This is a genomic window from Streptomyces sp. SJL17-4, from assembly GCF_036826855.1.
Lineage (GTDB): Bacteria > Actinomycetota > Actinomycetes > Streptomycetales > Streptomycetaceae > Streptomyces.
This window is the reverse complement of record NZ_CP104578.1, coordinates 173,015-403,700: the sequence shown is the minus strand read 5'-3', so window position 1 is coordinate 403,700 and position 230,686 is coordinate 173,015. Positions and strand designations below refer to the sequence as shown.

Genomic DNA, 230,686 nt, shown 5'->3' with positions numbered 1-230,686 from the left:
GGACAGCGTGGTCTGGTGGACGTCCAGGTCTTCGCCGATGGCATTGCAGCTCTCCTCGCCGGTCACGGCGAGCCGTTGGACGATGTCGAGCCGCACGGGATCGGCCAGTGCGCGCAGCACATCCACGATGCGGATCGCCTCGGTCGCCGGCTGGGACACCTCGCGCATGGCTCTCCTTCCGTCGGTGTCTGGAGCCCAGCCTAGTGATTCATTGATACATGGACAAGCATCCATGTATTTGTCTATCGTGCTGCCCACCCACCTCCGCAGGGCTCCGGAAAGGCGGCGCACTTCGTGCTGAAACGACTTCTCCCTCTGGCCGCGGCGACATTCGCCGTCGGCACCGACGGCTACGTGATCGCGGGCCTGCTTCCCGCCATAGCGGCCGACCTGGACGTCTCCACTGCGGCGGCCGGTCAATTAGTGACGGCCTTCGCACTGACGCTGGCGTTGTCGGCGCCGGTGACGGGGGCCCTCACCAGCGGTCTGAACCGGCGTTCGGCGCTGTTGATCGCCCTGACCGTCTTCGTGATCGGCAACGCCGCCACCGCCCTGGGCACCAGCTACGAGCTGGTGATGGCCGCTCGGATCATCACCGCCGTGGGAGCGGGCGTCATCACCTCCGCGGCGTCCAGCACCGCGGCCGCCATCGCTCCACCGCAACACCGCGGCCGGGCGCTCGCCTTCGTGCTGGGCGGCCTGACCTCGGCGACCGCGCTGGGGCTGCCACTCGGCATACTGGTCGGCGGCACCGACTGGCGCATCACCCTGTGGGCCGTCGTCGGGATCGGCTTGCTGGCCGGCGTGGGCATCGCCGTCGCTCTCCCCGGAGTGACGCTCCCCGCCTCCTCCCTGCCGGACCGCCTGCGCCCGCTCAAGCAGGGCCGAGTCCTGGCACTGCTGGCGGTCACCTCCCTCGCCTTCCTCGGCACCTACACCCTCTACACCTACATCGCCCCGGCCCTGCTGGACGCCACCGATGGCAACGGACGGCTCCTCACTCTGATCCTGCTGGCCTGGGGCGTCGGCACCCTCGCGGGGAACATCGCCGCCGGACGCCTGGTCGACCGGTACGACTCCGCCCGTGTCCTCACCGCCGCCCTCGCGCTCGCGGCGCTCGCCCTCGCCCTCACCCTGCCGGCGACCCGCACCCTCGGCTCCACCCTGGTCTGGGCGGTCGCCTGGGGGGTGACCGTCGGCATCGTCGTCGTCCCCCAACAGCACCGGCTCATCGCCCTCGGTCCCGCCGCCGCGCCGGTCCTGCTCGGCCTCAACTCCTCCGCCCTCTACATCGGCGTCGCCCTCGGCGGTGGACTGGGCGGTATGGCACAGGAGTGGCTGGGGCTCGCCCCGGCCGAACTGGGACTCGCGGCAGCCGGCGTGACCGCCCTCACCCTGCTCTGGCACCTGGCGGCGGAACGCGCGGTCAAGGACGCGGAGGCACGCCGCTCGGACCACTGATCGAGGCATCCGAGCCCGTGGGCATGCCTGTGGGCATGCCTGCAGGCATGACCTCGGTGTCCGCCCCGCTTCGGGCGGCCGCGGCGTGCAGGGCCCGCAGGGCGATCAGGAGGACGCCGATGTCGTCCAGGTAGACGGGGTCCGGGATCAGGTCGACCGGCGAGATCGTGTACACCACCGCCGCCCAGAACAGGGCCTTGGACTGGAGCGGGACACCGGCGTCCCTCAGCAGCCGCCGCGCCCGGAAGACGCGTACGAGCAGCACGGCCGCGCATCCGGCCACCGCGAGCAGGAGAACCACGACCGCGACGAGCCAGAGGGTGCTGCTGTCCATGCTGCTCGATATGCCCTGTTTACTCCTGCTTCAAGCGTGACGAGGAACACTCTCCGCAACGCATCGCGCATGGATCCGAGAAGCCGGGGCAGGCGGCCGAACCGCCGGTGATACCGGCAGGGGGACTCAGAGGAACGAAAGGCCATACGCGACGTGACGGCAGCACAACAGACCATCCATGTGGGCGGAGAGTGGCGCGCAGCCCTGTCCGGTGCCACACGCGAGATCATCGACCCCGTCGACGAGACCGCCTTCGCGGTCGTCGCGGAGGGCGGTGTCCAGGACACCGACGACGCCGTGACCGCGGCACGAGCCGCTTTCGACGACGGTTCCTGGCCGCGTACGCCGGTCGCCGAGCGGGCCGCCCTGCTGCGACGGGTCGCAGACCTGCTTGAGCGCGACCGCGAGCGGATCGGCGCCCTGGAGAGCCAGGACGCGGGCAAGACGCTGGAGGAGGGCCGCGTCGACGTCGACTGCGTCCGCGACGCCTTCCGCTACTTCGCCGACCTCGTCGAGAAGGAGGACGGCGGGCGGGTCGTCGACGCCGGTTCGAACGACATCCGCAGCGTCGTCGTGCACGAGCCCGTCGGGGTGTGCGCCCTGATCACGCCGTGGAACTACCCGCTGCTCCAGGCCAGCTGGAAGATCGCGCCCGCCCTCGCCGCCGGCAACACCTTCGTGATCAAGCCCAGCGAGATCACCCCGCTGAGCACCGTCGTACTCGTCGAACTGCTCCTGGAGGCCGGACTGCCGCTCGGCGCGGCCAACATCGTCACCGGCCCCGGTCACACCGTCGGCGCCCGGCTCGCCGAGCACCACGACGTCGACCTGGTCTCGTTCACCGGTGGTCTCGTCAGCGGCACGAAGGTCGCCAAGGCCGCCGCCGACAGCGTGAAGAAGGTCGCCCTCGAACTGGGCGGAAAGAACCCCAACGTCGTGTTCGCCGATGCCTGTTCGACGCCGGAGGGCTTCGACACCGCCGTCGACCAGGCGCTCAACGCCGCCTTCATCCACAGCGGCCAGGTCTGCTCCGCCGGCTCCCGCCTCATCGTCGAGGAGTCACTGCGCGGGCGTTTCGTCGCCGAGCTCGCCCGCCGCGCCGAACTGATCCGGCTCGGCCGCGGCACCGACGAGGGCGTCGAGTGCGGCCCGCTGGTCTCCGCCGCCCAGGTGGCGAGGACCGAGGAGTACGTGGCCTCCGCCCTCGGCGAGGGTGCGGTCCTGCGGGCGGGCGGCGAGCGGCCCGCCGGTCCCGGCTACTTCTACCGGCCCACCGTCCTCGACCGGTGCCACCGCGGCATGCGCGTCGTCCGTGAGGAGATCTTCGGCCCCGTCCTCACCGTCGAGACCTTCCGCACCGAGGAGGAGGCCGTCACCCTCGCCAACGACACCGAGTACGGCCTCGCCGGAGCGGTGTGGACCTCCGACGAGGACCGCGCCCGGCGCGTCGCGGCACGGCTGCGCCACGGCACCGTCTGGATCAACGACTTCCACCCCTACCTGCCGCAGGCGGAATGGGGCGGCTTCGGAAAGTCCGGCATCGGCCGCGAACTGGGCCCCAGCGGCCTCGCCGAATACCGCGAGGCCAAGCACATCTACCAGAACCTCGCTCCGCGCCCCGTGCGCTGGTTCGCGGGCACCACGGCGAAGGACCGGGCATGAACGACCAGCACGTCTACGACTACGTCGTCGTCGGCGGCGGCACCGCCGGTTCGGTGATCGCCTCCCGGCTGACCGAGAACCCGGACGTCACCGTCGCCGTCATCGAGGGCGGCCCCAGCGACGTCGGCCGCGACGACGTCCTCACCCTGCGCCGCTGGATGGGCCTGCTCGGCGGCGAGCTGGACTACGACTACCCCACCACCGAGCAGCCGCGCGGCAACTCGTACATCCGCCACAGCCGCGCCCGGGTCCTCGGCGGCTGCTCCTCGCACAACACCCTCATCGCGTTCAAGCCCCTTCCCTCCGACTGGGACGAGTGGGCCGAGGCGGGTGCCGAGGGGTGGGACGCGGCGGCGATGGACCCCTACTTCGCCCGGCTGCGCAACAACATCGTCCCCGTCGACGAGGCCGACCGGAACGCGATAGCCCGGGACTTCGTCGACGCGGCGCAGACCGCGCTCGGCGTCCCGCGCGTCGAGGGCTTCAACCGGCAGCCCTTCCACGAGGGCGTCGGCTTCTTCGACCTCGCCTACCACCCCGAGAACAACAAGCGGTCCTCCGCCTCGGTCGCCTATCTGCACCCGTTCCTGGACCGGCCGAACCTCCACATCGCCCTGGAGACCTGGGCGTACCGCCTCGAACTCGAAGGCACCCGCGCCACCGGGGTGCACATCCGCACCAAGGAGGGCACGGAGCACGTCGTACGCGCCCGGCGCGAGGTCCTGGTGTGCGCGGGCGCCGTGGACACCCCGCGCCTGCTGCTGCACTCCGGCATCGGACCGCGCGCCGACCTGGAGAAGCTCGGCATCCCCGTCGTACACGACCTGCCGGGCGTCGGCGAGAACCTGCTCGACCACCCCGAGTCGGTCATCGTGTGGGAGACCCACGGCCCCATCCCGGAGAACTCCGCGATGGACTCCGACGCCGGGCTCTTCGTCCGCCGCGACCCGGAGTCCCAGGGGCCGGACCTGATGTTCCACTTCTACCAGATCCCCTTCACCGACAACCCGGAGCGGATCGGCTACGAACGGCCCGCGCACGGCGTGTCGATGACCCCGAACATCCCCAAGCCGCGCAGCCGCGGCCGGCTCTACCTCACGAGCGCCGACCCCGAGGTCAAGCCCGCCCTCGACTTCCGCTACTTCACCGACGAGGACGACTACGACGGCCGGACCCTCGTCGACGGCATCCGCATCGCCCGGGAGATCGCGGCGAGCGAACCGCTGGCCGGATGGCTGAAGCGCGAGGTGTGCCCGGGACCCGAGGTCACCTCCGACGAGGAGCTCAGCGCGTACGCCCGCCACGTCGCGCACACCGTCTACCACCCGGCCGGCACCTGCCGGATGGGCGCCGTCGACGACGAACTCGCCGTCGTCGCACCCGATCTGAGGATCCGGGGCCTCGACAACATCCGGATCGCCGACGCGTCCGTCTTCCCGACCATGACCGCCGTCAACCCGATGATCGGCGTGCTCATGGTCGGCGAGAAATGCGTGGACCTGCTGGGAGGCACCCGACGATGAACAGCACCGTGACCCAGGACACCGCCGAGCCCGTCTTCTCCGTACGCGACCTGTGGAAGGTCTTCGGCCCGAAGGCCGACCGCGTGCCGGCCGACGAGGAGCTCGCCTCACTCGCCGCCTCGGAGCTGCGCGAGCGCACCGGCTGCACCGCCGCCGTCCGCGACGTCTCCTTCGACGTCCGCAAGGGCGAGGTCTTCGTCGTCATGGGCCTCTCGGGCTCGGGCAAGTCGACGCTCGTCCGCTGCCTGACCCGGCTCATCGAGCCGACGTCGGGCACCGTCTCCATCGACGGCGAGGACGTGCTGTCCATGGACACCGGCCGGCTCCGCGAGCTGCGCCGCCACCGGGCGGCGATGGTCTTCCAGCACTTCGGGCTGCTCCCGCACCGGACGGTGCTCGACAACGTCGCGTACGGGCTGGAGATCCAGGGCGTGGGACGCGGCGAACGGCGCGAACGCGCCGCCGAGTTCATCACCAAGGTCGGTCTGGAGGGCATGGAGCACCGCAGGCCGAGCCAGCTGTCCGGTGGCCAGCAGCAGCGGGTCGGACTGGCCCGCGCGCTCGCCGTGGACCCCGAAGTCCTGCTGTTCGACGAGCCGTTCAGCGCCCTCGACCCGCTCATCCGCCGGGACATGCAGGAGGAGGTCGTCCGCCTGCACCGGGAGGAGGGCCGCACGATGGTCTTCATCACCCACGACCTGAGCGAGGCGCTGAAGCTCGGCGACCGCATCGCGCTGATGCGCGACGGCCGGATCGTGCAGCTCGGCACGCCCGAGGAGATCGTGGGCGCCCCCGCCGACGACTACGTCAGGGACTTCGTACGGGACGTACCGCGCGAGCAGGTGCTGACCGTCCGCTCGGCGATGCGCCCCGCGCTCGCCGACGAGCGCGACGCCGGCCCCGCGCTCGCCCCGAGCGCCACCGTCCACGAGGCCATCGAGGCCGTCGCCCGCACGGGAGTGAACGCCCGGGTCGTCGAGGACGGCCGCTGCCTCGGCGTGGTCGACCACGCGGGACTCCTCGGTGTCGTCGCCGGGGTCCCGGCCGCGACGGGAAAGGCGGTGGCCTGATGTACGCCCATACGACCTGGCCGCCGCCGGGCGGCACGACCGGTGCCGCGAACCCGGCGCCGCGCCGCGGCGCCCCCGCCCCCGACGCCATGGGGCGGTGGGGCCGATGACCGCCACCGTCACTCCCGCTCCTCCCCGCCCCACCACCACCACCACCTCCGCCGCGTCCGACGCCGCGCCCGGTGCGCTGCGCGCGCTCGCGCGCCACCGTGGCGGGCTGATCGGCGCCGGCGCGGCCGTCGCGCTCGTCCTCGGAACCGTCCTCCTGGGCGGCGGCAGCTGGCCCGCGTCGCTCGCCGTCGACGTGTCCGGGCCGCTGGAGCGCACCAGCGACTGGATCATCGACAACCGCGACGGCCACCCGCTCTTCCTCCACTTCCTCGGGCACGTCAGCAACGTCGTCGTCGTGTCCGTCCGCGCGGTGTACCTGCTGCTGCTCGCCCTCGGCTGGGCCGGCGTCACCGCCGCCGCCGGGCTGCTGGCCTGGCGCGTCGCGGGCGTCCGCCTCGCGCTGACCTCCGTCACCGCCTTCGCGGTGTGCGGGCTGCTCGGCATGTGGGTGCCCACCATGCAGACGCTCGCCCTGATGGTCGTCGCCGTCGCCGCGTCCGTGCTGCTCGGAGGAGTCCTCGGCCTGGCCGCCGGCCTGTCGGACCGGATGAACCGCGCCCTCCGGCCGGTCCTCGACACCATGCAGGTGCTGCCGGCCTTCGCGTACCTCCTGCCCGTCGTCCTCGTCTTCGGCATCGGCGTGCCCGCGGCCGTCCTCGCGACCGTCGTCTACGCCGCCCCGCCCATGGCCCGGCTCACCGCGCTCGGGCTGCGCGGCGCGGACGCCGGCGTCATGGAGGCGGCCGAGTCCCTCGGCGCCACCGGCAGGCAGCGGCTGCTTACCGCCCGGCTGCCGCTGGCCCGCAAGGAGCTCCTGCTCGGCGTCAACCAGTCGATCATGATGGCGCTCGGCATGGCCGTCATCGCGTCCGTCATCGGCGCGGGCGGTCTCGGCGACCGTGTCTACCAGGCGCTGGCCTCCGTCGATGTCGGTGCCGCCCTCGCCGCCGGTGTGCCGATCGTGCTGCTCGCCATCGTCCTCGACCGGGTCACCGCGGCGGCGGGGGAGCGGATCGGTACGGCTCCGGCCCGCCGGTCCCGGCTCGGCTGGGCCGTCGCTCTCGTGGCGACCGCCGTCGTCGCCGTCGCCGGCCGCCTGTCCGACCGGCTCACCTGGCCCGACCCGTGGACGGTCGACATCGCCCAGCCCGTCAACGCGGCCGTCGACTGGATGACCGCCCACCTCTACTCCGGCGTGCCCCTCGTCGGCGGTACCGCCGACTGGGCGGGGCGGCTCACCACCTGGGTCCTCAACCCCCTGCGCGACGGCCTGCAGTGGCTGCCCTGGTGGGCGGTCCTGCTGGCCGTCGGCGCCCTCGCCCTGTTCATCGGCACGTGGCGCACCGCCGTGACCGCCGTCCTGGCGATGGCCGCGATCGGTGTGCTCGGCGTCTGGGACCCGGCGCTCGACACGCTGTCCCAGGTGCTGGCCGCCGTGGCCGTGACGCTGCTGCTCGGCTGCGCGCTCGGCATCGCCGCGGCCCGCAGCACCCGCCTGGGCCGCGCCCTGCGTCCGGTGCTCGACGTCTTCCAGACGATGCCGCAGTTCGTGTATCTGATTCCGGTGGTCGCCCTGTTCGGTGTGGGCCGCGCCCCGGCGGTCGCCGCCGCCGTGGTCTACGCGCTGCCCGCCGTCGTACGGATCACGGCCCAGGGCGTACGTGGGGTCGACCCGGCCGCGATGGAGTCCTCGCGCTCGATGGGCGCGACCGGACGGCAGCAGCTGTTCCAGGTCCAACTGCCGCTGGCCCGGCCCGCGCTGCTGCTCGCCGTCAACCAGGGCGTGGTGCTCGTCCTCGCCGTCGTCGTCATCGGCGGCCTCGTGGGCGGCGGTGCGCTCGGTTACGACGCGGTGTTCGGCCTCGCCCAGGGCGACCTGGCGACCGGTCTGGTCGCGGGCGCGGCGATCGTCTGCCTCGGCCTGATGCTCGACCGCGTCACCCCGCCGACGCAGCGCCGTGAACCCGTAGGAAAGGGGGCCTGAGATGGCTCGCACACGCATCGCGCTCGGTGGCTCCGCACTCGTGACCGGGGCCGCCCTGGTGGCCGGCCTCACCGGCTGCGGCGCCGCCGACATGACCCGCCAGTCCTCCCCGTACGCCGACGCGAAGGGCTCCCGTACGGTGACGCTCTCCGTCCAGTCGTGGGTGGGCGCGCAGGCCAACGTCGCCGTCGCCCAGTACCTGCTCGAACACGAGCTCGGCTACCGGGTGGACACCGTCCAGATCGACGAGGTGCCTGCCTGGGACGCGCTCAGCCAGGGCCGGGTGGACGCCATCCTGGAGGACTGGGGCCACCCGGAGCAGGAGAAGCGGTACATCGAGGACAAGGGGACGATCGCGCGCGGCGGCGATCTCGGGGTGACCGGCCACATCGGCTGGTTCGTACCGACGTACTTCGCCGAGAAGCACCCGGACGTCACCGACTGGAAGAACCTGAACAAGTACGCCGAGGAGTTCCGTACCGCGGAGAGCGGCGGCAAGGGCCAGCTCCTCGACGGCTCCCCGTCGTACGTGACGAACGACAAGGCGCTGGTGAACACCCTGGACCTCGACTACCAGGTCGTGTTCGCAGGCTCGGAGGCGGCGCAGATCACGCAGATCAAGCAGTTCGCCAAGGAGAAGAAGCCCTTCCTGAGCTACTGGTACAAGCCCCAGTGGCTGTTCGAGAAGGTCCCGATGACGGAGGTGAAGCTGCCCGCGTACACCGAGGGCTGCGACGCCGACCCCGAGAAGGTGGCCTGCGCGTACCCGCACACGCCCCTGCAGAAGTTCCTCAACGCCCGCTTCGCGGACGGCGGCGGCGACGCGGCCGCCTTCCTGAAGAAGTTCCGTTGGACGACCGACATGCAGAACGACGTCGCCCTGATGATCGCGGACCAGAAGCTGTCGCCGCAGGAGGCGGCAGGCCGCTGGGTGAAGGAGAACGAGGCCACCTGGCGGACCTGGCTCCCGTCCTGAGGTGAGCGGCGGGCCGACGGGTGTGCGGCGGGCCGGAGGTGAGCTCCGGCCCGCCGCACATCCTCACCCCCCGGCCCGGGGTTCCGGCGAGACGCGCCGACGTCGGGCGTAGCGGCGGCCCATGGGCTCGGAACTCAGGCCGTGCAGGACGATGCTGACCATGACGGTGATCACCATCACCCGGGAGATGAAGTCACCGCCACCGGCGTCCCGCAGTTCGATGGCGGCGAGGAGGCCGAAGACCACCGAGGCCACCCCTCTGGGCCCCATCCATCCCAGGAACAGCCTGTCGGACAGGGACAGATCCGTACCGATGAGCGCGAGCGTCACGGGCACCAGGCGTACCAGGGTGCAGGCGAGGACGGCGTAGAGGATGACGGAGAGGTGGAAGCCGTCCCAGAACTCGTCGTTGACCATCTGGCCGAAGAGGAACCACAGGGCGAGTGTCAGGAGGGTGACCAGGTCGTCCGTCATCTTCACGGTGTCCTCGGGGAGATGCCGCAGCGACGGGGCGACGCACACGCCGGCGACGAACGAGGCGACGAAGCCGTTGCCGCCCAGGGCGAGGGACAGGGAGTACGCGGCGACGGGCACGCTCAGCACCGCGAGCCTCGTCGCGGCAGGCAGTGTCCAGCCCCTCGCCCAGGACCGGCGCAGCAGCCGTCCGGCCAGGTGGCCGACGAGCGATCCGGCGCCGACGGCCCAGCCCGCCGCCGTGAGGGCGCCGAGGAGGGCCTCGGCGTAGTCGTCGCCGACCGTGCGGTACTCGGCGGCGGCGGCGACGCAGATCAGGAACACCGGGGAGACGATCCCGTCGCTGAGGCCGCCCTCGACGTTGAGCACCTCCCGCAGGCGCGCCGGAATGCGCTCGTCCCGCACGACGGCCGCGGCGGGCGCCAGATCGAGCGGGACGACGACCGTCGCCAGAGTCGCCAGAACCCATCCGGGCCGGTCGGGGAAGAAGGCGAGCGCGGTCAGGAACGCGGCGCCCAGGGTCAGCGGCAGGGCGACGCCCAGGAGACGGGCGACGACGCTCTTCTCCCGTCGGACGGCTCCCGCCGGAACCTCGGTCGCGTCGACGAAGAGCAGCAGGGCGAGGACGACCTCCACCGCGTGCTCGAAGCCGGCCATGTCGCCGAAGTCGAAGACGAGCGGCGGGTCCGAGCCACTGGTGAGGGCGATGCCCGCCACCATCATGGCGATCGGTGCGGTGACGCTCCACAGCGCGAGTCGGCGCGACAGGACGCACCAGGTGAACAGAATGCCCGCGATGACGGTGACGGCAAGCAAGACGTCCGTGCTTTCGGAGAGGCTCGGTCCCGGCGGGTTCGTCCCGGCGTTGCAGCGTAGGACGAATGCCGCGCCGCGCCGTGCCAGCACGCCGACAGCGGCCTTGACGGGGCGCTGACCACCCCTGCGGAGCCGCTCACGCGGACGGTTCCGCCTCCTGTCCGTGTCCTGCCGGAGTGCCGGTGCCGAACGCGCGGCGGTAGGCGGCGGGCGAGACCCCGAAGGCCGTCCGCATGTGCGCGCGGAGGGAGTTCCCGGAGCCGAGGCCTGCGCGATGGGCGACGAGGTCGATCGGAAGGTCGGTCGTCTCAAGCAGCTGCCTGGCCAGTTCGAGGCGTTGTGCCGTGAGCCACTGCACCGGGGTCACCCCGGCCTCGTCGCGGAACCGCCGCGTGAAGGACCGCAGGCTCATCCGGGCGTGCTCCGCGAGCCGGGCCAGGGTGAGGGGCTCGGCGAGGTGTTCCAGGGCCCAGGCGCGGGTGGCGGTGGTGCTGGCCAGGGTGGGCTCCGGCACGGGACGGTCGATGAACTGGGCCTGCCCGCCGTCCCGCCACGGAGGGACCACGCACATCCGGGCGGCGCGGTTGGCGACCGAGGCACCGTGGTCGCGGCGGATCATGTGCAGGCAGAGGTCGACACCCGCGGCCACGCCCGCGGAGGTCAGCACATCGCCGTCGTCGACGAAGAGCACGTCCTCGTCCACCTTGACCTGAGGGAAGGCCCGGCGGAACTCCGGGGCCAGGTTCCAGTGCGTGGTGGCGGGCCGGCCGTCGAGGAGCCCGGCGGCGGCTAGCACGTACGAGCCGGTGCAGATGGACACCAGGCGGGTGCCGGGCCGGATGCCGGCGATGGCCGCGGCGACCTCGGGCGGCAGCGGACCGCCACGCCCGAGCTCGGGCATGGCGTGCGTGGGCGGCAGGACCACGGTGTCGGCGGCGGCGAGCGCCTCGGGACCGGCCGAGGGCTGCACGGTGAACCCGGCGTCGCTGAGCACCGGGGCACCGTCGGCGGTACAGACCGTGACCTCGTACAAGGCACGGCCGTCGGCGCCCTCGGCGCTGCCGAAGACCCGGGAGGGAATGCCCAGCTCGAACGGGGGCACCCCGGGCAGCGCGAGCACGGCGACCCGGTGCGGCGGCACCGGCGCACCTTCCCGCGCGGCCCCCGTCGCCGGTTCTGCTGCGTTCCCCATGGCCAGATCCTGTCACATGCTGGCCAAACGGCCAACACCATGTCGGACCGCGCTACCGGATCGTGGAGGCATCGCCCCCGGAACGGTCCGGGGGCGTGCCGATCGAGACGGAAACGAGGCGGACAGCATGCGTGCGATGGTCGTGGAGCAGTGGGGCGGACCCGAGAACCTGGTCGAGCGCGAGGTGGAGCGCCCCGAGCCCGGCCTGAACGAGGTCCTGGTGCGGGTCCACGCGGCCGGAGTGAACCCCGTCGACTGGAAGACCCGTGCCGGTGGGGCCCTCATCGAGTGGGGCGCCGTCCCGGCCGTCGGGTGGGACGTCTCCGGCACGGTGGAGGCCGTGGGCCCCGGCGTGGGGATCTTCCGCCCCGGCGATGAGGTCTTCGGCATGCCGCTGTTCCCCCGGCAGGCGGGAGGCTACGCCGAGTACGTGGTGGCCCCGGCACGACACCTCGCGCCCAAGCCCGCCTCCCTGACCCACGTGGAGGCCGCCGCGCTGCCGCTTGCGGCGCTCACCGCCTGGCAGGCCCTCGTCGACGCGGCGGACGTCCGCCCCGGAGAGCGGGTGCTGGTGCACGCGGCGGCCGGAGGAGTGGGCCACTTCGCCGTCCAGATCGCCAAGGCCCGCGGGGCGTACGTCATCGGCACGGCGAGCGCGGGCAAGCACGACCTGGTGCGGGAGCTGGGCGCGGACGAGGTGGTCGACTACCGCGGGACCCGCTTCGAGGACGTCGTCTCCGACGTGGACGTCGTCCTCGACGGCATCGGCGGGGAGACGGCCGAACGCTCCCTGAAAGTGCTCCGAGACGGGGGCAGGCTGATCACCCTGCCGGGCCCGGACGACGTCCCCGCCGCGCGGGACGGGGTGCGGGCGACCTGGGTCCTGGTGGAGCCCGACCACCTCGGCCTGCGCGAGATCGCGGCCCTGGTGGAGCGCGGGGAGCTGAGGCCGGTGGTCGAGGCCGTCGTGCCGCTCGCCGAGGCGGCGAAGGCCCACACGATCGGCGAGCGGGGCAGCACCACGGGCAAGATCGTCCTGACGGTCGCCTGAGCCGCGGGGCCGCGGCCGGCTGCTCCGAGCGGGCCGCGGCCGGCCGCTCGCCCCCGGCCTAGCCGCCCGGCGCGACGAGGCCGCCGTGGAGAATGACCGGCGGTAAGTCCCCGCTCGGAAGGCCCCCTGATGAAACTGCCCGCTTCTGGTCGTCGCGTCCTCATCAGTGGTGCCTCCCGGGGCCTGGGCCGGGCCGTCGCCCAGGCGTTCGCGGCCAACGGCGACCGGGTCGCCGTCCACTTCGCCTCCCGCGCAGAGGAGGCCCGCGTCACCCTGGAATCCCTCGACGGAACGGGCCACACCCTGGTCGGCGGCGACCTGGGGGACCCCGCGGGGGCCGTGGCCGTGGCCGACACGGCGGCCGAGGCGCTCGGGGGGATCGACGTACTGGTCAACAACGCGGCGGTGAACCTCCGCCACCCCCTCCCCGAGACCCCGTACGAGGAGTGGGTGGCGGTCTGGCAGCAGCACGTGTCCGTGAACCTGCTCGCCACGGCCAACCTGAGCCATCTCGCGGCTCGGCGGATGATCGACCAGGGATCGGGGGGCCGCATCGTGAACATCGGCTCCCGGGGCGCCTTCCGGGGCGAACCCGACCACCCGGCCTACGGCGCCACCAAGGCCGCCGTCCACGCGCTCGGCCAGTCGCTCGCGGTCTCCCTCGCCCCGTACGGGATCGCCGTCGCCTCGGTCGCGCCCGGATTCTTCGCCACGGAACGGGTCTCGTCCCGCCTGGAGGGGGCCGAGGGAGCCGCGATCCGTGCCCAGAGCCCCTTCGGCCGGGTGGCCGAGCCCGCCGAGATCGCGGCCGCCGTCCTGTGGCTCGCGTCTCCCGCCGCTGAATGGTCGTCCGGAACGATCCTCGACCTCAACGGAGCGTCACACCTCCGTAGTTGACCGCTGGCTCGCTGGGCGGACCCCGGAGGTGACGGTCCCGGCAAGGGGATCTTGACTGCCCGCAGGGGCGAAGTTACGTTGAAGATACAGTTAAGTTTTTCAAGTGCGTGCGAAAACTAAATTCGGGGAGCCGTTCCAGTGGTTTTGGTCGAGAGGGAAATCGAGCTTCAAAGCCTGAAGCGAATGCTGAACGACTGCACGACGAACGGCCGAACGGTCGCCCTCGTGACAGGCCCGGGGGGCGCGGGGAAAACGACACTCCTCTCCGGCTTCACCGGGTACGCGAAGAGCGCCGGCGCCCTCGTGCTGAGTGCGTCGGGGGCACGATCCGGGCAGGTCCACTCCTTAGGCGTGCTGGCTCAGTTATTACGCTCCATCGATCTTGGCGTGGAGAAGGGGGAGCGGGTCGAGCGGCTCCTCGCCCTTCCGGGAGTGAATTCCCGAGATTCTTCGCTGAGCCCTTGCGCAGTGGATGAGCTGACCGAGCTACTCCTCGAAGCCGCGGGTGGGCAACCTCTGGTGCTGGCTGTCGATGACACGCAATACGCGGATCCGGCCAGTCTGCAGGCTCTCCTGCTGATCCTGCGCCGACTCGCGTCGAATCCCGTCGTCACCGTATTCGCCGAGTGGCGCGTCTTCAGTTCCGAGCCCCCGCTGGTCCTGGCCGAGTTCATCAAGCAGCCGTACTTCCATCTTCTGAACGTGCAGCCGCTCTCCCGTCACGGCGTGACCGACTGGCTGCGGAAGCGACGTCTGGGGGAGGCGAACGCGGAACGGCTCGCTCCCTCCTTCCTGGCGGCGACAGGCGGCAGTCCGCTGCTCCTTGAGGCGCTGTTCCAGGACCGGTGTCGCGGGTTCTACGAGCGTGATCCCGAAGACGTCGATGCGGTCTCCCCGACGGACGCGGCGCTCAAAGGGGCTCACTTCAAGGTCGCCGTCGAGGCGTGCCTGCACCGCTGGGATCCTCGACTCCTCGATGTGGCCCGCGGCTTGGCCGCCCTCGGTGCCCCGGCATCGGCCGACGTACTGGCCCGGCTGCTCGACAGCGAGCAGCGGACGGTAGTGGAGGCGTTGGACGCTCTCGCCGGAACGGGGCTGCTCCGCTCCGGATGGTTCAGCCACCAGGCCGCCCGGGCCGCCGCGCTGAGCGGGCTCGACGGCGAGGCGCTCGCCGCCCTGTACGAGCGCACCGCACTGCTGCTTCACTCCGACGGCGCGGTGCCGTCCGAGGTCGCCGAACGTCTGGTCGCCGCGGGGGGCATCGCGGAGAACTGGTCCGTGGACGTCCTCCGCGACGCCGCCTGGCAAGCGCTGAGGGAAGGGAATCCCAGCCGCGCGGCCGAGTTCCTCGAGGTTGCCCGGCAAGCCTGCGGCGATGCCCGGGAGCGGGCCGAGGTGACGGGCGCGCTGGCGCGGGTCCTGTGGCTGACGAAGCCGACGGCGGTGACCCCACTCCTCGCGCCGCTGTACTCCCTGCTCCAGGAGGGCGGTCTGGCCGACCGGGACGTCGTGGCGCTCAGTACCCTCCTCGCTTGGCAGGGCCGCGCCGACGAGGCCGCCCTGGTGCTGGAGCGGGCCGGCACCCAGGAAGGCGAGTGCGATCTGACCGGTGCCGCCGAGTCGACGCTCGCGCGTCAGTGGATTCGATGGGTGGTGCCCTTCAAGGGCACGGACGGTGCCGACGGGACCACCCCGTCGCACCGCGCCGAGGAGACCGCCGAGTGCGAGTCGTGGAGCGACCTCGTCAAGAGTGCCGAACAGGTCCTGCAGTGTTGCAGGATCGCCGACGCCCTCCCGGTCACCGTGCTGTCCGCTCTGCTCGTTCTCACCTTCGACAACAGGCTGGACGACGCCCAACGCTGGTGCGAAGCGCTCGGGCCGGAGGCCGAAGCGCTGCAGGCCGTGGCGTGGGTGGCCGTGCTCGCGGCCGTCCAGGGCCTCGTGGCGCTCCGCAGGGGTGACCTGGTCGAGGCCGAGCGGCACTCGCGCCGCGCCGTGACCGTGATGCCTCGGCACAACTGGGGTGCGGCCCTCGGGCTGCCGCTCTCCTGCCTCGTCCACGTCACCACGGCCATGGGCAGGACGGACGAAGCGGAGACCCTCATCAAGGAGGTGCTTCCCGAGGCGCGTCGCAATCCGCTCTGGCTGCACTTCCTGCGTGCTCGTGGACGCTTCTACCTCGAGAACAACCGCCCGTACGCGGCGTTGGCGGACTTTCAGACGTGCGGTCGCCTTCTCCGCGGCACCGCTCTCGACCGTCCGAATGTCGTCCCCTGGCGAAGCGACCTGGCGGAGGCGCGGTTGCGTCTCGACGATCCACTCGGTGCCACAGCACTCCTCGACGAGCAGTTGGCGCTGGCGGACGTCGACGACACCCGAGTGCGTGGGCGCTCCCTGCGGATCATGGCCGCGACGGTGAAGCAGCCGGCCCGAGCTTCCCTGCTGAGGGACGCGGTGAAGGTGCTCCTCGACTCCGGGGACCGGCTCGAGTTGGCCATGGCGCTCGCCGATTCGAGTGACGCGGAACTCGAATGCGGCCATGTCGCCGAATTCAGGCTCATCAACCATCAGGCGAAGCGGATGGCCAAGACGTGCGGGGCCGAACCGCTCTACCGGAGGCTGCAGAATTCCGGCAGGGCGGAGGAACCGGGCGACAAGCCCGCGTTGCGGACGACCATCCACAGGTTCGCCCTGCTCAGTGAAGCCGAGCGCAAGGTCGCGGCCCTCGCGGCCCAGGGGCGGAGCAACCGTGAGATAAGCCGGACTCTCTTCATCACGGTGAGCACCGTGGAGCAGCATCTCACCAAGACCTATCGAAAACTCGGAGTGAGCAGCCGATTCGGCCTGCCGGTGGAGCTGGGCCTGGTGGGCTCGGCGGATCACTGAAGCACTCCGCGTCCGGCCGGTGGGCTCCGGTGATCCACCGGCGCTGGGGTGGGAGGCCCGCCACGATAGGGGGTTGATCAGGGGTGGGGCCGCACGTGATCGCCGGTACGTTGAGGCGCGATGGCAGGGAGTTCTCATACAGGTCAACCGAACGAAGGAAAAGCCTTGACTGAAACGATTTCCGGCCGGCAGATCGAGATTTCCTGGCCCGACCTGGGCATCACCGTGACCGCGGAACTCGACGGCCGCAACACCGAACTCGCCGACGCGTTATGGGAGGCTCTGCCCTACCAGAGCCTGCAGGGACACGCGCTGGTGGCGGGAGAGCACCTCTATCACGCGGCACCGATCCCCTCGCTGCTGCACCTGACCGCGGAAACCCGGATACCCGATCGACGCGACGCACCCGACGGGACCGTATTCCTCTCCGCTCTGCAGCATTTGGGCATCAAGTACGGCACGCTGACCGAACCGATGCCGGCGTCCCCGGTGGGCCGGATCCGGCAGGAGGACGTGCCGGGACTGCTGGAGGCCGGGAAGGCGGTCTGGGATTCGGTCTATTCGACGAAGAAGCCGATCCTGGTGGAGGTCCGCAGGGCGGGAGCCGAAGGCGGCCACCGCATTCCGAAGCTGACCGCCGCGGATCCCGACGCGAGCCGACTCATCCACGACGTGCACACCGCGACCGAACGGGCCTGGCTCTCCGAGCCGAAGGAGCTCGCCGACCTCCACGCGGGGTCGATCCCTTCCGGGGCGGGAAGCTTCGAGACGGTGCTGCCCACTCTGCTGTTCGTCAACGGTGAGACCCGGCCGCTGGGCTACGCCACGTACGGCGGTCTGATCCGCGGCGCGGTCCAGGACATGCCGATGGACTCACTGCGTCATATGACGCGCCTGCTGGTCGGCATTCCTGCCGAGTTCCTGGGCTACTGCGGCCTGGAACAGCTGTGGAGCTTCACCCAGCGCTTCCTGGACTGCGTCGACCGGCTCGACCGCGAGGACTTCCTCGCCGTGGCGGGCCAGCTCGCCCTCTACATCAACTGCCTGGGTGGCTGGAACCTGCACCTGTACCCGTGGGAAGCCGGAGACCACCTGCGCCAGCTGCGCTCCGACGAACCGGTCCGCCAGCGGTGAGCCGACTCCCCGAACGCGTGGACGCCGTCGTCATCGGCGGCGGTGTCATCGGCAACTCGACAGCGTTCCGGCTCGCCGAGTCGGGCGTCCGTACCGTCCTGCTGGAGCGAGGCGCACTCGGATCGGGATCGTCCGGGACCACCGCGGGCGTGGTGCGCACCTACTTTCCGGGCAAGCCCCTCATCAGCAGCCTCGCCGTCCGGAGCCTGGCCGCCTACCGGGCCTTCGCCGAACGCACCGGAACCGACCTCGGTCTGCGGCGCATCGGCCTCCTCGTGCTGTTCACCGACGAACAGCAGGTGCGGGACTTCCGGCAGACCCACGCCGCACAGCGGGCAGCCGGAGTGGACGTCGAACTGGTGACCGCGGCCGAAGCGGCGCGGCTCAATCCGCTGGTCGACGAGCGGACCGTCCTGGCGGCCGCCTGGTCGCCCGAGGCCTACGCCTGCGACCCCGCCGCGATCGTGCGCGGCTATGCCGAGGCGGCCCAGCAGGCCGGCGCCGTCCTGCGCACGGACACACCCGTCACCGGCATCGACCCGGACGGTCGGGTCCACACGCCGTCGGGAAGCATCCGCGCCGACCATGTGATCTGCGCGGCAGGCCCCTGGGCGGGCACGGTCGCCGCCATGGCCGACGTGCGCCTTCCTGTGACGACGTACCCCGTCGAAATGCTCCTGACCGACGCCCCCGGCAGTGCCCCGCACGACGCTCTGCCGATGACCATGCACCCCTCCAGCCTGCGGATTCGAAGCTGGGGGGACCGCATCCTCGTGGGGATGGGCCGCCCCGCTCCGGACGAGACCCGACAGGACTGGCTGCGACGGGTGTCGCACCACCTCGGCACGACCTTTCCGACGCTCGCCGGCCACCGCCTCGACAGCGGATGGAGCGGTGACCTCGACGTCAGCCCGGACGGGATGGCTTTCATCGGCCGCGAGCACTCCCGCCGGTTCTTCTACGCGGCCGGCTTCTCCGGTCAGGGACTGTGTCAGGCACCTGCCGCCGGAGAGATCGTCCGAGACCTCGTGCTCGAGAAGGAATCCTGGATCGACACGACGGGACTCTCCACCGCCCGGTGAATCCCGGGCTTCTGTCCACCTGTTCCGAGAGGAAGACCATGGTCGAGCACACCGGCGGAGAGTTCGTTCGGGAGATGATGCGGTGGCACTTCAGTCCGGAGACCGGGTCCCCGTTCTGGCTGAGACGGGCCGAGAGTCTCGATTTCGATCCGCTGACCGATGTCCGGGACTTCGACGATCTCAGCCTGTTCCCCAACGTGGTGGACGAGCTGCGCGACATCGCCGTACGTGACCTGATTCCCCGTGGCTACGGCGACAAGCACGAGGCGGCCGTCTACGAGAGCGGCGGGACCACGGGGCGGCCCAAGGCGGTCCCGTACAGCGCGGAGTGGCATCGGCGCAGCGTCGAGTGGTTCAGTGAGCGACTGGACTCCCACGGCGTACCCCGAGACGTCGACTGGCTCAGTGCCGTCCCCACCGGGCCGCACAACGTCGGAGCGATGGCGGTCGACACCGCGACGCTGCGGGGTGGGCTGAACTTCAGCATCGATCTGGACCCGCGATGGGTGAAGAAGCTGATCGCGGAGGGCCGGACGGACGTCGCCGACGCCTACACCGATCACCTCATCGAACAGGTCGGCCACATCCTGACCGGCCAGGACGTGGGCGTCCTCTTCGCCACCCCGCCGCTCCTCGAGCGCCTTTCGCAGCACGACGACCTGGTCGAGCTGGTGAACCGGAAGGTTCGCGCGATCATCTGGGGCGGTACGCATCTGGACGCCGACACCCGGGACCTGCTGCGCGACGAGGTCTTCGGCGGCATCAAGCTGGTCGGCGGGTACGGCGGCACGATGATGCTGGGGACAGCGGTGGAGCGACCCGGTCTCCGGGACGACGAGCCGTGCGTCTTCGACTCCTTCGCGCCGTACACCACGTTCCGGGTGATCGACCCCGACACCGGCCAGGTGGTTCCGTACGGGGAGCGCGGGCGCATCGTGGTGCATCACATGAGCCGAAGCGCCTTGCTGGTCAACAACATCGAGCGGGACTGCGCGACGCGGATCGCACCGGTGGACGGCGGCTTCGGTGACTCGGTCGCGGACGTCGCACCCGTGGCGACCTTCGGTGCCACGGCCGTGGTCGAGGGCGTGTACTGATGCTGTCCCTGGACGTTCTCGGCCCCGGAGGCCCCTATCGGTCCCGGCGCCAGGAGGCCGTGCGAGATCTCACCGGGAACCAGGTCGCGACACTGAGCCTCGCACCCTCGCTCTACGTCACCCGCGCGATCAAGGCCATGCGCCGAGCACCGGCGCCACCCCTCGACGCACGGATCGCGGCGTTCGCACAGGCGGGCCGGGCCTTCGCCACGCAGACGGTCGCGGGGCTGACGGCGGAGGAGTACCAGCGCACCGTCAGTGCGACCACCGGGATACCGATCACGGTGGTGCGCGACGCCACCGCCGACATCGCGGGGGCCGCCGAGCGGATCCGCCACAGCGTGGAGAACGCGCGGCCGGCCGCCGCGGTCGGCTCGTGGCGCGATCCGCGGGCCCAGGGCGGCGCGGCGGTGTGGACCCGGCGCGGTGAGGTGTTCGCCGTCCACGCGGCGGGCAACCACCCCGCGGTGCACCAGGGTTGGTTCGACGCCCTCGCGCTGGGCTATCGCGTCGCCGTGCGCCCCTCCCGTCGTGAGCCCTTCACTCCCCACCGGTTGATCACCGCCCTGCGCGAGGCCGGGTTCGGCGACGAGGGAATCGCGCTGCTGCCCACCGACCACGACGTGGCCGGTGACATCCTCCGGCACGCCGACCTGGGAATGGTGTACGGCGGCGCGGACGTCGTGGGCAAGTACGCGGACGACCGACGCGTACTGCCGCAGGGACCCGGGCGCTCCAAGATACTCATCACCGCCGAGACGGACTGGGAGCCGATCGTCGACACCCTCGTGGAGTCGATCAGCGGTGGTGGGGGCGTCGGTTGCGTCAACGCCACCGGGATACTCGTCGAGGGCGACCCCGCGCCCGTGGCCGCGGCGCTCGCCGAACGCCTCGCCGCGCTGCCCACCCTGCCCCCGACGGACGAACGCGCGGTCCTGCCCGTCATGCCCATCGGTCCCGCCCGTCGGTGGGACGCGTACCTGCGGCAGCGGGCAGCGGGCACCAAGCCCTGGCTCGGCGGTGACAGCATCGTCGGCGATCTCGGCGACGGTTCGGCGGCGCTCCGGCCGGCGGTGCACCAGCTCGACAGCCCGTTCGCCGAACAGCTCGGCATGGAACTGGGCTTCCCCTGCGCGTGGGTCGCCCCCTGGGACCGCGACGCCGGGATCCGGCCGCTGCGCGACACCCTCGTCCTCACCGCCGTCACCACCGACGCGAACCTGATCGACGCGTTGGTGGCCGAGCCGACCATCGCCAACGTCTACGTCGGTGACCATCCGACACCGTGGATGGCGCACGGCCTGCCGCACGACGGCTACCTCGCCGAGTTCCTCATGCGGACCAAGACGATTCGACGCTGACAGCCGCTGACGACCACCGGGGCTGTGCCCGGCACCGCCCCGCGTGCAGCCCATGGGGCAGTGCCGAGCACCACCCCAGGGGCTGCCGCGGTCAGCGGTGGTCCGTCAGGTGCGACGTGTCGTTGAGCAGTCGTACCGACGCGGCCCCGTCCCCGGAATAGGTCACGGCCGACAGCGAGGCCGCCGACAGCTCCATCCGGAACAGCGTCACCGGCGGTGCGCCCAGCGCCAGCCGAAGCAGTGTCCGCAGCACCCCGACATGCGACACGACCAGCACCGTCTGCCCCTCGTACCGTGCCAGGAGGCGGTCCCGCGAGAGAGTGGCCCGCCGGGCGACCGCGGAGAACGTCTCCCCGGTTCCGCCCGGCACGGCCTTCGGAGAGGCGAGCCACGCCGCGAGCTCGTCCGGGTGGCGCTCGCGCACCTCGGCGAAGGTAAGTCCCTCCCAGGCGCCGAAATCCGCCTCGGTGAGCCCTTCGTCGACATGGACCTCCAGTCCCAGACGACGAGCCGCCGCCTCGGCCGTCTGCCGGGCCCGGCGCAGCGGCGAGGACACCACCGCCTGCACCGGGCCGCGTGCCACGAGCACCCTGCCGGCGGCCTCGGCCTGCCGCAGCCCGGTCTCCGACAACGCCGGATCCGAGCCGCCACTGCCGGATATCCGCTTCTCCGGTGTCAGGGCCGTCTCACCGTGGCGTAGCAGCACAAGGGTCGTGGAGCCGCCCCGGGCGAGAGCGGGATTCACGCCGACCGCTCCCCGAGCGCGGCGATGACCGGAGCGAAATTCTCCATGTTGTATTCCATGACCGTGAAGTAGGTGAAGCCGTAGCGCTCGCGACGTTCCTTGATCTGCTGTGCCATGTCCGCGGGGGTTCCGACCAACACGCTGGGAACGTCCTCGGGGCTGTGCGCGGCGTCGGGCGGCAGGGGAGCGAATCTGTCAGGTACCGAGGCGCCTTCGGAGGGCGGAATTACCTGCTGCACCAGAAGATTGAGTTCCACGGAGTCGGCGCGGTCGCCGAGCAGGCCGCGCACATAGGTGATGCGTTCTTCCATCTGCGCGGTTCCGGCCAGTTGAAGTGAATCGCCGGCGGCGTTCGCCCAGCCTCCCGGGAAAGCGATGATGTCGGCGTGCGCGGCGGCCACCCGCAGCAGCCGGTCGCCCCAGCCCGCGATGAGCAGGGGCGGCCCGGAGGGCTGCGCCGGACGCGGCTGGTATTCGGGGTCGTTGAACAGACGACGCAGCGTGGTCACCGTCCGTTCCAGCTGGTCGACCCGCATTCCGCCGCTGGGGAACGGGATCTCCGCGGTGTCGAACTCGGCCTTCACATAGCCTGCGCCGAGCCCGAGCTCCATACGCCCGTCGATGAACTGGTCGGTACTCGCCACATCACGTGCGAGAAGAGCGGGATTGTAGAACGGCGTGTTCAACACGAACGTCGTCAGCCGTATTCGTTCGGTCGCTTCGGCGGCGAGCACCATCGCCGGAAACGGTGCGGGCATTCCTAGGTGGTCGGCCACTCCGACCACATCAAAACCGAGTTCCTCGGCTCTGCGGCACTTCGCACGCCACTCGTGTCGCGAACCGGTGACGAACATGTTGACACCGAAGCGTAAGGGGAGTTGGGAAGACATCATGCCTGTGTACCACACGTTGATGGTGTACGGGTGTCCCGGGCGTCCTCAAGTGCGGGGCGCGGGCCTTGCGTTGGCCGGCCATCGACGGATGGAAGGTACGTGCCGTTGGCCGGTATGCGTCAGGACTGCGGGGTTTCGCTCTAGACTTCGGTCAGGGTTTGGTAAAGACAGGTACAGCGCGGGGGAGCCCCGCACAAAACGATTGGGTAGCCAGTGCTTCTGAAGACGTTCGGCTGGTCGTTCGCGGTGACCGCGCTCGGCCTCGTCGCGGCGGTGATATACGGGGGTTGGGCGGCCTTCGGGATCGTGGCGATCCTGTCCATCCTCGAGATCTCGGTGTCCTTCGACAACGCGGTGGTCAACGCCGGGATCCTGAAGAAGATGAATGCCTTCTGGCAGAAGATCTTCCTCACCATCGGTGTGCTCATCGCCGTCTTCGGCATGCGGCTGGTCTTCCCCGTCGTGATCGTGGCGATCAGTGCCAAGGTCGGCCCCATCGAGGCCGTCGATCTGGCGATCAACGACGCCGAGCGCTACGAGCAGCTCGTCACCGACGCCCACCCGTCGATCGCGGCCTTCGGTGGGATGTTCCTGCTGATGATCTTCCTCGAGTTCATCTTCGAGGACCGCGACATCAAGTGGCTCGGCTGGCTGGAGCGCCCGCTCGCCAAGCTCGGCAAGATCGACATGCTGTCGGTCTGCATCGCCCTGGTCGTCCTGGCGATCAGCGCCATGACCTTCGCGACCCAGGCCCACCAGCACGGCGGCACGCACGTCGACAAGGCGTCGACCGTCCTGCTCTCGGGCGTCTTCGGCCTGATCACGTACCTCGTCGTCGGCGGTCTCTCCGGCTACTTCGAGAACAAGCTGGAGGAAGAGGAGGAGCGCGAGCACGAGGCCGAGGAAGAGGCCCGGAGGAGCGGCAAGCAGGTCCCCGCGATTGTGATGGCCGGCAAGGCCGCGTTCTTCATGTTCCTCTACCTGGAGGTCCTCGACGCCTCCTTCTCCTTCGACGGTGTCATCGCCGCCTTCGCGATCACCAACGACATCGTCCTGATGTCGCTCGGCCTCGGTATCGGCGCGATGTACGTCCGGTCCCTGACGGTCTACCTGGTCCGCCAGGGCACCCTCGACGACTACGTCTACCTGGAGCACGGCGCCCACTACGCCATCGGCGCGCTGGCCGTGATCCTCATGATCTCCATCCGCTACCAGATCCCCGAGGTGGTCACCGGTCTCATCGGTGTCATCCTGATCGCCTGGTCCTTCTGGTCCTCCGTCCGCCGCAACCGCAGGCTGGCGGCGGGCGAGGGAGAACACACGGGATCCACCGAGAAGGCCGAGGTGCCCTCCGGCGTCTGAGCCGGACCGCCGGCGCGCGCCAGAGGCGCGCGCCGGCGGATCACGCGGTGCGGCACTCAGGCCGCGGCGGTGAGGGCCTCGAACTCCTCGTCGTCGAGTCGCACCAGCGCGGCGTCGACGTTCTCCTCCAGATGGGCGGCACGGGACGTGCCCGGTATCGGGAGCATCACGGGGGAGCGGCGCAGGAGCCAGGCGAGGGCGAGCTGCGCGGGGCTCGCGCCGTGCAGCCGGGACGCGGCGTCCAACGGTCCGCCCGGTCGGGCGAGTTCGCCCGTGGCGATCGGGAACCACGGGATGAAGGCGATGTTCTCGGCCTCGGCGTACGCGAGCACGTCCTCGGCCGACCGGTTCGCGAGGTTGTAGAGGTTCTGCACGGACACGATGTCGACGTGCGTACGGGCCTCCTTGAGCTGCTCGACCGTCACCTCGGACAGCCCGAGGTGACGGATCTTGCCCTCCTGCTGCAGCTCGGCCAACGCACCGAACTGCTCGGCCGGCGGCACGTCGGGATCGATGCGGTGGAGCTGGTACAGATCGATGACCTCGAGTCCCAGGTGCCGCAGACTCAGCTCCACCCGCTCACGCAGGAACTCGGGTCGGCCGTCGGGCCGCCAGTCGTCCGGGCCCGGACGTGTCACGCCACCCTTGGTGGCGATGACCAGGTCATCGGCGTAGGGGTGCAGAGCCTTCCGGATCAGCTGCTCGTTGACGCACGGGCCGTAGGCGTCCGCCGTGTCGATGAAGGTGACGCCCAGCTCGACCGCTCGACGTAAGACCCGGACGGCCTCGTCCGGATCGCGGGGTTCACCCCAGACGCCTGGGCCGGTCAGTTGCATGGCGCCGTAACCGAGACGGTTCACCGTTAGGTCGCCACCCAGGGCGAAGGTGCCGGAGGCGTCGGCCGGACGTGCGACGGACTGTGTGCTCACGATCAATCCTCGAAGGTCGAATGTCGAAAGGGCCGCTGGCCGCAGGGGCCCCACGCACATGCACGTGCCCCTGCGACCCCACCAAGCATGCCCCATCGCCCATGCACCGGAGAGAGGGCGAATTCCGCTCCGGGACGAGGCTGTTGCCGGGACGGACTACCTGACGTCGTCGCGCATGAAGGGGGGCCGGGCGGTGAGCTGTTGTTCCGTCCACGCGAGTCGTTCCTCCAGCGCCGAGCGGAGGTGGCCGGGGGCGACGGAGAGCACGCCGACGAGAAGCTTCCGGCAGCGCGCGAGCACCATCGGCATACCGGGTGCGATGGCGAGGATGTCGTCCAGACCGACCCGCAGGAGCCCCTCCCAGTCGGCCACCGGCAGGATCACCCGCACGGTGCCGGATGCGTCGGTGATGGACCGGGTCTTCTGCGCGATCGGTCCTGCAGCCGCATGGCGGAGGAGGTCCTCGATGGCGTCCAGGGCCTGTACGGCGGTGGCGGGGTCGTTGATCGCCGAGGACAGCGCGCGCAGACCGATGTCGGACAGCAGCCGGAAGGCGAGCACGGGGTCCTGGTGGAAGGTGCGCTCGGGTCCGACGACGACCGCCTTGAGGACCTCGGCTTCCGGAACCGTGCCGTGGTGGACGTCGGCCACGGCATCACCGTGGTACAGGATGTCTCCCACCTTGACCCGCAGGACGACAGCCGCGTCCCCTCGCTGCGCAGCGGCGACCAGCGGCACCAGGTTGAACTGCTCGACCAGTGCGGAGGTACCCCGCCAGGAGACCGACGCGGTGGCGGACTCGGGCGGCGGAACCGCCCCCGGTGCGGATTCCCGGGCGTCCGGCGCACCGCCCGGCGGACAGTAGACGTCGAGTACGTGGAGGCCACGGTCACGCAGCTCGTCGAGGACGTGGGACAGCTGGATCGAACGCAGTGCGACGAGCTGGAGGCGGCGGACGAGCACGAACGCGACGGCAGCCATGGCCAGAGCGGCGATCGGCACGGCCACGGACACCGTGGCACGCGAGCCGATGGCCAGGACCGCGGTGACGGAGTAGACCAGCACTCCGAGGACGAAGGCGAACACTCGCCACACCATCGGGTCGGAGCGGAACAGGGCGAGGCGATGACTGAAGTTGCCCGCGGCCCACTGCACGACCAGGAACATCAGCGAGAAGATCAGGGTGGTGACGCTGAGGACGCCGACGCCGAGCACGTTCAGCACCGCCACGGCGCGGTCGGCGGCGACCCGGGAGCCGCCGCCGATCGCGGGCAGCAGGATGCCGAGTACGACCGCCACGCCGACGGCCACCGCGTGCGTGATGCCGGCGCGCAAGGCCCGCCGAGGGCGGACGACACGTTCGGCCGAGTGCCCCGTGCCCACCGTGGTCATCGGCGGCCCGGACATGACGGGGCTCGATCGCATGCTCCGCGCGAGCACCGGCGGATCGTATGAGTCGGCATCGCCACCTACCCGTCTCGGCGTCGGGATCCACTCTGCGTGGTTTCTCGGGGGCGTGCCCGTGCTGTCGTACGAATGGATGACCCGGCACCGCTCGGAGCGGAGGCGCCCGGACGAGGCGCCGCCGTAGATCGACGCGGGCCGGCTCGACCGCCGCGCCTTCCCTCAGCGAGCTCCGACTCCGAGATCAGCGACGGCCTCGTCCAGAGCCTCCACGCCCTCCGGACCCGCAGGTACCCAGGCTGGAGGATGTTCAGTGCTCGCAGAGGGAGAACTCCCGCTCGTAGAGCTGCTCGTTGTGTTCGTCCACGAAGAACTTGCGTTCCCGCATGAGCTGTTCGCGGAAGTCCTTGGCCTGCTCGAGCGTCATGGTCGAGGTGTCGGACCACGGCTGCTGCGGTGGTACATCGGCTGTCGAGACGATCCGTTCCGACGGGTCGACCAGGAAGAACGCGAGAATCTTGCGATGTCCCGCCCGGGAGGGATCCGTGAGGCGGAACGAACCGACGCGGTGCTGAAGGATGTTCGGGAACGCCAGGCAGCGGCCCGCCGGGGTCGACGCCGATCCGAATATCTGGTTCAGAGCGTCCTCGTTCTCCAGGCCGTAGACGTCACGAAGACCGTTGTCGTCGTTCTGCTCGTAGTCCGGGTCGTCGAGTGCCGCCCGGAAACTCAGCCGGCTCTCGGTGATGTTCTCGCTGTCCCAGTAGTAGATGCCGGTCGAGACGATGCGCTCGTTCATCATCCCCTCGACGTGCCAGGAACCGCCCTGGTACTCGGGCTTGTCCGGGGTGAGGTGAATGGTGGCGAGCTTGACGATGACCTGGAGGCGGCGGCCGCGCAGGTCGACTCGGTCGGATGCGTCGGGCACCTGGGGCGCGGTGAAGGCCGGGGCGTCCGGGATGACCGGGCGGCGGTTCTCCCACCAGTCGTCCTGCGCCTTTTCCCACGCGTCGAGGGCCTCTTCGTAGGCTGCGTCGTCGCTGTAGGAGGACTTGTCCGGCTGCTGCGGCTCCGAGTCGTACCATCCCCAAGGATCGGCCTGGATCCGCAGGGGCCGCGGATGGCGCAGATCGGTGAGCACGTTCTCCAGCAGCGGGCGCATGCGCGCGAACAGATCCGGCAGGACGGCGGTCAGCTCGCGATGCGCCTCGGGGTGAACGTTGTTGACGTACGAACGGAAGGCGACGGCGCCGTCGTCACTGACGTCGACCTCCGTGGGCAGCCACTGGAACTTCTCCGAGAACTCGTACTTCGCGTAGTGGTTCGCAGGGTTCCGCCACGCTTCTTCGGGCGCCCCGCTCGCCTCCCTCACCAGGCAGAACAGTGAGGGATGGACCAGATCCAGTACCTGGCCGTCGGATCCGGGATGCCAGTCCTGATCTGCTGCGGGGACCTGCTCCAGAACCTCGACCGCCTCGCGCAGCCGGGCCCTGAGCGTGTCGTCGATCAGCGTGTCCGACTGCCACACCCCGTCGACGGCGGACACCTCGACGCCGGTTCGCCGGTCCCGCAGCGCGGCGTAGTGCACGAGTTCGTCAAGCACATAGCGAACCTGGGCTTCGGTGAGGCCCTGGGCGATCGCTTCTTGTGTCCACCTGGCGACGACGTCGGCGTCGTTCATCTTCTCGAACCACCCCGGCTTCGCCCGAAGGTGTGCGCTGAGCTGCATCATCTGAAGTTCCCGCAGAGTTCGGGGTGTCGCGAACGAAATCGAACGGGAAGCTTGAAAGGGCAGCGGGAAGGCAGACAGGCCGGTCAACGCTCTTGATCCTCCGAGTCGGTGTGCGGTGACGGGAAGCCTACTTCAGCGGACTGACACGGCAGCCGTGCTCCCCGTCGTCGCTGGTCGGGGCGGCACGAGACCAGCGGAGACGGTCAGTCGGCGGTGAGCGTGCAGCGGTGGGTGTGCGCCGAGCGTTCGGCGAAGGCCGACAGGGCGGTGCGGAGGCCCGTGTGGTCGAGGGCCAGGGGGGAGCGACCGCGTCCGCCGCCCGCGGGGGCGACCACGTAGGCGGCGCGTTCCGTCGTGCCGCAGTCGGCCCACAGGACGTAGCGGCCGTCCGGGGCATCGCCCGCCGGCCGTTCGGCCAGTTCTTCGAGGCGTTCCCGTGCGCTCCACTCCAGCGCGGGGCCGTACGACGCGGTGAACGTGTAGAGCGGTGCGCCCCGCAGTCCGCCCAGCGTGCAGCCCTCGACCGGCTTCGGTCCCGGCGCGGTCTCGACGGCCGTCCGGACGCCCCAGCGGGCGGCGGTCCGCGGGTCAACGATGCCGGCGCAGCTGCCCGAGACCGAGGCGAAGGGCTTGTGGTCCCAGGCGTTCACGGAGGTGCCGACCTTCCGGACCGGCTCGCCCTCGGTGACCTCGCACCCCTCCTGCCGGGCGTAGGCCGTCGCCGTCCGCGTCAGCACCGCGGTGAGCCCCGCCCGCGCCTCCGGGCGGCCGAAGTCGGCCCGGTCCATCCTGGCGCGGACCTCGGCGACGATTCCGCCGTCCCGGGTGCCGCCGCAGTCGAGCAGGACACTGGCGGTCGCCTCGCCCCGCCGCTCCCGGTCGGGATCGAACGCGAAGCCGCCGGTCCATCCGTGGCCCAGGGGCGCGTCGGTGCCCGCCGCCTCCAGCAGGGGTGCCCGGTCCCGTGCGTCACTCACCGTCACGCGCAGGTCGATCCGGCCGTCCTCCTCGTACTCCTCGTCGGCCTCGCTCACCCGGCACTGCCAGAAGTCCCTGCCCGTCCTCGTCTCCGCCGTGACCTGGGCCCCGCCCACGAGCTCCCGCACGGGACCGGCCGCCAGGGTGCCGTCGCACGCCGAGTCCAGGGCGCGGTCGTCGAGCCAGGCCTGGAGACCGCCGGACAGCCAGAACAGACCGCCCGCCGCCAGGACCGCGCCGCCCGCCACCACGGCCGCGAGCTGTATCCGCCGGCGGCGTCGGTGCCGGAGGAGCCGGTCCGGTTCCCGCTCCTGGGTCCCCGCGGTCTCAGCGGTCTCTTCGTTCTTCTCCGTCTTCTCGGTCATCCCCACACCTTTCCGAGCACCTTCGTGTCACCGCAGTCGCCCGACGCGTCCAGATAGCGCGCGAGAAGCGAGTCGGCGCGGGCGAGGAGCAGATCGCGGTCGGCTCCCTCCAGGCCGAGGCGGTGCAGGGTCCGGCCGCCGGCGCACCGGGCCTCGGCCCAGACGGCGAGCTCGTACGTCTTCGCGCCGGCCGCCGGCCCTTCGCCGCGCCCGGCCTGGGCGAGCTCGCGCCCGTACTCCGTACGCACCTCCGGCAACACCTCGCCCCACCAGCTCGCGGAGCTCACCACCATGCCGCCGCCCGGCTTCGAGAGGGTCGTGGAACAGGCCCTGGCCCAGGCGTGCGTGGACCCGTGGGACGACTGCTCGGCGCCCTTCAGGGCGGGGCCGAGCAGCGCCGGGCGGAACCAGGCGCACTCCGACGGGGGCGCGTCCGGCGCCGGGTCCTGAGGGGACGGCGACACGGGCCGTACGTCGGTGTCGCGCACCGGGGCCCCGCCGCAGCGCCCCTCGGCGCGTACGTCCTCGGCGACGGCGGCGACGAGCCCGCCGAGCCACTCGGTCGCCGGGCTGTCCGTGGACGCGTGGACACGGAAGGACGTGACCGGGCGGGCGTACCCCGGCAGGCCGTTCGGACAGGGGACCGTGACGAGCTGGTCCGCCCGCTTGTGCTCCTCGGCCCAGTCGGGCATGTCCTCGTACGCGGTGCGGCCCACGATGTGCTCCACCCGGACGCCCTTGAGCGGCGGGTCCAGGACCGGCTCCGCCGTCACGGTGAGCCACGGGTCACCTTCACCGTCCCCGCCGAGGGTGCACGACACGAGGCCCCGCGGCCCCGGACCGGTCCGCAGCGTCCACCAGGCGTCGTCGGCCAGCAGCTCCGCCGTGTCCTTCCGGGGCAGCGCCCCGCCGCAGGCCCGGGCCAGCGCGTCCTCGTTGTGCCGGTCGCGCTGCTCGGCCCGTACCAGGAGGAAGCCCGCCGTCAGCGCCACGAGCAGCAGGACCAGCGCGGCCTGTGGCAGCCACCGGTGCCGCCGGAACCGGGCCCACGCCGAATCACTCATCCTCACCCCTGCTCCCGCGCTCGTGCGCGGGCGTCGCACCTGCGAACCAACCACCGCACGCTATCCCACTGGCCCCACCCGCCCACGGGCGGACAGCCGCACCCACCCAGCGGCCGATGCGCCCCGTGGCCCGAACGTGCGGCATGGGGAGGGGGAGGCGGGGTAGGCGCAAGGGAGCTGCCCGAGGTGGAGGACGTGGGCTCCGAGGAGTGGGACACGTGCCTGGCGGACCCGGAGAGCGTGTGCGAGACCGCCCCCGGATGATGCCCGCCTCGCGGAGCACGAGGAAAGGAGCCCCTGTGAAGGAGCACGAGCGGCGGCGTCGCGCCGCCCGAACCACGCCGGCGGACGCGGAGGGCGAGAGCGGTGACCGGGAGGCGCGGAAGACCGCCGAGGAGGCGGTGAAGGGCCGCGCCGGCGACACCGACCTGGAAGGCGCCGACGGCCACCACGACAAGCGCTCCCGTCCCGGAGTGGGACGGGAGGAACAGACCGAGAAGCGCGGCTGACCCCGCGGAACGACCGACAACCCACCCACGACGCCTGCGACCCAGCGGCCCGCCCCGTCCTCCGGGGCGGGCCCTTCGCGTGTCGCCGTTCGCGTGGCCGTGCGCCGTCCCCCTCGCGCCGTCCCCCCTTGCGCCGTCATCCTCGCGCCGGCCCGTACCTGTACGACCTCTTGACGCCCCTCGCGCGGCCTCCCTACTGTCACGCCAGAATTTCGAACCGCTGACGAAATCTCGAACACCCAGGCCCACTTCGGCCGCGCACGAGCATCTGTGCCGCCCGTATCCACCGTCTCGAACAATGGCCGACATATCGAACATGAAGGACGGTCCGTGACCGACGCTTCTTCTCCGACCTCCCGCCGGCCCGCCGAGCAGGCGCTCGCCGCGCTCGGCCTGAGCGCGCCCGCCCCGGCGCCCGCCGACGCCTCGCCCCACACCTTCCCCGGTGGTGGTCGCTGGCGCACCGAGATTCCGTCCTGCGAGGGCCCCGAGGCGCTGGCCGTGGTCCTGGCGGAGGCCGAGCGGCTCGACGTGCCGGTGCACCGGATCAGCCAGGGCAGCGGCGTGTGGATGCTGACCGACGCGGAGATCTCCGACATGGTCGCCGCGACCGCCGAACGCGCCATCGAACTCTGCCTGTTCACCGGCCCGCGCGGCACCTGGGACATCGGCGGGTCGGTGCACACCGACTCGCGGGGGGCCGGACCGCGTGCCCGTGGCCACGACGCCGTCGCCGGATGCGTCGAGGACGCCGTCCGCGCCACCGAACTGGGCGTGAGGTGCCTGCTCGTCGCCGACGAGGGTGTGCTGTGGACGCTGCACCGGGCGCGTCTCCTGGGACTCCTCCCGGCGGACACCACGCTCAAGGTCTCCGCGCTGATCGGTCCGGTCAACCCCGCCTCGTACGCGGTGTACGAGCGGCTGGGCGCCGACTCGATCAATGTGCCGAGCGACCTGACGCTGGATCACCTCACCGGCATCCGGCGGGTGTCCGCGGCCCCCATGGACATGTACATCGAGGCCCCCGACGACCTCGGCGGCCATGTGCGGATGTACGAGGTCGCCGAGCTGATCCGGCGCGGCGCGCCGCTCTACCTGAAGTTCGGCCTGTCCAAGGCGCCGGGGATCTACCCGTACGGCACCCATCTGCGGGCCCTCGCCCTGGACACCGCCCGGGAGCGGGTGCGGCGCGGCCGTCTCGCCCTGGACCTGCTCGCCCGGCACGGCGCGGACGGCGCGATGGCGCCGCTCGGCTCCCGGCTGCCGGGGCTTCTGCATCGCTTCGATCTCAACGACGAGAAGAACGAGGACTGATGACCATGCGCAACCGCAGAGCCGTCGTGACCGGCGCCCTGGCCGTGACCGCCTCCCTCGCGCTCGCCGCCTGCGGGCAGAACGCCGAGGGCGGCGGCAAGGACGGCTCGGGCGGCGCCGAGGGCGCCACCATCGGCATCGCGATGCCCACCCAGTCCTCCGAACGGTGGATCGCCGACGGCAGGAACGTCGTCAAGAACCTGGAGGCGAAGGGGTACAAGACGAAGCTGGTGTTCGGCGAGGACGACCCGGACCAGCAGGTCGCCCAGATCGAGAACCTGATCACGCAGGGCGTGAAGGCCCTGGTGGTCGCCGCGATCGACAACAAGTCCCTGAACAACGTGCTCCAGCAGGCCGCCGACGCCGACATCCCGGTCATCGCCTACGACCGGCTGATCCTCGGCTCGAAGAACGTGGACTACTACGCCTCCTTCGACAACGCGAAGGTCGGCGAGCTCCAGGCCACGTACATCGTCGACAAGCTCGGCCTCAAGGACGGGTCGAAGAAGGGTCCGTTCCGCATCGAGCTGTTCGCCGGCTCCAACGACGACAACAACACCAAGTACTTCTTCAACGGCGCGATGAGCGTGCTCGACCCGTACATCGAGAGCAAGCAGCTGGTGGTCGGCTCGGGCCAGACGGCGCTCAACCAGGTCACCACCCTGCGCTGGGACGGCGGCACCGCGCAGCGGCGGATGGACGACATCCTCACCTCCGCGTACAAGACCGAGCGGGTGGACGCGGTGCTCTCGCCGTACGACGGCATCTCGATCGGCATCCTGTCCGCACTCAAGTCCGACGACTACGGCTCCAAGTCCAAGCCGCTGCCGGTGGTCACCGGCCAGGACGCCGAGCTGGCCTCGGTGAAGTCGATCATCGCGAGCGAGCAGACCCAGACCGTCTACAAGGACACCCGGGAGCTCGCCAAGGTCGCCGGGAACATGGTCGACGCGGTGCTGCACGACAAGAAGCCCGAGGTCAACGACGACAAGACCTACGACAACGGCGCCAAGGTCGTCCCCGCCTACCTGCTCCAGCCGGTGAGCGTCGACAGGAGCAACTACGAGCAGGTGCTGGTCGGCGGCGGCTACTACACCGCCGCGGACCTGAAGTAGCCGGGAGGAGGCGACCATGACGGGACCCGTCCTGGAGATGCGTGCGATCGGCAAGACCTTCCCCGGAGTCCGGGCGCTCTCGGACGTCACGCTGACGGTCCGCCGGGGCGAGGTCCACGCCCTCTGCGGGGAGAACGGCGCCGGCAAGTCGACCTTGATGAAGGTCCTCTCCGGCGTCCACCCGCACGGCGGTTACGAGGGCGAGATCCTCTTCGAGGGGGCCGCCTGCCGTTTCCGGGACATCCGGGCGAGCGAGCGGCTCGGCATCGTGATCATCCATCAGGAACTGGCGCTCGTGCCCTACCTGTCCATCGCGGAGAACATCTTCCTCGGCAACGAACGGGCGGCGCGCGGGATCGTCAGCTGGAGCGAGACGCTCGAGGAGGCGGCCCGGCTGATGCGCCGGGTCGGCCTCCACGAGCATCCCCAGACCCGCGTCGCGGACATCGGCGTCGGCAAGCAGCAGCTCGTGGAGATCGCCAAGGCGTTGTCCAAAGAGGTGAAGCTGCTCGTCCTGGACGAGCCGACCGCCGCGCTCAACGACGAGGACAGCACCCAACTCCTGGATCTGATCGTTGAGTTGAAGACGCAGGGAATCACGTCGATCATCATCTCGCACAAGCTGGGCGAGATCCGGCGGGTCGCCGACACGGTGACGATCCTGCGCGACGGCCGCGCCATCGAGACCCTCGACGTGGCGGATCCGGCCACCACCGAGGACCGGATCATCAGCGGCATGATCGGCCGGGACCTCGACCACCGCTTCCCCGACCGCACGCCGTACGCGGGCGAGCCGGGCACCGCCCCGGCCCTGGAGATCCGCGACTGGACCGTGTTCCACCCGATCGACCGGCGGCGCAAGGTCGTCGACGGGGTCTCGCTGTCGGTCCGTCGCGGCGAGATCGTCGGCCTCGCGGGCCTCATGGGCGCGGGCCGCACCGAGCTCGCCATGAGCCTCTTCGGCCGCTCGTACGGGCGGTACGGGGGCGGCACGGTCCTCAAGGACGGGGCGGTGATCCGCACCCGTACCGTCCCGGAGGCGGTCGCGCACGGCATCGCGTACGTCACCGAGGACCGCAAGCACTACGGGCTGAACCTCATCGACACCATCGGGCGGAACATCTCGCTCAGCGCCCTCGGCAGGCTCGCCCGCCGGGGCGTGGTCGACGCCCACGAGGAGCGGAGGGTCGCCGAGGAGTTCCGCACCTCCATGAACATCAAGGCGCCCACCGTCTTCGAGCCGGTGGGCCGGCTGTCCGGCGGCAACCAGCAGAAGGTCGTCCTCAGCAAGTGGATCTTCGCCGGGCCGGAGGTGCTGATCCTGGACGAGCCGACCCGGGGCATCGACGTCGGCGCCAAGTACGAGATCTACACGGTGATCGACCGACTGGCCGCCGGAGGCAAGGCGGTGATCGTCATCTCCTCGGAACTGCCGGAACTGCTCGGCATGTGCGACCGGATCTACACCATGGCGGCGGGCAGGCTCACCGGCGAGGTGCCCCGCTCGGAGGCGACGCAGGACGTGCTGATGCGCCACATGACCAAGGAAGACACGAGGGAGAACGAGGATGAGCGCTGACGTCACGGCCGAGAAGCCGGTGACCCGCCCGGCCGGGGGCAGGGCCCGGCCGCTGCTCGACGGCCTGCGCCGCAACATGCGCCAGTACGGCATGCTGATCGCCCTCGGCGTCATCGTGGCGCTGTTCGCGGTGTGGACCGACGGCGACCTGCTGCTGCCGCGCAACGTGTCCAACCTGGTGCTGCAGAACAGCTACATCCTGATCCTCGCGATCGGCATGATGATCGTCATCGTGGCCGGACACATCGACCTGTCGGTCGGCTCGATCACCGCGTTCGTCGGCGGTGTGGCGGCCGTGCTGATGGTCCGGCACGACCTGCCATGGCCGGTGGCGGTACTGCTGTGCCTGGCCATCGGCGCCGTCGCCGGCGCCGCCCAGGGACTGCTCATCGCCTACGCCGGGATGCCCTCGTTCATCGTGACGCTCGCCGGGATGCTGGTCTTCCGGGGCCTGACCGAGGTCTTCCTCGAGGGCCAGACCCTCGGCCCGTTCCCCGAAACCCTGCAGAAGCTCTCCAACGGCTTCCTGCCCGAGGTCGGCCCCAGCACGAACTACCACAACCTGACCCTGGTTCTCGGCCTCGTGCTGATCGCCGTGGTGATCCGCCAGGAGGTGCGCGACCGGCGCCGGCAGAGCGCGTACGCGCTGGAGGTGCTGCCGGCCGGCCTCTTCGCGGTGAAGCTCGCCGCGCTGACCGCCTCGGTCCTGATCTTCACGCTGCTGCTCGCCAGCTACAAGGGCGCGCCGGTGGTGCTGCTGATCCTGGCGGCGCTCCTGGTCGGCTTCGGCTATCTGATGCGCAACGCGGTCATCGGCCGCCATGTGTACGCCATCGGCGGCAACCTGCCGGCGGCGAAGCTGTCCGGCGTACGGGACCGCAAGGTCACCTTCCTGGTCTTCCTCAACATGGGCATGCTGGCGGCGCTCGCCGGTCTGGTCTTCGCGGCCCGCTTCAACGCGGCCTCCCCGAAGGCCGGCCTCAACTTCGAACTGGAGGCCATCGCCGCCTCGTTCATCGGCGGCGCGTCGATGAGCGGCGGCGTCGGCACGGTGCTCGGCGCGATCATCGGCGGTCTGGTGCTCGGCGTGCTGAACAACGGCATGAACCTCGTCGGCATCGGCACCGACTGGCAGCAGGTCATCAAGGGGCTGGTCCTGCTGGCGGCGGTCGGTTTCGACGTGTGGAACAAGCGGAGGGTCGGCGCTTAGAACTCCTGGACGAGGCTCTCAGCGGTTCCCCAGGAACTGGATCGTGAGATCGAGGAAGTCATCCGGGTCGCCGTTCTTCGGAGCCTCGACCAGAGCCAGTCCCCCCTTGCCCGACTCGAGAGAGATCAGAGCCGCCCACGCGCCTCACCTGCCGTTCGACCGCCGAGGGCGGTCCGACGCTCCAGCTGTCGGCGTCCCGGGCGGATCCGGCGCCGCCCCGGCGGCGCCGTCCTCAAGGCCGGGCGGCGACCACCCGGCCGGTGTGGTCGGGTGGTCGCGATCCTCCGGTCAGTGGCAGGCGTGCCGGAGGACCTCGAAGTCGGCGTGCAGCCGCCGATGGTGGTCGACCTGCCGCACCGGACCCGTCAGCGTCACTCGGGCGGTCAGCCGCGGCTCCGTGCTGGATGCGCTGAACCGCAGTTCCAGCGCTCCCGGTTCCACGATGCGCTGCCCGGTCCGGCCGGTGAACGACGCCAGGTCCGCGGGGACGACCGAGCGGATCCGCGCCCGCTGACCGGGGGCCAGGTCGAGACGTAGGTACCCGATGAGTCGTTGTACGGGCTGGACCACGGAGGCCACCGGGTCGTGCAGGTACAGCTGGACGAGTTCGGTTCCGGCGCGGTCGCCGGTGTTCGTCACGGTGAGGGCCAGCCGCACTTCGCCGTCCGTGGGGACCTCGGTGTCCTCGACGACCAGGTCGCTCCATGCGAAGGCGGTGTACGTGAGGCCGTGTCCGAAGCCGAAGGCCGGGGCCGGGTCGATGCTGGAGACCTCGCTGCGGTGGCCCAGGCGGGAGGCCAGGTAGGTGGACGGCTGGGCGCCCGGGTGGCGTGGCACGCTGACGGGCAGCCGGCCGCTCGGGCAGGTCCGGCCGCTGAGGACGGAGGCCAGGGCGGCTGTTCCGGCCTCGCCGGGGAAGAAGGACTGCAGGACGGCCGCGGACTCGTCGGCCGCACGGCCGAGCGCGTAGGGCCGGCCGGCCAGCAGAGTCGTCACGACCGGAGTCCCGGTGTCGAGGAGGGCGTCGAGCAGCCGGCCCTGCGCGCCGGGGAGGACGAGGGACTCGGCGTCGCAGCCCTCTCCGCTGGTGCCCCGGCCGAAGAGCCCCGCGCGGTCACCGAGGGCCGCCACGACGATGTCGGCGCGTCGGGCGACGTCGAGGGCCTCGGCGAAGCCCTCGGTACCGCCGTCGTCGATGCCGGTTCCCCGGGCCACGAGGACCTCGGCGCCGGGGAACTCGGCCACGAGGGTCTCGCGCAGGGTGGGCAGGGCGATGCCGGCGGGGATCTCGGGGTGCTGCCCGCCGACGTGGACGGGGAACGAGTAGCAGCCGAGGACGGCGGTGGGAGCCTCCGAGTTGGGGCCGATCAGGGCGATCCGGCGGGGAGCGCCCGGGTCCAGCGGCAGGGTGCCGTCGTTGCGGAGCAGCACGACGGCCTGTTCGGCGATGCGGCCGGCCAGCTCGCGGTTGGCGGCCGGGTCCAGGTCGACCGTACCCCGGAGGGCGTCGGGGCCGGCCGTGGTGTCGGCATCGCGCAGAGCCGGGGGGACCGGGCTCCAGTCGGGGTCGAGCAGCCCGAGCCGGGTCTTCTGCAGGAGGACCCGCCGGACCGCGCGGTCCACGAGCTCTTCGGGCACGTGTCCCTGCCGGACCGCGTCCAGGAGCGGGGCACCGAAGGTCTTGACGGTGGGCAGTTCCACGTCGACGCCGGCCGCGAGGGCCGCCCCGGCCGCTTCGCCGAACGTGCCGGCGACGCCGTGCAGCGTCTTCAGGAACGCGATCCCGAAGTAGTCGGCCACGACGGTGCCGGTGAAGCCCCAGGCGTCCCGGAGGAGTCCGGTGAGCAGGCGGTCGTCGGCCGCCGAGGGAATGCCGTCGGTGTCGGTGTAGGCGTGCATCACCGACCGGACGCCGCTCTCCCGGACCGCCATCTCGAACGGGGGCAGGATCACGTCGGCCCGCTCCCGTGCGCCCATGCCGACCGGTGCGAGGTTGCGGCCGGCCCGGGAGGCGGAGTAGCCGGCGAAGTGCTTGAGGGTGGCGACGACGCCGGCGGACTCGAGCCCCTGGACGTAGGCGGTGGCGATCGTCCCGACGAGGTAGGGGTCCTCGCCGATGGTCTCCTCCACGCGCCCCCAGCGGGCGTCGCGGACGACGTCGAGGACGGGGGCGAGCCCCTGGTGCACGCCGACGGACCGCATGTCGCGGCCGATGGCGGCAGCCATCTCCCGCACGAGCGCCGGGTCGAAGGTGGCGCCCCAGGAGAGGGGGACGGGGTAGGCGGTGGCGCCCCAGGCCGCGAAGCCCGCGAGGCACTCCTCGTGGGCGACGGCCGGGATGCCGAAGCGGTTGGCGGCGGTGATCCGGGCCTGCGTCCGCATCAGTGAGAGCGCGCCGAGGGCGGGATCGACGGGGACGGTTCCGAAGGGCCGGGTGAGCTGGCCGAGACCGTCGGGCAGCAGCTCGTCGAGGTCGGCCGGCTCCTCCATGTCGTGCTGGTGGGGCGCCACCTCGGCGCCCTCGTCGGAGGCGCCGACCCAGATGCCGAAGAGCTGGGCGACCTTCTCCTTCAGGGTCATCTCGCGGATCAGCGCGTCGACTCGGGCTTCGGCGCTCAGCGCGGGGTCGCGCCAGGCGTGGTACGGGGCTTGGGGCTGGATGGCCACGGTGCCGGTCACTTTCCTCCGACCCCCATCAGGCCCTGGACCAGGGCGCGACGGGCGAACAGATAGACGAGCAGGATGGGGAGCATGGACAGGACGACGGCCGCGAGGAGACCGGGGATGTCGACGCCGTGTTCCGTCTGGAAGTCGTAGAGGCCCATCGTGATGACCTTGTTCTCCGAGGACTGGGTGAGGACGAGCGGGAACAGGAAGCCGTTCCAGGCCTGGAGCGAGGAGAAGACGACGATGGTGGAGAGACCGCTCTTCGACAGGGGCAGCACCAGCTGGACGAAGATCCTCCAGGGGGAGGCCCCGTCGACGGTCATGGCCTCGTACAGCTCGGGAGTGATGTCCCGCATGACGCCGGAGAGGATCAGGGCGCAGACGGGCATGGCGAAGGCGGCGGTCGGCAGGATGACGCCGAGGAGGTTGTCGTAGAGGCCCGCCTCGTTGATGAGGTAGAACATCGGGACGATGACGGCCTGGGACGGGATGGCGAGCCCGAGCAGGAAGAGCCGGAAGACCCGGCCGGCGGCCTTGCCGTCGCTTCTCACGATGGCGTACGCCAGGGGCGGCACGAGGAGCAGGACGATGCCGACCACGCAGACCGTGACGATCATCGTGTTGAGGAAGTACTGCGCGAAGCCGTCGTTGAGGTCGTTGACGTAGTTGTCGAGGGTGAAGTGCTCGGGGAAGGCGAGGGGGCCGTTCGCCGCGTACTCCGTCCGGGACTGGAAGGTGGCGACCAGCATCACGTACAGCGGCAGACCGACCACGAACAGCCAGACCAGCGAACCGAGTCCGGCCAGGTAGTTGGGGCGGCTTCTTGGGCGGCTTCTCATCACACGCCCTCCATGGTGCTGCGCATCCTGTCGTAGCCGGTGAGGCGCACCATGACCAGGGAGACGAGCGTGGCGACGAGGACGAGGAGGAGCGCGATCGCGGAGGCCCCTCCGAAGTCGAAGCTCTTGAAGGCCTTCTGGTACATGTAGTAGGCGCTGTTCGTGGTGTCGGTGCCCGGCCCGCCCTGGGTGAGGATCAGTACGGTGTCGAAGGTCGTGAGCCCGCCGACCACCATGAGGATCATCGAGGTGACGACGGTGTTGCGCAGCTGCGGCAGGGTGATGTGGAAGAACTGGCGGACCGTGCCCGCGCCGTCGATCCGGGCCGCCTCGTAGAGGACCCCGGGGACGGCCCGCGCGGCGCCCTGGTAGATCAGGGTGTGCAGGGGGGTGAACTGCCAGGTGCTGACGAAGACGAGGACGCCGATGGCGCCGACCTGTGTGCCGAACAGGTTGCCGTCGCCGAAGAGCCACTTCGCCTCTGAGGGGACCCCGAAGTTGGGGTCGAGCACGGCGCGCCACAGGACGGAGACCGCGGTGATGGAGAGCAGGAGCGGGACGAAGTAGACGGCGGAGAGCACGGCCCGGTTGCGCTGCCGGCCGGCGGCCCAGACGCCGAGCAGGATGCTGATCGGGGTCTGGACGACGACGCCGAGAACGGTGAACACCAGGCTCAGCCAGAGGCTCTTCACCATGACGGGGTCGTCGAGCAGCCGGCTCCAGTTGTCCAGACCGGCGAACTCCGGAGAGCCGAGGCCGTTCCAGCGGGTGAAGGACAGGACGACGACGAGGAGGAGCGGTACGAGGGCGAACAGGCCGAAGAAGACGGCGGCGGGCGCGGCCCAGGCGATGCCCGGGCGGCCCACACCGGTCACGGCGCCGCCGGGCCGTCCGGGCCGGGCGGTCTTCTCGGCGCTGTCCACGGCGGGGACTGCGGTAGTGGTCATGTCAGGCGTTCCGGAGGTCAGGCCGCGGGCAGGCTCTGCATGGCGGCGATGAAGGCGTCGGGACCCGTCTGGCCGCTGAAGAACTGCTGGACGGCCTGGTGGATGGTGGTCGTGGCCGCCGGGGGATAGGCCTGGTCCCAGGAGAGCTGGAAGGAGGGGGCCTTCTTCACCAGGTCGTACTGGTACGCCGAGTAGGCGGGGCTGGCGGAGCCGTCCAGGAACTTCGGGGTGTTGGTGGTGGTGGGCAGGTTGCCGATGCCGAGCTGGCCCTTGACGAACTCGTCCGAGTACATGAGCTTCAGGAACTCGGCGACGGCCTCGGGGTGCTCGGTGGTCTTCAGGACCGAGTAGAAGTTGTTGGTGTTGCCGGCGAGGTTGGCCGGGTCGCCCTTGCCGCCCTCGACGGTCGGGAAGGTGCCGTAGCCGAGGTCGCTCTTCACGAAGTCCGGGTAGGCGTCCTGCAGGGTGGAGTACTCCCAGGAACCCATGAGCTCGAAGGCGGCCTTGCCGGTGGCGAGCAGAGCGGGGGAGCCGCCGTCGGTGAACTTGACCGAGTCGTAGTTGGTGCCGAAGGCGCCGGCGTCGATCAGCTCCTTGAGCATGCCGAGGGCCTTCTTGCTGTCGGCACTCGCCCAGACGCTCTTGTCCCCGTTCACCGCCTGCTGGAAGTGGCCGGGGCCGGCCACCCGGTCGTAGACGTACTGGAACCACATCTGGGTCGGCCACTTGTCGCCGCCGCCGAGAGCGATCGGGGTGACTCCCTTGGCCTTGAGCGCCTTGACGGCGGCCAGCAGCTCGTCCCAGGTGCGCGGCGCGGTGACACCGGCCTCCGCCAGGACCTTCTTGTTGCTGAACAGCAGGACGGGCTGGGTGCCGCGCATGGGGATGCCGTAGGGCTTGCCGTCGACGACCGCGGTGTTGAAGACCGACGGCAGGAAGTGGGACTTCAGGCCCGGGTCCTTGGCGATGAAGTCGTCGAGCGGCATGAGCAGGCCCGCGTCGACGTACGGCTTGATGCTGCCGCCGCCCCAGTTGAAGAAGAGGTCGGGGGCCTGCTTGCCGCTGATGATCGTCTGCAGCTTGGACTGGTAGTCGGCGCCGGGGATGGTGTCGAGGACCGCTTTGACCTTCGACGTCTTGTTGAAGGTGTCGACGAGCTGCTTCTCCACCTTGTTGGTGGCATCGCCGTACACCAGGACGTGGATCTCGGCCTGGCCGCCGTCGGCGGAATCCCCGGAGCCGCCACAGGCTGCCAGGGACAGTGTCATGGCCAGCGACGCTCCACCGACCACAGCAGTTCTGAGGAGCCGTACATGACGCTTCATCGCCTCACCTTTCGAAAGTGTTTCGCTCTTGGTTTCGAAACTTCACTGCGGTCGGACGCTAAAGTTGGCGTGGTGAGCAGGTCAACCCTCCGGTGGAGGGTTATCAAAGCGTGACCATGTCCCTGCACGGAGCGGTGCTTTATGCTGCTCGGATGCGAGATGGCGAGGAGAGCAGGCGAATCACGCTGGCGGAAGTAGCGCAGCAGGCCGGGGTGTCACTTTCGACAGTTTCGAAAGTTCTCAACGGCCGGCAGGACGTTTCGTCGGCCACCCGCGTCAAGGTCGAGCGGCTCCTCGACGCGCACGCGTACCGACGGACCACCCGCGTCGCCAGGGAGGCGCCCCTCATCGAACTCGTCTTCCACGAGCTCGACAGCGTCTGGTCGATGGAGCTGATCCGCGGGGTGGAGAACCTCGCCAAGGCTCACCGGGCGAGCGTCGTGCTGACCGAGAGCGGCACCCGGCACGCCCCGGCGCCGGACTGGATCGAAGGAGTGCTGCAGCGCCGGCCGATCGGCGTGGTCCTGGTGTTCTCCTCCCTCCCCGACGCCGTCAAGCGACAGCTCGGCGCGCGGTCGATCCCCTTCGTGATCGTCGACCCGGCGGGGGACCCCGAACCCGACGTGCCGTCCGTCGGTTCGGCGAACTGGACCGGCGGCGTCGCCGCGACCCGCCACCTCATCGACCTCGGGCACCGTCGCATCGGCATCATCACCGGCCCCGAGGACATGCTGTGTTCCCTGGCCCGGCTCGACGGCTACCGGTCCGCGCTGAACATGGCCGGCCTCACGCACGACCCCTCCCTCGTCCGGTTCGGCGACTTCCACGTCGAGGGCGGCTACGCGTGGGCCATGGAGCTGTTGCGGCTGCCGGACCGACCCACCGCCGTCTTCGCCGGAAGCGATCTGCAGGCGCTCGGCGTCATGGAGGCGGCCCGGGTCTGCGGGCTGCGCGTGCCCGAGGACCTGTCCGTCGTCGGATACGACGACGTGATGATCGCGCGCTGGTCGAGCCCCCCGCTCACCACGATCCACCAGCCGCTGCGCGAGATGGGCGAGGAGGCGGTGCAGATGCTGCTCCGCCTGCGAGCCGGGGAGCCCTCGGTGACCCGCATGGAGCTCACGACCAGCCTCGTCGTCAGGAAGAGCACCGCCCCACCACCCGCGCGCGTCCAGGCGGGTGGCGCGGACACCGCGGAGTAGCGGGGGCGCCGGTGCACGGCGGGGCCTCCGGTGGTGGCTTCGGTCGAGTGGGCTCAGGCTGGGACATGTGTGTCGCCCGGCTCGGCCGACCGTGGAGACGACGTTTGACGTGGCGGCGGCGGGTGAGGCGATACGCCGAGAGGTGGACACGGAGACAGGGGCCGTGGCAAGAGGGCGCCGCGGGCGACATGAGCCTCGACCGACGGAGAGCGGCCCTGCGCGCCGGTCGGACGAGGCCATCCCCGACCGAGGGGCGTGCCACCGTCCAGCACGAGGAAAGGCAGCACCACCGATGACCGACAGCCGACCCGCCACCACGACCGATTCCGGCGCCCCGGTGGAGAGCGACGAACACTCGCTCACCGTGGGCCCGGGCGGTCCGATCCTGATGCAGGACGCCTACCTGATCGAGCAGATGGCGCAGTTCAACCGCGAACGGATTCCCGAGCGCCAGCCGCATGCCAAGGGCAGCGGTGCGTTCGGCCACTTCGAGACCACCCACGACGTCAGCGGCTACACCAAGGCGGCACTGTTCCAGCCGGGCACCCGCACCGAGCTGGTCGTCCGCTTCTCCACCGTCGCCGGCGAACGAGGCAGCCCGGACACCTGGCGCGACCCGCGCGGTTTCGCGGTGAAGTTCTACACCAGCGACGGCAACTACGACATGGTCGGCAACAACACCCCGGTGTTCTTCGTCAAGGACCCGATGAAGTTCCAGCACTTCATCAGGTCCCAGAAGCGCCGCGCGGACAACAACCTGCGCGACCACGACATGCAGTGGGACTTCTGGACCCTGTCGCCGGAGTCCGCCCACCAGGTCACCTGGCTGATGGGGGACCGCGGTATCCCGCGCTCCTGGCGCCACATGAACGGCTACACGTCCCACACGTACATGTGGATCAACGAGGCCGGTGAGCGGTTCTGGGTGAAGTACCACTTCAAGACCGACCAGGGCATCGAGTTCTTCACCCAGCACGAGGCCGACCAGATGGCGGCCGTCGACACCGATTACCACACGCGAGACCTCTTCGAGCACATCCGCGACGGCGACTTCCCGAGCTGGACGCTGCACGTGCAGGTCATGCCGTACGAGCATGCCGCGGAATACCGGTTCAACCCGTTCGACCTCACCAAGGTGTGGCCGCACGGGGACTACCCGCTCATCCCGGTCGGCCGCATGACGCTCGACCGCAACCCGACCGACAACCACGCCGAGATCGAGCAGGCGGCCTTCCAGCCGAACAACCTCGTCCCCGGCATCGGACCGAGCCCCGACCGGATGCTGCTGGCCCGGCTGTTCTCGTACGCGGACGCCCACCGCCACCGCATCGGCGCCAACTACCAGCAACTCCCCGTGAACGCGCCCGTCGTCGACGTCCACACGTACTCGAAGGACGGGGCGATGGCCTACCGCAAGACGGCCGACCCGGTCTACGCCCCCAACTCCAAGGGCGGACCGGCCGCCGACACCGACCGCTACGGGAACCCGCCCAGCTGGACCGCGGACGGCGAGATCACCCGGGCGGCCTACGTCTCCCACCCGGAGGACGACGACTGGGGCCAGCCCGGCACCCTCGTGCGCGAGGTGCTGGACGACGAGGCCCGCGACCGTCTGGTGGACAACGTCGTCGGCCACCTCCTCAACGGCGTCACCGAGCCCGTCCTGGAGCGTGCCTTCGCCTACTGGACGAACATCGACAAGACCCTCGGCGAGCGCATCACCCAGGGCGTACGGGCCAAGGCCGACGAGAAGGATCCCAAGGCGGCCGAACAGGGCAACCCGGCACGCCGTTCCATGCAACAGAAGGCCTGACGGAACCCCTCGGCCGGCGCGGGGACACGCCCTCAGTCGGAGGACGTGTCCGCCGGCCGGGTGGGATTCCGGGCGGGCTGACGACGCCGCCGCTGCCGCGGCGCCAGGGCGGGGTCCCACGGGAGCCGGTCGAAGGCGTCGGGCGCGGGAGCGGTGACGACCTTCGGGAGGGCGCCCGGGTGCTCCCGCGCGAGCCAGCCGACGAGCTCCTCCCGTACGGCGCAACGGGTCGTCCACAGGTCGTCGGCGTCCTTGGCGGTCACGATCGCCCGCACCGTGATGCCGGTCGGCGAGGTGTCGGTGACGGCGAGGTCCCAGCCCCGCCCGTCCCAGCTGTCGCACGTGGTGAGGAACTCCCGGAGGTGCTCCCGCACGAGGGCGACCGGTGTCGTGTGGTCGCAGTGGACGAACACCGACCCCGTCATCTCGGCGCCGCCGCGCGACCAGTTCTCGAACGGCCGCGAGGTGAAGTACGAGACGGGGAGCGTGACGCGACGCTCGTCCCAGGTCCGGACCGTGAGGAAGGTGAGGGTCACCTCCTCCACGACACCCCATTCGCCGTCCACGACGACGGTGTCACCGATGCGGACCATGTCGCCGAAGGCGATCTGGAAGCCGGCGAAGAGATTGCTCAGCGTCGACTGGGCCGCCACGCCGGCCACGATGCCGATGATGCCGGCCGAGGCGAGCAAGGACGTGCCGAGGGTACGGAAGGAGGGGAAGGTGACGAGCGCCGCGGCAGCGGCGAGCACTCCGACGGCGACGGCCACCACCCGCATGATCAGCGTGACCTGGGTACGGACCCGGCGGAGCCGTGCGGCGTCGCGTGAACGTCCCGCGTACCGCGCGTACGAGGACTCGACGACGGCCGCGACCGTCCGTACCGTCAGCCAGGCTCCGCCGCCGATCAGGCACAACAGCAGAACGCGGCTCACGACCTCCGCATGCTCTTCGAGCGGCCCCCGTCCCGGCGCCGCCACCGGGTAGCTCCATCTGAGCAGTGCGGCCAGCACCACGACGTACAGCGGTGTACGGCAGCGGCGCAGCAGCCCCCACAGCGGGGTCTCCGGATGCCGCGCGTCGGCGAACCGTGCCAGCAGGTCCGCCGCGCGGCAGACGACGAAGGCCGCCAGCGCCGAGCAGCCGACGGAGATCGCCAGCCGAACAAGGCTCTCCATGTGCTCTCCAGACGATGAGTCGAAACAGGCTCGTTCCTTCGCCTCACCGACGGCGAGCACACCAAACATCCGCCCGGGGACGGGGCCGAAGGCCGGGACGGCGTCGTGCCGCCGCGGGGATGAGAGCCGCGGACCGGGGTACGCGAGGGACATCCGACCCGACAAGGGAGGAAAACATGGGTCTGGGAATCTGCATCATCCTGATAGCCGTCGGAGCCATACTCACCTTCGCGTCCGACTGGGAACTCGAAGGGGTCGACCTCGACTTGGTGGGGCTGATCCTCATGGCCGTCGGCATCATCGGCACCGCCGTGTACACGAGCATCCTGCGCCGCCGCCGGGTCGTCGTTCCCCCGGTCGCCCCGACGGTGACCGACGACGAACGGCGGGGTCTGGGCTGAGACGGAAGTCGGCGTTCTCCGCGTAGACCGGGCGTAGTCGCTCGCGGACCTCGGCGTCCACGTGAGCGCTCAGGCCACTCCTGTCGCCGCGACCCTCAACGCCTCGCGCATCGCCGTCGCCGGCTCCCGTTCCGAGGCGGCCGGGTCCCGGGTCTCGTCGGGTTCCGTGCGGGTCAGGCGGACGAGCGCGCTCACGGGTGCGTACCCCGGGCTCCGGACCGACCGGCTCGACCGCGAGGGCGTGTTCGAGGGCCTCCTCCAGGGGAGTGCCGGGGCGCCAGGCGCGCAGACAGGCGGTGATCACGTCGATGCCTGCCGTGAACAGCGGGCTGACGCATGCCTCCTTGCTCGGGAAGCAGCGCCAGACCGTGTCGCCGTGGCGGCGGAAGCTCGGCAGGAGCTTCTCCAGCAGACCCGCCGCAGTCGTCCACCGGTCCGCCACGGCAACCCTGCTGGAGGGGCCGACCTTCGGCGAGGACGGCAAGCTGCGCGTCGTCGACGTCACGGCGCCCGCCGGCGAACCGAAGGTGTTCCGCGTCGACGTCCGCACGAAGACCTCGCGTCCGCTGTAGACGGACGATCGGGGTGCCTACACCAGACATCGCCTTCGACGAGCAGGGACACCTGTACGTGAGCGACTCACGCGGCCTGTCCGAAGGGAAGGCCATCGGCCGTGTGGTGCGCGTCGACCGGGACGCAGGGGAGGCCGGGCGTCCCGGGTACCGGCTCGTTACATCGGCTCGGGGAAGATGTCGCTGATGCTCCAGGCGACGCTGAAGCAGGGAGGGAGGGAATAGGCCTCCGGCTCGGTGTCCATTGCCTGGAGCGCGAGGATCTGGCTCATGGGTGCTCTCCACCTTCTTCCTGGGGTCGTGTCGGTCGGTCACTGCGTACCTCGGCACGGAGTTGCTCACCTCCGCGCCCAGGCGTTCATGGGGCGCCCGCCCGGTGCGGTCAGGTGGCTGCCGGGATCCGGGGGCGCGCGTGAGGGGGCTCCGTCAGGAGCGGGCCGGCCAGCAGGCGGTGCAGGGCCAGCAGGACGCCGGCCCCGCCACTGGACAGGTCGGCGGTGAACCGAAGCGAACCCGCTCCGAGGAAGCGGACACCGCGCCGGTACGGGACGGCGTACTTCAGCAGACCGGTCGCGGCGCGCAGGGCGTCCCCGCGGGCGTCGTCCGTACCGGTGAGCCCGGCGTGCTCGGTCAGGAACCAGGTCAGTCCGGCCAGCCCCCGGTAGAGGCCCGCCTCCTTCGTGGCGCAGGAGACCCGGATGCCGGCGACCAGCCTCGGGAGCGCCGCGGCGCAGCGCTCGTCCGGCGCGTCGGCCACGTAACGGGTGAGCACCGCCGCGACACCGGCCGCGCCCGTGGCCAGGTACGGCATGGCACGGGTGAGCCGCGCGTTGTCGGAGATGGACAGGGCACCGTCGTCCAGCGGGAAGGTCCGGTCCAGCTCCTGGTGGAGCAGCAGGCGGCCCGCCTCCAGCCAGCGGGCCTCGCCGGTGTCGCGGGCCAGGCGGTGGAGGAAGAAGGCGAGCCCCGAGCGGCCGTGCAGCAGGCCGCGGGCGTCGTGCTCGCCGAGGGCGGCCGACAGGTCGGGGGTGCGCAGCAGGCCCTCACCTGCCGCGGCGGCCCGCTCCAGGTGGCCGCTCTCCCCGGTCAGCCCGTGCAGGGCCAACCAGGCCAGGCCGACCCCGGCCCGCCCGTCGGCCAGCGTGCCGCAGGAGGCGGTGAGCGGGTGGCCCTCGGCGTCCCGGAGCAGGTCGACGGCCTCGTCCAGCCGGCCGAGGTCGGCCAGCACCCGGGCGATGCCGGCCGAACCGACGAGCAGTCCCGGGGGCAGCGCGTCGCGTAGCGCCAGCGTGTCGCGGCGCAGCCGCTCGAGGATCTCCTCCGGCACCGCGACCCCGGCGCGGCGCAGGGCGTGCACCCCCCCTGCCGTGCCGTAGGCCAGGCACACGTTGTTGGTCCGGAACGCTTCGGGCGAGGGCGGGAAGGCCCATTCCGGCCGGTCGGCGTCGGCCGTCTCAAGGAGCCCCGCGGCCACGTCGTCGGCCAGCCGGGTGAGGCAGCCGCGAGGATCGGTGTCCAAGTCGGCGGGGGAGGGCAGACGGACGGGGGCGTCCTGGTCATGCGCCCGGTTCTGCGCCTGGTCCTGTGCCCGGCCCGCCGTCCGGTCCTCCGGCAGGTGGAAGGCGGTCGCCCGCTGCCACAGGTCCCGTGGCGGAGCCACGTCCGCCAGGTCGCGGCGCAGCAGTGCGAGGTTCGCGGGTGCGTGTTCGGCCATCTCGTTGAACGGCGCCAGGAAGGCGAGCGCGACCGCCGACATGCCGTACCGGTCCTGCAACAGCGGATCGGTGTCGGTCCGGCGCAGGCCGGGCGGTGGTGTGAACCCCGGGGTGCCGATCCCGGAGGGTTCCGTGGACAGCGCCGAGGCCGCCTCGAAGTCCACCAGCCGGACCCCGCCCGACGGCGTGACCACGACATTGCCCAGGCTGAGGTCACCGAACCGGTAGCCGGCGGCGTGCAGCCGCCCGAGCGAGGCGTCCAGCGCGCCCAGCAGGTGCCGGCACGTCGCGTAGTAGGCGCCGACGGACTCGGCCGTGCGGTCGGCGCGGGCCAGCGGGGAGGTCCGGCTCAGCCAGCCCACCAGCGGCTGCCCCGCGACGTACTCGGTGACGAGGAAGTCGTGCTCCCACTCGGTGAAGTGGTCCAGCGGCTCCGGGCCCACCCCGGGGGCGGCCGCGTGCAGCGCGCACAGCACGCGGTACTCGTGCCGCAGCCGCTGCTGTGCGTCCGTCCCGTCGAAGACCAGGCCGTTGTGGGCGCGGGCCTCCTTGAGGAAGACGGTGCGGCCGGTCCGCCGGTCCCGGGCCTGGTACGCGCCGCCGGCGTTGCTCAGGCGCACGGCGCGGGTCACCTCGTAGTCGCGGATCAGGATCGGCCCCTCGTGCGGCTTCTCCTCCTGCTCGACGAAGGGGTCCGCGATCCCTGCGGGCGGGTGGAAGGCGGGCAGCCGCAGGTCCACGACCTCGCGGCCGGAGCCGTCGCGGACCAGCCCCTCCCGGGTGCCGTCGGCCCGCAGCCGGCTGCGGGCACCGAAGGAGCCGTAGCGGTAGTGGACCGTCCGCGAGTCGCGAAAGCGCCGGTCGGTGAGGACGTACGGCCCCTCCTCCCCGTCGAGCGCGTCGCGCAGGCGTTCGAGGAGTCGGCGGGCGGTCGCCGTGTCCGGCGGGTAGACGGCGCAGAACTTGCCCGCCTGGGCTCGCGCGGCGTGCTTGTGATGGAGGAACAGGAAGAAGAGCCGGGCACTCAGGTGCTTGAACGGCACGCCTTCGGAGAAGCAGATCCCGGCGACCGTGTCGAGCACGTGCTGCGCCCGGTCGAGCCGCGCCGACACATGGATCTTCCAGCCCTGCTCGGCGAGCCCGGTCCCCGGACTGCCCCAGGCCGTCCAGATGCCCTGGGCGGCGCCGCGAAGGCCCGGCGGCACCTCGCCGGGAGCGAATCGCGGCCCGGGGTCGGCCACGCTCGGCAGCGGCAGGTAGTACTCCCGGTCCGCGAGCGCTTCGCCGAAGCCTTCGAGCACGGAATCTCCTCGCGGGGGTGCGGAGGGCGGTCACAACGGTCGTGCCGGACGCTAGGACCCGCAGGTATGGAAACGGTTCGGCGTCGGCATGCGACCGGTATCGGGCGAGATCGCCCTCCTCCGTGGCCCGGGTGCTCCGCCGCCGTGTCAGCCGGTCTTCAGAAGGTCGTCGACGGCGTCCGTGGACAGTTCGACCCTCACCAGCGCGGCTGCCAGTCTCGGCAGGTCGTCGGGGTCGACGAGGCGCGCCAGGGCCTGAGGCGTGGTCGGAAGCCCGAGTCCGGACGCGGCGTGGCGGGCCCGGTCGTCGAAGGACGGGCGCAGCTCGGGCCACTCGGTCTGGGCCTCGCGGCAGAAGATGTCCGCTCCCACCGGCCCGATGCGGGGGACCTCCCGCAGCAGCTCGCGGATCCGGCCGGGGTCCCCGTCGGCCGCGTCGCGCAGCCGGCGCAGGTCTCCGCGGTACCGGTCGAGGACGAGCTCCGCCCCGGCTCCCAGCGCGGTGGCCGTGCTCTCGTCGTAGCGGCGGTAGTGGGCGCGGCCGAGTGCGTCCACCCGGTTCTGCCAGGTGGCGTCCGCCATCGCGCGGGGTGTGCGCATTCCGGCCCGGAACAGCTCGCGGGCCGCGGCCACCGCGATGTCGGCCTTGATACGTACGGAGAAGAGCACGCAGAGGGTGAGGAGCTGGTACAGGGGCGCGGGTGTGTTCCGCAGCGTGATGCCGGCTTCGTCGGCGTGGGTCCGCCCGTACTGGTCCATCAGCCGTCGTACGGTCGTGCGCCGTCGCTGTGTCATGGCGTCGGACTCCCTCTGTCATCGGTGAGTGCGGTGAGGAGGCCGCGGGCCCTTCGGAGGGAGCGGGGCCGAGGGGGGTTCTTCCACGGGTCGTCCTTGAGCAGACCGTCGACGGTGGCGAGGGTCCAGCGGCGGGCGGTGAGGTCCGGATCGTCGAGTTCGGCCCAGGCCAGCGGCGCCGCGACGGGGGCGCCGGGGCGGGCGCGGACGGCGTAGGGGGCGACGGCGGTCTGGGCGTAGGCGTTGCGCTGGATGTCGAGGTAGAGGCGGCCGCGACGGGCCTGCTTCCGGGCCTCGGTGGTGAACCGGTCGGGGTGGCGGGCGGCCAGGACGTCGGCGACACCGCGCGCGAAGCTCCGTACGTCGTCGAAGGGCTCCCGGCGGTCGAGGGCCACCACGACGTGAAGGCCTCGCGACCCCGTGGTCATGAGCAAGGACGGCAGTTCCAGCTCGTCCAGGAGCCGGTGGAGGCCGAGCGCGGCGTCCCGTACCGGGGCGAAGTCCTCACCGGCCGGATCGAGGTCGAACACCAGCCGGTCCGGATGGTCGGGCCGGTCGGCCCTGGAGAGGAAGCGGTGCGGAGTGATGCACGCCTGGTCGGCGAGGTAGCGCAGGGCGGCGGAGTCGTCGCAGACCATGTAGGTGACGCTGCCGTCCTCCTTGGGCAGCTCGGCGCGGTGGATCCAGTCCGGGAAATGGTCCGGGACGTCCTTCTGCATGAAGGCCGGGCCGTCGATGCCGTCGGGGTGCCGTTCCAGCATGAGGGGCCGTCCGCGCAGGTGGGGAAGCATGCGCGGGGCGACCGTCCGGTAGTAGCCGGCGAGGTCGGCCTTGGTGATGCCGTCACCGGGGAAGAGGACCTTGTCCGGGCGGCGGATCTCGACGTCGTGGCGGCCGGTCCGGTTCCGCTCCGGCGGCGGGGGCTGCTTCTTCGGGGTCATCGGGGTCACCGGGTCCTCTCGGCTGCCGTCGCATCCTCCTCACACGTCGGGCGAGGCGGTCCCATCCACGCGGCTACCCGGCTGTGCCGCCCTCATCCACGGCGGTTCTCCGCCCGCATCAGCGGACCAACCGCCGGGCGGCACGTGACGCAAGGTCCCTGGATGCCCGGTTTGCGTGCGGTGCCATGGGGCACGCGGACTCCCATGAGTCCTGGGGCTCGAAAGAACCGGGACACAACAGCGTGACTCCGCGAGAGCACGCGAAAGGGTGAGAGCAGATGCCGACCGCAATCGTCCTGGCCGTCGTCGCGGTCCTCGTCGTTGCCGGGCTCCTCGCCGGCGTGGCGGTGGACCGCCGACGGCGAGCGCGACTGCGCGATCGCTTCGGGCCCGAGTACGAACGGGCCGTCGAGGCGACCGGCAGCAGAAGGGCCGCGGAACAGGAACTGGACGCTCGCGCACGACGCTTCGCCGACCTGGAGATCAAGCCCGTACCCGGTGAGGTGCAGCAACAGTACGCCCGGCGGTGGATGCGCATCCAGGAGGAGTTCGTGGACCGGCCCGAGGCCGCCGTCCGCGACGCCGACGAGCTGGTGACGGCGCTGATGCGCGACCGCGGCTACCCCGACGAGGGGTACGAGCAACTGCTGCGCGACCTGTCCGTGCGACACGGCCGCGCCCTGGAGCAGTACCGGGCGGCCCTGGAGGTCCGTGCGATGACCACCGACAAGTCCGCCACCACCGAACAGCTGAGGGGCGCGATGATGCACTACCGCACCCTCTTCGACGACCTGCTCGCCGACGGCGAGCCGACCGGCACCCGCCGGTCCTGACGCGGAGGCAGGAGAGATGCGACACCACGACAGGTCCGAGCGCACGACTCAGGCGCCGAGCCGACGCCACCAGACGGACCCGATGGGCCGACGCCCCGAACCCATGGCCGGCCGCCCGGACGCCACGGCCGACCGCTCCGACACCTGGGCCGGACAGGACCGTTCCGGCTCCGCGCGCCCCGCGTCCGGGACGGCCGGAGGCGATGCGGAGCGGCCGCCGCCGGAGCACAGTCCGGCGGTCGCGCCGACAGCGCCGCGACACGCCCAGCCCGGGACCGCCGACGCCCGGGACGATCAGCCGCGGCCTGCCGACGCCTGGGACGATCAGCCGCGGCCTGCCGACGCCCGGGACGACCAGCCCCGGCCCGCCGACGCCCGGAACGCCCAGCCCCAGCCCTCCGACCCCGGGCAGGTGCCGCCCCCGCAGGTGCCGTCCCAGCGGACGACGTCCGCGCACCCGCCCGCGCCGCCGGTCGCGCCCCAGACCCCGCCCATGCCAGTCGAGCCCCCCGGCCACGGCGGCCCGCCTCGCCATGCGGCGCCCGCCCCGCAGGACCCGAGGCAGAACGCGCACGGCGCCGGTGCCGTCGCCGGGGGTGCCGGGGAGCACGGACCGGACCACGCCCGCTCCGCACGACCCGCCGGCGAGGCGGACGCGGAGGAGATCCCGGACCTGCTCGGCCCCGCCGGGGAAGCAGAGTTCCGCAGGCGCTGGCACGAGGTCCAGGGTCGGTTCGTCGACGACCCCCGCCAGGCGGTCCACGCGGCGGACGTGCTCGTCGGGGACGTGATGAGGGCCCTGGCCGACACCTTCGCCCTGCACCGGCATGCCCTGGAGGGGCAGTGGAGCCAGGGACTGGAGGCCGACACCGAGAGTCTGCGCCGCGCCCTGTGCCAGTACCGCGCCCTGTTCCACCGCCTCCTGTCCACCTGACGCCCGTCTGGGCGTGACCCCGGCTCCCGTGCCCCGGGCGGCGTCACCACGTGCGACGACACCCCGCGCGCCGTACAGCGCGCGGGGTGTCGTCGCACCGGCCCTCCGGGCCGGGGCCACGGCCGTCAGCGGCGGCCGCGCAGCTTGCCCAGCAGGCGCCGGGCCTGGGCGCGCCTGCGGGGGTCGGCTGCGGCCCGGCGGACGGACGCCGCCGCGCCACGGCCCTGAGGGCTGTGGGCGAATCGTTTGATACGGGCCAGCAGTGCGGTCATGGGATTCTCCTTCGGTCGAAAGGGCGGGACGGTTGCCGGTTGCCGTGGGGCGTCGCCTGTCGGAAGAACGCCACGACATGGCCGCGGCCCGCCGTGCCGGGCACCGAGTTCTCACTCCGTGTTGCCCGTCGCCGCCGTCTCACACCCCGAAATCGCCTGGGCCCCTGGAATCTCCGTATCGACGCGGCCCGGACGACGCCCTCTTGATGCTTCGTCAGGCATGCCACCGGCACGGCCCGCCCGCGCGTCGACGGGGCGCGCTGTTTCAGCTCGACCTCGACGAAGGCCAGCGGGGCGGTACCGGCGTTGACGACCTCGTGCTCGCCACCGGCCGGGCGGGCTTAGGACGCGCCCGCCCTCAGTTCGGAGACGGTGACCGTTCCGTCGGGGGTGATCACATGGGTACGCCCGTCGGTGACGGGGACAACGACCCCGACGGCAGGTTAGGCCCCCGCCTTCCTCTCCTGGCCCCGGGCTGCCTCTGGAGTGACGAGAAGTGGGTGGCATGGATTCCGGTTGCCGGGGCATGCGGGTGTTGAGCGACGGGACACGCTCACGCCGGGCGATCCACGGTTCCCCCCTTCCCGTGGGTCGGCGGCACCGGGTGCGGCCCGCACCAGTGGAGGTGCGGGCCGCACCCATGCCGCCGTACGCCTGAGGCCGTCTTCGGGTTTGACCGCCGGAAGAGCGGCAAACCGAACGGAGAGGCACCGAAGCGCTCGCGGCGTTCGGCGTTCCGTCGCGGTCCCGGGGGCGCAGGGGCGCCACCACGCGTCGGCTGGGCCGCCCAGGCACCCACCGCGGCGATCGGGCCGACCGTTCCGTCGCCGCACATGGCCCCCGGCGATGCCGCCGTCACGGCAGCCGGAGTCCGCAGTCCCGTCCGAAGATCCCAGCGCCACGGGCCGGAGCGGCGGGAGCCGCACGCAAGCTCCCGCCGCGCCCCCCGACGCGCCGCGCGGACGGAACGGGGCGGAGCGATGGGCCGAGGGTCCCGCCACCGGTGGCGGCCGCCCGGACCAGGCCGGACGTGGTGAGCACGGAGACGACGGTGCCGACGGCGGCGGGCTCGGTTCGGGACACCGGGGCCGCCGGCGCTCCGGGCGTGGGCGGGCAGCCGCTCCACGACGGCGAAGGCGCCCGTCGCGGACGGGGGTCCGCCCAGGCGCTCGCGAGGTCGGTCGATCCGCCCGGTGTCTGACGCGGCACGGTGCCGCGCCGGACGGAAGCCCCCGGTTCTTCACGGGGGCTTTCGCCTTGCGGTGCCGGGTGGGCCGGGCGTGGCAGGCACCCGCCGGAGAGCACACGGCACCGGACGGGCCCCGGCGCCCGTGCTCCGGCCCGTGCCGGCCACCTGAGCTGTGCGGACGCCCCGGAGCCGTCGTGCGGGCGCTGCGCGAAACACCCCGTGGCGCACGGGGCGCCGTCCTCGTACTCTGTCTCGACCGGCGCGGCCACGGGGCCGGGACACCGGGCGGGGGACGGCACGAGGAGCCCGGTCCGCCCCTGCCGCCGTCCCCTGGCGTTCCGTCGTCGGGTGTGATCCCCGTTGCGGGCGGTGTGGGAACCATGAAGACGGGAAGGCGGAGTACGAGGTGGCCGGCCGCGCCGACCCACCGGGACGAGGGGAGTACCAGCGCCATGACGGACGCGATCACCGTGGAGCGTGCGACACCGGAGCCGCTGCTTTCCGCAAGCGCCGTCTACGGCGACGCCTCCCACGGCGGAGCGATCGCCGCCGCCCGCGCCTTCACGGCCGACTTCCTCGCGGCCGCCCCGTCCGTGCGTCCCGAACCGGTGGCGGGCGAGCGTGTCGAACTGGCGCAGTTGGTGGTCAGCGAGCTGGTGACCAACGCGATCCGGCACACGGGCGGCCCCTGTCGACTGCTGCTGGAACTGCGTCCGGACACCCTGGAGATCTCGGTCTTCGACCGCGAGGCCGCCGCCCCCGTACCGCGCGGACACGATCCCCGTCGCATCGGACAGCACGGCGTCGAGATCGTCGTCGCGGTCTGCGAGAGCCTGACGGTGGAGCCCGAGCCGGAGGGGAAGAGGGTCCGTGCGTGTCTCTCGCTCCTGCCGGAGTACGCCGGCGCGGCCGACCCGGCGGACCGGATTCCGCACTGACGCACGCACCGGCTCCGTACCGGCCCGCCGGGTCCGGCCTGGGCGAGCGCGGGGGAGCGGGTCGCTGCACGGACGTGACAGGCGTGGTGGGGGCCGGACGCGGTCTCGTCCTGTCCGCGTTCGACTTCTCCGGAGCCCGGGGCCGCTTCCGCAGACCGGCGGAGACGGGAGTGATGCTCCACCACGCCACGGCCACGGCCACGGCCACGCCGACACCGAACACCAGGATCATCGTGACCGGCACGACGGAATCCTTCCGGGTCGAGGACCGCGTTCGAGGATCCGGCTGACCGCGAACAGGACGCCTCAACGCGTTCCTCCGCCACGCCTCCGACGCACCTGGCCGATCTGACCGTGCCACGGGAGCCGGAGCAACGCTGACGGCCCATCAGGTCTTCACGAAACCATGACACCATCGACGCATCCATCGTGCGGGCATGAGGTGTAGCAGAGACGCGACGGGTCAGGCGAACACCGCACCCCTCGCCCACAGTTGCCTCAGCCGGAGGACGTCATGACCCAGCCCCCAGTCGCCCCGCTCCCCTCACCGCGCGTCGTCACGCAGCCCATGGTCATGGAGCTGCTCGCCCCGGACGTGGTGGCCCGGATCGACACCGCCGTCAGCTACAACTCCCGCGATCCGCACGCCTTGAGCATCGCCTTCCACGTCATGGGCGAGGATCCTGTGGTGTGGCGCCTCGACCGTGAGATGGTCCTCACCGGATCGCTGAAGCCCACCGGCGAGGCAGACGTCCACCTGCGGCCCGCCCCCGACGGCACACTCCTCCTGCGGCTCGGGCCGGCCGGGCACTGCGCCACGATCAGGTGCGACCAGGAGGCCCTTGCCCGCTTCGTGCGGGACACCTTCGCTCTGGTGCCGCAGGGCACGGAGGAGCGCCACCATGACTGGCGCCCGCTGCTCGCCCTCCTCGGTCGTTGAGGCAGCCCCGACGGAGGCTCGGAGGAGGGCTGCTGAGCGCCACTCAGGGAGTTCGTCGGTGTGGATGTGGAAGCTCCGGGTAGGCGAGCCGACACACAGCCACGCATCCCGGCAAGGGATACACGTGAAAGGGGAATGGTGTGACGGTCACAACGATGTCGGCCACGGAAACCGAGGCCGGAACGGGAACGCTGCCGCTGATCCCGGACGCGGTGGCGGTCGCACCCAAGGATGCGCGGGCCCTGTCGAAGGTCTTCTTCCAGGAGCTCGCGGTGCTGGAGGAGGGGACGCACGAGTACCAGTACGCGCGCAACACCCTCATCGAGATGAACATGAGCCTGGTCCGCTACGCCGCCGGGCGGTTCCGTCACCGCGCCGACGAGATGGAGGACATCGTCCAGGTCGGCATGATCGGCCTGATCAAGGCGATCGACCGCTTCGAGCTCTCACGGGAGGTCGAGTTCACCACCTTCGCCGTGCCCTACATCGTCGGCGAGATCAAGAGGTTCTTCCGGGACACCTCGTGGGCGGTGCACGTACCCCGCCGGCTGCAGGAGGCCCGGGTGGAGCTGGCCAAGGCGACCGAGGAGCTCAGCACGCGCCTCGGCCGGATGCCGACGGTCAAGGAGCTCGCCGAGCTGATGAGCCTCACGGAGGAAGAGGTGACCGAGGCGCGGCTGGCCTCCAACGGCTACAACTCCTCGTCGCTCGACGCCGTGCTCAGCGGTGACGACGAGGACCACGACGCCTCCCTCGCCGACTTCATCGGCAGCGAGGACCCCGCCATGGAGCTGGTGGAGGACTTCCAGTCCCTGGCCCCGCTCATCGCCGACCTCGAAGAGCGCGATCGGCGCATCATCCATCTGAGGTTCGTCGAGGAACTCACCCAGGCCCAGATAGGGGAACGTCTGGGCTGCTCCCAGATGCACGTCTCGCGCCTGCTCTCGCGCACCGTGAAGCGCTTGCGCGCGGGCCTGCTGGAAACCGCCTGAACCGGCCGGCCGTCCGCGCGCCGCGCCGCCCGAATCGGCGCGGCGCGTGGGTGACGGCCTTGAGGCCCCGCAGCCCTGGAGACACGCCGAACGGCGGGACGGTGGCGGCGCCCGCCGAGCCCGCGAGAGCGAAGGCGGCGGCCCCGGTTCGACGCGGGCCGGGGCGGTTCGTGCGGGCGCTCATCGCCCTGGCGGCCCTCGTGGGCATGGTGGCCTTCGCCGTGGTCCTGGCCAGACTCACCCTGGAGGCCTCGCCGGCGTCCGTCCCCCTCACCCACAGCAAGACGACGTCCTCCTCAACACGACGGGAGCGCTCCTCGGCTACGTGATCGTCGGCCGACGGCTGGGCCGTGCCGTCCACCCCCGCACCCGCCCCCGCTGGTGGCGGCGTCGGCGCCAGGGCGACTCGCCCGCCTGACACCCCGGTACGACCGCAGGCGGCCGGTCGAAACGACGAGAATCCCGCCCGACATGACGATCGGACGGGCTCTCGTCACCGTTTCCGGCCTCCCGACGACGAAACGCTACGACGAAGTCGGCCACGGTCCCACATGCTCAAGGTCGCTCAGACGATGTCGAACAGGTTCCTCTCCCGGTCGCTGAGCGGGACCCCCCTGCTGCCGTCCACATCCGTACGGAGCAGTTGGCGGGCTTGTTCCAGCATGATGGCGCGGGCGTCGAATTGCACATGCGGGTACGCCTCTTGGGAGGTGTCGGCCCAGTGTTCCAGAACCTGGGTGATGCGAGGCCCCTCGATCTCTTCATTGAGCGACCTGCTGCGCTCCAACACACCTATCGTGGCCGGGCGGTGGCGCGATACCCGCATGGGTCGCTGCCCCGAGGCCGCCATGGCTTGCCGCTCTCGATCCATCAGGGCGCGGATGGACTGCGTACGAAGTGCGCCGGTGTCCAGAAGCCCGAGGGCTTCTGCCGTGGCGGCCGCGCCCGACAGGCCGCCGTACAGCAAACGCTGGTGAATGCCGGCCTCTCCGTGCCCCCGGGCTTCGCCGTTCTCATCGGCGGGTCCACCGCCGGTGGCCAGTCGGCTCGCGTTCTCCAGGGTGAGGCATCCTCTGATCAGCATGCTGAGCATGGCCTCCCAGAAGTTCGGGCGGTTCTCCCCTCCTGACGCGAGGAGGGTGATGCAACGGGTGATTTTTTCGTGGAGGCCGTCCCTGAGCGTTTCCCAGCTCGTGCGGCCTTCGTCATCGGCAGGCGGCCCGGACTGCCGGCTGAATTGAAGAGAGCGCTGCGCCCAGCCGACGACGTGCCCGATCGGCTTCTCCTGTGTCGCGTTGATGGCGGCCTCGTAGATCGCTTTCCATGCGATGGTGTGCGAACGCTGAAGCGGGCGGAACTGGGTCGGCGGGCGCTCACGCCGGCTCAGTTCGACGGCAGAGGTCCACAACTCTCCGGTGTACGCATGCGAATCCACCTCGACATCGGCCACGAACCCGCTGTCCAGCACACCGAAGTCGAGAGGGCTGAGCAGCTCGTCGTTGGGATTCCTGAGGTATTCCTGGAGGGTCGGCTGTGCGGCTCGCCCCAGTACAGCGGTGCGGGCGTCGTGGAGCTGCTGGTAGTGGGGTGCCAGGTATTCTGTGACGTTGGGGAATCCCGTGGCAACCGTCTTCCAGAAGTGCGGCTCCGCAACCGCGCGCTGGCCACTGTCCGATGGCTGTTCGTACAGACCGCGAAGAATAGTGTCCATGATGAGCCGGGGCTCCATACGGTCGTTCCCCGTGCGGGATTCCTCCCTGCGGAGCAAGGCCATCCGGTGCCCTTCGGCGTCACCACCGGACCTCCCGCCGAAGGAGGCCGCGGGGCTGAGCTGATAGGCCTCCATATAAAGCCTGATGAGCCGCGCCAGACCATGCTGCCATTCCTGCACGGGAACGGCGTGGTTCCGCATGTCCGTCAGCAGACCCTGCGTCATCGCGATCTTTGCACGGAATTGCGGGATCATGTGCCTGGTTCTCTGGACGAACAGTGCGTCACTTGTGCTGTCCAGCTCCTGCACTTCATTGTAGATGTACGTGAGCAGGTGTTCGGCAGCCTTGTTCGCATGAGAGGTCAGCGTTGCCCGCAGCAGGGTCCAGGCTGTGGTGTGGTTGTTCTGTCCGTCGTCACCGTACTGGGTCGGCGGACGGTCCCTGTCGCTGATCACGATATCCCCGACCCAGACGTCTCCGTAACGCACAGGGTCCTGGGCGTTACTGAAAGCCTGGACGTGCGCACGAAAATCACTGGACGGTTCGTAACGGGAAAGGTCCAGGGTGCGTTGGCGAAGAAGAGGGGGCGGTGCGAAGCCCCCCGTGGTCGAATGTCCGTCCAGATCCATGTCCATCCGCTGCAGCGCGACCGGCCCTGTCGTCGCACTGGCAGGCCGGGCCGTCGCACCCGGAGCGGCGACCGCCTGGGCGGAAGGCCCCCGCATGGCGCGCGTGGCATTGCTCTCGGCCTCACGTTCGAACCGGTCCGACGGGTCGGAGACCCGTAGTCCCGCGCCGTTGTCGGTCCCCGCCACAGGGCCCTGACGCTGCTGGATCACATGCGTCAGTTCATGGGCGAGGGTGTGCTGGTCCGCTCCACCCACTCCGAGCACGACATGGTTGCCGGAGGTGTAGGCGCGGGCACCGACCTGGGCAGCGGAGGCCCGAGCGGCAGTGTCGTCGTGCACGCGGACGTCCGAGAAGTCGGCGCCGAGCCGGGTCTCCATGTCGGTCCGCGTCTCGTCGTCCAGAGGCCTACCGCTGGTGCGCAGCACGTCATGGACGGCGGAGCGCTGAACGGTGGGTTGCTCGGCCTGCTGATGCCCGCAGCCGGCATCGTGCTGATGCTGCTCCGGCTGTGCCCAGGGATGTCCGGCCTCGCGGAGCATCTGCACCACGGCAGCGTTCCCCGCGCTCGACTGCAGGGCCAGGAGGCCCGCGGGGGACCTGGTCGAGGGCACCGCCTTGGCGGAGGAACCGTCTGACGTGTGGGCTTGTTCGTTGGCGGCGTGCATCGGATCCCCTCACGGGCTGCGTGCCCGGCGTGCTGGGCGGATGGGCGCCGGCGGCGGGCGACAGGCGACTACGGCCGGCGAACCCACGACCCTTCCAGACGACGCCAACGCACCCCTAACGTCCGCACGGCACCGGCCGACGATTCGGCGCCCCCGCGTTAGCGGACCCTCGGGGCGTGGGAATCGGCGGCAGGTGAGGAGTCGGCGGGCTGACAGCACGTCAGCAGTGCCTGACGAAGCCCTGTGTGCCGCGCCGCGTCCCACCGCCACCGGCCTGTTCCAACTCGCCCACCTCATGGGCGGAGCCCTCGGCCCGGCCCTGGCAACCACGCTCGTCCTCAGCTGAGCAACCGATCCGCACGGGAGCATGACCCGCGCGCGCGGGCGTGCCTAACCCCAGGGGTCGAGAGCGAGCTTGCCCCGGGTATGGCCCGCTTCGAGCTGCTGCAGCACCATCGCTCCCTCCGCCAGGGGGTGGACCCGGGGGATACCCGGCGGATACACGCCGCGGGCGATGAGCGCCTCGATCTCGACGAGCAACGACTGGTGGACAGACGGGGCCGCGCCCGCCAGCGCACCGATGTGCAGTCCCTTGACCTGAACCTGGTGGGTGAAGACCAGGTCGTGCGTCGTCAGGGTGGCATCGCCGGACGCGGCGCCGAACACGACGATGCGTCCGGTGAAGGGTTTGGTGACCGACAGGCTGGTCCTGAACGTGGCCTGCCCCACTGATTCCAGGACCAGATCGACGCCGCCGGTCAGGCGGGTGATCTCCTCGGCCAGATCAGGGCGTCGACTGTCCAGGACCTCGTCGGCGCCGAGGGCTTCGACGGTGTCGTGCTTCGCCGGTGACGCCGTGGCGATCACACGCGCACCGTAGTGGCGGGCGAGGCGAACGGCGGCCTGCCCCACACCTCCGGCCGCGGCATGGACGAGGACCACCTCACCCGCCTTGATCTCGCCCAGGGGTTTCAGTGCCGCCAAGGCGGTGGCCCAGTTCAACACCAGTCCGAGAGCGGCGGCGTCGCTCCAGCCGGACGGCACGGGGAGTACCCCCGCGGCCGACATCGTCATGTACTGCGCGAAGGCGCCGGGGCCGACTCCGACGACGTGGGTGCCGAGCGGCAGCGGACTCCCGACACCCGGGCCGACGCCCACGATCTCGCCGGCGGCCTCGAAGCCCGCCGCATACGGGGCCTGCGGGCCCCCTCCGTACGTGCCACGGGTCTGCATGACGTCAGCGAAGTTGACCCCGGCGGCGCCCACGCGGATCAGGTACTCGCCCCGCCCCGCGGTGGGGCGGCGCTGATCGGTCATGAGGACCAGGTCCTCCGGTCCTCGATGCGACCGCTGGATCAGTGCTCGCATCGTCTGCTCGGCAGTGTGCTGCTGCTCGTTGGTCTCCATGCACCGAACGTAGGAGCCTGACACTTGCGTCAAGGTCAAGTGCCGGTCAGAGATCAGTACGGCGGGCCTCGCGCAGGTAGGCGTCGAGTGCCGCCTGCTGATCGCTGAGAACGGCGATGCGAGCAGCGAGCCGATCACGATGACTCTGCACTTCGTGCAGGAACTCCGAGCACACCGCGTCGGTGCCGGCATCGGAACCGTCGGTGAGACGGGGCAGGAGTTCCCTGATCAGCCGCACGGGCAGCCCGGACTCCAGCAGGGTGCGGATGACGAGCACCCGGTCGATCGTGGACTGGCAGTAGTCACGGAACCCATTGCTGAAACGGCCAGGGACGATCAGGCCCTCGTCCTCGTAGTGCCGCAACGATCTCGCACTCACACCGCTGACTCTGGAGGCTTCGCTGATCTTCATACCTGGAGGCAACACCCGGGACCACCGCGATCTTCCGGCCCTGTCGCCACGAGGCCGCTGCCGTCGACGGTGATGTCCGGCGAGGTTCGGGATGCGGCGCCGGCCTTGTTCGTAGAGGGGGGACGGCGCCTGCCTGGTGATGCGGGCAAGCAGGCCACTTGGTTCACGCCGAAGGTCTTCGAACCGCTGTAGGAGTCGTCCCCGGGCAAGGAGTCACTTGACGCCCTTCCGGATCACGACGACGGGGTCAGTGCAGCGGCCTCTGTGGCCGGTGCACTGACCCCGTCGTCGTCCTGCCGCCCGTCAGCGGGAGCGGAGGTCCTGGCAGAGGGCGTCCAGGATGTGGGCCGCCTCGGGGTGGCCCGCCTGCCGGGAGCGTGCCGAGGCAGCGGTCAGACGGCTGATGGCCGCGGCGGCGCGGTCGAGGCCGTCGCCTTCGATCAGGGCCGCGATGCGGACCGCCTCGGCCCGTGGGATTTCGCCCCGTTCGCCGCCCTCGTCGTGTGCGGCGATGGCGGACTCGGCCTCCGGGAGGGCCTCGTCGAAGCGCCCCGCCTCGGCGAGGACCCGGGCGCGCCGGTAGTGGTTCTCGCCGCGTTCGTACCAGACGGCGAAGTCCTCCTCGCCGGAGGGCAGAGCGGCGAGGACCGCGTCGGCTCGGGCCAGGTACTCGAGCGCCGTGTCGGTGCCCTCGCTGTCGCGGGTCTGGAGGGTGAGACGGGCGAACTCCCGCATCATCAGGGTGATGAGCGGGGGGTTGGGGGCCTCGGCGTGGGCGGCGAGGGCGCGTTCGTACGCCGTGTCCGCCGCCTCCCAGCGCTCGGCGAGGGCAAGAGTGGTCGCCGCCTCGGCCGCCACCAGCGTGAGGACGCCGCCACGGTCCTTCGCGGACCAGCCCGCGACGGTGTCGGCGAGACGGAGCAGCTCCTCGGCTGCCGGGAGGTACTCCTCCAGGTCGCGCAGGCCGCGGCCCAGGGTCAGGCGCCCCTGGGCGAGCATGCGTTCGTCGACGGTGGGCGGCACGTCGGCGAGGGCGGACTCCAGCACGGCCACGGCGTCGGCCTGCCGGCCGGACCGGGCGAGGACGTCGGCGAGCTGGAGGCGCGCCTCGATGGCGCTCCCGGGGTCGTCCGTCCGGTCGAAACGGGCGGCGGCCTCGGAGAGGTGGCGTACGGCTCCGTTCACGTCGTCGAGATGTGTCGCGGCGTGGCCGAGCAGCAGGTACGTCGGGCCGAGCGGGAGGGTGGGGTCGTCGTGGGCGACGGCGTCGGCGATCGCGGAGTGGAGCAGGTCCGTCGCCTCCTGCGGCCGGTCCTGGGCGAGGAGCAACTGCGCGAGATGGATGGACGGGCGCGGCAGGCGCCAGGGCCGGTCGGCGGATTCGATCTCCTGGAGGGCGGCGCGGAGTTCCTGTTCGGCCTCGGTCAGGTCACCGCGGCGCGCCAGCAGGTCGGCGCGGAACTGACGGGCGTTGGCGGCTTGGTGGGGGTAGCCGAGACGGGACGCCTCGGAGCACAGGGTGTCGACGCTCCTCTCGAACCGCTCGGTGAGGGTGTCGACGTCGTCCGTCCCCTCCGAACCCTCCTGGTCCTTCTCGTCCTCCTCCGCGCGCGCCAGAGCGGCGTGCAGCTCCAGGTGCGCGGCGAACGTCACCGAGTAGCGGAGGGAGAGGTACGCGAGGATGCGCTCGGCGCGCAGGTCGGTGCCGAAAGCGGCCTCCCCGTCGCCGAGCGGCTCGCCGTCGAAGGGGGTCGCGATGAGCAGCTTGTCCGCCTCGCGGAGCATGTCGTCGAGGGCGGTCCGGATCGAGGCGCGGTCGGGGGCGGCCATTTCGCCGTCGCGGGACCCCGGGGCGGCGGTCCAGGCGCGAGAGCGGGCCCTGGCGGCGAGCGCGTGCCAGGGCATGTCCAGACCCTCGAAGTGCCGCACGGCCGTGTCGAGTTCGGCGGCACCGCTCGTGTGGCGGTCCTTGAACCAGAGCTGCTCCGCTCTGTGTTCGGCGAGTTCCGCGGCCAGGAGGCCTTCGGGGCCGAGGGTGTCGTCGTACGGCTCGGTGGCGTCGGCGAGCCGTTCGGCGACGCACGCCCAGAGCCTGCTGTCGCCGGGGTGGCCGTCCCGCGCCATGCGGCGGGCCTCGCGCACCAGGGTGGCGAAGTCGTCGGGAATCCCGATCCGTGCGGGGGCCGGGGTCGCGGGCGTGGCGCCGGCCGACACGGTGCGGGCCGCGGTCGCGCGCAGGCCGAGCGGGAGGGGCTCGTCGAGCAGCGGGGCCAGGGCGAGCCGGGCCCGGCGGCCGTCGCCGACGGACGTGGTGCCATTGCGGCTGTCGAAGGCGGCGGCGAGGGCTTCGGCCTCGCCGCGGACGTGCGTGAGGAGCTCGGCGGCGGTCCAGGCACGGCCGGGCGGGCCGGCGACGGCGGTGTCGTCGTGGCCGGCCTCGACGAGCCGGGCGATGAGGACCTCCGTACCGGTGAGGAAGTACAGGTGGTCCAGCGGGGCGCCCTTCGCCTCGAAGAGGGACCGGTTCTCCGCGAGGATCTCCAGGCCGCGGCCCTCGTTGCGGGAGTGGGCGCAGAACTCCAGGTGGTAGCCGACTTCGGCCTGCATGCCGGTGGTGCCGCGCACCTTGCGGTAGCCGGTGAGGTGGTGGGAGCGCGCCTCGTCGGTGCGTCCCGCGCGCAGCAGCGGGAGCAGCGCCCGCGCCTGGCTCATCTGGGGTTCCTCGCTGCATCGCTGCTCGCCGTCGAGGACCGGCTGCCAGAGGGCGAGGGCGGCGGCGTCGTCGCCCGAGACGAGGTGGTGCCAGGCGTGGTGCCGGGTCTCGCAGGCCTCGCAGTCGCTGAGCTCGGTGCGGGGGCGGGTGGCCCAAAGGTCGTACGCGTCGGCGAGCCCGGTGCCGGTGTGGTGCGCCAGGTGGTAGCGCATGGCCGCCACGGGCTGGACGGCGTGGTCGGCGGCCTCGTACCGGCTGCGCATTTGGTCGATCCAGCCGCCGATCGACGCCAGGGGCACCTCGGGCACCTGCAGGAGCGAGGTGGTCACCCACTTGAAGCGCCAGAAGACCTGGTGGGCCTCGTAGGGGCTGAAGGCCTCGGAGGAGGCGTCCCACAACTTGAGGATGCGGGCGAAGGCGACGGGCGACTTGCGGTGCTCGCCGGTGAACTCGTACGCCGTCATCAGTTCCAGGAGGGCGGTGACGAGCACATCGGGCTTCTCGAAGACCTCGGCGGTCTCGACGAGTTCCTCCGCGGTGACGGTGCGCGCCAGCCCGTGGGGGCGCTCGTGATTCTCACGGAGCGCCTCGAGAACCGCCTCGGGGGTGTCCAGCATTTACAGTTCCTTCCGGGGCTCGGAGCCGGGGGCCGCCTCGCCGGGCTGGTGCATGGCGTGGGTGAGCAGGCCGATGAAGGCCCGGTTGAGCAGGGCGCTCTCGCTGGCGCGCAGCGGACGTCGGCTGAGCAGCAGTGCCTGGCCGTACAGGGCTTCGGCGGTGGTGATCGCGAGACCGCGCTCGCCGATCGTGAGGGCCTGGCGGACCAGCGGGTTGAGGTGGTTCAGGACGAGCTGGGCGCGCGGGGTCTCGTCGCGGAGGGAGTTGAGGATGTCCCCCCACAGGCCGTCGCTGTCGGCGGCGAGGCTGGACCGCGTCCGTTCGTGCCGGGCGTCGCGGTTGTCGAGCAGCAGGGCGGGGGCGGTGACGGGCTGGAAGTCGCGGAGGACGACGTCGCAGTCGTGGACACCGATCGTCTCGCGGGCGACCGCGAGGAAGGCGGCGGCCCGCAGTTCGGCGCCGGGGTCGACGGCGTCGAGGTGCGCGGTGACGGTGGTCGGGTCGAGGTCGTCGACCGTGGTGCCGGGCCTGATCTCGGGCAGCCGGTGGACGAGGTCGCGGTCGTAGGTGTAGCCGCCGTTGACGACACCGAGTCCGGCTGCCGAGGCGATCGGCGCGACCTGACGGAACTCCTCGACGCTTCGGGTCACGAGGAGCGTCGGGTGGGTCCGCGCGAACTCCTCCAGGGTGACGTTGCCGTCGGAGGTCTCGAACGGCAGCCAGGGCAGCACGATGCGCAGCAGCTCGTCGTCGTGGCGGGCGAGCGCCTTGACCGCGAGGTGGTGGCTGTCGATGAAGCGGTGCAGGAGGGCGGGGTCACGGGCGGCGAGTCCGGTGAGCCACTCGCGTATCCGGTCGCCGAGGGCATCGCGTACGGCGGACAGCGTGCCGTCCTCGTACAGCGACTCGCGGGAGGCGGTCGGCCGCAGGCTGGTGGTGTCGACGACACAGCGGACGAAGAACGCCCATTCGGGGAGCAGTTCGGGGGCCTGGTCGGTGAGGAGCATGCCCTTGAGGTGGACGCGGTGCCCGGCGCGCTGGGCCGGGCTGACCGCCGTCGGCAGGACGTAGGCGACACCGCGCAGTCCGGCGGCCGGCAGGTCCAGCTCGATGGTGTCGAGCGGGGCGAAGTCGAAGAGCTCGCGGCAGTACGCGGTGTACGCCTCCCGCTTGGCGAGCGGGGAGCGGTGCGTCCGCTCCCACGGCGGCGCCGCGTTGATCCGGTGGCTCTCGCCGCGCGTGTCGATGACGGTCACGTCGTGGCGGAGGAGTCCGCCGTAATGCCGGGCGAGGGAGACGACCTGCTGGGGGGTGGTCCATTCCGCGTTGTCGGCGCGCGGGACGAGCGTCACGGTGGTGCCGGGCTCGGGGAGCGTCGCGGACGGCAGGGTCCGGATGGTGTAGCGGCCGTCGGAGTGGCCGCGCCATTCCACGGTGGGCGCGGCCGGGTCGGCGGCGGACCGGCTCAGCACGGTGATCTCGTCGGCGACGACGAAGCAGGCGAGCAGGCCGATGCCGAACTGGCCGATGAACTCGCCGCGCGCCGCGTCGAGTCCCGCGCCGTCGAGCGCCCCGTCGACGGTCCGCTTGGAGCTGCGTCCGATCGTGGCGAGGAACCGGTGTACGTCGGCCTCGGACAGGCCGATGCCGGTGTCCGTGATGGTCAGCGTCTCTCCGGTGCGCACGGTGATCGCGCCGGCGGCGTCGGGCGTGAGGGCCTGCCGGGCGGTGATGGCGTCGACAGCGTTCTGCAGCAGCTCGCGCAGGTAGACCCGGGGGCTGGAGTAGAGGTGGTGGGAGAGCAGGTCGACCAGTCCGCGCAGGTCCACTTGGAAGGTGTGGGCGGTCGGGGAGGTCTCGAAAGTCTGGGACTGGGACACCTGGGACGGTCCTTCGGTGCGTGCCCGCCCGCTCTATGGCGCGGCGGGGGCGTGATCGGGTGTGTCGTGCGTGCGTGCGTGCGTGTGGCGGGCGGGCGGGCGGGCGGGGTGGGGTGGGCGGTCGCGGTGGGCGGATGCTGTGTGCGGCTGGGGACTCGGGCTCTGCGCGGCTGGGGACCCGGGCTCTGCGCGCCTCGGGACGCAGCCCGTGGGTGAACCCGGACCCGCCTGGTGCGCGGCTCGGGAGTCGCTCCGTGCTCCGGTCCGCACTCGGCCGTGGGCGGACCCGGAGCCGGCCGCTGCGCTGCGCGGGAGTGCCGTACTCGAACGGCGTGTGTGGCGAGGGGCCATGGAAGGGCCCCGGGGTCCCAGGGCCTCCGGACGGCGGGCCGTGGGGGAGCGGGAGCTCTCGTACCCCCTGCTCCCTCCCGGGTCCGACCGGGTCGTGCCTGTCCCGCTACCGTCAGCCTCCGGCGTAGGCGCGGTACTCCTTGTACGCCTTGGCCGGGTCCGAGCCGTTGAGGTACTGCCAGGGGAACTCGGTGACCCGCCCCTCGGTGGCCCGGAAGCACTCCCGTGCGGAGGCGACGTCGCCTGCCAGCGAGAACGCCATGGCGAAGGTGTTGTAGACCTGGAGCCAGTTGCGTCCCCGTACGAAGTCCGGGTGGCGGATCGAGTGGTCGGCGGCCTCGCAGAGCGAGGCGATCACCTCGGGGCGCCTGATGTAGCGAAAGTCGGGGCCGGAGTCGAGGGCCAGCCAGTGCTCCAGGTGCGCGACCGCGACGAGCTGGCCGAGGGGCGTCCCCCCGGGCGCCGCGAAGGCCGACGTCCGGGCGAACGCGTGCATCTCCTCGTGGGAGCCGCTCCACTTCTCACAGACCTGCTGCAACCGCTGCTGGTGCGCGCCCAGGTGGTGGGGGTCGCGGCGCACGGTCGCCTCGAAGCGACGCCGTGCCACGTCCCGCTCGACCTGGAGTCCCCGGCCGGTGACCTGGAGGGCGTACCAGGGCGAGGTCCAGCCGGGTTCGCGCTCGGCGACCTCGTAGAGCCACGTCTCGGCCGTGGCCAGCCGGTCGTGGAAGAGCTGGAACTGCTCACGGGACACCTGCGAGGCACGGGCGCCCGTCCTGGCCTCCCAGGCCCAGCTGATGTGGCGGACGGCAGCCACCAGCCGCGGCAGTGGAGCCTGGGGATCCGCCGCCATGACGTCGGCGATCCAGCGTTCCGTGCCGACGACGTCGCCGACGGCCCAGAGGAGACCCGTGCGGTCCTCGCTCTCGGGCCGTGCGTCGAGCACGTCCCGTACCGTCGCCCAGTCCGAGGCCTCGGCTGCCACGCGGACGCGCCGGGCGTCCGGATCGCCGGAATCCTTGTCGACGCGCGCGACGGGCCGGCCCGTCCATCGTCCCAGCGTGTTCCCCAAGTCCCGGAGCAACGCCATATCCCCACCCCTTGCTGTAGCGCACAGGTGGTTGATGATCCTTCCACCCGTGGGTGTAGTGACTATCACGTGCGGCTGACAATCGCACACCTGTATCGGTGCGCTGACGGGTGCGCAGAAGCCCGCCGTGATCCGGCTGCCCGCGAGGCGCGTCCGAACGCGGTCCGCGAGCCTCGGACGGTACGGGGCCGGGGGCGCGCGATGTGCTCGCTCTTGGTCACCGCGCGCTCGGCGGCCGAGGAGCGCGGCCTGTCTCCCGGGCTCTGACCTCCCCGTTTCCGTTGGCCTGGACTATTGCGGAGAGTGACAAGGTCGGGAATGATCTCCCGCCGTGACACTCTTCCTCGGCACCGTGCTCGCGGTCCTTCTCGGCGGGCTCTACCACGTCCTGGTCAGCCCCCAACGCGCCACCACCTGGGCCGCGGAGCGCTTCGTCGCCACCGAGCACGGACTTCCGCCGCGTGAGGCACTCGACTCCCAACGCCCCGGCCCGCCCCCGGCGGCGCACCTTCGGGAGGAGCGCCAGGCCGTCGCCGGCGCCGCCTGGCAGGGGAACTGGAAGACCGCCGCGCGATACGTCGGCGAAGCCGGCGAGGACTGGGACGAGCGCTGGACCCGGCTCAAGCTCCTCCAGCAGGCCGCCGAGGAGGACGACGCCTGGCTCGACGCCTGGCGCGCCGCCGAGCCGGACAACTGCGACGCCGCGACCCTCCACGCGAGCCTGATGGTCCACCGCGCGTGGGCGATCCGGGGCGGCGGATACGCCCACGAGGTCATGACCTCGAACATGGAGCGTTTCAAGGCAATGCTCCCCGCCGCGATCGAGGAGGCACGGAAGGCAGCGCTGCTCGACCCCGCGAACCCGGGCCCGTGGGTCGTCATGATCACGGCGGCACGCGGTGCCCAGTACCGCCGCGCGGCGTTCAGGCCGCTCTGGGACGGGCTCGTCGCCCGCGCGCCCTACCACTACGAGGGACACTGGCAGGCCCTCCAGTACTGGTGCGCCAAGTGGTTCGGCAGCGACCGGCGCATGCTGCGGTTCGCCCGCCAGGCGGTGCGCAAGGCTCCGTACGGCAGTCCGCTCGCCGGGATCTACCTGCACGCGCTCGACGAACTCACCGAGCGGTCCTCCTTCGGCTCCGTCCCCGTCACCCCGCTGTCCAGGAACATGCTCAAGCGGGTCGCCGTATCGTTCGACCAGGTCGCGCCCGACGACGAACGTCTGCCGCTCCTGCGGCACCTCCTGGCCCACCACATGCTGAAGTCGATGCTGTACGCGGGCGCCCTGGAGCAGTTCCGCCGGATCGGACCGTGGTGCGGCGCCCCGCCCTGGCGGAAGGACGGCAACGCGGTCGTGGCCTTCGAGAACGCCCGCGGAACCGCCGTGAGACTCTCCCGCGCCCGTCCCACCTCGGCCCCCCAGACCCACGGCATCGTCCGTTGAAACGACCCCGGGGGCACGTGTAGTGGATCCTGGTCCACCTCCCGCCGCGTCCCTGGACGCGGGCCGTACCTCGGCGGGCGGGTGGTCAGGCTTCGTGGCTGGTGACGAGGGCGGACCGTCAACCCTGGGCGGCCGCCACCAGCGCGGTGAGCACGCGATGGGTCTTGCTGTCGTGGACCTCTGACAGCGTCACCCCTCGTTCGCGCACCGCCTCTTCGAGCTTGCGCTGCTTCCGCTCGGCCCGCGCCCTCAGCTCGTCCTCATCGTCCCCGTCCTTGGGCTTCACGCGGATCGCGGCCTCCAGGAAGTCCAGGCCGGCGACCGACCAGGCTTCCAGGTCGACCTCCAGATCGTCGAGCGGCACGTCCTCCACCTTCGTCGAGTGGATCGGCCCCAGGGCGACCAGCCCGTCGAACCGGACGTCGCGCGCGCAGGCGTGCACGAACTGGTCCTGCACCGCGTCGATCGGCGCGTTGGGATCGCCCCCGGGCTCCACCGCGGCCTCCAGGACGCCCGGCGGGTGATCGTGCACCAGGGAGGCGGCGAGCACACGGCCGTTCTGCGACCAGTCCTCCTCGATCCTGTACGTGACGGACAGCTGCTCCACTTCGAACGGGGCGGAGAACCGGCCGACCAGCTGTTCCCGGGTGCAGGGACGCAACTTGACGGTCAGGTCGTCCCGTCCACCCCCGACCCGGAACCGTACGATCACACCGCCGTCCAGCAGCAGCAGCTTCCCCTGCGCGGCGCCGTCCCGGTCGTCGGCGAACCAGATCCGACGCGTCATCAGTACGCCCTGCGAGGCGCCGAGAGCCGTCAGTGCCCCCGCCACGTCGCCCTCGATGTTGACCTTGATCTCGACCGGCAGCAGGTCCATGGCGTCACTCCTGCACGCGTCTCGAAAGTCGACGAAACTCTCCCGTCCAGGATATCGACGCCCTCTCTGGGCCGCAGTCCGGCTCACCGTCACCGCCGCGGCATACCGCCGTCGCTGCGCGCCCGTCGGCCGGGTTCCCCGCCCTACCCGGTGGGCGAACCCCCCTCGCGGGCCGCCGGGCCGCGCCGGGCAGCCCCGATGCCGCTCGCTCGTTCCTCCAGCGTGTCCCCCTGAGCGACGACAGCTACCGTGATTACGGTAAGCGACCTCCGATCGCTGTCTGGAGTCGACATGGCTGACCGTCCAGCCGTCTCACCCTCCTTCTGGAAGTGAGTCGTGGTAGCGCGGACTTCTGGCCGGCTCGGCCGTGGGGTGCACGGCGCACTCCGGCATAGGAGCCTGGAGGTGTGATCAAGCCACAGAAGGCGGCGGCCGGGGCGTACCGGCGGAGCTGGCTGCGCGGGGCCCCGCCACCCCGCTGGGTGCGGGTCCTGCCCGTGCTGCTGCTCGTCGGGGTCGGAGCGGCCTCCCTCACCGAATCCGTTCCGCTGGACATCGGCTTCCTGCTCGGCGCGGTGCCTCCGCTGGCCGTCCTGGCCTACGGACCCTTGGCCACGGCCTTCCTCGGCGCCGCGACGATCGCGCTGTTGACCGTTCCCCTCTTCCATTTGAACCGGCCCGGTAACACCGACCTCTTCACCCTCGGCTTCGTCGCGACCCTGAGCATCTTCGTCTCCTTCGTCCGCGGGCGCCGGGACGAGCAGCTCGACCTGGAACGTACCGTCGCCGAGACGGCCCAACGGGCCATCGTCCCGGACGTACGGCGTCGGGTCGGGCCCGTGCTCTGCGCGAGCCTGTACCGCGCCGCCGAGCGCGGCACGCTGGTGGGAGGCGACTTCTTCGACGTCCGGTCCGGCCCCCACGGGGTGCGGGCGGTCCTCGGCGACGTGCAGGGGCACGGTCTGTCGGCTGTCGCGACGGTCGCCTCCGTCCTGGGGGCGTTCCGCGAGGCCGTGCTGGACGACGTGGACGCGGAGGCGATCGCCGCGCGGCTGGACCGCAGGCTCGTGGTCGACTCGGCGGGGACGGAGCACGCGGAACTCTTCGCCACGGCCGTCTTCCTGGACTTCGCGCCGCGCGGGCGGGAGGTCCGCGTCCTGGCCTGCGGCCACCCGTCGCCGGTCCTGCTGCGCGGCGGCGCCGTGAGCACCCTGGAACTCGACCCCGGACCGCCCCTGGGACTGGGGCTCGCCGACGTCATGCCGGGAACCGCCGCCACGGTGTCGCTGCTGCCCGGGGACCGGCTGCTCCTGGCGTCGGACGGTGTCCTGGAGGCACGGAACGACTCCGGCGCCTTCTACCCCTTCGTCGAGCGGCTGGCCCGTATGACCGGTGTGGGCCTCGACCAGCTGCCCGACGAGATCTGGGCCGACCTGAGTCGGTTCGCCACCAAGATCCAGGACGATGTCACCCTTCTGATCCTCGCCTTGGACACCTCCGGGCCGGGCTGACGGGCCGGAGCTCCGGCGCCGCGCGGCGACGGCCGTGCGGGGTCGGCCGGGGCGTGGGGCCGGCTCCCAGTGCGAGCGCGGCCCGGTAATGGCGTTGCGCCAGGCTGTGGTTGCCCGCGTCCTGGGTCATCGAAGCGAGGAGATGCGAGAGGCGTGAGGCGCCCGAGAGCACGTCACGCCGGATCTGCCCTGCGGTGGCTGCGGCGGGCAACTGTCCGACGTCGTCCGAAAGATACGCCGCCGGCGCCGAGCGGGCGTGGGTGCCTCCGTAGGCGGCCGCGAGGCCGGCGAAGACCTGCGCCATCTCGTCGAGTATTCGGATGTCGTCGAGCGTGACCTGCTGGGCGATCGCGGCTGGGCCCCCGCCCCTGCCCGGTCCCGATGCGGAGCGGCCGGGGATTCGGGAAGGTAGGGCACAGGACCACAGGCTGGATGGAGGCGAGCACCGCGAAGACGATCGAGGTGACACCGCGTGGCCCGAGCCGGCCGATCGCGACGCGTTCGGGGCGGGTGAGTCGCCACCGATCGCGGAGTCGAGGGGTGGCAACCGAGACAAGCGACTCCGGACGGATGGTCACCCGGCCCAGAGCGCCGACGCCGTCGTGGGCGGCGAGGAGCAGCGCCGGTCGGCAGGGGGCCCGGCCGCATATTGCGGCGTCGGCGAGGGGGGAGGTGCTACTGGGAGAACCAGAAGTACAGGGTCCGGCCGTAGTCGCCTGTCGCCGTGGTGGCGGCGCCGCTGGGGCCGAGGGCGGCCGGTGGGTCGAACTTGGTACCGATGGCCGGGATGGCGTCGAGGAAGGAGAGATCGCCCTTCGGGAAGGGCGGCGCGGTGTGGCGGGGGTCGGGGCCGAACCGGGGGGTGAAGAGGCGGAGGTAGAGGTTCTCGTCCTCGGAGACCATGGTGATGCGTCCGGCGGTAGTGTGCAGGGACGCCCAGCGGACGTCGGCGTGGTAGCCCTTGAACTCCGGGTACACCCAGCCGTCGGCACCGGTCGCGGTGTCGTTGTACTGCTTCGTCCAGACGTCCGTCGCGACGCCGCGCAGCCGGTTCTTCCACACCCTGTGCGGTCCGTGGCCGAGCCATGTCACGCCGGTCACCTGCGATTCGGGATGGTCGAAGCCGACGCCGAAGAGGTCGTGCTCGCCGCTGAGGTGGTAGCGGTAGTCCAACTGCAGCCAGCCGCTGCGGTGCAGATGCCACCGGACGTGGCGCAGGACGCCGGAGTACGTGGCCTCCACCGTGTAGCCGTTGCCGTCGGGCCCGTGCGTCAGGCGGCCGAGGCCGGCCGTCCCGGTGGTGGGCAGTGGGCCACGGGACAGCGCGAAGTCCCTCCCTCGGTGGGTGACGCCGGCCAGCATGCCCGTCGTGGCGTCGAGCGTGACGGTGGTGTGGCGGGATACGAGGGTGAGCCTGTCGTCCGCGAGTCGGCCGCGTACGGCGGGTCCCGGGCCCGTCCGTACCAGCCGTCGGGCCTGGTCGGTGGCGGATGTGATGGTCCAGGTCCAGCTGTGGAGCTCGTGTCCGTCGGCGTCGGTGACGGTGAGCGCGATGGCGTCGGCGCGTCGCCAACTGGACGGCAGGGGCAGGCGCAGCACTCCTTGCGCGCCGGGCTCGATGTCCGGCGCGGAGGCGGTGCCTTGGGCGCGGATCGTGTGGCCGTCCCGCCGCTGCGACGGGGTGTGGAAGTCCAGGAGCCGCCAAGTGAACCGGCAGGTACGGGTGTTGGTGAAGGCGTAGTGGTTGGTGAGGTGGATCCGCCCGTCGAAGTCGTTCGGCAAACCGGAGGTGAACCGCTCCGGCTCGGCGAGTTGCACGGGCGACCAGATGTCCTTGATCGTGTAGAAGCTGGCCTCCTTCTCACGGAAGGGGCCGAGGATGCCGTCGGGTGCGGCGTTGCCCGCCACATCGATGGCGCCGCCGAGGTCGTCCCGCACGATGCCCTCGTCGATCAGTGACCACAGGAAGCCTCCGGCAGAGAGCCGTTCACGGCCCATCAGCTTCCAGTAGTCGTCGAGCCCTGCCCCGGCGCCGCCGTCGTAGAGACCGTGGAGGAACTCGGTGGGCATGAAGACGTCCCCCCGTTCCCGGAGGATGCGGCGCGTGCTGTCGTACGTCTCGTAGTGGTCGGTGTTGATGCCGCCGAAGTTCGCCCAGGGGTGGAGAACGGTGCGCTGCTGGGGGTCGTGGCGGGCGTAGTCGCCGTCGAGGGCGGTGTTCCAGCCGCCTTCGTTGCCGTTGCACCAGAACAGGATCGACGGGTGGTTGACGTCACGGGCGACCATCGAGGCGACGAGGGGTCTGCCTGCCGCCTCGTCGTAGGACTTCTGCCAGCCGGCCAGTTCGTCGAGCACGTACAGCCCGAGTTCGTCGGCGAGGTCGAGGAAGTGCGGGTCCGGCGGGTAGTGGGACATCCGGACCGCGTTCATGTTCATCTCCTTCATCAGGAGGATGTCCTTGCGGCTGATGCGTGCGCTGGTCGCCCGGCCGGACGTGGGCCAGATGGTGTGCCGGTTGGCCCCCTTGAGGAGGACCTTGACGCCGTTGACGTACACACCGTCGCCGGGGCGCACCTCGACGGTGCGGAAGCCGAATCTCTCGTCGACGCGGTGGACGGTGCGGTCGTCGTCGGCGCGGAGCGCGACCTCGACGCGGTAGAGGTGCGGTGTCTCCGCCGTCCACTGCCGGGGGGAGTCGACAGCGGTCCTGAGGGTCACCGTCGTGTCGCCGGAAGCGACGGCCGCGGTGAACGGGGCGCCGACCGGGCGCCCGGAGAGGTCGGTGACCTGGGCGACGAGACGGTCCGCGGAACCGGTACCCGACAGGTGGGCGTCGATCCGCAGCGTGCCGTCGGCGCGGGCGTCGACGGCGATGCGTTCGATGTGCTGGAGCGGGAACGCCTCAAGATGGACGGGCCGGTAGATGCCGCCGAAGTTCCAGTAGTCTCCGAGACGTTCGGCCCTGTTGACGGAGTCGTCGGCGGACTCCTTGCTGACGGTCACCTCCAGGAGGTTGTCCCGGCCCGGCCGCAGCTTTCCGGTCACCTCGTGACGGAACCGGTAGAAGCCGCCGCGGCGGACGGGACCGGCCGACTCGCCGTTGATCCACGCCTCGGTGTCGGTCATCGACCCTTCGAAGACGAGAAAGAGGCGTCTGTCACGCCAGTGGGCGGGCGGCGTGAAGGTGTGCCGGTAGTGACCTTTTTCCTCCGGGCGCAGATTCCACCCGTAGTTGTACGTACCGTATCCGTGGAACTCCCAGTTGGACGGAACCGGGATGCTGCCCCAACTGCCGCTGCGTCGACCGCTGGTGCAAAGGAAGTCCCAGTCGACCGGGTGGTCGGCGTCCTCTCCGGACAGATACAGACGCTCGGTGCGCGTCGAGGCGTCCGTTCCGTCGGCCGTTCCGGCGGCCCGAGCCGAGCCCGTGGGGAGACCTCCGGCGAGGGCCGCGCCCGCTGCGCCCAGGATCAGAACACCACGGCGTGACAATTGCATGACATCTCCAGACTTCAGAAACCATCGGGAGGGAACGGCGGGGCGGCGCGCGCAGTCGACGGGTCAGGGTCCGTAGACGGTGGTCGAAGCGCTTGCGTCGGCAACCCCGGAGATCAGAGCACATCCGCAGGGGCGATGACGACGTGAGGAGTCGAACGAGCGGTCGTGTCAGCCGAGGCGCCACTGCTGGTTGCTGCCCCCGTTGCAGTCCCACAGTTCGACCAGTGCGCCACTGGCGGTGGAGGCACCGGTCACATCCAGGCACAGGCCTGACTGGACGCTGGTGACGGTGCCGTTGGAGTTGCGGTTCCATTGCTGGCTGGTGCCGCCGTTGCAGTCCCATATCGCGACTTTGGCGCCGGCCGTGGTGCCGGTTGCGTCGAGGCACTTCGCGCCGCCGTAGACGGTGAGCTGCTTGGCCGACGTACTCGTCCAGGTCTGGTTCGTGCCGCCGTTGCAGTCCCAGATCTGCGTCTGGGTGCCGTTGGTCTGCGAAAAGCCGGGCACGTCCAGGCACTTGCCGGAACCGGTGGCGTGGACCGGACCGGTGGTGGTCCTGCCGGAGCCGTCGAGTCCGAAGAAGGCGATGGCCCGGGCCGCCATGCCGCTTTCGGGCAGGGAGTGCCCGACACCCTGGAAGCTGTTCGCCTCGACGGGTGCCTGCGCACCGGTGGAGCCGTAGCGGGTGCGGGTCCAGTTGGGCTGCGGGGAGTCGGTGAAGACCGGGGTCTGGCTCACCCCGAGCACATTGGTCCACTGCTTGATCTCTTCACCGAAGTTCGCGTAGTACAGCGCTTCGTCCTCGGTACCGTGCCACAGCTGCATCCGCGGCCGGGGGCCGGTGTACCCGGGGTAGGCGTTGCGGACGAGGTCGCCCCACTCCTGCGGGGTCTTGCTGATCTTGCCGGTGGCGCAGTCGGTGTTCCAGCCGGAGCCGTTGGTGGTGGCGAAGCAGCCGAACGGCACACCCATGAACGCCGCGCCGGCCTTGAACAGGTCGGGGTACGCGCCGAGCATGACATTGGTCGTCATCGCGCCGGACGAGGCGCCGGTGACGTAGACCCGGCCGGGGTCGGCGTTCATGTTCTGCAGGGTGTACCGGACCATCGAGGCGATGCTCGTGGGGTCACTGCCCCCGTCATGCTTGAGCGCCTGGGGCGAGGAGACGTCGAAGCACTGCCCGCTGACGTTCGCGTCCGGGTAGACGACGATGAACCCGTACTGGTCGGCCAGGCGGGCGAACTCCGTGTTGGTGTAGAAGGCCGGCCCCGTACCGGTGCAGTAGTGCACTGCCACCAGCACGGCCGGGCGGGCCGGAGCGCTGTCGGGCCGGTAGACGTACATCCGCAGGTTTCCGGGGTTGCTACCGAAGTTGGTCACCTCGGTCAGTGACGCGGCCGACGCGGTGGCGGCCGAGGTGCCGGTCAGTACGAGCGCCGCGATCAGCGCCGAGATCGCCATCAGCATGGCTACCAGTACATCCGTGACGCTTCTCTTCGTGGACTTCCGGGACATGACGGTGTCCTTTCTGGAATCCGGTGCCGGCCGGGGGATGACCGGGGTAGTGAAGCGCTTCGACGCTTCCATTGCCCCGGGTGTGATGTCAATGCCTGTGCTACGGCTCGAGTATCGAGTGAAGCGCTTCAACACTCGCTGACGGCCACCGGCCGACCTTGATCGCCGCGACGGGAGGAGCCGTTGTCGACGATCCAGAACACGCGCTTGGCGCTTACGCGGGGTTCCTGGCTCAGACACCGGCCGGAACCGACAGCCCGCAATGAGCTTCTTCGAGTTGGCCACCGATCGGGTGATGGTCGTGAAGCGCAACGAACGAGGCCCCCGAGCTGTTGATCGAGATGTCTGATGTCTCAATCACGTTGCTCGGGGGCCTCGTTGGTCATCCATTCTGCCGCACTTGACCTGCCGCATGCGCTCGTGGAGTGGGTCACCATGCTGACTGGCCGCCGCGCGAGCGCCCGTCGAGCGCGGTGTCGCGAGCCTGAAGTCCTGGCGGATCTTCCGCAGGTCCCGATGCAGCCCCAACCGCATGACGTCAATCGTCAAGGCCATCCTCACGCTGGAGCGGCAGCGCTGAGGATCCTTAGTGAGCGCTTCGTCTGGCGATGACCGCCACATGAAGCGCTCACCCGGAACCGAAACCTCTGGGGTCAGTCCTGATCTTGGCTGTACTGGGCCGCGTACCAACTGGAGTCGATGGCGGGGTTGCGCAGCACCCCCCAGAATCGGTCGTCAGGTATCGGTGGCAGGGGCTGATTGCCCAGGTCCGCATGCAGATCCGCACGCCAGTCGAGAGTGAAGTGACTCCGGGTCTCCGCGCTCTCGCACACGGACCTGTACGGGGACCCCCAGATCCCAAGGGCTATTTTCTCCGCGGCCCACCTGCGTGTGTGGTCGCGGCCGGCGTCGGCCTGTGCGAGCACCGCGCGGAGTCGCAAGGCGAGCGGGCCGGTCTGGTCCGGCTGTGGCGGGGCCACACCGCGCTCCCACGAGTCCAGGGCTGTCTTGACCTCCGGGTAGTTGTTCAGGCCCGTTTCGACCGCCAGTCTGCGCAGCTGCTTCCGCGCGGCATCGACCACCTGCTCATACGGCAGGACTGCGAGCAGCGCACCGAGTTCCTCATGCCCGTCCAGGTGGCTCACGTGGAGGAGGTCGGTGGGACTGTAGGACAGGTCCAGCTCCGGCAGCTGCTCATCCGGTGCGGGAAGAGGATCGTCGGCACTGTACTGCGGCCTGGCAGGCGGACGCCCCTCCCAGAACAGCCGGCCGTTGAAGGTGACGACACCGGCGTCCTGGCCGCGCTCAAGCGTGCCGGCCAGTTCGGCCAGATACTCCCCCAGCGAGCCGGCCTGCCCGAAACTGGTGCCGGTCTCGTCGAAGAACCGTCCGATTACACCGAAGGAGTCCCGCCCGGTACGGCAATCCATCAGAAGACCGTCCGACGTCACGTCGTAAGAACCGAACTTCACGTAGTCGTGAAGCCAGTAGCCCTCGGTCTCCCCGTCGGGGCCCTGGTCGATGCCGCGCATGAACCCGGTGTCCCCGAGGATTCCGCTCACTCCGAGCGGCCGGTCGCCCGTGCTGAAGCGGAAAGCCTCAGGTCCCTCCAGCGCCCCGTTGTGCCGGAGGAGTGATGCGACCAGGTCCGAAGGAAAGGTGACCCCCAGTTCCTGTTGCGCTGCTGCGATCTCCTCGTCTCCTGCGGGCGGCCGAAGCGTGGCAAACGTGCGGGGCGCGTGCTCGCGCAGCCACGCGTCGATGCGAGTCCATGAGTCCTGGACCAGGTCTGATGTCATAGGGCCGACCTTAGAGCCGGCGGCTGACAACAGCCTGATCGTCGCTCACCGGCCTTGCCGCCGGGTTGGCGTTCAGGCCGGCAAGCTTCGAGTGGACCCTTGTCCCGGCTCATCAAGCTGCTGGCACCGGACGCTGCAGCCGCCCACTCGACGCTGAAGCGCTCAGTCGCAAGCACCCGATCGGTGGCCAACTCGAAGAAGCTCAATGCGCCGCTGGTGGCCGCGTGGGCCGGTCCGGCGACGTGCGTCGCGGCCGACGCGACCAGGGCCGCGAGCACCACGGACAGATGCCTGCGGCTGAAACGTACGAAGGTCGAAAGGTCGAACGCGGTGGAGGATGGAAGCCGACCAGGATGCGCTTCCTCGGCGGGCTAGTCCCTCACGATGCGCCACCGGTTGTCGGCCGTGCCGTCGTCCGAGTCCTGGACTGCGAACGCACCCGCAGCGGTGGAGTTGTTCGCGATGGCGAGCAACTTGCCGCTGTTCTCGTTGCGGATCCTGTAGGTCCCGTCTCCCTGGTCGAGCAGCGTCCATCGGTGGTCGGCGGTGCCGTTGTCCGACCACTGCAGGACGGTCGCGCCGTCTGCCGTCGACATGTTCAAGACGCCGAGCACCTTGCCGCTGTGGGCATTGCGGAAGCGGACCGCGTTTCCGTCGGCGATCATGTGCCAGTCGTGGTCGGCGGTGCCCGAGTCGTTCCATTGCAGAGCGCGGCCACCGTCGGCCGTGGACATGTTCTGGATGCCCAGCACGAGACCGCTGCCCACGTTGGCGAGCCGGACGGTGCCGCTGGTGTTCCAGTAGACGGTGTAGTTGTGGCCGTGCGCGTCGTGGAACGGGCCCAGGTTGACGGTGGAGCCGTTGGCGGTGGCAGTGAAGGCGAGCGAACTGCTGCTGGTTCGTGTGATCGACGACGTGTTCAGCGTCGGGAGGGAGCTGAGCGAGGAGCCACCGTAGTCGCCGGACAGGACCACCGGGCCGTAGGTGATCGCGGTGACGTTCGGGTTGTCGTTGGCCGTTCGCATGATGACCCGCATGGGCAGACGGACGGTGACCGTGTCGCCGGAGGTCCAGGAGCGGGTCAGGGTGGCGTAGCTGCCTGGGGTGGTGGTGATGTTCTGCCGCGTGCCGTTGACGCTGATCGTGGCCCCGGCGGTCCAGCTCGGGATGCGGATGCGCATGGCCCACGTGCCGCTGACGTTGCCGGTGACCTGCAGGGTCGTGGTGTCGCTGACGGGGTACGTCGTGGTCTGGGTGACAGTGACTCCGCGCCCCGACCAGTTGAGCACCGAGGGCACGAACAGGTTCACGATCAGCGTGTCGTCACTGCGGAAGTAGATGGAGTCCATCAGCCTGGTGTGCATCTCCAGGCCCGTGCCCTGGCAGCACCAGAAGGTGCCGTAGTCGGTGCTCCAGGTGCCGCCGCCCCACGCCGGACCCACCCCGCGCCGGCCTCCCGGGTTGAGGGGAGTGAAGTAGGTGACGTGGCCGTGGTCGTCGGCCGGGTTCTGCTGGCCGATCATCTGGTTGAGCCACGCCCGCTCGTAGTAGTCAAACAGCGCGACCCGGTTCGGGTCCAGCGCGAACAACTCCCGGGTGAGGGTGAGCATGTTGAAGGTGTTGCAGCTTTCGCACGTGTCCTTGTTCAGGTAGCCGGCGATGGCGTTCGGGGCGCGGAAGTGTTCCGCCTGGCTGTTGCCACCGATGGCGTAGGTGTGCGCGTTGACGGTGAAGTTCCAGGCGTCGGTGGCGATGTCCCGGTAGCGGGTCGTGCCGGTGGCCTTGTACTCCCGGGCGGCCCCGATCCACTTGGGCACCTGGGTGTTGGCGTGCAGTCCGCTGAGCTGGTCCTGGCCGGACGCCAGGGGGTTGAACACCGCGGCGTGGTCGAACCGCTGGGCGACGGTGAGCCACCGCGCGTCGCCCGTCTGCTGGTAGAGGTCGGTCAGCACGGTGTTCATGCCGCCGAACTCGGTCTGCAGCATGGCCTGCATCTGCTGGCTGCTCAGCCTGCCGGTGCGCCGGTCGACCCATCCGGCCAGGGCGAGCAGCACGTCACGGGCCTGTGTGCTGCCGATGTGGCGCCATACGTCCAGCAGGCCGGCGAGGGTCTTGTGGATGGTGTAGTATGGCACGTTGCCGTTGCTCAGGGTCCGCTGTTCGAGAGCGGTGAAGTCGGACTCGGGGTAGCCGGAGAGGTACCCGGCGTTGAAGCCGGCGGCGCCGTTGTTGGCCTGGCATGTGGCCAGCTCCGCGACCATGTAGGTGGCCTTGTCCCGGCAGACGGTGTCCCCGGTCACGGCGTACAGCTGTGCCCAGGCCGTGAGGAAGTGCCCTTGGACGTGGGTGCGGAAGGGGAAGTCCGGTGCGTCCCAGCCGCCGTTGGCGGCGGCGCCGTCGGTGGAGAGCCGGTGGTTGGTGCGGAAGTTGTAGAGCAGCCGGTCGACATCGATGAACCGCAGATAGTTCTGCGTTCGGTGCTGGTTGTCCAGCCATCGGCTTGCGGTGAGCCGGACCTGGCCGAGTTCGAAGGGGTGCGCCGAGACCCCTAAGTCGGCCCTTGCGGGAGGAACGGCCGCCTGCGCAGGAGATGTGCCCATGAGGGATCCCGTGGCAGATGCGGCGACCGTGGCCCCGGCTGCTTGCAGCAGGCGCCGTCTGCTGATGAAGGAAGACATCTTGCACCTTTCGATGACGAGAGAGCGATTGCTCGGTCGCTGACACCCGACGAGGCTTCCGCCTCCACCCTCAGCTCCCTAGCCGGTGACGCGATGGAAGGTCCATCGCTGGTCGGAACTGCCGACGTCGCGGTACGGCCGTCGGCGGTCATCCGCACGACCGCCGCGCTGTCCTCCGCCGAGGGCCCCACCACGTCGAGCGCCTCGCCGCTGCGGACACAGGCGATGGCGTGATGGCCGTCCCCGGGGACGGGAAGGCCCACCGCTGGTTCGACGCGCGGTGACGAGCCACTGGATGACGGCGGTGCCGTCCGCGTTCGACGCACGGTAGACGTCGGCGACCTTGCCGCTGCGCACGCTGACGCACGTGTAGACCCTGGTGGGCGCGATGGTGCACTGCACACGGCCATGCCGGGCGAGCACCCGAACGTGCTGCCGGCCGGACCTACGGCCGCCACCCTGCTAGGGGCAGCAGGCCCGGCAGCGCGAGCGTTTCGGCGCCGACCGCGGCGAGTCGGCCGAGCCGCGGTCCGGCGATGTCCAAGAACCGTTCTTTTTCAGAATGCATTGCGTGGACGGGCGGTTTTCCCACGAGAAACACCGCCTGGATCTCGAGGGCGTCGAAGTCCGCCGCGCCTGTAAAGCGCGCGGTTCGGGGCATGGGGGGTGGGTTCCTTCCGGGGGCGAGGCCGCTCTCGCACCGCGAATGACCGATATTCCGAACGCGGGTCGAACTGCCGGACGGGTTCGGCACCGAACGTAAAGGGTTTCCCGTACGGAAGTCAACGTGTGTGACGGTGCGGGGTCTTCGGTATCCGGGCGGCGCGAAATGCGCCGAACGGCACTCGTCGGGAACATTGACGGAACCACGGACCAAACCTATCTTCTGCTCGAAGCCCGCTCACTGTTCGTTATGCCGAACAAGCGCATCGCTCGTCGCGGCGATCGGCCCAGCGGCGCGCGGCGGCGGCCTGAATTCGTCGGCTCTCTGGACGCTGGGTGAGCCGGTGACGGATGCGTCAAGCGTCCACCCGCCCCTTCGGCCTGGAGTGACCCCAGAAAATCCGACACCTGGCGGCTGGAATTCTCCCCATCCAGGGGAAGTGATCCCAGGCGAAACGGCGAAAGAACCGTCCGGAAGAGTTCGAGCGGGACACGCCCGACTTCGTGCGTACCACTCCGGATCGACAACGAGTGCTTCCAGGTTCCGGCCCACCTCGCCCAGGGCTGGGGTGGTCCCCGTACCTCGAATATCCGATATACCGAACAGGCCGAATGGTGCGACACGGTCGACGCTGAACGTAAACGGCATCCCATAGGGAGGTCAACTTCTGTGACGGCCCGGCAATTTCGTTATCCGGGCGGGCGTCATGCGTCGGAACGGAACGCGTCGGAAACGTTGACGGAGCCTAGGGTCGAATCTATCTTGTGCGCGAAGTCTCGCACGCTGTTCGTTATTTCGAACAATCGGGTCCTCGTTGCAGCGGTCGACCACGCGGACCGTTCGGGCCCGGAGGAAGCATGTTTCACCGACAGCGGTGAGACGAGCCCCAGAAACGCGGTACGGCTTCGTCCGGCGGCGCCGGAGACCGGGAACCTCATGCCACCGCGCCCGTGAAGGGGCCCGGTTCCGGGCCGGGGCGCTCGAACCGCTTACTCAAGGATGTGAGAGGTCACCATGCGCAGACGCCAAATCCGCAGCGGACACCGGTTCCTGGCGCTCCCCGCCGTGCTTGCGGCTCTGGTCTCGCTGGCGGCGATGCTCGTCGCCGGACCGGCCCACGCGGCCACCAGCGGCGCCTTGCGGGGTGTCGGTTCCGGCCGGTGTCTCGATGTGCCGGGCGCCGGCCAGGGCGACGGCACGAACCTGCAGATCTGGGACTGCCACGGCGGGACCAACCAGCGGTGGACGCTGACGGACGACAATCGGCTGACCGTGTACGGCGGCAAGTGCCTGGACGTTCCGGGCCACGCCACCACGGCCGGGACCCGGCCGGTGATATGGAGCTGTAACGGCGGTACGAACCAGCGGTGGCGGGTCGGCGCCGACGGCACGATCGTCGCCGCGGAGTCCGGCTTGTGCTTGGACGTGTCGGGCGGTGGCGCGGCCAACGGCACCGCGGTGCAGCTGTGGCACTGCCACGGCGGTGACAACCAGAAGTGGACCGGCCTGTCCGAGCCGGGCGACACGTGTCCGCTCCCGTCGACGTACCGGTGGACCTCGACCGGCCCGCTGGCCCGTCCGGCGAACGGGTGGAGCGCGCTGAAGGACTTCACCACGGTGCCGTACAACGGCCAGAACCTGGTCTACGCGACCACGTCCGACGGTTCGTCGTGGGGCACGATGGCGTTCCGTCCCTTCTCCGACTGGTCGGACATGGCGACGGCCACCCAGACCGGGATGAACCAGGGCCTGGCGGTGGCGCCCAAGCTGTTCTACTTCGCGCCCAAGAACATCTGGGTACTGGCCTCGAACGGGTGGGGCACCGCCTGGCCGTTCACCTACCGCACGTCCAGCGACCCGACCGATCCCAACGGCTGGTCCGCCCCGCAGCCGCTGTTCACCGGCAGCCTCCCCGAGTCCGGCCCCATCGACCCGACCCTGATCGGCGACGACCAGAACATGCACCTGTTCTTCGCAGACGACAACGGCAAGATCTACCGGTCGACCCTGCCGATCGGGAACTTCCCGGGCAGCTTCGGTTCGTCGTACACGACGGTCATGAGCGACACCGCGAAGAACCTGTTCGAGGCGCCGGAGGTCTACAAGGTCCAGGGACGGAACCAGTACCTCATGATCGTCGAGGCCCGGGGGGCGAACGAGGACCGCTACTTCCGCTCGTTCACCGCCTCCGGCCTGAACGGTCCGTGGACCCTCCAGGCCGGCAGCGAGAGCAGCCCCTTCGCGGGCAAGGCCAACAGCGGTGCCACGTGGACCGACGACATCAGCCACGGGGACCTGATCCGCGTCGACGCCGACCAGACCATGACCATCGACCCCTGCAACCTGCAGTTCCTCTACCAGGGCTACGACCCCGCCACACCTCAGGGCACCCCCTACCAGCAACTGCCGTACCGACCGGGCCTGCTCACCCTGCGGCGCTGAACCCCGCGGGCACCCGAGCACCAGCTCATGACCCCGACGATCAGGCCCGCACGGCGGCCCACGCCGTGCGGGCCAGGAAGGAAGAACCCCATGGTCCCCCTGTACCGACGATTACCGCGCCTCCTCGCGGCCGCCACGCTGACGCTCGCCGCCTGCGTCACCGCCACCGCCACCGTCCACACGGGCGCCGAGGCCGCGCCGGGCAGCCCGGCGCTCACCCCGCCGATGGGCTGGAACAGCTGGAACAGCTTCGGATGCGGGATCACCGAGGCTCAGGTCCGTCAGGCCGCCGACACGATGGTGTCCTCGGGCATGAAGGACGCGGGTTACCAGTACGTCGTCGTCGACGACTGCTGGTTCGACCCGCAGCGCGACGCGGCGGGCAACCTCCGGGCCAATCCGACCACGTTCCCCAGCGGCATGAAGGCGCTCGGGGACTACATCCACGGCAAGGGCCTGAAGTTCGGCATCTACCAGGCCCCCAACGAGAAAACGTGCGCCCAGGGCGTGGGCACCTACCCCGGCTCGACGGGCAGCAAGGGCCACGAGGCCCACGACGCCGCCGCCTTCGCCTCCTGGGGCGTCGACTACCTCAAGTACGACTGGTGCTCCGGCAGCGGCACCCTGGGCGAACAGATCGAACGGTTCACGATCATGCGCGACGCCCTGCGCGCCACCGGCCGCCCGATCGTCTACAGCATCAACCCCAACAGCTTCCACGCCCCCACCGGCGCCACCTACGACTGGGGTGAGGTCGCCGACCTGTGGCGGACGACCGAGGATCTGCTCGACATCTGGCAGAACACCAACACCAACAGCTACCCGATGGGCGTCGGCAACGTCCTGGACATCACCGCACCACTGGCCGCGCAGTCGGGTCCGGGGCACTGGAACGACCCCGACATGCTGGTCGTCGGCCGCCCCGGGCTGTCCCTGACCGAGTCCCGCACCCACTTCTCCCTGTGGGCGCTGCTGGGCGCTCCGCTCATGGCCGGCAACGACATCCGCACCATGTCCGCCGACGTGAGCGCCATCCTGCGCAACCCCCGCCTGGTGGCGGTGAACCAGGACCCGCTGGGCGCGGGCGGACGCCGGGTCCGCGACGACGGCAGCACCGAGGTGTTCGCCAAGCCCCTGGCCGACGGCTCCGTCGCCGTGGGCCTGCTCAACAGGGGAGGAAGCCCCACGACCATCACCGCCACGGCCGCGCAGGTCGGCCTCGCCGGGCAGTCGTTCGCCCTCACCGACCTGTGGACCGGCGGTACGTCGAGCACCACCGGCCAGATCTCCGCGAGCGTGCCCGCGCACGGTGTCGCCGTGTTCAAGGTGACCGGAGGCAGCCCGCTGGGCGCCACCACCGCACGTCTGCGCGGTACCGGGTCCGGCCGCTGCCTGGACGTGGACCGCGCCGCCACGGCGGCCGGGACGAAGGCGCTGATCTGGGACTGCCACACCGCCGCCAACCAGCTCTGGACCATGTGGGCCGGTGGCGAGATCCGCGTCTACGGCGACAAGTGCCTGGACGCCTCCGGCCAGGGCACCACCAACGGCACACCGGTCGTCATCTGGCCCTGCAACGGTCAGGACAACCAGAAGTGGACCAGGCAGGCCGACGGGTCGGTGCGCAACGTCCACGCCGGTCTGTGCCTCGACGCGAACGGGGCCGGCACCGTCAACGGGACCCCCGTCGTCCTGTGGACCTGCAACGGCCAGAACAACCAGAAGTGGACCACGCTCCCGTAACGCGAGAAAGGAAATTGCATGAGCAAGTCCTGGATGCGCCCATTGATCACGCTTGTCGCCGCCGCGCTCGGGCTGACCGGGGTGACGGCGGCAGGGGCGACCCCGGCCGGTGCGGCCTCCGCCGCCTCCGACACGCCCCTACGCGTCATGCCGTTGGGCGACTCGATCACCTGGGGCGTGGGAAGCAGCACGGGCAACGGCTACCGGGGCCCGCTGTGGGACAGGCTCGCGGCGGACGGCCATCCGCTGGACTTCGTGGGCACGGGGCGGGCCGGTTCGATGTCCGACCCCGACAACGAAGGCCACTCCGGATACCTGATCGAGCAGATCGCCGCGCTCGCCGACGCCTCGCTGACCCGCTACCGGCCCAACGTCGTGACGCTGCACATCGGCACCAACGACCTGAACCGGTCCCACCAGGTCTCCACCGCCACCGCCCGGCTGAAGTCCCTGGTCGGGCGGATCACCGCCGCCGCCCCCGACGCCACCGTCCTCGTCGCCTCCCTGGTCGTGTCCACCAGCGGATCCGAGGAGCAGTACCGTGCCGCCTACAACCGGGCCGTTCCCGGCATCGTGAGCGAGGCACAGGCCGCGGGCAAGCGCGTCGCGTACGTGGACATGAGCGGCCTGACCACGGCCGACCTGGCCGACGCCCTGCACCCCGACGACGCGGGCTACCGGAAGATGGCCGACGCCTTCCACCGCGGCGTCCAGGCCGCGGACAGCGCCGGGTGGCTGAGGAACCCCGCCCCCGCCCCCGCACGCGTACAGTCCGGCATCACCGGCAAGTGCCTGGACGTCAGCGGCGCCGGCACCGCCGACGGGACCGCCGTCCAGACGTGGAGCTGCGGCGGCGGCGCCAACCAGTACTGGTCCGCCTACACCGACGGCACCCTGCGCTCCCTGGGCAAGTGCGTCGACGCCGCCGGCTGGGGTACGGCCAACGGCACCAAGGTGCAGCTCTGGGCCTGCCACGGCGGCGCCAACCAGGTCTGGCAGCCCTACAACGGCGGTTACCGCAACCCCGCCTCCGGCCGCTGCCTCGACGTCCCGGGCTCCTCCACCACCGACGGCACACAGCTCCAGCTCTGGGACTGCCACAGCGGCTCCAACCAGAAGTGGACCACCCTGTCCGCCGGATGACCGCCGCTCCCGGGATCCGAAGCCCGTCAGGGCTCGGATCCCGGGAGGGCTCCGGCGTCGGCGAGGAACCGCGCCCAGGGCGGGGCCCCGCAGGGACCTCACTCCGACTGCCGGGTTCAGGCCGGGTACGGCAGGTCGGCCTCCGAGGTGCCGGCCGGCCGGGTGTGCAACGTCGCGTTCGGGCTGCCGATCCGCAGCTGCCAGGGGTGCGGGCTGTCGGTGGTCACGTGGAGGCGGTCGCCCTGGCGGCGCAGGTGGAAGCGGGCGGTCTCGCCGGGGCCGTCGGTGCGCGGGATCACGACGGTGCGCTCCGCCCCGTCGGCGAAGGCGTGGACCCGTAGTTCGACGCCGTCCGCCCAGGCGGAGACGGGATGTTGGTCGTCCGCGGCGAGCGGGATGACGGAATCCGGGCGGGCGAGCAGCGGCAGGGTGTGGAAGCCGTGCTGCTCGCGCACCCATCGGGGGCCGGTGATCTGGACGCCTGTCAGGACGTTGGTCCACGTCCCCTCGGGCACGTAGTAGTCGACCGTGCCGTCGTCGGTGAAGACCGGGGCGACGAGGAGGTCGTCGCCGAGCAGGTACTGCCGGTCGAGCGTGGCCGCGGCTGGGTCGTCGGGGAATTCCAGGACCATCGCGCGCATCACCGGGACGCCCGTGGCGTGCGCCTGCTGGGCGGCGCGCTGGAGGTAGGGGGCGAGGCGGTGCTTGAGGAGGGTGAAGGAGCGGGTGACGTCGACGGCTTCGTCGCCGTAGTCCCATGGCACGCGGTAGGACTTGCTGCCGTGCAGCCGGCTGTGCGAGGAGAGCAGGCCGAACTGCACCCAGCGCTTGAAGACCGCGGGGGTGGGGGTGCCCTCGAAACCGCCGATGTCATGGCTCCAGAACCCGAAGCCGGACAGACCGAGGGAGAGGCCGCCGCGCAGGGACTCGGCCATGGCGTTGAAGTGGGACTCGCAGTCGCCGCCCCAGTGGACGGGATACTGCTGACCGCCGGCGGTCGCCGAGCGGGCGAAGAGCAGCGCCTCGCCCTCGCCACGGACCTCGCGCAGCAACTCGAACACGGCCTCGTTGTAGAGGTGGGTGTAATAGTTGTGCATCCGCTCGGGGTCGGAGCCGTCGTGCCAGACGACGTCCGTGGGGATGCGCTCACCGAAGTCGGTCTTGAAGCAGTCCACGCCCGTGTCGAGCAGGCTGCGGAGCTTGCCGGTGTACCAGGCGCGGGCGGCCGGGCTGGTGAAGTCCACCAGGGCCATGCCGGGCTGCCACAGGTCCCACTGCCACACGCTGCCGTCCGGACGGCGCACCAGATGCCCCTCGCGCATGCCCTCCTCGAACAGGGCCGACTTCTGCGCGATGTAGGGGTTGATCCAGGCGGAGATCCGCAGCCCCCGTTCCTTGAGGCGGGTCAGCATGCCGGTCGGGTCGGGGAAGGTGGCGGAGTCCCAGTCGAAGTCGCACCACTGGTAGGCGCGCATCCAGAAGCAGTCGAAGTGGAACACGCTGAGCGGGATGCCGCGTTCGGCCATGCCGTCGACGAAGCGGTTGACGGTGGCCTCGTCGTAGTCGGTGGTGAAGGAGGTGGTCAGCCACAGGCCGAGTGCCCAGGCGGGCGGCAGCGCGGGGCGGCCGGTGAGGGCCGTGTAACGCTCCAGGACCTGCTTGGGGGTGGGGCCGTGGATGACGAAGTACTCCAGGGTCTGGTCCTCGACGCTGAACTGGACCTGGCCGACCGCCTCGGAACCGACCTCGTAACTCACCTTGCCGGGGTGGTTCACGAAGACGCCGTAGCCGCGGTTCGTCAGGTGGAACGGGACGTTCTTGTACGCCTGCTCGCTGCTGGTGCCGCCGTCCGCCTGCCAGATGTCCACGGACTGCCCGTTCCTGACGAACGGGGTGAAGCGCTCGCCGAGTCCGTACACCAGCTCGCCGACGCCCAGGGCGAGTTGGCCCAGCATGTGGTGACGGTCGGCGGCGTCGGTGACGAAGCCGATGCCGCGTTCGCCCACGGAGGTCAGCACCCGGCCGTCGGCGGAGAACTCCAGGCGCCACGGCTGGGAGGTGTCCACCCGCAGTGACAGCTCACCCGCACCGAGCTCGACAACCGCGCCGTCCCGGTACACCTTGCCCACGTCCGGTTGCGCGCCGGGCAGTGCGAACTCGGGCCCCCGGCGCACCGAGCCGGCGTGGTGGGTGGCACGCACCCCGATCACGCCCTCGGCCGGAGACCAGCACTCGACCGTCAGCAGCGCGCTGTTGAGCGTGCCGCCTCGGCCGCGCACGTGCTTCACCGGCGCGTAGAGGGTTACCCGGTGCTCGTCGGCCCGGACGTCCGCGACCTCGGTGGCGTAGCCCGCGGTCACTCCGGGACGCATCAGCCAGTAGCCGTCGGTGAACTTCATCGGGTGGTTTCCTCCGTCCGCGCGCGGTGCGCGGTGATCAGGCCCCGGTACCAGCGGTAGCTGTCCTTGGGCGTTCGAATGAGCGTCCTCGCCGGCCGCGACGGCATCCGCGACGGCATCCGCGACGGCGGCGAGGTGGTCGGCCGGGTCGGCGCTCCGGTCCGGGTCGTGGGACAGGCCGTCGGGGGCGAGGGTGTCGTCCTCGGCCGAGCCGTTCCCGGTGATCCGGACCGGTGGGAGGCGTGGGTAGCGGGACGCGGGTCGCGGAGGAGCTCCGTGAGCGCGGCCGGGACGACGGAGCGGCCCATGGTGGTGTGCCGGGCGCCGTACGGATCCAGCTCGCCGACGCCGACGCCGACGCCGACGCCGACGCCGACGCCGACGCCGACGCCGACGCCGACGCCGACGCCGATGCCGACCGCGGTGCGGGGCTCGGAGTCGTCCCCGCGGTGGGGCGTGGCGGCGACGGTCACCGGCCCGTGGAAGTCGATGCCGGGGAGGTCCAGCGGCTCGCCGATCATCTCCAGGTCACCGGGCAACCGCCGGGGACCGGCGGCGACGCCGGCAGCGTGACCGCCGACGCGGCCAGGCCAGTCGAATGGGCACGTCGCAGCCGCGGCCGCCTGCGTGGTCGGCGCACGGCCACACGGTCGCGGCTGTGTCGGCGCAGGTACTCGATGTGCTCCGTGCCGGGCCCTCGCGGCCCAGGCCCCGGCAAGAGGCCGTCGTCGGCCGACCGGTGTGCGGGGCCTCGGAGCAAGCGTCCTCGTCGTGCCCCCGTGCGGACCGCGCGACAGATTCACCACGGGCGCTCACGCCCGAGGCTGTCGGTGCCGCAGACGATGGTCGGCCGGTGGTCCCAGTGGAAGGCGCACCTCTCCACCGGCACAGTTGTGGCGACCCCGTGCACCTGGTCCCACGGGATCGCGGGATCGCGGAACGGCCACCGAACGGGGGCTGGGAAGCAGAACCCACGGGAGGGACACCTCACGAGCTGAAAGTCATCGGTTGGTTGGTGAAGCGCTTCGACGCTGTCACCACCTAAGATGTGATGTCAATGCCTGGTAAGAAAGAGGACTCCCTTGCGGCAGCCTTCTTGCTTCGTCGGAAGTTCCTCACTACCGTCACTCGATCGATTGAAGCGCTTCGACGATCCGTCGCGGAGGTTGCCGCCGACTCTTCGGGCCAGGAGCCTCTCCTGATCACGGAGGCCAACGCCCGAGCGGCGTCCGGAGCCCGGGTGCGTACGAGGGCGTCTTCGAGCCGTTCCACCGGGCGCGTTCGAGGCAGAGCGCCAGGTACGGATCCCGTACGCCTGTCCGTTGCACGACCTGCGCGGCGGACGCCCAGGGGCCGCTCCGGAGCCGGCTGCCGAGCAGTGACCCCAGCGCGACCGGTTCGGGCGCCGGCCCGCCGGCACCACCCGCCGCCACGGCGCCGGCAGCGTCGGACCGGCCGGGCCGGAGCCCGACCATGTCGAACGCGGACCTGGAGAGGCCGAGTCCGGAACCGAAGCCTTCCGGTGCCGGACTCCTCTGCGGCGACTCCCGTGCACAGGGGCCGATGGGGACCTCAGACGGCGAAGGCGAAGCGCGCGAGTCGCACCGGGCCGCACAGCCCGAGGCGGACGTCGTGCACACCGGCCGCAACGACGACGGGGGCGCTCACCGTGGCGTAGTCATAGGGGCCGGCCGCAACCGGGGACAGCGTGAGCACCGCCAGCACCGGACCGTCACCCAGCGAGAGTTCGACCGTGCCCTCGCCCGCGGCCTCCACCGTGATCCCCGCGGCCCCTTCTCCGAAGTCACAGTCACGGAACACCAGCTCGCCCCTCAGGCCGGTCACAGGGGTGACGGAGTCACCCGATGTCTTCGCCCGGTCCACGATCTCCGTGTCGCTCTGCTCGTCGAAGTCCACCGCGTCCAGGCCGTCCACCATGACCGGCCGGGGGACGGACGGCTCGCCGTCGAGGCCGACGGTCCGGGCCAGGCGGATGTCCTCGCTGGAGGCGCCGACGAGGATCTCGTAGAGGCCCGGTGCGACCCGGTGACGTCCCTGCGCGACGTCCCAGAACGCGAAGGCCGACATCGGCACCCGGAAGGCGATCTCCGTGACCTCCCCGGGCGCGAGCGTCACACGCCGGTGCGCGGCCAGTTCCCTGCGCGGCCGTGGCACCGACGGCTCCACGGCCCGGGTGTAGAGCTGGGCAACCTCGTCCGCGATGACATCGCCGGTGTTGGCGACCGTGAAGGACACATGCAATGTCCCGTCCTCGACGCGAGTCGTGAGGCCTTCGTAGGAGAAGGACGCGTACGACAGGCCGTGGCCGAACGGGAAGAGGGGCGCGCCCTCGAAGTAGAGGTACGTCTGGCGGCCGCCGATCACGTCGTAGTCGAGGAGACCGGGCAGGTCGGAGTCGTCTGCGTACCAGGTCTGCGGGAGGCGGCCGGCGGGGGAGACGTCGCCCGCCAGGATCCGGGCCAGGGCGCTGCCGGCGGCCTGGCCGCCGTGGGCCGTCCACAGCAGCGCCGGCACCTCCGCGTGATCGACCGCGTACGGGTACGCCGAGACCAGCGCCAGCACCGTGTTCGGGTTGGCCGTGCGGGCCGCGCGCAGCAGGCGTTCCTGGTGGGCGGGGAGGGCCAGGGTCGTACGGTCCTCGGTCTCGCGTCCGTTGATGTGAGGATCGTTGCCCGCGACCACCACCACCACGTCAGCCTGCGAGGCGACCCTGTTCACCGCGTCCTCGCCGCTCTCGACGACGACGACCTCGAAGATCTCCCCGTTCCCGTCGGCAACCTTCAGGCCGTCGGCGGCGACAGAGAGGGGGCGACCCGTACCGATGTGCCGAAGGAGGTGGCCGTTCTCGTGCGGTTCCAGTCGGAACGTCTCCTGGACGAACCAGCCTCCGGGCTGGTCGGCGGAGGCGCGGACATGTCCGTCCTCGGCGACGGAGAGATACCGGCCGTCGGGGGCGCGCAGGGTCAGCACGCCCTCGCCCCAGTCGATGAGGGAGAGCTCGGTGCCGGTCGCCTCGGCGGTGAGCGGGGGCAGGTCCGTCCGGCCCGCGAGCAGGGCCGGGTCGAGGGCGCCTTCGGCGCCGCGCACCTCGTCGTCGGCGTCCGCCTCCGGGACGTGCAGGAAGGCTCCGGCCGAGGTCTTCAGCAGGATCCGGTCCACGCCCTCCGCGAACCGCACGCGCTCCGATCCGAACCGCTCGGACAGACCCGCCAGCGGAGTGCAGCGGCGCAGGAGCGTGCCGCTGTACCAGTCGAGCTTGCACTCGTCGGCGAGCAGGCCGACCACCGCGAGCCGGGTGCCGGGCGCGAGCGGCAGCAGGCCACCGCTGTTCTTGAGCAGTACGACCGCCTGCTCGGCGGCCTCTTGCGCGAGGGCCCGGTGGTCCGGGGTGTCGAAGGCCGTGGTGAGCGCGTGCGGGTCGTACTCCGGGTCGAACTCGCCGAGCCGGAAACGGACCGAGAGGTGGCGGCGGACCGCCGCGTCGACGTCCGACTCGGTCAGCAGGCCCCGCTCCAGGGCGCCGCGGACCCGTGCGGTGATCTTGGAGCTGTCGGTGCCGTGGTCGGTGAAGCTGTCGACGCCGGCCAGCAGCGCGGCGGCCGTCGCCTCCTCGTGGGTGTCGAAGTAGTGCTCGGAGTCGACCAGGTTGGAGGGCGCGCCCGCGTCCGAGCAGACAAGGAGATCCTCGTCGGTCCAGGTGCGCAGATGCTCGCGCAGATAGGGCGAGACGTGGTTCGGGCGGCCGTTGACCAGGTTGTACGCCGGCATCACACCGGCCACGGCGCCCGCCTCGACCGTCTCGCGGAAGGCGCGCAGGTCGTATTCGTGCAGGACGCGCGGGCGGACCGAGGAGGACGTGACGTCGCGGCCCGTCTCGTTGTTGTGGGCCAGCCAGTGCTTGAGGACGGGCGCGGTGCGCCAGTACGTCGGGTGATCGCCGCGCAGGCCGTGCGTGTAGGCGGTGGCGATGGCCGAGGTGAGCTTCGGGTCCTCCGAGTAGCCCTCCTCGTTGCGGCCCCACAGAGGGTGGCGCAACAGGTTCACGGTCGGGGACCAGACGTTCAGGCCCACGCGGTCGTCGCGGGCGCGCATCGCGCGGACCTCGTTGGACACCGCCTCGCCTACCCGTCGCACGAGATCCGTGTTCCAGGTCGCGCCCAGGCCCACCGCCTGCGGGAAGACGGTGGCCGGCCCCATCCAGGCCACGCCGTGCAGGGCCTCCTGGCCGGTGCGGAACGCGGCGACGCCGAGCCGCTCCACGGCGGGCGCGAACTGGTGCAGGAAACCGATCTTCTCATCGAGGGTGAGCCGCGAGAGGAGGTCGTCGACGCGCTTCGTCAAAGGCAGCTGCCGATCGCGGAATGGTAGTGGTGTGTGCGGCGTGTGTGCGAACACGTGGGATCCCCTTGAGGTGAGCGGCGAGTGCTCTTGAAGCGCTTCGATGCTCATCAGATCCCAGAGCGAGTGTCAAGAGAGCAGCACCATCGCATCAAGAAGGGTCTACAGGAAGCGGACAAGAATCGCCTCCTGCCCCTCGGAGGAATCTTGGAAGCGACTCTTGTGCGCCCCTGGGTGTTCACTTAACCTCACTGCAACATCGAAGCGCTTCGACTGCGCATTGCGTCGCAGTGGTCGGATGTTCGCTTTCAGCTCAGCCGGTTCCAGTCACGACACCGCAGCCGACGGCCCACCGCCGGGTGTCCAGGTGCGCCACGAAGGGTTGACGCAATGACGCCGAATGCCGCCTCCTCCGGACTGAGCCGGAGAAGCTTTCTCGCCTCCACGGCGGTCGCCACCGCAGCGGTGGCCGGGGGAATGCCGCTCCTCACCGCCTGCAGCGATTCGGGGAGCGGCGGGTCGCGCGAGGGCGCCACGTCGGGCAAGGCCGCGGACAAGCTGCTTCCGACCTATGTCGCCAGCACGGTCGCCAAGCCGGACATTCCGTCGAAGAACGGCTCGTCGGCGGGCTACACCAGCAAGGTCGACCTCGCGACCCTCGCCTCCTCGGTCCCGACACGGCTCGGCACCGGCGCTCCCATCGAGATCATGGCCCCGCTCTGGGGCACCCCGCCCAAGCCCGGGTGCGCGTACTACACGGCGCTCGACGCCGCGGCGGGCACGAAGATCACCTGGCAGAACCAGGACGGCAACACCTACGGTGAGAAGCTCGGTGCCGTTCTCGCCTCCAGCTCCATACCCGACATGGTGGTCGTGCCGAGCTGGGAACTGGTCGGCAAGATCTCGAACGCGGTCACCGCGAAGTTCATGGACCTCGGCCCCTACCTGGCGGGCGACAAGGTCAAGAAGTACCCGAACCTGGCCGCGATCCCGTCCGACTCCTGGCGCATGAGCATCTTCGGCGGCGCGCTGCGCGGGATCCCGATGCCCGCTGCCGCCGTGCCCGGCATCGTGCCCTACTACCGCAAGGACATCTTCGACAAGAAGGGCTACACCGTTCCCAAGTCGGCCGACGAGTTTCTCGGCTGGGCCAAGGAGGCCACCAGCGCCAAGGCCAAGGTGTGGGCCTGTGGGGACATGAGGTGGTCGGCGGCGGGCATCTTCGGTGTCCTCCCTGCCGGGTCGCTCGGCTGGAACATCGGGGACGACGGCAAGCTGACGTACCGCATCGAGCACCCTGAGTACCTCGAACATCTGGAGTGGGTCCGCAAGCTGTTCGCCGCGGGCGTCGTCCATCCCGACGACAAGGCGAACACGGGCGACCCGAGCCAGCGGTTCACCTCCGGACAGATCCTGGTCTTCAACAACGACATGTCCGCCTGGTACGGCAAGACCACCGAACAGGCCCAGTCCAACCCGGACTTCGAGATCCACGGCATGGACTACTTCGGCGCCGACGGCGGCAGCCCGACGCTGTACCCCAGCCAGCCCGCCGGCATCTGGTCGATGATCCGCAAGGGCGCCTCGAAGGAGACGGTCGAGAACGCGCTGGCCGCCGCCAACTTCGCGGCAGCACCCTACGGCACCAAGGAGCGGATGTTCGTCGACTACGGCGTCGAGGGCACCCACTACACGGTCGAGAACGGCGCCCCGGTCAAGAATGACCTGGGTGTCCAGGAGGTGAACAACGCCTGGGTGCTGCTGGCGGCCCCGGCTCCCTACACCGCCCACCCCGACCTCCCCGACATCGCCCGCATGCAGGTCGAGTGGCAGCAGCGGCAGGGTGCCTTCGTCAAGAAGACGTCCACCTACGGCATGAACATCGTCGAGCCGACCCGATTCGCCACCCTCTCCAGCCAGTTCGAGCAGCTGGAGATCGACTTCGTGCGCGGCAACAAGAAGTTCTCCGACATCCAGCAGGCCATCTCCACCTGGAAATCCTCCGGCGGCGACAAGTTGCGCGACTGGTACAAGGAGCTCCTCGACAAGAACGGCAGCGGCAACTGATGTCCGTCACGGCCGGGAGCAGGCCCGACGGGACGCGACCCTCCGCGGCCGTCGAAGAGCCGAGGGCCGCGGTCGCCGCGGCCACCGTGAAGGAGAGCGTGCCGCGCAGGGCCGCCAAGGCCGCCAAGGCCGGCAAGGCCGGCAAGGTCCCCTTCCGTGTCCGGTGGCGCCGCGACCGCGCGCTCGTCCTGATGACGCTGCCCGTCATCGCCCTGCTCCTGCTCTTCAACTACGTCCCGCTGCTCGGCAACGTGGTCGCCTTCCAGGAGTACGACCCGTACGTCTCCAGCAACGGCATCACGGCGATCTTCCACAGCCCGTGGGTGGGCGTGGAGCAGTTCTCGCGGATGCTCGACGACCCGCTGTTCTGGAGCGCCACGAAGAACACCATCGTCCTGTTCGTGCTCCAACTGGTGCTGTTCTTCCCCGTCCCCATCGTCCTCGCGCTGGTCATCAACAGCGTGATCCGGCCTCGGGTGCGGGCCGTGGCGCAGGCGATCATGTATCTGCCGCACTTCTTCTCGTGGGTCCTCGTCGTCACCGTGTTCCAGCAGATCCTCGGCGGCGCGGGCATCGTCGCGCAGACCCTGGAGAAGCACGGGTGGAGCGGCTTCGACCTGATGACCGACGCCGACCTCTTCAAGTATCTGGTCACCGCGCAGGCCGTGTGGAAGGACGCCGGCTGGGGGATCATCGTCTTCCTCGCGGCGCTGTCCGCCGTCAGCACCGACCTGTACGAGGCCGCCGCCATGGACGGCGCGGGGCGCTGGCGACGCATGTGGCACATCACGCTGCCCGCGCTGCGCCCGGTGATCGCCCTGCTCCTCGTCCTCAGGGTGGGCGACGCGCTGAGCGTCGGATTCGAGCAGTTCCTGCTCCAGCGGTACGCGGTCGGCGCGGGGGCCAGCGAGGTCCTCGACACATACGTGTGGAACATGGGTATCCAGAACGGCGACTTCAGCTACGCGGCCGCGGTCGGCCTGGCCAAGGGACTCATCGGAGTCTGTCTCGTCCTGGGCGCGAACAAGTTCGCGCACCTGCTGGGCGAGCAGGGGGTGTACAAGAAGTGAGCCTCAACACGCAGCTCATCCGCAGCCTCAAGGCTCCCGCCCGCCCTGTGTGGGAGGAACCGCCGAGCAAGGCGGGACTCGCCGCCAAGGGCGGTTTCCTCGTGCTCTCCTGTCTGGGGGTGCTCGGTCCGCTGTGGATCGTGATCGTCACCAGCCTCTCGCCGAAGCCCGTGATCGACCAGGTCGGCGGCCTCGTCGTGATCCCCCAGGGCATCACCTTCGTCAACTACACGGAACTGCTCAGCGGAGGCCAGGTCAGCCGGGCGATCATGGTGTCGGTCGGTGTCACGCTCGTCGGCACGCTGTTCTCGATGACGGTGTCGGTGCTGGCGGCCTACGGCCTGTCGCGGCCGGGGAGTCTGGGCCATCGGTTCTTCCTGATGGCCATCATGGCGACCATGTTCTTCGGTGCCGGCCTCATTCCGACGTACCTTCTGGTGCAGTCGCTGGGCCTCACCGACACCTATCTGTCGCTGATCCTGCCGAGTGCCGTCAGCGTCTTCAACATCCTCGTCCTGCGGGCCTTCTTCATGGCGATCTCACCCGAACTCACCGAGTCCGCCCGCATCGACGGGGCCAGTGAGATGCGCATCCTGCTGACCATCATCATGCCGCTGTCGCGCGCGGTGCTGGCCGTCATCTCGCTGTTCTACGCGGTCGGGTACTGGAGCGCCTGGTTCAACGCGTCCATCTACCTCAGCGACCAGCAGATGATGCCGCTGCAGAACGTGCTCATCCAGCTGGTCCAGAAGAACACCGAGGCGCCGACCGGCCTCCAGCAGGCGGTCCGCACCGGCCAACTCTCGTCCCTGGGACTGCAGATGGCCGTCATGGTCCTCGCGCTGATCCCGGTCGCCGTGGCCTCCCCGTTCGTCCAGCGGCACTTCAAGAAGGGCATGCTCACGGGAGCCATCAAGGGCTGACGCCCTCTGGTCGCGCCCACGCGGCGGAGCCGCACATCGACATGGCCCCACGCCACGATCCCAGCTCGAATCTCCCCTTTCGTCTCAGGACCGAGGTATGTCATGAGTACGTTCCACCTCAGCAGGCGCTCCGTTCTCGCCGGTTCCGCTGCCGCCGCCGCGGTCGTCTCCCTGCCCGTGGTTTCGGGGCAGGCGCAGGCCGCCGCCCCCTCGGCCGTCGCCGAGAGCGGCTACCGGTGGCGCGGCGCCGTCATGGGCGGTACCGGGTTCATCAGCGGGGTGCTGTTCCACCCGTCGGTACGGGGCCTTGCCTACGCCAGGACCGACATCGGGGGTGCCTACCGCTGGGACGACCGCACCGACCGCTGGATCCCGCTGACCGACCACCTCGGCTGGGACGACTGGAACCTCCTCGGCGTCGAGGCCATGGCCGTCGACCCGACCCACCGGAACAGGCTGTACCTGGCCCTCGGCACGTACACGCAACCCTGGGCCGGCAACGGGGCCGTGCTGCGGTCCGAGGACCGCGGTGCCACCTGGAAGCGCGCGGACCTCACCGTGAAGCTCGGAGCCAACGAGGACGGGCGCGGATGCGGTGAACGGCTTTTGGTCGACCCGCGGAACTGCGACACGCTGTGGCTCGGCACCCGGCACGACGGACTGCTCAAGTCGACTGATCGAGGAGCCACTTGGCAGTCCGCGGCCTTCCCCGCCACTCCGAGCGCCACCGGCCAGGGCATCACCCTCCTGGTCGCCGCGGGCCGTACCGTCTACGCCGGCTGGGGCGACTCCGACGGCACCGCCGACCGCCCCAACCTGTACCGCACGTCCGACGGAAAGACGTGGGAGCCCGTCCCGTGGCAGCCGACCGGCACCGCCGCCAGGGTGCCGATCCGCGCCGCGTACGACCGTCTCACCCGCGAGCTGTACGTGACGTATGCCAACGCCCCCGGCCCCAACGGTCAGTCCGACGGCAGCGTGCACAAGCTGCTGACGACGAACGGGAAGTGGACCGAGGTCACCCCCGTGAAGCCCGGCGGGGTGACGAGCGACGGCGGGACCGACGCCTTCGGCTACGGCGGCATCGCCGTCGACGCCCGTCGGCCGGGGACGCTGGTCGTGTCCACCAACAACCGCTGGGCCGAGATCGACACCGTCTTCCGGTCCACCGACGGCGGCCGCACCTGGACGTCCCTGAAGGACGAGGCCGTCCTCGACGTCTCCGAGACCCCCTACCTCAAGTGGGGTGGCGACAAGCCCAAGTTCGGCTGGTGGATCCAGGCCCTCGGCCTCGACCCGTTCGACTCCGGGCACGTCGTCCACGGCACCGGCGCGACCCTGTACGGCACGCGCGACCTCAGGCGCTGGGCGCCGCAGATCCGCGGCCTGGAGGAGACCGCGATCCTCCATCTGATCTCGCCGCCGGTCGGAGAGGCGCATCTGATCAGCGGCAACGGCGACATCGGCGTGATGTACCACGAGTCGCTCACGGCATCCCCCTCGCGCGGAATGGCGTCGAACCCCGTGTTCGGTTCGACGACGGGGCTCGCCCAGGCCGCGGCCCGACCCTCGTATGTCGTGCGGACCGGCTGGAGCGGGAGCGCCAACGGCGCCTGGTCGAACGACGGCGGACAGACCTGGTCGCCCTTCGCGTCACAGCCGGCCGCCGCCAAGGACGCGCCCGGCCCGATCGTGACCAACGCCGACGGCAGCGTGCTTCTGTGGTCCCCCGGGTCCTCGAACGGCATCGTCAACCCGGCGTACCGCTCGACGGACAACGGCGCCACCTGGTCCGAGGCCACCTCCGTCCCGAAGGGCGCCGTCCTGGTCGCCGACCCCATGGACCCGACGAGCTTCTACGCCTACGACACGACCGCCGGCACGGTCCACGCCAGCACCGACGGCGGCCTGACCTTCACCGCCACGGCCACCGACCTGCCCTCGGGCGACGCGCAGTTCCAGCTGACCGCGGCACCGGGGCGCTCCGGTGATCTGTGGCTCAGCGCGAAGGAGGCCGGGCTGTACCGCTCCACCGACAGCGGCGCCACCTTCACCAAGGTCGGCAGCTGCCAGTCCTCGCACACCCTGGGCTTCGGCAAGGCCGCCCCGGGCGCCACCTACCCGGCGATCTACATGGTCGGCGCGACCGAGGGCTTCAACGCCGTGCACCGCTCCGACGACGAGGCGAGGAGCTGGGTGCGGATCAACGACGACCAGCACCAGTGGGGCTGGATCGGCCGGGCCGTCACCGGCGATCCGCGCGTGTACGGCCGGGTCTACCTCGGCACCAACGGGCGCGGCGTGCAGTACGGGGAGCCCGTCTGATGCCCGACCTGAGCGACGCGACCCGCGGCCGCCTTCTCTTCGGCGGCGACTACAACCCGGAGCAGTGGCCCGAGGAGACCTGGCACGAGGACGTCCGGCTGATGAAGGCGGCCGGGGTCAACTCGGTCACCCTCGGCGTCTTCGCCTGGTCGATGCTGGAACCGGAGCCTGGCGCCAGGGAGTTCGACAGGCTGGACATGCTGATGGATCTGATGCGGGACAACGACATCGGCGTCGTCCTCGCCACCCCGACCGCCTCGCCCCCGCCCTGGATGGGCCGACTGCACCCGGACACCCTGCCCGTCACCGAGGACGGCCGCACCGAGTGGTGGGGCGGCCGGCAGCACTTCTCGCACTCCAGCGCCACCTATCGGCGCTACGCCGCCGCCATCGCCGAGGACCTCGCCGCCCGCTACGCCGGCCATCCGGCGCTGACGATGTGGCACATCAACAACGAGTACTGCACCTTCGACTACGGCGACGAGGCCGCAGCAGCCTTCCGTCGCTGGCTGCGCGAGAGGTACGGCACCCTCGACGCGCTCAACGAGGCCTGGGGCAGCGCCTTCTGGGGCCAGGGTTACGACACCTGGGACGGCATCCTGCCGCCCCGCCTGCCCCACTACATGCGCAACCCCACCCAGGTGCTGGACTTCAGGCGCTTCACCTCCGACATGCTCCTGGAGTGCTACGTCGCCGAGCGGGACATCGTCCGCCGCCACACCCCGTACATCCCGGTCACCAGTAACTTCATGCCGCTGTGGATGGGCCAGGACGCCTGGCGTTGGGCCGAGGAGGAGGACGTGGTCTCCGTCGACATCTACCCGGATCCGCGTGACCCGCTGGGCGCTCAGAGCGGCGCCCTCGTCCAGGACATGACCCGCTCCCAGGCGCACGGGCCGTGGATGCTCATGGAGCAGGCCGCCGGGCCCGTCAACTGGCGAGGCGTGAACCACCCCAAGCCCCGGGGCCTCAACCGGCTCTGGTCCCTGCAGGCCGTGGCCCGGGGCGCCGACGCCGTCTGCTACTTCCAGTGGCGGCAGTCCCGGCAGGGCGCGGAGAAGTTCCACTCCGGCATGGTCAGCCATGCCGGGGAGGAGGGCCGGACGTACCGGGAGGTCAAGCAGCTCGGCGCGGAGCTGCAGCGGATCGCCGCCGAGGCGGCCGGCCGGACCATCACCGCGGACATCGCGATCCTGCATGACTGGCACGCCTGGTGGGCCGGCGCCCAGGACGGCCGCCTGTCCGGCCGGGTGGACTATCCGGACGTCCTGCACGCCTGGCACCGAGCCCTCTGGCAGGCGCACCTCACCACCGACTTCGCCCACCCCGAGCACGACCTGACGCCGTACTCCGTGGTCGTCGTGCCGCAGCTCTACGCCCTCACCGACGCGGCGATCGACCAGCTCCTCGCCCATGTCCGCAGGGGAGGCACCCTCGTCTGCGGCTTCCAGACCGGCGTCGCCGACGAGGACGACCGGGTCCGCGCCGGTGGCATGGATCACCGGCTGCGAGAACTGTTCGGCATCCGCACCCTGCACGAGTGGTGGCCGCTGGACGTGGGGGAGACCGTCACCTGCGGGGGCTTCAGGGCGTCCCTGTGGTCGGAGGAGCTGGAGGCCGACGGTTCCGCCGACGAGACCGTGCCCTACGAAGGCGGTGAACTCGACGGACTGCCCGCCGTCCTGCGCAAGGGCCGGGCCTGGTACGTCTCCACGCTCCCGGAGCCGGAGGCGCTGCGTGACCTGCTGGCCCGGATCGCCTCCGCCGCAGGCGTCCGACCGGTGCTCGACGGCCTCCCCGAGCAGGTCGAGGCCGTCCGCCGGGGCGAAGCGCTGTTCGTGCTCAACCACGGTCGCGAGCCGGTGACCGTCGAGGTGCCCGGCACTCACCACGATCTCCTCACGGGGAACGCCGTCACCGACCGGGTCACCCTCGGCCGCTACGGCGTGGCGGTGCTCCGGCCATGACCGCTGTCGACGGGCCCGTCCACGGCACCGGGGAGCCACACCCTGCCGCCCGTCGGGAGGTCGGCTTCCTGAGCGGCAACGGCCATCACGGCGCCCTTGTGTTCGGTGATCCGAACGCAGAGCGCGTCGTCGTCACCTCTTACACCCGAGTACGGCTGAGCGGTGACGGCGCTCACCGACGGCTGCCCCGTACGTCTCACCGGCCCACGCGTCAGGGCGCCGACCCGGTACTCGCCCGCACCGTCAACTCTGGTGCGATCAGCGAGACTTCGTCGGTGCCGCGACCGTCGATCTTGGCGACCAGGCGCTCCACCGCCTGCCGGCCCAGCTCCTGCGCGGGGATGGAGACCGATGTCAGTCGGACCGAGGCCTGGACGGCCACCTGGTCCGGGCAGATCGCGACCACCGACACGTCCTCGGGGACGGCGCGGCCCTGCCGGCGCAGCAGGGCGAGCAGTGGCTCGACCGCCTGCTCGTTCTGCACGACGAACCCGGAGGTGCCCGGGCGCTCATCGAGGATGCGGGTGAGGATGGCGGCTATCGCGTCGTAGCCCCCGCCGCAGGGCCGGTGCAACATCCTGATGCCCAACTCCCGTGCACGGGAACGGAGTCCGTCGAGGGTGCGCTCGGCGAAGCCGGTGTGCCGTTCGTAGACCGCGGGGGCCTCGCCGATGACGGCGATGTCGCGATGCCCGAGCGTCGCCAGATGCTCGACGCACAACGCGCCGGTCGCCCTGAAGTCGAGGTCGACGCAGGTCAGTCCAGAGGGGTCGGCGGGCAGTCCGATCAGCACGGACGGCTGGTCGGCGCTACGCAGCAACGGCAACCGCTCGTCGTCCAGTTCGACATCCATGAGGATCATCGCGTCGGCGAGCCCACTGCCGGTGACGCGGCGGACGGCTTCGGGACCCTCCTCGCCGGTCAGCAGCAGTACGTCGTACCCGTGCGCCCGGGCCGTCGTGGCGACCGCGATGGCGATCTCCATCATCACCGGCACGTACATGTCGGTGCGCAGGGGAACCATCAGCGCGATGATGTTCGACCTGTTGCTGGCCAGCGCCCGCGCGCCCGCGTTCGGGTGGTATCCCAGCTCGCGGATGCTCTGCTCGACCTGCAGTCGGGTGGCCGCGGAGATGGGCCGCTTGCCGCTGAGGACATAGCTCACCGTGCTCGCCGACACTCCGGCGTGCCGGGCGACCTCGGCGAGGGTTACCATCCAGCTCTCCCAGCCTTATGAAGCGCTTCGATCAGTTGAGCGTATCGCTCCTGCGTGAAATGTATGCCGACCCTATCCCCAGCACAGCGCGTTGTCCATCCTTCGTTGAAGCGCTTCGACGGAGGGTGCACGGCTCCGTTCGCAGGCCCCCGGGTGCTGCGTGTCGTACCGTTCTCGGGTTCGGGGCGGCAGCGGGAGGGGGCCTCCGTTCAGCCGTCGAGGGGCTCGTAGTCGAACCAGTCGAAGTGGACGGTGCCGGCCGCGGCGTACATGCCGATGACCCGGCCCGTGAAACCGCCGGCGACCTCGGTCGACAGGTAGCGGCCGTCGAGGGTCGCGAGACCGGTGTACGTGCCGTCGGGCTGCTCGACGCCGAGGGAGACGACGTCGGGGCCGGTGCACGGTCCGTGCGGAGCCGGTGGTTCCGTGATCGTGACGGCGAGGACCACCGGCCCGGCGGGCACGGACCGCGCTGCCACGACCGTGCGCAGGTCGCCGACGTGGGCGATGATCCGCACCTTCGTACCGGACGCCTCGATCGCGTAGTGATGCCGCTCGTCGAGCCGGACGGCGAGGCCGCCGCGTCCCTCGGAGGGATCGACCAGAGCGCGCGCCCGGCACGCGAGGTGCTGCTGGCGTCGGCCGGTGAACACCACGTCGGGTTGGTCCAGGGAGCCGGCCCGCGCGCGGAGGGTCAGCCAGCCGGGGCGCTCCTTGGTGGTGCAATGTTCGGCCGGCCGGTCGCGCAGGGAGATCCAGGATGGCCGCAGTCCGGCCAGGTCGAAGTCGTCGCGCTGCTCCTCGACAGGGCCGGGGGAGAGCGGCCACGGGAGCTCGGGCAGGTCCAGGGCGATCTCGCCGACGACCGGCCAGCCGTCCGCCCAGGTCACGGGGGCCAGGAAGGTCTCCCGGCCGAGCACGTGCCAGCCCGGTGTTCCGCCGCCCGGCCGTACGCCGAGCAGCACCATCCACCAGGAGCCGTCGGGGCCTTGGACCAGGTCGGCGTGCCCGGTGTTCTGGACGGGGTGGTCGGTGCCGCGGTGAGTGAGGACCGGGTTGGCCGGGCACGGCTCGAACGGGCCGGTAGGCGAAAGGCCGCGGGCGATCGAGACGCCGTGGCCGCGCTCGGTGCCGCCCTCGGCGATGAGCAGGTACCAGTAATCGCCGATCCGGTACAGGTGCGGCGCCTCCGGGGCCTTGGCGCCGGGCCCGCCGGACCAGAGCCCGTGCGGTGTGCCGTACGTCTGCCCGGTGGACAGGTCGATACGGACCTGCGAGACCCCGGCGACCGTGCACCAGCAGGTGCCGTCCTCGTCCCAGACCAGGTCGGGATCGATGCCCGGGACACCCGGCGCCCAGATGGGGTCCGACCACGGTCCGGCGGGGTCGGTGGCCGTGACGATGAAATTGCCGCCGCCCTCGCTGCAGTTGGTGACGATCAACCAGAAGCGGCCGTCGTGGTGGCGCAGGGTGGGGGCGTAGATCCCGCCGGAGGACGGCATGTCCGCCGGCAGGCGCAACTGCTCGGGCCGGTCCAGGGCGTTGCCGATCTGCGTCCAGTGGACGAGGTCGCGGCTGTGGAAGAGGGGTACGCCGGGGAAGTACTCGAAGCTGGAGCAGGCCAGGTAGTAGTCGTCGCGGACGCGGCAGACGCTGGGGTCGGGGTGGAAGCCGGGGATCACCGGGTTGGTGATGCGTTCGTCCGGCCGGCTCAGAGGGGGCACCTTACAGGTCCTCTCGTCGATTCGTGAGGGAGTCGTGGCGTGGTCGGGGTGGTTCAGGGAGCGCCAGGGGCCATGGGGGTGACGCGGAGCAGGACGGCGGACGGCGTGGTGGGCAGGGTCAGGCTCAGCTCCGCCGTGTCGGGCAGCCAGTCGGAATCGGCCCGACTGGCCGAGGGATAGAGCAGGTCGACACGGGCGGGGGTGTTCCGCAGGTGGGGCAGGTGAAGCGTCGCCATGGCGTCGGTTCCTGAGCGGCGCCAGGCCGTGAGGTAGGTGGTGGCGGGCGTACGCATGGCCAGGGCGATCCAGGGGGCGTCCCAGGCGGGAAGGCCCAGTGGCCAGAACGGTACGGCCTGCGGCAGGTCGGCGCGGATGGCCTTGTACACCGCCACCGCCTCGTGGACCAGGGCGCGGGCCTCCCGCCCGAGTTCGGTGATGCGGCCGGAGAGATGGATCCGGCCGAGCAGCGCGTTGGTCATGGCGAAGGCCACCTCTTCGAGGGAGTCCTCCGGCCGGGGGTACGCCCAGACGGCACCCTGTTCGGGGGTGACGGCGGTGGGAGCGGAGGCCGCGATGGGCGCGTAGAGGTGGAGGTTCTGCTGGTCGCTGGTGGACTGCAGCTGCAGCCGGGAGAGCATGGCGTCGTCCCAGCGCATGCCGCCGGAGGCGCAGTTCTCCACCACCAGGTGCGGGTGCCGGTCGAGGACGCCGTCGAGCCAGTCGAGGTGCGCCCGGTTGTGGCCGAGCAGGCCGTCGCCCGGGGTCTCGCCGGGGTGGGCGCTGGTGCCGGAGCCGGGGTCGATGTTGTGGTCGAGCTTGAGGTAGCCGACGTCCCACTCGCCGACCAGGCGGTCCACGACCTGGTCCAGGTGGGCACGGGCGGCCGGGTGGCGCAGGTCCAGGTGGTGCCGGCCGGTCTCCGTGACGCGGGCGCCGTCGCGGCGGAAGAACGCCTCGTCGGGCAGGGACTCGGCCATGGGGCTGCGGACGCCGATGGCTTCCGGCTCCAGCCACAGGCCGGGAACCATGCCGCGTCGGCGGATGTGGTCCAGTACCTCGTGGATCCCCTTCTCGCCGGGGAAGCGAGAGCCGGCCGGCTCCCAGGCGCCGACGCTGGTCCACCAGCCGCCGTCACCGTCGTCGTACCAGCCCGCGTCGATGACGAAGTGCTCGGCGCCGGCCGCGGCCGCCGCGTCGATCAGCGGCAGCAGCTTGTCGGTGGTGGGGTCGCCCATCAGGCAGTTCATGTAGTCGTTGAAGATGACGGGCAGGCGCTCGTGGTCGGCGTGAGGGCGGCGCTGGGCGCGGCGGTAGCGGGTCAGCGCGGCGAACGCGGAGTCGGGGCCGCCGTCGGCGCTGAAGGCCAGCGCGGCGGGTACGGTACGGAAGACGGCGCCGGGCTCCAGGGAGTGCCGCCAGCCGTGGTGGGTGTCGGTGGGCCCGAACAGCGCAGCGTAGGCCGCCTCGTCGTGCTCTTGACACTCCCAGCGCCAGCCCCCGCCGTTGTGCTCGATCTGCCACACCCAACTGCGTCCGGTGTGCCGGTCCGTCAGGCCTCCCATGGGCAGGTGTCCGCAACTGGACCATGCGCCCTGTCCGTTCAGGGCGAAGCCCGCCTTGCCGTGCCCGTACGTCACGCGTCCGCTGACGCCGGGTGTGGTCCGGCGCATCGGCTGTCGCTGCCAGCGGCACTCGGCGAGCCAGTCGTTGTCCGCCCACAGCAGGTCGGCGGCGTCGACGGCCGCCGGGTCCCGTGGGGTGAGGCAGCCCACCGCGAGCGAGCTGACCGACTCCAGGTGCAAGGTGGTGTGCCCTTCGTTGCGCAGCGTCACTTCACTGCGGAGCACGGGGATGCCGTCTGGTGACCGGTACGTCACCTCCGCGACCAGCCCGGTCTCCGGGTCGTGGAGATGCACGGTCAGCGTGTGCCAGTCGCCGTCGCGGGCCGCTCGGTGGGCCCGGTGGCGCAGTCGCCCGCCGAGAGAGGTTCCGATCAGGCGGCTGCCCGACCAGTCGCGGCCGTGACCCGCGGCCGTCACCTCCACCAGGGGGAGTGACGTACCGGGGACTGTCCGCGCTTCGTCGGGCAGTCCGAGGTACGTGAGGCCCGGCCTGCCGTCCTCATCGAGGACGATGTCGAGGTGAAGGGCCTCGTGCCCCCAGTGGAAGGTCCCTTGTTCCTTGGTCATGGCGGCCCTTTCGAGGTCAGTGCCGGGCGGTTCCTCGTGTACGGGGAGTCGGAGTCGTGCTCTGACGGGTCTGCGCGGGCCGGAGACGGCGGTGAGGGCGGGGTGCGATGTGCTCCGCGAGCCGCTCCGGACCCCGGTTCGCGACCCCCGCAGGCCGGACAGCGGCGACTGTCGAAGCGCTTCACCCCAGTCGTAAGATAACGGACAGGTTTCGCGAGAGACAAGGGTCCCAACCGCGGAGACTGTCTTCATTGCGGGTGGAGAAGCGCTTCGACACCGCGCTTCAGATCCAGCTCCACGTTCGGCTTCGGCTCTTCGGATCCGCTGGTGGACACGGTCAGGGAGGCGACGAGGACGGTGGCGTCGGGGGCGGCGGCGCCAAGTCCGGACAGAAGCGCCGCCATCAGTGCGGTCACGCTGCAGGGCCCGGGGGCCGGCCGTCAGGCTGCCGCGCGGGCTCTCGGCTCACCGGGACGGGGAGTCGTCAGGTGAGTCAGAGCCCGCGTCCGTGTCGGAACCGTGCCGGGGTGGTTCCGCACGCGTCGGCGAAGACCCGGTAGAAACGGCTGACCGAGCCGAAGCCGGCGGCCGCAGCCACCTGGCTCGCGGGAAGGTCGGTGGTCACCAGCAACCGGCGTGCTTCAGCGAGCCGGTACAGCTTCACGTACTCGCCGATCGTGGTGCGCACGACCTTGCGGAACCGGGTCATGGCATAGGTCGGGTGGACATTCGCCGCCGCGGCGACGTCCGCGACAGTGATCGGCTCGCGGAAGTGATGTGCGATGTACCGCGCCATGGACACCGCCTGGCGCAGGGCCGGATCGTCACCGGCGTGTCGATGTGCCGGATCGCCGACCGTGGCAAGCGCCAGGCGTCGGACGCGCGCTTGTATCTCCAGCATCGCGATGCGGTGCAGTTCGTCGTCACTCGCGGCCAGATCCGCGGCCCACTGGGTGAACTTCGCCGGATCGCTCGCGTCGGCACGGGCTGCGGGAGAGATCACTGGAACCCCCGAGAGCACACGGGCGAGGAGCGGTTGGGGCAGCCCCCAGGCGAGAAACCGGTCGAAGGGCACATGCAGCCAGTGGACGCGTGTCGCCTGGCTCGTCACCAACTGGTGCGGGATCGCGGCCCAGAACACAGCGAGGCCGCCCACCGCGACTTCGAGGAGTTCGCCGCCGTAGAGATAGAGCATCGACCCGCCGCCGGCCACGAAGTTGATCTCCAGGTCGTCGTGCCGGTGCGCTGCCGCCATCAGCGTAGGGCGTCCGGACCAGCCGCGCAGGTACGAGGGTTCGTCGACCAGAGCACCCTGAGGATCCAAGAAGTTCTCGCTTCGAAACGGTGCAGACATCGCGGGTACTCGGTTCCTATCGTCATGGAGCAGTGCCGAAGCCCGCACCGTCATGCGACCGGCACCAGCCCGCACCCACTCCTACGTTCCTGATGGAGATTTCGCGTGTTCTCACTCGGCATCGTCGGAGCCGGCCAGTTCGCCGGTTCGTTCGCCAAACTCTGGCGCCTGCACCCGAACGTCGGTGACATCAAGGTCACCGACCTGCTCCCGGAGCGCGCCGAGCAACTCGCCACCGAGCATGACCTCGCCGGTACGCTCCCCTCGTTCGAGTACATGCTCGACTCCGATCTCGACGCCATCGCCCTCTTCACCCAGCGCTGGACCCACGGCCCCCTCGCCGTGCAGGCGTTGCGTGCGGGCAAGGACGTCTACAGTGCGGTCCCGATGGGCGTGACCGAGGCCGAGATCGCGGACATCATCGCAGCGGTCGAGGAGACCGGCCGGATCTACATGATGGGCGAGACGAGCTACTACCACCCGGCGACCGTCTACGCGCGCGCCCAGATCGCCGCAGGAGCGTTCGGCCGGATCTTCTACGCGGAAGGCGACTACGTCCACGACATGGACTGGGGCTTCTACGACGCGTACAAGTACAGCGGTGGTGAGAACTGGAAGTCCACTGCCAGCTACCCGCCGCTGCTCTACCCCACGCACTCGATCGGCGGAGTCCTCGGCGCCTGGCAGACGCACGCCGTGAGCGTCTCGGCGATCGGCGTTCCGGACGAGCGCGGCGACGGCGTGTTCGATCGCGAGATCAGCCAGTTCGACAACGACTTCTCCAACGCCACCGCCCTGTTCGAAGTCGCGGGAGGCGGCAGCTTCCGCACGAACGAGTTCCGCAGGGTCGGATGCATCGGCAAGGAGTCACGCTTCCGCTACTTCGGTACGGAAGCAGTCCTCGAACAACTCGGCTCGGTCAGCCTGTGGCAGGACAAGAAGGGCGAGCGCGACGTCACCGCGCACCTGCACCCCGCACCCACCCTCACACCCGACGACCCGGCGCTCTCCCACGTCGCCCCGGAACTGCGCGACGCCTTCGCCTCCGGTACGGCACCCGTCCACGACCGCTCTCGACTCCCGCTCGAGTTCGCGCACGCACCCAACGGCCACGAGGGAAGTCACCATTTCCTCGCCGACGACTTCGCCATCGCGGTCACGGCACGAACGCCTCCACCGCTGCACGCGTGGACCGCCGCCCGCTACACCCTCCCCGGCATCATCGCCCACCAGTCCGCCCTCCGGGCCGGTGCGCGCCTTCCCGTCCCCGACCACGGAGACGGACCCCGAATCACGTAGCACCACTCGACCACAGTGGCGCTCGGGTGTGGCGCAGGGCGGTGGAGTCACCGGCTTCGTTCAGCAGGCCTGGGGGAGGGACGGTGCGCACCAGATCGTCTTGCCGTCGGTGGTGTGCCGGGTGCCCCCATCCTGGCCGTCGACCAGGTGGACGTCTCATGAGCCGCGCTGTCGCGCGGGGCGGGGCCGGCGGTACGGATGGTGCGAGGTGACGCCCCGAGTTCACGGCGGCAGGCCTTGTTGAACGCCTGGAGGTCGGGGATGCCGACCGAGGCGGCGACGGCGGGGATGGAGAGCGTGGTGGCCCGCAGGAAATGGCGTGCGCGTTCCATCCGGCGGGCCCGGATGTAGCCGACGACGGTTTCCCCGGTGGCGGCGCGGAAGAGCCGGGTCAGGTGGTTGTGGGAAACGCCGGCCGCCTGCGCGATGTCCGGCACCGTCAGGGACTCCGCCAGCCGTGCCTCGATCAGGGCCGTCGCGGCCGCCACCGCCGGATGAACGGCCCGGGGGCTCTGCTCCCGTGGCGGGGTGAGCCGGGCGATGCGCCACAGGGCGGCCCACACCTCGGCGGTGGCCCGGGCCGGGGTGTTCGGCCAGGAGGCCAGTGCCTGCCGCAACTGTGCGGTGAGCAGGCCGAGCTCGGGTCCGCTGCGCTGGATCACGGGAATGCTGTGGGGTGTTCCCGCCGAGCCCAGGCGGAGGTGGGCGTAGAGGTGCTCGGAGCGGCCCCGGTAGCGGTAACGCACCTCGGTTCCGGGCGGTACGAGGCTGACCCGCCCGGGGCGGATCGCGTGCTCGGTGCCGTCGACCGTCAAGTCCGCCTCGTAGCCGTACAGATGGAGCTGCCACAGGTCCGGCAGTGAGAACACGTCCACCTGGCCGGCCGGACCGTGCACGCCGATACCGAGGGCGGCCAGAGCGGGAGGCTCGTCGAGATGGGCGAGGACCGTCTGCATGGTCCGTGTTCTACCACGGCGGACGCGGCCGGTCCTGGGGCGCGGTCGTCGATGGAGGTGGCGGACGGCACGGTGAAAATCGACCAGTTGAGGGTGAACGCGGCCCACGCGGTGCGGGGCGGCCGGACCTAGCGTGGCCGTCATGGAGAACAGGCAAGAACTACTGAGATCGGTGCAGATGGCGCGCTTCGTGGCGCGCGGGTCACTGCGGCTGGACGCGGTGGTTCCGGCGGAGATGAACGCCGAGGGCTTGGCGGTACTGGCGGGCGGGGTGCCGCCGGTGCCGTACGGGACGCCGCTGTCCGATGCGTACGTGAAGGGCTCCTTCGTCCGCAGGCTGCTGGAACTGCCGCAGGTGGCAGGGGCCCTGCGCAGCCTGGTCGGCCCGGAGCCGTGGGTGGACCACCACTTCGTGCATACCCGCGAGCCTCACGGCGGCGCCGCGCAGGCGCTGCACGGGGACGCCATCATCGACGTCCGACCGGACGCCTTCGACGTCCAGTTGATGTACTACCCGCAGACCGTGACGCTGGAGATGGGCGGAACGCTCAGTGTGCCGGGCAGCCATCTGCGGCGGATCAACGAATCGGACACCGGCCGCTACCAGAACCTGCGCGGTCAGGACCGCTTGGTCTGCCCGGCCGGCACGGTGGTGCTTCTGCACCACGGCATCTGGCACGGGGGCCGGCGCAACGACAGCGACACCGTCCGCTACATGTTCAAGATCCGCTTCAATCCCAGGGTGCGTCAACGACGTCTGTGGGACACCTCGGACCTCCACGACCCGCAGGTGACCGCAGAGCTGGACGCGATGTTCCCGTGGTACGAGGGAGCGACCGGCCGGCTGGAGCGGTACAACCGCATCCTGCTGTGGCGGGAGCTGACCGGCGACGACGGGTTCGACCTCGACCACTGGGTGACCCGGGTATCCAACCGCCCGAAGGAGACGGTGGTATGACGACCGAAGCGATCCCCTCCCCGTCGGCGGACACCGGAGACGCCACCGCCGCCCCGGTGCTGCGGCAGCAGGTGCTCGTGCTGTACCTGGCGAGCTCGGCGCTGGACTCCCATGTCGTCGGCTGGTCGCGCTACGACGGCACCGGCCGCACCTCGCCCACCACGGGCGACGGCGCCGAGCCGCCGTACGAGTCGGGGGTCGCCGCGCTGCAGGACGGCTGGCGACTGTTCCAGGCCGCCCAGCTGATCCCGCCGTACCCGGGTCACGAGTACGACGTCTCCTTCCTCAAGCACGAGTTCTTCTTCGAACGGGTCGTCGACGTGCGGGCGCAGACCGGGGCCTGACGTCGAACCGCTTGACTCGGCGATGGAGAGTGACGGAGTGGTTTCGCGGGGCCCGGGGGAGCTGATGGGAAAACAGTTTCTCTGCGGCTTTCATTGACAGGTCAGGGCGGTGGATGCGAACGTCGAAGCGCTTCGACGAACGGCCACCGTAACCAGCTCGCCTGAGGGGTTTCCACGTGAGTTCCGCGCCCGCGTCCGCATCCGAGCCGCCCGATTTCCGTGATCCCGCGCTGCCACTGCAGAAGCGCGTCGACGACCTGCTCTCACGACTCACGCCCGAAGAGCGGATCGCGATGCTGCACCAGTACGTGCCGGCCGTCCCACGGCTCGGCCTCGCCGCCTTCCGTACGGGCAGCGAGGCCCTGCACGGGGTCTCCTGGATGGGGGTGGCGACGGTCTTCCCGCAGGCCGTCGGCCTCGGCGCCACCTGGGACGAGGACCTGGTGCGCCGGGTCGCCGAGGCCGTCTCGGTCGAGCTGCGGGCCTTCCACCACCACCGCCGGCCCGCAACCGGCGGCGGCTTTCACAGCCTGCAGGCCTGGGCGCCCGTCCTGAACCTGCTGCGGGACCCGCGCTGGGGACGCAACGAGGAGGGCTACTCCGAGGACCCGGTGCACACCGCCTGGCTCGGCGAGGCCTATTGCCGGGGCCTGGCCGGCGACCACCCGACCTACCTGCGGGCGGCTCCCGTTCTCAAGCACTTCCTCGCCTACAACAACGAGGACGACCGCTGCACCACCTCCTCCGGACTGCGCCCGCGCGTCCTCCACGAGTACGACCTGGCCGCCTTCCGGCCCGTAGTCGCCTCCGGCGCCGCGACCGGAGCCATGGCCGCGTACAACCTGGTCAACGGCCGCCCCTGCCACGTCAGCCCGCTGATCGAGACCGAGCTGCGCCGCTGGGCGCGGCCCACCGGACACGAGCTGTTCGTGGTCAGCGACGCCGAGGCCCCCTCCAACCTGGTCGACCCGGAACACTACTTCGACGACCACGCCGAGTCCCACGCCGCCGCGCTCAAGGCCGGCATCGACAGCTTCACCGACCACGCCGAGGACAGCGCCACGCCGGTCGGCCGGCTGCGCGAGGCGCTGGAGCGGGGCCTGATGGCACAGGCCGACGTGGACCGGGCGGTGCGACGCCAGCTCGAACTCCGCTTCCGCCTCGCTGAGTTCGACCCCGACCTCGATCCGTACGCCGGGATCGGACCGGAGGTGATCGACTGCCCCGAGCACCGCGCCCTGGCGCGGCACGCGGCGACGGAGTCGGTGGTGCTGCTCAAGAACGATGGCCTGCTGCCGCTGGACCCGGCGCGGACACCGAGGATCGCCGTCATCGGCCCACTCGCCGACACGCTGTGCGAGGACTGGTACAGCGGGACCATGCCCTACCAGGTGACCATCGCCGACGGCCTCGCTGCCGCACTCGGCGCCCACGGCGGCGAGGTGGTCCGGGTGGAGGGCGCCGACCGTATCGCGCTGCGCTCCCGCACCACCGGCGAACTCCTCGGCAAGACCGCCTTCGACGTGACCGACTGGGGGCGCGGCATGCTGACCCTCCGCGCCGCCGACACCGGCCACTACCTGAGCCTCAAGGACGACGCCACCGTGGCGGCCGACCAGAAGGTGCTCAAGAACTGGGAGATCCACGAGACCTTCCTCCTCGAACCGGCCGGGGCGGACACGGTGCTGCTGCGCTCCGTGCTCACCGGCCGCTACGCCGCCGTGGATCCGACCGACGGCCGCGTCACCGTGACCGCCGATGCCCCGGACTCCGCCGAACGCTGGGAGCGAGAGCTTCTGCGCGACGGCGCGGCCGAGGCCCGGGCAGCCGCCGAGGCGGCCGACGCGGCGGTCGTCGTCCTCGGCAACCACCCCATGATCAACGGCCGTGAGACCGAGGACCGCGCGGACATCGACCTGCCCGCGACGCAGGAGGAGCTGCTCCGCACGGTCGCGGCCGTGCGCCCGGAGACGGCGCTCGTGGTGATGAGCAGCTACCCGTACGCCGTCGACTGGGCCGACGAGCACCTGCCCGCCGTGGCGTGGACCTCCCACGGAGGGCAGGAGACGGGCCACGCGCTGGCCGCCGTGCTCGTCGGCGAGGCCGACCCCGCCGGGCGCCTCCCGCAGACCTGGTACCGGGGCGACGATCCGCTGCCGGCCCCGCTCGACTACGACATCATCAAAGCGGGCTGGACCTACCAGTACCACTCGGCCGCGCCCCTCTACCCCTTCGGCCACGGCCTGTCGTACACCGACTTCTCCTACCGCGACCTGCGGTTGTCGCGGTCGTCGACCGGCCAGGACGGCGCGGTCGACATCACGGTGACCCTGGTGAACAGCGGTGCCCGGGCCGGCAGCGAGGTGGCGCAGCTCTACGTCCGGGCACTGGACGCCCGTCACGAGGCGCCCAAGCTGCGCCTGGCCGACTTCCGCAAGGTGCGCCTGGAACCAGGGGGAAGCAGCGAGCTGACGTTCCGACTGCCCGCCGAACGGCTCGCCCACTGGGATGTCGCCACCTCCGCCTTCACCGTCGATCCCGGCCGCTACGAGATCATCGTCGCCCGCTCCGCCGATCACCCGGTCCTCACCGCACCGCTGACGGTGACCGGGACGGCCTCGGCGCCCCGGGTCGTCGTGGAACGGCGGACCCTGGCGGTCGACTTCGACGACTACGCGGACGTCACCCTCGTCGACGCCACTCGGACGGACGGTGACGCGGTCACGCCCACCGACCCCGCTCGGCCCGGGACGCTTCTCTTCCGCGACGTCGACCTCTCCGGGGCCGTCCGGATCGAGGCCGAGACCGCCCGCGAGGACGCCGGACCCAGCGAGGCGCGGCTGGTCGTCCGGGTGGGCGACCAGGTGCTGGCCGAGCTCGACGTCCCCCTCACCGGCGACCGCTACGCGTGGCAGACCATCGCAGGCGAACTGGACGCCCCGCCCGAGGGCGTCCGCGACCTGCGCCTGACCCTGCACGGTGACTTCCGCCTCTCCGCCTTCCGCTTCGGCAGCCCTGGCAGAGCCGACTGACCGGTTGCGCCCGCCCGTGAACCGGCGGCCCGTCCGACGGGGGGAGGACGGGCCGCCACTCCCGTGCCCAGCCGAGCCGTGGACCCGCGAGGCGCGTGGCCCCGATGCCACTCGAACCCCCGCCACCTCGTCCGCACTCCGACCGGAGGAAGCCCCGTGCCGCTCACCGACCTCGGGACCGACGACCTCGTCGGCTACCAGCCGCAGCTGTCCGCTCCGAACGACTTCGACGCGTTCTGGCGTCGCACCCTCGCCGAAGCCCGGTCCTGCGACGGGACGATCAAGGCCGAACGGGTCACTTCCGCCCACCTGTTGCACACCGTCGAAGTCGACGACGTACGTTTCCCCGGCTGGAACGGCGAGCCGGTGGCCGCCTGGCTCCTGCGCCCGCGCGGCGCGGAGGGACCGCTGCCGGTCGTCGTCACGTACATCGGCTACAGCGGCGGCCGTGGTCTGCCCACCGACCATCTGTTCTGGTCCGCCGCCGGCTGCGCCCAGCTCGTCGTCGACAGCCGGGGCCAGGGCCACGACACCCCGGACCGGACGACGGGCGACGGCACGCAGTGGGCCGGGGGGTTCATGACCCGAGGCATCGACTCCCCCGAGAACTACTACTACCGGCGGCTGATCAACGACTGCGTACGCGCCGTGGACGCCGTTTCCGGGCTGCCCGGCCTCGACCCGCGCAGGATCGTGGTGACCGGAGGCAGCCAGGGCGGCGGCCTGACCCTCGCCGTCGCCGCTCTCGCCGGAGACCGCGTGGCGGCGGCACTGCCGGACGTCCCGTTCCTGTGCCACTTCCGCCGCGCCGTGCGGATCACCGGGGAGGGCCCGTACCCGGAGATCGCCGAGTACCTGCGCCGGCACAGTCGCGACCGCGTGGAACAGACCCTCGCCACCCTCGACTACTTCGACGGCGTGCACTTCGCTCAACGGGCCACCGCGCCGGCTCTGTTCAGCGTCGCCCTGATGGACCCGATCTGCCCGCCCTCCACGGTCTACGCCGCCTACAACCACTACCGGGGCGAGGACCGCACCATGACCGTCTGGCCCTTCGGCGACCACGGCGGCGGCTACGGCTCCAACCCGCCGGTCCAGCTGTCCTGGCTGCGCGAGCGTGGTCTCACACCGGACCTCTGACCACCGCGTGAGCACCTCGGTGGAAAGTGTCGGATTCAAACATCAACGAACATCCAGGCGTGACAGGGTTCTTGACCGGGCGTCGGCGCGTTCCTACGCTCACAGCCGTGGGAGCGTTCCCACGCCCCTCTGTCTCCCGTCCCTCGTGCCACTACGGAAGACCGCGCTCACGCCCCCCACGTCACGGAGTCACCATGACCGACGCACGCCGGAGTCACCGCACCGCTCCGTCATCCTTCCGAACACGGACGCGGCCCGGGCGCAGGCTGATACGCGGTCTCGTCGCCGCCACGCTGGCCGCGTCCGCGCTCGCCGTACTGCCCCAGACCGCGCAGGCGGCCACCGCCCGGCAGGTGGAACGCCTCGACCGAGGACTGATCAGCACGCACACCAGCAGCGGGAACCTGGTGTCGTGGCGGTGGCTCGCCACCGATCCCGACGGCGTCGCGTTCAACATCTACCGGGGTACCACCAAGCTCAACTCCTCGCCCCTCGCCGCCTCGACGAACTACTTCGACTCCGGCGCGGCGGACTCGGCCGACTACACGGTCCGAGCGGTGGTGAACGGCATGGAGCAGGCGCCCTCCGAGCACGCGCTCCAGTTCCGCTCCGGGTACCTGGACGTGCCGATCTCGCCACCGACCGGCGGTACGACACCGGACGGGGTGTCGTACACGTACGAGGCCAACGACGCCGGCACCGGGGACCTCGACGGCGACGGCAGGCTCGACCTGGTCCTGAAGTGGCAGCCGACCAACGCCAAGGACAACTCGCAGTCGGGCTACACCGGCAACACGATCCTCGACGGCGTACGGCTCGACGGCACCCGCCTCTGGCGCATCGACCTGGGCCGCAACATCCGCTCCGGCGCGCACTACACGCAGTTCCAGGTGTACGACTACGACGGCGACGGGCGCGCCGAGGTCGCCATGAAGACGGCCGACGGGACGAAGGACGGCGCCGGCGCGGTCATCGGCGACTCCTCGGCCGACCACCGCAACTCCAGCGGGTACGTCCTGTCCGGCCCCGAGTACCTGACGATGTTCAACGGCCGGACCGGCACAGCGATGGGCACGGTGGACTACGTCCCGGCCCGCGGCACGGTCTCCTCCTGGGGCGACTCGTACGGCAACCGCGTCGACCGCTTCCTCGCCGGCACCGCCTACCTCGACGGCGCCCGCCCCTCGCTGATCATGGCGCGCGGCTACTACACCCGTACGGCCATCGCCGCCTGGGACTGGCGGAACGGCCGGTTCACCCGCCGCTGGACCTTCGACACCAACTCCTCCACCAATGCCGGCAAGGGCTACGACGGCCAGGGCAACCACGCCCTGTCGATCGCGGACGTCGACGCCGACGGCAAGGACGAGATCGTCTACGGCGCGATGACCGTCGACGACAACGGCGCGGGTCTCTGGACGACCAAGCTGGGGCACGGCGACGCGGCCCACCTCGGCGACCTCGACCCCTCCCGGCCGGGCCTCGAGTACTTCAAGGTCTCCGAGGACAAGAGCAAGCCGGGCTCCTGGATGGCCGACGCCCGCACCGGCCAGATCCTGTGGCAGACGGCCTCCGGCGCCGACAACGGCCGGGGCGTCGCCGGCGACATCTACGCAGGCAGCCCGGGTGCCGAGGCCTGGTCCGCCTCCGACACCACCCTGCGCTCCGCGACCGGCACCGCCCTCGGCCGGGAACCCTCCAGCATCAACTTCCTGTCCTGGTGGGACGGCGACACCGTCCGCGAACTCCTCGACGGCACTCACATCGACAAGTACGGCACCTCCGGCGACACCCGCCTCCTCACCGGCTCCGGCGTCTCCTCCAACAACACCACCAAGGCCACCCCGGCCCTCTCCGGCGACATCCTCGGCGACTGGCGCGAAGAGGTCGTCTGGCGCACGTCGGACAACCGCGCCCTGCGCATCTACGCGACGCCCCACCAGACCGGCACCAGGATCACCACCCTGCTCCACGACACCCAGTACCGCACCGCCCTCGCCTGGCAGAACACCGCCTACAACCAGCCCCCGCACCCCGGCTTCTTCATCGGCGCCGGCATGCCCACCCCGCCGCGCCCCACCGTCTACACCCCCTGAACGACGCGCAGCGGGAGGATGCGGACCTCCGGAACCACGTCTTCTGTGAAGCGGGCGACCTGGTCGACCGATTGCACCTCCGGCCGCCCTGGTCGGGCCGCATCGTGCCGACCACCTGAACCATGCGCAGGACGTCCGACGGCTTTCGGCCCGCCTCCTCAGCGGCGAGGTCGATCGTCGGCACGGGCGATCTCGCCGGTCGGGGCGCCAGTGGACGACGCGCGCAGGGCAACCGCTCGGGCGCGCCCGAGCAGGGCGATCAAGGAGCGCGTGCCGTCTCTTTCCCGGGTGTCGACGGGCCTGTTCACTCCACGACGGCTCCCATTGCCCCAGGCTGCGTGGGAATCTCTCCTTCGACTCGACGTCGGAGTAGCCGCCGGCGGGACCAGCCCCACGTGCCCAACTACCGTGCCAGGTGACCAGGTCGTTGGGGGAGCATCGCATCGCGCCGGCGGCGGTCGCCGGCCAGGTCGGCCCGAACTGCCGGAGCGCATCTGCGGGCGGGGAGAGGGCTGATCGGCGAGCTCCTCGCCGAGGCGTCCCCGCAGTCCGCACGGTGCGGCTCCTGGGTCTCAGCGCAGTTCCTGGGCCAGTCCGACGATGATGCCCTCCGGGCCGCGGACATAGCAGAGGAGGAAGCTGTCCTCGAACCGGGCGATTTCGCCCAGGAGTTCGGCGCCGTGAGGACGCAGGCGGGCAACGGTGTCCTCGATGTCGTCGACGGTGAACATGACCCGGTGCGTGCCCAGAACATTGTGCGGCCGGTTGCGCGGCCCGTCGCTGATCGCCTCGGGGCTGCGGTACTTCGCCAGCTCGAGCCGGCTGTGACCGTCCGGGGTCCGGACCATCGCGATGTCGCAGCGGACGCCGTCGAGTCCGGTGCACTGGTCGGCGACGAGGCCCTCGATCTGCGCCCTGCCCTCCAGCTCCATACCGAGTTCCAGGAAGAACGCGAGGGCGGCCTCCATGTCGTCGACCACGATGCCGACGTTGTCCATCCGCTGAATCGCCACGCTGCTTTCTCCCTCTTCCTCGTGCCGCGACACTCGTCCGAAGGCACGTACACCACGACTGCCGCCGACCTTACGGTCGAGGTTCTCACGGGCGCGACGCGACACCCGGTCGGTCACGCCCGCGCGTCACGCCACCTCATGAGTGCCTGGTGCGGCGCGCCGTGCGGCACGGTTCTGGTCCCAGGCGAGGCGGGCGGCGACGGCGGTCATCACCACCAGCAGGGGTACGACGGCCCGTGTCGTCAGCGGACGCGGTTGGCCTCGTGGGCCAGGTCGACGGTGTCCCCGTCGAGGGTGATCAGCAGGGCCCGCGCCAGGATTTCCAGGACCGTTCTGGTCTCCCGTACGTCTCCGGTGGATTCGATCTCCCTGCGGCTGGTGGGCCGGCGGGTGTCCGGGGTGTCGGTGCCGGGAGTGATCAGCCGCGGCATCACCTGACGGGCCGTCGTGGCCTGTGCCGGAGGAGCCGAAGACGGCAACGACCCGTGCCGGTCCGTGAGCGCCGGCAGGTCGTCGACCAGCCGGTCGCGGCCGAAGCAGAGGTCGCTGTCGCCGGGCTCGAAGCGGGCAAGCCCGGGGGAGGGGGCTGATTCGTCCGGCGGACTCCGCGGAGCGGGAGGCCAGTTCGTCGGACACCCGGGCCTGGCGTCCCACGATCGCGCCCCCTTCACGGGCGGCGCCCGCGCCCCCTTGGCCGGGCGGCGCCGCCGACCGGTCTCCTGCCGGTGATGCATCCAAGCCGTACCAAGCGTGGCGGCAAGGCGCATGTGCGTCGTACGGCGGCCATGCGCGGATTGATTCACCGCCGGGAGAGGGCTGCGCAACGAACGCCTGTCGGCGAAAGCTCGGGGTGAGGAGGCTTCCACCTTCCTGCACCCGAAGGCCTCGCCCGTACCCCGGGGGCGCGGGCGGGCCGGTCGGCCGGACCCACGACAGACAGGAGGACGTCATGCCGCTGAGCGATGACGAGGTGCGTGACATCGAGGAGAACCGCCGGCGTGCCGAGCGCGAGCACGCGGAGTTCCGGGCCAGGCAGGAGGCCGAGCACCGGGCACGGAGCGGCACATCCTCGCCTTCGACAAGGCGGCGGGTGTGTGGTGGAAGTGCGCCGGGTTCGGACCGCTCCGCAACCACGTTCCCGCCGTGGGCGTGGAGCTCGCGGGCGACATCAACCGAGCGTGCGGCGGTGACGTCTGGTACGCCACGAACACGGCCGCGTACGGCTGGGACGGGGTGGCCCGGCGGGGCAGCTGGGCCGTGTCCGGCAATCACTGGGTCCCCCGCGTCGGGTTCGCCACGAGCAGTGCCCCGGCGGCCCCGAAGATCAGCGCGGCCGAAGCCGTCCGACGTGGCGAGGTCCGCCTGGGCAGCCCCACCGGCCCCAAGGCCGGCGCCCCGTAGCTCCAGGCCGTGCCCCGGGTGGCCGGGTCCGCCCCCGTCTCACCCCTGATTCCCTCGGACAGCGCGTACGGGGCGATGACGATCACCCGGTAGGCGCGCCTGTCGCCTGTCGCCTGTCGCCTGTCGCCGGAGGCCAGCGGTGCCGCTGGTGCCGTCTGCCGTCTGCCGACGGACGTCAGCGGTGCCGTCTGCCCCGAGGGGCCGTGACGGCGAGGACGGAGAGGAGGATCAGGGCGCAGGCCGGGGCGAGGACGGTCCAGGGAGCGAGTTCGGCGTAGGGCTGGTTCTCGGAGAGCAGCCGCCCCCACTCGGGGGTGGGGGGCTGTTCGCCGAGGCCGAGGAAGCCGAGCGAGGCCAGGACGAGGACCGTGGTGGGCAGGCGGAGCAGGGCGTTGCGCAGGAGCGGGGCGCTGAGGGCGGGGAGCAGGTGGCGGCGCAGCAGGTGGCCTCGTCCTGCGCCGAGGGAGCGGGCGGCGGCGACGTGGCCGCCGGCCCGTTCCTGTTCGAGCAGCGCGGCGCTCTGGGCGGCGTACGGACTCCAGCCGACGAGGCACACGGCGAGGGCGGCGCCCCAGAGGGAGGGGCCGACGGCCGCGGTCACGAGCAGGCCGGCGAGGACGGCGGGCATGGTCGCGACGACGTCGGTCAGGCCCGAGCCGATCCGGGGCGCGAGCCCGAGGAGGAGGCCCGTGAGGGCGCAGACCGCGGTGACGGCGAGGGCGACGGCCGCCGTGCGCAGGGCGCCGTGGCCCAGGCGGGCGAGCAGGTCGCGGCCGAGGGAGTCGGTGCCCAGGGGGTGGGCGGTGGAGGGCGGGAGCAGGCGGGCGGCCGTATCCACGTGCAGGGGGTCGCGCAGCAGCCCGGTGAGGACGAGGACGAGCAGGGCGAGGGCGCAGCCGGCGGCGATCAGATGCCGGGCGCGCCCGGTCGGCAGTTCGGGCCGGGGCAGTGCGGGCAGGGCTCCGTCCCGCAGGGCGCGGCCCAGGAGCGCGCGGCGCAGCGCCTGCACGAGGAGACCCGCGACCGTACCGAGCAGCACCAGGGAGAAGGTCGCGGTCTGCAGCGGGGGGAGGTCCTGGGCGATGGCCGCGTCGAGGGCGAGGCGGCCCAGCCCGGGGATGTTGAAGATGCGTTCCACGGCGACGGCGCCGCCGACGAGGGCCACGACGGTGGGCAGGAGCTGGGGCAGGACACCGGGCAGGGCACGGCGCAGCGCGTGCCGGGCGGTGTGCCGGGGAGGGAAGCCGACGGCGCGCCAGGTCTGGGCCCACGGTTCGTGGAACGCGGCGGGCAGTGCCTGGTCGAGCAGGCCGCCGATCATCGCGCCGGAGGGGAGGCCGAGCGCGAGTGCGGGCAGCACCATCGAGGCCGGGCCGTCCCAGCCGCCGGTGGGGAACCAGCCCAGCCATACCCCGCACACCAGGGCGAGCAGGGAGGCGAGGAGGAACTTCGGCAGTGCGGCGAGGACCGCGGCCCCGGTGCCCGTACGCTCCCGCCGCAGCCGTCGGCGGGCCCCGAGGCGGATCGTGCGCGCGCTGACGGCCGCGGCGACGACGACGGTGACGAGGAGAGCGCCCAGCATGAGCGTGACCGACACGCCGAGGGCGGCCGTCACCTGGGGCAGCACGGGCTCTCCGGACACCCATGAGGTGCCCGCGTCGCCGCGCGGCAGTCCGCCGAGCCAGTCGGCGAGGTGGGCGAAGGGGCCGGCGTCGAGGCCGAGTTCCTCACGTACGGCGGCGAGTTCGGCCGGGGTGGGGTCCTGGTCGGCCGAGCGGGCGCGCAGGACGGTCAGGGCGGGATCGGTCCTGGACAGCCAGGGCAGCAGTGCCACGGCGGTCACGAGCGCGGTGCCCGCGCCGACGCGGCCGACGGCCGCCACCCAGTGTGCCGGGCGGGCGGGGGCGGTGCCGTGAGTGCTGCTCATGCCGCGCATGCTGCTCATGCCGCGCACCTGCTCATGCCGCTCATGCGTTGTGTCCGCTCAAGTCGCTCAAGTCGCTCATGTCGCTCAGGCCGCTCATGTGTCGTGTCCGCGTATCCGCTTATCCGCGGTGGGTGTCGAGGGTGATGAGGGCGCGCTCGCGCGGGTCGAGGCTCACGCCCTCGACGCCGGTGGCGATGCCCTGGACGACCTTCTCGTGGACGAGCGGCACGACCGCGTCGGTGCGCAGGATCTCCGCCTCGGCCCGCAGGATCTTCTGCTGTCGCTTCGCGGTGTCGCTCTCCTCGGCGGCGGTCCGGATGGCCCGGTCGACCGAGGGGTTCTCGAGGGCGGCGATGTTGTAGACGCCGGTGCTCGTGAAGTCGCTGGCGAGGTAGGCGACGGCGTCACCGGTGTCGAGGAGGGTGACCCGGGAGAAGACGAGCGCGTCGTACGTCCCCGCGAGGAGGTCGGCCTCCATCTGCGTGTACTCGCGGACGTCCTGCTTCACCGCGAACCCGGCCTTCTCCAGCTGCTGCTGGAGGACGGTCGCCGCCTCGGGCAGTTCGGCGCGGTTGGTGTACGTGGCCAGGCGCAGCGTCCTGCCCGCGGCCTCCGACTTCACCTGGGCGGGGGTCGCGGCCCGGGCGCGGCCGGTCACCGCGGTCCGCTGACCGGCGGCCCACGGCACGGCGGGGCCGAACAGGCCCTGCGCGGGATCGGCGTAGCCGCTGAAGACCGAGTCGACGAGGGCGGAGCCGTCCACGGCCTCGCGGGCGGCGGCGCGCAGGGCGGGGTTGGTGAACAGGCCGCCGCCGGTGTTGAGGATCAGGCTGTCGGTGCGTACGGAGGGCACCTCGTGCCGCGTTCCCTGGACCAGGAGCTTCGCCTGCGCGGTGGGGATCCACTCGGCGATGTCGACGGTGCCGGAGCGCAGTGCGTTGGCGCGGGCGGTTCCGTCGGCGATCCACGTCACGTCGATGCCCGCCGCCTTCGCCTTGCCGCCCCAGTAGCCGTCGTAGCGGTCGAGGGTGGCCTTGGTCTTGCCGGTGAGGCGGGTGATCCGGAACGGGCCGGTGCCGGTGCCGACCGGGCTGACCGTGCCGTCCGCCGCGTACGCCTTGGCGGAGAGCACGGCCAGGGCGGGGCTCGCGAGCCGGAGGGGGAGTACGGGGTCGGCGTTCTTCGTCGTCAGGGTGACGGTGTCGGCGTCCACGGCGCGTGCGGTCAGGTCCACGTCGCTGAGGACGCGCGGCTTGGGGGTGGCCCCGTGCGCGTGCCCGAGGGCGGTGACGACGGCCTGGGCGGTGACGGGGGTGCCGTCCTGGAAGGTGGCCTTGCGCAGTTCGAAGGTCCAGGCGGTGGCGGAGTCCCGCTTCCAGGAGGTGGCGAGCGCGGGGGCGGCCGTGCCCTTGGCGTCCAGGGCGGTGAGGCCCTCGCCGACCGACAGTTTGCTCAGGACGGTGGCGTCGTTGCTGTACGGAGACAGGGCCTTGGCCGGCGGCACGGCGAGGGCCACGCGCAGCCGCCCCTCCCCGCCCGCGGCCCCGGCCCCGGCGGAGCCCCCGTCGCTCGCCGCGAAGCAGCCGGCGAGGAGGGGGGTGAGGGCGAGTGCCGTGAGGAGACGGCGAGAGTTGGTGCGCATGGGGACGTCCTGTCAGGTGGCATGGGGGACCCTGGCGAGGCCGGTCGGCGCCCCCAGGAGGTGCCAGCTTATGAGGGTAGGCTTACCGAACTTCACCCGGGGTGGGTGAATGCTCAACTACTAAATGATCGTGCGGGGCCCCCGCACCACGCACCGTCGAAAGCGCACCGCATGACCCCGCTCGCCCGACTCCTCGTGGCCAGTCAGTTCGCCTTCAACATCGGCTTCTTCGCCGTGCTGCCCTATCTCGCCGATCACCTGGGCGGCGCACTCGGCCTCGGCGGGGCCATGGTCGGCTTCGTGCTCGGTCTGCGCACCTTCAGCCAGCAGGGCCTTTTCGTCGTCGGCGGCGCGCTCACCGACCACTACGGGCCGCGGCCCGTAGCCCTCGTGGGCTGCGCGCTGCGGGTGGCCGGATTCGTCTGGCTCGCGTTCGCCGCGAGTCCGTGGAGCGTGATCGGGGCGGTGGTCACGGTGGGCTTCGCCGCCGCCCTGTTCTCACCCGCCGTCGAGTCCGAGATCGCCCGCGAGGCGCTCCGCGTCGAACGGGCCGGCGGCTACCGCCGCACCCGCACCCTCGCCCGCTTCTCTGCCGGAGGCCAGGCCGGCGCGCTCCTCGGCCCGGTCCTCGGCTCGCTCCTGCTGTACGGGGGCGGAGCGGGCCACTTCCGCACGTCCTGCCTGGCCGGGGCGGGCGTCTTCCTCCTCGTCCTGGCGGCCCACGCCCGGCTCCTGTCGCACACCGCCGAACGAGCGGCGCGTACGGAACAGGGAGACGCGGGTACGGGAGGGGGCCGGGCGGGCGCGGAAGGGCACGTGATGGCGGCCTCGGAACAGGACAGGGCCTGGCGGACCGTCCTCGGCGACCGTCGCTTCCTCCTCCTCGCCCTCGCGTACTCCACCTACCTCCTCGCCTACAACCAGCTCTATCTGGCGCTCCCCGCGGAGCTCGACCGCGCGACCGGCTCCCAGGCGGCGCTGGGCTGGCTCTTCGCCCTGTCGTCCGCCGTGGTGGTCGTCGGCTCGGCGCCCGTGGAACGCCTGGCCGCCGGCCGCCTCGGCCGCCCCGCCATGATCCGCGCCGGACTGCTGCTGATCTCGCTCGCGTTCGCCGCCACAGCCGCACTGCGCGCGCTCGACGGCCCATGGGCAGCCGTCTCCTTTACCCTGCTCCTCACCCTCGGCCAGATGCTGGTGCTGCCCGCCACCCGGGCACTGTTGCCCGACCTCGCGGGCGAGCGGCGCCTCGGCCTGGCCACCGGGGCGCTGTCCTCCCTCTCCGGCGTCGTCGTCCTCGCCGCCGGCGCCCCCGTCGGAGCCCTCCTCGAACACGACGGTCCCGCGCCCTGGCTCCTGCTCGCCGTGGTCCCGCTGCTCGGCCTCGTCCTCGTACCGGCGCAGCGGCCGGCGACGGCAACCGCCGAAACGCGACCAGCGTCTCTTCCTTCGATGTAACGCCTGCTCATTCACAGCCGTGACCGATGCTGAGCAGGTGGCGCGGTGGCTGATCCTGGTGATCGGACTGCCCGCGGACCCGTCCCGCCACCACGTGGCCGTATGGCGGGAGTTGCGCAGGGTCGGAGCCCTCTCGCTGGGGCAGGGATTCCGGGAGATGTTCACCGCCGCCCTCTCGGACTCGGCCACGGCGCGAAAATGGAGGTAGATGCTCACTGCGACGTGTCCCTCGACTCGGCGGCCCACCCGTCGGGCCGAACGGACGGAACCTGTCCGAGGGCACCGACAGCCCCGTGTCGTCGATTCGGTCAGGCGTCGAGCAGCGGATCGGCCGCCGTCGGCCGGCCCAGGTACCAGACGGGGCCGGGGTCGGGCACCGCGAGGGGTGCGAATCCCAGCCGGTCGTAGAACGCGCGGGCCTTCGTGTTCGCCTGCGCCATGCACAAGTGGACGGCGGGCACGCCGGCGTCCCGCAGCTCCGCGAGCAGCGTGCGGATCAGGGCGCGCCCGTACCCGCGCCCCTGCCACGGCGGCAGCAGGTCGATGTGCAAATGTGCGGGGTACGCGGCGAGTTCGTCGCGGACCATGCGTTCCGGCGTGTGCAGCAGCCTGGCCATCTCCTCGGTCGGAGTGGCGGGTTCACGGGCGGGCTCCGGATGGCGCGCCGCGACCTTGGGGAGCCATTCGGTACGGAACCGCAGGGCGAACCTGTCGGTGTCGGCGGCGCCCAGGACGTATCCGACCGCCCGGCCCGCGCCGTCGTCCAGGACGAAGGCGAACTCCGGCTCCAGCTCCACGTAGGGGTACGCGAAGATCGAGGGCATCAGTTCGGAATCGGCGTACAGCCCGGAGGAGTCGCCGCCCTTGTGGGCTGTCCTGACGCAGATGTCGGCGAGTGCGGTCCGGTCCGACGGCCGGTAGCGGCGGACGAACGATTCGGTCATCGTCTCAGTCTTCATCCGTGTCACGATCCCAGAATGGGAGCGCTCCCGCATGGAGTTTCCGCGGGCCGTCCGGACGCAACGGCCGTGGCCGCGAGGCGGGCAGCGCCGGTTCCCTGCGAGCGGGAACCGGCGCCTCGCTCCGGTGGCGGTGCTACGGGTTGACGCAGACGACGGAGCCGACCGGATGGTTGTTGCCGGTCGAAGTCGCGGTGAACCCGAAGGTGACGCTGCCGTCCGGCGGGATGGTCCGGTTGTAGTCGACGTTCCTGACCGTGACCGTGCCGTCGGAACCGGTTGTCAGCCCGCCGTTCCAGAGGCTGCTGATCCGAGTGGCCGCGCCGGGCGTCCACTTCACCGCCCAGCCGTCACGCGCTGTCGTGCCGTGGTTCATGACCTCTACGGAACCCTGGAAGCCGCCGCTCCAGGAGTTGGTCACGCTGTAGACGGCCATGCACCCGGTGTGCGGGTCGGTCGGAGTCGGAGTCGGGGTCGGGGTCGGGGTGGGGGTCGGAGTCGGGGTGGGGGTGCCGACCGAGCCGCGGATGCCGGTCACTTCGCCGTTGCCGCCGTCGAAGACGATGTCGGAGCAGGAGAAGAAGTTCTCCTGGCTGTCCGAGCGCACCCACTGGATGAACATCACCGCGTCACCCGAACGGCCCGCGGGCAGGTTCAGATCCCAGTGGTAGTGGCCGCCGTCCGTGCCCGGCGAACCCGACTGCGGCGGGTCGGTGACGGTCTGGATGAGTTCCAGGTCGTCCCAGCCCAGTTCGGAGCTGGGCAGGTAGCCGGGCTTGGAGAGGTACACCCTGAAGGAGCCGGGGTGCGCGGCCCAGTTGCTGTGCTTGACCTGGATCGTGTTCCCGGATGTCAGGTGCGTGCGGGGCCAGTCGGAGCGGGCGGCGTTGTATCCGGTGAAGTTGTACGGCGACCGGTCACCGGCGCTGCACAGCTTTCCGTCCGGGACGTAACCGGGGCCGCGCCCGCCCGCGTTGGAGTCGAGTACGGCGAACCAGTTGTACAGCGAGTTCGGGCCGCTCTCGCTGAGCGCCGCCTTGCACGCCGGGTTCGTCGGGTCCAGAGAGCCGGTGCTGGTCTTGGCATCCAGCCAGCAGAGGTACGTGCGCGAGCCGGGCGTCATCGTGACACCGTGCGCCTGCGCGTTGCCCTGGCCGAGTAATGTCAGGCCGATTCCACCGAGCAGGGTCGCGAGTACGGCAGCCAGGGAGGCAAGTCGTCTCTTGCGTCCAGCCATTGTTTCTCCTGTGAGTGTGGGTGGGGAGCGTTCCGAGGTAGGTGTTCTCCTCTTGCGGTGCGGTGCGGTGCGGTGCGGTGCGGTGCGGTGCGGTGTCGTGCGGTGGTGCGCCTCGCCCTTCCGGGGCGGGACTCCGCCGGAGGGGCGAGGCGATCTGGGGAGGCGCCGCGCCGGTCGGGCGCGCGGGCGGCCGGGCGGGTCCGGCGGATCAGGGCCGGACCGGCCGCGGATCAGGTCATACGCAGGCGGTGCCGTTGAGGCTGAACCCGGACGGCGCGGCGAACCCGCCGCTGTACGTGCCCTGGAAGCCGAACGTCTGACTGGCTCCGGCCGCGATCCGCGCGTTGTGCGCGAGCCCGGTCGCCGTCACGGTCCCGGAGGCCGTGGGGACGGTGGCGTTCCACGCCTGGGTGATGCGCTGCCCGGAGGGCAGGGCGAAGGACAGCGTCCAGTTGTCGACCGGGGTCGAACCGGTGTTGGCGACCGTGACTTCGGCCGTGAAGCCGCCGGTCCAGACGTTCGGCGCGTACGTCACCTTGCAGGCCGTCGCAGGGCCGGGACCCGGCTCGCCGGTGCCCGGTGCGCCGAGGTTCACCGCGGAGGAGAAGGAGTTCACGGTGAGCCCGGCGCCGTTCTGCCACGGCTCGAAGCCGGCCTGGACGCTCGTCAGGTACCAGTTGTTCTGGGCCATGCCGCGCGAGACGGTCTCCCGGACGAAGTCCATGACGTCGAAGTCCCAGCCGGCGATGGCCGACGGGGCGACGAAGGAGATGACGTCGTTGGCGCCGTTGCTGCCCGTCCACACCTGCCAGCCGCGCCCGCCGACCGTGGCGGTGCCGACCTGTGAGCCGATCGGCTGGATGGGGCCGACCTTGTTGAACCAGATCATGATCTCGGTCCGGTTCACCCCGTCGGTCCTGGGTGTGGGGTCCAGCCAGATGTCGTACGAGGCGTTGTACGTCGCGTCGCCGACGTAGCCGTACGAGATGCTGCTCGGTGCCGTGGCGATGCCGCTGACCTGCGCGGGGAGCTTGGTCCCCGGCGAACAGTTCGTGTAGTGACAGCCGTTGAAGACCGAGGGGTACGACTTCGGGGCGCCGTTGGTGGGCACGCCCCCGTCGGCCCGGGTCACCCGGAAGCCGGTGTCGGTGGCGGTGACGCACTGGGCGGCGCCGGTGCCCCAGCGGTTGTTCTGGACCACGTAACGGCCCTGGATCGTGGTCGAGCCGTACTGCTCGCAGATCAGCGTGTCGGCCCGGGCCACCGGCGCGGCGGTCATGAGTGCCGCGACGGTGGCCAGGGCGATGAGCAACGTGGCGAGCATGCCACGAGGGGTGCTGAGGCGGTGCGGTGACGCCGGCATGCGGGAGGCCTCTCTCAAGCAGTGATCGAAGTAGTGATCGAAGTAGTGGGTGAAGGGGTGGGTGAAGGAGTGGGTGAAGGAGTGGGTGAAGTGATGATTGAAGAGGTGAGGTAACGGGTGCTGGGCGGGCGCTGGACGGGGTGACCGAAAGGGCGCGCGGTGAGTGGTGCCGTGGGCAGGGAACGTCACGGACCTTTTGGGAGCGCTCCCACCCCTGGCTCGGTGCACTGTAGGAGCTGAGGGTGTACCTGACAACCCGTCGCGGCGGGGTCCGTTCCGGACGTGTTCCGCGGCAAGGTGACGCCTCGGGCATCCCATTCCGTCCGGGCCGTTGACGGCGCCGCACCGGTGCCGCGAATATGGCCATCGCCGATATGGGAGCGCTCCCATATCGGCGAGCCGCTCGCCCCCATCGAGGAGCCCAGACGTGAACAGACGTAGAACGGCCCTGCTCTCCCTGACCGCCCTGATGGCGGCGGGCCTCACCGCGGTGCCCGCCGGCCCTGCCGGGGCGGACGAGGTCGAGCAGATCAGGAACGGCACCTTCGACACGACCACCGACGGGTGGTGGTCGGACAACGTCACCCTGGGGCTGTCCGACGGCAGGGTCTGCGCCGACGTGCCGGGCGGCACGGTGAACCGCTGGGACGCCGGCGTCGGCCAGAACGACCTCACGCTCGTGAAGGGGGAGTCCTACCGGTTCAGCTTCAGCGCGACGGGCACCCCCGAGGGCAACTCCGTCCGTGCCGTCGTGGGCCTGCAGGTCTCGCCGTACGACGCGTACCACGAGGTCACACCGCAGCTGAGCGTCTCCGGGAACACGTACACCTACACCTTCGCCTCCCCCGTCGACACCACCCAGGGGCAGGTCGCCTTCCAGCTCGGCGGCGCCGCGGACCCCTGGCGCTTCTGTCTGGACGACGTGTCACTCCTGGGCGGGGTGCCGCCGGAGCGGTACGAGCCCGACACCGGCCCCCGGGTCCGGGTCAACCAAGTCGGCTACCTGCCCGGCGGGCCCAAGAACGCCACTCTCGTCACCGACGCGACCGTGCGGCAGCCGTGGCAGCTGAAGAACGCCTCCGGCGCCGTCATCGCCCGCGGCTGGAGCGTCCCGCGCGGCGTGGACCCCTCCTCCGGACAGAACGTCCACTCGATCCACTTCAGCGACCACCGCACCGCGGGGACGGGCCTCACCCTGGTCGCCGACGGCGAGACCAGCCGGCCCTTCGACATCGGCACCGCCGCCTACGAGAAACTCCGCCTGGACGCCGCGAAGTTCTACTACACCCAGCGCAGCGGGACCGCGATCCGCGACGACCTGCGGCCCGGGTACGGCCGCGAGGCCGGTCACGTCGACATCGCCCCCAACCAGGGCGACGGGAACGTGCCCTGCCAGCCCGGCGTCTGCGACTACACGCTCGACGTCACAGGCGGCTGGTACGACGCCGGCGACCACGGCAAGTACGTCGTCAACGGCGGCATCTCCGTCTGGCAGCTCCTCAGCACCTACGAGCGCGCCAAGTTCGCCCGCACCGGGCAGGCCGAGAAACTGGGCGACGGCTCGCTGAACATCCCCGAGAGCGGCAACAAGGTCCCCGACATCCTCGACGAGGCCCGCTGGGAGCTGGAGTTCCTGCTCAAGATGCAGGTGCCGGACGGCAAGCCGCTCGCCGGCATGGCCCACCACAAGATCCACGACGAGCAGTGGACCGGCCTGCCGCTGATGCCCTCCGCCGACCCGCAGAAGCGCGAACTGCACCCGCCGACCACCGCGGCCACCCTGAACCTCGCCGCGACCGCCGCCCAGGCGGCCCGCCTGTACAAGCCGTACGACTCCCGGTTCGCGGCCACCGCGCTCGCCGCGGCCCGCAAGGCCTGGGCCGCGGCCCTCGCCCACCCCGACGTCCTCGCCTCCGAGAGCGACGGCATCGGCGGCGGCACTTACGCCGATCGTGACGTCACCGACGAGTTCTACTGGGCGGCGACCGAGCTGTACCTGACCACGGGTGCCAAGGAGTTCGAGGACCACATCCTGAAGTCCCCGGTCCACAGCGCCGACATCTTCAAGCCGATCAGCTTCGACTGGGCGGGCACGGCCGTCCCCGCCCGGCTCGACCTCGCCACCGTCCCGAACCGGCTGCCCGGTCGCGACAAGGTCCGCCAGTCCGTACGCGAGGGAGCCGACCGCTACCTGGCCACGCTGAAGGCCCACCCGTACGGCATGCCGTACGCCCCCGCGAGCCACACGTACGACTGGGGCTCCACCCACCAGATGCTCAACAATGCCGTCGTCCTGGCCACCGCCTACGACATCACCGGCAGCGCGAAGTACCGCGACGGGGCCGTCCAGAGCATGGACTACATCTTTGGCCGCAACGCCCTGAACATCTCGTACGTCACCGGCTACGGCGAGGTCAGCGCGGAGAACCAGCACAGCCGCTGGTACGCCCGCCAGCTCGACCCGAAGCTGCCCCGTCCGCCCGTCGGCTCGCTGTCCGGCGGTCCGAACTCGAGCATCCAGGACCCGCTCGCTCAGAGCAAACTCCAGGGCTGCATCGGACAGTTCTGCTTCATCGACGACATCCAGTCCTGGTCGACCAACGAACTCACCATCAACTGGAACTCCGCCCTCACCTGGATGGCCTCCTTCGTGGCCGACCAGCGCTGACGGCGCTCGACAGCAGGGCGAGCCCGCGTGGCGCCACCGGCGCCGCGCGGGCGCCCTCGTCGGCCCCTGGGGTTTTTGCCCCGTTCTGACGGGTACGCGCAGGTCATGGATCGCTCACAGGCACCCGTACTCGACGCGCTGGCCGCCTACCACGCGAAGCGCCGCACCCCGTTCACGCCGCCCGGCCACAAACAGGGACGAGGCGCGGACCCCCACGTGCGGGCCATCCTCGGTGACGACGTGTTCCGGTCCGACGTCCTCGCCACCGGCGGCCTCGACGACCGGACCTCGTCCCAAGGTGTCGTCGCCGAGGCCCAGGAGATCATGGCGGACGCCGTCGGCGCGGAGCACACCTTCTTCTCGACCTGCGGCAGCTCGCTCTCGGTCAAAGCCGTCATGCTGTCCGTGGCCGGACCCCACGAGAAGCCCCTCGTGGGACGCGACGCGCACAAGTCGGTGGTGTCGGGCCTCGTCCTCGCCGTACGGCACCTGCGCCGAGCTGTCCGCCATCGCCGAGGCTTGCCACGAGCAGGGTGTGCCCCTCATCGTCGACGAGGCGTGGGGAGCGCACCTCCAAGCACACCAACACCTACGGTTGACGACTTTCACAAACCCCGGCCAGGGTCCCGACCGGTCGCGATCGCGGGCGGGGCAGGCTAGGCGAACGCGAAGACGCAGAGGAGGAGCACTGCGAGAATGGCGAGCGTCTCCCACCGGATCGCCTGCCTGAGCGGGCTCAGCGACAGGGGCTTCCCGGACCGCGAGGCACCTGACCGGTTCGGGGCGGAGTCGTCGTACGTGTCGTCGCTCATCCCGTCATGTTAGCCATGTCGTATCCGGCGGCCGTGTCCTCTCGTCGGTCCTTGTCGCGGCCGACAGTGAACTCAGGTAGCCGCAGGGCCAGTCGCTTGCGGATGTCGAGCGCGCCAGCGCGCGTAAGCGGGGGCGGCGGCGCACGTGCCCCGGTGGCCGGCGGCGACTCGGTGGAGGATGTCGTCGCCGTGGGGAGCGAGCGGGCCGTCCGTGTGCCAGGCCAGGACGTGCCGGTACCACAGGGGGTTTCCGGTCAGGGGGCGTACGGCGGTGCCTGGGACCTCGATGAAGGTGGCCTGGCAGAGGCTGACCGCCAGGCCCGCGCGGACCAGCTCGATGAGCGGGCGGCCCTCGGCCTCGTACGGGGCGAACGGGTGCCGCCCGGCCGCCGCGCAGATCGACGACCAGTACTCCCGGGTCAGGTCGCCGTCGGGACGGGGCACGGCCCAGTCCTCGTCCAGGAGGGCGGTGAGCGGGACCTCTTCCAGCCCTGCCAGCGGGTGAGCGGCGGGCAGCAGGGCGAAGACCGGTTCGGTGGCGAGGGGATGGAGCGTCACGCCGTCGCGCTGCGGCAGCCGCTGGTCGGGGTGGTCGCCGAGTACGGCCGCCTCCAGCCGGTCCGCCGCCAGTTCGTCGAGGAGTGTGACGGGGGAGTGCTGGCAGCGCGCTGTCACCTGGGCGTCCGGTAGTACGGCCTTGACGGCCAGGACGAGTTGACCGAGAAGTGGCGCACCGACCGAGCCGATGCGGACACGGTCGCAGGCCGACATCCGGCGGGCCGCGCGGGCGGTGTCGGCGATCAGGCCGTCCATACCGGGGAGGACGGAGCGGGCCCGGTCGAGCACCAGCTCTCCGAAGGGCGTGGCGACGGCCCCCTCCTGTCCTCGGTGGAACAGGACTCCGCCCAGCATGGCCTCGATACGGCGCAGTTGGGCGCTGAGTCCGGGCTGGGTCATGCCGAGCGAGGCGGCTGCGCGCGTGAGGCTGCCGGCCTCGGCGATCGCGCACACCACTCGGAGATGGCGTACCTCCAGATCCATGGCGCGGATGTTATGGACCGACGACGGCTTCAGGAAACCCTTGCGACAACCGCAAGCTATGTGAAATGTCACACGCTATCTACCTGGAAGGTCGTGATCACGTGAGAGTGCGCCCCGCCTTCCTGCCCGTTCGCGCCCTGTTCGCGGCGCCCCTGCTCGCGGTACTGCCGCTGCTCCTGCCCGGTACCGCTCCGGTGGCGCGTGGGGCCACGGATCCCGTCTCCGCCTGTGCCCTGGACGGCGCCACCGGCTGGACGGACGAGGGACACGACACGGACTGGTCCGTCTTCGAGCGCCCCTCCGGCACCGTTCGCGTCGGCATGATCTTCGTCGACTTCCCCGATGCCCCCGCGACCGAGGCCCCGGCAGATGTCGCCGCCCAGCTCACGCCGGGGGCCGACTGACTGTGGAACGCCTCGTACGGCCGGGCGCCGACGCCCATCGCTTCGTCGCGGGCTGGGACGTCATGGGCTCATCGGCGGACGAGGCTCGCAGTTCTTCGCCCGGCACTCCTGGAAGTTCGGCTGGACCATGGACAGCCAGGTCGTGTGCCGGGCTTCGGCCGGCAGCGACACCGTGTACCTCACCGCGGTCGAGTACGGCAGCGGAACGAAGATGGCGGTGATCCGCACCGGCCCCGGTACCGCGTGCGTCGTGGAGTCGAGAGGGGCGGTCCAGGCGGACGGCGGCGCCTGCTCGACGGGCGCGCTGGTCTACAAGGTGGACGCCTGACGGGTACGGGGAGACCGTCCGCGTCACCAAGTGGTAGCCCCATGAGTGACGGGTGCGACCCGGGACGATCCGTCCCGGGTCGCACCCGCGTGCCCGGCGTTCAGGGGCTCTCGGGGAAGTGGCAGGCGACCTGGCGGGGCCTGCCCCGGGGCGGCGATCCGCAGCGGGCGGGGCCCGCCCGGGGCGGCGATCCGCAGCAAGGGGGCTTCAGCGCGGCAGATCGCCTGCGCCTTCGGGCAGCGCGGGTGGAAGGAGCAGCCGGGCGGGGGAGCGGCCGGGCTCGGGGCGCCGAGCAGGGCGGCCGAGGCATAACACGGGGTTATGGGCGACTGAGGGCTCCTCCTGCCGTGCGGCGTGGCGTCACACTCCAATGCAATGTCACATCCCACGGGCTCGGCCTCCTCCCGGCCGTGAAAGGGATCCATGAACCCCGCATACGCCACCGTCGACCACACGTTCACCGTCCCCCTGGACCACAGGACTCCCGGCGGACCCACGATCGAGGTCTTCGCCCGCGAAGTCGTCGACCCCGCCCGTGCGAAGGAGGAACTGCCCTGGCTGCTGTATCTCCAGGGCGGCCCGGGCGGCAAGTCGCCGCGTCCGTCCACCGGTTCGCCCGGCTGGCTGGACCAGGCGCTCACGACCCATCGGGTCCTGCTGCTCGACCAGCGTGGCACCGGCCGCTCCACCCCCGTCACCGCCCGCTTCGCCGCCCGGCACTCCCCGGACCGGCTCGCCGCCCATCTGTCCTGTTTCCGCGCCGACGCGATCGTCGCCGACGCGGAACTGATCCGCCGGCACCTGTGCGGAGACGCCCCATGGGAGACCCTCGGCCAGAGTTACGGCGGCTTCATCACCCTCACCTACCTCTCCCAGGCCCCCGAGGGCCTGCGGGCCTGCTACGTCACCGGCGGCCTGCCCGGCCTCACCACCACCGCCGACGACGTCTACGCCCGTACCTACCCCCGCGTCCGCGACCGGGTCCTCGACTTCTACGCCCGCTACCCCGAGGACGCCCCCCGCCTGCGGAAGATCGCAGACCTCCTCACGGCCGGCGACGTCCACCTGCCGAACGGGGACCGGCTCACCTCGCACCGCCTCCGTACGCTCGGCCTCCTGCTCGGCATGGGGGACGGATTCGAGCGCCTGCACTGGCTGCTCGACGAAGCCCTCGACCCGGACGGCGCACCGACCGACACCTTCCTCCACCAGGTCATGACGCTGACGGGCTTCACCGACAACCCGCTCTTCGCCGTCATGCAGGAGACCCTGTACGGGCAGGGCGCCGGCCCCACCGGCTGGTCGGCCTCCCGAGCCCTCACCACATGCGGCGAGTTCGCCGCAGACGCCGATCCCCTGCTGCTCACCGGCGAGATGATCTACCCCTGGATGTTCAGCGAGATCACGGGCCTTCGCCCCTTCGCCGACGCCGCCGACCTACTGGCCGCCCGGACCGACTGGCCCCCCCTCTACGACCCGCACCGCCTCGCCGCCAACGAGATCCCGCTCGCCGCGATCGTCTACCACGACGACATGTACGTCGACGCCGGCCTCTCGCTGCACACGGCACGCGAGGTCGGATCCACCCGCGTCTGGGTCACCAACGAGTGGGAGCACGACGGCGTCTCCAGCTCCGGCGGACGCGTCCTCGCCCGTCTGATGGACCTGGCCGCAGGCCGCGCGTAACCCCTCGCCGTGTTCTGCCCCTCCCTCCGCCCGCGACAGGAGAGCCATGTCCGCCCTGCCCCGCCTGCGTTCCCTCGCCGCCGCCGTCGCCCTCACCCCGTGCCTGATCACCGTGCCAGCGGCGCACGCGACCGCGTCGTCCGTCGTGCCACTCCGTTCCGCCGACTGCGCGCTGCCCGGCCGGACCGGCTGGACGGACGAAGGCCACGACACCGACCGCGTCCAGTTCCAGCCGGCCACCGGAACCCGCCGTGTCCTCACCGTGTACGTCGACTTCCCCGACGCACCGGCCACCGACACCACCGAGCCGTACGCCGCCCATCTCGCCCCCGCCGCCGACTGGATGCGCACGGCCAGCTACGGCCGCCTCCGCCTCTCCGTCACCCCCTTGCACCGGTGGGTCCGCATGCCGGCGGACTCGACCTCGTACGGTTTCGCGCGCGGCCTCACCTTCGAGGCCCACGAGAAGTACGTGCGCGACGCGATCGCCGCCGCCGACCCGTACGCGGACTTCTCCCGCTACGACATGGTCTACATCGTTCCCACCCGGACGGCGGCCGCGATCCCGTTCTCCCCGACCTACCTCTACGACCCCGCCACCGCCGGCGTGGCCGCCGACGGCACCCGCCTCAAGTGGGCCGTGACCTTCGGCCAGGACATGTGGCGCTGGGGTCACAAGGTCGTCGCTCACGAGACCGGTCACACCTTCGGGCTGCCCGACCTCTACTCCTTCACCGGCCCCACCCACCAGCACGCGGGCGGCTGGGACGTCATGGGGGACATCGCGGGGGCCGCCCCGCAGTTCCTGGGCTGGCACTCGTGGAAGCTGGGCTGGACTCGTGACCGACAGGTCGCCTGCCTCGCGGGCCGCGGACACCGCACTGTACGCCTGGCTCCCGTGGAGCGTCCCGGCGGCACCAAGATCGCCGTACTGCGCACTGGTGAGACCACGGCGTACGTCGCCGAGTCCCGCCGCCCTGTACGCAACGACCGCTCCGCCTGTTCCAGCGGTGTCCTCATCTACCGGATCGACTCCGCGACCCCGACCGGCGAGGGCCCGGTGCGCGTCATGAGCGCCAACCCGTCCACGACGCCGCCCGCCGGCTGCACGCAGCTCGACCTCGCGGCGTTCCAGCCGGGCCAGACCTTCACCGACCCGGACACCGGCGTCCGGATCGCGGTCCGCGCAGGCGGACCGGCGGGGGATGTGGTCAGGCTCAGCAGCACCTGAGGAGGATCCTGACCTGTGGGCTCCCCTGGCCGGCCACGGGCGGCGAGACTTCGAAGGTCCGCCCGGCCGGGCGGCCGCCCAGAGCGGGCGGTCGGTGTCATCTGTGGGCCTGACAGCTTCTGGGAACACCTACCCTCGCCACGAGAGAGAAAGCCGCCAGGGCTTGGACCGCGGAGCGGGCGACCAACCGGCTGAAGGACTTCGACGCCGTTACGACCGGGTTCGAGAAGCGGGGCTGAGTCTGTGCGGCGGCGTTTCGGGTCTGGATGTGGTGCCGGACTCGATCTGGCAGTGCGTGCAGAGTCTGGAGTCGTTTGGCAGGGAGATAGGTGCGGACCGGCACCGGCTAGGTGTGACCGCATCCGGCCCCTCGCGTGGTTGGGAAGTGCTGCGGAGCTTGGCTGCATACGCTGCTGCGCAGAAAGGCGTGGACGACCTTCTGACAAGGTCCGCGACGTCGTCGGCCACTACCTCGACCCACCGGAGAAGGCCCTGGTCCTCTGCGTGGATGAGATCCAGGCACGGGACCGGTCTCAGCCGGTCCTGCCGATGGTGCCGGTGTCCCCGAACGCCGCAGCCACGACTACGTCCGCGCCGGCACGACCACTCTGCTCGCCGCTCTCGAGATCGCCACCGGCAAGGTCATCGGCTCCCTCCACCGCCGCCACCGGGCAGTGGAGTTCAAGAAGTTCCTGACCGGACTCGACAAGGAAGTCCCCGACGACCTCGACGTCCACCTCATCCTGAACAACGATCCCGTTTCCAGACTGCGGCGTGCGTGCGGAGGTCCTCGTGGGGCTGCGACGAAGGTCACGGTCTGAGTGTGTTCTTACGCGCCTAATGTGGAGGGATGAGTGATTCACCCCCGTGCCCGCTGGTCGGCGTCGCCGCCACGTACATGCCCCGGCTCTCGGAGTTCTCCTTCGAGCCGGGGCTGGTGGCTGCCGTCGACCAGCATGCCGCCGCGGTGTGCGACGCGCTGATCCCGGCGCAGCGGGGGCCGGAGGCCCGGAGCGTCCGGCGGGGGGAGCTCGCCGATTACGTCCTCGGGTTCACCGACTGGCTGGCTGAGGTCGACTGGGCCGAGCCGGTCGGCCACGACTTTGCGACCCTGCGGCTGACGGCGGTCTGCTGGCTGATCCGAGAGCACGACCTCCTGGACGTCCGCGCGGACGGCTGACCGAGCGGCGCGGCGGCGGGCGGCCGGAGAAGCCCGCCCGCCGGGGCGGCGCCGTCAGAACTGGTCCGACGGGGGCTCTCGGCGGGTGGCACCGCGTTCCATCCGTTCCTGCGTCGTCGGCATCCCGCTCCGGGCGTCCTCGCGGCCCTTCTGGTACGCGGAGATCTGCTCCTTCGCGCGGCCCGTCTCCACCTCGGCGGCCGACAGCCAGCGCTCCCAGCGGCCCCGCATCGGGGTGACGAGTCCGCCGCCGACGCCGACGATCACGACGCCCGCGATCGTGGCGAGGACCGCGGTGAGGACCGGGCCGGTGACCGAGGTGGCGATGCCCGCCTGGCTCAGCGCGGCGATCACGCCGAGGCCGACGATGAAGGCCCAGGCCGCTGTGGCCAGGACCTTCCCGGACGATGTCGTGCCCAGCGCGCCCTGGATGATGTCCCGGACGGCGCGGGCGATGGCCATGGCGACGACGACGATGACGCAGGCGACGATCGCCTTCGGCAGCCAGGCGACGATGCCGTTGATCATGACGCTGACCGGGTTGGGGCCGAAGACCCCGAAGGCCAGCTGGAGGGCGATCAGCAGGATCGCGTAGTAGAGGATCTTGGCGATGATGCCGGTGGCGTCGTACTTCGACCCCTTGAGGGTGTTCGAGACGCCGCTGCGCTCGGCCATCCGCTCGAAGCCGACCTTCCGCAGCACGCGGTCGGCGACCTTGGCGATCACCTTCGCCACGAACCAGCCGATGAGCAGGATCACGAGGAACGCGATGAACTTCGGGATGAACTCGGCGACGGCCGACCAGGCATCCGTGAATCCCTGGCCGAAGTCGACCGAGAGGGCGAGGGGCTGCGACATGGCGCCATTACTCCGCTCGGGACGGGCCCCGTACGGACAGGGGCCTGGACTTCCGAGGTAACTACGGGTCGGGCAGCCCCGCCCCCGGTCAGCGCCTTGGTTGGGCCGACGGGTGGAGCAATCTTCCTTCCGAGGCACCGAGCATCCCCCGGGCGGCTAATCGAATGATCTGCCGATCATCTGCCGCGTGGTGATGCTCTCTGCGCCGTGGCGCGTTCCTGCGCTCCCAGCGACCCCGTCACGGAAGGCGGGCCTCTCGGAGGTGGGAGAGCGGGCTGCGCTGCGCCGCATCCCCCCCTGCCGGGCATGGCCTGGCGTTCTCACGGCGGTCGATCGGTGACTGACGAGCAGCGGACAGGCCCCAGGGGCGGTACCCCTTTGCCGGCTTTCCCTCTCCCGCGAGGAAGAGCAGGCAGCGGACCACGGCCTGCGTGCCGAGCCCGACCCAGGTCGCCCGTGTGCTGACAGCTGTAGGCAAACAAGGACGCGGCCCGCACCTTGAGGCGTTCTTCGGCCGCATGTACTACGCGGCCATGCGTTCGGCGGCGGTCATCCACCTGCAGATCTCACAGTGCCATCTGCCGTAGACGGGCTGGGGCATGCTCAACCTGAACGGAGGTGTCGTCACGGCCGGCAAGGAGTGGACAGACGATGGCTCGGTCCACCAGCTGCACTCCTTGAAGCGGCGAGCCGTCAAGGCCACGCGTCCCGTGGATGACTTCATCTTCACCCACCTCGGTTCCGGGTCGACGACTGGCCGCCACTGCACCCGCACTCCGCCGCCGCCCTCGGACAGACGCTGGACCACCGCACCCGGGTGCTCGCAGGTGCTCACGGGGATGGCTCTGAGCCCCGAGAAACGAGTGCCGAGCGGCTGGACACACAAAGCGGGATTCCGGGGTCCGGCAACGCCAGTCATCTGGACGCCGATTCAACAACCGAAAGAATGACAACGAGCCCTGGGCCAATTAGGCTTGAGCTGTATGGACTGGCGACCGAGAGCACGGCCACCCCGACCTCGGTTACGGACGGCTCACGCCGACCTGGTTCCCCGGATGCTGCGAGCGAGGTGGAACTCGTGTTTCCTCTGCTGACTGCCGAATGTTCATCATATCGAGGCACCCACACGTACCCCGCGCACCATCAGGGGATTTCCAGCGGGCGGGACGTCATCCCCATGGGAGGGCACTACGAGGACTGCGCCGCGATCGGACAGATGTGCTCCGGCTTCTGCGCCGCTTCCCCGGACGCCGCGAACTGCTATTGCCATTGCGCTCAGATCACTGCGCAGTGCCTCCATTCCCCGCTTCCGCCTTGCCACGTGAGTGCGTAAGCAGTCCGGACATCCGCGGGTCGATGGCTCCGAACGAGCGGGAGGTGAGTTTCCGTGGTCGGCTCCAGCTGGTCACGCACAACGGGCCTCGACCGCGTCATGTCCTCATCCGCGGGAGACCCCTCCGTCGTCATCGGGCTTCTGGACGGCCCCGTGGATGCGCGTCATCCAGGCTTCGCCGAGGGAGCCCTAGCTCCTCCGCACTCACCACCGCCTGACAGCCGATCAGCCCGGCACGGGACGGCGGTGGCAGGGGTCCTGGCTGCCAAAAGGAACGGCGACGCGCCGGGTATCTGCCCTGGCTGCCGGGTATTCGTTCGACCGATCTTCGAGCAGTACGGGCCGGCCACCTCCCGACCGCGTGACCTGGCTGATGGCGTCGAGGAGTGCCTCGCGGCAGGCGCGCGGATCATCAACATCAGTGCCGGATTCGAGCACGGTGGCTTTCCCGTCGAGGTCCTCGGACACGCCCTCGACCTCGCCGCGCAGCGGGGGGTCATCGTGGTGGCGGCGGCAGGAAACCAGGGCCGGGTCAGTGGCTCGCCCCTCGTCTCCCACCCCCACGTCGTTCCTGTCGCATCGTGCGACGGAGCCGGGAGACCGCTCCCGAACGGCAATCTGTGCGCCTCTGCGGGGCGCCGCGGAGTGCGTGCCCCGGGAGCGGCGGTGGAGACACTCGCGCCGGGGGGCGGAGTGCTGTGGCTGAGCGGTACCAGCCTGTCGACAGTGCTCGTGACCGGCGCACTGGCTCTGGCGTGGTCGGTCGCCCCCGCGGCGCCGGCCGCCCTCTTCCTTCAGGCGTTGTCAGGTCCCCCATCCGCCAGACGGCGGATCGTTCCGCCGTTGCTGAACGCGGTCACCCTTGTCCGGGCCGCGTCGTCGACAGTTCCGGAGCCGTGGCCATGAACGCAGACGGATCGCCGAAGCCAGCAGGGCGCGAGGCTCAGGCCTCTCTCTCGACATCCGATGCGCGGACCCCCCGTTTCCGGGTGCGCCTACCGGGTTTCGTCATCGAGGAGGACGTCGGCCTCGGTGACGCGATCAAGAGGGCGACGGCGTCGGCAGGGATCACACCCTGTGGCAGCTGCCGCGAAAGGGCGGCCGCGCTCAACCGCTGGGTGCGCTTCACGTCTCGCTAGCGAATTCCCCTCACCACCCCTACGGGAGAACTGATGGACCTCGACACAGACGCTGCTTCCCACGAGCCGACGGTCACACCTGCGGGGGCGGAGGACAGTCCGCTCAGCATGATGACCGCGGAGCCGACCGAGGTGTCAGCCTCGCATGTGCAGCTCGACACGGCGGCACCACCGGCGAGGACCCGGCAGTTCGTGTACGCGATCGGGCGGATCGACGCGCGCTTTCCCAGCCTGAGCATCGAGAAGGAGTTCGCCCAGGCCACCGGCCGCGCGGAGACCGCGAGGCTGACCAACAGTCAGGCCGCTCAGAGGGTGCTGTCGGATCCGGCGAACCGCTACCTCGCCCGCAGGATGTGCTGGGTGTTCACGATAGAGGGCATGGACACCTACCTGCTGGTCCCCCGGGACGAGACGGACCTCGATCTGCTCCTGGGGGCGCTGCGTCCTTCACCCTCCCGGTCGGACACCGACGTGGCGATCGGCACACTCGGTCCCTTGGCGCCGTCCGAGAAGTGCGGCGGTCTCGTCGTCCCCATGGTCATTTTCGACCAGATCTACTCCTTCGACACGGAGTCCTTCATCGCCCAGATCCCTCCTCCCGACGGAGTCGACGCAGGCGCGTTCCAGGAGACTGCGGGTGAGCTGTTCGACAGGATTACCCAGCTGGCAGACAATGCCGGAAATTCCGACGAACACCGCGCCCTCAATTACCTGACGACGCGCTACCCGGAAATCTACGCGGAGACAGCCAGACAACATGCCCGGAACTCGTCCCTGACGAACGTGGAAGCCTTCCCCTCGCCACTGTCAAGTGTGCGAACCGTGATCACCGCCGTGTTCACCTACACCCACCGAAGCACCAACTTCGTGGAGAAGTTCGCGGCGCTGGTGGACACCACCGAGGTGTTCCCGTTTCTCGCGACACCCGGTTTCAACTCCTACTACAACCACTGAAGAAGCAGCGATGACGACCGGCCGAGAGTCCTCAGGCGAGAAGTCCGCGCGTGCAGCAAGGACCGCCGCGCTGCTGCAGCGGCCACCCGATGCGCCACAGCCGGAGACGGCGGACATCGCCGTCGACTGCACGGCGAACTGGGACGCCGCCCAGGCCTTCTATGAGCAGGGGCAAGTGGCCTACACAGCGGGCGATTACAAGGCAGGGGACTTCTACGTATCTGTCGGTGACGGCTTTCGACGGTTGGCGCTCCTGTGCTCGACTGTCGACGCTCGGGATCCAACGCTCGCCGGTGTGACCCCAGCCGGCGACGTCGATGATTCCCCTCTGGCACTCACCGATCTTCTGGGCCGCCTGAACAAACTCCAGGAGCTCGCCACGGAGAGGGGCCGGCCGGCCCGCCCGGGCGGACTGCCGACAGAGCTCGAACACGACGATCGCTGCCTGCAGTACGCGCGAGCCGCCTCGCACTACGCCTCCCGTGCGGCGCAGGCTTTCGCCGCCGGCGATGTCTTGTCGGGCAACCGATACCTGCACGAGGCTCAGGCCCACTGGGCTCTGTTCAATCTGTGCGTGAGCTCGACACAGGCCACGGCGCGCGGTTAGAGCGTGCCTCCTTGGTACTGTCCGCCGTGCGAAGCTGTGCGCCATTGCGCCTTCGATAGTCCGTGGACTTGCTCTGCCCGCCCTGCTGACATCGCTCATCGATCGCGGCCTCTGGCGCCACCCCGGCGATGTGGTGCCGGCGAGGGCCATTCCGTGGTGAATGCTCGACCTCCGCCTCCACAGCAGCGGCGAACATCCGCCTCGCGCCCTCCCGGACGATCTCATCGATCAGAAAAGTACCGGTCTCGGTGGTGCCGTCTTCGTTGACTACGCTGAGCACGGGCGTGCCTTCCCAGCCCGCGCTGCGAACGGGGCCTACTCGGTGAGCCATGAGCCGATCACCCAGGAAGCTACGCCCTCCGCATCCCGCGCTTGAGGTGCACGGGGCGACGGCAGTGGGGGCAGCAGTATCCGCGGGGCTCAGGGACAAGATCGCGGTGGGCTTCGGTGCAGTGGCCATCCGGGGCTGAGGCAACGGGCATGCGCGTCCTTCTCCCCGCAAGACGAGATGTGTGCAGGGCTAGTAGACGGGGCGGCTCCACCGCTCGTCTCGGCCCTGCTGCTGGATTGCCGCTCCGCTGAGCGAATGCGTCCATACCCAGGGTCTGGTTAGTACCAGGCCACGGCCCAGCTCGGCGTGTTTTGCCGGACGCTCACGGAACAGGCCGCCAGCTCAGGACCGTGCAGCTCCAACGCCATCACGCACCAGCTTGTTGGCGCCGGACCGTTCCCATGCCTTGCAGTCGTTGTACGGCTCCTGATCCCTGCGCCGGCTCCGGCGCGGGGATCACGGATTCCGGTGCCCGCCGGGTGGGGCTGCCCGGGTATCGGCGGTGCCGGAAGGACCCGGTGAGGGCTCGCCCGCCGCGAGGTGCTCCAGAACCTCCGCCAGTTCCTGGCAGGCGCGGCGCACCGACCGGCGGGTCGCACGCTGCTCGGTGATGACGGAGGCAAGAAGGAGGGCGGTCAGGGCGGCGGAACCGTTGAACGCCTGGAGCTTGGCCATGATCTCGACGTCCGTGAGGTGGAGGAAAGCGCCCCGTCCGGAGGTCGCCTCGAAGGTGGCGAGCACGGAGGCGAAGAGCGCGCACAGCATGCTTCCGACGAGCTGGAAGCGGAGCGCTGCCCAGATCAGCAGGGGGAAGACGAGGAAGAGCATGCTCATCGGGCTGAGCACGGCCATGGGCATGAGGATCAGGGTCGTCAGCCCCAGAAAGGCCGCCTCCTTCCAGCGCTGTGCGCGGAACCGTCCGGTCGGCCCCGCGAGGACGAGCAGGAGCGGGGCGACGAGCAGCACCCCCATCGTGTCGCCCACCCACCAGGCCAGCCAGACGGGCCAGAACTCGCTCTTGTCCAGGGAGCTCTTCGCCACCTGCAGTCCGACCCCCGCGGTCGCGCTGATCAGCATGGCGCCGAACCCGCCGAGGAAGACCAGGAAGAGTCCGTCCCGCAGCCGCGCCATGTCGAGCCGGAAGCCGGCCCGTCTCAGCAGCAGGAAGGCGCAGAGTGGCGCGACGGTGTTGCTGACCACGGTGACCACGGTGGTGGGCCCCGGAGTGGTGAGGGAGGCGATGACGAGGAAGGAGCCGAGGGCGATCCCGGGCCAGACTCGCGCGCCTAGCAGCAGTAGGGCGGCGACGGCGACGCCGGTGGGAGGCCAGATGGGGGTGACCACCACGCCTTCGACGACGAGGCGGCCCATCAGGCCGAGTCGTCCGGCCGCGTAGTAGCAAACCGCCACGGCCAGCGACATCAGCGCCGCCTCCGTAGAGGACCGGAACTGGCGAATATCCAACACGTCAGCCATCAGACACCGGCCGGGCCGCCACGACCTGGCAAGGGCCCTGCGTGTCGGGCGCCGTCGTCCGGCACGGGCCCGGGCCGGTCCGAGGACCGACCCGGGCCCGAGGAGAGCCCCCTCCCCTCACTCCTCGGCCGCCGACCGGGCCGGACCGCCGTCATGGCCGACGACCAGGACGGCCGCGTCGTCCTCGTGACCCACCGTGGCCGCCAGCTTCATCACGGCGGTGGCGAGCGCCTCGACGTCCAGCCCGGCGACGGCGGTGATCCCGGCGAGCCTCGTCACCCGGTCCAGACCCTCGTCGACGTGGAGCGAGGGCCCCTCCACCACCCCGTCGGTCAGGAGGACGAAGACACCGTCGGCGGTGAGCCGGTGGCGCGTGGCCGGGTAGTCGACGCCGTGCAGCACACCGAGCGGAGGCCCGCCCTCGCTGTCGTCGATGCCGGAGCGGCCGTCGGCGGTGGCCCAGACGTGGGGGATGTGACCGGCCCGGGCGCACTCCAAGGTGCCGGCAGCGGGGTCGAGCCGCAGGAAGGTGCAGGTGGCGAAGAGGTCGGCGCCCAGAGAGATGAGCAGGTCATTGGTACGACCGAGCAGCTCTCCTGGGTCTCCGGTGACGGAGGCCAGCGCGCGCAGTGCCACGCGGACCTGTCCCATGAAGGCGGCGGCCTCGATGTTGTGTCCCTGCACGTCACCGATGGACATGCCGATCTGCCCGCCGGGCAGGGAGAAGGCGTCGTACCAGTCACCGCCGACGTTGAGCCCGTGGTAGGCGGGCTCATAGCGGACAGCCAGCCGGGCGCCCGGAAAACTGGGCAGGTCCGAGGGCAGCATGCCGCGCTGCAGGGCCACGGCGAGCTCGACACGGGAACGCTGCGTCTCGGCCAACTCTCGCGCCCTGGCGGTCAGCGACCCGAGCCGGACCAGAAGGTCCTCGCTGCTGTCGGCCAGCCGTCTGCGGAACATCGATCACTCCGACGTCACGACAAATCCTCGCATCACTCCGTCCCGTCTCCAGCACGCGGGACCACACGGGACCACCTCGGTACGAACAGGTCCTTCCTACTCTGCCCGGAGGGGACAGCGTCCGCATCTCATCGGCGGCCCGCGGCCAGGTCTCCTTCTTCCAGACCACGACCGCCACGTCGTCGCGCTCGATCGCCCGCCGGGCGGGCTGCCACGACCAGCTGTACCGCTTCAGCAGTTGCCAGGTGCCCTCCACCGTGTAGCTCACGTGGCACAGCCGGCCGATCAGCCTCTTGATCCGGGCCGGTGTCCACCGCTGGTCGGCCCAGCCGCGGACCTTGAGGCACACGCTCCAGCTCCCATTCCCAGTCTCGAGATCTGCGCCTCGCTGAACCTCGTCCGCCCCGGCGATCCCTTCGACAGGACCCCCGCTTCACCGCACTCGCGCTACTGACGACGCCACCGTTCCACGGACCGCTCACTGACCCGCAGCGCGCGGGGCTGGACGGAGGACCGTGGAGCGAGGACACGGCGGCTGCCGCGGAGCGCGTTGCAAAGCCTGAGACGTTCTGCTGCGCCGCGCCGCCATGGGTGTCAGAGGGTTTCCGCCTGCCTCGCCCTCGGGCGGGAGTCTGGTCCGTGACTGGTCCGGGAGATGTGACTGAGCGACCCCTTTCCCCACCTAGCGTCTTGGCTCTGTGTCGATGGGTGACGCTTCGGAACGGACTTCTGGAGTGCAGTTTGCCTTCAGGGAGCTCGACTTGGCGGTCTAGAAGAACCCAACCGCTTTCGGGGAGTAGGACACCAGCAGATTCTTCGTCTGCTGGTAGTGGTCCAGCATCATGCGATGGGTCTCGCGGCCGATGCCCGACTGCTTGTAGCCGCCGAAGGCGGCATGGGCCGGGTACGCGTGGTAGCAGTTCGTCCAGACGCGGCCCGCCTGGATCGCGCGGCCCGCGCGGTAGGCCGTGTTCGTGTCGCGGGTCCAGACGCCGGCGCCCAGGCCGTACAGGGTGTCGTTCGCCGTGCTGATCGCGTCGTCGAAGTCCGTGAAGGACGTCACCGCCACCACCGGGCCGAAGATCTCCTCCTGGAAGACCCGCATGCGGTTGTCGCCCTCGAAGATCGTCGGCTGGACGTAGTAGCCGCCCGCCAGATCGCCTCCGTGCTCGACGATCTGGCCGCCCGTCAGGATCCGCGCGCCTTCCTTCTGGCCGATCTCCAGGTAGGAGGCGATCTTCCGCAGCTGCTCCGCCGACGCCTGCGCGCCGATCATCGTCTCGGTGTCCAGGGGGTGGCCCGGGACGATCTTCTCCGTGCGGGCGACCGCCGCCTCCAGGAACTCGCCGTAGTGGCCCCGCTGGACGAGCGCGCGCGAGGGGCAGGTGCAGACCTCGCCCTGGTTGAGGGCGAACATCGTGAAGCCCTCGAGAGCCTTGTCGCGGAAGTCGTCGTCCGCCGCCCACACGTCGTCGAAGAAGATGTTCGGCGACTTGCCGCCGAGTTCCAGCGTCACGGGCTTCAGGTTCTCGGAGGCGTACCCCATGATCAGCCGGCCGGTCGAGGTCTCCCCGGTGAAGGCGATCTTGGCGACCCGCGGCGAGGACGCGAGCGGCTTCCCGGCCTCCTCGCCGAAGCCGTTGACGACGTTGAGGACGCCCGGCGGCAGCAGGTCCGCGACCAGGCTGAGCCAGAAGTGGATGGACGCCGGGGTCTGTTCGGCCGGCTTCAGGATCACCGCGTTGCCCGCGGCCAGCGCCGGCGCCAGCTTCCAGACCGCCATCAGGATCGGGAAGTTCCACGGGATGATCTGCGCCACCACCCCCAGCGGCTCGTGGAAGTGGTACGCGACGGTGTCGTCGTCGATCTCGCTCAGCGCACCCTCCTGCGCACGCAGCGCCCCCGCGAAGTAGCGGAAGTGGTCGATCGCGAGCGGGATGTCGGCCGCCAGCGTCTCCCGGACCGGCTTGCCGTTGTCCCAGCTCTCCGCGACCGCGAGGGCCTCCAGATTGCTCTCCATCCGGTCCGCGATCCGCAGCAGCACGGCCGCGCGCTCGGCCGGTGCCGTCCGCCCCCACGCCGGGGCCGCCGCGTGCGCCGCGTCGAGGGCGCGTTCCACGTCCTCCGCGGTGCCGCGGGCGACCTCCGTGAAGGGGCGCCCGTCGACCGGACTGGGGTTCTCGAAGTAGCGGCCGAGCGCCGGAGCGACGTACCCGCCTCCGATCCAGTGGTCGTAGCGGGCCTCGTACGACATGAGCGCGCTCGCGGTTCCGGGTGCGGCGTAACGGGTCATCGGCATGGCCTCCCTGGGACGCGCCGGCCGTCCCTGGCCGGCGCTCACCGGTGAGTGTGCGGACCCGGACGTTGCAAGACCGTTGCACCGGAGGACAGTTCCGCCTCCAGGGAGTCGAGACGCGCGCGTACGGGAGGGAGTTGAGGCGCCGGAACCGTCGCGCACAACGCCCGCCAGACCACCAGGTCGTCCTCGCCCCAGCTGCTGTACGCCCAGTCCGCGAGCAGCCCGGGATCACCCCGGTCCACCAGCGCCGCCCGCAGCCGGCCCGCGAGCCGCTCCCGCAGCCGTACGACGCCGGGGGCGAGCGAGGCCGGAAGCAGCGGGCCCGCGTACTCACCGGCCGCCGCCGCGACGGCCCCCGAGGCGAGCCGTCGGTCCACCGCCGCGAAGTCCGCGTCCATCCCACCCGCCAGCCGGTACGGGCGCGACCGCAGCAGATCCGGTCCCAGCAGCGCCCGGAGCCGCGACAGCTCCGCCCGCAGCGTCACCGGCGTGACGGACTCGTCCTCGTAGAGCAGCGTGAGGAGCTCCTCGCCGCCGATCCCTTCCGGGCGGTGCGCGAGCAGCACCAGGATCTCGCTGTGCCGCCGGCCCAGCCGGACCCGCCGCCCGCCGAGCGACAGCAGGGCCTCGTCGCGGCCGAGCGCCGCGAGGCTCGCCCTGCCCGCCTCCGGCGCGGGTCCGAGCAGCGCGAGCTGCGACTCCGCCGCCCGTGCCACCGCCTGGACGAAGCCGAGACTGTGCGGGTGCGCCAGCCGCCTTCCGCCCGTGATGTCGACCGCGCCGAGCACCCGCCCGCTGCGCGGGTCGTGCACGGGGGCGGCGGCACAGGTCCACGCCCGCACCGGGTGGCGGAAGTGCTCGGCGGCGACCACCTGGACCGGCCGGTCGACCGCGAGGGCCGTGCCGGGCGCGTTCGTCCCGGCCGCCGCCTCCGACCAGCGGGCCCCGGCCACGAAGTTCATCCCCCGCGCCTTGCGCAGCGTCGCCGGGTGGCCCTCGACCCACAGCATCCGCCCGGCGGCGTCGCAGACCGCGAGGAGATGCTCCCCGTCCGTCGCGTACGCCCCCATCAGCTCCCGGATGACGGGCATCGCCGCCGCCAGCGGATGGCCGTCCCGGATGTCGGCGAGCTCGTCCTCGTCCAGCTCCACCCGGGCCGCCCCGTCCGGACTCACGTGCGCGCGTGCGGAACGGCGCCACGACGCGGCGACCAGCGGCCGGACCTGCCCGGAGCCGGGGGCCTCGGACTGGGGGTCGGGCACCGCCCCGCCGGTGTGGGGAGCCTCTCCGGGGTCGCGGGCCGTTCCGTCCGTCGTCCTCGTCCGCCCGCCGCCGCCACCGTCGGCCGTTCCGTCCGTCGCCTTCGCCCGTCCGGCCACCCACATGTCGCTCAACTCGGCCTCCTCGTCGAGGTCGTCCCGGCCCGTCGAGGTCATCGTGATGCGCGGGAGCGCCGTCGACAAGCGCCCGCGCGCCCGGTCGCGCGCACCCTGTCCGGGACCGGCTCCCGACCGCTCACGTACAGTAGGGCTCGGGCCGTGACTGGCGCTTGAGGTGGATCACCACCGGGGAGCGGCCCGGCGGGGGCGTGCTCGACCGGCGTGTCCGTACCGATGCCGTGCGCCTGGGCGAATCACCTGTCAGAGACGACGCCCAGGAGTTGCCATGTCCACCAGCACCGCCACACTCATGGACGGCACGGCCCTCGCCCGCCGTACGGTCGAGGAGACCGCCGCCCGCGCCGCCGAGATCACCCGTCGCACCGGTGTCACGCCGTGTCTCGCGACCGTCCTGGTCGGTGCGGACCCGGCCTCGGTGACGTACGTGAAGATGAAGCAGAACCGCTGCGCGAAGGCCGGAATCCGCTCCCGGCACGTCGAGCTGCCCGCCACCACGACGACCGAGGAACTCGTCTCCGCGATCACGGCGCTCTCCGATGACCCCGAGGTCCACGGCATCCTGCTCCAGCACCCCGTCGGCCCGCACATCGACGAGCGCGCCGCCTTCGAGGCCATCGCCCCGGAGAAGGACGTCGACGGCGTCACCATGGCCTCCTTCGCCGCCATGGGCTTCGGACTGCCCGGCTTCGTCTCCTGCACGCCCGGCGGCATCATGCGTCTCCTCGACGCGTACGACGTCGAACTCCGCGGCAAGCGCGCGGTCGTCGTCGGCCGCAGCGCGATCCTCGGGAAGCCGGCCGGACTCCTCCTGCTCGGCCGCGACGCCACCGTCACCTACTGCCACTCCCGCACCGAGGACCTCTCCTCCGTCGTCCGCGAGGCCGACATCCTCGTGGCCGCGGTCGGCAAGCCGAACTTCATCAAGGGCGCGGACATCAAGCCCGGCGCCGTCGTCATCGACGCCGGCTACAACCCGGGCAACGTCGGCGACGTCGACTTCGTCTCGGCCGCCGAGCGCGCCTCCCTCATCACCCCCGTCCCGGGCGGCGTCGGCCCCATGACCATCGCCGTGCTCCTCGCCCAGACCGTCGAGGGCGCGGAGCGCCGGCTCGGCCTGTAGGGCCGGTTCGTGACGGGGCGGCGGACGCGGTGGCAGAAGGGGCGTCGGAAGGGGCGGCGGGCGCGATCGAGGCCGGCGATGGTCACGTTTCTGTACAGGCCGCTCCCCGCGCCCCTAAATGGGTGGCCGCGGAGCCGCCGACCGGCGAACCTTGAGCTTGTGCCCCACCAGTCCACCGCCACCCCGTCGCCGGACCGCCGACCGGGCGAACCCGAACCGCGCGATGTCCCCCATGTCCCCCATTCCGACTCCGGTTGGTCGCCCCGCATCGTCCGGCTCGGCGCGCCCCGGCCCGGACCGGCCGCCCGGGGCGCCCGCCGGTTCGGCGTGCCGCTCGTCCCGCTGCTCGTGGCCGGGCTCGTGGCGACCGCGTTCGTCGCCTCGCGGGGCGGGACCGAGCCGAGCGCGTCCACGGCCGAACGGCCCGGCGGCGACCAGGCCGGCGCGCCGTCACCGGTCGTATCCGGCGACGCCGAGGCCATCCCGCCGGGCGGCCGAGGATCCACCGAAACGCGCACGGGTGACACCGGGACGGACGACGGCCGCACCGCCGACACGCCGACAGCGGGCGTGACCTCGGACGCCACGCCGAGCCGGACCGCCTCCCCGCACCGGGCCGTCGGCCCCGGGGAGCTCGCGTCCGCGACGCCCACCCGGACCGGCGGCACCACCGCCCCGCCCCGGCCGACCGGCCCCGCGACGAGTGGCGGCGACTCGCCCCGCCCCGTCTCCTTCGAGGCGTTGCGCGTCGGCGACTGCTTCGACATCGACCGCGGCGCGCCGGGCACCGCTCTCCCGCGCGCCTGCGACACGCCGCATCACGCCGAACTCGTCGCCCGGCTCCGCCTGACCGGCGTTCATGCCACGGACACGGCGATCCGTGAGGCCGCCGCACTGCTCTGCCGTGAACCGCTGCGACGCAAGGCCGAGCTCCAGCCGCTCGGCACGAGCTGGACCACCTTCGTCCAGTACCCGTACCGGACGAGCTACCTCCTCGGCTCGGACGCCGTCGCCTGCAGCCTGGCGATCACGTCCACCGACGGCGGCACCCTCAGCCGCCGGCTCCAGTAGGACCGGCGGCGAAGGCCGTCGCCAGAGCCGTCGCCGGATCGCGGTCCGCCGGTCCGGCGGGGGACCAGCGGGCACCGGACTTCAGGTAGGGCCACCAGCGTCCGTCCTCGCCGAGCCGCAGCTGCGCCTCCGCACCCACCACCGTCCACCGCGCGCCCCCGGACCGTCGCAGGACCGGGCGCTCGTCGTCCTCCCAGGCCTCCGTGAGCCGGGTCCCGGCCCACGCGAGCGCCTCGGTGTCCGGCGTCCAGTCCTCCTCCAGTACGGCGAGGGCGGCGGCGCCGCCGAACCGCCACGCGCGTGTCGCGAGGTCCATCTCCGCCTGCGTCCGGCCCGAGCCGGAGGCGAGTCGTGCCGTGAGCCACGGTTCGGGGGAGTCCGCGGCCATTCGCACCGCGTCCTGAGCGACCGTCAGCGAGACCACGGGCGTCGCCGTCCGCGCCTTCGGGGCGAGAGACCCGCCGCCGGCCGGCGCCCCGCCGACAGATGACCCGACGGCAGATGACCCAGGGGCGGGAGCCCCGCCGGCAGATGACCCAGCGGCCGACGCCTCGGCGTCCAGCGCCTCGACCAGCATCCGATGCGCGCGGCCCGCGGCCTCCGTCGCGAGGAACTCCAGTGCGGTCGGGTCGACCCCGGGTTCCGGTTCCGTATCCGTGTCCAGGGGCAACGACCGGCCCGGCGCGTCCCCGGCGACCGGAGGCGCGGGCAGCGGCGGCACGAGGAACGCCGCCGCGTAGGCCTCCTCGGCCGACACGCCCGGCATCCCTCCGCCGCCCTCGGCCGCGTCCGCGTCCGGCGTGTCGTCCGCTCCTCGCCCGCCGTGCGCGGCACGCGAGGCGCTGCGCGCCTGGAGCTGGTCCAGGAGAGTGCGCTCGCCACGCCCGCGCATGAGGAGCAGGACGAAGGGATCCTCGTCGAGGAGACGGGCCACCTGATAGCAGAGCGCCGAGGTGTGCGGACAGTGGTCCCACGCCTCGCAGCCGCATTCCGGGTCGAGATCGCCGATCCCCGGCAGCAGATCGAGCCCGGCCGCCGCCGCGTCCTCCACCAGGTGCGGCGGCATCTCACGGTCGAGGAGCGCGGCGATGTGCCCCGCGCTGTCGACGGCGAGGTCCAGGAGCCGCTCCCACTCCTCCTCCGAGAACTCCCGCACCAGGACGTCGCTGCGGTACGCCGTGCCGTCCCGGTCCTTCACGACCGCCGTGATGCGGCCGGGCCGTACCGACACGGCCCCCACCGCTCCCGCGCGCGCGTGCCGCCGTCCCGCCTTGAGCTGCTGGCCGTCGAGCGCGGTGTCCTCCAGGGCCTTCAGCCATGCCAGACCCCACCAGGTCCTGGCGAAAGCCGCTCCCCGCGCGGGGGGCAGTGCCGCGAACGTCCGCTCGCCGCCCTCGTGTCCGTAACCGCTCATCGTGCGTCACCCCGCAGTCGTACGAGCTCCGCCAGCTCGGCATCGGTCAGTTCGGTCAGCTCCGGCGGGGCGTCGCCGCCGGTCCCGAGGACGGTGTCCGCGAGCTCCCGCTTGCGGTCGAGCATGGTGGCGATCCGGTCCTCGATCGTCCCCTCGGCGATCAGCCGGTGCACCTGCACCGGGCGGTCCTGCCCGATCCGGTACGCGCGGTCGGTGGCCTGGGCCTCAACGGCCGGGTTCCACCAGCGGTCGTAGTGCACGACGTGCTCGGCGCGGGTGAGGTTGAGCCCGGTACCGGCGGCCTTGAGGGAGAGCAGGAAGACCGGGACCTCGCCGGCCTGGAAACGGGCGACCATCGCCTCGCGTTCGGCGACCGGCGTCCCGCCGTGCAGGAACTGCGTCCGTACGCCCCGTGCCGCGAGGTGGGCCTCCAGAAGCCTGGCCATCCCCACGTACTGGGTGAAGACAAGGGTGCACGCGCCCTCGGCGAGGATCGTGTCGAGTAGCTCGTCGAGCAGCTCCAGCTTCCCCGAGCGGCCCTCGATCCTCGGCCGCTCCTCCTTGAGGTACTGGGCGGGGTGGTTGCAGATCTGCTTGAGACCGGTCAGCAGCTTGACGACCAGACCGCGCCGCTCCATGCCCTCGGCCTCGGCGATCGCCGTCAGGGTCTCCCGTACCACCGCCTCGTAGAGACCGGCCTGTTCCGGCGTCAGGGAGACGGCCCGGTCGGTCTCCGTCTTCGGCGGCAGCTCGGGCGCGATGCCGGGGTCCGACTTGCGGCGGCGCAGCAGGAACGGGCGGACCAGCGCCGCGAGGCGTGCGGCGGCAGCCGGGTCGCGCCCGCCCTCCACCGCGGCGGCGAACCGGGTCCTGAAGGCGCCCAGGGTGCCGAGCAGCCCCGGCGTGGTCCAGTCGAGGATCGCCCACAGCTCGGAGAGGTTGTTCTCCACGGGCGTGCCGGACAGGGCCACGCGTGCGCGTGCCCCGATGGTCCGCAGCTGCCTGGCCGTCGCCGAGTAGGGGTTCTTGACGTGCTGAGCCTCGTCCGCGACGACGAGTCCCCAGCTTCGCGCGGCGAGTCGAGCCGCGTCGAGCCGCATGGTGCCGTACGTGGTGAGGACGAACCCGCCGTCGGCGAGGTCCTCCAGGTCACGGGTCGCGCCGTGGAAGCGGCGCACCGGTGTGCCGGGCGCGAACTTCTCGATCTCGCGCTGCCAGTTGCCCATCAGGGACGTCGGACAGACGACGAGGGTGGGCCCGGCGGAGGCCGGGTCGGCCTGGCGGTGCAGATGCAGGGCGATGACCGTGATCGTCTTGCCGAGACCCATGTCGTCGGCGAGACAGCCACCGAGGCCGAGCGAGGTCATCCGGTGCAGCCAGTCGAGCCCGCGCAGCTGGTAGTCGCGCAGGGTCGCCGCGAGCGCCGGGGGCTGGGTGACCTGTGGCTGGCCGCCCTCAGGGTCGGCGAGCCGCTCCCGCAGCCGCTCCAGCCAGCCGGTCGCCGCCACCTCGAAGGACGTGCCGTCGACCTCGGTGGTGCCGGTGAGAACGGCCGAGAGGGCGTCCACCGGAGTCACCGCGCGGTCCTGCTGGGACCGGGCCCGGCGTACCTCGGCCGGGTCGACGAGCACCCAGCGGTCCCGAAGGCGGACCAGGGGCCGCCCGGCCTCGGCGAGCCGGTCGAGCTCGGCGCGGGTCAGCTCCTGATCGCCGACGGCGAAGCGCCAGTTGAAGCCGAGCAGGGCGTCGGCGGAGAGGAAGGAGGGGAGAGCCGAGGAGGAACGTCCCTCCTCCGCCTCTTCGTCGGGCCCGAACGTCGCGGCACCGGACCCGAGGCGCTGCTGCGCGCGTTCGCCGGAACCAGGCCCTTCGGCGCCGGAACCGGACCCGCCGGCGGTGCCTTGTCCGTGCGGCAGCGGCTCCCCGCCCACCGGTCCGATCACCGCACTCGCCGTCAGCCGGTCGGCGAGTTCGCGCGGCCAGTGCACCTGGACACCACTGGCCGTGAGGGCCCGGCCCGCCGTGCCGAGCAGCTCCGCGACCTCCTCGTCGGCGAGTTCGACGGTGTCGGGTACCGCCGCTGTGAGGAGCGGGGCCAGCGGGGGCCAGGCCCGTGCGGCGCGCCGGAGGCCGAGCAGGGTGTCCATCCGGGCCCGGGGGCCGAAAGCGGCCGCCGTCCGCCCGGAGCCCGCCCACACCTCGGCCGCGTCCGCGACGAGGGTGGGGTCGGCGACACCGTGCAGCTGCAGGACCGCCCGGAAGTCGGGCGCCTTCTCCGACTCGGCGGTGAAGCCCGGCAGTTCGAGCCGGAGCGAGAGCCTGACGCCCGCGTCGTGCACCGCCGCCACATCGGCGGCCCACGCCCGCTGCTCGGGAATCGGCTGCGGCGCGTCGGCGGCGAAGGCGGGGCCACCGGCGGCGAGGGAAGCGGCCGGCGTACGGGGGAGGGTGTCCGCGACGGCGTCGGCGAACGCGCGCAGCAGCGCCTCGGGTTCGGGAAGGAGCGGCGGCTCGTCCGACGAGAGCGGTACGGCGTGGGCCTCGGGAGGCATCGAAGCGGCGAGCGTCCGCAGTGCGGTGAGTTCGCCGGGCCCGAGCGGACCGGCCCGCCACGCGTCGATGTCGCCGGGGGTGAGGCCGGGCAGCAGCAGTCCGCGTGAGACCAGATCGAGGGCGAGGAGTGAGGCGGCACCCCAGAAGGCGCTCGCGGGCGACGCGGTGTCGGAGAAGCGGGCGCGGGCGAGCAGCGGCAGGGCGTCCCGCACGGAGAGGGCACGTGCGGGGACGGTCACCGGCCGGAGGCTCGCCCCGTCGACGACCGTGATGTCGACGACCGTGACGTCGGTGTCGGTGTCGGTGGCGGTGCCGGTGCCGGTGGCGGCGGTGGCCGTGGCGGTCCTGCCGTCGTGCCGGGTGCCGGTGGTGAGGGCGTCGGGGTCGGACAGCGTGTCGCCGTCCGAGGACCAGAAGGCGATGCGGCCCGCGCGGGGCGGATCGGCGGGGAGGAAGACGGCGGAGTGGCGGGTGAGTTCGAGGGAGGGGGCCTGGAGTGGCTCCTGGAAAGGCTCCTGGAAGGAGTCCTTGGCGGATGCCGGGGTGTACACCTGAGCGGGTTCGCGGGCGGAATCATCGGGTCCGTGCGACAGCGACAACGCATTCCTCAAATTTGACTACCTGAAGTCCGAGCGGCCGAGGGTACCTCACCACTCCGGCTCGACAAGGCATCCGCCTCGCGTGATCCATACCACAGTCGCCGGGGGTGGGGTTCGCCCCACCCCCGGCCCCCGGCGCACCCCCGGCCGGGGACGGGTGGTGACGCCATGGCCCCGGACGATCACGAATCCGTACGTTCTCGGTAGGCGCCCAACGACCTTCACCGCCACCGTCGTCGACCGCGTCGCCGCCACCGCGTCACGGTCACCGCCACCGTCTTCACCGCGTCGCCGCCGCATTCCGACCGACAGAAACCGGAGCCCGTCATGTCCCAGGCCACCGTCCTGCCCCCGGCCGCCGCCGCACCCGCCGCGGCGCCCGCCCGCGCCAGGGGCGGCAGCGAGTTCACCCCGCTCCTGCGGACGGTCAGGTCACAGGGCCTCCTCGAACACCGCCCCGGCTGGTACGCCCGCGGAATCGCCGTCAACCTCCTCGGCATCGCCGCCGTCGTGGCAGGGCTCGCCCTGATCGGCCCCTCCTGGTGGGCGCTGCTCCTCGCCGTACCCCTCGCGCTGCTCTCCGCCCGGGCCGCGTTCGTCGGCCACGACGCGGGCCACGCGCAGATCACCGCGAACCGCAAGGTCAGCCGGATCCTCCAGCTCGTCCACGCCAACCTCCTCCTCGGCATGAGCCGGGAGTGGTGGAACGACAAGCACAACCGCCACCACGCACACCCCAACCACCTCGACAAGGACCCGGACGTCGCGGCCGACATCCTCGTCTTCGCCGAGCACCAGACGGCCGGCCGCACCGGACTGCGTGGATTCCTCACCCGTCACCAGGCCTGGCTGTTCTTCCCGCTGACGACCCTGGAGGGCATCGCGCTCAAGGTGTACGGCGTCCAGGCCCTGCTCGCCAAGGACGGTCCCTGCCGTTCCCGCCGCGAGCGGCTCGTCGAAGGCGCGCTGCTCCTCGCCCACTTCGCCGGCTACACGGCTCTGCTGCTCACCCTGCTCACCCCGGCTCAGGCGCTCGTCTTCGCCCTCGTCCACCAGATGCTGCTCGGCGTGCACCTGGGCATGGCCTTCGCCCCCAACCACAAGGGCATGGAGCGGCCCGACGAGCACGCGGACGGCGACAGCTGGGGTCATCTGCGACGCCAGGTGCTCACCTCGCGCAACATCAAGGGCGGCGCCCTGACCGACTGGTTCCTCGGCGGCCTCAACTACCAGGTCGAGCACCACCTCTTCCCGAGCATGCCGCGCCCGAACCTGCGCCTCGCCCAGCCCGCCGTCCGGGCCCACTGTGCCGCCCTGGGCGTGCCGTACACGGAGACCGGTTTCGTCGACTCGTACCGCCAGGCCCTCGGCCACCTGCACGAGGTGGGCGCGCCGCTGCGGTCCGAGTGGGCCGAGTAGGGTCGCAGACGGTCACACGCGATGTGATCATCGGTCCGGCGGTCGGTGTTTCGACCGCCGGAGAGCGGAGAAGGGGAGCTCCTCGCCATGAGCGACGGCACGGTCACCACGGTCAGCAGCAACGGCACGTACACGTTCACCAAGCCCAACCGCGAGGGCATCACCCTCCTCGCCGGGCTCGGCGTGGAGGGGGACGTCCACGCGGGAGTGACGGTCAAGCACCGGTCCCGCGTCGCCCAGGACCCGACCCAGCCGAACCTGCGTCAGGTCCACCTCATCCACGCGGAGCTCTTCGACGACGTCGCCGGAGCCGGCTTCGAGGTCGCTCCCGGCGACCTCGGTGAGAACGTCACCACTCGGGGGATCGACCTCCTCGGCCTGCCGACCGGCACCCGTCTGCACCTCGGCGCGGAGGCGGTCGTCGAGATCACCGGGCTCCGCAACCCGTGCGCCCAGATCGACAACTTTCGGCACGGACTGCTCAAGCAGGTGCTCGGCCGTGACGAGAACGGCGAGATCGTGCGCAAGGCCGGGATCATGGGCATCGTCCTGACCGGCGGCGAGGTGCGCCCCGGCGACTCGATCCGCATCGAGCTGCCGGAGGGTCCGCACCGTCCGCTGGAGAAGGTCTGAGCCATCGGGCGTCATTCAGGCCCAGAGCGGAACCGGACCCCGCGGCTCACCCCTCCAGGGCGCAGGAGTTGACCACGTCTCCGCCCGCGGGTCGGGTGATCGTCCGGTTCGCCGGCGGAGTCGCGCCCTTCTCGACCCAGCTCGTCAGCGCGTCGAACGCGGAGCGGTAGCACGGCAGGATCGGACGCAGACGGTCCGGATACGTGTCGTACAGGCCGTCGGTGTGCGTCCCGTCCTGCACCGTGTAGAACCGGTGCAACCCGCCCCGGCCCCGCGCGTCGATCATCCGCGCGTACACCTCGGAGTCGGTGGCGAGGGGCAGCAGGGTGTCGAGGTCGCCGTGGAGGGTGATGAGCGGCTTGCCGATCCGACCGGTGAGCGCGACCTTCGCCACCGCGCGGTGGACGGACGCCGGCCGGGACGCGTAGTCGTACGAGGCGTCCGAGGCGCAGGGCGCGAAGAGCTGCTCCACGGTCCCGCCGGCGGTGGAACCGGGGCAGGCGGGGTCGTACGAGGGGTCGAACTCGGCCCGGAAGATCTTCTGCGTCAGCCCCCAGTACGCCTTCTCGTGGTACGGCCACAGGAAGCGGGACCCGGGCGCGAAGCCCGCCCCGATCAGATCCTCGTCGGAAGCCTGCCCGAACGACCGGGCCACCGTCACCGGCAGGCTCGTCAGGAGGTTGGGGCCGCGCGAGGTCCACAGCACGCCCTCCCAGTCGACGCCGCCGTCGTACAGCTCGGGCCGGTTCTCCAGCTGCCAGCGCGTCAGATAGCCGCCGTTGGAGATGCCCGTCATGTACGTGCGCTCCGGGGCGGCGCCGTAACGCTGTCGAACGGCCTTCTTCGCGGCCCGCGTCAGCTCGGTCACCCGGCGGTTCCACTCGGCGACCGCGTCGCCCGGACCGCGTCCGTCGGTGAAGAAGTCCGGTCCCGTGTTGCCCTTGTCGGTGGCCGCGTAGGCGAAGCCCCGGGCGAGGACCTGGTCGGAGATGAGCGCGTCCGTGGAGTACTGGCGCCGGGTGCCGGGCGCGCCGGTGACGACGAGGCCACCGTTCCAGCGGTCGGGCAGCCGGATGACGAACTGCGCGTCGTGTGCCCAGCCGTGGGTGGCGTTGAGCCGCGAGTCGTCGGGGAAGTAGCCGTCGATCTGGACGCCGGGCACGCCCGAGGGGTTACGGGTCCCCAGGGCAGCGAGCCCGGCCTGGTCCGCCGTGTCGGTGTACGGCGTGCCCGCGAGCCCGGCGGTCGTCAGATCGGCCAGGCAGGCGGACTGCTGGTGCTCGGCGCCGGGAACGTGGAGCCGGTCCTGGCGCGCGCAGTGCGCGCTGCCTCCCGCCTTCGCGGGCTCCTCCGCCCCGGCGGGGCTCGCGGGGGCCAGGACGGTGACGGCGGACAGGAGCGCGGCGAACAGCGGGACGCCTGGGAACAGGCGCATGGAGGCCTCCGGGGGACGGCGGAAAGGTATGCGGCGCCACATCGTGCGGCGCACCCCCACCACCGGGCCATGGTCCCGGACCACACCTCGGGCTGTCGGGCCGTGTGGCTCGGAAACCGATCAGGAGGGCCGGACCGCCATCGCGTCCAGCCCCTCGAGGAGCGCGGGCAGCCGCGGACCGCGGGCCACCGGCAGGACCTCGCCCGGCAGCTCGTCGAGCAGGACGAAGGCCATGTCGTCCGGCCGTGCCACCAGCGACCAGCCGGGGCCGTCCGCGCGCAGCGTCCGTGCGCCCCCGTCCGTACCGGCGTCGGAGGACCGCACCCGCCCGACCGGCGGCGGCTCCTCGAGGTAGCCGCGGATCTCGTCGAGGGCCCGGCGGACTCCGGCGTAGGGGTCGGGGACGGACTCGGCGTCGGCGTCGACGGCCGGTGTCGCGACGGAGGGCGAGACGGCCTTGCCCGAGGGCGAGACGGCCTTGCCCGAGGGTGCCGCGTCGGCGGTCGGCGCCGCCTTCGTGGGGGAGGGCCTCTCGAACCACGTCGTGGTCGGGGGCCCGGACGTGACCGGCGGCCGGGACGAGGCGGCGGGCTCGAACGATGCCGCCTCCTTGGCCGGGACCGCCTTGGCCGGGACCGCGTCGTCGGACGGGACCTCAGCCCCCGCCCCGGCCGACGAGTCGTCCGTGACCTGGCTTCGCCAGGCGTCCCACTGGAGTGCCACCTGGTCGGCGCCGAGGCGCCGCTGGGCAGGTCCCCACACGTCACCGGACGGCGGGACCAGCGGGGCGGGATCGCCCTCCTCCGGCTCCGGGTCGTGCGGGGCCGGTATGCCGGGCGCGTGGGTCGCCACCTCCAGCGGCCAGCCCGGAAGCCCGGCGACCACCGAGTGTTCGTCGGGGGAGAGGTCGTAGGCCATGCCGCAGTCCCAGGAGGAGATGGCCACCGCGACGAGCGACACGTCGTCGACGACGACCGTCCACCGTGCGCCGAGCCCGTCCTGGCCGAACACGAGCCCGTAGCCCTCCGCGTGCGGCTCGACGAGTCCGAGCGCCGCGCACGCCGCCGGGTAGTCGTCACCGAGGACGCTCGGGAAACGCGCGGGCGTCAGCAGTGCCGCGGTCAGCACGAACAGCGCGTCGGCAGCGCCCTCGGCCTCGGCTTCGGCGATCGGGTCCGTCCCAGCCACGCATGCCTCCCCATCTGGTTGTCGGCGCACCTTAACCAGTGAGTAGGGAGCCCTGTCCATAGCCCGGCGCCGTGACCTGCATCGCCGTACGGGCGCCGCTGGGTCCCCCGCGCTCGGGCCGGCGCCGCACACGGGTCCTACGCATCGGCCGCCGGTCGCCGCGCCGGATCCTCCCGCAGGCCGAGCAGCGAGCGGGCCACGGCCCTCGGTGACTCGTCACGTTCCCGGGCGAGGGTGAGGAGAGCCCGGCAGGCCAGTTCGTTGACCCCGAACGACAGCATCCCGGGGGAGACCCGGCTGGCCGCCTCCTCGGCCCGCCCCGGATCGTCCTCGGCGCAGGCGGCCACGTACTCGGCGGCCGCCTCGAAGAGGTTGTGCCCCTGCCGGGGGCGCGGTGGCGCCGACGGGGCGGCCTCGGGCGCCCGCCGGGCGGACGGAAGGAGCCTGCGCAGTCTTTCGGGTACCCGTGCCACGCCGCACCGCCTTTCCCGGGCACGACTGCCCGGCACATCCACGGTAGTCAGTGAAGTGCCGGGAAAGAAGGGTGCGTTGGGGTGCGTCGGGGTCGGCTAGGAAGCCTCGCCGCTGGTGGACCGCTGCTGGACCGGCGGCGTGGCGTTCCTCAGGAGCGGGAGGTTCCTCTCGACGGCCATCTGCCAGGAGCCGTCGTCGATCATCTTCTGGAGGGCCCGTCGGATGGTGCCCTTCGCATCGCCGCCCTCCGGGACGCCGATGCCGTAGGGCTCGTCGCTGACACTGAACCCGGCGAGCTTGAACCGCCCCTTGTACGCGTCGTGCGCGGCGTACCCGGCGAGCAGCGTGTCGTCGGTGGTGACGGCGTCGACGGCGCCCGAGGCGAGGTCGTCGATGCAGCGGGTGTAGCTGTCGTGTGTCACGACCTGTGCCTGGGGGGCGAGCGTCGTCCGGATCAGGAGCGCCGTGCTGGAACCCGTGGCCGTGCAGACCTTCCGGCCGTTGAGGTCCGTCCGGCGCTTCACGGTGGTGTCGTCGGCGGGGAGCAGGACGTCCTGATGGGCCATGAAGTAGGGACCGACGAAGTCGACCTTCTTGTCCCGCAGGGAGTTGATCGTGTAGGTGGCCACGACGAGGTCGACATCGCCGCCGGTGAGGAGCGACTCGCGGGTGGAGCTCCGGGCCTCTTTCCAGACGATGTCGGCGGGTTGGTGCCCGAGCGCGCGGGCGACGTAGGTGGCCACGTCGACGTCGAGACCTGCGTACGTGCCGTCCGGGTGCTTGAAGCCGAGTCCGGGTTGATCGAACTTGATGCCGATGGTGATCTTGGAGCCGGTCCCGGTCGGGGTCGTCCCGGAGGCCCCGGTGGAGGGCGTGGAAGGTGTCGACGGCGAGGAAGATCCCTGGCCGCTCGGCTTGCCCTCGATGCGGTCGCCGTCGTCCTTCTCGCCGCCGAGCGGGAGGAGGTTCCAGACGAGCACGCCGCTGAGTACGACGACCGCCCCCGCTGCCGCCGCGTACACCCCGCCGCGCCGCTTGTGTGCCGGGGGCGGCCCGGTCGGTACCGGGGGCGCGAGGGAGAAGGCGGTGGCGGTGTCCGCGCCGGCGTCGACGAAGGGACGTCCGTCGCCCACGGCCGGACCTGGAACCCGATCCTGGAGCTGAGGTCGGGGCTGGGGCTGGGGCTGGAGCCGGGGCTCAGGTCGAGCTTGAGGCTGGAGCCGGGGCTGAGGTCGAGCTTGAGGCTGGAGCTCAGGTCGAGCGTGAGCGTCGGTTCCCGCTGCCGCCTCCGCCTCGGCGAGCATCCGGTCCAACGCCTCGCCGTCGGGACGCGCCGCCGGGTCTCGTACCAGCACGTGCGTCAGCACCCGCGTCAGCGGCCCGGCCCGCCGGGGCGGCGGCACGTCCTCGCCGAGGACCGCCGCGAGCGTGGCGAGCGTGTTCGCCCGGCGCAGCGGATGGTGGCCTTCCACCGCGACGTACAGCGTCATGGCCAGCGACCAGAGGTCGGCGGCCGGCCCGCCCTCCTCGCCGCTGACACGTTCGGGCGCCATGTAGTCGGGTGTGCCGATGATGGAGCCGGCGGCGGTGAGAGCGGTGGCCCCGTGGATCGCCGCGATGCCGAAGTCGGTCAGGACCGGCTGTCCGTCGGGCCGCAGCAGGACGTTCGGCGGCTTGATGTCCCGGTGCTGGATACCCGCCGCATGGGCCGCGCGCAGCCCCGCGAGGATTCCGCGCCCCAGTGTCGCCGCCTCGCCTACGGCGAGTTGACCGCGGTCGAGACGGTCCTGGAGCGAACCGCCGGGGACCAGTTCCATGACGAGCCAGGGGTAGGTGCCCTCGCCGCCGTCGACGATGTGATGGATGGTCACCACGTGGGGGTGTGCCACGCGCGCGAGTGCCCGGGCCTCACGCAGCACCCGGACGCGGAGTTCCCGCGCGGCCCCGGGGTCGTACTCGGCCAGCGCGGGGTCGGGCGGGCGGACCTCCTTCAGGGCCACGTCGCGGTGGAGCGCCAGGTCCCGCGCGCGCCACACGGTGCCCATTCCGCCCCCGCCGAGCCGCTCCACCAGCTCGAACCGATCGTCGATCACCCGCGCCACGCACAGCCCCCTCAGTCATACCGTCGACCCCGCCCCGACTCTGCCACATCCGGGTGGTGGATCCGGCCGGATCAAGGACGGGGCCGCGGTCCACGGGGCGGGCGCCCCTACGCCCGCCCGAAGACCGCCGTCAAGGTGTGCCCCCGCTCTGCGAAGGTGACCGCCGTCTCGCCCGTGGCGTGCTCCTCGTCGCCGCCGTACGGCTCACCGTCGAGCGTCCAGCCGCTGAACACGTACCCCTTCGCCGCGACCGCGTCGTGGGTCGTGACGGTGCCCTGCGGATACGGGCCGGGGGTCGCGGCCTCGACCGTGCCGGCGCCCTTGGGCGAGACCGACGACGTGACGGCGCACATCGCGTCGGAGGTCTTGGCGGCGCGGTACGCGGCCACGGCGGTGCCGGTCCTGCTCAGTACGTCGGAGGTGTCGGACTGGCCCGGCTTGCCGAGCGGGACGCCGATGGTCTCGCCCCGGTATGTCTGGCGGGGGTTGGAGAAACGGTTGATCCGGGTGCAGGCACCCTTCGTGGCCTTGCGGCAGCTCGACTCGTAGGCCATCACGGACGACCAGTCGCCCTTGGGCGGGAAGTAGCCGGTGGCGCCGTCCTCCGGCTGCACCGGCTGGGTGACCCGGTCGTGGTCCGCACTGAGATTGTGGCCGATCTCGTGGCCCATGGAGTAGCGGGCGATGGCGCTCTGGCCGACGACGCTGTAACCCCAGGCGGCGGTCGACGGGCCGGGGTCCGGCGGGGTGCAGCCGACCAGGGCGTCGATGAGGGCGTACCCCTTGCCGCCCTTGCAGGCGGCCGCGGCTGCCCGGGCGCGCGCGACCGGACCCGGGGCCCGCCGGGCCTCCGCGGCGATCGCGGCGTCCGGCGGGTCGCCGGTGGGCTGCGCGTCCTCGTCGGTGAGGGGGGAGAGCTGAACGATGGTCACCCGGCCGGGAGCCAGGGGCTCGACGGCGTACAGGTCTCCGCCGAGCAGGAACTGCGCGGAGAGGGTCTCGTTGCCGGGCGTCCCGTCGCAACCGCCCTCCAGCGTCAGGACGACGTTCTGGTCGACGGTGCCCGCGACGGTTCCGTGCCGGACGAGGGTGGATCCGACGGTCGACCGGGACTCCTCGACGGCCTGCACCGTCAGGTCACCGAAGAGAGGAAACGTCACTTCTCGGCCGTAGCCGCTGCCGAACACACGGGGGCGAGCGCGGCGGGTATGACGCGCGCGCCGGAGTCCTTGCTCGCGCTCGTCTCCGTCCCCGTGCCCGTGCCCGTGCCCGTGTCCATGCCCGTGCCCGTGTCCCGGGGGCCGGCGCGGTGGTGGTCCGTTCGCCGGTGTCCGGGTTCAGTGCCCCGCCGCCACGGCCGCCCGTACGTCTTGCTCGTGCGTCGCGGCTGTACCGGCCGGCCCTGCCGCGTCTCCGGCCTGGGCCGGGGCGAAGCCGGTGGCCGTGGTGACCCCCAGCACCACCGCCCCGAGGGCCACGGCGCCCGTCCCTCTGTAGGGGGCCATCTCATCCTCCTGTTTCCCGGGGGCACCTGTTCTCCGTGCACCCGGCTCACCTGCAGAAACGAGAGGGAGACTTCCTCGGGACGGTGAAACGATCACCTGATCGTCGAGAGCGTCACCCTCGACGGCGGAGTGTCCGTTCCACCTGTGCTCCGCATGGCGGTGCGGAGCACGCGATCCGCGCTTCAGCCCTCCCGTACGGCCATGGCCAGGTAGCGCGCGTCCTCGTCGACGTAACCGACGAGCCGCCAGCCCGCCTCGGCGAGTACGGGGCGCAGCCGGGGCTCGGCGCGCAGGTCGTCCGGGGTGATCTGCCGGCCGTGCCGGGCCGCGAGGGCCGCCCGCCCGATCGGGTGGAAGAGCGCGAGCCGGCCGCCGGGCCGTACGACGCGGGCGAGTTCACGCAGACCGGCGACGGGATCCGCGAGGTGCGAGACGAGGCCTGCGCCGAAGACCGCGTCGAGCGCGCCGTCGCGTACCGGCAGGCGCCCGACGTCGGTGAGCAGCAGCGTCGCCGTCCCGTCCGTGCCGCCGCGCCCGGTGGCGACGGCCCGCTCGAGCATCTCGGGCGTGAGGTCGGCGCCGAGTACGGTGCCGGTCGGGCCGACGGCGGCGCGGAGCGGCGTGAGGGCGCGCCCGGTTCCGCAGCCGGCGTCGAGCACCGCGTCGCCCGGACGCAGGCCGAGCTCCTTCACCGCGGCCGCGTAAGCGGGGCCGTCGTCGGGGAAACGGCTGTCCCAGTCGGCGGCGCGGGCGCCGAAGAACTCTCGGACGTGTGTGGGGTCATCGCTCATGCGCTCATGATTCCGTACCCGCAGGAGTGACCATCGGTGTGAACATTGTGTGTGCACCTTCTGCGTGCATGTTCGAGCCCGGCGCGATCGTTCGGGATCATCTCTGTGTCATATTCCATCAGCTTTCGAAATGCGCCCCCGATGCGCCCCCTGATGCGCACTAGCGTCCGGGAGCCATGGGACACCTGGACCACGCCACCTTCGGCTGGCTGACACCTGCACTGTCGTACGCGATGGCCTGCGTCGGCGCCGCTCTCGGGCTGCGCTGCACCGTACGCGCCCTCGACGCGACCGGCCGCTCGCGGCGCAACTGGCTGCTCACGGCCGCCTCAGCGATCGGCACCGGCATCTGGACGATGCACTTCGTGGCGATGCTCGGCTTCGGCGTGACCGGTACCGACATCCGCTACAACGTTCCGCTGACCATCCTCAGCCTCGTCATCGCGATGGCCGTCGTCGGCGTCGGTGTGTTCGCCGTCGGCTACGGACGCGACCGGGTCCGCTCGCTCCTGATCGGCGGACTCACCACGGGTATCGGCGTGGCGAGCATGCACTACATGGGCATGGCCGCCCTCCGGCTCCACGGCGAGGTCCGCTTCGCCCCCCTGCTCGTCGGCCTCTCCGTGCTCATCGCCGTCGTCGCCGCCACCGCGGCACTCTGGGCGGCCCTCAACATCCACTCACCCGCCGCCGTGGCCGTCGCCTCGCTCGTGATGGGCGCGGCCGTCAGCAGCATGCACTACACGGGCATGTTCGCGGTGCGGGTGGACGTGGTTCCCTCGACCGCGGCCCTCCCCGGCGCCACGGTCATGCAGTTCATCTTCCCGCTCGCCGTCGGCCTCGGCTCCTACCTCTTCATCACCTCCGCCTTCGTCGCCCTCTCGCCCACGGCAAAGGAACGCGCGGCGTACGCCTCCGCCGGTCGCCTCACCGACGAGCGTGCGGTGGACGTCGCACCACCCGGCTTCCGGGCCGCTCAATCCGCCCGCACACCCACGAGCTGAACCGAACTCCGCACGCCCCGCACCAGAGACCGTCGCAGCCGGAACGAGGAGGCCATGCGAACTCCCCGCAGGACCAACGACGCCGAGGCGTCGGCGCCGCCGTCGGCGGCCGCGCGTGGGCGGCGCGCACACGCCGGGCCGCCCGCCGACGAGCCGGGCGAGCCCACCCCCGAGGCCTTCCCCACGACCGGACACGCGGCCGGCACTGGGCGCACAGCCGGCATCGGACACCCGACGGGCACCGGACACGCGGCCGGCACGGGCCACGGGGTCGGCACCGCTCACACGGCCACCACCGGACGCATCGGCACCACCGGCAACGCCGTCACCGCCGCGCCGTTCGCGCCTCCCACCGCCCCACGTCGCGGCCTGCGCCCCCGTACCGTCCGCGCCAAGATCGTCTCGCTGCTGATGGTCCCGGTCGTGTCGCTCCTCGCGCTGTGGGGTTTCGCCACCGTCACCACCGCCCAGGACGTCGCCCGGCTCCGCCAGCTCCAGCGCGTCGACGCCGAGATCCGCGAGCCCGTGACGGCCGCACTCGCCGCCCTCCAGGCCGAACGGCGCGCCGCCGTACGGCAGATCGCGGCCCCCGGCGCCACCCGGGCCGCCGAGCTCAAGGACCGGATGCGCCGCACGGACGAGGCCGTCGACCGCCTCCGCCTGAACGACACGCACACCGTCGGCGACACCGGGGACCTCCCCGGCGACGTCGGGCAGCGGGTCAGCGAGTTCGTCGGCAAGGTCGCGGGCCTCGCCCTGCTCCGTACCGCCGCCACCGACGGGCGCGCCGACGGGATCCAGGTGTACGAGGAGTACACCGCGGCGGTCTCCGCCGCGTTCGCCGTCGGCGGCGCCCTCACCGGCATCCAGGACACCCAGCAGGGCTCCGACGCGCGCGTACTCCTGGAATTCGGCCGGGCCGGCGAGATGCTGTCCCGCGAGGACGCCCTCCTCACCGCCGCCCACCTCACCGGCCGGTTCACGGAGGAGGGGCTCCGCGCCTTCTCCGGCGCCGTCGAGACCCGGCGCACCCTCACCGCCTCCGCCACCGCGGACCTGCCCGCCGCCGAACGCGCCGCGTGGAACCGGCTCGCCGCCGGCGGAGACCACGCACGGCTCACAAGGGCCGAGGACCTGATCCGCGCCGCGAGCCCCGGCCGCCCCGCCGCCCAGGCGGTCTCCAGCGCCGACTGGGACGACACCCTCACGGCCGTACGGAGCGGACTCACCGCGATCGAGACCGACGCCCGCACCGCCGCGGGCGAACGCTCCGACCCCTTCGCCGGCGGTGTCCTCACCGCGGGCGGCGCGGCGGTGATCCTCGGCCTGGCGGCTGTCGCCGCCTCCCTCGTCATCTCCGTCCGGATCGGCCGCGGTCTGGTGGTCGAACTCGTCAGCCTCCGCAACACCGCCCTCGGCATCGCACGCGGCAAACTCCCCGCCGCCATGCGCCGGCTGCGCGCCGGGGAGGAGATCGACGTCGAGGCCGAGGCCCCGCCCGGCCCCGTCTCCCAGGACGAGATCGGCCAGGTCGGCGAGGCCCTCACCACCGTCCACCGCGCGGCCCTCTCCGCCGCCGTCGAACGCGCCGAACTCGCCAGCGGCATTTCCGGTGTCTTCGTCAACCTCGCCCGGCGCAGCCAGGTCCTCGTCCACCGCCAGCTCAACCTCCTGGACAGCATGGAGCGGCGCGCCGACGACCCCAACGAACTCGGCGACCTCTTCCGGCTCGACCACCTCACCACCCGGATGCGCCGCCACGCCGAGAGTCTCATCATCCTCTCGGGCGCCGCCCCCGGCCGCGCCTGGCGGATGCCCGTCCCCCTCACCAACGTCGTCCGCGCCGCCGTCTCCGAAATCGAGGACTACGCGCGCGTGGAGGTGCGCCGACTCCCCGAGACGGCCGTGGTCGGCGGAGCCGTCGCCGACCTCACCCATCTCCTGGCCGAACTCATCGAGAACGCGGCCCAGTTCTCCCCGCCCCACACCAAGGTCCGGGTCAGCGGCGAGCCCGTCGGCAACGGGTACGCCCTGGAGATCGAGGACCGGGGCCTCGGCATGGGCAAGGAGACCCTCGCCGAGGCCAACGCCCGCATCTCCCAGTCGGAGGCGCTCGACCTCTTCGACAGCGACCGGCTCGGCCTCTTCGTCGTCAGCAGGCTCTCCTCCCGCCACGACATCAAGGTCCAGCTGCGGACCTCCCCGTACGGCGGCACCACGGCCGTCGTGCTGCTCCCGACCGATCTCCTCCAGGGCGCCCTGCCCCCGGGCCGAGGCGCGGGGGCGACCGGCCACGGAAACGACACACCCCATGCCGGAACCCCGCAGGTGCGCGACCCCCGTACGCCCGCCACCGGCAGGGGAGAGCCGGGTGCGGATCACCGGCAGAGCCACGACGACCGGACGACGGGTGACCGGTCCGGCGCCGACGGGTCCGGCGCTGATGGGTTCGGCGTCGATCGGTCCGGCGCCGATGTCGGCTCCCACCGCCTCGGCGCCGACCGGCGTACGGACGACGCACGCGCCGCACGCGAACGCGAGGAGGCGCAGCGCGCCGAGGCCCGCCGCTTCGGCCGTCCCCAGGTGTCCCGTCCGCCGGCGCAGGCCGGTCCGCCCGCCCCCGCCCTCGGGGGAGGCGCCCCCGCCGGGCCCGTTCCGACGCCCCGCAGGACCGCCCCTCAGCCGCCGGGCGGTACGAGGCCCGGAATCCTGCCCAGGGAGACGAGCGGTTCCCGACCGCCGGCCCCGCCCCAGGCTCCCGCGTCCTCGCGCCCGCAGCCCCTTCCGCGTCCGACCGTCGTTCCCGCGCTCGCGCCGCCCGCGGAGCCAGGACCCCCGCCCGCCGGGGTCACCGAACTGCGCCGTCGCGGTTCCTCCGTACCGCCGCCCGCCCGGGAACAGCGGCCCGGCACGCCCGCGAGTCCCGCAGGTCCCACGGGTGCCGCCCGTCACGCCGGACACGGCGACGACGCGGAGGGCGAGCTGCCGCGCCGGGTACGGCAGGCGAGCCTGGTCCCGCAGCTGCGCGAAGCGCCCGCCTCGGCACCGGTGTTCGTGCCGCCCGAGCCGGGCACGGACGCCCGCACCCCGGAAGTGGTCCGGGACCGGATGTCGGCCTACCGCGACGGCTGGCAGCGGGGCGGCGGCGCGGCCCCCGGCAGCAGACGCCCCCTCGGCACCGGCACCGGTCACGAACCCGGCCACGGCACGACCCCCCTCGACGACCCCCGCCCCGAAGGAGACCAGCCATGATCGACCACGAGAGGATCTCCCACCACCGGTCCGGCGAGCTCGACTGGCTCCTCGACGACCTTGTCATGCGGGTCAGGGAGGTCCGCCACACCGTGGTGCTCTCCAACGACGGACTCGCCGTCGGGGCCTCCAACGGGCTCAGCCGCGAGGACGCGGAACACCTGGCCGCCATCGCCTCCGGCTTCAACAGCCTCGCCAAGGGGGCGGGTCGCCAGTTCCACACGGGCGGCGTCCGCCAGACCATGGTCGAGATGGACGACGGCTTCCTCTTCGTCGCCGCGGCGGGGGACGGCTCCTGCCTCGCCGTCCTCAGCTCGGTGAGCGCCGACATCGGCCTCATCGCGTACGAGATGGCCCGCCTCGTCAAGCGCGTCGGCGAGCACCTGCACACCCCGCCGCGGCTCACGGTCACCCCGCCGGCCGCGGGCTGACCCGGAGAAGGCCCATGAACGAGGACAGCACCGGCGGCGGCCCGTCCGCGCCGGGCAGTCAGTGGTACGACGCCGACGCCGGACCGCTCGTACGCCCGTACGCGATGACCGGTGGCCGGACCAAGCCCGGGCCCAGCAACGTACGGTTCGACCTCATCGCCCTCGTCGTCGTGGACGACGACCCGCCCGGACCGGCCGAGGAGTCCCTCCTCGGCCCTGAGCACCGGTCCCTGCTCGCCCTGTGCCGGGCCGAGACCCAGTCGGTCGCCGAGCTCTCCGCCGACGCCGACCTGCCCGTCGGCGTCGTCCGGGTCCTCCTCGGCGACCTCCTCGAAGCGGGCTTCGTACGCGTCAGCCGGCCCGTTCCGCCCGCACAGCTCCCCGACGAAAGAATCCTGAGGGAAGTAATCGATGGCCTACGAGCGCTCTGAGAGCACCGGCGCGGACAACGGCGGGGACGACGTCGCGGACACCACCGCCCTCGCCCTGAAGATCCTGGTCGCCGGCGGATTCGGCGTGGGCAAGACCACCCTCGTCGGCGCGGTCAGCGAGATCCGTCCGCTTCGCACCGAGGAACAGCTCAGCCGTGCCGGGGAGTCGGTCGACGACACCGGGGGAGTCGACCAGAAGACGACCACGACCGTCGCCATGGACTTCGGCCGCATCACCATCCGCTCCGGGCTCTCCCTGTACCTCTTCGGGACGCCCGGCCAGGACCGGTTCTGGTTCCTGTGGGACGAGCTGTCACAGGGCGCCCTCGGGGCCGTCGTGCTCGCCGACACCCGGCGACTCGAGGACTGCTTCCCGGCCGTCGACTACTTCGAGCACCGGAAGATCCCGTTCGTGGTCGCCGTCAACTGCTTCACGGGCGCGCGTACGTACGGCGCGGCCGACGTCTCCCGCGCACTCGACCTGGACCGGGGCACGCCCGTCGTGCTGTGCGACGCGCGCGACCGCGACTCCGGGAAGGAAGTCCTCATCCGGCTCGTCGAGTACGCCGGGCGGATGCACACCGCCCGGCTCCTCGACACGGTCGGCTGAGCCCTCGTACGGCGACCCGGGCCGAGGGGGGCGTGCCCGGCGGAGCGGGGCCGGTCGAGCCCCGCCCCGTATGGCGACCCGGGTCGGTCAGTCGGCCACGTCGGCCTGGGCGATCACCTTCTGGATGCGCACCCGGACGAGGAGTTCGCCCGGGACCGCGTTGCGCTCCCCGAACTCGTCCGCCCGGTCCTCGCCCATGTAGCGGGCCCCGATGCGGCCGGCCCAGTGACGCAACTCGGCGGGGTCCTCGCTGAGTTCGGCGTGGCCGCTGAGCGAGACGAAGGCGAACGGCGGAGTGTCGTCGTCGACGCACAGGGAGACCCGTGCGTCGCGCCCGAGGTTGCGGCCCTTCACCGTGTCCTTGCCCGTGTTGAACACGAACTCGTCCCCGTCCAGGAGGAACCAGATCGGTACGACGTGCGGACTGCCGTCATCACGCACGGTCGCCAGCTTGCCGGTACGGGTCCCCTCGGACACGAAGGTCCGCCACTGATCATCGGTCATCCTCGTCATGCCCCCATCCTGCGGCACGCGCGGGCGTGGTGCAGTGCTTGCCCCGTTCACGACAGTGCGTAAGGCTTGCGGCGATACGGCGGACCACTGCGGCACGGGGACCACGGGACAACCGGGACCACGGGACGCACCACCCAGGGGGAGGACCACTGATGGCGTTGGACAAGGGACTGGACTGGCTGCTCGACGACCTGACCAAGCGGGTCGGATTCATACGACACGCGCTCGTGCTGTCGAACGACGGCCTGGTGACGGGCGCGAGCAGCGGACTCGCACGCGAGGACGCCGAACACCTCGCAGCCGTCTCCTCGGGACTGCACAGCCTGGCCCGGGGTTCGGGCCGGCACTTCAGGGCAGGCCGGGCGCGCCAGACGATGGTGGAGTTCGACGAGGCGCTCCTCTTCGTGACGGCGGCGGGCGAGGGCAGCTGCCTCTGCGTCCTGAGCACGGCGGAAGCGGATGTCGGCCAGGTGGCGTACGAGATGACGCTGCTGGTGAACCGCGTGGGCGAGCACCTCGGCGTGGCCGCCCGGCAGCCGGGGCGCCCGGAGGGCGGCCTGATCTGACGCCCCGGGCACCGTCCTGTGGGCGTTGTCCACAGGCGGTTGTCCACAGGTCGTGCGGGGTTCGTCACTCTGCGTTACGTTCTCGGTGGTGGGTCGGAGAGATCTGCGACACGGAGAGAACACGGACGTACGGGGGAGGGCCACGGCATGGCGGTGGACGAAGGGGCGCGCACGGTGACGGTGACACCGGGGCGGGCCGCGCAGGAACTGGAACTGAGGCGCGACGAGTTCCGGCTCGCGGTTCAACTCGGCCTGGTCAGGACGGTGCCGGCGGGGGAGGGCGGTCGACGGCGGGTCGAGCGGCGCGAGCTCGACCGTCTCAGGGCCGCGCCCGACTTTCCCGCCGGCCTGCGCGAACGGGTGCAGGCGGTCGGTACGGCGGAGGCCGCGGCACTCCTGGAGATCACCCCGGAGCGCTTCACCAGGCTGGCCCGGACGGGTCACGTGAGTCCCGTGCGGTTCTCCCTGAACCGCTACCGGGCGGTGGTCTGGACGTATCTCGCGGAAGAGGTCGCCGAATTCGGCCTCATGTGCCCGGCGCTGCTCACCGGGCGACTGCCGATGGAACTCCGCGAACGACTGGCCGCGCACGAGGACCTGCGGCCCAGGAACTGGCGGGCGCGGCGGCTCGGTGCGCTGCTCCGCGCCACGGACGACCCCTGGGCGCAGGCCGCAGCCATGGCCTCGATGCTCGACCCGGTCCAGGTGGCCGAGGTCGTCGACGACCCGTATGAGCGCGCCCACCTCGACCGGTTGCGCCCGCCGGCGCCGTCCGGCATGCCGGTGCAGGCGGCGGCCCGCGACCTTGCCGAGCGGCTCATGCGGGCCGACGACCCGGACGAGATCCTCTGGCACCGGCTGAGCCTGGCCCTGGCACTGGACGAGGCCCGGACAGAGCAGCCCGCGCCGTATCCGGGCGGTTCGGGTGGTCCGGGCGGTTCGGGTGCTGCCGGGGAACGATGGCCGGGAGCGGGGGTGCCCGTGCCGGTGCTCCGGCAGCCGGTTCCGACCATGGCGCCCGTACGGGCCGTACTGTCCGTACCGCCTGTGCCGCCGACTCCACCAGCGCTGGTTCCGGCTCCCGCTCCTGCTTCTGTTCCCGCTCCTGCTTCGGTTCCGGCTCCAGTAGGGCGGCGGGCTGTGGTCGACCGGCAGCCGAGCCGTCCGGCCGCCCGCACCAGGCTCCTCGACCGGCTACGACGCAGGAGGGCGGCCGACGGCGGCCGGGCCGGTGGACGGAAGCGCCCGGTGTCCTGGCCCTGACGGCGACGCGCGGCATGCGGCGCGGGCGCGGTGTGGGGAGGATGGGCTCATGCTGCTCGCCCGTGTTGCGGAGGTGTCCCGGGAGGTCGCCGCCGCGTCCGCGCGCTCACGCAAGATCCGCCTCCTCGCCGAGCTGTTCGCGGAGGCCGAGCCCGAGGAGAGCCCCCTCGTCATCGCGTACCTCTCGGGTCGGCTCCCGCAGGGCAGGATCGGGGTCGGCTGGAGCGTCCTCAAAGAGGCGGTCCCACCCGCCGTCCCGCCCGCCGAACGGCCGGGCCTCACACTCGGGCTCGTCGACGAGGCGATGACGGAGCTCGCGGCGGTCTCCGGAGCCGGCTCCCGAGCCGAGCGGACCCGGCTCGTCCACGCCCTGTTCGCCGCCGCCACCGACGAGGAACAACAGCTCCTGCTGCGCCTGCTCACCGGGGAGGTGCGCCAGGGAGCCCTCGACGCCGTCGCCCTGGAAGGAGTCGCCCAGGCCGCCACCGTGCCCGCCGCCGAGCTGAGGCGTGCCGTGATGCTCGAAGGCTCGCTGCCGCCGGTCGCCCAGGCGGTGCTCGCCGAAGGCGCCACCGCGCTCGACCGGTTCACCCTCCGCGTCGGCAATCCCGTACAGCCGATGCTCGCGCACACCGCGGCCTCCGTCACCGAGGCGATCGGTGCTCTCGGGCCCTGCGTCGTCGAGGAGAAGCTCGACGGCATCCGCGTCCAGGTCCACCGGAGCGCCGACGTCGTCCGGGTCCACACGCGCTCGCTCGACGACATCACCGACCGGCTTCCCGAAGTCGTCGCGACCGCCCGCGCCGTACCGGCCGACGGATTCATCCTGGACGGCGAGGTGATCGCGCTCGACCCCGACACCGGACGGCCGGTGTCGTTCCAGTCCATCGCCTCCCGGGTCGGATCCCGCACGGACGTCGCCGGTGCGCACGCCACCCTGCCCCTCACTCCGGTCTTCTTCGACGTCCTCGCGGTCGACGGCGAGGGACTGATCGACCGGCCCGGCCGGGAACGGCACGCGATCCTCGCGCGACTGCTCCCCGAATCCCATCGGGTCCGCCGCCTCGTCGTGACCGATCCCGCCGATCCCGGGCAAAGGGAGGCAGCCGAGCGGTTCCTCGCCGACACGCTGTCCAGGGGCCACGAGGGCGTCCTGGTCAAGGCGCTGGACGCGCCCTACGTGGCCGGCCGCAGAGGGCGCACCTGGCTGAAGGTGAAGCCGGTCCACACCGTCGACCTCGTCGTCCTCGCCGTGGAGCGGGGGCATGGGCGCAGGACCGGGCTGCTCTCCAACCTGCATCTCGGCGCGCGCACGGCGGACGGCGGCTTCGTCATGCTCGGGAAGACCTTCAAGGGACTTACCGACGAGATGCTGCGCTGGCAGACCGAGCGGCTCGGTGAACTCGCCGTGGAGGACGACGGATTCACCGTGCGGGTACGGCCCGAGCTCGTCGTCGAGATCGCCTACGACGGTCTCCAGGCCTCGACGCGCTACCCGGCCGGTGTCACCCTCCGCTTCGCCCGCGTCCTGCGCCACCGCCCCGACAAGCAGGCCTCCGAGGCCGACACCGTCGAGGAGATCATCGGCGGTTCCTGAGCGAAGGGCGGCGGATCTCGCGGGACGACGCCCCGCGAGGGATGCTGGAGACGTGGCACGACGATCGCCGGCACGACGAGCGTGGGCGCCACGAGCGACCGGCGGGCCGTGAGGAGATGAGCGACGTGTACGACTTGCACATCGACACCGACGTGACCGTGCAGCTCAGTGGCTGCAGCCGGGAGGACGCGCAGGCGGTCTTCGCCGTCCTCGACGGTGTCTACGAGCTGGAGGACATGACGGCCCCGGGCCCCCAGGCGGCCGCGGGACTTTCCCCCACCGTCTGGATGGCCACCTTCGACACGGCCGGCGGACGTCACCAGGAGGTGCGTCCCACCCACCTGACCTCCCAGGTCGGCGCCACACTCAGCGGTGGTTACCACGCCGTCAACGAGGTCGAGAAGGTGCTCGCCGTCGGCTTCGACATCCAGTCCCAGCAGTCCGTCTCCGGCGACCAGGAGACCGAGGCCCGACTGCTGCTCGCCTCCCGCTGAGCCTGATGCCTGCGCCTGAGGCGCGCTGAGGCGCTGAGGCGTGAACTCCCCGGACGGAGCGGACGGGCGCCGTCCGGGGTTCACGTGTGCCCGCGCGCTGTGAGGGACCCCCACCGCATTCCCCGGTATACACCGTGTGTAGAGTTCTCCGTCTGCCGTGAGTGCCGCCCTGACCAGGCGGTTTCCGGCCGTATCGAAGACATCACCGGGGAAAGCGGGTTCCAACATGTTCCGATCCAGGCTGGGCCGACGCAGGGGGACGGCCACTGCCCTGATCGCCGCGGCGTCACTGATGCTCACGCTCGGCGGCTGCGGAGTCGACACCGTCACACCGCAGGACGCCCGGGGAGAAGGCGGAACGGACGACAAGGCGGGCTCCACCGCCCGTCGCGTCGACTGCGCCGAGGTCAAGTGCATCGCGCTGACCTTCGACGCCGGCCCGGGCAAGGACACCCCCCGGCTCCTCGACATCCTCAAGGAGAAGCAGGTCCCCGCGACCTTCTTCCTGCTCGGCAGCAAGCACGTCGACCGCTACCCGAAGGTGGTCAAGCGTATAGCCGACGAGGGCCACGAGGTCGCCAACCACACCTGGACCCATCGGATCCTCACGGATCTCGACGAGTCGGAAGTCCGCGACGAGCTGTCCCGCACCCAGGACGCCGTCGAGAAGATCACCGGCCGGAGGCCCACCCTCATGCGCCCGCCGCAGGGCCGCACCGACGGGGCCGTGTCCGATGTCAGCCGGGAGCTCGGACTCGCCCAGATCCTCTGGAGCATCACCGCCAAGGACTACTCCACCACCGACTCCGCCCTCATACGGCAGCGGGTGCTCGAACAGGCGCACGGCGACGGGATCATCCTGCTCCACGACATCTACGACGGAACCGTCCCGGCTGTTCCCTCCATCATCGACGAGCTCAAGCGGCGGGGCTTCACCTTCGTGACCGTGCCCGAACTCCTGGCGCCGGGCAAGGCCGAACCGGGTGCCGTCTACCGCCCCGAGAAGGACTGACGAGACCATCCGAAATCGGGTGAGGTGACTCACACCGCCCACAGAGGCATGCTCGGAACATTCGGAAAAGGTTTACCGTTCATACGTACGTGACACCGAAGGGGCCCGGTCCCCAAGGTCCCCCCCATGAGGTGACCGCCCTTCGCGTCACGGCAGATCGGCCCCGGTTGGAATCCCCCGTCCAACCGGGGCTCTGTCGTTCCTGGCCCCCCTTCCGCACGGCACGACAGTGGCGCATGAGCGGCGTGCACCCCGGCGCGTTCGACCCGTTCGAGTGAGCCCCGGCATGGTGGCTCCGCCCACGGGAAGTGATCATCCCGAGCGCCGAGTCGATCACTCGCCGGCCGCTCCGACCAGGGACGATCGAAGGGGGACCCCGTGTTTCGCACCGCTCCGCGCGCCTGCCGCACACGCCGTGCGTTCGTGACCGCGGCCGCCGCACTCCTGCTGTCCGGCTGCACCGTCGTCGGCTCCGGCGCCCCCACGACCCCCGGCGGTGTCCCCTCCGGCGCGGCGGCTCAGGACGCACTCCTCAAGGCCGCCGAGCATCGACTCGTGGTGGACTGCCTGAGCGGCCGGGGACTCTCTCTGACGTCCAGGCCCCGCGCCCCGGACGAGGAGCGGAAGCTCCAGGCGGCGCTGTTCGGCGCCGGCCCCCGAGAGCTTTCCGTCACCCTCGCCACGGGCGCCACCGTCACCGCCCACGAGGACGGCTGCGTCGCCGGTGCCCGGCAGCGGCTCTACGGCGACCAGCGCCGCTGGTTCCGGGCACAGGTCGTCGTCGACAACCTCCGAGCCGAGGCCCAGGCCCGGATGCGCGCCGACCCCGCCCACCGGGCGGCGCTCGCCCGGTGGACCCGGTGCGTGACACCACCGGGCAGCCCCCGCCCCGACCGTCCCGATCCGGTGGTCGCCACCCGCTGCTCCCGCGAGAGCGGACTCGACGAGGTCCGCGAGCGGCTGGAGGCCGCCGAGCTGGCCACCGTGCGTGCGCTGCGCCGGGACGAGGTCACCGCATACCGGCAGCTGCGCGACCGCGCACTGCGGCAGGCAGTCGAACTGCCCGCGCCCACCCACCCGCAGAAAGGCACCACCCCCTCGTGAAGCGACTTCTCGTCACCACCGCCGCGGCCCTGTTCGCCGCCGCCTCAGGACTCGCCCTCGCGACCTCCGCCGGGGCAGCCGAATGCCCCAGCGGCGAGTTCTGCGTCTGGCAGGACTCCAACTTCGGTGGGCAGCGAGCCAACTGGAGCGGCGACGACGGCTGGTGGGAGAGCTGGATCTCCGACACCGACTCCTCCTGGGCCAACCACGGCATCTCAGGACCCGGCATCAAGGACCACGTCAAGGTCTACGAGAGCGCCTGGCAGGGCGGCAGCATGACCATCTGTCTCGCCCCCGGCCAGGAGGTCGGCTACAACGGCGCGGCCAACGACCGGGGCGACTCCCACATCTGGTCGATGGGCTGCTGACCCGTTCCACGCGCCCTCCCCGCGTCGTGGTTCGGCCGCCCGCCCCCTCCCCGCCGCTCACCGGGCGGGGAGGGGGCGGTGCGGCCCCTCAGCGCTCGTCGCCCAGCCACAGGTCGGGGCCGAAGACCTCGTAGTGGATGTCGGCCGCCGCGACACCCCGGCCGACGAGGTCGCCGCGGACCGTGCGGAGGAAGGGCAGCGGCCCGCACAGATACGCCGTGACGCCGGCCGGCAGGTCGAGCGCCGTGACGTCCGCGCGGCCCGTCCGCGCTCCGGAGTCGCCCGGCTCCTCGTACCAGAGGTGCAGCGTTCCCTGCGGCAGCGCCTCCACGAGGCGCCGCAGCTCGGCGGCGTGGGCGTGGGCCGCGGGGGTGCGGTCGGCGTGGACGACGACGACCGGCCGGGTCGAACCCGTGGACGCCAGATGGTCGAGCATCGCCAGCATCGGAGTGCTGCCGATTCCGGCGGAGGCGAGCAGCAGCGGGCTCCCGCCCTCGGGCAGGACCAGGTCGCCGAACGGCGCGGAGACCTCCACCGTGTCGCCCGCGCGTGTGTGGTCGTGCAGCCAGGAGGAGACCTCGCCGGCCGGGTCGCCGGCGACCCGCTTGACGGTGATCCGCCACTGCGGGTGACCGGGAGCGGCGGACAGGCTGTACTGGCGTATCTGCCGGGCGCCGTCGGGCAGGGCGACCTGGACGCTCACGTACTGGCCCGGTCGGAACGCCGCCGTGGGCGTGCCGTCGGTGTGGCGCAGGACGAAGGAAGCGGTGTCGGGCGTCTCCTCCCGCCGCTCGACGATCTCCATCGTCCGCCAGACCTGGCCCTCGGTGACACCGGCCTGTTGGTAGAGCCGGGACTCCACCGCTGTCAGCGCGTTGGCCATCAGCCAGTACACCTCGTCCCATGCCTGTGCGACCTCGGGCGTCACCGCCTCGCCGAGAACCTCGACGATCGCGGCGAAGAGGTGCTCGTGCACCGTCTTGTACTGCGCCGAGGTGACGCCGAGCGAGGCGTGCTTGTGGGCGATCCGCGACAGCATCACGTCGGGACGCTCGTCCGGCTTCTCGAGCAGGGCCACGGCGAAGGCGGCTATGGAGCCGGCGAGCGCCTTGCGCTGCTCGCCGGCGGCCTGGTTGCCCCGGTTGAACAGGTCGCGCAGGAGGTCGGGGTGGGCGGCGAAGAGGCGGCCGTAGAACCGCTCGGTGATCTCGTCGAGTGCGCCGCCGACGGCGGGCAGGGTGGCGCGGACGACCGGGACGGCCTGCTCGGACAGCATGGGAACTCGCAATCTGGTAGATGATCTACGTATTTAAAGGTGTGCGTGCGCGCCGCCGGGCGCGTACGACTCAGGGGGTGGGGCGTGGGGTGAGGGAGAGCAGGAGGGGACCGGTCGGGGAGTCGACCAGCTCCGTCACGGTCAAGGGGTCCAGTGCGCGGTAGAACGCCTCCTGCGCCTCGCGCAGAGCCCCCCGCAGCCGACAGGCGGTCCGCAGGGGACACGGGGGGTCGCCTTCGCAGGCGACGACCTCCTCCTCGCCCTCAAGCGTGCGGGCCAGCCAGCCCACGGAGGAGCGGCGACCCCGTTCCGTGAGGACCAGGCCGCCGCCGCGGCCGCGCCGCGCCTCGACCACGCCGAGGTGCTGGAGCCGGGTGACCACCTTCGCCATATGGGCGTAGGGAACGTCCATCGACTCCGCCACCTCGCGGGTGGTGACGGATTCCTCCGATGTGGTGACCGCCAGGCGCATCACGGCGCGGAGTGCCAGGTCGGTGAACTTCGTCAGCCTCACGCCATGACCGTATCAAAGCGGTATCCGGCATACGTATTAAGGGTCCCTGTGTACGCATAAGGGGGTCCCCTGCGTACGTTTCAAGGGCCCCGGGTCCGTATCAGGAGCGTCGTCGGTAGTGCCGCCACAGCCACCAGCCGCCCGAGACCAGGCAACTGGTGGTGAGGACGATCCCCACGACCGGCCACCGTCCGTCCGCGATGCGGACGTCGGTGACGATCACGAGGATGAGGGTGACCGTAGGCAGCAGAACGGAACCGGCGGCCCGCAGCCCCGCTCGAGCCATCACAGGGTCGAGCCGGACACTCCGCGAGGAGGGTGGGTCGGGGGAGCCGACGTAGAAGGCGGTGGCGCGGTCGGTCAGGCGTGTGGTGCCCCGGTAGTACCCCACGGCCATGTACGGGAGCCAGACCAGCGGCGCCACCAGGCCGACCAGGAACACGGCGCCGAGGATCGCCCACCTGCCGATGCGGACCCATAGGCCGGCTCCGCCATCGGGCGTGACGAGGCCGAGGACCCGTGTCATCCGGCCGATCAGGTCCCAAAACGCCGCCACCCGCCCCCGGCCTCCTCCGCTCCCGGGCCGGTCTCCTCCGCTCCCGGGCCGGCTTCCTGCCGGGTCGAGCGCGGCCCGCGCGATCTCGGTGTCCCCGTACACCCCTTGCAGAACGAGGAGTTCGGCAGCGCGCTGCGGGTCCGTGGAGTCCCGCCCCTCGGCAGCGGCGATCTCCAGCACCGTGCGCACCTGGGTGAGGAGCGCGCCGCAGAAGGCCAGGGGGATGAGCAGCAGGAAGGGGCCACCGACGAACGCGCCCTCCGTCGTCACCGCCCGTCGTCCACGGTCCGTGATCAGGGCGCGCAGGGCGACCGCGTCGGCCTCGGGGTGCGCCTCGCGGAGGCGGGCCACCGTCGGGCCGGCCCCCGGGCCCAGATGACGCAGAGCGAAGGACGCGAGCGACTCCGGAAGCCTGCCGGGCTCCGCCCGGACCTCCCTCAGCAGGGATCCGGCGAGCCCGGCGGCCGGTGCCGCCCGCGTCCTCCTCAGCACGTCCGCGTGCTCTTTCTCCGTGTGCTCCTCCTGGGCCTCAGGCCAGGACCTTGGCCTTCGCCTTCTCGAACTCCTCGGGAGTGATCGCGCCCTTGTCCTTCAGCTCCGCGAGCCGGGCCAGCTCGTCGGTGGCACTGCCACCGCCCTCCTTGGCGGCGGTCCTGCGGATGTAGTCCTGGAGCGCGGCCTCGCTCTCCCTGGCCCGCTTCATGTCACGCTCGCCCATGCTCTTGCCCCGGGCGATGACGTAGACCAGCACGCCGAGATACGGCAGCACGATGCAGAAGAGCAGCCAGCCGGCCTTGGCCCAGCCGTTCAGGGACTGGTCCCGGAAGATGTCGCTGATCACCTTGAAGAGCAGGAAGAGCCACATGATCCAGAGGAAGAACCACAGCATGGTCCAGAAGAGGTTGAGGAGGGGGTAGTCGTCCATTCCTGCGCACTCCGTTCCCGCACCGGCCGGGGGAGGCCGGGCATGCAGCGATCGTCACCCAGCCCCGCCGCTTCCGCATGTCGTGGCCGCCCATGTGCGGGGCTCCGGCCGCCGTGTTCGGATGGAGGGCGCGTACGGCACGAGGAACGGAGTGCCATGGGGCCGGTGGAATGTGTCGTGCTCGCCTTCCCGGGGGAGCGGCTGAAGGTGGCGGCGGTGGAACCGCGGCCGAGGACTGCTGCTGGGCGCCGACGCGCTGAGGGGCGGTTCGGCAGGGGCCGCGCCTCAGGCGCCGCGCAGAGCCGCGAGCGCGCGGTCGGCGTGGGCGCTCATGCGCAGCTCGCTGCGGACGACCTCCCGCACCCGCCGGTCCTGGCCGATCACGAACGTCACCCGCTTCGTCGGCGCGAGCGAGAACCCGCGCTTCACTCCGAACAGGTCGCGTACGGCACCGTCGGGGTCCGACAGCAGGGGATAGCCGAGGGAGTGCCGCTCGGCGAACTCCTGCTGCCGCTGCACCGGGTCCGTGCTGATGCCGACGGGCATCGCGCCGACGGCGCGGAACTCGGCCGCGAGATCCCGGAAATGGCAGGCCTCCGCGGTGCAGCCGGGGGTGAGCGCCGCCGGGTAGAAGAAGAGGACGACCGGCCCTTCGGCCAGCAGGCCGCTCAGGGAGCGCGCGGCCCCCGTCTCGTCCGGAAGGCTGAAGTCCTCGACGAGGTCACCGACGTTCATAGAGGCCCGTCCCCGATCCGTACGTGCTCCGCCACCGGCGACTCCGGTGGCCGGCCGGTGACGTTACCGCACGGTAGGACGCGCCGTCACCCTTTCGGGTGGGCGGTCAGGCGCGGTCATGCCCGGTCGGGCTCGGCACTGCCCGTTCAGGCTTGGTGGGTAGAAGCCGCCGAAGCCGCCGCAGCTGCCGTAGTCGCCGTGATCACCTCTGCCGCCGCCCCGCTCCGGGCCGTGGCGCGCCGGTCGAGCACGGCGAGGGCACGCTCGCCCCAGCGCAGGTTCTCCTCCTCGAAGAACCTGCCGCGCATCAACGTGAGGTACGGCCCGACCCGCTCCGCCTCGTTGAGGTACGTCTCCTCGTCCCGTCCGGCGAGCATCCATGCGCGCAACCGGTCGTAGCGGGCCAGCTTGGCCCGCGAGGTCTCCATCCGCTGGGCCACGAACCCGCGGACGGCCGCCGTGTCGCCCCCGTCGCAGGCCTGGACCTGGACCAGCAGTTCGTCCCGTACGGCGCTGGGACGCGGCGGTGTGGACGTATACGCCGCCAGATCCCGCATCCCGGGCTCCGTCAGGCTGAACATCCGCTTGTTGGGACGCCGTTCCTGCTCCACCACGCGCGCCGTGATGAGACCGGCCTCGGCGAGCTTGTCCAGCTCGCGGTAGAGCTGCTGCGGGGTGGCGGCCCAGAAGTTGGCGACGGACACGTCGAAGATCTTGGCAAGGTCGTATCCGGATGCCTCGCCCTCCAGGAGAGCTGCGAGGACGGCGTGCTTGAGCGACATCCCGACACGCTAGCAGCACGTTGAATAGTTTCCTCCGCACCTATTCAACCGGCGACCCGCAGGCCGGACGGGGGTCCTACGCTGGCACGTCCGTGCGGCGCCTGCCTAGGCTGGGGGGAGGGGACGGCAGATCCGAGGGGCAGCGCGATGGACAGCCACACGTTTGTCTACACCACCTATATCCGGACCACCCCCGACGAGCTCTGGAAGGCGCTCACGGACCCGGCGTTCACCCGCCGGTACTGGGGCGTGGCCTTCGAGAGCGAGTGGACCCCCGGCGCCCCCATGGTCTGGGACGAGGTCGGACGCCGGACCGCCGACCCCGAGCAGGTCGTCCTCGAGGCGGAGCCCGGCCGCCTCCTCTCGTACACCTGGCACACCTTCACGCCGGCCTGGGCGGAGGCGGTACGCCTCGACCAGGACGTGTACGAGCGGCTCACCCAGGAGCCCCGGTCCAAGGTGACCTTCCTGATCGAGCCCTCCGGCGACACGGTCAAGCTGACGGTCACCCACGGCGACCTGGACCCCGACGGCCTGATGGAGGGGATGATCGGTGAGGGCTGGCCCGCGCTGATCTCCAGCCTCAAGTCCCTTCTGGAGACGGGCGAGGAACTTCCGGAACCGCCCCGCTGACCACTGGGAGCCGCCCCGCCGCCCCGGTCCGCATCCACCCCGCTGACCCATTCGAGTCGTCTCGGCCGCCACTGCGCCGCCACGCCCAGCGCCTTGATCATCTTTTTCTCCTTTCATCCGTTTTGATGCTGCGGTCGGCACCGCTCGCCGACGTCCCGGTCGTCGTCGGAAAGGGGAGGATGTGTCGGACGTGTCGTCACGCAGATCCGTACGGGGGTGGGGAGCGCTCTCCCTGGCCGTCGGAGCCGTCCTCGTCAGTACGGCGGCCCAGTCGCCCGCCGACCCCGACACGGGGGCCTTCGCGGCCTCGGAGCCCACCGCCCTCGTCACGGTGGACGGCTGCTCCGCAGGCGGAGGGCTCTGCTCCGCACCCCGCCACACCGTCGCACTCCGCGGCGGACGGGTACTGACGGGGGAGGAGTTCACACTCGGAGCGCAGGTCTCCGGACCCGTGGAGCTCGCGCTGCGCACCCCCGGCGTGCTCGCCGACGTCACCGTCACCGACCAGCGCGGCCGCCGCGTCGCAGGGGCGCCGAGCGTCGACGGCACCCGCTGGACCAGCGCCGCGGCGCTCCCCGCGGGCGCCCGGTACGCCGCCCGCCTCGTCGTCGAGCGGGCCGGGGCCCACGGCCCCGACCGACACCTCGCCCGCCTGGACTTCCGTACGGTGGCCGCCCCCGCCGGGCAGCGGCTCACCGTCACCTTCGGCCCCGACGACGACGGCACGTACGGCGTGGGCCGGCCGGTCACCGCCGAACTCAGCCACCCCGTACCGGCGGAGGAACCCGAGGCCCGGCGAGTCGTCGAACGCGCCCTCCTCGTGCGGACCGAACCCCACGTCGAGGGCGCCTGGTACTGGGTCGACTCCACCACCCTCCACTACCGGCCCCGCGCGTACTGGCCCGCCCGCACCACGGTCCGGGTGCGCAGCGGCCTCGAAGGGGCCAGGGTCACCGGCAGCCTGTACGGCGGCCGCTCACAGCCCCTCACCTTCACCACCGGGGCCCGGATCGAAGCCGTCACCGACATCGCCGCCCTGGAGATGACCGTGCTCCGCGACGGAGAACCGCTCCGCACCTTCCCGGTCACCACCGGCAAGGCCGGCTACCGCACCCGGGGCGGCACCAAGGTCGTCCTCGGCAAGGAGCCGCTCGTCCGGATGCGCGGCGACTCCATCGGCATCGCGCGCGGCAGCCGCGACTACTACGACCTGAAGGTCCGCTGGGCCACCCGGGTGACCTGGAGCGGCGAGTATCTGCACGCCGCGCCCTGGTCGCTCGACGCGCAGGGCAGCGAGAACGTCAGCCACGGCTGCACCGGCATGAGCACCGCGGACGCCGCCTGGCTGTTCGCCACCGTGCGGGAGGGAGACCTCGTCCGCGTGGTCAACGGGTACGGCGAGCTCATGACCCCCTTCGACAACGGCTTCGGCGACTGGAACCTCAGCTGGCCCGAGTGGCGCCGGGGCAGCGCCCTCGCCCCCGGTGCGGCGGGCCACCGCTCCGGAAGCACCGCGGCCGCCCTCCGCCCGACACTGTGACCCGCGAAGGCCTACCGGTACTCGACCGTCAGGGTCACCGGCGTCGCCTGGTTCACGAAGAGGTACGCCGTCCCGGTCGGCGCCGATGTGAACCCGAGCCGGAACTGTGTGACCCCGCCCCGGTTCAGTGCCGCGAGCGCCTCCGCCGACAGGTCCGTCGACACCGCGCTCCCCGAAGAGAACGCGTCGATGCGCGCCGCGCCCGCCACCGACGCCGCCGCCGACCAGTCCGCCGGCTCGACCGCGCAGCCGCCGAAGCAGCCCGAGCGCAGGTCCACCTGCAGCCGGTTGCCCGCAGGCGACGCCCACGGATCGCCCGAGCCGCTGGAGCGGGTGACGGTCAGCCAGGCCCGGGTGATCTCCTTGCCGGCCGGAATCCGCGAGGTGTCGAAGGAGACCACCGACCGGTTCACCCTGCCGTCCGTGCCTCGGCCGAGCGCGAGCCCGTACACGTCCTCCAGGGTGCCGACCGCCGCGCCCGAACCGTCCGCCGCCGCCTTCACGTAACCGTCCTCGGCGTCCGTGCTCGACAGGACCGTCCGGTCGCCCGTGGGCGGCGGCGTGCCGGTGCCGCGCAGCGCCCGCACCATCCCCATGATCGCCTCGATCTGCTTCCCGCCGTGCCGGGCGTAGGCCGCGTCACCGAGGTAGCCCCACCAGTTCCAGCAGCCGTTCGGGTTCTCCAGGGTCGCGGTCGGTGCCGCCTGCGGATACAGCACGATCATGTCGTTGGTGTCGGCGTACTCGTTCAGGTACGCGTTCTCGACGAAGCGGGTGCCGAAGCCCTGGTACGCGTACCCCTGCTTGCAGCCGTGCAGAGCCACGAGCAGTTTGCAGCGCGCCCCCTGGGCACACGAGACCGGGACGTACGCGAAGCCCTCCGCGCCCATCGACAGGGCCGCCGCCGAGCCACCCGGCGCGTACGCGTTCTGGTCGAAGCGGATCAGCGAGCCGCCGGTCCCGGAGCCGGGCGCCGAGACAGAGCCGAAGAGATGCCCGAGCAGCGCCCCCTCCGTGTCGATCCCGCAGTTGTTGAGGAACGGAGTCTGCGTCACCGTGCAGGAGTTGGGGCCGAGCGGAGTGATCCAGGCGTGGCCCGCGGCCGTCGACCGGTTGTACTGGACCCGGGCGCCGAAACGGCCGTAGTAGTCGGCGAGCGCGTCCGCCACGGGCCGCTTCACCGTGGTGTCGCCGGAGCCGCTGAACACGTACACCGGGTCACCGGCCAGATTCGCCACCGGGTCGACCTGGCCCTGCGCCGACCGGTCGCGCGTGGCTTGTTCCAGGGCGGCGAGCTGAAGGTTCTGCGTGGTGTCCATACAGGCGTTGAGCGCCGTGGCGAGCTGGCCGCGCGCACAGTCGTACGGCCCCGAGGCGAACGCCGCCGAGCCCTCGAACGTACCCGAGTACGCGACGTGCAACTGGGTGGCCATATAGCCGCCGGACGACACCCCGGCACTGAACACGGAGCCGATGTCGTAGCCCTGGAGCGTGCCGGGCACGGGCGGGGGAGCCGCGGCCCCGGCGGGGGACGCGGTGGGAAACAGGGACGCGGCGACGCACAGCAGCAGCGCCGCGAGGCGGCGTGGCCCGCGGCGACGGGTGGGACGGGGTGAACGCATGGGATCTCCCGGGCGGCTCGTTCCTGACGGAGGGTCGGCCGGGAGGCTATGGGCGGTCAGGAGCCCTCCTCCATGGGCGAGGACGCCACAATCCGGCCACTCCGGTATGGCGGCCCGTCACCTGGCAGCCGCCGCGGGGACGCCCGACGGGAACTGCGAGGATGCCCTCATGGAAGACCACCAGGACAGGGACGGCCTGCTGGCCGAGGCGGTCGCGCTGCGCGGGCAGGGCCACCGGGAGGAGGCCCGCGAGCGGCTCGTCGCCCTCGCCGCCCGGTATCCGCGGGACGCGGAGATCGCGTACCAGACGGCCTGGGCGCACGACGTCCTCGGCCTGGAGACGGAGGCCGTGCCGTACTACGAACGCGCCCTCGCCGGCGGTGGGGCCGCGGGGACCGGGCTCACCCCCGAGGACCGGCGCGGGGCGCTGCTCGGCCTCGGCAGCACCTACCGCGTCCTGGGCCGCTACGAGGAGTCCGTCGCCCTCCTGACCGGCGCCGCCGAGGAGTTCCCGGAGGACGGCTCCCTGCGGACCTTCCTCGCGATGGCCCTCTACAACACCGGCCGGCACCACGAGTCCACCCGGCTGCTGCTCCGCCTGCTCGCCGCCACCAGCGAGGACCCGTCCGTACGGGAGTACCGCCCGGCCATCGAGCACTACGCCGAGGACCTCGACGCGATCGAGTGAGGTGGGGTGAGGTGGGGTGAGGGCGCGGCCCGCGTTCCTTCAGGCGTTCACTGCCCTCGGCCGTACACCGCCGTCAGTCGTTCACCGCCCTCGGCCGTACACCGCCGTCAGTCGTTCACCGCCGTCAGGAGGACCACCGCGTCGTCCAGGGCGGTGATCCCGTGCCGTTCCCTGAGCATCCGCAGCGTTCCCGTCGGCAGTTCCTCCGTCCGGCCCGCCAGCGTCAGGTTCACCCTGCCCCGCAGTACCTGGAGGCTCGCCGCCGGCGGCGCGTTGTGCTCGTCGAGGGACGTGCCCGCCGTCAGGGCGATCACGGACTGCCGGAGTACCCCGTCGTGCATGATCAGATGGGCGCTGCGCCCGTGCGGCGCGGTGCGGGCCGCGGCCATGTGCTCGTCGGCGAGGGCGGTGAGGTCCAGCTTCATGACTCTCCCTGCGGGATGCGCGGGCGGATACCCCCAGCCTCCCGTGTGCCGTCCGGGACGCAACTCGGGGCCGCCTCTCGTGCGGACCGCACCAGCACGGTCCCGCCGGCGGCGACGAACACCCCGGCGGCGAGCAGGGCCGCGGACCAGCCGTGCTCCGCGTACAGCCAGGCCCCGGCGAGGGAGCCGAGCGCGCCGCCGCCGAAGGTGGCCAGCATGAAGACCGTGTTCACCCGCGCGGCCACCTCCCGGCCGATCCCGAAGATCCTCGCCTGGTTGGCCACCTGGCAGGAGCTCACCCCCACCACCAGCAGATTCGCCCCGACGACCAGGCCCACGGGCGAGTAGGGGACCAGGCCGGCCACACCGAGCCCGAGCCCCGCGAGACCCAGCCCCCCGGCGCTCACCAGAGGTGCCCCGTACCGGTCGGTGAGCGGCCCCGCCGTCGCCGAGAGCAGCGCGGCGGGCAGGGTCAACACTCCGAAGAGTCCGGCCGCGCCCGGCCCGTACCCCAGCGGCGGCGCCGCCACGTGGAAGGCGAGCACCGCCCAGAAGACACTGAAAGCGGCGAAGACACAGGCCCCGAGCAGCGCCGAGACCCGCAGCGCCCGGTGCGCCGCCAGGAGCCGGGGCAGCCCGGCGAGGAGCCCGGCGTACGAGGTGCCACCGTGCGCCCCCAGTCGCTCGGGCAGCCGGCGAGGCAGGACGCACAGCAGGGCCGCCGTCGCCATGGCGGCCACGAGGTAGGCCGTCCGCCAGCTGCCGCTCGCGTCGGTGACGGCGCCCGAGACCGTGCGCGAGAGGGTCGAGCCCAGCGTGAGCCCGAGCCCGACGAGCCCGACGACCCGGCCCTGCCGCCCGGGGCCCGCGAGCACGGCCGCCACCGGGGTGAGGATCTGCGGAAGCACCGTCGTCGTGGACAGCGCCAGCGTCGCGAGCGTCAGCGTGACCACACCCGGCGCCGACGCCGCGACGAGCAGCGCGGCGGTGGTGAGGACGAGCAGCACCGAGGTCAGGCGTCGGAGCCGCGCGGTGTCGGCCAGCGGTACGAGCAGCAGGATGCCGAGCGCGTACCCGATCTGCGCGGCCGAGGCGATGAGCCCCGCCGTTCGCTCCGACACGTCGAGGCCCCGGGCGACAGCGGCGAGGAGCGGCTGCGGGAAGTAGATGTTGGCGACGGTGACGGCTCCGGCGACGGCGAAGAGCAGGACGTTCACCTTCACGGGCCGCTCGTGCGCGGCGGCGGGGTCCGGGGCGGCGGTGCTGCGAGGGTCCACGAAGTCTCTTCCGTACGGCGGGAGGGGGAAGGGGAGGGGGAAGGGGAGGGGGAAGGGGAAGGGGAGGGGGAAGGGGAGCGGGAGGGGAGGCATCCAGGCTCCCCGCCCCCGCCCCGGCGGAACAAGGTGTCATCATGAAACCGGCGTTGAGCCACACTCAACGATCAGAGCGGTCGACAGGGGGCCCGGTGCTCGAACGGTACGAACTGGACACGTTCCTCACGCTCGCCGAGGAGCTCCACTTCGGACGCACCGGCGGGCGACTCGGCGTCTCCACCGGCCGCGTCAGCCAGACGGTCAAGAAGCTGGAGCGCCGCATCGGCACCCCGCTCTTCGCGCGCACCAGCCGCAGCGTCGTCCTCACCCCGGTCGGTCTGCGCCTCTACGAGGACCTCCTCCCCGCCTACGAGCAGCTCCGTACCGCCCTGGAGCGCGCCACCGAGGCCGGTCGGGGCGTGCACGGGAGACTGCGGACCGGCTTCGGCACCCCCTGGGACGCCGAACTGCTCACGGCCGCCGCCGACGCCCTCGTCGCCCGTCATCCGGGCTGCGAGATCACCGTCCGCGAGGTCCCCCTCGACGGCGGAGTGCGGCCCCTCCAGGACGGCGAACTCGACATCCAGATCGCCGCCTTCCCCGTGCGCGAGCCGGATCTGACCACCGGTCCCGTCGCCGTCCGCGACGACCGGGTCCTGCTGCTGCCCGCCGCCCACCCGCTGGCCGGACGACCGTCCCTCGGCCTGGAGGACCTCGCCGAGCTGCCCCTGATCACCATCGGGGGCGCCCACCCGCGCCACTGGCTCGACCACCACTATCCCCGGCACACCCCGTCAGGGGCCGCCATCCCGCGGGGCCCCGTCGCCGTCACCTGGCAGGAGGTCCTCTCCCATGTGACGGCGGGCCGGGGTGTCACCCCTGGCGCGGCCCGGGGCGCCCGTTACCACCCGCGAAGCGGCATCGCCTACGTTCCCCTGCGGGACGCCCCTCCCCTCGAGTACGGCCTGGTCTGGCCCACCGCAGCCGACTCCGCCCTGACGAGGGCGTTCGTGGCGGCGGTCGGCACCGTGCGGGAGTCCTGACACCCGGCCGTTCAGCCGCCGTCGCGTCGCGGGAGTCCTGACCCCCGACCGATCAGTCGCCGTCGTGCGGGACGAGCGCGCCCGTCAGATGGTCGTACGCCACGTGCGCGTGCAGCCGGACGCCCGTGACGAGGGTGTCGTCGTCCGCATAGAAGTGCGGGTTGTGGTTGGTGACCAGACCGCGCCCGCCGGGCACCGGCACCGGACGCCCGGACGCGTCCAGGGTGGCGTCCTGGACGCCGAGCATCACGTACAGGCCGCCGAAGCGGCTCACGAACTCGGAGACGTCGTCGTACCCGAGCGTCGCCCCCGTCTCCACCACACGCTCCTCGCCCACCACACGGCGGAAGGTCGGAAGACCCGCCTCCACCCACGGCCCACTGTTGTGCACGGGCGGCACGGACTGCAGGTACTCCACCGTGGCCGTCGCCCCGAACGCCGCCGCCGAGTGCTCCGCGAGCGTCGTCAGGCGCTGCTGGACCCGCCCCATGTCGGACTCCACGGCACACCGGACCGTGCCCCACAGCGTCACCGTCTGCCCGACGATGTTGAAGCGCCCGACGTCCTCGATGTGCCCGATGGAGACCGTGACCGGGTCGAACGCCGACACCTGCCGGTACAGCTGGCCGATGCCCGTCAGGACCGCCCCCACCGCCGGCATGGGATCGATCCCGTCCCAGGGCGTGGAGCCGTGGGTCTGCTTCCCGGTGACGACGATACGGACGAGGGTCGAGGCACCGTACTGGTTGCCGATCCGGTACCCCACGTACCCCTTCGGATGCGGAGTCACATGCAGCCCGAAGGCCATCGTCGGCACCGGGTCGGCGAACGCGCCCGCCGCGACCATCTCCCGCGCCCCGCCCTTCTCGGTGACCGGCGGCCCCTCCTCGGCGGGCTGGAAGACGAAGAGCACGGTGCCCGGCAGCCGGTCGCGCACCCCGGCGAGCACCGTCGCGGCGCCGAGGAGCGCCGCCGTGTGGCAGTCGTGCCCGCAGGCGTGCGAGACGGGGAACGGACCGCCCGGATAGTCGGCGTCGACCACCTCGGAGGCGAAGTCCACCCCGCACAGGTCCTGGACCGGCAGCGCGTCCATGTCGGCCCGCAGCGCGACGACCCGCTCGCCCGCGGCACCGCCGCGCAGGACGCCCACGACCCCGTGTCCGGCGATGCCCGTACGGACCTCGTCCAGGCCGAGGGAGCGCAGGTGGTCCGCCACCAGGCGGGCCGTGTTCACCTCACGGTTGGACAGCTCCGGATGCCGGTGCAGGTGGCGCCGCCAGGCCACCACCTGATCCGCCACCTCGGCCGCCCGCTTGTCCAGTTCCTCGTGGATCGCCTCGCCGCCCAACGGGACTCCCTGTCGTTCCGGCCGACGCGGATCGGCCGTGGCCATGGGGTACGTGCTCCACCAGGCTGCCATCCCCGGCGGCACCGGTCACCGTCCGGCGCGCACCCGCCGCAGCGCACCGCACCGCACCGTGCCGGCACCCGAAGCCGTACCGCACCGCGCACGCACCCGAAGCCGCATCGCACCGAACCCGCACCGAACCCGCATCGCTCACGATCGTCTATCCGATCGTCACCACGCGCGCCCAGTCGGGCGGGGTGTCCGGCTCGTAGTCGGGATCGTTCTCGATCCACGAACCGCCGCGCGACCCGTCACGGGGGAACAGGCCCACCACCGTCCGGCACGGCGGCCGGTCGTCCGGCCAGGGCGTCTGGCCGTCCGTCAGGACCACGATGACGTCGGGCCGTGGCACCGTCCGCAGCGCCCGTGAGAAGCCCGTACGAAGATCCGTACCGCCGCCGCCCACCAACGGGATGCCCTCGGCACGGCACAACGGATGGACGGTACGGGCCGCCGCGTCGCACGACATCACCGTCACCAGGTCACGGCGCCCGCCCACGGCCCGGGAGATCGCGGCCACCTCCAGGAGCGCGCCGCCGAGCTCCGCGTCGCTCACCGATCCGGACGTGTCCACGATCACCGAGACCCGGGGCGGTCTGCGCCGGAGACTCGGCAGCACGGCACCCGGCACGCCCGCCGAGCGCCGCGACGGCCGGCCGTACGAGTAGTCCTCGCCGGCGCCGGACGCGGAGGCCGCCGAGCGGACCGCCGCCCCCAGCAGGTCCCGCCACGGCTGCGGCGGGTGGAAGACCTCCTCCGCCCACCGCTTCCACCCCTTCGGCGTGCTCCCGGGGCGGCCCTTGACGGCCTGTGCCACCCGGAACCGGACGGCGTCCTGCTGCTGTTCGCTGAGGCCGTCAGCGCCGTCGGGCCCCAGATCCCACTCGCGTTCCAGCCCGTCGGCACCGCTGCCGCAGTCCAGCCAGGCGAGGTGCTGCATGCCGGAGCCGAGTCCGATCCTGCGCAGGTAGTCCTCCATCAACTCGCCGGACGCGAGCCCGAGGGAGTCCGGAGTGACCGCGCCCTCGGGGCTCACCAGCCCGTCCCCGAACACGTCGTCGTTGATCTCGCAGTCCGCCGCGATGTTCATCAGCAGCCTGGCGCCCGGGCCGGTCAGACCGCGCTGCCGGGCGACCCGGTCACCGCGCCCGTGGTGGTCGCGCAGGAGGTGCGACACCTCGTGGACCCACACCCCGGCCAGCTCCTCCACCGGGGTCCGGTTCACGAAGACCGGCGAGACGTAGCACCGCCAGTGCCGGTCGACGGCCATCGTCGGCACCCGCCGGGACTCGACGACGTGCAGGGCGAACAACGCGGTCGCCAGATACGGCCGGGCCCGGACGGCGAACAGCCTGGCGGCGAAGAGCTTGTCGAGGTCGAGCGTGCCGGCGTCGGCACCCGCACCAGCACCAGCACCCGCACCCGTGCCCGTGGCCACGCCCACGCCGGTGCCTGCACCCGCACCCGCACCCGCACCCGTGCCCGTGCCCACGCCCACGCCGGTGCCTGCACCCGCACCCGTGCTCATCGCGCGCCCGCGGCAGACGCCGCCCCGTTCACGCGTCGCGCGCCGCTCGCGACCAGGGTCGCCGCGTCATCCGCACGCCGGGACATCGAGACCGCCCCCGCGAGCCGTTCGATGGTGGGTGGCACGTCCCACTCCGTACGGCGAAGCGCGGCGAGCGTGGTCGCCGGGACGACGACCAGATCCGGCGCGCCGGTCTCCACGGCCCTGGCGAGCAGAGCCCAGGCGGCCTCCCAGCGCGCCTTCTCGGGGCGCGCCCCGACCGCGGCCACCACAGCGTCGAGCGCGGCCTGGCGCAGATCACCCCGCTGTGGCAGCTCGGCGCCGGCCGGGTCGGCGAGCAACTCCTCGGGGTCCGGGAGGTCCAGCCGGTCCAGGCTCGCGAGCAGTTCGAGCCCCGGACCGTCCCCGACGGTGCCCCTGACCAGGAGCGAGATCACCTCACGGGAGGAACCGGCGGCGGTGGCGAAGGCGATGAGGCGCAGGCTCATCTCCCAGCTGCGGGGCGAGGGCCAGGCGCCACCCCGCCGGGTTTCCCCGTCGGGCAGCCGGTGGACGAGGGTGGGGCGGGTGGCGAGGAGTCCGCACACCGCGCGCCGGGCGAAGTCCACGGCGTGCGACAGGCGTTCCGGGTCGAGCCGGGGCAGTGTCGCCCGTGGCCAGATGCCGCCGAGGCCGCGGACGACGACGTCGTGGTCGTGGGTCCACTGGAGGTGGACGAAACGGTTGGCCAGCGGTGGGCTCAGCTCCCAGCCGTCGGCCGCCGAGGCCCGCGGATTGGCGGCGGCCACGATCCGCACCCCGGACGGCAGCCGCAGGGCGCCGACCCGCCGCTCCAGGACCAGACGCAGCAGAGCCGCCTGCACCGCCGGTGGGGCGGTGGACAGTTCGTCGAGGAACAGCAGCCCGCGACCGGCCTTCACGAGCCGTACCGCCCAGTCCGGCGGGGCCATCGGGACGCCCTGCTCGGCGGGGTCGTCGCCGATCACGGGCAGCCCCGAGAAGTCGGACGGCTCGTGCACGCTGGCGATCACCGTCGTCAGCGGGAGGTCGAGAGACTCGGCGAGCTGGGTCAGCGCGGCCGTCTTGCCGATCCCCGGCTCACCCCAGAGGAGTACGGGCAGGTCGGCGGCGACCGCGAGGGTCAGGGCCTCCAGCTGGTCGTCGGGGCGGGGTTCGGTCGTGGAGTCGCGCAGCAGGGCGAGCAGTTCGTCGGCGACGTCGAGCTGGGCGGGGGAGGTGGTGCTCAAGGGCATGGGTGATCACCTGTGGGTTGGTCGTGAGTGGGCCGGTACCGGCGTGACCCCTCGGACCGGCGATGTCGGGAGACACCGGCGCATTCGAGAGACACCGGCGGCATCGGGAGACACCGGCGATGCCGGTGAGAGGGCAGGTGCGGCTTCGATCAGAGGGCGTAGCTGTGGCGAGGGCGGGCGCGATGGTGTCGAGGGCGGGCGTCCCCGGGCAGCACACGGCCCGGTCCCGGGCCGTACAGGTCCGCTCGGTAGAGCCCGTACGCGATCCGCCGCCGGGCGGCCGACTCGAGTACGTCCCGCAGCGCGCCGTTGCGCAGCGCGGCGCCGGGACCGAGCAGGCCCTCGACCACGGCCAGCGCGCCGACGGTGTCGCCGTGGTCCAGGCGTTCGCGGACACCGGTGAGGCAGTCCGGACGGCGATGGGCCTCGTCGATGGCCTGGAGGCAGGGCAGGGGAGGCCCGCCCAGCGCGACCAGGAGCTCCTCCCGCCGGAGCTCGGCGGGGCCGTGGTCGAGCGGAGCAAGTACGCCGTCGGAGAGGCCGATCCGGTGCCGGACTCCCCGGCACTCCACCAGTCGGGGCTGCCCGGGCGGGTCCGCGACCGGGGCCGGTCCGGCGGGCCGGTGGTCGGGTACGAGCGCCGAGGCGACCAGCGGATGCAGCCGCCCGGCCTCGATCAGACCGGCGCGCAGCAACTCCAGGTCGGGCGGCACCCAGGTCGCGGCGTCGGGCAGCGTGGGCAGCGTCCGCGATGTCGACGGGGACGTCACAGCGGCCACCGATGCCGGTCCACCGCCGGCCGGCACGTCGAGAACCACCTGCCGGCGGGCCCCCAGACGTACGCGGACACGCCCGGAGGTCCGCCCTTCGGCCCGGAGCAGGATCCCGGCCTCCGCCGCCCAGCGGTCGACGGCGCGGCCGGGTACCTCCTCGTGTGCCGACGGCGGATCCACGGAGGGTCCCGCGTCGGCCCCGGAGCGGACCCGCAGCTCGTCGCTGCGCCCCGCGTCCCAGAGATGGCGGTGCAGATCCAGGCGGTACCGCCGACTGGGGCGCGGATGCGGATGCCGGCGCTCACCGCCCGCGGAACGGGAACCGTCCCACAGAGCGAGGCTCATCCGCTGTCCGGCGTCCGCCCACGCGGGCGCGGTCCGCACCACGAGGTACACCGAGTGGGAGGCGATGTCCCCCACGTCGTCGTCCCTCACGTCGTCGTCCCCCGCGACGCCCCCCGGGCCGTCCCCCGAGACTTCGTAGCGTGCCAGCGGGACGGTGAGCCCAGGGCGCAGGACGCCGTCGGGAGCGATCCGCGGCATGTGCCAGCGCAGCAGGTCGGGAGCGAGTCGCCGGAGATCCGCCCTGACCAGGGCGGCGAGTTGCCGCCCGTACGCATGGGCGGCGGAGCGCAGGTCGAGATCGACGTCGACGCCCGCGGCGGCACAGGCGCCCGCCCAGTCACCGGCGGTGCGCCGGAGTGCAGCGGTCTCGATCATGGAGGGCGGCACGGCGAACTCGCGCACGCGCAGCCAGAGGGAAAGGCGAGAATCGCCGTTCGCGGTATGAGTGAGCATCAGCACTCACCTTGCGCGGACGGGACCCCCGATCTGATAGCAGAGTAGGTCGTCATCACGATGATCGTATCGAGAGGGCAGGCGGCGGGCCAGAGGTTTTTCTCCGCGAGGGTGAGGACGCGCCGGAGACAGGCGCGAGAACGGCGCGCGCCCCCACCCTGTGCGGGTGGGGGCGTGCGCCGTGCGGGTGCGCGACCGAGTTCAGCCGGTGAAGACCTCGGTCAGGGACCAGATCGCGAGGCCCGCCATGCAGACACCGCCGATGCGCTGCACGGTCTTGAGCGGAACACGCTTCGCGATGAAGCGGCCCGCGACCAGGGCGAGCGCGGAGACGCTCATCAGGGCGGCGAGGGAGCCGATCGCCGTCGACCAGGTGCCGTTCGTGGCGGCCAGGTTGGCGGTGGTGATCTGGGTGAGGTCGCCCCACTCGCTGATGAACACGGCCATGAAGGCCGTCGAGAAGACGGGCAGGAAGCCGGTGACGGTCTTGCCGCCCTCGTCGGCCTCGTCGTCGTCGCCCCCGCCGCGCAGCAGCATGAACGCGCCGAAACCGAACAACAGGGCCGAGACGAGCTTCACGGACCAGCCCGGGAGCAGCCCGAGCAGGCTGCCCGCGCCGACCGCGATGGCGACATGCGCGAGGAAGGCGGTCGAGGTGCCGATCCATACGTACAGAGGACGCATCCGCGTGCCCATGGCGAGGGACGCGAACATCGTCTTGTCGGGAAGCTCGGCGAGGAAGATCAGCCCGAAGGCGGTGAGGATCGCCAAGGGGTCGAGGTGCATACCGGGGCTCTCTGCTCGGTCCGGGCCCGTGGACTCGGCGCGGCACCGCGATGGGCGACGGAAGGACCACTCGGCCCGGCATGACGGACCACGCCCACGGAAGCGCGGACGCGGTTGATGCCTGGCCGAAGGTCTCGCCCGCCCGCGTCGAACGCGGACCCGGTCACCGGGAACCCGAGGGCTCCAGTATGTCGACGACCGATTCGCAGGGCTACTCCCCTTCGCTGTCCCCGAGTGTAGCGGACCGGGGCGCGAGATCGAGTAGACACTGTCTACTCGATCTTGGTAGACAGTGTCCATGCCTCACACATCCGAAGATCATCACGCGCCCGGGACGAAGAGCGAGGGCGGCGACCGGAGCGACGGCGACCGGAGCGACGGCGGCCTGCGGGAGCGACTCGTCCGCGTCGGCGTCGAGCTCGTGAACGCCGAAGGCGCCCAGGCCCTCTCGCTCCGCGAGATCGCCCGCCGCGCCGGCGTCTCCCACGGCGCCCCCCGCCGCTACTTCCCGACCCATCTCGAACTCCTGTCGGCCATCGCCCGACAGGGCTTCACCGAACTGGCCGGACGCATCGCCGCCCAGGACCGGGAGACCGCCGCCCCGCGCGCACGGATCGAGCTTCTCGCCCGCGTCTACCTCGACTACGCCGACACCCGACGCGGCATGTACGAGCTCATGTTCCGGCACGACCTGCTGGAGAGCGGCGGCCTCGGGCTGCGGGAGAGCGGCGGCCTCGGCCTCCGGGAGAGCGGCGGCCTCGGCCTCCGGGAGACGAGCCTGCCGCTCTTCGCCCGCCTCACCGAACTCGTCGCCCGCGTCCGTCCCGACGCCGCCGAACCCGCCGTCCTGTCCGGCGCCCTCTGGGCCAACCTCCACGGCATCGCCCAGCTCTGGCACTGGGGGAGCCTCCGGCTCGCGACCGGCGGCGACGACCCTGCCCCGCTCCTCGCGGCCGCTCTCGACGCGCACCTCGGTCCCGCGGGGGAGGCCTCGTGACCCCGCGTCGTGCCCCGGTCCTGGCGTGCAGCGTCGTCGGCGCGGCGGTCGTCGCCCTCGACGGCACCGTCCTCACCATCGCCCAACCCGCCCTCCAGCGCGATCTGCACGCCGATGTCGGACAGGTCCAGTGGACCAGCACGGGATATCTCGTCGCCGTCGCGAGCCTCCTGGTCTTCGCGGGACGGCTCGGCGACCGCCACGGCCACCGCCGGGTCTTCGCCGTCGGCGCCCTCGGCTTCGCCGCGGCCTCCACCGGAATCGCCCTGGCCCCCGGCATAGGGACCGTGATCGTGCTGCGGGTGCTCCAGGGGGTGTTCGGGGCGCTCCTCCAGCCCGCCACCCTCGGCATGCTCCGTACCGCCTACCCGCCGGATCGGCTCGGGACCCCGATCGCCGTGCGCACCGCCGCCATCGGCCTCGCCGCCGCGGCCGGCCCGCTCGTCGGCGGCGCGCTGGTCTCCGCGTACGGCTGGCGCTCGGTCTTCCTGCTCGGCGTACCCCCGACCCTCGCCATCGGCCTGCTCGCCCTCGCCACCCGAGACCGCCCCACCGAACCGGGCCCGCCGTACGAGACGGCTCGCGCCCCGCGGTCCGCCACGGTCACGGGCCTGTCCGCGCTCGACCCCGTCGGTGCGCTGCTGCTCGCCGTCACGCTGGGTCTGCTCGTGCACGGGCTCGTCGAGGCCGCCCGTCCAGGCGGCGCCCCCACCGGTCTGCTCGCCGTCGCCGGGGCCGTCGTCACCGGGTGCGCCCTCGCGTGGCACGAGCGTCGCGCCGCGCGCCCCCTGCTGCCCCCGGAGCTGCTCCGGAGCGTGCCCGTCATCGCCGGCCTCGCCGTCCTGCTCGCCGCCTCGGCCGCCCTCTTCGGCTCGCTCTTCGTGGCGACCTACTTCTTCCAGGACGTCCAGGGGCTCGACCCCCTCGGCTCCGCGCTGCGCGGCCTCCCGCTCGCCGTCCTCATGGTGCTCGGCGCGCCGCTCTGCCCACCGCTCCAGCGCCGCTTCGGCCCCCGGCGCACGGCGACCGCCGGCGCCGCCCTGCTCACCCTCGGGGTGCTGCTGCTCTCCCGGCTCGACACGACGGCCGGCGCCGCCGCCGTCGGCGTGAGCGCCGCACTGCTCGGCGCCGGGTTCGTCACCCTGATGGTCACCGCGACCTCGGTCGTCGTGCACCGCGCCCCCGAGGCCCACGCCGGAGTCGCCGGAGGCCTCCAGCAGACCGTGATGAACATCGGGCCCGCGCTCGGCGTCGCCACCGCGACCCTGCTGCTCGCCCTCGTCCCGGACGGCGGGTTCGTACCGGCCCGGGGCGCCGCCCTCCCGGCCCTCGCCCTGATCGCCGCACTCGCCCTCCCCGCCGCCCTCGCCCTGCCCCGCGGCGCCGACCGGCGGCGGACACGCCCGGAGCCGCCGTCACCCCGGCCCGGACGCGGCCCGTGCGTACGATCATGAAATGCCGGCAGGTCAGCGGGTTCACCCCGACGCACCGAAGCGCACCCAGTTCAACCTCGGTCGTGCGCTGCCCTTCCTGGTCCTGGCCCTGGCGTTCGTCGCCGATCTGATGACCCCCGAGCAGGAGCGCTTCGACCGGCTCCTCGTCGCCGCACCCGCGCTCGCCGCCGTCACCTGGAGCGTGCCCGGGACGATCGTCATCGGGCTGCTCGCCGTCGCCGCCCGACTGCTGCTCGGCGTCGTCAGGGACGAGTTCGCCGCGGCGCCCGAACTCCTCGCGAACCTGATCGTGATCGTCGGCGTCACCGCCGCCGCTGCCTGGGTCAGCCGGGTCCGCACCCGCTACGAGCAGGACCTGAGCGAACTCACCGCCGTCGCCGAAGTCGTCCAGCGCGTCGTGCTGCGCCCCCTCCCCACCCACCTCGGCCGCTTCGACCTGCACCTGCTGTACGTGGCGGCCGCGGCCAAGGCCAGGATCGGCGGTGACTTCTACGAGGCGGTACGCGTCCCCGGGGCCGTACGGGTCATGCTCGGCGACGTCCAGGGCAAGGGACTCGGCGCCGTCGAGACCGCCTCCGTGCTCCTGGGCTCCTTCCGCGCCGCCGTCAACGACGCGGCCGACCTGGCCGCCCTCGCCGACCGGCTCGACGAGGGCCTCGCCCGCTACGGCGCCTGGGATCCGGACTCCGACGCCGCCGAACGCTTCGCCACCGTCGTCCTCGTGGAGTTCCCCGACGGCGAGGACATCGCACGGCTGCTCAGCTGCGGCCACCCCACCCCGCTGCTCCAGCGCGGCGGCGGGGTCGAGGCCGTGCGCTTCGCCGACCCCTCGCTGCCCGTGAACCTCGCGGGCCTCGCCGACTCCCACCACCACATCGAGGAGGTGCCGTTCGGCCCGGGGGACCGGCTGCTCCTCTACACCGACGGGGTCAGCGAGACCCGCGACCGGACCGGCACCTTCTATCCGCTGGAACTGCGCCTGCGCGGCTGGGTGCGTGAACCCGCCGAGAACGTGCCGGCCCTCCTCCACAAAGACCTCACCGCGTACGGATCGGGCAGCCTCGACGACGACGTCGCCGCCCTGCTCGTGGTGTATCCACCCGAATCCCGTTGACCCCGACCCGCCCTCGTCGTCCCCAAACATCGAGTTCGGGGCGGCTTGTGTCGTTCCCGACCGGTTGCGTGACACGTGCGCTGTTCGTGCGCTCTGGCCGCTCCGCCCCACATACGTGAGGCTTGCGACCGTCCGCATCGCGGACAGTCACCAGTCCAGTCGAGAGGAACGGGTGCACGTGCCCAAGGAGAACCCCTTCACCACCGGCTCGTCCGAACACTTTCCCGGCTTCCCGGACGTCACGGCGGCCCTGACCGCGGCCGAGACCTCCCGGATCACCGCACGCGGCCTCTGGGCCGCCGACGGAACGGTGGACCCCGGCGCCGTCCGGCTCGGCCAGACCCTCGCCAACGCGCTCCTGAGCGAAACGACCGACGGCACCGACACCGCCACCGCGCTGCTCCCCGCCGAACTCGCCGCGATCGTCGAGGAGGTGCGCGGCCTGGCGCTGCCCGCGTACCACCGCATCGAAGGGGCCGCGGAGAGCGAGGGCAGCGCGGAGAACGTCCGGCTCTCCGCCTTCAGCCTCCGACAGCTCGGCCCGGGCCCGCACCCGCTCGTCGTCGTGCCCGCCGGCTGGACCCCCTTCGGCTGGCCCCTGTTCCTCTGGTCCTACCTGGTCCTCGCCCGCAAGGGCTACCACGTCCTCGCCTACACGCCCCGCGGCCTCGGCATCCCCGGACTGCCCTCCACCTCCAGCGGCTTCGTCGACGTCGCCGGACCCCACGACTGGGCCGACGGCTCCGCGGTCATCGACTTCGCCGTCGACCGCTTCGCCCCGAGCGTCATCGGCTTCATGGGGGAGTCGTACGGCTCCGGCATCAGCCAGCTCGTCGCCGCCCACGACGACCGGGTCGCCGCCGTCGTCGCCCTCAGCACCTGGGGCAACCTCGCGACCAGCCTCTACGACCACAACACCCGCCACCTCGCGGCCGTGAAGGCCCTCCTCGCCCTCACCGGCGGACCGGTCGAGAGCAAGTTCGACGAGGCCAACCAGGCGATCCTCGCCGACTTCCAGGCCGACCGGAACCTGGACGCCGTCGTCGAGTGGGGCCTCAAGCGCGCCCCCGAGTCGTACCTGTCCCTGACCAACGAGAAGGGCACGCCGACCTTCTTCTCCAACACCTGGCACGAGAGCCTCTTCGCGGTCAACCAGACCGTCGAGACCTTCAACGGCCTGGACGTCCCCAAACGGCTCAACATGTGGATCGGCGACCACGCCGCACCCGAGGGCCCCGCCCTCATCGGCCCGCCGGCCGTCCGGGGGGAGATCAACCTCCCCATGGCGGAGGCGTACGCCTGGCTCGACCACCACCTCAGGGGCGAGCGCAACGGCGTGGAGGACTGGCCGCAGGTCTGCAACCAGGTGATGTTCTCGTACGTGACGGAACCCGTCCTGGACCCGGAGACCGGCGAACCCACCGGCGAGAACCGGATCGTCGTGCCCGCCCGCCGCGAGACCAGCCCCGGTTGGAGCGAGGTCACCGGCAGCACCGAGGTGTTCGGCCTCACCGGCGACGGCGCGGCCGGCACCGACGGCCGGCTCGTCCCCACGGGCGACCCCGGGGCGGAGGAGACCGGCTGGCGACGCGCCTTCCTCGCGGGCGTGGACACCGAGGCCACCGCCATGGACGCGATCATGAAGACCGGTCAGGCGGAGTGGCAGGGCAACCCCAAGATCTACGACACCCGCAAGATCGACCGCCGCCACGCGGTCGCCTGGACGACCGAACCCTTCGTCTCGCGCGACGGGGAGGACGGCGTCGGCCGCCGCGTCCGCGGCATCCCCCGGCTGCGCCTCACCGTCCGCTCCACGGCCACCTCGGCGAGCCTCTACGCCCACCTCCTGGACGTCGCCGAGGACGGCACGGCCCGGATCATCAGCCATGAGCCGCTCAACGTCTACGGCCTGACGCCCGACCAGGACACCACCGTCACCTGGGAGCTCCAGGCGGCCGCGTACGACATCCCCTCCGGGAACCGGCTGATGCTGGTCGTCGACAGCAAGGACCCGCTGTACGGGGACGCCTCCGTCACCTGGACGCAGACCGTCATCGGCTCCCCGCAGGGCGAACCGTCCCGCCTGGAACTGCCGCTGGGCTGACCGGGTCGGCTCCTGTCCGAGCCGTACGGCGGACGGGCCCGCGGCTGCACGCGCGCGTGCCCGTCCGCCGTGGCGCCGGGGCGGCGGCGAGAGTGGCGGTCCCAGCGGGCCGGGCCCGAGGTCACGTCACTCGGACCGCCGCGTATCCGCCTCTGGTCTGACGGCGCATGGGCCCGCAGCAGGACGCGGCGCGGCGGCCGGGACTCCTAGCGTGTCCTCATGATCCGATTCACCAGGGCGGCCGTCGCCGCCCTCCTCGTCTGCTCCGTCGCCTTACCCGCCGGTGTCGCCACCGCGGCCACTCCCGATGCCCCGCCGCCGCTGCAGGCCGCACAGGCGGCGAAGGCCGCCACGCTGCCCGCGCCCACCGGGCCGTACTCCGTCGGGAGCACCGTCCTCCCGCTCGTCGACCGCTCCCGCACCGACCCGTGGGTTCCCGCCGCTGACGGACGCGCGCTCATGGTCACCCTCCACTACCCGGCCGCGGCCGGCGGTGGCCGCCCCGCCCCGTACGCCACCGGGGAGGAGGCGCGACTGCTCGCCGGGCAGCTCGGGCCCGGCGTGTCCGGCGACGTGCTCGCCCGGACGCAAACCCACAGCAGGACCGACGCGCGGCCCGCCCCGGGCCACCGCCCCCTGGTGCTGCTCTCACCGGGTTTCAGCGTCTCCCGCTGGACCCTCACCCATCTCGCCGAGGACCTCGCCTCCCGCGGCTACGTCGTCGCCTCCGTCGACCACGCCTACGAGTCCTACGGGATCAGCCTCCCCGGCGGCCGCACCCTCACCTGTGTCGCCTGCACCGCCCTCGACGAGGGAGGCGTGCACGGCAGCGTGGTCACCTCGACCCGCGCCGCCGACATGCGCCACGTCCTGGACCGGCTCACCGGGCCCCGGCCCGTCTGGAAGCACGCCGACGTGATCGACGCCCGTCGGATCGGCATGGCGGGCCACTCCATCGGCGGGGCGAGCGCGGCCTCCACGATGGTGGCCGACGCGCGCGTCGACGCCGGGATCAACATGGACGGGTCGTTCTGGGAGGACCTGCCGGCGGACGGCCTGCGAGGCCGTCCGTTCATGATGCTCGGCACCCACGACGCCATGCACCTGCCCGGCGGCACGGACACCACCTGGGACCGGACGTGGAACGCCCTCGACGGGTGGAAGCGCTGGGTCACCGTGGCCGGCTCCGAGCACTTCACCTTCTCCGACGGTCCCGTGATCTCGCGCCACTTCGGCCTGCCGCAGCCCGAACTGCCCACCGACCGCGCCGTCGCCGTCACCCGGACGTACGTCGCCGCCTTCTTCGACCAGCACCTGCGCGGACTCCCGCGCCCGCTCCTCGACGGCCCGTCGCCGGCGAACCCGGAGGTCCACTTCCCGCACCAGTGACCCACCAGTGACCACGCCGGAGGTCCGTCCACTCAGTCGCGGTACGGGGTGTTCGCCGCCGCCCAGTCGGCGAGAACCCGCGCGCACTCGGCGACCGATTCACGCCAGGTGCGCGCCGCGCCCTCCCCGGCCTCGTCGCTGACGTGCTTCACGATGCGCAGCGGCACCCCGGCGATCCCGGCGGCGTGCGCGAGGGCGTACCCCTCCATGTCGACGAGAGCGGCCTGCTCCGCGAGCCGGGCGCGGGCGGCCTCGTCCGAGATGAACGTGTCCCCGGTCGCCAGGACCGTGTCACCGCCGTCCGGGAGCGTCAGCGGCGCGCCGTACGACTCGCCCGTCAGCGTGGCGAGCAGCCGGCCGTCGAAGTCGTGCTGCACCACGGTGCCGATCACATGCGTCCCGGTCATGCCGGGACGCAGCGCCCCCGCCGTCCCCAGGTTCACGACCCCGGACGGCCGCGGGCCGCGGCCGAGGGCGAGCGCGAGCGCGGTCGCCGCGTTCACCTTGCCCATGCCGGTCAGCAGCACCGGCAGGTCCGTGTCCAGGAACTGCGCCTCCTCCTTGACGGCGAGGACGAGCAGCGGACGGCCGGCGGTGATCTCTCCCAAGAGTTCCATGGGGGTCACGCTAGTTCGCGGCGCCTTCCGCCGTACAGCCGAGGTCCCGGTGGGCGCGACGGGCGCTCACCGCAGCTCCATGCCGCGCGCCGCGAGCTCCTCACCGAGCAGGCGCAGCGCCTTCGGGCCCACGCCGTGCAGGGCGCCGAGCTCCGCGGCGGGAACCCGGCCGGCTGCCCTCTCCCCGCCGTGGTGCCACGCGCGGTCACACAGGCAGCAGGCGACCGATCAGAGCCCCCAGCTGGCGGGCGTTGCGGCACGGACGCATCTCGACGAGCTCGGCGTACGCCGGGGCCACCGAGTCGCCGGTGCCCCACAGCGAGGGCTGCTCGGGATTGAGCCAGTGGACCCGGCGGGCCCGGTCCGCGATCCGCTTCAGGGCCGCGAGGTTCGGGTCGGAGCCGTTGGTGCGCGCGTCCCCGAGGACGAAGACCACGGTGCGCGGGCCGAGGGCCTCGGCGTACCGGGCGGCGAACTCACCCAGGGCCGTCCCGTAGTCGCTCTGCCCGTGCCACCCGGTCAGCTCCGCCTCCGCGAGGATGCGGTCGCCGAGCCCGGCCGGGTCCGCGGAACCCCGGGCGATCAGCCCCGTCACCTCGTCCACCCGGTTGACGAAGGCGAAGACGCGCACCCGGCTGAACTGGTCGTGCAGGGCCTGCACCAGCAACATCGTGAACTGCGCGAAACCGGCCACCGAGCCGGACACGTCGCACAGCAGGACCAGCTCCGGTCGCCGGGGAGGGCGTCGGCGCAGCACCGGCCGCACCGGCACGCCACCGGTCGACAGCGAGCGGCGCAGCGTCCGCCGCAGATCGATCTCCCCGCGCGACGCCCGGCGCCGGCGGGCCGCGAGCCGGGTGGCCAGCTTGCGCGCCAGCGGCCGTACCGTACGCCGCAACTCGTCCAGCTGCGCCCGGCCGGCCAGCAGGAAGTCGACGGTGTCCGCCGTCCCCGCGACCGCACGGCGCGCGACCCGGTCGCGGCCCTGGCGCTCGGCGACCCGCCGCCGGGCCTCGGTCCGCACCCGCTCGCGGAAGGCCTCGATGCGGCGCCGGATCTCGTCGTCGAGCAGCCGCTCGGTGAACTCGGGGTCCTCCGCCCCGGGCACCGCCCGGAGCCGCTCCCGCACGCGGGCGAGCAGCGTCTCGGGACGCAGCCGGGACAGCGTCTGGTACGAGGACCAGCCGTCCGACTCGGGGCCCGAACCGTAGCCGCCGAAACCGCCCACCGCCTCGGCGGCCAGCCGGTCGAGAGCGCTGCCGTCAGCGGTGGTGAGCGCCTCGGCGAGCCGCTCGCGCAGGGCCGCGAGATCCGCCGGACCGGCCGGGGCGTTCTCGTACGTCTCCGCGGCCCGAGTGTGGCCGAGGGGAAAATACAGGTCGAAGACGCGGTCGAACACGGGGCGCTGCGCCTCGCCGTGGAGCAGGGTCGCGGCGAGGGCCTCGCGTACCCGTTCCCGGTCGGTGAAGCCGACGGCCTCGAGGGCCAGCCCGGCGTCCACGGTCTCGCCGGTCCCGATCCCGAACCCGTGGGCGCGCAGCGCCCCGACGAGACCGGTGAGGCGGGTGGCGGCCGTCGTCGGTGCGGTGGTGACGTCCACACCGTCGACGGGCCGGCTCACACCGCCTCCAGGTCGAGTTCGGCGGCGGCCCTCACGATGTCGTCCTGGTGCTTGAGGAGGACGCCCAGGGTCTCGCGTACGACGCGCTCGTCCAGGCGGTCGGCGCCGAGCGCGAGCAGCGTACGGGCCCAGTCGATCGTCTCCGAGACGGACGGCACCTTCCGCAGCTCCATCGCCCGCAGCGCTCCCACGACCCGCACCACTGACGCGGCGAGCGCGTCGTCCAGCCCGGGGACCTTGAGGGTGACGATCCTGCGCTCCAGCTCCTCCTCGGGGAAACCGATGTGCAGGAAGAGACAGCGGCGGCGCAGGGCCTCGGAGAGTTCGCGGCTCGCGTTCGAGGTGAGGACCGTGAACGGGCGCCGGGTCGCTTTGATCGTCCCCAGCTCGGGAACGGTGATCTGGAAGTCGCTGAGCACCTCCAGGAGCAGCCCCTCCACCTCGACGTCGGCCTTGTCCGTCTCGTCGATGAGGAGCACGGTCGGCTGCTCGGAGCGGATCGCGGTGAGCAGCGGCCGGGGGAGCAGGAACTCCTCACCGAAGATGTCGGTCCGCGTCTCGTCCCAGGACTCGCCCCGCCCGGCCGTGATCCGCAGGAGCTGCTTGGCGTGGTTCCACTCGTACAGCGCGCGGGACTCGTCGACGCCCTCGTAGCACTGGAGCCGGACCAGACGTGCGCCGGTGACCTCGGTGACCGCCTTGGCGAGTTCCGTCTTGCCGACGCCGGCCGGGCCCTCGACGAGGAGCGGCTTGCCGAGGCGGTCGGCGAGGAAGACGGTCGTGGCGACGGCGGGCGAGGCGAGATAGCCGGTCGTGGCGAGCCGGTCGGCGACATCGTCGACGGAGCTGAAGAAACCGGTCGTCATGGGCTGTCCCCCCGGGGAGCGGAATCTCGTACTGGTCAGTAGCCTCTGCTGTACTTGATCAGATCAGGCACCGCAGCACAACCGCCCCGCGCAAGGTCCGTGCCGCGCGCGGGGCGCCACCCGCTGGTGCAATGGGGGGACCAGGGACCGGGTACGTCACCCGGCGACCGCGCGGCGGTGGAGGTGTCGTGGCGGAACGGGAAGCGGAGCGGGAAGAGGCCCTCCTGGCCAGGGTGCGGGCCATGGAGCAGGCGATCGGCGAGATAGGCACGACGCTCGACGAAACGAGCACCTGCCGCGAACTCGCGGCCTTCGCGGCCCGACACCTGCACGCCTCCGCCACCGTCGACCTGCCGGCGGAGCCGGGTGCCCCTCCGTGGCGCGCGGCCCACGCGGGACCGCCGGAGTCGTGGGAGCACAGGGACCGGCCGGCTGAGGAGGCGAGGGCGCCCCACTCGCCCGCCTCGCCCCACTCGGCCGCCTCGCCCCACTCGGCCGCCTCGCCCCATTCGCCCGCCGGGGCGCACGGTGGTCCCTCGGCTGCGGACTCCGGGGCGGAGGCGGGCCCGGCGGTCCTGGACGAGGGCTCGGTGGTTCGCGATCCCGCCTCCCCAAGCGGCATCCCTTCCGCGCCCGCCGCGCCGGACGGCCCGGGGGGCTCCCGAGCGCCAGGCCCCGAGGAGGCCCGGTCTGCCGTGCCACCGACCGGAACGGCGGGTCCTGGCACCGCGGACGGGGCCGAGGCGGCTCCCGGGACCACCGCCCACCGTCCGACGGGCCGTGGGGCGTCCGCCGCCGTCCCGGCCGGTCCCACGGCACCCGGGGGCGCCGCGCGGGGCGCCGCAGCCCCCGCCGGCGGACCGGTGCGCCCCGCGGACGCCGCCGCCCCCGGGCCGGACGACCCGGCTGCCCGCGTTCCGGTCCCGCCGGACGGTGCCGCCGCTCTCGGAGAGACCGCCCTCCACCGGCTCTCCCTCCCCCTCGCCGTCCACGACGAGGAGCCGGTCGGGACGGTCAGCCTGACCCGTACCGGTGGTGCGCCCTTCTCCGCTGACGAGGTGGCCCTGCTCCGGCACGCCGCGCGCCTCGCGGCCCGACAACTCGGCCATGCCCGCCGTCTCGCGGCCGCCGAGGACGCCGCGCTCCACCTCCAGCGCGCCCTCGTCGCCGAGCCCGGACGGCCGCACCCCAACCTGGAGATCGCCGGCGGATACCTCCCCGCCGGGCCTCGCGCCCTCGTCGGCGGGGACTGGTTCGAGACCGTACGGCTCCACTTCGGCCGCAGTCTGCTCGTCGTCGGCGACGTCATGGGGCACGGCCTCGACGCGGCCGTCGACATGAACGCCTACCGCAGCGCACTCCGCGAGGTCGCCGCGACCGACCTGCCCCCGCACCGGGTGCTGCGCCACCTCGACTCCGTGGTCGCCGAGGACGACGCCCGTCGCCCCGCCACCGTCCTGCTCGTCCGGGTCGACCCGGCCCGCGGCACCGCGACCTTCGCGAGCGCCGGGCACCTCCCGCCCGCGGTGTTCGGCGCCGACGGCTCGGCCGAGATCGTCGACCTCCCCGTGGGCCCACCGCTCGGCACCGGCGTCGGAGGCTACGAACCGACCACCCGCCCGCTCCGCCCCGGCGACACCCTGCTGCTCTTCACCGACGGACTCGTCGAACGCCGCGGAGAGGACATCGACGACTCCCTCGCCCGCCTCGCCGCCCTCCGGCTTCCCCGGGGCTCCGGCCCCGACCAGGTCGTCGACGAGGTGCTCCGCCGCCTCGGCGCGCACGGCGCGGAAGACGACGTGGCCGTCCTCGCGGCCCGCATCCGCGCACGTGCACCGCAGTGACGCAAGGTCACATCCGCCCCACGGAACGCCGTGACGCACGGTCACGCCGCCCCTGCCTCCGGCATGTTTCAGCCCTGAGCGGGATTCTTCCGGCCGGACGCTTGTGCGCGGCCCCGGGGCCCGGCACGCTCCTCGTATGAACACGGCCAGGCATGCCAGTGAACGTCTGATGAGCTGGCCCTCGCTGACCCCCGGCCGCGCCCATTGCGGCGCCGCGCTCGGACTCGGCACCGAGACGCAGGAGATTGTGCATTTCCACGGCGAGCACGAGGCCGACGTCCACCTCACCCGTGCCATGGTCGCGAAGCTGCGCCCGGCCCTCCTGGGGTCGAGCGCGGTCCGGCTGCGCGCCGGATCGGGGTGGGTGACGGTCCGTCTGGACATGGGGTCGGACATCGACCTGCTGGCCACCCTGGTGAGCGCCGCCCTCCAGGCCAACGGCATCCCCGACGTCGCCCCGGACGGCTGCACCCGCACCCGCCCGGTCTCCGGACACCGCTGAGCGGAGCCCCGCACGGATTCGACCGGACGCCGGGCTACGCGCGCGTGCCCCCCGAACCCGCCGCCGGGACCGGGAACAGCATGCACGTGCTGGTCGCATGGGCGAGCAGCCGGTCCTCCGCGTCGTACAGGCCCGCCTCGGCGAGCGCGGTCCGGCGCCCGCGGGAGATCACCGTGCCGATCGCCCGCACCTTGCCCGTGTCGACCGTGATCGGGCGGAGGAAGCGGGTCGACAGATCGAGCGAGGTGTACGCCGTGCCCAGCGGGAGCGTCGAGTGGACCGCGCAGCCGGCCGCCGAGTCGAGCAGGGTCGCGTAGACCCCGCCGTGCACACTGCCGATCGGGTTGTAGTGCTCCTCGCCCGGCTCGAGGGTGAACACCGCGCGTCCGTCCTCGACCTCCTCGAGGCCGAAGCCCAGAAGCGCCGCGATCGGGGGCCCGGGCAGGCGTCCCGCCACCATCTCCCGCAGGAAGTCGAGGCCCGCCATCGTCCCGGCGGCCCGTGCGGTGGCTCCGGCGTCCTCCCACTCGACCGTGCGCGACCGCCCCATGTCCACCCTCCGCCCGACGTGGCCGGCTGATGTCAGCTGGCTCTGTACTGCGAAGCTAGCTGTCCTGAAAGCTGACTGTCAACGACGCAGTCAGGTGGCTACAGTGTGACGATGAAGTGGCTGGAGACGGACACGGAGAACTGCCCGGTCCGCCGCGCCCTGGACCTCGTGGGCGAGAAGTGGACCCTGCTGATCCTGCGCGACGCCTTCAACGGCGTCCGCCGCTACGACGAGTTCCGCGGGCACCTCGGGCTCTCCGAGGCCGTCCTCGCCGACCGGCTCCGCAAACTCGTCGCGGCCGGCCTGCTGCGGTCGGAGCCGTACCGCGAACCCGGTTCCCGGACCCGGTACGAGTACCGGCTCACCCGCAAGGGCGTCGACCTCTGGCCCGTACTCCTCGCCCTCAAGCAGTGGGGCGACACCCACGCGGGAGAACCGGACGGTCCGGTCCTCGACATCCGGCACACCGACTGCGGATCCCCCGTCCGCGTCGTCGTCCAGTGCGAGGGTGAGGAACAGGCCACCCTCACCGCCCGCGACGTCGTCGTCCGCCCCGGCCCCGGCGCCCGCCCGCTCACCCCCTGACACCCGGCCGGACGGCTCCACGGGCGAACCCCTGGGGGGCCGCGGGATCCGCGGCTCCACGGGCGCCCCCCCGGATCCCGCGGCCCGGCACCCGTTCGGCCGCACCCCTGCGATGTCCCACCGCCCGGCCGGGTACCTCACGAGGCATGCCCTCCACACCCGGTCCGCCGTACGACGGTGCCCCCACCGAGCACGGCCCCGAACACGGCCGTGAACACGGTCACTGGTTCCATCGACTCCACACCCGCGCCCTCGTCTCGCCCGTCGGGCTCGCCTGGAACCGCGGCCGCGCCATGGAACTCATGCACCGCGCCATGGGCTTCGCGGCGCTCAGCCTGCTCACCCTCGTGCCGCTGCTCATCGTCGTCGCCGCGGCCGACCTCGCCAGCGGACAGGGCTTCGCCCGCTGGCTCGTGCAGGGCCTCGGAGTCTCGGAGGTCTCCGAGGAGGAGGTCGAGCGGCTCTTCGGGCAACCGGGGCAGGCCCTGCAACGCACCACCGCCTTCGGCCTCGCCGCCCTCGCCGCCTTCGGCGTCACCTTCGGGTCCGCCGTACAGACCGGGTACGAGCGGGCCTGGGACCTCCCCACGGCCCGCTGGCACACCATGTGGCGGCACGTGGTCTGGCTGGCCGTCCTGATCGCCTGTCTGCTCCTCTTCGTCGCCACCCCCACGCCGGCCCGGTCCCCGGCCATGATCACCGCCCTCGTGGCCCTGGCCGACCTCGTCGGCACCTTCCTCTTCTTCTGGTGGTCGCAGCAGTTCCTGCTCTGCGGGCGCATCCGCTGGCGCGCCCTCGCCCCCGGAGCCGTCCTGACCGCGCTCGGCCTGCTCGGGCTGCGGATCTTCTCCCAGCTCGTCTTCTCCCCGCTCATCGCCTCGAACGCGGTGACGTACGGTCAGTTCGGCACCGTCCTCGTCCTCCAGTCGTGGCTCGTCGGCGTCGGGTTCGTCGTGTACGGAAGCGCCCTCGTCGGCCGCCTGGTCCACGAGCACCTGCTCGACCGGCGCCTGCGCAACGGCCCGCCGCCCGGCGCCTGACCCGACCCGCCGCCCGGCGCCTGACCCGGCCCGCCCGACTGTCCGGCGTCGGCGCCGGCGCCGCCTCCTGCACGGTCACCGTCGACCAGCAGGATCCCGAGACCCTCGTCGTCACCGTGGAGGACCGAGGCCCCGGTCCACGCCGGAACGGCGACCGGAACCACGACCGGCGTCCCGACAACGGGGCCCCCGCCCCCGCCGGGTCCGGCTACGGACTCGTCGGGATGTGGGAGCGCGTCACCCTGCTGCACGGAGAGTTCGCCGCGGGTCCCCGCCCCGGCGGCGGCTTCCGCGTCACCGCCCGCCTTCCCCTTCCCCTTCCCGCAGGAGCCACCCCTTTATGACCGAGACCACCACCGAGCAGATCGTCCGGGTCGTCCTCGCCGACGACCAGCCCCTCGTGCGCACCGCGCTCCGGATGGTCATCGGCGACACCACCGACCTCGTCGTCGTGGGCGAGGCCGCGGACGGCGCCCAGGCCGTGCGCCTCGTCGAGGAGACCGGCGCCGACGTCGTCGTCATGGACCTGCGCATGCCCGGGACGGACGGCATCGAGGCGACCCGCCTCATCACCGAGGGCCCCACCGGCGCCCGGGTGGTCGTGCTCACCACCTTCGACGACGACGACCACGTGTACGGGGCGCTCCACGCGGGCGCGTCCGGCTTCCTGGTCAAGGACATGGGCCTGGACGACATCCTCGCCGCCGTCCGCGTCGTGGCCTCCGGCGACGCGCTCATCGCCCCCAGCGTCACCCGGCGCCTCATCAAGGAGTTCACCGCCCGTCCGCGGACCGCCCCCGCCGAACCCCGGCGCCGGGCCGAGGGGATCACCGACCGCGAGCGCGAGGTCCTCACCCTGGTCGGACGAGGCCTCTCCAACACGGAGGTCGCCGCCGCACTCCACATCAGCGTCGCCACGGCCAAGACCTATGTGACCCGGCTGCTCGCCAAACTGGACGCACGCGACCGCGTGCAGCTGGTCATCATCGCGTACGAGGCGGGGCTCGTCTCCGCGACCTGACAGAACACGGCCCGGACCGGCGGGAAACTGATCACACGATCCGGTGATCCACCCCCGAGCGGCCTGGCGCCGCCCGCCGGACCGATTGGATGAAGGTGATCCCATCGGCCCGTCGAAAGAGAGCCGCCCATGGCGAACATCTGGCTGCCGCCCGTCGAGTACGTCGCGACCCTGCCGAGAGCGACGGCATACGCCTGCCTCTACTTCACCGACACCCGGGGCCGCCCCTTCCAGCTGCGCGCCAGCTACGACACCGAGCTGTGGCAGTGGCCCGGCGGGAACATGGACCCGGGGGAGACCCCCTGGGAGACGGCGGTGCGCGAGTGCCACGAGGAGACCGGGATCACCTTCACCGGCGAACCGCGGCTCCTCGGCACCCACTTCGTCACCGACCGGGGCGAGGACTGGCCGGCCAACCACATCGGCTTCGTCTTCGACGGCGGTGAGCTGACGGACGAGCAGATCGCCGGCGTCGTCCTCGACCCCGGGGAGCACAGCGAGTACCGCCTGCGCACGCTCGACGAGTGGGAGCGGGAGATGGAGCCGCGCGAGTTCGCCCGCCTCGCGGGCACCGATCGGGCCCGCAGGTCAGGCATCCCGTTCTACCTGGAGACCGGTTCCGAGGGAGACCGGCCGTAGGCGTACGCGGGGAGTGAGGTGGGGGCCGTCCCTCCGGGCGGTCCCCACCCCGGGCCGGACCCTTCAGGCCCGGCAGCCCACCGGGTGGGCGATGTCGACCACGAAGCGCTCCGGCGAGTGCAGCCGGAAGGTCTTGTAGACGGGTTTGGTGTCGAAGGCGGCTCCGATGGTGACCACCCCCTCGAAGTCGCCGGTCAGGGCGACCCCCTTGAGCGCGGGCAGATGGATCTTCAGCAGCCGGGGCCCCTGGTAGACGGACTTTCCGGCGTCGTCGTGGGCGGCCGCGGGGGAGAGGCGGATCTCCAGGAACTGCTTGCCCGCCAGCGGGACCCGCTGGCCGGAGCCGTCGTAGTGCAGCGCGCCGACCTGGTGCACGGTGACCGGGGGCATGGCACCCCGTATGTCGATCACGAGCCGGTCGAAGGTCGCGTGGCCGCCCCAGCGGGCGTTGACGACCAGGGCCGTGGCCTGGGTCGACGAGCTCGGGGAGGGGGCGGTCGTGGCGCCGGCCGGGATCGTGGCGCCGATTCCGGCGGTCAACAGGATTCCCGCGGCGAAGGCCGCGAGGGTGTGACGGTGATGCATGACGTCCCCCAATTTCTCCTGCTCGGGGACAGTGGTGTCACTGACAGAGACACTCACTCAAACCATATGGTTCCGCCCCATATGGGGTAAATGGCCATCTCTCTCCATGGCCGGGCGTGCGGTGGCCGGGTGGCGTCCGAGCGTCCGGATCCGGCGCACCCCGTAACTCCTCGGCCGCTCAGCAGTTGACCAGGGCATGAAGAAGCGCAGCATGCTCGCCATCGCCTCCCTCGCCGCAGGCGTCGTCACCGCTCTGATCACGCCTCCGCCGCAGGCCAACGCCGCCGAGAACCCCCTGGGCGGTGCGACCGGCCTCCTCCAGGAGGACCAGGGCGTCGACACCGTCCTCGACACCGTCCAGGGCGCCCAGAGCACCCTTCCCGCCCCCGGCGCGGGCGGGCTGCTCTGACCCGTGCCACCCGAGGCGACCGGTGCCCCGCGCCCCCGGCGGGCCGCGGGGCACCGGCACGCCATGACCCGGGAGGAGGCGGCCCGTGCGCGCGCCGTGCGTGACTAATGACAGGATGTCCTCATGAGCGACAACGTTTACTTCGACATCACCATCAACGACCAGCCCGCGGGCCGGATCGTGTTCCAGCTGTTCGACCAGGACGTCCCGAAGACCGCGCAGAACTTCCGCGAGCTCGCCACCGGCGAGCACGGCTTCGGTTACGCCGGCTCCCCGTTCCACCGCGTCATCCCGCAGTTCATGCTGCAGGGCGGCGACTTCACCCGTGGCAACGGCACCGGCGGCAAGAGCATCTACGGCGAGAAGTTCGCCGACGAGAACTTCAAGCTGAAGCACGACCGCCCGTTCCTGCTCTCGATGGCCAACGCCGGCCCGAACAGCAACGGCTCGCAGTTCTTCATCACCACGGTCGTCACCGACTGGCTCGACGGCAAGCACGTCGTCTTCGGCGAGGTCGTCGAGGGCCAGGAGCTGGTCAAGAAGATCGAGGGCCTCGGCTCCCGTTCCGGCGCCACCTCCGCGACCATCAAGGTCTCCGAGTCCGGCATCGTGAAGGCCTGATCGCCTTTCCGAGCTGAGCCGAGGGCGCCGAGCGCCCTCGCTCGCCCCACCCGGCCGGGGCGGGGGACGCCGTCCGCGCGACGCGCGTCCCCGCCCTCGCCGAGGCCTTGCTCGGGCGCGGCTGCACGAGCAGCCGCACATGAGCCGCACCCGGCACCCGACTCGTAGATGAGCCGCGCCCCGTGCCACCCCTCAGGTGAAGGCGGGCGCGTTCCGTTCCGCCCACGCCGCGAACGGTCGCGGCGCCCGGCCGAGCACACGCTCCACATCGGGGCTCACCCGCTGCTCCTCCGCGCTGGGCTCGCCCATCACCGACAGCATCCCGTCGACCGCGTCCTCCGGCAGGAAGCGCACCAGCCGGGACCGGGCCTCGCTCGCGCTCAGCGCCACGAACGCGACCGGCGCCCCCACCACTCCGGCCAGGGCCCGCACCTGCTCCCGCGGTGACACCGCGACAGGACCGGTCAGGACGTACGTCCGACCCGAGTGCGGCGCCGGGTCGCGCAGCACCTCCACCGCGACGCCGGCGATGTCCATCGGATCCACCACCGGCAGCGCCACATCGGCGAACGGAGCCGCCACCGTACGCGCGGAACGGACCTCCTCGGCCCAGAGGAACGCGTTGGAGGCGAAACCACCCGGCCGCAGCACGGTCCAGTCCACTCCCGACTCCCGTACCGCGGTCTCGAACGTACGCAGAACGTCGTGCGACACCGAATCGGTCCGCGTTCCCACCAGTTGCGACGACTGGAACACGATCCGCCGCACCCCGGCGGTCACCGCCGCCGCGACGATCTCGCGTGCGTCCAGCTCGTCCCCGAGACCGGCGACGAGCAGGTACACCGCCTCCGCACCCTCGAACAGCCCAGCCAGACCGTCCACATCCGCCAGATCCCCCCGCCGGTGCGTCACCCCCGCGGGCAGCCCGTCGGCCGGCCGACGGCTCACCGCCGTCACCTTCTCACCGGCCGCGGCCAGCAGCTCCACCAGCGGTCGTCCGACGTTTCCGGTCGCTCCGGTCACCACGATCACAGGTCTTCCCCTCCAGGAAGTCATCGGCGGAGCGCGTGTGCTCCGCCGTCCTCGTGACCTCATCCTGGAAGGCGAACCGGCCACCCTCTGGCCAGTTTCACGGAAGGACCTCAGCTCTCCTCGCCGAAGCGACGCTCGAACTTGGCGATCCTGCCCTCGGAGTCCACCGTCCGCGCGGTGCCCGTGTAGAAGGGATGGCTCTCGGAGGAGATCTCCACGTCGATCACGGGGTACGTGTTGCCGTCGTCCCACTCGATGGTCCGGTCGCTGGTCGCCGTGGACCGGGTCAGAAAGGCGTAACCGGCGGTGCGGTCACGGAAGACCACGGGGCCGTACTCGGGCTGCTTGTCCTGCTGCACGTGTCCTCCTCGGGCTGACGCCCTGGCTCGTCCGGCCTCATCGGCGCGGCACCCCCAGCCTCCCCGCGCCCACGGCGGCCGACCAGCGCCACGGGCCCGACCGGGTGATCCTCAGTCGTGTTCGGGCCGGCGTGCCGCGAGCAGCAGGGCGATGTCGTCCGGGCGCGAGGTGACCTGCCGGGCGTCCCGGATCACCCGGTCGGCCGCTTCCGCGAGCGGCATCGAACCGGTCGCCGCGAGCGTCCGGCGCAGCAGTTCGATCCCGTCGTCGATGTCCTGGCCGGGCTTCTCCACGAGCCCGTCGGTGAACAGCGCGAGCACCGCACCGGGGTCCAGCCGCAGCCGCGTCACCGGATACGAGGCGCGGACGTCGATCCCCAGCACCAGCCCGCCCGCCAGCTCGACCCGCTCCGTCGTCCCGTCGGGGAGCAGCAGCAGCGGCGGCAGATGCCCCGCCCGAACCGCCCGCAGCTCGCCCGACGCCGGATCGAGGAGTACGTAGCAACAGCTCGCGAACTGACCGGGATCCAGGTCGATGAGCAGCCGGTTGGTGCCCCGCATCACGTCCTGCGGCCGATGACCGGCCAACGCGAAGGCCCGCACGGCGCTCCGCAGCTGCCCCATCGTGGCCGCGGCGGCCACCCCGTGCCCCTGGACGTCGCCGATCACGAGCGCGAGGCGTCCCCGGCCCGTCTCGATGACGTCGTACCAGTCCCCGCCGACGTCCATGCCCTGCGTGCCCGGCAGATAGCGGGCCACCGTCTCCACGCCCTCCCGGACGGGCAGCCGGTGCGGGAGCAGCGCGTCCTGGAGGCCCCGCGCGACCGCCGACTCCGTGTCGTACCGCTGGGCCCGCTCCAGGGCCTGCGCGATGAGGCCCGCGAGCGCAGTGAGGACGGTCCGCTCCTCCGAACTGAACCCGCGCGGCCGGTCGAAGCCGAGGATGCAGGAGCCGACCGGCCGGCCGGAGGCGATCAGAGGGAGAAACGCCCGCGCCCCCGAGTGCGCGTCCAGCGGCAGATCCGGATAGCTGCGGCCCAGTTGCTCCATCGACTCGAAGAACAACGGCCTGCCCGTCGTGAGCGTCTCCACGCCGGGCACCCGTGCGTCCAGGGCCACGCCGTCGAAGGGTTCGAGGAAGCCCGGCGGGAAGCCCGTCTCCCACGCCAGATACAGCCGACGGTCGCTCAGCAGGTAGATGGCCAGCTGACGCCCGCCGAACGCCGGAAGAAGCTCCTCCGTCACGACCGCCGACACCTGGCGGGCCGTCACCGCCTCGGACAGCGCGATCGCCAGGGCCACCGGCCGGTACAGGGCCGAGACCCGGTCATCGGGAAGGAACAGGCTGTCGTCCGTCCGCCCGCCGCTCTCGGGTTCCCGGGTGGGCCGGCCCGGATCGTTCTCCGGCAACAGGACCATGGTGACGCCGTCCCGCCCGGGATGGAGGGAGACCGAAAGCCACTGACTCCGTTCCGGACGGGCCAGGAAACGCACGGGTTCACCGGAGATCATCGCGGCGCGGAGCTGCTCCTCGTGGAACGGGAGACCGAACCAGGGCAGTGCCTCCCACAGTGGCCTTCCCGCCAAGGCCGCGCGGGGGCGGCCGAGCAGCCGCTCGGTGAGCTCGTTGACGTACGTGACGCGTCCGAGGCGGTCGATCGCCAGGATCGCCCGGGGGAGCCGGTCCGTGGCGTCGGAGCCGATCAGACCGGTGCCGAGGTCGACGAGGGTGCAGGTGAGCCGCAGACCGGTGTGGACGCCGCCGAGGCCGAGCCGTGGTGGTCCCTCCCCGCCCGGGCCCGTGGCTCTGTTCGTCTCCGCGGGGGGTGAGGTCTGACGCGCGCGCGTGGAGACCTCGAGCAGGTGCAGACCTCCGTCCGGGCCCTTCAGCCGGATCCGGCGCACCACCGGCCGTCCGTCCGGCCCCGTCGCCTGGCGGGCCGCCGCCCACAACGCGTAGCCGTCCTCCGGATCCAGGAGCGACGTGAGGGCCCCGATCGGGCACGGCGAGGGCACGTCCGTGCCGAGGATCGCCAGGAGGCCCGCGTCCATCGTGACCATGCCGGTGTCGAGGTCCCACTCGAAGGCGCCGAAGCGGACCGGCGGCGCACCCGAGGTGGAGAGCTGTACGCAGACCGGGTCGCCGGGCCATTCGACGGTCGTCCCCTGACGGGCCAGATCGGCCAGGGTCTCGCCGAGGTGGAGTGCGCCCCGCGTCATCCGGTTGCGGTCGCGGGTGTCCACCGGGACCCCGGGGGACGGCGCCCGCAGCGCGACGAGGACCCCGAACCGTTCACGACCGGCGACGACCGGCGCGTACAGCGAGGCGAAGGGGAACGGCAGGCTGGCCACCAGCTGCGGAAATCGCCGCATCGCCTCCTCGACGTCGTGGAGGTGGACGGGCTGTCCGGAGCGATGGACCTCGGCGACCGGGAACGGCCGGTTCGTGTGCATCCGAAACCACGGCCGGAACAAGGGACCCGGCAGCCCCACCAGAGCCGCCATCCGCAGCAGCCCCGGCGCTCCGGAGCGCAGGTAGACCCCGCCCGCGTAACCTCCGACCTCGTCGACCGCCCGCAGCGCCGCCTCCGCGAGCGTCCAGGTCAGGGCGCCGGAAGCAGGCCCGTCGGCAGCTCCGTTCCCGGACGGACGCCCGGTACCGCCCGCCAGGCCGGGGCCGGACGTGCCGTGCGAGGTCACACAGTCAGGATGCGCCTCACCGGGACGGCACCGCATCCCGGACCCGTTCCTTCCCCGCCTCCGGGCAAACGGTGTTGACCGCACGCGTCCGCGCCGTCACACTCGGTCGTCGACCGGCGCCGCAGGGCGCACGACACCACCACTCACGACCAGGGGGCAGGATGACCGGCCGAGTTCTTCCGTACGAGGTGCAGGGCGAGGGGCCGAGGCGGGCCCTCCTGCTGCACAACTGGTTCGGCGACCGCACCAGTTTCGCTCCGCTGCGGGCCCATCTGAACGATGCCTCGGGCTCGTACGCCTTCGTCGACTGCCGCGGCTACGGTGAGGCGCTCGATCACGCGGGCGCGTACACGATGGAGGAGGTCGCGGCCGACGCGCTCGCGGTCGCGGACGATCTCGGCTGGGACTCCTTCTCCGTCGTCGGCCACTCGATGGGCGGCAAGGCGGCGCAGCTGATGCTCCTCGACGCCCCCGACCGCGTCCGTTCGATCATCGGCATCTCGCCCGTCTCGGCGGCCGGTTTCCCCATGGACGGCGAGACCTGGGAGCTCTTCGCCGGCGCCGCCGAGGAGGCGGCCAACCGGCGCGCGATCATCGACAACACCACCGGCGGCCGGTACGACGACGCCTGGCTGAGCGCCCTTGTCGAGCGTTCCGTCCGGCGCTCCTCGGCGACGGCCTTCCGCGCCTATCTGGACTCCTGGTCGCGTACGGACTTCCACGAGCGCGTCCGCGACAACCCGGCTCCCGTGCTGCTCGTCGTCGGCGCCCACGATCCGGCGCTCGGCGCCGAGGCGATGGAGGCGACCTGGTTGCGCTGGTACCCCAACGCGCGCCTGGAGGTCCTCAAGGACGCCGGCCACTACGCGCCCGAGGAGACCCCCCAGGCCCTCGCGGAGGCCATCGAGGCCTTCCTCGCCGCCTGACGGGACCGTTCGCGGTGTCACCGGGGACTTCGGCCCCGGGTGACACTCCGGCCGGAGGAGCGGAAGGGCGAACCCTCACGGTCAGGTGCAGGGTGAGGCTCACGTTCAGGACGAGGGTCACCTCGGAGGGCCCTCAGGTCCTCTTCAGCTTCAAGGCCCGCCAGGTGATCGACCTCGGTGCGACCCACGACGTGCACGGAGCGTCCGGCACCCGGCTCGACCGGTGCCCCGCGACAGCCCAGGCCGTGGCGCTCGACGCCCTCCAGTCCCGCTGACCGTCGGCTCGCCCGCCCGCCGGGGAAGGGGCGTCTTACCCTGGAGGGACGGGCGGGGGACGGAGCACAGCGCTCCTCCCCGAGCCCGGAGCCGTGCAGGCAGGCGGAAGGACGGCGGGCCATGTTCTTCAGTGATCGCACCGATGCCGGTCGGCAGCTGGCCGCACGGCTCGACCACCTCAAGGGCCATGACGTCGTGGTGCTCGGTCTGCCGCGCGGCGGGGTGCCGGTGGCGGCCGAGGTGGCCGACGCCCTCGACGCCCCGCTCGACATCTGCCTCGTACGGAAGCTGGGGGTGCCCCAGCAGCCGGAGCTGGCGATGGGCGCGCTCGGCGAGGGCGGCGTTCGGGTGGTGAACGAGCGGGTGCTCCACGAGGCGGGGGTGGGGGCGCGTGATCTGGCCGCGGTCGAGGAGCGCGAGCACGCCGAGCTCGATCAGCGGGCCCGCCGCTATCGGGGCAGCAGGCCTTCCGTTCCCCTGGAAGGCCGGACCGTCCTGGTCGTGGACGACGGTCTCGCCACGGGCGCCACGGCCCTGGCGGCCTGCCGGGTGGTACGGGCGCGGGGCGCCGCCCGGATCATCCTCGCGGTGCCGGTGGCGCCCCGTGGATGGACGGCCCGGCTCGGCGGCGAGGCCGACGAAACGGTGAGCGTGCACGCGCCGGACCTGTTCTACGCGATCGGACAGTTCTACCGGGACTTCACCCAGACCCCGGACGCGGAGGTCATCGCCTGCCTGGACCGGATCCGCGCCGCGCACGGCCCGGTCGTCCAGGACACGGACATCAGGATCCCCGTCGCCGACGGCGTCATGCTCGCGGGACGGCTCGCGGTGCCCGAGGGCGCCACCGGCATCGTCCTGTTCGCCCACGGCAGCGGGAGCAGTCGGCACAGCCCCCGCAATCGGGCGGTCGCGGCCGCGCTCAACCGGGCGGGACTCGGAACGCTCCTGTTCGACCTGCTCACCGAGGCCGAGGCGGTCGACCGGGCGCAGGTCTTCGACACCCCGCTGCTCGCCGACAGGCTCGCCCGCGCCACGGAGTGGCTCGCCGAGCGTCCGGAGAGCGAAGGCCTCCCGCTGGGCTACTTCGGGGCCAGTACGGGAGCGGCCGCCGCGCTGTGGGCTGCGGGCGACCTGGAGTCCGCCGTGGCCGCCGTCGTCTCACGCGGTGGCCGGCCGGACCTCGCGGCCGACCACCTGGCGCGGGTCAAGGCCCCGACGCTCCTCGTGGTCGGGGGCAGGGACGCGCTGGTCCTGGACCTCAACCGGCGGGCCGAGGCGCTGCTGCGCTGCGAGAGCCGGCTGGAGGTCGTGGAGGGCGCCACGCACCTCTTCGAGGAGCCGGGCGCCCTGGAGGAGGTGGCGGAGCTCGCCACCTCCTGGTTCACCGGGCACTTCCGGGATCAGTAGGCGCCGTTGACGTTGTCGATGGAGCCGTAGCGGTCGGCCGCGTAGTTGCAGGCGGCCGTGATGTTGGCGACCGGGTCGAACAGGTCCATCGACGTGCCGGGCACGTGATAGGCGAGGAAGGTCGGCTCGATGACCTGGAGCAGGCCCTTGGAGGGGGTGCCGGCCACGGCGTTGGAGTCCCAGAGGTTGATGGCCTGGGGGTTGCCGGAGGACTCCCGCATGATGTTGCGGTGGATCCCCTCGTACGAGCCGGGGATGCCGCGCTGGGCCATGATGTCCAGCGACTCGCGGATCCAGCCGTCGAGGTTGTTCGCGTACTGGGTGGCGGCGGCGGGCGCGGCCTGGACCGGAGCGGCGGCGGCGGGAGCGGCGGCCGAGGCGCCGGTGCCGGTGGCCGGGGTGGCGCTCCGGCGCTCGGAGCGGTTCGCCCGTTCGGCCGTGGCGGTCTTCTTCGCCTGCGTGGGGGCGGCCTTCACGGAATCCCGACGAAGCGTCAGTTCAAGACCCGGATGAATAAGTGACGGGTTGTCACCCACGGCGCTCCGGTTGGCGCGGTAAAGGCCCTTCCAGCCGCCCTGAATTCCCTTCTTCTGGGCGATCAGGGAAAGCGAGTCACCACTGACGACCGTGTAGGTGCGTGCGGCGGCCGGGGCGGCGGGTGCCTTGGCGGCGGCCTTCGCGGCGACCGGGGCCGCGGGGGCGGTGATGTTCTTGGCGGCGATTTCCGGGGCTCCGGAAACAGGCGCGGCGCCGGCCACGGCCGGGGCGATCAGCGGGAGGGTGAGGGCGGCTCCGCCCGTGCCGACCAGCGCGAGTCCACGGGAGACGGGGCGGCGGCGGGGGCGGCGGTGCTTACCGTGAGCAGGCATGACGAGATTCCTCTCCGGCGCCTTCGGGGTGAGCTGTCGGGTTCGGACTGGAGATGTCCGGCCGCGCGCACGCGGCTTCACCCCGAGCCGTTCCGGAATCCGGGCCGGCGTATTCGTGGGTCCCCCGCTCCTGCCGTCGGGTGAAAGGGAGGTATTTCGAGCGGTGGCAGGATTCGGCGATCCGCTCGAATGGAGGTGACCGTAGGCCAGTAATGCGGCGGAGAACAAGAGGATCTGAGTCCAGGGGTCGGTGAAAGGATCACCGAATTCATGGAATTCAAGATCGACCTCGACTCCTGCGCATCGAACTTCCTTGTCCCGCACGGCCTGCACGGATTCCGATCACCGGGGAATCCCCGGGAACGTGAGTCGCGTCACCAGGTGCTCAATGTCCGAATAGGGGTGGTAATTCTATTAATGGAGAAGTGGGCGATAAGGGACTGTTCGACCGCGCGGGCACTCAAGGGCATAGGTCGCAAAACCGACATTCGTCATGAAAGATGGAGCCACCCCGACCGAGGAGCCGCCCGGATGTCGCCCTCCGCCTCCCTGCTCGACCCCGAGACCCTCGACCGTGAGGCCGCCGCCCTCTACGAGAGCGCCACCTGGCAGCGGATCGTCACGGACTGGACCGCGCCGCCGGCGCCCGCACCCGCTGTGGAGGGCTGGCGTGAGCTGCTCACCCTGCCGGTGGAGCGGCTCGTCGCCGACGCGCTCGACGCGTTGCCGCCTTCCCTTCCCGCCGAGCGCCGGCTTCCCGGCCGGATCGGAGCCGTCCTGCCCGACCGGCTGCACGCCTGGCGTCGCATCGGCCAGCCCGAGCTGCGCCCCTCGGTCCACCTCGGGTACGCGCGCCTGGTGCTGACGGAGTGGGGCTGGCAGAACGCGCCGTACAAGCTGCGCGACGTGCGCGGGGCCCGGTGTGTCTGCGGCGCGCTGCTCGCCGCGCACCGTCTCGGCTACGGCAGCGCGACGACGATGAACGAGGCGGCCGCCTGGATCATGGCCGAGCTCCGGTCGCGGGGGTGGCATGAGCTGATCGGGCCGTGGAACCGGGCCCCGGGCCGTACGGCCGCCGACGCGGTGGCCCTCCTCGACGCCACGATCCACCGCGCGGCGCACGCCGGGCGCTGACGGACTCTCCGCGGGCGCGGGGCGGGTGTGGGGCGGGTGGGAGGCGGGTGCGCGACGGCGGCGAAGCGGCCACCGCCCCGCACCCGGACGGCGTACTCAGCCGGTGATGCTCGGCGCTCCGGTCTCGATGTGACCGGTGTACCGGCGCGACCAGGTCCCGTCGATGTCGGCCAGGATCGTGAAGTCGTACCAGCCGTTGTTGTAGGCGACCGCGTTGAAGAAGTCCTCCCGAGTGGAGCCGGCCGGGACCGTGTAGGTCCAGGGGCCGTCCGTGCGGTAGGCGTTCGAGCGGATCGTGAACGTCACCGGCCCGGCCGAGGTGTTGCTCATCCTGAACCACAGGGCCGTCCGCCCCGTCCCCGGCTCGGTCGCGAACCTGGATGTCACCTCGACGGCCTTGCCGGCCTTGGAGGCGTCCCCGATGAACCGGCGCAGGAAGCGGTTGGGGCCCATCATCGAGATGTCGTACTTGCCGGACCCCGATCCCAGGCCGATGTTGAAGTAGTCGGTGGCCGTGCCGCCCGCGTCGACGGTGTACTGCCAGGCGGCCGTGTCGCGGTGCTGGTGCGGGTGGATCGAGAAATGGGCCGCGCGCTTGGCCTCGGCGCCCTGGTTCGCCATCGAGAACCAGGCGAGGATCTTGCCCGCGGCTCCGAACTCGAAGCGGTCGAGATTGCCGTTCACCTGGTACGGCAGCGCGCGGGCCGGCCGGGTGCCGGACTCCTGCGCGGGCTGGGCGTTGTTCTGCGGGGCCGGGTTCGGCAGCGGACCGCAGGTCGCCTGGCCGATGACCTTCGCCGTGGAGGGGAGGCCGGCCGGTACGCCGTACACCGGGTGGGCGAAGTCGAAGACGCCGGTCAGATCGCCCGTCACCTTCCGTCGCCAGGCGCTGATGTGGGGGCAGGTGGCCGGGGTGCCGAGGGCCGTCGTCCAGCTCTCCATGAAACGCAGGACCGAGGTGTGGTCGAAGACCTCCGAGCTCACCCAGCCACCCCGGGTCCACGGGGACATGACAATCATGGGGACGCGGAAGCCGAGGCCGATCGGTACGCCGTCGAGGTACTCGCCGGGGGTGCCCGGGGGAGCGACGGGTGGCGGCACGTGGTCGAAGAAGCCGTCGTTCTCGTCGTAGTTGAGGAACAGCACGGTCGAGTCGAACACCTCGGGGTCGGCGGCGAGCGCCCGGTAGACGAGATCGACGAAGTGCGCGCCGTCCCCGGGCGGTGCGTAGGGGTGCTCCGAGAACGCCTCGCTCGCGACCACCCACGACACCTGGGGCAGCGTGCCCGCGACCACATCGGCGCGGATCGCGGCGGCGATGTCGTCCGGGGTCGAGCCGGTCACCTTGGGCACCGAGCCCATGCCGCGGTCGTACAGCGGGTCCCCGGGCCGCGCGTCGGTGAACTTCTTGAAGTACGCGAGACCGTTGTCGCCGTAGTTGTCCTGGGCGTTCTGGTAGACCCTCCAGCTCACCCCGGCCCGCTGGAGCGCCTCGGCGTACGTCTCCCAGGTAAGGCCCGACTCCTCGCCGCCGTCCTTGCTGGAGCCGTCGATCTTCCCGCTCCACAGGAAGGTGCGGTTGGGGCCGGTGGCGCTCAGTGCCGAGCAGAAGTACGCGTCGCAGATCGTGTAGTGGTCTGCGAGCGCGTGATGGAAGGGGATGTCCTCGCGGTCGAGGTGGCCGAGGGTCCGGGTGTTGCCCACGCCGGTGACCCAGTTGTCCAGACGGCCCTTGTTCCAGGCGGCGTGCTGTGAGGTCCAGCTGTGCGGCAGGTCGCCGTTGCACTGGGCGAGGGTCTCGCCGTCCACGCCGCCGGCGGGCGGGGTGTCGCTGAGCTTCCAGGGGTACTGGCGACCGCCCCAGTCGGGCTGGTTGAACATGCCCCAGCCGCCGGGGAGGTTGCCCGCGGCGCGGTCGCCGAAGCCCCGGACCCCGCGCAGGGTGCCGAAGTAGTGGTCGAAGCTGCGGTTCTCCTGCATGAGGATCACCACGTGCCGGACGTCGGTGAGGGTGCCGGTGGCCGCCCTCGCGGCGGCGGAGGCCCGGGCCGTCGGCAGCGCCGCGCCCGCCACGAGCCCCGCGCCGATACCGACGAATCCTCTGCGGCTGATGGGAATCATGCCCCGCCCCTCCTGTCACGCTGTGCCCCGGCGGCACGTCGGAGACATGATGAGGGAGGGGAGCTCAAAGGTATACAGCCGTGCGGTAATTGGTGGATTGACAGCCCAGGGCGCCATGGAGCCAGGGGATATGGGCCTGTGGATTGGTCCGACTGCAGACCAATGCCGGTCGAAGGTTCAGACGGTGAGGACCTTCACCCCGGCCTCGGTGAGCTGGGCGACCGCCTCCGCGCCGATGCCCGTGTCGGTCACGAGGAGGTCGATCCGGTCCAGACCACAGATCCGCGCGAAGGCCCGGCGGCCCATCTTCGACGAGTCGGTCACCACGACGACCCGGCTCGACCGCTCCGCGAAGAGCCGGCTGATGCTCGCCTCGTCCTCCTGATGCGCCATCACGCCGAGCCCTGCGTCGACCCCGTCGACCCCGAGCACCACCACGTCGAGCACGACCTCGTTGAGCACCCCGACCGTCAGGGGGCCCACCAGTTCGTACGTCTGGGGGCGCGCGACCCCGCCGGTGGTGACGATCTTGATCTGCGGGCGCACCGCGAGCTCGCCCGCGATGTTGAGCGCGTTGGTGACCACGGTGAGCGCGGGCCCGGAGCTCGGCGTTCCGGCTGTCCCGGCCGTCCCCGCGGTGTCGGCCCGACCGCTCGCGAACCGCAGGGCGAGGGCGCGTGCCACCTCCGTCGTCGTCGTACCGCCGTTGAGCCCCACGACCTCACCGGGGGCGATCAGGTCGGCGGCCGCCTCCGCGATCCGTCGCTTCTCCGCAGCGTGCCGTGTCGACTTGTAGCGCAGCGGCAGCTCGTACGAGACGCCGTGCGCGACGGCCCCGCCCCGTGTCCGTATCAACAGCTGCTGCTCGGCGAGCTCGTCGAGATCCCGGCGGATCGTGGCGGCCGACACCTCCAGGGCGGTCGCCGCCTCCTCGACCTCCAGCTTTCCCGAGGCTGCGAGTAGTTCAAGGAGCGTGTTCCACCGCTCGTGCTTGGACATGGGTCCCTCCCTCGGGCTCGTGCGCGCGACCGATTCTATCCGCCGACGGGCGCGGGACCTGGAAAGCGCATGCATGTTTCTGCTTGAATGGCATCGACTTCAAGCATCTTCCATCATTTCAGTGCACTCTTTCTTGCAAGGAGACCGGCATGAGCACCACCCGCACCGCCGTGGAGATCGCGTCCCAGCCGACGACCTGGCGTCAGGCTGCCCGCACGCTGCCCCAGCACACCTCCGCGCTGCCCCGACGGGGCGAGCGGGTCGCGGTGATCGGCTGCGGTACCTCCTGGTTCATGGCCCTGGCCTACGCCGAACTGCGCGAGTCCGGCGGCCATGGGGAGACCGACGCCTTCGCCGCCTCCGAGTTCCCCTACGGCCGCGGCTACGACCGGGTCGTGGCCATCACCCGCTCCGGCACCACCAGCGAGGTACTGACCGTCCTGTCCCGGCTGCGCGGCACCATCCCCACGGGCGCGATCACGGCCGATCCCACGACCCCGGTCATGGACCTCGCCGACGAGGTCGCCGTCCTCGACTTCGCCGACGAGGAGTCGGTGGTCCAGACCCGCTTCGCGACCACGGCGCTCGCCCTCTTCCGCGCGCACCTCGAAGCCGAGGACGCCCTGCCCGAAGGCGTGGCCACCGTCGAGGAGGCCGCGCGGGACGCGGAACTGGCCCTCGCCTCCCCGCTCGACGAGGACGTGCGCGCGGCGGAGCAGTTCACCTTCCTCGGCAGGGGCTGGACCTACGGTCTCGCCCTGGAGGCCGGGCTGAAGATGCGCGAGGCCGCGGGCGCGTGGACGGAGGCGTACCCCGCGATGGAGTACCGCCACGGCCCCATCAGCATCACCGGTCCCGGCCGGGTCACCTGGGGCTTCGGGGCGCTGCCGGCCGGACTCGCGGACGAGGTCCGCAAGGTCGGCGGCACCCTCGCGGAGAGTGACCTCGACCCGCTCGCCGACCTGATCCGGGCCCAGCGGCTCGCGGTGGCCGTCGCCGAGGCCCAGGGACTGAACCCCGACACCCCGCGGAACCTGACCCGCTCGGTCGTCCTCACCGATGCCCAGGCCTGAACGCCCGTCGCCCCGCCCCGCACCCGTTCACACCCCGGAGAAGGACCAGCCATGCCGTTGACGCCGACCGATGAGATCGTCCGCCGCGCCCGCGCGGCGGGCACCGGTGTGGGGGCGTTCAACGTCCTCCAGCTCGAACACGCCCAGGCCATCGTGGCCGGCGCCGAGAGTGCCGACCGCCCCGTCGTCCTGCAGATCAGCGAGAACACCGTCCGCTACCACGGCGCCCTGGAGCCGGTCGCCCTCGCGTCCCTCGCCATCGCC

At 71.7% G+C, this 230,686-nt stretch carries 186 protein-coding genes, 10 pseudogenes and 2 riboswitches (2 of these 198 cut by a window edge); of the genes and pseudogenes, 101 read left to right on the top strand and 95 right to left on the bottom strand.

Going from position 1 to position 230,686, the window contains the following annotated elements; all coding sequences use genetic code 11:
• Positions 1-168, bottom strand: partial view of a helix-turn-helix transcriptional regulator gene (locus tag N5875_RS01745; protein WP_338491420.1) — the 5' portion only. Its footprint begins 156 nt before the window's first position; only the first 168 of its 324 coding nucleotides appear in the window; it begins with the start codon at positions 166-168; the stop codon falls past the left edge of the window.
• Positions 169-294: 126 nt separating this feature from the next.
• On the opposite strand from N5875_RS01745, the gene N5875_RS01740 reads away from it, so the two are divergent.
• Complete coding sequence (locus N5875_RS01740; RefSeq protein ID WP_338491418.1) at positions 295-1,461, top strand: MFS transporter; 1,167 nt, start codon at positions 295-297, stop codon at positions 1,459-1,461.
• Here N5875_RS01740 and N5875_RS01735 read toward each other — a convergent pair.
• A complete protein-coding gene (locus N5875_RS01735) occupies positions 1,427-1,795 on the bottom strand; it encodes a YkvA family protein (protein WP_338491416.1) in 369 nt (122 codons plus the stop codon). The two genes, N5875_RS01740 and N5875_RS01735, sit on opposite strands and share 35 nt — an antisense overlap.
• Before the next feature lie 153 nt (positions 1,796-1,948).
• Here N5875_RS01735 and N5875_RS01730 point away from each other — a divergent pair, with 153 nt between their 5' ends.
• From N5875_RS01730 to N5875_RS01710, 5 genes are all read left to right on the top strand, one after another.
• A complete protein-coding gene (locus N5875_RS01730) occupies positions 1,949-3,457 on the top strand; it encodes an aldehyde dehydrogenase family protein (protein WP_338491415.1) in 1,509 nt (502 codons plus the stop codon).
• Positions 3,454-4,980: a GMC oxidoreductase gene (locus N5875_RS01725; protein ID WP_338491413.1), complete on the top strand. Its 1,527-nt coding sequence runs from the start codon at positions 3,454-3,456 to the stop codon at positions 4,978-4,980. The genes N5875_RS01730 and N5875_RS01725 overlap by 4 nt, the downstream gene beginning before the upstream one ends.
• Entirely contained in the window at positions 4,977-6,050 is a 1,074-nt protein-coding gene (locus tag N5875_RS01720; protein ID WP_318210422.1) for a glycine betaine/L-proline ABC transporter ATP-binding protein, read from the top strand. The genes N5875_RS01725 and N5875_RS01720 overlap by 4 nt, the downstream gene beginning before the upstream one ends.
• 106 nt (positions 6,051-6,156) lie before the next feature.
• Positions 6,157-8,145, top strand: coding sequence for an ABC transporter permease subunit (locus tag N5875_RS01715; RefSeq protein ID WP_338491412.1), 1,989 nt, complete (start codon positions 6,157-6,159; stop codon positions 8,143-8,145).
• 1 nt (position 8,146) lies between these two features.
• Positions 8,147-9,121, top strand: coding sequence for an ABC transporter substrate-binding protein (locus N5875_RS01710; protein ID WP_338491411.1), 975 nt, complete (start codon positions 8,147-8,149; stop codon positions 9,119-9,121).
• Between the two features lie 63 nt (positions 9,122-9,184).
• Here N5875_RS01710 and N5875_RS01705 read toward each other — a convergent pair whose 3' ends face one another.
• On the bottom strand, positions 9,185-10,411 hold the full coding sequence (locus N5875_RS01705; RefSeq protein ID WP_318210419.1) for a cation:proton antiporter: 1,227 nt from the start codon (positions 10,409-10,411) through the stop codon (positions 9,185-9,187).
• 136 nt (positions 10,412-10,547) lie between these two features.
• A complete protein-coding gene (locus N5875_RS01700) occupies positions 10,548-11,603 on the bottom strand; it encodes a helix-turn-helix domain-containing protein (RefSeq protein WP_338491409.1) in 1,056 nt (351 codons plus the stop codon).
• A gap of 127 nt (positions 11,604-11,730) precedes the next feature.
• On the opposite strand from N5875_RS01700, the gene N5875_RS01695 reads away from it, so the two are divergent.
• The 7 genes from N5875_RS01695 to N5875_RS01665 all read left to right on the top strand — a co-directional run bounded on the left by N5875_RS01695 (position 11,731) and on the right by N5875_RS01665 (position 21,111).
• A complete protein-coding gene (locus N5875_RS01695) occupies positions 11,731-12,654 on the top strand; it encodes an NADP-dependent oxidoreductase (protein WP_338491407.1) in 924 nt (307 codons plus the stop codon).
• A gap of 129 nt (positions 12,655-12,783) precedes the next feature.
• The gene (locus N5875_RS01690; protein ID WP_318210416.1) at positions 12,784-13,551 is read left to right on the top strand and encodes an SDR family oxidoreductase; all 768 of its coding nucleotides are present in this window, start codon (positions 12,784-12,786) and stop codon (positions 13,549-13,551) included.
• Between the two features lie 138 nt (positions 13,552-13,689).
• Entirely contained in the window at positions 13,690-16,437 is a 2,748-nt protein-coding gene (locus N5875_RS01685; protein WP_338491405.1) for an AAA family ATPase, read from the top strand.
• Positions 16,438-16,602: 165 nt separating this feature from the next.
• Positions 16,603-17,571, top strand: a complete 969-nt coding sequence (locus N5875_RS01680) for a hypothetical protein (RefSeq protein ID WP_338491403.1) — start codon at positions 16,603-16,605, stop codon at positions 17,569-17,571.
• A complete protein-coding gene (locus tag N5875_RS01675; protein WP_318210413.1) occupies positions 17,568-18,653 on the top strand; it encodes an FAD-dependent oxidoreductase in 1,086 nt (361 codons plus the stop codon). Before N5875_RS01680 ends, N5875_RS01675 begins: the two co-directional genes overlap by 4 nt.
• A 38-nt stretch (positions 18,654-18,691) precedes the next feature.
• Positions 18,692-19,750 carry an AMP-binding protein gene (locus tag N5875_RS01670; RefSeq protein ID WP_318210412.1) on the top strand — a complete coding sequence of 353 codons (1,059 nt, stop codon included), beginning with the start codon at positions 18,692-18,694 and terminating at the stop codon, positions 19,748-19,750.
• Positions 19,750-21,111 (top strand): aldehyde dehydrogenase family protein, encoded by a 1,362-nt coding sequence (locus tag N5875_RS01665; protein ID WP_338491400.1) that lies wholly within the window; start codon positions 19,750-19,752, stop codon positions 21,109-21,111. Before N5875_RS01670 ends, N5875_RS01665 begins: the two co-directional genes overlap by 1 nt.
• A 91-nt stretch (positions 21,112-21,202) precedes the next feature.
• Here the strand turns inward: N5875_RS01665 and N5875_RS01660 are convergent.
• Positions 21,203-21,823, bottom strand: a pseudogene (locus N5875_RS01660) (histidine phosphatase family protein); the annotation flags it as partial.
• Between the two features lie 29 nt (positions 21,824-21,852).
• Positions 21,853-22,746: an LLM class F420-dependent oxidoreductase gene (locus tag N5875_RS01655; protein ID WP_338499054.1), complete on the bottom strand. Its 894-nt coding sequence runs from the start codon at positions 22,744-22,746 to the stop codon at positions 21,853-21,855.
• Positions 22,747-22,962: 216 nt separating this feature from the next.
• Between N5875_RS01655 and N5875_RS01650 the strand changes: the two genes are divergently transcribed.
• Positions 22,963-24,111: a DUF475 domain-containing protein gene (locus N5875_RS01650; RefSeq protein WP_338491398.1), complete on the top strand. Its 1,149-nt coding sequence runs from the start codon at positions 22,963-22,965 to the stop codon at positions 24,109-24,111.
• 56 nt (positions 24,112-24,167) lie between these two features.
• Here the strand turns inward: N5875_RS01650 and N5875_RS01645 are convergent, their stop codons facing one another.
• From N5875_RS01645 to N5875_RS01625, 5 genes are all read right to left on the bottom strand, one after another.
• Entirely contained in the window at positions 24,168-25,040 is an 873-nt protein-coding gene (locus N5875_RS01645) for an aldo/keto reductase (RefSeq protein ID WP_338491396.1), read from the bottom strand.
• Positions 25,041-25,196: 156 nt separating this feature from the next.
• The gene (locus tag N5875_RS01640; protein WP_338491394.1) at positions 25,197-26,480 is read right to left on the bottom strand and encodes a DUF2254 family protein; all 1,284 of its coding nucleotides are present in this window, start codon (positions 26,478-26,480) and stop codon (positions 25,197-25,199) included.
• A gap of 274 nt (positions 26,481-26,754) precedes the next feature.
• Positions 26,755-28,263: a DUF4246 domain-containing protein gene (locus tag N5875_RS01635; protein ID WP_338491392.1), complete on the bottom strand. Its 1,509-nt coding sequence runs from the start codon at positions 28,261-28,263 to the stop codon at positions 26,755-26,757.
• Between the two features lie 116 nt (positions 28,264-28,379).
• Entirely contained in the window at positions 28,380-29,519 is a 1,140-nt protein-coding gene (locus tag N5875_RS01630; protein ID WP_338491391.1) for a hypothetical protein, read from the bottom strand.
• Positions 29,516-30,583: a hypothetical protein gene (locus tag N5875_RS01625; protein WP_318210405.1), complete on the bottom strand. Its 1,068-nt coding sequence runs from the start codon at positions 30,581-30,583 to the stop codon at positions 29,516-29,518. Before N5875_RS01625 ends, N5875_RS01630 begins: the two co-directional genes overlap by 4 nt.
• A 299-nt stretch (positions 30,584-30,882) precedes the next feature.
• Between N5875_RS01625 and N5875_RS01620 the strand changes: the two genes are divergently transcribed.
• The 5 genes from N5875_RS01620 to mmsB all read left to right on the top strand — a co-directional run bounded on the left by N5875_RS01620 (position 30,883) and on the right by mmsB (position 36,310).
• Complete coding sequence (locus tag N5875_RS01620; RefSeq protein ID WP_338491390.1) at positions 30,883-31,092, top strand: hypothetical protein; 210 nt, start codon at positions 30,883-30,885, stop codon at positions 31,090-31,092.
• A 330-nt stretch (positions 31,093-31,422) separates the two neighbouring features.
• On the top strand, positions 31,423-32,406 hold the full coding sequence (locus N5875_RS01615) for a hypothetical protein (RefSeq protein ID WP_318210403.1): 984 nt from the start codon (positions 31,423-31,425) through the stop codon (positions 32,404-32,406).
• 5 nt (positions 32,407-32,411) lie between these two features.
• On the top strand, positions 32,412-33,521 hold the full coding sequence (gene chvE / locus N5875_RS01610) for a multiple monosaccharide ABC transporter substrate-binding protein (RefSeq protein WP_318210402.1): 1,110 nt from the start codon (positions 32,412-32,414) through the stop codon (positions 33,519-33,521).
• A gap of 16 nt (positions 33,522-33,537) precedes the next feature.
• Positions 33,538-35,100 carry a multiple monosaccharide ABC transporter ATP-binding protein gene (gene mmsA, locus N5875_RS01605; protein WP_338491388.1) on the top strand — a complete coding sequence of 521 codons (1,563 nt, stop codon included), beginning with the start codon at positions 33,538-33,540 and terminating at the stop codon, positions 35,098-35,100.
• On the top strand, positions 35,090-36,310 hold the full coding sequence (mmsB, locus tag N5875_RS01600; RefSeq protein ID WP_338491386.1) for a multiple monosaccharide ABC transporter permease: 1,221 nt from the start codon (positions 35,090-35,092) through the stop codon (positions 36,308-36,310). Before mmsA ends, mmsB begins: the two co-directional genes overlap by 11 nt.
• A gap of 288 nt (positions 36,311-36,598) precedes the next feature.
• Here the strand turns inward: mmsB and N5875_RS01595 are convergent, their stop codons facing one another.
• The 4 genes from N5875_RS01595 to N5875_RS01580 all read right to left on the bottom strand — a co-directional run bounded on the left by N5875_RS01595 (position 36,599) and on the right by N5875_RS01580 (position 42,088).
• Positions 36,599-38,890 carry a glycoside hydrolase family 3 N-terminal domain-containing protein gene (locus N5875_RS01595; RefSeq protein WP_338499053.1) on the bottom strand — a complete coding sequence of 764 codons (2,292 nt, stop codon included), beginning with the start codon at positions 38,888-38,890 and terminating at the stop codon, positions 36,599-36,601.
• A 95-nt stretch (positions 38,891-38,985) separates the two neighbouring features.
• Positions 38,986-39,816: a carbohydrate ABC transporter permease gene (locus N5875_RS01590; RefSeq protein ID WP_318210398.1), complete on the bottom strand. Its 831-nt coding sequence runs from the start codon at positions 39,814-39,816 to the stop codon at positions 38,986-38,988.
• Positions 39,816-40,763 carry a sugar ABC transporter permease gene (locus N5875_RS01585; RefSeq protein ID WP_318210397.1) on the bottom strand — a complete coding sequence of 316 codons (948 nt, stop codon included), beginning with the start codon at positions 40,761-40,763 and terminating at the stop codon, positions 39,816-39,818. Before N5875_RS01585 ends, N5875_RS01590 begins: the two co-directional genes overlap by 1 nt.
• 17 nt (positions 40,764-40,780) lie before the next feature.
• Entirely contained in the window at positions 40,781-42,088 is a 1,308-nt protein-coding gene (locus N5875_RS01580) for an extracellular solute-binding protein (RefSeq protein WP_318210396.1), read from the bottom strand.
• 152 nt (positions 42,089-42,240) lie between these two features.
• On the opposite strand from N5875_RS01580, the gene N5875_RS01575 reads away from it, so the two are divergent.
• On the top strand, positions 42,241-43,290 hold the full coding sequence (locus N5875_RS01575; RefSeq protein WP_338491382.1) for a LacI family DNA-binding transcriptional regulator: 1,050 nt from the start codon (positions 42,241-42,243) through the stop codon (positions 43,288-43,290).
• Positions 43,291-43,582: 292 nt separating this feature from the next.
• Positions 43,583-45,103, top strand: coding sequence for a catalase (locus N5875_RS01570; protein WP_318210394.1), 1,521 nt, complete (start codon positions 43,583-43,585; stop codon positions 45,101-45,103).
• Positions 45,104-45,135: 32 nt separating this feature from the next.
• Here the strand turns inward: N5875_RS01570 and N5875_RS01565 are convergent, their stop codons facing one another.
• Positions 45,136-46,281: a mechanosensitive ion channel domain-containing protein gene (locus tag N5875_RS01565; protein WP_318210393.1), complete on the bottom strand. Its 1,146-nt coding sequence runs from the start codon at positions 46,279-46,281 to the stop codon at positions 45,136-45,138.
• Between the two features lie 176 nt (positions 46,282-46,457).
• On the opposite strand from N5875_RS01565, the gene N5875_RS01560 reads away from it, so the two are divergent.
• Positions 46,458-46,682: a DUF6458 family protein gene (locus tag N5875_RS01560; protein ID WP_318210392.1), complete on the top strand. Its 225-nt coding sequence runs from the start codon at positions 46,458-46,460 to the stop codon at positions 46,680-46,682.
• A gap of 69 nt (positions 46,683-46,751) precedes the next feature.
• Here the strand turns inward: N5875_RS01560 and N5875_RS01555 are convergent, their stop codons facing one another.
• On the bottom strand, positions 46,752-46,877 hold the full coding sequence (locus N5875_RS01555; RefSeq protein ID WP_318210391.1) for a hypothetical protein: 126 nt from the start codon (positions 46,875-46,877) through the stop codon (positions 46,752-46,754).
• A gap of 254 nt (positions 46,878-47,131) precedes the next feature.
• On the opposite strand from N5875_RS01555, the pseudogene N5875_RS01550 reads away from it, so the two are divergent.
• Positions 47,132-47,378: pseudogene (locus tag N5875_RS01550) on the top strand (SMP-30/gluconolactonase/LRE family protein); the annotation flags it as partial.
• A 258-nt stretch (positions 47,379-47,636) separates the two neighbouring features.
• On the opposite strand, the gene lanKC reads toward N5875_RS01550, so the two are convergent.
• The 3 genes from lanKC to ligD form a co-directional block, all read right to left on the bottom strand.
• Positions 47,637-50,270: a class III lanthionine synthetase LanKC gene (gene lanKC, locus N5875_RS01545; RefSeq protein WP_338491379.1), complete on the bottom strand. Its 2,634-nt coding sequence runs from the start codon at positions 50,268-50,270 to the stop codon at positions 47,637-47,639.
• A 147-nt stretch (positions 50,271-50,417) separates the two neighbouring features.
• A complete protein-coding gene (locus N5875_RS01540; protein WP_338491378.1) occupies positions 50,418-51,065 on the bottom strand; it encodes an endonuclease in 648 nt (215 codons plus the stop codon).
• On the bottom strand, positions 51,062-52,006 hold the full coding sequence (gene ligD / locus N5875_RS01535; RefSeq protein WP_338491377.1) for a non-homologous end-joining DNA ligase: 945 nt from the start codon (positions 52,004-52,006) through the stop codon (positions 51,062-51,064). The genes N5875_RS01540 and ligD overlap by 4 nt, the downstream gene beginning before the upstream one ends.
• 278 nt (positions 52,007-52,284) lie before the next feature.
• Here ligD and N5875_RS01530 point away from each other — a divergent pair, with 278 nt between their 5' ends.
• The gene (locus tag N5875_RS01530; protein WP_338491376.1) at positions 52,285-52,839 is read left to right on the top strand and encodes a hypothetical protein; all 555 of its coding nucleotides are present in this window, start codon (positions 52,285-52,287) and stop codon (positions 52,837-52,839) included.
• A gap of 16 nt (positions 52,840-52,855) precedes the next feature.
• Positions 52,856-53,773 (top strand): hypothetical protein, encoded by a 918-nt coding sequence (locus N5875_RS01525; RefSeq protein ID WP_338491375.1) that lies wholly within the window; start codon positions 52,856-52,858, stop codon positions 53,771-53,773.
• Between the two features lie 125 nt (positions 53,774-53,898).
• On the opposite strand, the gene N5875_RS01520 is transcribed toward N5875_RS01525, so the two are convergent.
• Positions 53,899-54,045, bottom strand: a complete 147-nt coding sequence (locus N5875_RS01520) for a hypothetical protein (protein WP_318210386.1) — start codon at positions 54,043-54,045, stop codon at positions 53,899-53,901.
• A gap of 1,641 nt (positions 54,046-55,686) precedes the next feature.
• Between N5875_RS01520 and N5875_RS01515 the strand changes: the two genes are divergently transcribed.
• From N5875_RS01515 to N5875_RS01495, 5 genes and pseudogenes are all read left to right on the top strand, one after another.
• Positions 55,687-56,172, top strand: coding sequence for an ATP-binding protein (locus N5875_RS01515; RefSeq protein ID WP_318210385.1), 486 nt, complete (start codon positions 55,687-55,689; stop codon positions 56,170-56,172).
• Positions 56,173-56,246: 74 nt separating this feature from the next.
• Positions 56,247-56,462: a hypothetical protein gene (locus N5875_RS01510; protein ID WP_338491374.1), complete on the top strand. Its 216-nt coding sequence runs from the start codon at positions 56,247-56,249 to the stop codon at positions 56,460-56,462.
• A 224-nt stretch (positions 56,463-56,686) separates the two neighbouring features.
• Positions 56,687-57,112, top strand: a complete 426-nt coding sequence (locus N5875_RS01505; RefSeq protein WP_318210384.1) for an SsgA family sporulation/cell division regulator — start codon at positions 56,687-56,689, stop codon at positions 57,110-57,112.
• A gap of 140 nt (positions 57,113-57,252) precedes the next feature.
• Positions 57,253-58,104 (top strand): RNA polymerase sigma factor SigF, encoded by an 852-nt coding sequence (locus N5875_RS01500; RefSeq protein ID WP_338491372.1) that lies wholly within the window; start codon positions 57,253-57,255, stop codon positions 58,102-58,104.
• Between the two features lie 59 nt (positions 58,105-58,163).
• A pseudogene (locus tag N5875_RS01495) lies at positions 58,164-58,522 on the top strand (hypothetical protein).
• A gap of 147 nt (positions 58,523-58,669) precedes the next feature.
• On the opposite strand, the gene N5875_RS01490 reads toward N5875_RS01495, so the two are convergent.
• From N5875_RS01490 to N5875_RS01465, 6 genes are all read right to left on the bottom strand, one after another.
• Positions 58,670-60,985 carry a DUF4157 domain-containing protein gene (locus N5875_RS01490; protein WP_318210594.1) on the bottom strand — a complete coding sequence of 772 codons (2,316 nt, stop codon included), beginning with the start codon at positions 60,983-60,985 and terminating at the stop codon, positions 58,670-58,672.
• A 516-nt stretch (positions 60,986-61,501) separates the two neighbouring features.
• Positions 61,502-62,518, bottom strand: a complete 1,017-nt coding sequence (locus tag N5875_RS01485; RefSeq protein WP_338491371.1) for an NADPH:quinone oxidoreductase family protein — start codon at positions 62,516-62,518, stop codon at positions 61,502-61,504.
• Positions 62,519-62,564: 46 nt separating this feature from the next.
• The gene (locus tag N5875_RS01480) at positions 62,565-62,930 is read right to left on the bottom strand and encodes a MerR family transcriptional regulator (protein WP_338491369.1); all 366 of its coding nucleotides are present in this window, start codon (positions 62,928-62,930) and stop codon (positions 62,565-62,567) included.
• Positions 62,931-63,233: 303 nt separating this feature from the next.
• Positions 63,234-66,260 carry a hypothetical protein gene (locus N5875_RS01475; protein ID WP_338491367.1) on the bottom strand — a complete coding sequence of 1,009 codons (3,027 nt, stop codon included), beginning with the start codon at positions 66,258-66,260 and terminating at the stop codon, positions 63,234-63,236.
• Positions 66,261-68,141, bottom strand: a complete 1,881-nt coding sequence (locus N5875_RS01470; protein ID WP_338491364.1) for an HSP90 family protein — start codon at positions 68,139-68,141, stop codon at positions 66,261-66,263.
• A gap of 463 nt (positions 68,142-68,604) precedes the next feature.
• Positions 68,605-69,582, bottom strand: coding sequence for a hypothetical protein (locus tag N5875_RS01465; protein WP_338491362.1), 978 nt, complete (start codon positions 69,580-69,582; stop codon positions 68,605-68,607).
• A 331-nt stretch (positions 69,583-69,913) separates the two neighbouring features.
• Between N5875_RS01465 and N5875_RS01460 the strand changes: the two genes are divergently transcribed.
• Entirely contained in the window at positions 69,914-71,026 is a 1,113-nt protein-coding gene (locus N5875_RS01460; RefSeq protein ID WP_338491360.1) for a hypothetical protein, read from the top strand.
• A 118-nt stretch (positions 71,027-71,144) separates the two neighbouring features.
• On the opposite strand, the gene N5875_RS01455 is transcribed toward N5875_RS01460, so the two are convergent.
• Positions 71,145-71,903, bottom strand: a complete 759-nt coding sequence (locus N5875_RS01455) for a hypothetical protein (RefSeq protein ID WP_338491358.1) — start codon at positions 71,901-71,903, stop codon at positions 71,145-71,147.
• 407 nt (positions 71,904-72,310) lie between these two features.
• On the opposite strand from N5875_RS01455, the gene N5875_RS01450 reads away from it, so the two are divergent.
• The gene (locus tag N5875_RS01450) at positions 72,311-73,414 is read left to right on the top strand and encodes a PP2C family protein-serine/threonine phosphatase (protein WP_338491356.1); all 1,104 of its coding nucleotides are present in this window, start codon (positions 72,311-72,313) and stop codon (positions 73,412-73,414) included.
• Between the two features lie 675 nt (positions 73,415-74,089).
• On the opposite strand, the gene N5875_RS01445 is transcribed toward N5875_RS01450, so the two are convergent.
• Together N5875_RS01445 and N5875_RS01440 are read right to left on the bottom strand one after the other, a co-directional pair.
• Complete coding sequence (locus N5875_RS01445; RefSeq protein ID WP_338491354.1) at positions 74,090-76,912, bottom strand: glycoside hydrolase family 2 TIM barrel-domain containing protein; 2,823 nt, start codon at positions 76,910-76,912, stop codon at positions 74,090-74,092.
• A 168-nt stretch (positions 76,913-77,080) separates the two neighbouring features.
• Positions 77,081-78,427 carry a PHB depolymerase family esterase gene (locus N5875_RS01440; protein ID WP_338491352.1) on the bottom strand — a complete coding sequence of 449 codons (1,347 nt, stop codon included), beginning with the start codon at positions 78,425-78,427 and terminating at the stop codon, positions 77,081-77,083.
• 442 nt (positions 78,428-78,869) lie between these two features.
• Here N5875_RS01440 and N5875_RS01435 point away from each other — a divergent pair.
• Positions 78,870-79,007, top strand: a pseudogene (locus N5875_RS01435) (IS5/IS1182 family transposase); the annotation flags it as partial.
• A 73-nt stretch (positions 79,008-79,080) separates the two neighbouring features.
• Here N5875_RS01435 and N5875_RS01430 read toward each other — a convergent pair.
• Together N5875_RS01430 and N5875_RS01425 are read right to left on the bottom strand one after the other, a co-directional pair.
• Positions 79,081-80,226: an SMI1/KNR4 family protein gene (locus N5875_RS01430; protein ID WP_318210372.1), complete on the bottom strand. Its 1,146-nt coding sequence runs from the start codon at positions 80,224-80,226 to the stop codon at positions 79,081-79,083.
• Positions 80,227-80,597: 371 nt separating this feature from the next.
• Positions 80,598-82,904 carry a beta-L-arabinofuranosidase domain-containing protein gene (locus N5875_RS01425; RefSeq protein WP_338491348.1) on the bottom strand — a complete coding sequence of 769 codons (2,307 nt, stop codon included), beginning with the start codon at positions 82,902-82,904 and terminating at the stop codon, positions 80,598-80,600.
• Between the two features lie 93 nt (positions 82,905-82,997).
• Here N5875_RS01425 and N5875_RS01420 point away from each other — a divergent pair, with 93 nt between their 5' ends.
• A complete protein-coding gene (locus tag N5875_RS01420; RefSeq protein WP_338491345.1) occupies positions 82,998-83,138 on the top strand; it encodes a hypothetical protein in 141 nt (46 codons plus the stop codon).
• Positions 83,139-83,349: 211 nt separating this feature from the next.
• Here the strand turns inward: N5875_RS01420 and N5875_RS01415 are convergent, their stop codons facing one another.
• Positions 83,350-83,565 carry a hypothetical protein gene (locus tag N5875_RS01415; RefSeq protein WP_338491342.1) on the bottom strand — a complete coding sequence of 72 codons (216 nt, stop codon included), beginning with the start codon at positions 83,563-83,565 and terminating at the stop codon, positions 83,350-83,352.
• A 1,017-nt stretch (positions 83,566-84,582) separates the two neighbouring features.
• On the opposite strand from N5875_RS01415, the gene N5875_RS01410 reads away from it, so the two are divergent.
• The 3 genes from N5875_RS01410 (at position 84,583) to N5875_RS01400 (ending at position 88,896) form a co-directional block, all read left to right on the top strand.
• Positions 84,583-86,010 (top strand): non-reducing end alpha-L-arabinofuranosidase family hydrolase, encoded by a 1,428-nt coding sequence (locus tag N5875_RS01410; protein WP_338491339.1) that lies wholly within the window; start codon positions 84,583-84,585, stop codon positions 86,008-86,010.
• 90 nt (positions 86,011-86,100) lie between these two features.
• Entirely contained in the window at positions 86,101-87,753 is a 1,653-nt protein-coding gene (locus N5875_RS01405) for a ricin-type beta-trefoil lectin domain protein (protein WP_338491335.1), read from the top strand.
• A gap of 18 nt (positions 87,754-87,771) precedes the next feature.
• A complete protein-coding gene (locus tag N5875_RS01400) occupies positions 87,772-88,896 on the top strand; it encodes a ricin-type beta-trefoil lectin domain protein (RefSeq protein ID WP_318210367.1) in 1,125 nt (374 codons plus the stop codon).
• A 116-nt stretch (positions 88,897-89,012) separates the two neighbouring features.
• Here N5875_RS01400 and yicI read toward each other — a convergent pair whose 3' ends face one another.
• From yicI to N5875_RS01385, 3 genes are all read right to left on the bottom strand, one after another.
• A complete protein-coding gene (gene yicI, locus N5875_RS01395; protein ID WP_338491330.1) occupies positions 89,013-91,295 on the bottom strand; it encodes an alpha-xylosidase in 2,283 nt (760 codons plus the stop codon).
• The gene (locus N5875_RS01390; RefSeq protein ID WP_338491327.1) at positions 91,292-91,816 is read right to left on the bottom strand and encodes a hypothetical protein; all 525 of its coding nucleotides are present in this window, start codon (positions 91,814-91,816) and stop codon (positions 91,292-91,294) included. Before N5875_RS01390 ends, yicI begins: the two co-directional genes overlap by 4 nt.
• Positions 91,817-92,867: 1,051 nt before the next feature.
• On the bottom strand, positions 92,868-95,711 hold the full coding sequence (locus N5875_RS01385; RefSeq protein ID WP_338491324.1) for a glycoside hydrolase family 3 C-terminal domain-containing protein: 2,844 nt from the start codon (positions 95,709-95,711) through the stop codon (positions 92,868-92,870).
• A 333-nt stretch (positions 95,712-96,044) separates the two neighbouring features.
• On the opposite strand from N5875_RS01385, the gene N5875_RS01380 reads away from it, so the two are divergent.
• From N5875_RS01380 to N5875_RS01355, 6 genes and pseudogenes are all read left to right on the top strand, one after another.
• Complete coding sequence (locus N5875_RS01380) at positions 96,045-97,721, top strand: extracellular solute-binding protein (protein WP_318210364.1); 1,677 nt, start codon at positions 96,045-96,047, stop codon at positions 97,719-97,721.
• Positions 97,721-98,791, top strand: a complete 1,071-nt coding sequence (locus N5875_RS01375) for an ABC transporter permease subunit (RefSeq protein ID WP_318210363.1) — start codon at positions 97,721-97,723, stop codon at positions 98,789-98,791. Before N5875_RS01380 ends, N5875_RS01375 begins: the two co-directional genes overlap by 1 nt.
• Positions 98,788-99,714, top strand: coding sequence for a carbohydrate ABC transporter permease (locus tag N5875_RS01370; protein WP_318210362.1), 927 nt, complete (start codon positions 98,788-98,790; stop codon positions 99,712-99,714). The genes N5875_RS01375 and N5875_RS01370 overlap by 4 nt, the downstream gene beginning before the upstream one ends.
• A gap of 102 nt (positions 99,715-99,816) precedes the next feature.
• Positions 99,817-102,039, top strand: a complete 2,223-nt coding sequence (locus N5875_RS01365) for a 1,4-beta-glucanase (protein WP_338491318.1) — start codon at positions 99,817-99,819, stop codon at positions 102,037-102,039.
• On the top strand, positions 102,039-104,006 hold the full coding sequence (locus N5875_RS01360; protein ID WP_338491316.1) for a beta-galactosidase: 1,968 nt from the start codon (positions 102,039-102,041) through the stop codon (positions 104,004-104,006). The genes N5875_RS01365 and N5875_RS01360 overlap by 1 nt, the downstream gene beginning before the upstream one ends.
• A pseudogene (locus N5875_RS01355) lies at positions 104,003-104,194 on the top strand (hypothetical protein); the annotation flags it as partial. The gene N5875_RS01360 and the pseudogene N5875_RS01355, both read left to right, overlap by 4 nt.
• 23 nt (positions 104,195-104,217) lie before the next feature.
• Here N5875_RS01355 and N5875_RS01350 read toward each other — a convergent pair.
• The 5 genes from N5875_RS01350 to N5875_RS01330 all read right to left on the bottom strand — a co-directional run bounded on the left by N5875_RS01350 (position 104,218) and on the right by N5875_RS01330 (position 110,489).
• Positions 104,218-105,222 carry a LacI family DNA-binding transcriptional regulator gene (locus N5875_RS01350; RefSeq protein ID WP_318210359.1) on the bottom strand — a complete coding sequence of 335 codons (1,005 nt, stop codon included), beginning with the start codon at positions 105,220-105,222 and terminating at the stop codon, positions 104,218-104,220.
• A gap of 209 nt (positions 105,223-105,431) precedes the next feature.
• Complete coding sequence (locus tag N5875_RS01345) at positions 105,432-106,946, bottom strand: glycoside hydrolase family 43 protein (protein ID WP_338491313.1); 1,515 nt, start codon at positions 106,944-106,946, stop codon at positions 105,432-105,434.
• A 53-nt stretch (positions 106,947-106,999) separates the two neighbouring features.
• Positions 107,000-109,135, bottom strand: coding sequence for an alpha-galactosidase (locus tag N5875_RS01340; protein ID WP_338491310.1), 2,136 nt, complete (start codon positions 109,133-109,135; stop codon positions 107,000-107,002).
• 248 nt (positions 109,136-109,383) lie between these two features.
• Positions 109,384-109,551, bottom strand: coding sequence for a hypothetical protein (locus N5875_RS01335; protein WP_338491307.1), 168 nt, complete (start codon positions 109,549-109,551; stop codon positions 109,384-109,386).
• A gap of 77 nt (positions 109,552-109,628) precedes the next feature.
• The gene (locus N5875_RS01330; RefSeq protein WP_338491306.1) at positions 109,629-110,489 is read right to left on the bottom strand and encodes a helix-turn-helix domain-containing protein; all 861 of its coding nucleotides are present in this window, start codon (positions 110,487-110,489) and stop codon (positions 109,629-109,631) included.
• A gap of 105 nt (positions 110,490-110,594) precedes the next feature.
• Between N5875_RS01330 and N5875_RS01325 the strand changes: the two genes are divergently transcribed.
• The gene (locus tag N5875_RS01325; protein ID WP_338491305.1) at positions 110,595-111,788 is read left to right on the top strand and encodes a Gfo/Idh/MocA family oxidoreductase; all 1,194 of its coding nucleotides are present in this window, start codon (positions 110,595-110,597) and stop codon (positions 111,786-111,788) included.
• 47 nt (positions 111,789-111,835) lie between these two features.
• Here the strand turns inward: N5875_RS01325 and N5875_RS01320 are convergent, their stop codons facing one another.
• A complete protein-coding gene (locus N5875_RS01320) occupies positions 111,836-112,744 on the bottom strand; it encodes a helix-turn-helix transcriptional regulator (RefSeq protein WP_338491304.1) in 909 nt (302 codons plus the stop codon).
• A gap of 142 nt (positions 112,745-112,886) precedes the next feature.
• Here N5875_RS01320 and N5875_RS01315 point away from each other — a divergent pair, with 142 nt between their 5' ends.
• The 5 genes from N5875_RS01315 to N5875_RS01295 all read left to right on the top strand — a co-directional run bounded on the left by N5875_RS01315 (position 112,887) and on the right by N5875_RS01295 (position 120,314).
• Positions 112,887-113,702 (top strand): phytanoyl-CoA dioxygenase family protein, encoded by an 816-nt coding sequence (locus tag N5875_RS01315; protein ID WP_338491301.1) that lies wholly within the window; start codon positions 112,887-112,889, stop codon positions 113,700-113,702.
• 59 nt (positions 113,703-113,761) lie between these two features.
• Positions 113,762-114,046, top strand: coding sequence for a hypothetical protein (locus tag N5875_RS01310; RefSeq protein WP_338499052.1), 285 nt, complete (start codon positions 113,762-113,764; stop codon positions 114,044-114,046).
• A gap of 176 nt (positions 114,047-114,222) precedes the next feature.
• Positions 114,223-117,078, top strand: coding sequence for a glycoside hydrolase family 3 C-terminal domain-containing protein (locus N5875_RS01305; protein WP_338491297.1), 2,856 nt, complete (start codon positions 114,223-114,225; stop codon positions 117,076-117,078).
• Positions 117,079-117,234: 156 nt separating this feature from the next.
• The gene (locus N5875_RS01300) at positions 117,235-118,218 is read left to right on the top strand and encodes an acetylxylan esterase (protein WP_338491295.1); all 984 of its coding nucleotides are present in this window, start codon (positions 117,235-117,237) and stop codon (positions 118,216-118,218) included.
• A gap of 194 nt (positions 118,219-118,412) precedes the next feature.
• Positions 118,413-120,314, top strand: coding sequence for a rhamnogalacturonan lyase (locus N5875_RS01295; protein ID WP_338491294.1), 1,902 nt, complete (start codon positions 118,413-118,415; stop codon positions 120,312-120,314).
• Between the two features lie 572 nt (positions 120,315-120,886).
• Here the strand turns inward: N5875_RS01295 and N5875_RS01290 are convergent.
• Positions 120,887-121,327 (bottom strand): VOC family protein, encoded by a 441-nt coding sequence (locus tag N5875_RS01290; protein WP_318210348.1) that lies wholly within the window; start codon positions 121,325-121,327, stop codon positions 120,887-120,889.
• 242 nt (positions 121,328-121,569) lie between these two features.
• Complete coding sequence (locus tag N5875_RS01285; protein ID WP_338491290.1) at positions 121,570-122,061, bottom strand: hypothetical protein; 492 nt, start codon at positions 122,059-122,061, stop codon at positions 121,570-121,572.
• A gap of 409 nt (positions 122,062-122,470) precedes the next feature.
• On the opposite strand from N5875_RS01285, the gene N5875_RS01280 reads away from it, so the two are divergent.
• Positions 122,471-122,728 (top strand): hypothetical protein, encoded by a 258-nt coding sequence (locus tag N5875_RS01280; RefSeq protein WP_338491287.1) that lies wholly within the window; start codon positions 122,471-122,473, stop codon positions 122,726-122,728.
• A 175-nt stretch (positions 122,729-122,903) separates the two neighbouring features.
• Here N5875_RS01280 and N5875_RS01275 read toward each other — a convergent pair whose 3' ends face one another.
• Positions 122,904-124,655: an ABC transporter permease subunit gene (locus N5875_RS01275; protein ID WP_318210345.1), complete on the bottom strand. Its 1,752-nt coding sequence runs from the start codon at positions 124,653-124,655 to the stop codon at positions 122,904-122,906.
• Between the two features lie 118 nt (positions 124,656-124,773).
• Positions 124,774-126,297: an ABC transporter substrate-binding protein gene (locus tag N5875_RS01270; RefSeq protein ID WP_338491283.1), complete on the bottom strand. Its 1,524-nt coding sequence runs from the start codon at positions 126,295-126,297 to the stop codon at positions 124,774-124,776.
• Positions 126,298-126,468: 171 nt separating this feature from the next.
• Between N5875_RS01270 and N5875_RS01265 the strand changes: the two genes are divergently transcribed.
• Positions 126,469-127,752 carry an MFS transporter gene (locus N5875_RS01265; protein ID WP_338491281.1) on the top strand — a complete coding sequence of 428 codons (1,284 nt, stop codon included), beginning with the start codon at positions 126,469-126,471 and terminating at the stop codon, positions 127,750-127,752.
• A 308-nt stretch (positions 127,753-128,060) separates the two neighbouring features.
• Here the strand turns inward: N5875_RS01265 and N5875_RS01260 are convergent, their stop codons facing one another.
• From N5875_RS01260 to N5875_RS01250, 3 genes are all read right to left on the bottom strand, one after another.
• Positions 128,061-128,696 (bottom strand): GNAT family N-acetyltransferase, encoded by a 636-nt coding sequence (locus tag N5875_RS01260; RefSeq protein WP_318210591.1) that lies wholly within the window; start codon positions 128,694-128,696, stop codon positions 128,061-128,063.
• Between the two features lie 151 nt (positions 128,697-128,847).
• Positions 128,848-129,948: a lytic polysaccharide monooxygenase gene (locus N5875_RS01255; protein WP_338491273.1), complete on the bottom strand. Its 1,101-nt coding sequence runs from the start codon at positions 129,946-129,948 to the stop codon at positions 128,848-128,850.
• Between the two features lie 235 nt (positions 129,949-130,183).
• Positions 130,184-131,311, bottom strand: a complete 1,128-nt coding sequence (locus N5875_RS01250) for a cellulose binding domain-containing protein (RefSeq protein WP_338491271.1) — start codon at positions 131,309-131,311, stop codon at positions 130,184-130,186.
• 427 nt (positions 131,312-131,738) lie between these two features.
• Here N5875_RS01250 and N5875_RS01245 point away from each other — a divergent pair, with 427 nt between their 5' ends.
• Together N5875_RS01245 and N5875_RS01240 are read left to right on the top strand one after the other, a co-directional pair.
• Positions 131,739-133,979, top strand: coding sequence for a glycoside hydrolase family 9 protein (locus N5875_RS01245; protein ID WP_338491268.1), 2,241 nt, complete (start codon positions 131,739-131,741; stop codon positions 133,977-133,979).
• 105 nt (positions 133,980-134,084) lie between these two features.
• A pseudogene (locus N5875_RS01240) lies at positions 134,085-134,553 on the top strand (ornithine decarboxylase); the annotation flags it as partial.
• Between the two features lie 82 nt (positions 134,554-134,635).
• Here N5875_RS01240 and N5875_RS01235 read toward each other — a convergent pair.
• On the bottom strand, positions 134,636-134,791 hold the full coding sequence (locus N5875_RS01235; RefSeq protein ID WP_318210605.1) for a hypothetical protein: 156 nt from the start codon (positions 134,789-134,791) through the stop codon (positions 134,636-134,638).
• Between the two features lie 72 nt (positions 134,792-134,863).
• Positions 134,864-135,832, bottom strand: a complete 969-nt coding sequence (locus N5875_RS01230; RefSeq protein ID WP_338491265.1) for a LysR family transcriptional regulator — start codon at positions 135,830-135,832, stop codon at positions 134,864-134,866.
• Between the two features lie 101 nt (positions 135,833-135,933).
• On the opposite strand from N5875_RS01230, the gene N5875_RS01225 reads away from it, so the two are divergent.
• On the top strand, positions 135,934-136,236 hold the full coding sequence (locus N5875_RS01225) for a hypothetical protein (protein ID WP_318210337.1): 303 nt from the start codon (positions 135,934-135,936) through the stop codon (positions 136,234-136,236).
• Positions 136,237-136,363: 127 nt separating this feature from the next.
• Positions 136,364-136,564, top strand: a complete 201-nt coding sequence (locus N5875_RS01220; protein WP_338491262.1) for a hypothetical protein — start codon at positions 136,364-136,366, stop codon at positions 136,562-136,564.
• 100 nt (positions 136,565-136,664) lie between these two features.
• Here N5875_RS01220 and N5875_RS01215 read toward each other — a convergent pair.
• Positions 136,665-136,860, bottom strand: a pseudogene (locus N5875_RS01215) (hypothetical protein); the annotation flags it as partial.
• 127 nt (positions 136,861-136,987) lie between these two features.
• On the opposite strand from N5875_RS01215, the gene N5875_RS01210 reads away from it, so the two are divergent.
• From N5875_RS01210 to N5875_RS01195, 4 genes and pseudogenes are all read left to right on the top strand, one after another.
• Positions 136,988-138,250, top strand: coding sequence for an alpha/beta fold hydrolase (locus N5875_RS01210; protein ID WP_338491260.1), 1,263 nt, complete (start codon positions 136,988-136,990; stop codon positions 138,248-138,250).
• A gap of 46 nt (positions 138,251-138,296) precedes the next feature.
• Positions 138,297-139,481, top strand: a complete 1,185-nt coding sequence (locus N5875_RS01205; protein ID WP_318210334.1) for a M6 family metalloprotease domain-containing protein — start codon at positions 138,297-138,299, stop codon at positions 139,479-139,481.
• Positions 139,482-139,925: 444 nt separating this feature from the next.
• Positions 139,926-140,233: pseudogene (locus tag N5875_RS01200) on the top strand (IS630 family transposase); the annotation flags it as partial.
• 98 nt (positions 140,234-140,331) lie between these two features.
• Complete coding sequence (locus N5875_RS01195; protein ID WP_318210333.1) at positions 140,332-140,661, top strand: DUF6401 family natural product biosynthesis protein; 330 nt, start codon at positions 140,332-140,334, stop codon at positions 140,659-140,661.
• A 54-nt stretch (positions 140,662-140,715) separates the two neighbouring features.
• Here N5875_RS01195 and N5875_RS01190 read toward each other — a convergent pair whose 3' ends face one another.
• Both N5875_RS01190 and N5875_RS01185 read right to left on the bottom strand, forming a co-directional pair.
• Entirely contained in the window at positions 140,716-141,519 is an 804-nt protein-coding gene (locus N5875_RS01190) for a hypothetical protein (protein WP_318210332.1), read from the bottom strand.
• A gap of 1,558 nt (positions 141,520-143,077) precedes the next feature.
• Positions 143,078-143,320 carry a hypothetical protein gene (locus N5875_RS01185; protein WP_338491255.1) on the bottom strand — a complete coding sequence of 81 codons (243 nt, stop codon included), beginning with the start codon at positions 143,318-143,320 and terminating at the stop codon, positions 143,078-143,080.
• A gap of 704 nt (positions 143,321-144,024) precedes the next feature.
• Here N5875_RS01185 and N5875_RS01180 point away from each other — a divergent pair.
• Both N5875_RS01180 and N5875_RS01175 read left to right on the top strand, forming a co-directional pair.
• Entirely contained in the window at positions 144,025-144,945 is a 921-nt protein-coding gene (locus tag N5875_RS01180; protein ID WP_338491252.1) for a hypothetical protein, read from the top strand.
• 10 nt (positions 144,946-144,955) lie between these two features.
• The gene (locus N5875_RS01175; protein ID WP_318210330.1) at positions 144,956-145,552 is read left to right on the top strand and encodes a hypothetical protein; all 597 of its coding nucleotides are present in this window, start codon (positions 144,956-144,958) and stop codon (positions 145,550-145,552) included.
• A 787-nt stretch (positions 145,553-146,339) separates the two neighbouring features.
• On the opposite strand, the gene N5875_RS01170 is transcribed toward N5875_RS01175, so the two are convergent.
• The 5 genes and pseudogenes from N5875_RS01170 to N5875_RS01150 form a co-directional block, all read right to left on the bottom strand.
• Entirely contained in the window at positions 146,340-147,305 is a 966-nt protein-coding gene (locus N5875_RS01170) for an MASE1 domain-containing protein (protein ID WP_338491247.1), read from the bottom strand.
• Positions 147,306-147,476: 171 nt separating this feature from the next.
• On the bottom strand, positions 147,477-148,319 hold the full coding sequence (locus N5875_RS01165) for a PP2C family protein-serine/threonine phosphatase (RefSeq protein ID WP_318210328.1): 843 nt from the start codon (positions 148,317-148,319) through the stop codon (positions 147,477-147,479).
• A gap of 208 nt (positions 148,320-148,527) precedes the next feature.
• Positions 148,528-148,587 (bottom strand): annotated as a pseudogene (locus N5875_RS01160) (transposase); the annotation flags it as partial.
• A gap of 501 nt (positions 148,588-149,088) precedes the next feature.
• A complete protein-coding gene (locus N5875_RS01155) occupies positions 149,089-150,612 on the bottom strand; it encodes an aldehyde dehydrogenase family protein (protein ID WP_318210327.1) in 1,524 nt (507 codons plus the stop codon).
• A gap of 44 nt (positions 150,613-150,656) precedes the next feature.
• A complete protein-coding gene (locus N5875_RS01150; protein WP_338491244.1) occupies positions 150,657-152,081 on the bottom strand; it encodes a GAF domain-containing protein in 1,425 nt (474 codons plus the stop codon).
• A 65-nt stretch (positions 152,082-152,146) separates the two neighbouring features.
• A riboswitch (ZMP/ZTP riboswitch) is annotated at positions 152,147-152,255 on the top strand.
• A gap of 28 nt (positions 152,256-152,283) precedes the next feature.
• Between N5875_RS01150 and N5875_RS01145 the strand changes: the two genes are divergently transcribed.
• Together N5875_RS01145 and N5875_RS01140 are read left to right on the top strand one after the other, a co-directional pair.
• Positions 152,284-153,138 (top strand): tetrahydrofolate dehydrogenase/cyclohydrolase catalytic domain-containing protein, encoded by an 855-nt coding sequence (locus N5875_RS01145; RefSeq protein WP_338491242.1) that lies wholly within the window; start codon positions 152,284-152,286, stop codon positions 153,136-153,138.
• 159 nt (positions 153,139-153,297) lie between these two features.
• On the top strand, positions 153,298-154,209 hold the full coding sequence (locus N5875_RS01140) for a hypothetical protein (protein WP_338491240.1): 912 nt from the start codon (positions 153,298-153,300) through the stop codon (positions 154,207-154,209).
• Here N5875_RS01140 and N5875_RS01135 read toward each other — a convergent pair.
• Positions 154,190-155,623 (bottom strand): SWF or SNF family helicase, encoded by a 1,434-nt coding sequence (locus tag N5875_RS01135; protein WP_338491238.1) that lies wholly within the window; start codon positions 155,621-155,623, stop codon positions 154,190-154,192. The genes N5875_RS01140 and N5875_RS01135 overlap by 20 nt on opposite strands.
• On the bottom strand, positions 155,620-158,775 hold the full coding sequence (locus tag N5875_RS01130; RefSeq protein ID WP_338491235.1) for a DEAD/DEAH box helicase: 3,156 nt from the start codon (positions 158,773-158,775) through the stop codon (positions 155,620-155,622). Before N5875_RS01130 ends, N5875_RS01135 begins: the two co-directional genes overlap by 4 nt.
• Positions 158,776-159,102: 327 nt before the next feature.
• Between N5875_RS01130 and N5875_RS01125 the strand changes: the two genes are divergently transcribed.
• Positions 159,103-160,194, top strand: a complete 1,092-nt coding sequence (locus tag N5875_RS01125; RefSeq protein ID WP_338491232.1) for an acyl-CoA desaturase — start codon at positions 159,103-159,105, stop codon at positions 160,192-160,194.
• Positions 160,195-160,281: 87 nt separating this feature from the next.
• Positions 160,282-160,827: an MOSC domain-containing protein gene (locus N5875_RS01120; RefSeq protein WP_338491229.1), complete on the top strand. Its 546-nt coding sequence runs from the start codon at positions 160,282-160,284 to the stop codon at positions 160,825-160,827.
• A 46-nt stretch (positions 160,828-160,873) separates the two neighbouring features.
• Here N5875_RS01120 and N5875_RS01115 read toward each other — a convergent pair whose 3' ends face one another.
• From N5875_RS01115 to N5875_RS01080, 8 genes are all read right to left on the bottom strand, one after another.
• Positions 160,874-162,262: a tannase/feruloyl esterase family alpha/beta hydrolase gene (locus N5875_RS01115; protein ID WP_338491226.1), complete on the bottom strand. Its 1,389-nt coding sequence runs from the start codon at positions 162,260-162,262 to the stop codon at positions 160,874-160,876.
• A gap of 120 nt (positions 162,263-162,382) precedes the next feature.
• Positions 162,383-163,450: a hypothetical protein gene (locus tag N5875_RS01110; protein ID WP_338491224.1), complete on the bottom strand. Its 1,068-nt coding sequence runs from the start codon at positions 163,448-163,450 to the stop codon at positions 162,383-162,385.
• 137 nt (positions 163,451-163,587) lie between these two features.
• Positions 163,588-163,923: a hypothetical protein gene (locus tag N5875_RS01105; protein ID WP_318210317.1), complete on the bottom strand. Its 336-nt coding sequence runs from the start codon at positions 163,921-163,923 to the stop codon at positions 163,588-163,590.
• 96 nt (positions 163,924-164,019) lie between these two features.
• The gene (locus N5875_RS01100; RefSeq protein ID WP_338499050.1) at positions 164,020-166,017 is read right to left on the bottom strand and encodes a bifunctional serine/threonine-protein kinase/glutamate ABC transporter substrate-binding protein; all 1,998 of its coding nucleotides are present in this window, start codon (positions 166,015-166,017) and stop codon (positions 164,020-164,022) included.
• Between the two features lie 116 nt (positions 166,018-166,133).
• Positions 166,134-167,186, bottom strand: coding sequence for a hypothetical protein (locus N5875_RS01095; protein ID WP_338491221.1), 1,053 nt, complete (start codon positions 167,184-167,186; stop codon positions 166,134-166,136).
• Positions 167,183-167,305 carry a hypothetical protein gene (locus N5875_RS01090; protein ID WP_338491218.1) on the bottom strand — a complete coding sequence of 41 codons (123 nt, stop codon included), beginning with the start codon at positions 167,303-167,305 and terminating at the stop codon, positions 167,183-167,185. Before N5875_RS01090 ends, N5875_RS01095 begins: the two co-directional genes overlap by 4 nt.
• A 58-nt stretch (positions 167,306-167,363) precedes the next feature.
• Entirely contained in the window at positions 167,364-167,531 is a 168-nt protein-coding gene (locus N5875_RS01085) for a hypothetical protein (RefSeq protein ID WP_338491215.1), read from the bottom strand.
• Positions 167,532-167,713: 182 nt separating this feature from the next.
• Positions 167,714-168,322: a methyltransferase domain-containing protein gene (locus tag N5875_RS01080; RefSeq protein ID WP_338491213.1), complete on the bottom strand. Its 609-nt coding sequence runs from the start codon at positions 168,320-168,322 to the stop codon at positions 167,714-167,716.
• Between the two features lie 176 nt (positions 168,323-168,498).
• Here N5875_RS01080 and N5875_RS01075 point away from each other — a divergent pair, with 176 nt between their 5' ends.
• From N5875_RS01075 to N5875_RS01055, 5 genes are read left to right on the top strand one after another with little or no spacing between them, the layout of a single operon-like run.
• A complete protein-coding gene (locus N5875_RS01075; protein ID WP_338491211.1) occupies positions 168,499-169,326 on the top strand; it encodes an MHYT domain-containing protein in 828 nt (275 codons plus the stop codon).
• Between the two features lie 54 nt (positions 169,327-169,380).
• Positions 169,381-172,578, top strand: a complete 3,198-nt coding sequence (locus tag N5875_RS01070) for a sensor histidine kinase (RefSeq protein ID WP_338491208.1) — start codon at positions 169,381-169,383, stop codon at positions 172,576-172,578.
• Positions 172,575-173,009, top strand: coding sequence for a roadblock/LC7 domain-containing protein (locus N5875_RS01065; protein WP_030316903.1), 435 nt, complete (start codon positions 172,575-172,577; stop codon positions 173,007-173,009). The genes N5875_RS01070 and N5875_RS01065 overlap by 4 nt, the downstream gene beginning before the upstream one ends.
• A 14-nt stretch (positions 173,010-173,023) precedes the next feature.
• Complete coding sequence (locus N5875_RS01060; RefSeq protein ID WP_318210311.1) at positions 173,024-173,440, top strand: DUF742 domain-containing protein; 417 nt, start codon at positions 173,024-173,026, stop codon at positions 173,438-173,440.
• Complete coding sequence (locus tag N5875_RS01055) at positions 173,421-174,050, top strand: ATP/GTP-binding protein (RefSeq protein WP_318210310.1); 630 nt, start codon at positions 173,421-173,423, stop codon at positions 174,048-174,050. Before N5875_RS01060 ends, N5875_RS01055 begins: the two co-directional genes overlap by 20 nt.
• Positions 174,051-174,137: 87 nt before the next feature.
• On the opposite strand, the gene N5875_RS01050 is transcribed toward N5875_RS01055, so the two are convergent.
• Positions 174,138-174,563 (bottom strand): PPOX class F420-dependent oxidoreductase, encoded by a 426-nt coding sequence (locus N5875_RS01050; protein ID WP_338491201.1) that lies wholly within the window; start codon positions 174,561-174,563, stop codon positions 174,138-174,140.
• Between the two features lie 152 nt (positions 174,564-174,715).
• Here N5875_RS01050 and N5875_RS01045 point away from each other — a divergent pair, with 152 nt between their 5' ends.
• The 7 genes from N5875_RS01045 (at position 174,716) to N5875_RS01015 (ending at position 180,967) form a co-directional block, all read left to right on the top strand.
• Entirely contained in the window at positions 174,716-175,129 is a 414-nt protein-coding gene (locus tag N5875_RS01045) for a roadblock/LC7 domain-containing protein (protein WP_318210308.1), read from the top strand.
• A 147-nt stretch (positions 175,130-175,276) separates the two neighbouring features.
• Positions 175,277-176,392 carry a DUF6397 family protein gene (locus N5875_RS01040; protein WP_338491197.1) on the top strand — a complete coding sequence of 372 codons (1,116 nt, stop codon included), beginning with the start codon at positions 175,277-175,279 and terminating at the stop codon, positions 176,390-176,392.
• A gap of 49 nt (positions 176,393-176,441) precedes the next feature.
• A complete protein-coding gene (locus tag N5875_RS01035; protein ID WP_338491194.1) occupies positions 176,442-177,989 on the top strand; it encodes an ATP-dependent DNA ligase in 1,548 nt (515 codons plus the stop codon).
• Positions 177,990-178,105: 116 nt separating this feature from the next.
• Complete coding sequence (locus tag N5875_RS01030; RefSeq protein WP_318210305.1) at positions 178,106-178,483, top strand: hypothetical protein; 378 nt, start codon at positions 178,106-178,108, stop codon at positions 178,481-178,483.
• A 226-nt stretch (positions 178,484-178,709) separates the two neighbouring features.
• A complete protein-coding gene (locus N5875_RS01025) occupies positions 178,710-179,495 on the top strand; it encodes a polysaccharide deacetylase family protein (protein WP_318210304.1) in 786 nt (261 codons plus the stop codon).
• A gap of 378 nt (positions 179,496-179,873) precedes the next feature.
• Positions 179,874-180,599 (top strand): hypothetical protein, encoded by a 726-nt coding sequence (locus N5875_RS01020; protein WP_338491190.1) that lies wholly within the window; start codon positions 179,874-179,876, stop codon positions 180,597-180,599.
• Positions 180,596-180,967: a peptidase inhibitor family I36 protein gene (locus N5875_RS01015; protein WP_318210302.1), complete on the top strand. Its 372-nt coding sequence runs from the start codon at positions 180,596-180,598 to the stop codon at positions 180,965-180,967. The genes N5875_RS01020 and N5875_RS01015 overlap by 4 nt, the downstream gene beginning before the upstream one ends.
• Before the next feature lie 88 nt (positions 180,968-181,055).
• Here N5875_RS01015 and N5875_RS01010 read toward each other — a convergent pair whose 3' ends face one another.
• From N5875_RS01010 to N5875_RS00985, 6 genes are all read right to left on the bottom strand, one after another.
• The gene (locus N5875_RS01010) at positions 181,056-182,243 is read right to left on the bottom strand and encodes a globin domain-containing protein (RefSeq protein ID WP_338491187.1); all 1,188 of its coding nucleotides are present in this window, start codon (positions 182,241-182,243) and stop codon (positions 181,056-181,058) included.
• A 70-nt stretch (positions 182,244-182,313) separates the two neighbouring features.
• The gene (locus N5875_RS01005) at positions 182,314-182,757 is read right to left on the bottom strand and encodes an Rrf2 family transcriptional regulator (RefSeq protein ID WP_318210300.1); all 444 of its coding nucleotides are present in this window, start codon (positions 182,755-182,757) and stop codon (positions 182,314-182,316) included.
• 100 nt (positions 182,758-182,857) lie between these two features.
• Positions 182,858-183,805: a hypothetical protein gene (locus N5875_RS01000; protein WP_338491184.1), complete on the bottom strand. Its 948-nt coding sequence runs from the start codon at positions 183,803-183,805 to the stop codon at positions 182,858-182,860.
• A 37-nt stretch (positions 183,806-183,842) separates the two neighbouring features.
• Positions 183,843-184,238 carry an SHOCT domain-containing protein gene (locus N5875_RS00995; RefSeq protein WP_318210298.1) on the bottom strand — a complete coding sequence of 132 codons (396 nt, stop codon included), beginning with the start codon at positions 184,236-184,238 and terminating at the stop codon, positions 183,843-183,845.
• A 285-nt stretch (positions 184,239-184,523) separates the two neighbouring features.
• A complete protein-coding gene (locus N5875_RS00990) occupies positions 184,524-184,973 on the bottom strand; it encodes a peroxiredoxin (protein WP_338491180.1) in 450 nt (149 codons plus the stop codon).
• Positions 184,974-185,119: 146 nt separating this feature from the next.
• A complete protein-coding gene (locus N5875_RS00985; RefSeq protein ID WP_338491177.1) occupies positions 185,120-185,755 on the bottom strand; it encodes a PadR family transcriptional regulator in 636 nt (211 codons plus the stop codon).
• A gap of 147 nt (positions 185,756-185,902) precedes the next feature.
• Here N5875_RS00985 and N5875_RS00980 point away from each other — a divergent pair, with 147 nt between their 5' ends.
• Positions 185,903-186,388 carry an SRPBCC family protein gene (locus N5875_RS00980; RefSeq protein WP_318210295.1) on the top strand — a complete coding sequence of 162 codons (486 nt, stop codon included), beginning with the start codon at positions 185,903-185,905 and terminating at the stop codon, positions 186,386-186,388.
• Positions 186,389-186,578: 190 nt separating this feature from the next.
• Positions 186,579-187,928 carry an Ig-like domain-containing protein gene (locus N5875_RS00975; protein ID WP_338491174.1) on the top strand — a complete coding sequence of 450 codons (1,350 nt, stop codon included), beginning with the start codon at positions 186,579-186,581 and terminating at the stop codon, positions 187,926-187,928.
• Between the two features lie 11 nt (positions 187,929-187,939).
• Here the strand turns inward: N5875_RS00975 and N5875_RS00970 are convergent, their stop codons facing one another.
• Positions 187,940-189,550, bottom strand: coding sequence for a PHB depolymerase family esterase (locus tag N5875_RS00970; protein WP_338491171.1), 1,611 nt, complete (start codon positions 189,548-189,550; stop codon positions 187,940-187,942).
• 169 nt (positions 189,551-189,719) lie between these two features.
• Between N5875_RS00970 and N5875_RS00965 the strand changes: the two genes are divergently transcribed.
• Positions 189,720-190,238: a tetratricopeptide repeat protein gene (locus tag N5875_RS00965; protein ID WP_318210292.1), complete on the top strand. Its 519-nt coding sequence runs from the start codon at positions 189,720-189,722 to the stop codon at positions 190,236-190,238.
• Between the two features lie 107 nt (positions 190,239-190,345).
• On the opposite strand, the gene N5875_RS00960 is transcribed toward N5875_RS00965, so the two are convergent.
• The gene (locus tag N5875_RS00960; protein ID WP_318210291.1) at positions 190,346-190,663 is read right to left on the bottom strand and encodes a cupin; all 318 of its coding nucleotides are present in this window, start codon (positions 190,661-190,663) and stop codon (positions 190,346-190,348) included.
• Positions 190,660-191,940, bottom strand: coding sequence for an MFS transporter (locus N5875_RS00955; RefSeq protein ID WP_318210290.1), 1,281 nt, complete (start codon positions 191,938-191,940; stop codon positions 190,660-190,662). Before N5875_RS00955 ends, N5875_RS00960 begins: the two co-directional genes overlap by 4 nt.
• Positions 191,941-192,128: 188 nt before the next feature.
• Between N5875_RS00955 and N5875_RS00950 the strand changes: the two genes are divergently transcribed.
• A complete protein-coding gene (locus tag N5875_RS00950; protein WP_318210289.1) occupies positions 192,129-193,019 on the top strand; it encodes a LysR family transcriptional regulator in 891 nt (296 codons plus the stop codon).
• A gap of 52 nt (positions 193,020-193,071) precedes the next feature.
• On the opposite strand, the gene N5875_RS00945 is transcribed toward N5875_RS00950, so the two are convergent.
• The 5 genes from N5875_RS00945 to N5875_RS00925 form a co-directional block, all read right to left on the bottom strand.
• Positions 193,072-194,412 carry an amidohydrolase gene (locus N5875_RS00945; RefSeq protein ID WP_318210288.1) on the bottom strand — a complete coding sequence of 447 codons (1,341 nt, stop codon included), beginning with the start codon at positions 194,410-194,412 and terminating at the stop codon, positions 193,072-193,074.
• Between the two features lie 175 nt (positions 194,413-194,587).
• Positions 194,588-195,865 (bottom strand): VWA-like domain-containing protein, encoded by a 1,278-nt coding sequence (locus N5875_RS00940; RefSeq protein ID WP_318210287.1) that lies wholly within the window; start codon positions 195,863-195,865, stop codon positions 194,588-194,590.
• An 86-nt stretch (positions 195,866-195,951) separates the two neighbouring features.
• Positions 195,952-197,208, bottom strand: coding sequence for a MoxR family ATPase (locus tag N5875_RS00935; RefSeq protein WP_338491165.1), 1,257 nt, complete (start codon positions 197,206-197,208; stop codon positions 195,952-195,954).
• Positions 197,209-197,357: 149 nt separating this feature from the next.
• Positions 197,358-198,779, bottom strand: coding sequence for a hypothetical protein (locus N5875_RS00930; protein ID WP_318210285.1), 1,422 nt, complete (start codon positions 198,777-198,779; stop codon positions 197,358-197,360).
• Positions 198,780-198,980: 201 nt separating this feature from the next.
• The gene (locus tag N5875_RS00925; RefSeq protein WP_318210284.1) at positions 198,981-199,565 is read right to left on the bottom strand and encodes a TMEM165/GDT1 family protein; all 585 of its coding nucleotides are present in this window, start codon (positions 199,563-199,565) and stop codon (positions 198,981-198,983) included.
• A 298-nt stretch (positions 199,566-199,863) separates the two neighbouring features.
• Between N5875_RS00925 and N5875_RS00920 the strand changes: the two genes are divergently transcribed.
• The 5 genes from N5875_RS00920 to N5875_RS00900 all read left to right on the top strand — a co-directional run bounded on the left by N5875_RS00920 (position 199,864) and on the right by N5875_RS00900 (position 206,623).
• Positions 199,864-200,562 (top strand): TetR/AcrR family transcriptional regulator, encoded by a 699-nt coding sequence (locus tag N5875_RS00920; protein WP_338491161.1) that lies wholly within the window; start codon positions 199,864-199,866, stop codon positions 200,560-200,562.
• Positions 200,559-202,016, top strand: coding sequence for an MFS transporter (locus N5875_RS00915; protein ID WP_338491158.1), 1,458 nt, complete (start codon positions 200,559-200,561; stop codon positions 202,014-202,016). Before N5875_RS00920 ends, N5875_RS00915 begins: the two co-directional genes overlap by 4 nt.
• Position 202,017: 1 nt before the next feature.
• Positions 202,018-203,130: a PP2C family protein-serine/threonine phosphatase gene (locus N5875_RS00910; protein WP_338491156.1), complete on the top strand. Its 1,113-nt coding sequence runs from the start codon at positions 202,018-202,020 to the stop codon at positions 203,128-203,130.
• 178 nt (positions 203,131-203,308) lie between these two features.
• The gene (locus N5875_RS00905; protein WP_318210280.1) at positions 203,309-205,234 is read left to right on the top strand and encodes a CocE/NonD family hydrolase C-terminal non-catalytic domain-containing protein; all 1,926 of its coding nucleotides are present in this window, start codon (positions 203,309-203,311) and stop codon (positions 205,232-205,234) included.
• Positions 205,235-205,453: 219 nt separating this feature from the next.
• A complete protein-coding gene (locus N5875_RS00900) occupies positions 205,454-206,623 on the top strand; it encodes an alpha/beta hydrolase (protein ID WP_338491153.1) in 1,170 nt (389 codons plus the stop codon).
• A gap of 32 nt (positions 206,624-206,655) precedes the next feature.
• Here N5875_RS00900 and N5875_RS00895 read toward each other — a convergent pair whose 3' ends face one another.
• The 3 genes from N5875_RS00895 to N5875_RS00885 all read right to left on the bottom strand — a co-directional run bounded on the left by N5875_RS00895 (position 206,656) and on the right by N5875_RS00885 (position 209,727).
• Positions 206,656-207,240, bottom strand: coding sequence for a nucleosidase (locus tag N5875_RS00895; protein ID WP_318210278.1), 585 nt, complete (start codon positions 207,238-207,240; stop codon positions 206,656-206,658).
• Positions 207,241-207,445: 205 nt separating this feature from the next.
• The gene (locus tag N5875_RS00890) at positions 207,446-208,861 is read right to left on the bottom strand and encodes a VWA domain-containing protein (RefSeq protein WP_338491150.1); all 1,416 of its coding nucleotides are present in this window, start codon (positions 208,859-208,861) and stop codon (positions 207,446-207,448) included.
• A complete protein-coding gene (locus N5875_RS00885; protein WP_318210276.1) occupies positions 208,858-209,727 on the bottom strand; it encodes a MoxR family ATPase in 870 nt (289 codons plus the stop codon). The genes N5875_RS00890 and N5875_RS00885 overlap by 4 nt, the downstream gene beginning before the upstream one ends.
• A 188-nt stretch (positions 209,728-209,915) precedes the next feature.
• Between N5875_RS00885 and N5875_RS00880 the strand changes: the two genes are divergently transcribed.
• Both N5875_RS00880 and N5875_RS00875 read left to right on the top strand, forming a co-directional pair.
• Positions 209,916-211,571, top strand: a complete 1,656-nt coding sequence (locus N5875_RS00880; RefSeq protein WP_338491148.1) for a SpoIIE family protein phosphatase — start codon at positions 209,916-209,918, stop codon at positions 211,569-211,571.
• Positions 211,572-211,707: 136 nt separating this feature from the next.
• The gene (locus N5875_RS00875) at positions 211,708-212,073 is read left to right on the top strand and encodes a luciferase family protein (RefSeq protein WP_318210274.1); all 366 of its coding nucleotides are present in this window, start codon (positions 211,708-211,710) and stop codon (positions 212,071-212,073) included.
• Positions 212,074-212,107: 34 nt separating this feature from the next.
• Here the strand turns inward: N5875_RS00875 and N5875_RS00870 are convergent, their stop codons facing one another.
• Positions 212,108-212,623, bottom strand: a complete 516-nt coding sequence (locus N5875_RS00870) for a PaaI family thioesterase (protein WP_338491144.1) — start codon at positions 212,621-212,623, stop codon at positions 212,108-212,110.
• Between the two features lie 111 nt (positions 212,624-212,734).
• Here N5875_RS00870 and N5875_RS00865 point away from each other — a divergent pair, with 111 nt between their 5' ends.
• The 5 genes and pseudogenes from N5875_RS00865 (at position 212,735) to N5875_RS00845 (ending at position 215,908) form a co-directional block, all read left to right on the top strand.
• Complete coding sequence (locus N5875_RS00865) at positions 212,735-213,208, top strand: helix-turn-helix domain-containing protein (protein ID WP_338491142.1); 474 nt, start codon at positions 212,735-212,737, stop codon at positions 213,206-213,208.
• A gap of 146 nt (positions 213,209-213,354) precedes the next feature.
• Positions 213,355-214,248 carry a YhjD/YihY/BrkB family envelope integrity protein gene (locus tag N5875_RS00860; RefSeq protein WP_318210271.1) on the top strand — a complete coding sequence of 298 codons (894 nt, stop codon included), beginning with the start codon at positions 213,355-213,357 and terminating at the stop codon, positions 214,246-214,248.
• A gap of 68 nt (positions 214,249-214,316) precedes the next feature.
• Positions 214,317-214,592, top strand: a pseudogene (locus N5875_RS00855) (ATP-binding protein); the annotation flags it as partial.
• Entirely contained in the window at positions 214,589-215,269 is a 681-nt protein-coding gene (locus tag N5875_RS00850) for a response regulator transcription factor (RefSeq protein ID WP_338491139.1), read from the top strand. The pseudogene N5875_RS00855 and the gene N5875_RS00850, both read left to right, overlap by 4 nt.
• A 129-nt stretch (positions 215,270-215,398) precedes the next feature.
• A complete protein-coding gene (locus N5875_RS00845) occupies positions 215,399-215,908 on the top strand; it encodes an NUDIX domain-containing protein (RefSeq protein ID WP_318210269.1) in 510 nt (169 codons plus the stop codon).
• 63 nt (positions 215,909-215,971) lie between these two features.
• Here N5875_RS00845 and N5875_RS00840 read toward each other — a convergent pair whose 3' ends face one another.
• Entirely contained in the window at positions 215,972-216,493 is a 522-nt protein-coding gene (locus N5875_RS00840; protein ID WP_318210268.1) for a hypothetical protein, read from the bottom strand.
• A gap of 196 nt (positions 216,494-216,689) precedes the next feature.
• Here N5875_RS00840 and N5875_RS00835 point away from each other — a divergent pair, with 196 nt between their 5' ends.
• The gene (locus N5875_RS00835; RefSeq protein ID WP_318210267.1) at positions 216,690-216,902 is read left to right on the top strand and encodes a hypothetical protein; all 213 of its coding nucleotides are present in this window, start codon (positions 216,690-216,692) and stop codon (positions 216,900-216,902) included.
• A gap of 123 nt (positions 216,903-217,025) precedes the next feature.
• The gene (locus tag N5875_RS00830; protein WP_318210266.1) at positions 217,026-217,523 is read left to right on the top strand and encodes a peptidylprolyl isomerase; all 498 of its coding nucleotides are present in this window, start codon (positions 217,026-217,028) and stop codon (positions 217,521-217,523) included.
• A 192-nt stretch (positions 217,524-217,715) separates the two neighbouring features.
• Here N5875_RS00830 and N5875_RS00825 read toward each other — a convergent pair whose 3' ends face one another.
• The 3 genes from N5875_RS00825 to N5875_RS00815 all read right to left on the bottom strand — a co-directional run bounded on the left by N5875_RS00825 (position 217,716) and on the right by N5875_RS00815 (position 221,614).
• On the bottom strand, positions 217,716-218,555 hold the full coding sequence (locus N5875_RS00825; protein ID WP_318210265.1) for an NAD(P)H-binding protein: 840 nt from the start codon (positions 218,553-218,555) through the stop codon (positions 217,716-217,718).
• A 110-nt stretch (positions 218,556-218,665) separates the two neighbouring features.
• Positions 218,666-218,914 (bottom strand): type B 50S ribosomal protein L31, encoded by a 249-nt coding sequence (locus tag N5875_RS00820; protein WP_189834187.1) that lies wholly within the window; start codon positions 218,912-218,914, stop codon positions 218,666-218,668.
• Positions 218,915-219,025: 111 nt separating this feature from the next.
• Positions 219,026-221,614 (bottom strand): SpoIIE family protein phosphatase, encoded by a 2,589-nt coding sequence (locus N5875_RS00815; RefSeq protein ID WP_338491130.1) that lies wholly within the window; start codon positions 221,612-221,614, stop codon positions 219,026-219,028.
• Between the two features lie 161 nt (positions 221,615-221,775).
• On the opposite strand from N5875_RS00815, the gene N5875_RS00810 reads away from it, so the two are divergent.
• The 3 genes from N5875_RS00810 to N5875_RS00800 all read left to right on the top strand — a co-directional run bounded on the left by N5875_RS00810 (position 221,776) and on the right by N5875_RS00800 (position 224,226).
• Positions 221,776-222,540 carry an alpha/beta hydrolase gene (locus N5875_RS00810; protein WP_318210263.1) on the top strand — a complete coding sequence of 255 codons (765 nt, stop codon included), beginning with the start codon at positions 221,776-221,778 and terminating at the stop codon, positions 222,538-222,540.
• A 92-nt stretch (positions 222,541-222,632) separates the two neighbouring features.
• Positions 222,633-222,815 carry a hypothetical protein gene (locus tag N5875_RS00805; protein WP_318210262.1) on the top strand — a complete coding sequence of 61 codons (183 nt, stop codon included), beginning with the start codon at positions 222,633-222,635 and terminating at the stop codon, positions 222,813-222,815.
• Positions 222,816-222,936: 121 nt separating this feature from the next.
• Positions 222,937-224,226, top strand: coding sequence for an alpha/beta family hydrolase (locus tag N5875_RS00800; protein WP_338491127.1), 1,290 nt, complete (start codon positions 222,937-222,939; stop codon positions 224,224-224,226).
• Here the strand turns inward: N5875_RS00800 and N5875_RS00795 are convergent.
• Entirely contained in the window at positions 224,220-225,095 is an 876-nt protein-coding gene (locus tag N5875_RS00795) for a LysM peptidoglycan-binding domain-containing protein (protein WP_338491125.1), read from the bottom strand. The genes N5875_RS00800 and N5875_RS00795 overlap by 7 nt on opposite strands.
• 5 nt (positions 225,096-225,100) lie before the next feature.
• A riboswitch (cyclic di-AMP (ydaO/yuaA leader) is annotated at positions 225,101-225,284 on the bottom strand.
• A 342-nt stretch (positions 225,285-225,626) separates the two neighbouring features.
• Here N5875_RS00795 and N5875_RS00790 point away from each other — a divergent pair.
• Positions 225,627-226,229, top strand: a complete 603-nt coding sequence (locus N5875_RS00790; protein WP_338491123.1) for a hypothetical protein — start codon at positions 225,627-225,629, stop codon at positions 226,227-226,229.
• Between the two features lie 96 nt (positions 226,230-226,325).
• On the opposite strand, the gene N5875_RS00785 is transcribed toward N5875_RS00790, so the two are convergent.
• A complete protein-coding gene (locus tag N5875_RS00785; RefSeq protein ID WP_338491122.1) occupies positions 226,326-228,350 on the bottom strand; it encodes a phospholipase C, phosphocholine-specific in 2,025 nt (674 codons plus the stop codon).
• 177 nt (positions 228,351-228,527) lie between these two features.
• Positions 228,528-229,349, bottom strand: a complete 822-nt coding sequence (locus N5875_RS00780; protein ID WP_338491119.1) for a DeoR/GlpR family DNA-binding transcription regulator — start codon at positions 229,347-229,349, stop codon at positions 228,528-228,530.
• A gap of 149 nt (positions 229,350-229,498) precedes the next feature.
• Here N5875_RS00780 and N5875_RS00775 point away from each other — a divergent pair, with 149 nt between their 5' ends.
• Complete coding sequence (locus N5875_RS00775) at positions 229,499-230,422, top strand: sugar isomerase (protein WP_318210256.1); 924 nt, start codon at positions 229,499-229,501, stop codon at positions 230,420-230,422.
• A 51-nt stretch (positions 230,423-230,473) separates the two neighbouring features.
• Positions 230,474-230,686, top strand: partial view of a class II fructose-bisphosphate aldolase gene (locus N5875_RS00770; protein ID WP_318210255.1) — the 5' end (the start) only. The gene runs 624 nt beyond the window's last position; 213 of the gene's 837 nt are visible here — the first part of the coding sequence; the start codon lies at positions 230,474-230,476; the stop codon falls past the right edge of the window.

Coding starts and splice junctions, on each gene's coding strand:
- N5875_RS01135 (WP_338491238.1), bottom strand. CDS start 155,623: ATGAGCGGTTACGGACACGAGGGCGGCGAGCGGACGTTCGCGGCACTG.
- N5875_RS01710 (WP_338491411.1), top strand. CDS start 8,147: ATGGCTCGCACACGCATCGCGCTCGGTGGCTCCGCACTCGTGACCGGG.
- N5875_RS00840 (WP_318210268.1), bottom strand. CDS start 216,493: ATGCATCACCGTCACACCCTCGCGGCCTTCGCCGCGGGAATCCTGTTG.
- N5875_RS01575 (WP_338491382.1), top strand. CDS start 42,241: ATGCGAGATGGCGAGGAGAGCAGGCGAATCACGCTGGCGGAAGTAGCG.
- N5875_RS00800 (WP_338491127.1), top strand. CDS start 222,937: ATGTTCTTCAGTGATCGCACCGATGCCGGTCGGCAGCTGGCCGCACGG.
- N5875_RS01505 (WP_318210384.1), top strand. CDS start 56,687: ATGACCCAGCCCCCAGTCGCCCCGCTCCCCTCACCGCGCGTCGTCACG.
- N5875_RS01035 (WP_338491194.1), top strand. CDS start 176,442: ATGCTGCTCGCCCGTGTTGCGGAGGTGTCCCGGGAGGTCGCCGCCGCG.
- N5875_RS01670 (WP_318210412.1), top strand. CDS start 18,692: ATGGTCGAGCACACCGGCGGAGAGTTCGTTCGGGAGATGATGCGGTGG.
- N5875_RS01175 (WP_318210330.1), top strand. CDS start 144,956: ATGACGACCGGCCGAGAGTCCTCAGGCGAGAAGTCCGCGCGTGCAGCA.
- N5875_RS00835 (WP_318210267.1), top strand. CDS start 216,690: ATGAAGAAGCGCAGCATGCTCGCCATCGCCTCCCTCGCCGCAGGCGTC.
- N5875_RS00995 (WP_318210298.1), bottom strand. CDS start 184,238: ATGGACGACTACCCCCTCCTCAACCTCTTCTGGACCATGCTGTGGTTC.
- N5875_RS01205 (WP_318210334.1), top strand. CDS start 138,297: ATGTCCGCCCTGCCCCGCCTGCGTTCCCTCGCCGCCGCCGTCGCCCTC.
- N5875_RS01625 (WP_318210405.1), bottom strand. CDS start 30,583: ATGAGTGATTCGGCGTGGGCCCGGTTCCGGCGGCACCGGTGGCTGCCA.
- N5875_RS01410 (WP_338491339.1), top strand. CDS start 84,583: ATGCGCAGACGCCAAATCCGCAGCGGACACCGGTTCCTGGCGCTCCCC.
- N5875_RS01285 (WP_338491290.1), bottom strand. CDS start 122,061: ATGCATCACCGGCAGGAGACCGGTCGGCGGCGCCGCCCGGCCAAGGGG.
- N5875_RS01330 (WP_338491306.1), bottom strand. CDS start 110,489: ATGTCTGCACCGTTTCGAAGCGAGAACTTCTTGGATCCTCAGGGTGCT.
- N5875_RS01695 (WP_338491407.1), top strand. CDS start 11,731: ATGCGTGCGATGGTCGTGGAGCAGTGGGGCGGACCCGAGAACCTGGTC.
- N5875_RS01320 (WP_338491304.1), bottom strand. CDS start 112,744: ATGCAGACGGTCCTCGCCCATCTCGACGAGCCTCCCGCTCTGGCCGCC.
- yicI (WP_338491330.1), bottom strand. CDS start 91,295: ATGAAGTTCACCGACGGCTACTGGCTGATGCGTCCCGGAGTGACCGCG.
- N5875_RS01400 (WP_318210367.1), top strand. CDS start 87,772: ATGAGCAAGTCCTGGATGCGCCCATTGATCACGCTTGTCGCCGCCGCG.
- chvE (WP_318210402.1), top strand. CDS start 32,412: ATGCGCAACCGCAGAGCCGTCGTGACCGGCGCCCTGGCCGTGACCGCC.
- N5875_RS01715 (WP_338491412.1), top strand. CDS start 6,157: ATGACCGCCACCGTCACTCCCGCTCCTCCCCGCCCCACCACCACCACC.
- N5875_RS01080 (WP_338491213.1), bottom strand. CDS start 168,322: ATGAGCGATGACCCCACACACGTCCGAGAGTTCTTCGGCGCCCGCGCC.
- N5875_RS01165 (WP_318210328.1), bottom strand. CDS start 148,319: ATGTTCCGCAGACGGCTGGCCGACAGCAGCGAGGACCTTCTGGTCCGG.
- N5875_RS01380 (WP_318210364.1), top strand. CDS start 96,045: ATGACGCCGAATGCCGCCTCCTCCGGACTGAGCCGGAGAAGCTTTCTC.
- N5875_RS01275 (WP_318210345.1), bottom strand. CDS start 124,655: ATGAGCAGCACTCACGGCACCGCCCCCGCCCGCCCGGCACACTGGGTG.
- N5875_RS01690 (WP_318210416.1), top strand. CDS start 12,784: ATGAAACTGCCCGCTTCTGGTCGTCGCGTCCTCATCAGTGGTGCCTCC.
- N5875_RS01060 (WP_318210311.1), top strand. CDS start 173,024: ATGAACGAGGACAGCACCGGCGGCGGCCCGTCCGCGCCGGGCAGTCAG.
- N5875_RS01480 (WP_338491369.1), bottom strand. CDS start 62,930: ATGAAGATCAGCGAAGCCTCCAGAGTCAGCGGTGTGAGTGCGAGATCG.
- N5875_RS00935 (WP_338491165.1), bottom strand. CDS start 197,208: ATGCCCTTGAGCACCACCTCCCCCGCCCAGCTCGACGTCGCCGACGAA.
- N5875_RS01120 (WP_338491229.1), top strand. CDS start 160,282: ATGAGCGACGGCACGGTCACCACGGTCAGCAGCAACGGCACGTACACG.
- N5875_RS00965 (WP_318210292.1), top strand. CDS start 189,720: ATGGAAGACCACCAGGACAGGGACGGCCTGCTGGCCGAGGCGGTCGCG.
- N5875_RS01540 (WP_338491378.1), bottom strand. CDS start 51,065: ATGACACAGCGACGGCGCACGACCGTACGACGGCTGATGGACCAGTAC.
- N5875_RS00910 (WP_338491156.1), top strand. CDS start 202,018: ATGCCGGCAGGTCAGCGGGTTCACCCCGACGCACCGAAGCGCACCCAG.
- N5875_RS01050 (WP_338491201.1), bottom strand. CDS start 174,563: ATGACGAGGATGACCGATGATCAGTGGCGGACCTTCGTGTCCGAGGGG.
- N5875_RS01235 (WP_318210605.1), bottom strand. CDS start 134,791: ATGAGCGACGACACGTACGACGACTCCGCCCCGAACCGGTCAGGTGCC.
- N5875_RS01375 (WP_318210363.1), top strand. CDS start 97,721: ATGTCCGTCACGGCCGGGAGCAGGCCCGACGGGACGCGACCCTCCGCG.
- N5875_RS01045 (WP_318210308.1), top strand. CDS start 174,716: ATGGCGTTGGACAAGGGACTGGACTGGCTGCTCGACGACCTGACCAAG.
- N5875_RS01155 (WP_318210327.1), bottom strand. CDS start 150,612: ATGACCCGTTACGCCGCACCCGGAACCGCGAGCGCGCTCATGTCGTAC.
- N5875_RS01265 (WP_338491281.1), top strand. CDS start 126,469: ATGACCCCGCTCGCCCGACTCCTCGTGGCCAGTCAGTTCGCCTTCAAC.
- N5875_RS00785 (WP_338491122.1), bottom strand. CDS start 228,350: ATGATTCCCATCAGCCGCAGAGGATTCGTCGGTATCGGCGCGGGGCTC.
- N5875_RS01735 (WP_338491416.1), bottom strand. CDS start 1,795: ATGGACAGCAGCACCCTCTGGCTCGTCGCGGTCGTGGTTCTCCTGCTC.
- N5875_RS01585 (WP_318210397.1), bottom strand. CDS start 40,763: ATGACCACTACCGCAGTCCCCGCCGTGGACAGCGCCGAGAAGACCGCC.
- mmsA (WP_338491388.1), top strand. CDS start 33,538: ATGACGGGACCCGTCCTGGAGATGCGTGCGATCGGCAAGACCTTCCCC.
- N5875_RS01455 (WP_338491358.1), bottom strand. CDS start 71,903: ATGGACCTGCTGCCGGTCGAGATCAAGGTCAACATCGAGGGCGACGTG.
- N5875_RS01210 (WP_338491260.1), top strand. CDS start 136,988: ATGAACCCCGCATACGCCACCGTCGACCACACGTTCACCGTCCCCCTG.
- N5875_RS01420 (WP_338491345.1), top strand. CDS start 82,998: ATGGAAGGTCCATCGCTGGTCGGAACTGCCGACGTCGCGGTACGGCCG.
- N5875_RS01515 (WP_318210385.1), top strand. CDS start 55,687: ATGACGGACGCGATCACCGTGGAGCGTGCGACACCGGAGCCGCTGCTT.
- N5875_RS01220 (WP_338491262.1), top strand. CDS start 136,364: ATGGACAGCCAGGTCGTGTGCCGGGCTTCGGCCGGCAGCGACACCGTG.
- N5875_RS01085 (WP_338491215.1), bottom strand. CDS start 167,531: ATGGCCCCCTACAGAGGGACGGGCGCCGTGGCCCTCGGGGCGGTGGTG.
- N5875_RS01115 (WP_338491226.1), bottom strand. CDS start 162,262: ATGCGCCTGTTCCCAGGCGTCCCGCTGTTCGCCGCGCTCCTGTCCGCC.
- ligD (WP_338491377.1), bottom strand. CDS start 52,006: ATGACCCCGAAGAAGCAGCCCCCGCCGCCGGAGCGGAACCGGACCGGC.
- N5875_RS01180 (WP_338491252.1), top strand. CDS start 144,025: ATGGACCTCGACACAGACGCTGCTTCCCACGAGCCGACGGTCACACCT.
- N5875_RS01170 (WP_338491247.1), bottom strand. CDS start 147,305: ATGTCGCTGGCCGTGGCGGTTTGCTACTACGCGGCCGGACGACTCGGC.
- N5875_RS01425 (WP_338491348.1), bottom strand. CDS start 82,904: ATGTCTTCCTTCATCAGCAGACGGCGCCTGCTGCAAGCAGCCGGGGCC.
- N5875_RS00990 (WP_338491180.1), bottom strand. CDS start 184,973: ATGAACGTCGGTGACCTCGTCGAGGACTTCAGCCTTCCGGACGAGACG.
- N5875_RS00860 (WP_318210271.1), top strand. CDS start 213,355: ATGCCCTCCACACCCGGTCCGCCGTACGACGGTGCCCCCACCGAGCAC.
- N5875_RS01065 (WP_030316903.1), top strand. CDS start 172,575: ATGATCGACCACGAGAGGATCTCCCACCACCGGTCCGGCGAGCTCGAC.
- N5875_RS01490 (WP_318210594.1), bottom strand. CDS start 60,985: ATGCTCCGCGAGGCCGGACATCCCTGGGCACAGCCGGAGCAGCATCAG.
- N5875_RS01025 (WP_318210304.1), top strand. CDS start 178,710: ATGTTCCGATCCAGGCTGGGCCGACGCAGGGGGACGGCCACTGCCCTG.
- N5875_RS01630 (WP_338491391.1), bottom strand. CDS start 29,519: ATGACCGAGAAGACGGAGAAGAACGAAGAGACCGCTGAGACCGCGGGG.
- N5875_RS01190 (WP_318210332.1), bottom strand. CDS start 141,519: ATGTCGCAGCCCCTCGCCCTCTCGGTCGACTTCGGCCAGGGATTCACG.
- N5875_RS01010 (WP_338491187.1), bottom strand. CDS start 182,243: ATGCTGTCCGAGCAGGCCGTCCCGGTCGTCCGCGCCACCCTGCCCGCC.
- N5875_RS01090 (WP_338491218.1), bottom strand. CDS start 167,305: ATGGACACGGGCACGGGCACGGGCACGGGGACGGAGACGAGCGCGAGC.
- N5875_RS00790 (WP_338491123.1), top strand. CDS start 225,627: ATGTCGCCCTCCGCCTCCCTGCTCGACCCCGAGACCCTCGACCGTGAG.
- N5875_RS00885 (WP_318210276.1), bottom strand. CDS start 209,727: ATGACGACCGGTTTCTTCAGCTCCGTCGACGATGTCGCCGACCGGCTC.
- N5875_RS01560 (WP_318210392.1), top strand. CDS start 46,458: ATGGGTCTGGGAATCTGCATCATCCTGATAGCCGTCGGAGCCATACTC.
- N5875_RS01255 (WP_338491273.1), bottom strand. CDS start 129,948: ATGGCTGGACGCAAGAGACGACTTGCCTCCCTGGCTGCCGTACTCGCG.
- N5875_RS01405 (WP_338491335.1), top strand. CDS start 86,101: ATGGTCCCCCTGTACCGACGATTACCGCGCCTCCTCGCGGCCGCCACG.
- N5875_RS01250 (WP_338491271.1), bottom strand. CDS start 131,311: ATGCCGGCGTCACCGCACCGCCTCAGCACCCCTCGTGGCATGCTCGCC.
- N5875_RS00980 (WP_318210295.1), top strand. CDS start 185,903: ATGGACAGCCACACGTTTGTCTACACCACCTATATCCGGACCACCCCC.
- N5875_RS01125 (WP_338491232.1), top strand. CDS start 159,103: ATGTCCCAGGCCACCGTCCTGCCCCCGGCCGCCGCCGCACCCGCCGCG.
- N5875_RS01430 (WP_318210372.1), bottom strand. CDS start 80,226: ATGACATCAGACCTGGTCCAGGACTCATGGACTCGCATCGACGCGTGG.
- N5875_RS01465 (WP_338491362.1), bottom strand. CDS start 69,582: ATGGCGTTGCTCCGGGACTTGGGGAACACGCTGGGACGATGGACGGGC.
- N5875_RS01295 (WP_338491294.1), top strand. CDS start 118,413: ATGACCGACGCACGCCGGAGTCACCGCACCGCTCCGTCATCCTTCCGA.
- N5875_RS01655 (WP_338499054.1), bottom strand. CDS start 22,746: ATGTCTTCCCAACTCCCCTTACGCTTCGGTGTCAACATGTTCGTCACC.
- N5875_RS00970 (WP_338491171.1), bottom strand. CDS start 189,550: ATGCGTTCACCCCGTCCCACCCGTCGCCGCGGGCCACGCCGCCTCGCG.
- N5875_RS00870 (WP_338491144.1), bottom strand. CDS start 212,623: ATGGGGCGGTCGCGCACGGTCGAGTGGGAGGACGCCGGAGCCACCGCA.
- N5875_RS01030 (WP_318210305.1), top strand. CDS start 178,106: ATGAGCGACGTGTACGACTTGCACATCGACACCGACGTGACCGTGCAG.
- N5875_RS00845 (WP_318210269.1), top strand. CDS start 215,399: ATGGCGAACATCTGGCTGCCGCCCGTCGAGTACGTCGCGACCCTGCCG.
- N5875_RS01590 (WP_318210398.1), bottom strand. CDS start 39,816: ATGAGAAGCCGCCCAAGAAGCCGCCCCAACTACCTGGCCGGACTCGGT.
- N5875_RS01700 (WP_338491409.1), bottom strand. CDS start 11,603: ATGGGGAACGCAGCAGAACCGGCGACGGGGGCCGCGCGGGAAGGTGCG.
- N5875_RS00985 (WP_338491177.1), bottom strand. CDS start 185,755: ATGTCGCTCAAGCACGCCGTCCTCGCAGCTCTCCTGGAGGGCGAGGCA.
- N5875_RS00945 (WP_318210288.1), bottom strand. CDS start 194,412: ATGGCCACGGCCGATCCGCGTCGGCCGGAACGACAGGGAGTCCCGTTG.
- N5875_RS01070 (WP_338491208.1), top strand. CDS start 169,381: ATGCGAACTCCCCGCAGGACCAACGACGCCGAGGCGTCGGCGCCGCCG.
- N5875_RS01570 (WP_318210394.1), top strand. CDS start 43,583: ATGACCGACAGCCGACCCGCCACCACGACCGATTCCGGCGCCCCGGTG.
- N5875_RS01075 (WP_338491211.1), top strand. CDS start 168,499: ATGGGACACCTGGACCACGCCACCTTCGGCTGGCTGACACCTGCACTG.
- N5875_RS01525 (WP_338491375.1), top strand. CDS start 52,856: ATGCGACACCACGACAGGTCCGAGCGCACGACTCAGGCGCCGAGCCGA.
- N5875_RS00780 (WP_338491119.1), bottom strand. CDS start 229,349: ATGTCCAAGCACGAGCGGTGGAACACGCTCCTTGAACTACTCGCAGCC.
- N5875_RS01530 (WP_338491376.1), top strand. CDS start 52,285: ATGCCGACCGCAATCGTCCTGGCCGTCGTCGCGGTCCTCGTCGTTGCC.
- N5875_RS00810 (WP_318210263.1), top strand. CDS start 221,776: ATGACCGGCCGAGTTCTTCCGTACGAGGTGCAGGGCGAGGGGCCGAGG.
- N5875_RS01475 (WP_338491367.1), bottom strand. CDS start 66,260: ATGCTGGACACCCCCGAGGCGGTTCTCGAGGCGCTCCGTGAGAATCAC.
- N5875_RS01415 (WP_338491342.1), bottom strand. CDS start 83,565: ATGCCCCGAACCGCGCGCTTTACAGGCGCGGCGGACTTCGACGCCCTC.
- N5875_RS01440 (WP_338491352.1), bottom strand. CDS start 78,427: ATGTCCCGGAAGTCCACGAAGAGAAGCGTCACGGATGTACTGGTAGCC.
- N5875_RS01665 (WP_338491400.1), top strand. CDS start 19,750: ATGCTGTCCCTGGACGTTCTCGGCCCCGGAGGCCCCTATCGGTCCCGG.
- N5875_RS00920 (WP_338491161.1), top strand. CDS start 199,864: ATGCCTCACACATCCGAAGATCATCACGCGCCCGGGACGAAGAGCGAG.
- mmsB (WP_338491386.1), top strand. CDS start 35,090: ATGAGCGCTGACGTCACGGCCGAGAAGCCGGTGACCCGCCCGGCCGGG.
- N5875_RS01725 (WP_338491413.1), top strand. CDS start 3,454: ATGAACGACCAGCACGTCTACGACTACGTCGTCGTCGGCGGCGGCACC.
- N5875_RS01520 (WP_318210386.1), bottom strand. CDS start 54,045: ATGACCGCACTGCTGGCCCGTATCAAACGATTCGCCCACAGCCCTCAG.
- N5875_RS01055 (WP_318210310.1), top strand. CDS start 173,421: ATGGCCTACGAGCGCTCTGAGAGCACCGGCGCGGACAACGGCGGGGAC.
- N5875_RS00795 (WP_338491125.1), bottom strand. CDS start 225,095: ATGCCTGCTCACGGTAAGCACCGCCGCCCCCGCCGCCGCCCCGTCTCC.
- N5875_RS01595 (WP_338499053.1), bottom strand. CDS start 38,890: ATGACCCTGAAGGAGAAGGTCGCCCAGCTCTTCGGCATCTGGGTCGGC.
- N5875_RS01195 (WP_318210333.1), top strand. CDS start 140,332: ATGAGTGATTCACCCCCGTGCCCGCTGGTCGGCGTCGCCGCCACGTAC.
- N5875_RS00850 (WP_338491139.1), top strand. CDS start 214,589: ATGACCGAGACCACCACCGAGCAGATCGTCCGGGTCGTCCTCGCCGAC.
- N5875_RS01230 (WP_338491265.1), bottom strand. CDS start 135,832: ATGGATCTGGAGGTACGCCATCTCCGAGTGGTGTGCGCGATCGCCGAG.
- N5875_RS01040 (WP_338491197.1), top strand. CDS start 175,277: ATGGCGGTGGACGAAGGGGCGCGCACGGTGACGGTGACACCGGGGCGG.
- N5875_RS01350 (WP_318210359.1), bottom strand. CDS start 105,222: ATGGTAACCCTCGCCGAGGTCGCCCGGCACGCCGGAGTGTCGGCGAGC.
- N5875_RS00930 (WP_318210285.1), bottom strand. CDS start 198,779: ATGCTCACTCATACCGCGAACGGCGATTCTCGCCTTTCCCTCTGGCTG.
- N5875_RS00775 (WP_318210256.1), top strand. CDS start 229,499: ATGAGCACCACCCGCACCGCCGTGGAGATCGCGTCCCAGCCGACGACC.
- N5875_RS01270 (WP_338491283.1), bottom strand. CDS start 126,297: ATGCGCACCAACTCTCGCCGTCTCCTCACGGCACTCGCCCTCACCCCC.
- N5875_RS00960 (WP_318210291.1), bottom strand. CDS start 190,663: ATGAAGCTGGACCTCACCGCCCTCGCCGACGAGCACATGGCCGCGGCC.
- N5875_RS01485 (WP_338491371.1), bottom strand. CDS start 62,518: ATGGAGACCAACGAGCAGCAGCACACTGCCGAGCAGACGATGCGAGCA.
- N5875_RS00865 (WP_338491142.1), top strand. CDS start 212,735: ATGAAGTGGCTGGAGACGGACACGGAGAACTGCCCGGTCCGCCGCGCC.
- N5875_RS01445 (WP_338491354.1), bottom strand. CDS start 76,912: ATGCAATTGTCACGCCGTGGTGTTCTGATCCTGGGCGCAGCGGGCGCG.
- N5875_RS00925 (WP_318210284.1), bottom strand. CDS start 199,565: ATGCACCTCGACCCCTTGGCGATCCTCACCGCCTTCGGGCTGATCTTC.
- N5875_RS01315 (WP_338491301.1), top strand. CDS start 112,887: ATGGAGAACAGGCAAGAACTACTGAGATCGGTGCAGATGGCGCGCTTC.
- N5875_RS01720 (WP_318210422.1), top strand. CDS start 4,977: ATGAACAGCACCGTGACCCAGGACACCGCCGAGCCCGTCTTCTCCGTA.
- N5875_RS00830 (WP_318210266.1), top strand. CDS start 217,026: ATGAGCGACAACGTTTACTTCGACATCACCATCAACGACCAGCCCGCG.
- N5875_RS01565 (WP_318210393.1), bottom strand. CDS start 46,281: ATGGAGAGCCTTGTTCGGCTGGCGATCTCCGTCGGCTGCTCGGCGCTG.
- N5875_RS01360 (WP_338491316.1), top strand. CDS start 102,039: ATGCCCGACCTGAGCGACGCGACCCGCGGCCGCCTTCTCTTCGGCGGC.
- N5875_RS01340 (WP_338491310.1), bottom strand. CDS start 109,135: ATGACCAAGGAACAAGGGACCTTCCACTGGGGGCACGAGGCCCTTCAC.
- N5875_RS01580 (WP_318210396.1), bottom strand. CDS start 42,088: ATGAAGCGTCATGTACGGCTCCTCAGAACTGCTGTGGTCGGTGGAGCG.
- N5875_RS00900 (WP_338491153.1), top strand. CDS start 205,454: ATGATCCGATTCACCAGGGCGGCCGTCGCCGCCCTCCTCGTCTGCTCC.
- N5875_RS00895 (WP_318210278.1), bottom strand. CDS start 207,240: ATGGAACTCTTGGGAGAGATCACCGCCGGCCGTCCGCTGCTCGTCCTC.
- N5875_RS01145 (WP_338491242.1), top strand. CDS start 152,284: ATGTCCACCAGCACCGCCACACTCATGGACGGCACGGCCCTCGCCCGC.
- N5875_RS01260 (WP_318210591.1), bottom strand. CDS start 128,696: ATGACCGAATCGTTCGTCCGCCGCTACCGGCCGTCGGACCGGACCGCA.
- N5875_RS01365 (WP_338491318.1), top strand. CDS start 99,817: ATGAGTACGTTCCACCTCAGCAGGCGCTCCGTTCTCGCCGGTTCCGCT.
- N5875_RS00875 (WP_318210274.1), top strand. CDS start 211,708: ATGAACACGGCCAGGCATGCCAGTGAACGTCTGATGAGCTGGCCCTCG.
- N5875_RS01390 (WP_338491327.1), bottom strand. CDS start 91,816: ATGATCGGCGAGCCGCTGGACCTCCCCGGCATCGACTTCCACGGGCCG.